Origin of the sequence: Micromonospora sp. NBC_00821 (assembly GCF_036347035.1) — a bacterium.
GTDB lineage: Bacteria > Actinomycetota > Actinomycetes > Mycobacteriales > Micromonosporaceae > Micromonospora > Micromonospora hortensis.
In genome coordinates this window covers 4,913,028-5,143,713 of sequence record NZ_CP108880.1, presented here as the reverse complement: position 1 = coordinate 5,143,713, position 230,686 = coordinate 4,913,028, and the positions used below count along the sequence as shown (strand labels likewise).

Annotated in this window: 190 protein-coding genes, 1 tRNA gene and 6 pseudogenes (2 of these 197 only partly in view); 98 read left to right on the top strand and 99 right to left on the bottom strand. The window is 69.0% G+C overall.

All coding sequences use genetic code 11. The features are described from left to right. Positions 1-134: the final stretch of a phosphatase PAP2 family protein gene (locus OHB44_RS23360; RefSeq protein WP_238686707.1), read on the top strand. 754 nt of this gene lie to the left of the window's left edge; 134 of the gene's 888 nt are visible here — the last part of the coding sequence; its start codon lies beyond the left edge, outside the window; it ends in the stop codon at positions 132-134. Between the two features lie 43 nt (positions 135-177). Here OHB44_RS23360 and OHB44_RS23355 read toward each other — a convergent pair whose 3' ends face one another. Both OHB44_RS23355 and OHB44_RS23350 read right to left on the bottom strand, forming a co-directional pair. After that, entirely contained in the window at positions 178-1,041 is an 864-nt protein-coding gene (locus OHB44_RS23355; protein ID WP_266305034.1) for a DUF1028 domain-containing protein, read from the bottom strand. A 47-nt stretch (positions 1,042-1,088) separates the two neighbouring features. Beyond that, on the bottom strand, positions 1,089-2,309 hold the full coding sequence (locus OHB44_RS23350) for a low temperature requirement protein A (protein WP_330438294.1): 1,221 nt from the start codon (positions 2,307-2,309) through the stop codon (positions 1,089-1,091). 154 nt (positions 2,310-2,463) lie between these two features. On the opposite strand from OHB44_RS23350, the gene OHB44_RS23345 reads away from it, so the two are divergent. Both OHB44_RS23345 and OHB44_RS23340 read left to right on the top strand, forming a co-directional pair. Continuing rightward, a complete protein-coding gene (locus tag OHB44_RS23345; RefSeq protein ID WP_330441270.1) occupies positions 2,464-3,447 on the top strand; it encodes an LLM class F420-dependent oxidoreductase in 984 nt (327 codons plus the stop codon). Continuing rightward, positions 3,444-4,235, top strand: coding sequence for an SDR family oxidoreductase (locus OHB44_RS23340; protein ID WP_266305036.1), 792 nt, complete (start codon positions 3,444-3,446; stop codon positions 4,233-4,235). The genes OHB44_RS23345 and OHB44_RS23340 overlap by 4 nt, the downstream gene beginning before the upstream one ends. A gap of 4 nt (positions 4,236-4,239) precedes the next feature. Here OHB44_RS23340 and OHB44_RS23335 read toward each other — a convergent pair whose 3' ends face one another. The 6 genes from OHB44_RS23335 to OHB44_RS23310 form a co-directional block, all read right to left on the bottom strand. Then, positions 4,240-5,043 carry a class I SAM-dependent methyltransferase gene (locus OHB44_RS23335; protein WP_238686711.1) on the bottom strand — a complete coding sequence of 268 codons (804 nt, stop codon included), beginning with the start codon at positions 5,041-5,043 and terminating at the stop codon, positions 4,240-4,242. 129 nt (positions 5,044-5,172) lie between these two features. Further along, positions 5,173-7,509: a DUF3488 and transglutaminase-like domain-containing protein gene (locus tag OHB44_RS23330; RefSeq protein ID WP_330441269.1), complete on the bottom strand. Its 2,337-nt coding sequence runs from the start codon at positions 7,507-7,509 to the stop codon at positions 5,173-5,175. Between the two features lie 14 nt (positions 7,510-7,523). After that, positions 7,524-8,723, bottom strand: a complete 1,200-nt coding sequence (locus OHB44_RS23325; RefSeq protein WP_330438293.1) for a DUF58 domain-containing protein — start codon at positions 8,721-8,723, stop codon at positions 7,524-7,526. 14 nt (positions 8,724-8,737) lie between these two features. After that, positions 8,738-9,733, bottom strand: coding sequence for an AAA family ATPase (locus tag OHB44_RS23320; protein ID WP_112583044.1), 996 nt, complete (start codon positions 9,731-9,733; stop codon positions 8,738-8,740). Between the two features lie 28 nt (positions 9,734-9,761). Then, positions 9,762-12,389, bottom strand: coding sequence for a fibronectin type III domain-containing protein (locus OHB44_RS23315; protein ID WP_330438291.1), 2,628 nt, complete (start codon positions 12,387-12,389; stop codon positions 9,762-9,764). 193 nt (positions 12,390-12,582) lie between these two features. Continuing rightward, positions 12,583-15,306 (bottom strand): fibronectin type III domain-containing protein, encoded by a 2,724-nt coding sequence (locus OHB44_RS23310; RefSeq protein ID WP_330438290.1) that lies wholly within the window; start codon positions 15,304-15,306, stop codon positions 12,583-12,585. A 232-nt stretch (positions 15,307-15,538) separates the two neighbouring features. Between OHB44_RS23310 and OHB44_RS23305 the strand changes: the two genes are divergently transcribed. The 3 genes from OHB44_RS23305 to OHB44_RS23295 all read left to right on the top strand — a co-directional run bounded on the left by OHB44_RS23305 (position 15,539) and on the right by OHB44_RS23295 (position 17,304). Then, positions 15,539-15,625 (top strand) — tRNA-Leu (locus tag OHB44_RS23305). A gap of 138 nt (positions 15,626-15,763) precedes the next feature. After that, positions 15,764-16,240, top strand: coding sequence for a hypothetical protein (locus OHB44_RS23300; protein ID WP_330438289.1), 477 nt, complete (start codon positions 15,764-15,766; stop codon positions 16,238-16,240). Beyond that, positions 16,237-17,304: a tyrosine-type recombinase/integrase gene (locus tag OHB44_RS23295; protein WP_330438288.1), complete on the top strand. Its 1,068-nt coding sequence runs from the start codon at positions 16,237-16,239 to the stop codon at positions 17,302-17,304. The genes OHB44_RS23300 and OHB44_RS23295 overlap by 4 nt, the downstream gene beginning before the upstream one ends. Before the next feature lie 451 nt (positions 17,305-17,755). On the opposite strand, the pseudogene OHB44_RS23290 reads toward OHB44_RS23295, so the two are convergent. Together OHB44_RS23290 and OHB44_RS23285 are read right to left on the bottom strand one after the other, a co-directional pair. Continuing rightward, a pseudogene (locus OHB44_RS23290) lies at positions 17,756-18,747 on the bottom strand (LLM class flavin-dependent oxidoreductase). A gap of 585 nt (positions 18,748-19,332) precedes the next feature. Next, positions 19,333-19,896 (bottom strand): TetR/AcrR family transcriptional regulator, encoded by a 564-nt coding sequence (locus tag OHB44_RS23285; protein ID WP_330438287.1) that lies wholly within the window; start codon positions 19,894-19,896, stop codon positions 19,333-19,335. Between the two features lie 82 nt (positions 19,897-19,978). On the opposite strand from OHB44_RS23285, the gene OHB44_RS23280 reads away from it, so the two are divergent. Next, the gene (locus tag OHB44_RS23280; RefSeq protein ID WP_330438286.1) at positions 19,979-20,692 is read left to right on the top strand and encodes an SDR family oxidoreductase; all 714 of its coding nucleotides are present in this window, start codon (positions 19,979-19,981) and stop codon (positions 20,690-20,692) included. A 627-nt stretch (positions 20,693-21,319) separates the two neighbouring features. Here OHB44_RS23280 and OHB44_RS23275 read toward each other — a convergent pair. The 4 genes from OHB44_RS23275 to OHB44_RS23260 form a co-directional block, all read right to left on the bottom strand. After that, positions 21,320-22,024, bottom strand: coding sequence for a hypothetical protein (locus tag OHB44_RS23275; protein WP_330438285.1), 705 nt, complete (start codon positions 22,022-22,024; stop codon positions 21,320-21,322). A gap of 31 nt (positions 22,025-22,055) precedes the next feature. Then, positions 22,056-22,733, bottom strand: a complete 678-nt coding sequence (locus OHB44_RS23270) for a response regulator transcription factor (protein WP_330438284.1) — start codon at positions 22,731-22,733, stop codon at positions 22,056-22,058. Further along, positions 22,730-23,806, bottom strand: a complete 1,077-nt coding sequence (locus OHB44_RS23265; RefSeq protein WP_330438282.1) for a sensor histidine kinase — start codon at positions 23,804-23,806, stop codon at positions 22,730-22,732. Before OHB44_RS23265 ends, OHB44_RS23270 begins: the two co-directional genes overlap by 4 nt. A 93-nt stretch (positions 23,807-23,899) precedes the next feature. Then, a complete protein-coding gene (locus OHB44_RS23260; RefSeq protein WP_330438280.1) occupies positions 23,900-24,715 on the bottom strand; it encodes a helix-turn-helix domain-containing protein in 816 nt (271 codons plus the stop codon). A 103-nt stretch (positions 24,716-24,818) separates the two neighbouring features. On the opposite strand from OHB44_RS23260, the gene OHB44_RS23255 reads away from it, so the two are divergent. Further along, positions 24,819-25,562: an SDR family oxidoreductase gene (locus OHB44_RS23255; protein ID WP_330438278.1), complete on the top strand. Its 744-nt coding sequence runs from the start codon at positions 24,819-24,821 to the stop codon at positions 25,560-25,562. A 1,045-nt stretch (positions 25,563-26,607) separates the two neighbouring features. Here the strand turns inward: OHB44_RS23255 and OHB44_RS23250 are convergent. Further along, complete coding sequence (locus OHB44_RS23250; RefSeq protein WP_330438277.1) at positions 26,608-27,180, bottom strand: TetR/AcrR family transcriptional regulator; 573 nt, start codon at positions 27,178-27,180, stop codon at positions 26,608-26,610. A 131-nt stretch (positions 27,181-27,311) separates the two neighbouring features. Here OHB44_RS23250 and OHB44_RS23240 point away from each other — a divergent pair. The 3 genes and pseudogenes from OHB44_RS23240 to OHB44_RS23230 all read left to right on the top strand — a co-directional run. Then, positions 27,312-27,528 (top strand): annotated as a pseudogene (locus OHB44_RS23240) (transposase); the annotation flags it as partial. A gap of 522 nt (positions 27,529-28,050) precedes the next feature. After that, on the top strand, positions 28,051-28,950 hold the full coding sequence (locus tag OHB44_RS23235; RefSeq protein WP_330438275.1) for an NAD-dependent epimerase/dehydratase family protein: 900 nt from the start codon (positions 28,051-28,053) through the stop codon (positions 28,948-28,950). Further along, positions 28,947-29,837 (top strand): alpha/beta hydrolase, encoded by an 891-nt coding sequence (locus OHB44_RS23230; protein ID WP_330438274.1) that lies wholly within the window; start codon positions 28,947-28,949, stop codon positions 29,835-29,837. Before OHB44_RS23235 ends, OHB44_RS23230 begins: the two co-directional genes overlap by 4 nt. A 222-nt stretch (positions 29,838-30,059) precedes the next feature. On the opposite strand, the gene OHB44_RS23225 is transcribed toward OHB44_RS23230, so the two are convergent. Both OHB44_RS23225 and OHB44_RS23220 read right to left on the bottom strand, forming a co-directional pair. Next, on the bottom strand, positions 30,060-30,425 hold the full coding sequence (locus OHB44_RS23225; RefSeq protein ID WP_330438273.1) for a VOC family protein: 366 nt from the start codon (positions 30,423-30,425) through the stop codon (positions 30,060-30,062). Positions 30,426-30,595: 170 nt separating this feature from the next. Next, a complete protein-coding gene (locus tag OHB44_RS23220) occupies positions 30,596-31,084 on the bottom strand; it encodes a TetR/AcrR family transcriptional regulator (protein ID WP_330438272.1) in 489 nt (162 codons plus the stop codon). A 120-nt stretch (positions 31,085-31,204) separates the two neighbouring features. Between OHB44_RS23220 and OHB44_RS23215 the strand changes: the two genes are divergently transcribed. Next, complete coding sequence (locus OHB44_RS23215; protein ID WP_330438271.1) at positions 31,205-32,251, top strand: aldo/keto reductase; 1,047 nt, start codon at positions 31,205-31,207, stop codon at positions 32,249-32,251. A gap of 203 nt (positions 32,252-32,454) precedes the next feature. Here the strand turns inward: OHB44_RS23215 and OHB44_RS23210 are convergent, their stop codons facing one another. The 5 genes from OHB44_RS23210 to OHB44_RS23190 are packed head-to-tail and all read right to left on the bottom strand — an operon-like array spanning position 32,455 to position 38,086. Continuing rightward, entirely contained in the window at positions 32,455-32,805 is a 351-nt protein-coding gene (locus tag OHB44_RS23210) for a DUF4387 domain-containing protein (protein WP_330438270.1), read from the bottom strand. Continuing rightward, positions 32,798-34,177: an acyclic terpene utilization AtuA family protein gene (locus OHB44_RS23205; protein WP_330438269.1), complete on the bottom strand. Its 1,380-nt coding sequence runs from the start codon at positions 34,175-34,177 to the stop codon at positions 32,798-32,800. The genes OHB44_RS23210 and OHB44_RS23205 overlap by 8 nt, the downstream gene beginning before the upstream one ends. 17 nt (positions 34,178-34,194) lie before the next feature. After that, on the bottom strand, positions 34,195-35,859 hold the full coding sequence (locus OHB44_RS23200; protein WP_330438268.1) for an FAD-binding dehydrogenase: 1,665 nt from the start codon (positions 35,857-35,859) through the stop codon (positions 34,195-34,197). Then, the gene (locus tag OHB44_RS23195; RefSeq protein ID WP_330438267.1) at positions 35,856-36,800 is read right to left on the bottom strand and encodes a phosphoglycerate dehydrogenase; all 945 of its coding nucleotides are present in this window, start codon (positions 36,798-36,800) and stop codon (positions 35,856-35,858) included. The genes OHB44_RS23200 and OHB44_RS23195 overlap by 4 nt, the downstream gene beginning before the upstream one ends. A gap of 14 nt (positions 36,801-36,814) precedes the next feature. Further along, on the bottom strand, positions 36,815-38,086 hold the full coding sequence (locus tag OHB44_RS23190; RefSeq protein ID WP_330438266.1) for an MFS transporter: 1,272 nt from the start codon (positions 38,084-38,086) through the stop codon (positions 36,815-36,817). A 95-nt stretch (positions 38,087-38,181) separates the two neighbouring features. On the opposite strand from OHB44_RS23190, the gene OHB44_RS23185 reads away from it, so the two are divergent. The 4 genes from OHB44_RS23185 to OHB44_RS23170 all read left to right on the top strand — a co-directional run bounded on the left by OHB44_RS23185 (position 38,182) and on the right by OHB44_RS23170 (position 41,979). Continuing rightward, entirely contained in the window at positions 38,182-38,871 is a 690-nt protein-coding gene (locus OHB44_RS23185; protein WP_330438265.1) for a GntR family transcriptional regulator, read from the top strand. Further along, complete coding sequence (locus OHB44_RS23180) at positions 38,868-39,950, top strand: tartrate dehydrogenase (RefSeq protein WP_330438264.1); 1,083 nt, start codon at positions 38,868-38,870, stop codon at positions 39,948-39,950. The genes OHB44_RS23185 and OHB44_RS23180 overlap by 4 nt, the downstream gene beginning before the upstream one ends. 199 nt (positions 39,951-40,149) lie before the next feature. Further along, positions 40,150-40,719 carry a TetR/AcrR family transcriptional regulator gene (locus tag OHB44_RS23175; RefSeq protein ID WP_330438263.1) on the top strand — a complete coding sequence of 190 codons (570 nt, stop codon included), beginning with the start codon at positions 40,150-40,152 and terminating at the stop codon, positions 40,717-40,719. A gap of 84 nt (positions 40,720-40,803) precedes the next feature. Next, entirely contained in the window at positions 40,804-41,979 is a 1,176-nt protein-coding gene (locus tag OHB44_RS23170; RefSeq protein ID WP_330438262.1) for a GDSL-type esterase/lipase family protein, read from the top strand. A gap of 111 nt (positions 41,980-42,090) precedes the next feature. On the opposite strand, the gene OHB44_RS23165 is transcribed toward OHB44_RS23170, so the two are convergent. Continuing rightward, complete coding sequence (locus OHB44_RS23165) at positions 42,091-42,840, bottom strand: alpha/beta fold hydrolase (protein ID WP_330438261.1); 750 nt, start codon at positions 42,838-42,840, stop codon at positions 42,091-42,093. A gap of 508 nt (positions 42,841-43,348) precedes the next feature. After that, positions 43,349-45,136 (bottom strand): glycoside hydrolase family 15 protein, encoded by a 1,788-nt coding sequence (locus OHB44_RS23160; RefSeq protein ID WP_330438260.1) that lies wholly within the window; start codon positions 45,134-45,136, stop codon positions 43,349-43,351. A 243-nt stretch (positions 45,137-45,379) separates the two neighbouring features. Here OHB44_RS23160 and OHB44_RS23155 point away from each other — a divergent pair, with 243 nt between their 5' ends. Continuing rightward, a complete protein-coding gene (locus tag OHB44_RS23155; RefSeq protein ID WP_330438259.1) occupies positions 45,380-46,615 on the top strand; it encodes a low temperature requirement protein A in 1,236 nt (411 codons plus the stop codon). Between the two features lie 19 nt (positions 46,616-46,634). Here OHB44_RS23155 and OHB44_RS23150 read toward each other — a convergent pair whose 3' ends face one another. Further along, complete coding sequence (locus OHB44_RS23150) at positions 46,635-47,243, bottom strand: TetR/AcrR family transcriptional regulator (protein ID WP_330438258.1); 609 nt, start codon at positions 47,241-47,243, stop codon at positions 46,635-46,637. 326 nt (positions 47,244-47,569) lie between these two features. Here OHB44_RS23150 and OHB44_RS23145 point away from each other — a divergent pair, with 326 nt between their 5' ends. The 4 genes from OHB44_RS23145 to OHB44_RS23130 all read left to right on the top strand — a co-directional run bounded on the left by OHB44_RS23145 (position 47,570) and on the right by OHB44_RS23130 (position 51,035). Further along, positions 47,570-48,130, top strand: a complete 561-nt coding sequence (locus OHB44_RS23145) for a hypothetical protein (protein ID WP_330438257.1) — start codon at positions 47,570-47,572, stop codon at positions 48,128-48,130. Position 48,131: 1 nt separating this feature from the next. Then, positions 48,132-49,553 carry a dihydrolipoyl dehydrogenase family protein gene (locus OHB44_RS23140; protein WP_330438256.1) on the top strand — a complete coding sequence of 474 codons (1,422 nt, stop codon included), beginning with the start codon at positions 48,132-48,134 and terminating at the stop codon, positions 49,551-49,553. Between the two features lie 108 nt (positions 49,554-49,661). Continuing rightward, positions 49,662-49,967, top strand: a complete 306-nt coding sequence (locus tag OHB44_RS23135) for a hypothetical protein (RefSeq protein ID WP_330438255.1) — start codon at positions 49,662-49,664, stop codon at positions 49,965-49,967. Between the two features lie 504 nt (positions 49,968-50,471). Further along, positions 50,472-51,035, top strand: coding sequence for a hypothetical protein (locus tag OHB44_RS23130; RefSeq protein ID WP_330438254.1), 564 nt, complete (start codon positions 50,472-50,474; stop codon positions 51,033-51,035). Between the two features lie 123 nt (positions 51,036-51,158). On the opposite strand, the gene OHB44_RS23125 is transcribed toward OHB44_RS23130, so the two are convergent. Further along, on the bottom strand, positions 51,159-51,704 hold the full coding sequence (locus OHB44_RS23125) for a TetR/AcrR family transcriptional regulator (protein WP_330438253.1): 546 nt from the start codon (positions 51,702-51,704) through the stop codon (positions 51,159-51,161). Between the two features lie 39 nt (positions 51,705-51,743). Here OHB44_RS23125 and OHB44_RS23120 point away from each other — a divergent pair, with 39 nt between their 5' ends. From OHB44_RS23120 to OHB44_RS23095, 6 genes are all read left to right on the top strand, one after another. Beyond that, a complete protein-coding gene (locus OHB44_RS23120) occupies positions 51,744-52,643 on the top strand; it encodes an SDR family NAD(P)-dependent oxidoreductase (protein WP_330438251.1) in 900 nt (299 codons plus the stop codon). A gap of 275 nt (positions 52,644-52,918) precedes the next feature. Next, on the top strand, positions 52,919-53,158 hold the full coding sequence (locus OHB44_RS23115; RefSeq protein ID WP_330438250.1) for a hypothetical protein: 240 nt from the start codon (positions 52,919-52,921) through the stop codon (positions 53,156-53,158). 153 nt (positions 53,159-53,311) lie between these two features. Further along, on the top strand, positions 53,312-53,638 hold the full coding sequence (locus OHB44_RS23110; protein WP_330438249.1) for an SDR family NAD(P)-dependent oxidoreductase: 327 nt from the start codon (positions 53,312-53,314) through the stop codon (positions 53,636-53,638). A 163-nt stretch (positions 53,639-53,801) separates the two neighbouring features. Next, the gene (locus OHB44_RS23105; protein ID WP_330438248.1) at positions 53,802-54,161 is read left to right on the top strand and encodes a hypothetical protein; all 360 of its coding nucleotides are present in this window, start codon (positions 53,802-53,804) and stop codon (positions 54,159-54,161) included. Further along, positions 54,124-54,960: an alpha/beta fold hydrolase gene (locus tag OHB44_RS23100; protein ID WP_330438247.1), complete on the top strand. Its 837-nt coding sequence runs from the start codon at positions 54,124-54,126 to the stop codon at positions 54,958-54,960. Before OHB44_RS23105 ends, OHB44_RS23100 begins: the two co-directional genes overlap by 38 nt. Before the next feature lie 75 nt (positions 54,961-55,035). Beyond that, positions 55,036-55,596: a VOC family protein gene (locus tag OHB44_RS23095; RefSeq protein WP_330438246.1), complete on the top strand. Its 561-nt coding sequence runs from the start codon at positions 55,036-55,038 to the stop codon at positions 55,594-55,596. Between the two features lie 450 nt (positions 55,597-56,046). On the opposite strand, the pseudogene OHB44_RS23090 reads toward OHB44_RS23095, so the two are convergent. The 3 genes and pseudogenes from OHB44_RS23090 to OHB44_RS23080 form a co-directional block, all read right to left on the bottom strand. After that, positions 56,047-56,169 (bottom strand): annotated as a pseudogene (locus tag OHB44_RS23090) (IS5/IS1182 family transposase); the annotation flags it as partial. Between the two features lie 67 nt (positions 56,170-56,236). Further along, a complete protein-coding gene (locus tag OHB44_RS23085) occupies positions 56,237-56,362 on the bottom strand; it encodes a hypothetical protein (RefSeq protein ID WP_330438245.1) in 126 nt (41 codons plus the stop codon). Positions 56,363-56,494: 132 nt separating this feature from the next. Then, a complete protein-coding gene (locus OHB44_RS23080) occupies positions 56,495-57,058 on the bottom strand; it encodes a TetR/AcrR family transcriptional regulator (protein WP_330438244.1) in 564 nt (187 codons plus the stop codon). Between the two features lie 114 nt (positions 57,059-57,172). Between OHB44_RS23080 and OHB44_RS23075 the strand changes: the two genes are divergently transcribed. The 5 genes from OHB44_RS23075 to OHB44_RS23055 all read left to right on the top strand — a co-directional run bounded on the left by OHB44_RS23075 (position 57,173) and on the right by OHB44_RS23055 (position 61,957). After that, positions 57,173-57,898: an SDR family oxidoreductase gene (locus OHB44_RS23075; protein WP_330438243.1), complete on the top strand. Its 726-nt coding sequence runs from the start codon at positions 57,173-57,175 to the stop codon at positions 57,896-57,898. Positions 57,899-57,956: 58 nt separating this feature from the next. Then, positions 57,957-59,021, top strand: a complete 1,065-nt coding sequence (locus OHB44_RS23070) for an aldo/keto reductase (protein ID WP_330438242.1) — start codon at positions 57,957-57,959, stop codon at positions 59,019-59,021. Further along, positions 59,018-60,010, top strand: coding sequence for an acyltransferase domain-containing protein (locus tag OHB44_RS23065; protein WP_330441268.1), 993 nt, complete (start codon positions 59,018-59,020; stop codon positions 60,008-60,010). The genes OHB44_RS23070 and OHB44_RS23065 overlap by 4 nt, the downstream gene beginning before the upstream one ends. A 581-nt stretch (positions 60,011-60,591) precedes the next feature. Next, complete coding sequence (locus OHB44_RS23060; RefSeq protein WP_330438241.1) at positions 60,592-60,894, top strand: hypothetical protein; 303 nt, start codon at positions 60,592-60,594, stop codon at positions 60,892-60,894. Between the two features lie 205 nt (positions 60,895-61,099). Then, positions 61,100-61,957: a tyrosine-type recombinase/integrase gene (locus OHB44_RS23055; protein WP_330438240.1), complete on the top strand. Its 858-nt coding sequence runs from the start codon at positions 61,100-61,102 to the stop codon at positions 61,955-61,957. Positions 61,958-62,246: 289 nt separating this feature from the next. On the opposite strand, the gene OHB44_RS23050 is transcribed toward OHB44_RS23055, so the two are convergent. Beyond that, positions 62,247-63,080, bottom strand: coding sequence for a hypothetical protein (locus OHB44_RS23050; RefSeq protein ID WP_330438239.1), 834 nt, complete (start codon positions 63,078-63,080; stop codon positions 62,247-62,249). Then, positions 63,077-67,555: an AAA domain-containing protein gene (locus OHB44_RS23045; RefSeq protein ID WP_330438237.1), complete on the bottom strand. Its 4,479-nt coding sequence runs from the start codon at positions 67,553-67,555 to the stop codon at positions 63,077-63,079. The genes OHB44_RS23050 and OHB44_RS23045 overlap by 4 nt, the downstream gene beginning before the upstream one ends. A 225-nt stretch (positions 67,556-67,780) precedes the next feature. Here OHB44_RS23045 and OHB44_RS23040 point away from each other — a divergent pair, with 225 nt between their 5' ends. Further along, entirely contained in the window at positions 67,781-68,167 is a 387-nt protein-coding gene (locus OHB44_RS23040; protein WP_330438235.1) for a hypothetical protein, read from the top strand. 120 nt (positions 68,168-68,287) lie between these two features. Continuing rightward, positions 68,288-68,692 carry a hypothetical protein gene (locus OHB44_RS23035; protein ID WP_330438234.1) on the top strand — a complete coding sequence of 135 codons (405 nt, stop codon included), beginning with the start codon at positions 68,288-68,290 and terminating at the stop codon, positions 68,690-68,692. A 1,880-nt stretch (positions 68,693-70,572) separates the two neighbouring features. Here OHB44_RS23035 and OHB44_RS23025 read toward each other — a convergent pair. Beyond that, a complete protein-coding gene (locus OHB44_RS23025) occupies positions 70,573-71,568 on the bottom strand; it encodes a DUF418 domain-containing protein (protein ID WP_330438233.1) in 996 nt (331 codons plus the stop codon). A 146-nt stretch (positions 71,569-71,714) separates the two neighbouring features. Between OHB44_RS23025 and OHB44_RS23020 the strand changes: the two genes are divergently transcribed. The 3 genes from OHB44_RS23020 to OHB44_RS23010 all read left to right on the top strand — a co-directional run bounded on the left by OHB44_RS23020 (position 71,715) and on the right by OHB44_RS23010 (position 75,240). Then, a complete protein-coding gene (locus tag OHB44_RS23020) occupies positions 71,715-72,872 on the top strand; it encodes a sensor histidine kinase (protein ID WP_330438231.1) in 1,158 nt (385 codons plus the stop codon). Beyond that, on the top strand, positions 72,869-73,507 hold the full coding sequence (locus tag OHB44_RS23015) for a response regulator (protein ID WP_238684367.1): 639 nt from the start codon (positions 72,869-72,871) through the stop codon (positions 73,505-73,507). The genes OHB44_RS23020 and OHB44_RS23015 overlap by 4 nt, the downstream gene beginning before the upstream one ends. 647 nt (positions 73,508-74,154) lie before the next feature. Next, complete coding sequence (locus OHB44_RS23010; protein ID WP_330438230.1) at positions 74,155-75,240, top strand: cellulose-binding domain-containing protein; 1,086 nt, start codon at positions 74,155-74,157, stop codon at positions 75,238-75,240. Between the two features lie 27 nt (positions 75,241-75,267). Here OHB44_RS23010 and OHB44_RS23005 read toward each other — a convergent pair whose 3' ends face one another. Beyond that, the gene (locus OHB44_RS23005; protein ID WP_330438229.1) at positions 75,268-75,768 is read right to left on the bottom strand and encodes an SMI1/KNR4 family protein; all 501 of its coding nucleotides are present in this window, start codon (positions 75,766-75,768) and stop codon (positions 75,268-75,270) included. Between the two features lie 229 nt (positions 75,769-75,997). On the opposite strand from OHB44_RS23005, the gene OHB44_RS23000 reads away from it, so the two are divergent. Further along, on the top strand, positions 75,998-77,035 hold the full coding sequence (locus OHB44_RS23000; RefSeq protein WP_330438227.1) for a DUF808 domain-containing protein: 1,038 nt from the start codon (positions 75,998-76,000) through the stop codon (positions 77,033-77,035). Between the two features lie 563 nt (positions 77,036-77,598). Here the strand turns inward: OHB44_RS23000 and OHB44_RS22995 are convergent. The 4 genes from OHB44_RS22995 to OHB44_RS22980 form a co-directional block, all read right to left on the bottom strand. After that, positions 77,599-78,054 carry a hypothetical protein gene (locus tag OHB44_RS22995; RefSeq protein WP_330438226.1) on the bottom strand — a complete coding sequence of 152 codons (456 nt, stop codon included), beginning with the start codon at positions 78,052-78,054 and terminating at the stop codon, positions 77,599-77,601. 87 nt (positions 78,055-78,141) lie between these two features. Next, positions 78,142-78,588 carry a PH domain-containing protein gene (locus OHB44_RS22990; RefSeq protein ID WP_330438224.1) on the bottom strand — a complete coding sequence of 149 codons (447 nt, stop codon included), beginning with the start codon at positions 78,586-78,588 and terminating at the stop codon, positions 78,142-78,144. A gap of 429 nt (positions 78,589-79,017) precedes the next feature. Further along, positions 79,018-79,521, bottom strand: a complete 504-nt coding sequence (locus OHB44_RS22985; RefSeq protein WP_330438223.1) for a hypothetical protein — start codon at positions 79,519-79,521, stop codon at positions 79,018-79,020. Positions 79,522-79,546: 25 nt separating this feature from the next. Continuing rightward, positions 79,547-79,708, bottom strand: coding sequence for a hypothetical protein (locus OHB44_RS22980; RefSeq protein ID WP_330438221.1), 162 nt, complete (start codon positions 79,706-79,708; stop codon positions 79,547-79,549). Between the two features lie 158 nt (positions 79,709-79,866). Here OHB44_RS22980 and OHB44_RS22975 point away from each other — a divergent pair, with 158 nt between their 5' ends. Then, complete coding sequence (locus OHB44_RS22975; RefSeq protein ID WP_330438220.1) at positions 79,867-80,631, top strand: ATP-grasp domain-containing protein; 765 nt, start codon at positions 79,867-79,869, stop codon at positions 80,629-80,631. A 618-nt stretch (positions 80,632-81,249) separates the two neighbouring features. Here the strand turns inward: OHB44_RS22975 and OHB44_RS22970 are convergent. Next, positions 81,250-81,608 (bottom strand): annotated as a pseudogene (locus OHB44_RS22970) (cyclic-phosphate processing receiver domain-containing protein). Positions 81,609-81,862: 254 nt separating this feature from the next. After that, entirely contained in the window at positions 81,863-82,603 is a 741-nt protein-coding gene (locus OHB44_RS22965; RefSeq protein WP_330438219.1) for a hypothetical protein, read from the bottom strand. A 1,274-nt stretch (positions 82,604-83,877) separates the two neighbouring features. On the opposite strand from OHB44_RS22965, the gene OHB44_RS22960 reads away from it, so the two are divergent. Continuing rightward, positions 83,878-84,690 carry a tyrosine-type recombinase/integrase gene (locus OHB44_RS22960; protein ID WP_330438217.1) on the top strand — a complete coding sequence of 271 codons (813 nt, stop codon included), beginning with the start codon at positions 83,878-83,880 and terminating at the stop codon, positions 84,688-84,690. A 57-nt stretch (positions 84,691-84,747) separates the two neighbouring features. Here the strand turns inward: OHB44_RS22960 and OHB44_RS22955 are convergent, their stop codons facing one another. Further along, the gene (locus OHB44_RS22955) at positions 84,748-85,206 is read right to left on the bottom strand and encodes a hypothetical protein (protein ID WP_330438216.1); all 459 of its coding nucleotides are present in this window, start codon (positions 85,204-85,206) and stop codon (positions 84,748-84,750) included. Between the two features lie 604 nt (positions 85,207-85,810). On the opposite strand from OHB44_RS22955, the gene OHB44_RS22950 reads away from it, so the two are divergent. The 3 genes from OHB44_RS22950 to OHB44_RS22940 all read left to right on the top strand — a co-directional run bounded on the left by OHB44_RS22950 (position 85,811) and on the right by OHB44_RS22940 (position 88,085). Continuing rightward, the gene (locus OHB44_RS22950) at positions 85,811-86,383 is read left to right on the top strand and encodes an RNA polymerase sigma factor (protein ID WP_145780037.1); all 573 of its coding nucleotides are present in this window, start codon (positions 85,811-85,813) and stop codon (positions 86,381-86,383) included. Next, positions 86,380-87,525, top strand: a complete 1,146-nt coding sequence (locus OHB44_RS22945; RefSeq protein ID WP_330438213.1) for a hypothetical protein — start codon at positions 86,380-86,382, stop codon at positions 87,523-87,525. Before OHB44_RS22950 ends, OHB44_RS22945 begins: the two co-directional genes overlap by 4 nt. A gap of 143 nt (positions 87,526-87,668) precedes the next feature. Then, on the top strand, positions 87,669-88,085 hold the full coding sequence (locus OHB44_RS22940) for a DUF7919 family protein (protein WP_330438212.1): 417 nt from the start codon (positions 87,669-87,671) through the stop codon (positions 88,083-88,085). Between the two features lie 456 nt (positions 88,086-88,541). On the opposite strand, the gene OHB44_RS22935 is transcribed toward OHB44_RS22940, so the two are convergent. Further along, positions 88,542-88,808, bottom strand: coding sequence for a hypothetical protein (locus OHB44_RS22935; protein ID WP_330438211.1), 267 nt, complete (start codon positions 88,806-88,808; stop codon positions 88,542-88,544). On the opposite strand from OHB44_RS22935, the gene OHB44_RS22930 reads away from it, so the two are divergent. Then, a complete protein-coding gene (locus OHB44_RS22930) occupies positions 88,785-89,210 on the top strand; it encodes a pyridoxamine 5'-phosphate oxidase family protein (protein ID WP_330438210.1) in 426 nt (141 codons plus the stop codon). The genes OHB44_RS22935 and OHB44_RS22930 overlap by 24 nt on opposite strands. A gap of 216 nt (positions 89,211-89,426) precedes the next feature. Then, on the top strand, positions 89,427-91,979 hold the full coding sequence (locus OHB44_RS22925) for an excinuclease ABC subunit UvrA (RefSeq protein ID WP_330438209.1): 2,553 nt from the start codon (positions 89,427-89,429) through the stop codon (positions 91,977-91,979). 180 nt (positions 91,980-92,159) lie between these two features. On the opposite strand, the gene OHB44_RS22920 is transcribed toward OHB44_RS22925, so the two are convergent. Both OHB44_RS22920 and sigJ read right to left on the bottom strand, forming a co-directional pair. Then, positions 92,160-94,217 (bottom strand): MMPL family transporter, encoded by a 2,058-nt coding sequence (locus OHB44_RS22920; protein ID WP_330438208.1) that lies wholly within the window; start codon positions 94,215-94,217, stop codon positions 92,160-92,162. Positions 94,218-94,321: 104 nt separating this feature from the next. Then, positions 94,322-95,263, bottom strand: a complete 942-nt coding sequence (sigJ, locus tag OHB44_RS22915) for an RNA polymerase sigma factor SigJ (protein WP_330438207.1) — start codon at positions 95,261-95,263, stop codon at positions 94,322-94,324. Positions 95,264-95,593: 330 nt separating this feature from the next. Between sigJ and OHB44_RS22910 the strand changes: the two genes are divergently transcribed. Then, positions 95,594-96,256: a DoxX family protein gene (locus OHB44_RS22910; RefSeq protein WP_330438206.1), complete on the top strand. Its 663-nt coding sequence runs from the start codon at positions 95,594-95,596 to the stop codon at positions 96,254-96,256. A 125-nt stretch (positions 96,257-96,381) separates the two neighbouring features. After that, positions 96,382-97,503: an NAD(P)/FAD-dependent oxidoreductase gene (locus tag OHB44_RS22905; protein ID WP_330438205.1), complete on the top strand. Its 1,122-nt coding sequence runs from the start codon at positions 96,382-96,384 to the stop codon at positions 97,501-97,503. 179 nt (positions 97,504-97,682) lie between these two features. On the opposite strand, the gene OHB44_RS22900 is transcribed toward OHB44_RS22905, so the two are convergent. Further along, positions 97,683-99,227 (bottom strand): OmpA family protein, encoded by a 1,545-nt coding sequence (locus OHB44_RS22900; RefSeq protein WP_330438204.1) that lies wholly within the window; start codon positions 99,225-99,227, stop codon positions 97,683-97,685. Positions 99,228-99,595: 368 nt separating this feature from the next. Between OHB44_RS22900 and OHB44_RS22895 the strand changes: the two genes are divergently transcribed. Together OHB44_RS22895 and OHB44_RS22890 are read left to right on the top strand one after the other, a co-directional pair. Further along, entirely contained in the window at positions 99,596-100,201 is a 606-nt protein-coding gene (locus tag OHB44_RS22895; protein ID WP_330438203.1) for a TetR/AcrR family transcriptional regulator, read from the top strand. Between the two features lie 50 nt (positions 100,202-100,251). After that, positions 100,252-101,313 (top strand): amidohydrolase family protein, encoded by a 1,062-nt coding sequence (locus OHB44_RS22890; RefSeq protein WP_330438202.1) that lies wholly within the window; start codon positions 100,252-100,254, stop codon positions 101,311-101,313. 159 nt (positions 101,314-101,472) lie between these two features. On the opposite strand, the gene OHB44_RS22885 is transcribed toward OHB44_RS22890, so the two are convergent. Further along, a complete protein-coding gene (locus OHB44_RS22885; protein WP_238684345.1) occupies positions 101,473-101,841 on the bottom strand; it encodes a DoxX family protein in 369 nt (122 codons plus the stop codon). A 120-nt stretch (positions 101,842-101,961) separates the two neighbouring features. Here OHB44_RS22885 and OHB44_RS22880 point away from each other — a divergent pair, with 120 nt between their 5' ends. The 7 genes from OHB44_RS22880 (at position 101,962) to OHB44_RS22850 (ending at position 112,018) form a co-directional block, all read left to right on the top strand. Further along, positions 101,962-102,816, top strand: a complete 855-nt coding sequence (locus OHB44_RS22880) for a sigma-70 family RNA polymerase sigma factor (RefSeq protein ID WP_330438201.1) — start codon at positions 101,962-101,964, stop codon at positions 102,814-102,816. Positions 102,817-102,857: 41 nt separating this feature from the next. Further along, a complete protein-coding gene (locus tag OHB44_RS22875; RefSeq protein WP_330438200.1) occupies positions 102,858-103,397 on the top strand; it encodes a TetR/AcrR family transcriptional regulator in 540 nt (179 codons plus the stop codon). Between the two features lie 113 nt (positions 103,398-103,510). Then, on the top strand, positions 103,511-105,145 hold the full coding sequence (locus OHB44_RS22870) for an FAD-dependent oxidoreductase (protein WP_330438199.1): 1,635 nt from the start codon (positions 103,511-103,513) through the stop codon (positions 105,143-105,145). A 181-nt stretch (positions 105,146-105,326) separates the two neighbouring features. Continuing rightward, positions 105,327-105,680, top strand: coding sequence for a DoxX family protein (locus OHB44_RS22865; protein WP_196924178.1), 354 nt, complete (start codon positions 105,327-105,329; stop codon positions 105,678-105,680). Positions 105,681-105,847: 167 nt separating this feature from the next. After that, a complete protein-coding gene (locus OHB44_RS22860; protein WP_330438198.1) occupies positions 105,848-108,889 on the top strand; it encodes an AfsR/SARP family transcriptional regulator in 3,042 nt (1,013 codons plus the stop codon). 653 nt (positions 108,890-109,542) lie between these two features. Further along, positions 109,543-110,574: a hypothetical protein gene (locus OHB44_RS22855; RefSeq protein WP_266305393.1), complete on the top strand. Its 1,032-nt coding sequence runs from the start codon at positions 109,543-109,545 to the stop codon at positions 110,572-110,574. Between the two features lie 289 nt (positions 110,575-110,863). After that, entirely contained in the window at positions 110,864-112,018 is a 1,155-nt protein-coding gene (locus OHB44_RS22850) for a S1 family peptidase (protein ID WP_238684338.1), read from the top strand. Positions 112,019-112,271: 253 nt separating this feature from the next. Here the strand turns inward: OHB44_RS22850 and OHB44_RS22845 are convergent, their stop codons facing one another. Continuing rightward, a complete protein-coding gene (locus tag OHB44_RS22845) occupies positions 112,272-112,787 on the bottom strand; it encodes an RICIN domain-containing protein (protein ID WP_266305392.1) in 516 nt (171 codons plus the stop codon). Positions 112,788-113,333: 546 nt separating this feature from the next. Here OHB44_RS22845 and OHB44_RS33530 point away from each other — a divergent pair. Beyond that, positions 113,334-113,564, top strand: a complete 231-nt coding sequence (locus OHB44_RS33530; protein ID WP_442932620.1) for an nSTAND1 domain-containing NTPase — start codon at positions 113,334-113,336, stop codon at positions 113,562-113,564. Here the strand turns inward: OHB44_RS33530 and OHB44_RS22840 are convergent. Beyond that, entirely contained in the window at positions 113,478-114,203 is a 726-nt protein-coding gene (locus OHB44_RS22840; RefSeq protein ID WP_330438197.1) for a hypothetical protein, read from the bottom strand. The two genes, OHB44_RS33530 and OHB44_RS22840, sit on opposite strands and share 87 nt — an antisense overlap. Positions 114,204-114,583: 380 nt before the next feature. Here OHB44_RS22840 and OHB44_RS22835 point away from each other — a divergent pair, with 380 nt between their 5' ends. Continuing rightward, positions 114,584-116,260, top strand: coding sequence for a family 43 glycosylhydrolase (locus tag OHB44_RS22835; RefSeq protein ID WP_330438196.1), 1,677 nt, complete (start codon positions 114,584-114,586; stop codon positions 116,258-116,260). An 81-nt stretch (positions 116,261-116,341) separates the two neighbouring features. Here OHB44_RS22835 and OHB44_RS22830 read toward each other — a convergent pair whose 3' ends face one another. The 4 genes from OHB44_RS22830 to OHB44_RS22815 all read right to left on the bottom strand — a co-directional run bounded on the left by OHB44_RS22830 (position 116,342) and on the right by OHB44_RS22815 (position 121,421). Then, positions 116,342-119,320, bottom strand: coding sequence for an immunoglobulin-like domain-containing protein (locus OHB44_RS22830; protein ID WP_330438195.1), 2,979 nt, complete (start codon positions 119,318-119,320; stop codon positions 116,342-116,344). A gap of 218 nt (positions 119,321-119,538) precedes the next feature. After that, positions 119,539-119,703: a hypothetical protein gene (locus OHB44_RS22825; protein ID WP_266305390.1), complete on the bottom strand. Its 165-nt coding sequence runs from the start codon at positions 119,701-119,703 to the stop codon at positions 119,539-119,541. Positions 119,704-119,876: 173 nt separating this feature from the next. Then, the gene (locus tag OHB44_RS22820; protein ID WP_266305389.1) at positions 119,877-120,314 is read right to left on the bottom strand and encodes a DUF6188 family protein; all 438 of its coding nucleotides are present in this window, start codon (positions 120,312-120,314) and stop codon (positions 119,877-119,879) included. A gap of 399 nt (positions 120,315-120,713) precedes the next feature. After that, on the bottom strand, positions 120,714-121,421 hold the full coding sequence (locus OHB44_RS22815) for an SDR family oxidoreductase (protein ID WP_238684331.1): 708 nt from the start codon (positions 121,419-121,421) through the stop codon (positions 120,714-120,716). 538 nt (positions 121,422-121,959) lie between these two features. On the opposite strand from OHB44_RS22815, the gene OHB44_RS22810 reads away from it, so the two are divergent. Next, entirely contained in the window at positions 121,960-122,490 is a 531-nt protein-coding gene (locus OHB44_RS22810) for a hypothetical protein (RefSeq protein WP_238684330.1), read from the top strand. 234 nt (positions 122,491-122,724) lie between these two features. Here OHB44_RS22810 and OHB44_RS22805 read toward each other — a convergent pair whose 3' ends face one another. Next, positions 122,725-124,038, bottom strand: a complete 1,314-nt coding sequence (locus tag OHB44_RS22805) for an aspartate aminotransferase family protein (protein ID WP_238684329.1) — start codon at positions 124,036-124,038, stop codon at positions 122,725-122,727. Between the two features lie 84 nt (positions 124,039-124,122). Here OHB44_RS22805 and OHB44_RS22800 point away from each other — a divergent pair, with 84 nt between their 5' ends. Then, positions 124,123-125,010, top strand: a complete 888-nt coding sequence (locus tag OHB44_RS22800; RefSeq protein WP_330438194.1) for a LysR family transcriptional regulator — start codon at positions 124,123-124,125, stop codon at positions 125,008-125,010. Between the two features lie 174 nt (positions 125,011-125,184). On the opposite strand, the gene OHB44_RS22795 is transcribed toward OHB44_RS22800, so the two are convergent. The 7 genes from OHB44_RS22795 to OHB44_RS22765 form a co-directional block, all read right to left on the bottom strand. Beyond that, positions 125,185-125,931, bottom strand: coding sequence for a MerR family transcriptional regulator (locus tag OHB44_RS22795; protein WP_330438193.1), 747 nt, complete (start codon positions 125,929-125,931; stop codon positions 125,185-125,187). A 158-nt stretch (positions 125,932-126,089) separates the two neighbouring features. Then, the gene (locus OHB44_RS22790) at positions 126,090-126,743 is read right to left on the bottom strand and encodes a response regulator (RefSeq protein ID WP_266305384.1); all 654 of its coding nucleotides are present in this window, start codon (positions 126,741-126,743) and stop codon (positions 126,090-126,092) included. After that, complete coding sequence (locus tag OHB44_RS22785; protein WP_330438192.1) at positions 126,740-127,894, bottom strand: sensor histidine kinase; 1,155 nt, start codon at positions 127,892-127,894, stop codon at positions 126,740-126,742. Before OHB44_RS22785 ends, OHB44_RS22790 begins: the two co-directional genes overlap by 4 nt. 14 nt (positions 127,895-127,908) lie before the next feature. Continuing rightward, on the bottom strand, positions 127,909-128,658 hold the full coding sequence (locus OHB44_RS22780; protein WP_330438191.1) for an ABC transporter permease: 750 nt from the start codon (positions 128,656-128,658) through the stop codon (positions 127,909-127,911). After that, the gene (locus tag OHB44_RS22775) at positions 128,655-129,551 is read right to left on the bottom strand and encodes an ABC transporter ATP-binding protein (RefSeq protein ID WP_330438190.1); all 897 of its coding nucleotides are present in this window, start codon (positions 129,549-129,551) and stop codon (positions 128,655-128,657) included. The genes OHB44_RS22780 and OHB44_RS22775 overlap by 4 nt, the downstream gene beginning before the upstream one ends. A 424-nt stretch (positions 129,552-129,975) precedes the next feature. Next, positions 129,976-130,854: an LLM class flavin-dependent oxidoreductase gene (locus OHB44_RS22770; RefSeq protein ID WP_330438189.1), complete on the bottom strand. Its 879-nt coding sequence runs from the start codon at positions 130,852-130,854 to the stop codon at positions 129,976-129,978. Positions 130,855-130,972: 118 nt separating this feature from the next. Then, positions 130,973-131,992 (bottom strand): aldo/keto reductase, encoded by a 1,020-nt coding sequence (locus tag OHB44_RS22765; protein ID WP_330438188.1) that lies wholly within the window; start codon positions 131,990-131,992, stop codon positions 130,973-130,975. Between the two features lie 153 nt (positions 131,993-132,145). On the opposite strand from OHB44_RS22765, the gene OHB44_RS22760 reads away from it, so the two are divergent. Next, positions 132,146-132,724: a TetR/AcrR family transcriptional regulator gene (locus OHB44_RS22760; protein WP_330441267.1), complete on the top strand. Its 579-nt coding sequence runs from the start codon at positions 132,146-132,148 to the stop codon at positions 132,722-132,724. Positions 132,725-132,733: 9 nt separating this feature from the next. On the opposite strand, the gene OHB44_RS22755 is transcribed toward OHB44_RS22760, so the two are convergent. Further along, on the bottom strand, positions 132,734-133,501 hold the full coding sequence (locus tag OHB44_RS22755) for an SDR family NAD(P)-dependent oxidoreductase (RefSeq protein WP_238684320.1): 768 nt from the start codon (positions 133,499-133,501) through the stop codon (positions 132,734-132,736). Between the two features lie 108 nt (positions 133,502-133,609). Between OHB44_RS22755 and OHB44_RS22750 the strand changes: the two genes are divergently transcribed. Beyond that, entirely contained in the window at positions 133,610-134,209 is a 600-nt protein-coding gene (locus OHB44_RS22750) for a TetR/AcrR family transcriptional regulator (RefSeq protein WP_238684319.1), read from the top strand. Positions 134,210-134,413: 204 nt separating this feature from the next. Here OHB44_RS22750 and OHB44_RS22745 read toward each other — a convergent pair. From OHB44_RS22745 to OHB44_RS22720, 6 genes and pseudogenes are all read right to left on the bottom strand, one after another. Further along, a pseudogene (locus OHB44_RS22745) lies at positions 134,414-134,551 on the bottom strand (DUF4260 family protein); the annotation flags it as partial. Positions 134,552-134,578: 27 nt separating this feature from the next. Continuing rightward, positions 134,579-135,469, bottom strand: coding sequence for an NmrA family NAD(P)-binding protein (locus tag OHB44_RS22740; protein WP_330438187.1), 891 nt, complete (start codon positions 135,467-135,469; stop codon positions 134,579-134,581). Between the two features lie 84 nt (positions 135,470-135,553). Then, complete coding sequence (locus OHB44_RS22735) at positions 135,554-136,618, bottom strand: extracellular catalytic domain type 1 short-chain-length polyhydroxyalkanoate depolymerase (protein WP_330438186.1); 1,065 nt, start codon at positions 136,616-136,618, stop codon at positions 135,554-135,556. A gap of 261 nt (positions 136,619-136,879) precedes the next feature. Beyond that, positions 136,880-137,020, bottom strand: a complete 141-nt coding sequence (locus OHB44_RS22730; RefSeq protein ID WP_238684316.1) for a hypothetical protein — start codon at positions 137,018-137,020, stop codon at positions 136,880-136,882. Next, positions 137,017-137,736: an ABC transporter permease gene (locus OHB44_RS22725; RefSeq protein ID WP_238684315.1), complete on the bottom strand. Its 720-nt coding sequence runs from the start codon at positions 137,734-137,736 to the stop codon at positions 137,017-137,019. The genes OHB44_RS22730 and OHB44_RS22725 overlap by 4 nt, the downstream gene beginning before the upstream one ends. Before the next feature lie 26 nt (positions 137,737-137,762). Continuing rightward, positions 137,763-138,644, bottom strand: coding sequence for an ABC transporter ATP-binding protein (locus tag OHB44_RS22720; RefSeq protein WP_330438185.1), 882 nt, complete (start codon positions 138,642-138,644; stop codon positions 137,763-137,765). An 85-nt stretch (positions 138,645-138,729) separates the two neighbouring features. On the opposite strand from OHB44_RS22720, the gene OHB44_RS22715 reads away from it, so the two are divergent. Next, positions 138,730-138,852 (top strand): hypothetical protein, encoded by a 123-nt coding sequence (locus tag OHB44_RS22715; protein ID WP_330441310.1) that lies wholly within the window; start codon positions 138,730-138,732, stop codon positions 138,850-138,852. Between the two features lie 108 nt (positions 138,853-138,960). Here the strand turns inward: OHB44_RS22715 and OHB44_RS22710 are convergent, their stop codons facing one another. Beyond that, complete coding sequence (locus OHB44_RS22710) at positions 138,961-141,144, bottom strand: hypothetical protein (protein ID WP_330438184.1); 2,184 nt, start codon at positions 141,142-141,144, stop codon at positions 138,961-138,963. Between the two features lie 583 nt (positions 141,145-141,727). On the opposite strand from OHB44_RS22710, the gene OHB44_RS22705 reads away from it, so the two are divergent. Then, the gene (locus OHB44_RS22705; protein WP_330438183.1) at positions 141,728-143,869 is read left to right on the top strand and encodes an MMPL family transporter; all 2,142 of its coding nucleotides are present in this window, start codon (positions 141,728-141,730) and stop codon (positions 143,867-143,869) included. 163 nt (positions 143,870-144,032) lie between these two features. Here the strand turns inward: OHB44_RS22705 and OHB44_RS22700 are convergent, their stop codons facing one another. Then, positions 144,033-145,484, bottom strand: coding sequence for a HAMP domain-containing sensor histidine kinase (locus tag OHB44_RS22700; protein ID WP_330438182.1), 1,452 nt, complete (start codon positions 145,482-145,484; stop codon positions 144,033-144,035). Further along, positions 145,481-146,155 (bottom strand): response regulator transcription factor, encoded by a 675-nt coding sequence (locus OHB44_RS22695; protein WP_266305528.1) that lies wholly within the window; start codon positions 146,153-146,155, stop codon positions 145,481-145,483. Before OHB44_RS22695 ends, OHB44_RS22700 begins: the two co-directional genes overlap by 4 nt. Before the next feature lie 444 nt (positions 146,156-146,599). Here OHB44_RS22695 and OHB44_RS22690 point away from each other — a divergent pair, with 444 nt between their 5' ends. Further along, on the top strand, positions 146,600-150,091 hold the full coding sequence (locus tag OHB44_RS22690) for a phosphatidylinositol-specific phospholipase C domain-containing protein (protein WP_330438180.1): 3,492 nt from the start codon (positions 146,600-146,602) through the stop codon (positions 150,089-150,091). A 56-nt stretch (positions 150,092-150,147) separates the two neighbouring features. Here the strand turns inward: OHB44_RS22690 and OHB44_RS22685 are convergent, their stop codons facing one another. The 3 genes from OHB44_RS22685 to OHB44_RS22675 all read right to left on the bottom strand — a co-directional run bounded on the left by OHB44_RS22685 (position 150,148) and on the right by OHB44_RS22675 (position 158,470). Then, complete coding sequence (locus OHB44_RS22685; protein WP_330438179.1) at positions 150,148-152,985, bottom strand: ATP-binding protein; 2,838 nt, start codon at positions 152,983-152,985, stop codon at positions 150,148-150,150. Positions 152,986-153,067: 82 nt separating this feature from the next. Further along, positions 153,068-157,438: a glycoside hydrolase family 9 protein gene (locus OHB44_RS22680; RefSeq protein ID WP_330438178.1), complete on the bottom strand. Its 4,371-nt coding sequence runs from the start codon at positions 157,436-157,438 to the stop codon at positions 153,068-153,070. Between the two features lie 231 nt (positions 157,439-157,669). Continuing rightward, entirely contained in the window at positions 157,670-158,470 is an 801-nt protein-coding gene (locus OHB44_RS22675; RefSeq protein WP_330438177.1) for a helix-turn-helix transcriptional regulator, read from the bottom strand. 92 nt (positions 158,471-158,562) lie between these two features. On the opposite strand from OHB44_RS22675, the gene OHB44_RS22670 reads away from it, so the two are divergent. After that, a complete protein-coding gene (locus OHB44_RS22670; RefSeq protein ID WP_330438176.1) occupies positions 158,563-159,030 on the top strand; it encodes a VOC family protein in 468 nt (155 codons plus the stop codon). 111 nt (positions 159,031-159,141) lie between these two features. After that, positions 159,142-161,838, top strand: a complete 2,697-nt coding sequence (locus tag OHB44_RS22665) for an AAA family ATPase (RefSeq protein ID WP_330438175.1) — start codon at positions 159,142-159,144, stop codon at positions 161,836-161,838. Positions 161,839-161,901: 63 nt separating this feature from the next. Here the strand turns inward: OHB44_RS22665 and OHB44_RS22660 are convergent, their stop codons facing one another. The 4 genes from OHB44_RS22660 to OHB44_RS22645 form a co-directional block, all read right to left on the bottom strand. Next, positions 161,902-162,549 (bottom strand): SRPBCC family protein, encoded by a 648-nt coding sequence (locus OHB44_RS22660; RefSeq protein WP_238684303.1) that lies wholly within the window; start codon positions 162,547-162,549, stop codon positions 161,902-161,904. After that, on the bottom strand, positions 162,546-163,031 hold the full coding sequence (locus OHB44_RS22655; protein ID WP_238684302.1) for an SRPBCC family protein: 486 nt from the start codon (positions 163,029-163,031) through the stop codon (positions 162,546-162,548). Before OHB44_RS22655 ends, OHB44_RS22660 begins: the two co-directional genes overlap by 4 nt. Before the next feature lie 336 nt (positions 163,032-163,367). After that, a complete protein-coding gene (locus OHB44_RS22650; RefSeq protein WP_330438174.1) occupies positions 163,368-164,324 on the bottom strand; it encodes a hypothetical protein in 957 nt (318 codons plus the stop codon). Then, positions 164,321-164,677, bottom strand: a complete 357-nt coding sequence (locus OHB44_RS22645) for a PadR family transcriptional regulator (RefSeq protein WP_238684300.1) — start codon at positions 164,675-164,677, stop codon at positions 164,321-164,323. Before OHB44_RS22645 ends, OHB44_RS22650 begins: the two co-directional genes overlap by 4 nt. Before the next feature lie 902 nt (positions 164,678-165,579). Here OHB44_RS22645 and OHB44_RS22640 point away from each other — a divergent pair. The 4 genes from OHB44_RS22640 to OHB44_RS22625 all read left to right on the top strand — a co-directional run bounded on the left by OHB44_RS22640 (position 165,580) and on the right by OHB44_RS22625 (position 169,372). Then, positions 165,580-166,155 carry a carboxymuconolactone decarboxylase family protein gene (locus tag OHB44_RS22640; protein WP_238684397.1) on the top strand — a complete coding sequence of 192 codons (576 nt, stop codon included), beginning with the start codon at positions 165,580-165,582 and terminating at the stop codon, positions 166,153-166,155. 92 nt (positions 166,156-166,247) lie between these two features. Beyond that, positions 166,248-167,411: a M20/M25/M40 family metallo-hydrolase gene (locus OHB44_RS22635; protein ID WP_330438173.1), complete on the top strand. Its 1,164-nt coding sequence runs from the start codon at positions 166,248-166,250 to the stop codon at positions 167,409-167,411. A gap of 48 nt (positions 167,412-167,459) precedes the next feature. After that, entirely contained in the window at positions 167,460-168,611 is a 1,152-nt protein-coding gene (locus OHB44_RS22630; RefSeq protein WP_238684298.1) for a carboxylate-amine ligase, read from the top strand. A gap of 146 nt (positions 168,612-168,757) precedes the next feature. Then, positions 168,758-169,372: a nitroreductase family protein gene (locus OHB44_RS22625; RefSeq protein ID WP_238684297.1), complete on the top strand. Its 615-nt coding sequence runs from the start codon at positions 168,758-168,760 to the stop codon at positions 169,370-169,372. Here the strand turns inward: OHB44_RS22625 and OHB44_RS22620 are convergent. Then, positions 169,356-170,900, bottom strand: coding sequence for an NAD(P)-binding domain-containing protein (locus OHB44_RS22620; protein WP_266305365.1), 1,545 nt, complete (start codon positions 170,898-170,900; stop codon positions 169,356-169,358). The genes OHB44_RS22625 and OHB44_RS22620 overlap by 17 nt on opposite strands. 124 nt (positions 170,901-171,024) lie before the next feature. Between OHB44_RS22620 and OHB44_RS33525 the strand changes: the two are divergent. The 4 genes and pseudogenes from OHB44_RS33525 to OHB44_RS22605 all read left to right on the top strand — a co-directional run. Next, positions 171,025-171,139: pseudogene (locus OHB44_RS33525) on the top strand (sensor histidine kinase); the annotation flags it as partial. 78 nt (positions 171,140-171,217) lie between these two features. Further along, entirely contained in the window at positions 171,218-171,988 is a 771-nt protein-coding gene (locus OHB44_RS22615) for an FkbM family methyltransferase (protein ID WP_238684295.1), read from the top strand. 22 nt (positions 171,989-172,010) lie between these two features. Next, positions 172,011-173,258 (top strand): cytochrome P450 family protein, encoded by a 1,248-nt coding sequence (locus OHB44_RS22610; protein WP_238684294.1) that lies wholly within the window; start codon positions 172,011-172,013, stop codon positions 173,256-173,258. Further along, positions 173,246-173,878: a dihydrofolate reductase family protein gene (locus OHB44_RS22605; protein ID WP_330438172.1), complete on the top strand. Its 633-nt coding sequence runs from the start codon at positions 173,246-173,248 to the stop codon at positions 173,876-173,878. Before OHB44_RS22610 ends, OHB44_RS22605 begins: the two co-directional genes overlap by 13 nt. Here the strand turns inward: OHB44_RS22605 and OHB44_RS22600 are convergent. After that, positions 173,862-175,118 (bottom strand): RNA polymerase sigma factor, encoded by a 1,257-nt coding sequence (locus tag OHB44_RS22600; RefSeq protein WP_330438171.1) that lies wholly within the window; start codon positions 175,116-175,118, stop codon positions 173,862-173,864. The two genes, OHB44_RS22605 and OHB44_RS22600, sit on opposite strands and share 17 nt — an antisense overlap. 175 nt (positions 175,119-175,293) lie before the next feature. On the opposite strand from OHB44_RS22600, the gene OHB44_RS22595 reads away from it, so the two are divergent. Together OHB44_RS22595 and OHB44_RS22590 are read left to right on the top strand one after the other, a co-directional pair. Next, positions 175,294-176,676, top strand: coding sequence for an FAD-binding oxidoreductase (locus OHB44_RS22595; RefSeq protein ID WP_238684291.1), 1,383 nt, complete (start codon positions 175,294-175,296; stop codon positions 176,674-176,676). A 192-nt stretch (positions 176,677-176,868) separates the two neighbouring features. Next, positions 176,869-177,639, top strand: a complete 771-nt coding sequence (locus tag OHB44_RS22590; RefSeq protein WP_210780613.1) for a DUF2306 domain-containing protein — start codon at positions 176,869-176,871, stop codon at positions 177,637-177,639. Positions 177,640-177,799: 160 nt separating this feature from the next. Here the strand turns inward: OHB44_RS22590 and OHB44_RS22585 are convergent, their stop codons facing one another. The 3 genes from OHB44_RS22585 to OHB44_RS22575 are packed head-to-tail and all read right to left on the bottom strand — an operon-like array spanning position 177,800 to position 181,468. Next, positions 177,800-179,044 carry an acyl-CoA dehydrogenase family protein gene (locus OHB44_RS22585; RefSeq protein WP_442932619.1) on the bottom strand — a complete coding sequence of 415 codons (1,245 nt, stop codon included), beginning with the start codon at positions 179,042-179,044 and terminating at the stop codon, positions 177,800-177,802. Then, complete coding sequence (locus OHB44_RS22580; RefSeq protein WP_266305363.1) at positions 179,041-179,871, bottom strand: SAM-dependent methyltransferase; 831 nt, start codon at positions 179,869-179,871, stop codon at positions 179,041-179,043. The genes OHB44_RS22585 and OHB44_RS22580 overlap by 4 nt, the downstream gene beginning before the upstream one ends. A gap of 34 nt (positions 179,872-179,905) precedes the next feature. Beyond that, complete coding sequence (locus OHB44_RS22575) at positions 179,906-181,468, bottom strand: class I SAM-dependent methyltransferase (protein WP_238684288.1); 1,563 nt, start codon at positions 181,466-181,468, stop codon at positions 179,906-179,908. A 396-nt stretch (positions 181,469-181,864) separates the two neighbouring features. Here OHB44_RS22575 and OHB44_RS22570 point away from each other — a divergent pair, with 396 nt between their 5' ends. The 7 genes from OHB44_RS22570 to OHB44_RS22540 all read left to right on the top strand — a co-directional run bounded on the left by OHB44_RS22570 (position 181,865) and on the right by OHB44_RS22540 (position 193,632). Then, positions 181,865-183,238 carry an acyltransferase family protein gene (locus OHB44_RS22570; RefSeq protein WP_238684287.1) on the top strand — a complete coding sequence of 458 codons (1,374 nt, stop codon included), beginning with the start codon at positions 181,865-181,867 and terminating at the stop codon, positions 183,236-183,238. Then, on the top strand, positions 183,235-185,109 hold the full coding sequence (locus tag OHB44_RS22565; protein ID WP_238684286.1) for a hypothetical protein: 1,875 nt from the start codon (positions 183,235-183,237) through the stop codon (positions 185,107-185,109). The genes OHB44_RS22570 and OHB44_RS22565 overlap by 4 nt, the downstream gene beginning before the upstream one ends. Positions 185,110-185,269: 160 nt before the next feature. After that, entirely contained in the window at positions 185,270-189,088 is a 3,819-nt protein-coding gene (locus OHB44_RS22560; RefSeq protein ID WP_274530958.1) for a type I polyketide synthase, read from the top strand. Between the two features lie 51 nt (positions 189,089-189,139). Next, positions 189,140-190,123: a methyltransferase gene (locus OHB44_RS22555; protein ID WP_442932708.1), complete on the top strand. Its 984-nt coding sequence runs from the start codon at positions 189,140-189,142 to the stop codon at positions 190,121-190,123. Between the two features lie 15 nt (positions 190,124-190,138). Then, positions 190,139-191,845 carry an AMP-binding protein gene (locus OHB44_RS22550; RefSeq protein ID WP_330438169.1) on the top strand — a complete coding sequence of 569 codons (1,707 nt, stop codon included), beginning with the start codon at positions 190,139-190,141 and terminating at the stop codon, positions 191,843-191,845. A 175-nt stretch (positions 191,846-192,020) separates the two neighbouring features. Next, entirely contained in the window at positions 192,021-193,136 is a 1,116-nt protein-coding gene (locus tag OHB44_RS22545) for a serine hydrolase domain-containing protein (RefSeq protein ID WP_266305359.1), read from the top strand. A gap of 139 nt (positions 193,137-193,275) precedes the next feature. Beyond that, the gene (locus OHB44_RS22540) at positions 193,276-193,632 is read left to right on the top strand and encodes a YciI family protein (protein WP_238684396.1); all 357 of its coding nucleotides are present in this window, start codon (positions 193,276-193,278) and stop codon (positions 193,630-193,632) included. 63 nt (positions 193,633-193,695) lie between these two features. On the opposite strand, the gene OHB44_RS22535 is transcribed toward OHB44_RS22540, so the two are convergent. The 4 genes from OHB44_RS22535 to OHB44_RS22520 are packed head-to-tail and all read right to left on the bottom strand — an operon-like array spanning position 193,696 to position 199,030. Beyond that, on the bottom strand, positions 193,696-194,856 hold the full coding sequence (locus OHB44_RS22535) for an epoxide hydrolase family protein (RefSeq protein ID WP_266305358.1): 1,161 nt from the start codon (positions 194,854-194,856) through the stop codon (positions 193,696-193,698). A gap of 4 nt (positions 194,857-194,860) precedes the next feature. Then, positions 194,861-196,246 (bottom strand): FAD-dependent oxidoreductase, encoded by a 1,386-nt coding sequence (locus tag OHB44_RS22530; protein WP_330438168.1) that lies wholly within the window; start codon positions 196,244-196,246, stop codon positions 194,861-194,863. Positions 196,247-196,260: 14 nt separating this feature from the next. Continuing rightward, positions 196,261-197,637: a condensation domain-containing protein gene (locus OHB44_RS22525; protein WP_238684280.1), complete on the bottom strand. Its 1,377-nt coding sequence runs from the start codon at positions 197,635-197,637 to the stop codon at positions 196,261-196,263. Between the two features lie 31 nt (positions 197,638-197,668). Further along, on the bottom strand, positions 197,669-199,030 hold the full coding sequence (locus OHB44_RS22520; protein ID WP_330438167.1) for an extracellular solute-binding protein: 1,362 nt from the start codon (positions 199,028-199,030) through the stop codon (positions 197,669-197,671). A 265-nt stretch (positions 199,031-199,295) separates the two neighbouring features. Between OHB44_RS22520 and OHB44_RS22515 the strand changes: the two genes are divergently transcribed. Beyond that, entirely contained in the window at positions 199,296-200,927 is a 1,632-nt protein-coding gene (locus tag OHB44_RS22515) for an MFS transporter (RefSeq protein WP_238684278.1), read from the top strand. Between the two features lie 233 nt (positions 200,928-201,160). Here OHB44_RS22515 and OHB44_RS22510 read toward each other — a convergent pair whose 3' ends face one another. The 5 genes from OHB44_RS22510 to OHB44_RS22490 form a co-directional block, all read right to left on the bottom strand. Then, positions 201,161-202,507 (bottom strand): FAD-binding oxidoreductase, encoded by a 1,347-nt coding sequence (locus tag OHB44_RS22510; protein ID WP_330438165.1) that lies wholly within the window; start codon positions 202,505-202,507, stop codon positions 201,161-201,163. Between the two features lie 27 nt (positions 202,508-202,534). Next, positions 202,535-204,025 (bottom strand): FAD-dependent oxidoreductase, encoded by a 1,491-nt coding sequence (locus tag OHB44_RS22505; protein WP_330438164.1) that lies wholly within the window; start codon positions 204,023-204,025, stop codon positions 202,535-202,537. A gap of 143 nt (positions 204,026-204,168) precedes the next feature. Then, positions 204,169-205,041, bottom strand: a complete 873-nt coding sequence (locus OHB44_RS22500; protein ID WP_238684275.1) for a phytanoyl-CoA dioxygenase family protein — start codon at positions 205,039-205,041, stop codon at positions 204,169-204,171. 7 nt (positions 205,042-205,048) lie between these two features. Continuing rightward, the gene (locus OHB44_RS22495) at positions 205,049-205,318 is read right to left on the bottom strand and encodes a phosphopantetheine-binding protein (protein WP_238684274.1); all 270 of its coding nucleotides are present in this window, start codon (positions 205,316-205,318) and stop codon (positions 205,049-205,051) included. A 209-nt stretch (positions 205,319-205,527) separates the two neighbouring features. Further along, positions 205,528-206,709, bottom strand: coding sequence for an acyl-CoA dehydrogenase family protein (locus OHB44_RS22490; RefSeq protein ID WP_330438161.1), 1,182 nt, complete (start codon positions 206,707-206,709; stop codon positions 205,528-205,530). Between the two features lie 236 nt (positions 206,710-206,945). Here OHB44_RS22490 and OHB44_RS22485 point away from each other — a divergent pair, with 236 nt between their 5' ends. The 7 genes from OHB44_RS22485 (at position 206,946) to OHB44_RS22455 (ending at position 217,460) form a co-directional block, all read left to right on the top strand. Continuing rightward, the gene (locus OHB44_RS22485) at positions 206,946-208,100 is read left to right on the top strand and encodes an epoxide hydrolase family protein (protein ID WP_238684272.1); all 1,155 of its coding nucleotides are present in this window, start codon (positions 206,946-206,948) and stop codon (positions 208,098-208,100) included. Beyond that, positions 208,097-209,035, top strand: a complete 939-nt coding sequence (locus tag OHB44_RS22480) for a cyclase family protein (RefSeq protein WP_330438160.1) — start codon at positions 208,097-208,099, stop codon at positions 209,033-209,035. Before OHB44_RS22485 ends, OHB44_RS22480 begins: the two co-directional genes overlap by 4 nt. A gap of 26 nt (positions 209,036-209,061) precedes the next feature. Then, positions 209,062-210,219, top strand: a complete 1,158-nt coding sequence (gene metK, locus OHB44_RS22475) for a methionine adenosyltransferase (RefSeq protein ID WP_238684270.1) — start codon at positions 209,062-209,064, stop codon at positions 210,217-210,219. 104 nt (positions 210,220-210,323) lie between these two features. Next, entirely contained in the window at positions 210,324-213,530 is a 3,207-nt protein-coding gene (locus tag OHB44_RS22470; protein ID WP_330438158.1) for a non-ribosomal peptide synthetase, read from the top strand. Between the two features lie 13 nt (positions 213,531-213,543). Next, positions 213,544-215,148 (top strand): tyrosine 2,3-aminomutase, encoded by a 1,605-nt coding sequence (gene cmdF, locus OHB44_RS22465; RefSeq protein WP_238684268.1) that lies wholly within the window; start codon positions 213,544-213,546, stop codon positions 215,146-215,148. Further along, a complete protein-coding gene (locus tag OHB44_RS22460) occupies positions 215,145-216,677 on the top strand; it encodes a 4-hydroxyphenylacetate 3-hydroxylase family protein (RefSeq protein WP_238684267.1) in 1,533 nt (510 codons plus the stop codon). Before cmdF ends, OHB44_RS22460 begins: the two co-directional genes overlap by 4 nt. A gap of 6 nt (positions 216,678-216,683) precedes the next feature. After that, on the top strand, positions 216,684-217,460 hold the full coding sequence (locus tag OHB44_RS22455) for an SDR family oxidoreductase (protein ID WP_330441266.1): 777 nt from the start codon (positions 216,684-216,686) through the stop codon (positions 217,458-217,460). Here OHB44_RS22455 and aroH read toward each other — a convergent pair. After that, on the bottom strand, positions 217,395-217,823 hold the full coding sequence (gene aroH, locus OHB44_RS22450) for a chorismate mutase (protein WP_238661001.1): 429 nt from the start codon (positions 217,821-217,823) through the stop codon (positions 217,395-217,397). The two genes, OHB44_RS22455 and aroH, sit on opposite strands and share 66 nt — an antisense overlap. A 16-nt stretch (positions 217,824-217,839) precedes the next feature. Continuing rightward, on the bottom strand, positions 217,840-218,643 hold the full coding sequence (locus tag OHB44_RS22445; protein WP_238684266.1) for a TIGR03084 family metal-binding protein: 804 nt from the start codon (positions 218,641-218,643) through the stop codon (positions 217,840-217,842). Between the two features lie 229 nt (positions 218,644-218,872). Between OHB44_RS22445 and OHB44_RS22440 the strand changes: the two genes are divergently transcribed. Next, positions 218,873-219,310, top strand: coding sequence for an SCP2 sterol-binding domain-containing protein (locus OHB44_RS22440; protein WP_210780586.1), 438 nt, complete (start codon positions 218,873-218,875; stop codon positions 219,308-219,310). Between the two features lie 70 nt (positions 219,311-219,380). On the opposite strand, the gene OHB44_RS22435 is transcribed toward OHB44_RS22440, so the two are convergent. From OHB44_RS22435 to OHB44_RS22415, 5 genes are all read right to left on the bottom strand, one after another. Then, positions 219,381-219,815 (bottom strand): SgcJ/EcaC family oxidoreductase, encoded by a 435-nt coding sequence (locus tag OHB44_RS22435; RefSeq protein ID WP_238684265.1) that lies wholly within the window; start codon positions 219,813-219,815, stop codon positions 219,381-219,383. 377 nt (positions 219,816-220,192) lie between these two features. Continuing rightward, a complete protein-coding gene (locus OHB44_RS22430; RefSeq protein ID WP_238684264.1) occupies positions 220,193-220,846 on the bottom strand; it encodes a MerR family transcriptional regulator in 654 nt (217 codons plus the stop codon). 121 nt (positions 220,847-220,967) lie between these two features. After that, positions 220,968-221,759 (bottom strand): helix-turn-helix domain-containing protein, encoded by a 792-nt coding sequence (locus OHB44_RS22425; RefSeq protein WP_274530878.1) that lies wholly within the window; start codon positions 221,757-221,759, stop codon positions 220,968-220,970. A gap of 351 nt (positions 221,760-222,110) precedes the next feature. Beyond that, positions 222,111-223,745 carry a GMC family oxidoreductase N-terminal domain-containing protein gene (locus tag OHB44_RS22420; RefSeq protein WP_238684262.1) on the bottom strand — a complete coding sequence of 545 codons (1,635 nt, stop codon included), beginning with the start codon at positions 223,743-223,745 and terminating at the stop codon, positions 222,111-222,113. Next, the gene (locus OHB44_RS22415; RefSeq protein ID WP_238684261.1) at positions 223,742-224,293 is read right to left on the bottom strand and encodes a DUF5987 family protein; all 552 of its coding nucleotides are present in this window, start codon (positions 224,291-224,293) and stop codon (positions 223,742-223,744) included. Before OHB44_RS22415 ends, OHB44_RS22420 begins: the two co-directional genes overlap by 4 nt. Before the next feature lie 161 nt (positions 224,294-224,454). On the opposite strand from OHB44_RS22415, the gene OHB44_RS22410 reads away from it, so the two are divergent. Both OHB44_RS22410 and OHB44_RS22405 read left to right on the top strand, forming a co-directional pair. Continuing rightward, the gene (locus tag OHB44_RS22410; protein ID WP_238684260.1) at positions 224,455-225,453 is read left to right on the top strand and encodes a DUF1702 family protein; all 999 of its coding nucleotides are present in this window, start codon (positions 224,455-224,457) and stop codon (positions 225,451-225,453) included. Further along, entirely contained in the window at positions 225,450-226,412 is a 963-nt protein-coding gene (locus OHB44_RS22405) for a DUF1702 family protein (RefSeq protein ID WP_238684259.1), read from the top strand. The genes OHB44_RS22410 and OHB44_RS22405 overlap by 4 nt, the downstream gene beginning before the upstream one ends. Positions 226,413-226,539: 127 nt before the next feature. On the opposite strand, the gene OHB44_RS22400 is transcribed toward OHB44_RS22405, so the two are convergent. Together OHB44_RS22400 and OHB44_RS22395 are read right to left on the bottom strand one after the other, a co-directional pair. Continuing rightward, the gene (locus OHB44_RS22400; protein WP_238684258.1) at positions 226,540-227,097 is read right to left on the bottom strand and encodes a copper resistance protein CopC; all 558 of its coding nucleotides are present in this window, start codon (positions 227,095-227,097) and stop codon (positions 226,540-226,542) included. 1 nt (position 227,098) lies between these two features. Beyond that, on the bottom strand, positions 227,099-227,668 hold the full coding sequence (locus tag OHB44_RS22395; protein WP_238684257.1) for a hypothetical protein: 570 nt from the start codon (positions 227,666-227,668) through the stop codon (positions 227,099-227,101). Between the two features lie 236 nt (positions 227,669-227,904). Here OHB44_RS22395 and OHB44_RS22390 point away from each other — a divergent pair, with 236 nt between their 5' ends. From OHB44_RS22390 to OHB44_RS22380, 3 genes are all read left to right on the top strand, one after another. Beyond that, complete coding sequence (locus OHB44_RS22390) at positions 227,905-228,951, top strand: carboxymuconolactone decarboxylase family protein (RefSeq protein ID WP_330438155.1); 1,047 nt, start codon at positions 227,905-227,907, stop codon at positions 228,949-228,951. Positions 228,952-228,997: 46 nt separating this feature from the next. Then, complete coding sequence (locus tag OHB44_RS22385) at positions 228,998-230,053, top strand: carboxymuconolactone decarboxylase family protein (protein WP_238684255.1); 1,056 nt, start codon at positions 228,998-229,000, stop codon at positions 230,051-230,053. A 361-nt stretch (positions 230,054-230,414) separates the two neighbouring features. Further along, positions 230,415-230,686: the start of a CRTAC1 family protein gene (locus tag OHB44_RS22380; protein ID WP_238684254.1), read on the top strand. 1,693 nt of this gene lie beyond the right edge of the window; the window shows 272 of its 1,965 coding nt (coding positions 1-272); it begins with the start codon at positions 230,415-230,417; the stop codon falls past the right edge of the window.

The following is a 230,686-nucleotide window of genomic DNA, read 5'->3' as shown; positions in this document are numbered from 1 at the left end:
CGGAGGAGCTGGCGCGCCGCCCCCTGTTCGTCGGCTACGCGGGCAGCGCCGCTGGGATCGCCGGCACGATGGCGGTGGTGATGGCGTTGGCGCTCACCGTCGTGCACCGGCTGGTGCCCCGGGTCAAGGGCTGAACCGCCCGGCGTGGCCGCCTCGCGCGGGGGCGGCCGGCCGGGGTCAGCTCGCGGCGCGGGGTGCGGGGACGTGCGGGGCGACACCCCGCAGGTGCGTCAGCACCACCGGGTCGATCCGCCCCGGCACCAGCCGCTCCTCAAGGTTCTCCAACCCGGCCCAGGAGATCAACGCCGCTTCCGTGCCGCCCTCGTGCACCGGATGGCCCAGCGCGCCGAGCAACGCCGCCACCTCGGCGGCGACCGCGCCGCTCAGGTCGAGCAATGTGGCCGGGTCGGGCCGGCCGAACAGCATGGTGTGCACAGTGAGCAGGCGACCCAGCTCGGCGACCGGGTCCGGGTGGTCGTCCACGCGCAGGTCCACGACCACGTCGCTGGTGCCGCCGTACCCGCCGCCGCGCTCGACCACGAGCAGGCCGGCGCTCTGCCGGCCACGCCGGTCGCCGCCCGCCTCGTCGCCGGCGCGCAGCGCGGCGACCAGCCGCTCGGCGAACGGCAGCGCCGCTCCCGCCAGCCAGGCCTCGCCGAGGGCGTCGACGACCTCCGGGCCGGTGAGCACGTTGCCCTGCGCGGCCCAGCCATCGCCGCTCCGCCCGCCGGCCCACTGATGGCAGGCCGGCCCGGTCCAGGTGGCGCCCGCGCCGGTGGCCCCCACGACGCCGAGTTGGCGGTGCTCCCGCTCGGGGTCGGCGGCGATCAGCCCGGCCACCACGTCGGCGGCGGCCACCCCGGTGCGCAGCAGGGTGAGGCCCTGCGGGCGGTAGGCGAGGTTGACGTGCGCCTGGGTGGCCAGCGCGCCCACCTCGGCGGCGGCGGCCGGCACCAACGCCCCGGCGGCGAGGAACTTGCTGGCGACGGCCACACCGTGCAGGCGGCCGTCGGCGGAGCGGGCGACGAGCGAGAAGGTCACCGGCCGAGGGTAACCGTCCACGCCGACGTGACATCGACGCGCGAGGCTCAGAACGGTGGTGCGGCGGCCTCCGGTGGGGCGCCGTGGGCCCGCCGGGCGTCGGCAACCGCGACCGCGGCCAGCACCACCACCCCGACCGCGGTCGCGATCACACCGGGCAGGTACAGCAACGGCACCGACGACGCCACCAGCACCGTGACGGCGATCCACCGGGACGGGGAGACCCGCCCGAACACCTCGTACTCCAGGCGGGCCCGCCCGGCCAGGAACAGGGCCGGTCCGCCGAGCACCATGGCCAGCCACGCCCCCGGGATCCGCTCCAGCGGATGATTGATGATCAGCTCGTAGCCGATCGCGGTGGCGGCGAGACCGATCACCATCAGCAGGTGGGTGTCGGCCGCCGACCGGCCGATGGTGGCGGGGTGACGGGCCTTCATCACCGCCTCGCCCAGGATCCGCCCGGCCCGCTGCACGTAGATGCGCCACAGCATGATCGAGGTGGCCAGCGCCAGGCCGAACGCCCACACGTGCCCCGACTCGAACGGGCCCGCGCTGTACGCGAAACCCGCCACCAGGATCGTCTCGCCCAGCGCGACGAGGAAGAACTGCTGGTACCGCTCGGCCAGGTGTTCCCCGGCGATCTCCCACTTGGAGATCGTCGAACGGCCCAGGCCGGGCACCGGCCAACCACAGCGGGCGGCCAGGTACTCGAAGGCCAGCGCCGCCGACCAGAGCAGCACCTGCGCGTTGGTGCTCATCATCGCGCCGCTGATCCAGAGCACCCCGCTGACGGCGAAGATCACCGCCATGCGCACCTTCAACCGGCGGTACGGGTGCGCTCCGAGCGCGAGTGACAGGATCAGTGGCCGGGTCACCTGCGCGATGACGTACGCCACCGCGAACATCAGCGCGGTCTCGCTGAACGCCCGGGGGACCGCCACCCCCATCACCATGCTGCACACCAACGCGGTGATCACCACGGTCTGCAACGGCACCCGGTACGGGTCGTACCGGCTGGTCGTCCACGCGGTGCCCTGCCAGACCGCCCAGAGCGCCAGCAGCAACAGCAGTGTCTTGCCGCCGCCGGTGACCGTCCCCCAACCGTGCTCCCGGCCCGGAACCTGAGTCAGATCCTCGAACGCGCGCGCCGAGATCCGGGTGAGCGCGAAGACGTACACCAGGTCGAAGAAGAGTTCCAAGAACGTCGCCCGACCGGGCGTGGCCGCCGCCGGGACCGGCTCCAGGTGTCCCGCTGCCCTGGAAGCCATGGTCAGCGGCCTGCGCCGTCGGTCCGGTCCACCTCGAAGTGGTAGCACTTTCCACCGGCGCGCACGGCCGGAAACCGGCGATTCTGCCCAACCCGGGGATCTTGCTCGGGCCCGCGTCAACGGGCACGATCGACCGGTGACGAATCGATGGGGCATGACGGTGCCGCTGGGCGGAATCGCGCTGGCGCAGCACGACGCGGCCTACGCGGCCCTCGACCGGGCCGGGTTCACCGACGTCTGGTCGTCCGAGGTCGCCGGCACCGACGCGTTCACCCCGCTGGCGCTCGCCGCGGCCTGGCAACCGGGGCTGCGGCTCGGTACCGCGATCACACCGGTCTTCACCCGGGGCCCCGGGTTGCTGGCGATGAGCGCGGCGGCGCTGGCCGAGGCCGCGCCGGGCCGGTTCTCGCTCGGCATCGGCGCGTCCTCACCCGTGCTCGTGCGGGACTGGAACGCGGTGCCGTTCGACGAGCCGTTCCGCCGCACCCGCGACGTGCTGCGCTTCCTGCGCGCCGCGCTGGCCGGCGAGACCGTCGACGAGGCCTACGACACGTTCGCCGTCCGACGGTTCACGCTGGAACGACCGCCGGCGGTGCCGCCGCCGATCCTGCTCGCCGCGCTGCGCCCCGGGATGCTCCGGCTGGCCGGCGCGGAAGCCGACGGGGTCATCCTCAACTGGCTCAGCGCCGACGACGTGCCGCGCGCCCTGGCCGAGCTGGGCGAGCGCCGCACCGGCTTCGAGGTCGCCGCCCGGATCTTCGTCTGCCCCACCGAGGACGCCGCGTACGCCCGGGCGCTGGGCCGCCGGCTCATCACCAGCTACCTCACCGTCCCGGCGTACGCCGACTTCCACCGTTGGCTCGGCCGCGACGAGACGCTCGCGCCCATGTGGGCGGCCTGGGCCGCCGGTGACCGGCGCGGTGCCAGCGCGGCGGTGCCCGACGAGGTGGTCGACGCCCTGGTGCTGCACGGCTCAGCGGAGCGGTGCAGCGCCGAGGTGCGCCGCTACGCCGACAACGGGGTGGACGTGCCGATCGTCGCGCTGCTGCCCACCCCCGAGGTCACCGCCGGCGGCGCGAGCGCGCTGCTCAGCCTCATCGCCCGGTTGGGCGCCAACTCCGTGGAGGCGTCCGCGTGAACCTCACCGACCGGATCGTTGTGGTCACCGGCGGGGCCGGAGGTATCGGGGCGGCGCTGTCGCGCCGGTTCGCCGCCGAGGGTGCCGCCGCAGTGGTGGTCGCCGACCTGGACGCCGACGCGGCCCGCGCGGTGGCCGAGGGCATCGGCCCGGTCGCGCACGCCCGCGCCCTCGACGTCACCGACGAGGAGCAGGTCCGCGCGCTGGTCGCCGACACCGAGCAGCGGTACGGCCGGATCGACCTGTTCTGCGCCAACGCCGGGGTGACCACCGGCGGGGGAGTGGAGGTCGACGACGCCGGCTGGGACCGCTCCTGGCGGGTCAACGTGCTGGCCCACGTCTACTCGGCCCGCGCGGTGCTGCCCGGAATGCTGGCCCGGGGCGGCGGGCATCTGCTGCACACCTGTTCCGCGGCCGGTGTGCTGACCGCTGTGGGCGACGCCGCGTACACAGCCACGAAGCACGCCTCGGTGGGGTTCGCCGAGTGGTTGGCCATCACCTACCGGGACCGGGGCATCCGGGTCAGCGCGCTCTGCCCGCAGGGGGTGGACACCCCGATGCTCGCCGACGGGCTCGCCGACGGTCACCTCGGCGCCCGGGTGGTCGCCGCGTCCGGTGCGGTGCTCACCCCGGACCAGGTCGCCGACGCGGCCATCGCCGGGCTGGCCGAGGAACGCTTCCTGATCCTGCCGCACCCCGAGGTCGCCGACTACGCGCGCCGCCGCGCCGAGGACCCGGACGGCTGGCAGGCCGGCATGCGCAAACTCATCCGCCGGCTGACCACCTGACCCGCTACCGCACCGGAACGCGCCCGATGGCCAGGAGATGGGCGCTGGCACTGATCAGCGCCGGCTCGCTGCTGTAGAGCCGGGCGAGGTCCAACGCCGCGGCGAAGACCGCGTCCTGCGCGGGCCCGTTCGCCGCCGCCTCCGCCGCCGTCCAGGCCGGACCCTCCACCCCGTGGACGACGACATCGGTCAGCCCCGCGGCCGCGCACTCGTCGGTGATCTCCTCGACTCGGTGGAAGTAGGCGTGGGTGAACCCGATCCGCGCATCGTTGACGCCGTCGCTCAGCAGCGCCCTGGCCTCGTCGAGCAGCCTCTCGTCGAGCCGTCCGGTGGCCGCGAAGTCCAACGGGCCGGCGAAGCGGGAGATGACGGCGGCCACGACGAGACCGCCGGGGCGGGTGACCCGGACCGCCTCGCGGAGGGCCTGGAGCCGGTCGGCGCGGCGTACCAGGTGGTAGAGCGGGCCCAGCAGCAGCGCGGCGTCATACTCACCGTCGGGGTCGGGGAGCGCACGCGCGTCGCCCACCTGCGCGTCGACCGGAGGGTGCCCGTCGCGGGCCTGCGCGACGTGGCTCGGCACCAGGTCGACGAGGCGAACGTGGTAGCCGGCGACGGCGAGGGCCCGCGCGTACTCGCCGGTGCCTCCACCGATGTCCAGCACCCGGGCGCTCGGCCCGGGCAGGAGATCCCGCAGGAGCTGCGTCGTGCGGATCCACTCCAGTCGCGCCTGCGGGCGGGCGCTGAGCCGCTGGTCCTCGCGATAGCGCTGCGTGTAGTAGTCGACGATGTCGCTCGAATGCTGATCCACGCTCCGATGGTCACCGGTATGCGGCGCGTGGGCCAACGGATTTCCCCCCCACCCCCCGGGCGGCCCTCGCCGTCGGTGATCAAGAGGTTTGCGTCAGAAGTGGGCCCGCAGTCGACGCAAAGCTCTTGATCAGCGCGGGGAGCGGCGGGCGCGGCGCAGGGGAGACGGGTGCACCGACCAGAGCAGGCGACGCCACCAGGGGCGGGCCGAGCGCAGGGTGGCCACGTAGGCGGTGGCGACCTCGGCGGCGCGAGCCGCCTGCTCGGGTGTGGCGGCGCCGGGGGCGAAGCCCACCTGATTGAGCAGGGCCGCCAACTCGTCGACGGCCGGGCTGGACGCGTCTGCCGCCGCCGTGCCGCCGGTGGGCGCGACGGGCTCCGGGTCGGCGGTCGGGTCGTTGCCGGACCTGCCCGCGCGGGCGTCGGCGAGGGTCCGGCGGGCGTGCCCGGCGATCTCGGTGGCGGCCAGGTCGTCCCCGACCGGTCTCCCGGCCAGCCGGAGCGCGTCGGTGACCTCCCGCCAGGCGCCGGCGATGCGCTGGCCGGGGTCGCCCCGCACGAGTCGGCTGCGGGTCAGCGAGCGGCGCATCGCCAGCAGGGTGAGCAGGAGTGCGCCCACCACCAGCAGCAGGCCGCCGCTGCCGCCAGCGACCAGCAGCGGTGTGGAGACCCCGTCCGGGCCGGGTGGGGCGTCGGCGGCGGTCGCCGGTTCCGGTGAGGCGCTGGGCTCGGCTGTCGGTGCCGGCGCCTCCGACGGCGGTGGGTCCTCCGGCGTCGGGCGGAAATCCTCCTCCACCGGTCTCGGCTCGTCGTTGGGGCGGGGCAGCGGGTCGAACGCCACCCAGCCCAGCCCGTCGAAGAGCACCTCCGGCCAGGCGTGCGCGTCACCGGCCAGCACCGGCCCCTGCCCGCTGGTTCGGAAGCCCACCACCACCCGCGTGGGCAGCCCGGAGAGCCGGCCGAGGACCGCGAAGGCCGCCGCGAACTGCTCCGAGGTGCCTTCCTGCCCGCCGCCGTCGCGGGGTCCGAACAGGAAGAAACCCAGGTTCGGGTACGCGTGCCCGCTCGGGGCGTCCGCAGCCACCCGGTAGTGCTCGGCCAGGAACTGCTCGATCGCCGACGCCCGCGCGTACGGAGCGCCGTTCTCCTCGGCGAGTTGGGTGGCCAGCCGGCGCATCGGATCGGGCACCCCGTCCGCGACCCGCAGCACCCGGGCCACCTCGTCGCCGGCGGGCACGTTCGCGCTGGCCAACAGGTTCTGATCGGGGCGTTCCTCGGCGGAGGTCACCGTGTACCGCAGCCCCGGCGTCAGCCCTTCCGGCCGGATCAGCGTCCCGCTCGCCGGGTCGTACGCCACCCGCGCCCCACTGACCTCCCGGGGCGTCGCCACTGCGGGCAGCAGCCGGCCGCTCAACTCGGCCACGCTGATCTGCTGGCGGACCGTCTGCACTGTGCTGTCCCGGGCTGCGGTCGCGGCCGGCAGGATCCGCCCGGCGTTGCGGTACGTCGCGCCGACGCGCCAGGTCACCCCGTCGTAGTCGCTGAGCACCGCCAACCGGATCCGTACACCGCGCGTGGTGTCCGCCGCCGGGTCGGCCTCGGGCGGGGCGTCGGCGGGCGGTGCGTCGGGGCGTTGCGTGCTCACGTCGAGGAGCTTCTGCTCCGGGTGTAGCGCCCAGCCGGAGATCCGGATCAACGGGTTCTCGTCGAGCGTCTGCACCTGTGGCGGTTCCACGTACCGGCGTGGGTCCACCGGTCGGCCGTCGACCTGCTGCGCGACGACCGGGCCGAGCAACGCGACGAGGCCGACCACCACCGCCACCCCGAGCGCCGCGCTGGTGGCCAGGCGCAGTCGCACCGCCGCGCGTACCCGGGGGGTCAGCTCGGCGGTCGGATCGCCGCCGCCGGGCGCGGTGCGGGTGGGGGTGGCCAGGCCGAGGGCCGCGACCGCGACGAACACCAGCGTCGACCCCAGCGCCGGTTCGGCGTTCGGGCCGACCACGTAGAGGGCGGCGGCGTAGAGCCCCGCCGCCGGCAGGTAACCCAACAGCACCCGACCGGTGCGCAGCGCGACCTCCGCGCCGGTCAGCCCGGCCAGCCACGCCGCGACGACCGGCACCAGCACCGTGTCCGGGGTGGGCTCCACCGGGATCATCGCGGTGAGCAGCCGGGGAATGCCGTTGCGGGCGGCGTCCGCGGTGACCTCCAGCAGGCCGCCCGGCAACTCGGCGCGGGTGGCGGCCAGCCGCAGCGACCACAGTGTCCAGCCGGCCATCGCGGCCACCGACACCGGCGCCACCAGCCAGGACGGCAGCCGCCGGGCGGCCACGCTGACCAGCACCGAACCCGCCGCCGCGCCGACGACCAGCAAGGTCAGCAGGCCGCCGGCGTACACCCGGCCGAGCACCACCCCGGCGAGCGCCGTCAGCCCGATCAGCGCCAGCGGCACTACCGCCGCCCGCAGCATCCGCACGGCGACCGTCACCACCGGCGTACCCCGTCCCACTCGGCGGCGAACTGCGCGCCGTCGGCCGCGTCGACGACCACCAGGCCGGCGGTGCCCGGCGGCGTCGGCTCGGCCGCGCCGAACACAGCGACCAGCACCGACGGGTACGCCCCGCGCAGCGCCCCGACGTGCCCCAGCTCGTCGCGGCCACCCGGGCCGGTCAGGAAGATCAACGTGTCGCCGAGTCGGTCCTGCCGCAGCCGGGTGGTGGCCGCCCGCACCGCGTCACCGTCGTCGGACAGGTCGGCGGCGGCGAGCCGGTCCAGCGGCCCGAGAGGACCGTCGGCCTCGCCGTCGGGGCCCGTGACCTCGGCCGGCTGCGCCGGCTTAGTCGGCTCCGCCGGTTCCGTGGCGGCCACCAGCAACAGCACCGGCAGGTCGGCGCGGTGCGCGGCGGTGACGACCGACGCCGCCGCCTCGCAGGCCGACTCGAACGACTCCGCCACCCCGCCGACCCGCTGCGGGTGCGCGGCGGCACGGTTGTCCAGCAGGACGACCAGGCGCGGCAGGCTGGTGTCCACGTTCTCCCGCACCATCAGCTCACCCACCCGGGCGCTGGTGCGCCAGTGCACCCGGCGCAGCTCGTCGCCGACCACGTACTCCCGCAGCGAGTCGAACGTGATCGACCCGTGCGGGACCCCGTCCACCCGGCCGTCGAGGCTGCGCCCCGCGCCTCGGGGCACCGCCGTCAGCGGATGGATCCGGGGGTGCACCCAGACCGGCACCGCCGCGCCGTACGGGCGGGCCAGCGCCACCAACCCCAGCGGGTCACGTCGGGTCACCCGCAGCGGACCTACAGGCACCACCCCACGACGGTCGGTCGGCACGTCGTAGCGGACCTCGGTGTCCCGGCCGGGTCGCAGGCGCAACACCGGCACCGGCACGGTCCGCTGCCCGCACCGGTCCTCGGCCAGCAGGTTCGCCGAGCGCAGCCGCCCGGTGTTGCGCACCGTCACTGTCATGCTCGCCGGCTCACCGCGCGCCACCCGGTCCGGGTCCGCGCGGCGGGTCACCGTCAGCCGGGGCCGCCAAGCCGCGACCAGCGCGGCGTAGCCGACGGCCGCGCCGGCCGCCGCGCCGAGCAACGTCAACTCGGGGTACGCGAACCGGAAACCCACCCCCAGCAGCACCACGGCGGCGACGAGCAGCCCGACCCCACGGGCGGTGATCCCCATCGCGCTGCTGCCGGTCAGCCCTGCACCGGAGCGGGTTGCCCCGACGGCAGCGGCACCGGCACCGAGGCGACGGCCTGACGCAGCACCTCCGCAGGGGTCATCCCGCGCACCTGGGCGTCCGGGGTGAGCAGCAGCCGGTGCGCGAACACCGCCTCGACGAGCGCCTTCAGATCCTCCGGCATGATCCAGCCCCGCCCGTCGATCAGCGCGTACGCGCACGCCGCGCGGGTCAACGCGATCACGCCCCGGGGGCTGACCCCGACACGCACCTGCGGGTGGGTGCGGGTGGCCGCTGCCAACCGGACCGCGTACGCGTAGAGCGGCTCGGCGATGTGAACCCGGCGGGCCATCCGGACCATCTCGCCGACGGTGGCGGTGTCGGTGACCGGGGCGAGCGCCTCGGGGGACCGCACTGTCGCGCCGCGCAGCACCTCGACCTCGACTGCCTCGTCCGGGTACCCGACGGAGAGCTTCACCAGGAACCGGTCCAACTGCGCCTCGGGCAGCCGGTAGGTGCCATCCATCTCCACCGGGTTCTGGGTGGCGACCACCAGGAACGGCGACGGCACCGGGTGCCGGACCCCGTCCACTGTGACAGTCCGTTCCTCCATCACCTCCAGCAGCGCCGACTGGGTCTTCGGCGACGCCCGGTTGATCTCGTCGGCGATGACGATGTTGGCGAAGACCGGCCCCGGATGGAACTCGAAGTCCCGCGTCGCCTGGTTGAAGATCGTCACGCCGGACACGTCCGAGGGGAGCAGGTCGGGCGTGAACTGGATGCGCCGCCACTCACCCTTGACAGTGGCGGCGATGGCCCGCGCCAGGGTCGTCTTACCGACCCCGGGCACGTCCTCCAACAGCACGTGACCCTGGGCGAACAGCGCGGTCAGCGCCAGCCGCACCACCTGCGGCTTGCCGAGCACCACCGCGTTGACGTTCTCGGCCAGCCGGGCGGCCAGGGCGGCGAAGCCCTGCACCTCCGGCTGGGTGAGCGGCTCGTGGGTGTTCACGGTCGGTGGTGCTCCTCGCCTGGTGTCCTCAGCAGGTGGGCAGGACGTTGATGGTGTCGCCGCCCTCCAGGTTGAGCCAGGCCCAGGGGATGTAGTTCTTCTTCCCCCCGTAGTTGACCTGCACCCACCAGGTGCTGCGCTTCTCGTTGTTGTAGATGTAGGCGTACACCTCTTCGCCCGACTTCTTGCAGTACGCCTGTAGCCGGCTGCCGGGCTTCGCCCAACCCACCTGCTTGTCGTTGTCCTGTCGGGCTACCGAGAAGATCTCGTTGCCGTTGCGGCCATCCCGGTCCCGGTCACAGTAGGTCGACTCGGGCCCGGACGCGCCGTTGCGGCAGGTCGCGATCCCGTACTGCGCCTGGGTTGCCTGCGCCCTCTTGGCGGTGCCCTTGCCGGCGGCGTTGCTCGCCGTCACCGTGAACGTGTAGTTGGTGCCCGGCGTCAGGCCCGTCATCGTGATGCTGGAGCACGCCCCGGCCTTCGTCGGCTCGCCCGTCGTGGTCAGCGTGCAGGTGGCCTGACCGCCACCGGCGTCCACCGTGAACGTGACAGTCGCCCCGGTGGCCGTCGACGACGAGCCGGTCACCGTGACCCGTGGCTCGGCCACAGTGCGGGCGGTGGCGGTGGCCTCCGGGCCCGGCCCCGCCTCGTTGACCGCCTTCACCTTCACCGTGACGTTCTGGCCGTTGCCCAGCCCGGTGACTGTCGTGCGGGTGTCGGTCACCTCGCTGACCCGTCCACCGACGTCCACCAGGTACTTCGTCACCGGCCGACCGTTGGCCTCGGCCGGTGCCCACTGCACCGTCACCGCGCCCGGCTGGTTGGCGACGGTCCCGGCGCGCAGGTTGAGCGGTCGACCGGGCGCGGCGAAGGGCACCACGGTGTTGCTGACCGGGGACGCCGCCGAACCGGCGCCCTTGCTGTTGACCGCCACCACCGTGAACGCGTACTGGGTGCCGAACTCCAACTCACCGGCGGGCACCACCAGCTCCGTCTTCGTCGACTCGCCGGCCGGAGCGTTCGTCCCTGCCGAACTGGCCGTCACCGCGTACCTCGCGATGGTGTTGCCCTGCCCGTTCGCCGCCGGCCACTTGACCAGCACCGTGCCGTCCGGCCGCTCTTGGGCGATGACGCTCGCGGGTGGGTCGGGCACCGCCGCGGTCGGGGTCACCGGGTTGCTGTTGCGCGGCGGGCCGTCGCCCTTGGCGTTGACGGCGTGCACCGCGAACCGGTACGTCTCGCCGTTGGTCAAACCCTTGACCTCCACCGCACGCTGGTTCGCGCCCACCTGCACACGTTGGCCGGCGCCCTCCACCACGTACTTGATGATCTCGGCCCCGTTGGCGGCGGCCGGGCGCCAACTCACCCGCGCCTGGGCGTTGCCGGCGGCGGCGGTGACGCTGCGCGGCGCGCTCGGCTTACCCACCCGCGGCTTCTTCGGCGGGGGCGGCGGCGGGGGAACCGGCGGCGGGTCGCCACCGAGCACGTCGTTGGCGTACTTGTTGACCTCGCGCACCTGATGCTTGTCGTCCACGACCCGGGCGGTCGCCGAGTCGGGGGAGTTGATGAACAGGTGGTTCTCCCGGACCTCCAGCTCCAGTGGCCCGTTGGCCCGCCCGCGAATGGTCTCGACCAGCTGACCCGCCGCGTCGAAGGAGTAGATGGTGCCGGTGGCCTCGTCGGCGCAGTAGAACCGGTTCGCCCAGGCCACCGCCGGGCTGAGGCGATCCCCCTCACCCGGCACGGTGAACCCGCTCTCCTGCCCACCGTCACCCACCAACAGCACCCGCCGGTCGGCGGTCACCGTGACCGGCACCCGTGGGCCGCTGGTGCGCGCGGGCAGCGCCGCCGGACCGGACAGCGTCAGCGGCGTCGGGTGCACCTCACCGCGCTGCACCCGCACCAGCTTCCCGGCCGTCCGGTCGAGCACCGCCACCCCGTCGTCCAGGGTGGAGACCACCAGCTCGTGGCTGGCGTCGGCGACGTCGTACGACTCGACCCGCTGCGGGCTGAGCCCGGCACCCGCGGGCGCTGCCGACGCCGGCGCGGACGGCAGCTTGGCGGCGGTGATCGCCGAGACCGTGCCCTGGCTGGGCACCGCGATCCAGAGTCGACCCTTACCGTCGAAGGTGCCGCCGGTGATGCCCGGCGGATAGCGCACCGGCTCACCCACCGGCGTCAACGATCGCGGGTCGAGCTGCCGGACGATGCCCTGCACGGCGTCGACGACGAACGCCGCGTCCTCGTGCAGGGCCACACTGACGCCCAGGCCGGGGGTGGTCCGGGTGGTCGCGCTGAGCTGGAGGGTGGCCAGGTCCAGGGAGCTGACCTGCCCGGTCTGCAAATCCCGCAGGATCAGCAGCCGGTCGGTCTGGGTGATCTGCATCGGGTGCTGCCGGGCCCCGGGGATCTCGGTGCGGGTGTCCACCCGGGCGGTGACCCCGTTGACCCGGGCCAGCTCGCTGCGCGCCGCGCTCCACAGCCAGGAACTCGCGTCGTAGTTGGCCACCGCGTTGTCCGCAGCGCCCAACCCGAGGACGGTCAGCCCCATGGCGGCCAACAGCGCGGCCACCGTGCCGACGGTCACCAGCCCGCCGCGCAGCCGGGACCGGGAGCGGGGGGCCTCGGTCTGTACGGCGTCGTCGATGCTGGCCACAGCCGGCTGCCTCCCCTGAGTCGTGGCAGGTGGCGCGCCTTCCGGCGACCCCTCCCCTGAGCCGGGTGCCATCATATGGCGCTGGTGGTGGCGGGGGAACCCGCACCGTCACCCCTGTGGATACCGAGAGTGTGCGTTGTGGACGTCCAGCTCAGCCCGGTTCGCGCTCGACACGGCGCGGTTTCGGCTCGACTCAGCGCGGCGACGCCCGGCCGGAAGGCTCCCCGCTCGACGTGGCTTCACGCTCCCGCGCGGTGCAAACCTGCCCGGAAGTCGCAAAGCTGTCAGTGGAGTAGACAGCCAACACGGTGAAACAGTGATCCACTCGGGAGTTCAACCCGTTGACGGTGTAGCTGGTCCGGCCCGGGTCCACGGTGGCCATCACACCCAGGGCCTGCCCGGCCCTACCCGCGGCGACCATGAACGGCACCGCGCCGCCGGTCGGGTCCGTCCAGGTCAACGTAATAGTGGCCGAATCGTCGCGCAGCTTCAGGTCGCCCGGCGGCAGCCCGACCGCCGTCGGTGCCGCCCCCGTCGGCGCTGCGGTCCCGGACGGCGGCGGATCGTCGCGGGACAGCATCACCGCACCCAGGCCCGCCACCGCTACGACGGCCACCCCGGCCGCCACGACCGCGCCGATCAGCGCCGCCCGGTTGCGGCCCGTCGACCCACCGTCATCGGCGTACGCCGGCCGGTACGCGTCCGGCACCGGGTGGTACTGCTGACCCGGGTACGGCGCCCGTTGTTGGTCCTGGGTCGGGTACGGCGCCTGGGGCGCCGGGGTTGGGTACGGCGTCTGGGCCGGCTGGTGGTGGTACTGCTGGACCGGTGGCGGCGCGCCTGGCGGCGCCAGCACCGGGTCGGCGCCGACGCGCGGGGGCCAGGCTGGCTGCGCAGCGGGGCTCGGCTGCGCGTCAATGGGGCCTGCCTCGGCGATGCTCGCGTTCGCCTGGGCGGCCGTGAGGTGCGTTTGTGTGGCGGTGGGGTTGGTCTGTGAGGCGGCGGGCCAGCCCAGGCTGGTCTGGACCTCGGCCGGGCCGCCCTGCGCCGGTACGGACGGCAACACCACTGTCTGGTCGGACAGCGCGCCAGGAGCCCGCTGAGTCGGCACTACCGGGGCGTCGAGGATGCCCAAGCCAGAGTCACCCATCGTGCCGGTACCGCCCACGTCCATCGTGGTGTGCCCAGCCGCCGGGGCCTGCTCGGTGGTGGCGGCCTGGGCAGCCGTAGTGGTCGGCGTCGTGATCTGGGTGGGGGAGTCGGCACCTGGAGTTGGCAGGTGCTGCGGTGGGGCGCTGCTGCTCCAGGGCGGTGCGGTCAACCCCCAGGGCGGCACGGGTGGTGCGCTCACCGGAGGCGCGGAGACGGGTGCTCCGTAGGGCGGCCCGGAGACGGACGGCCCGAAAGCAGGCGGCGCCGACACCGGGTAGGTGTGCCCGGGTGGCCCGGAGACGGGTTGGGCGTAGCCGGGCGGTGCGGACACGGGGTAGGTGTGCCCGGGTGGTGCGGAGACGGGTGGGCCGTAGCCGGGCGGTCCGGAGACCGGGTACGGCTGGGCCGGTGGTCCGGAGACCGGGTACGGCTGGCTGGGGGGCGCGGAGATCGGAGGCGGGGTCACCGGCGGGGCGCTGATGGGCTGGGCCGGTGGCCCGCTCACCGGGTACGCCGGCCCGGGGTGGCCAACGGCCGAGGAGGGTCGGCCCGATGACGTCGCCTCGGTGCCGGACACGTTGTGCGATTCGCTCGGCGCCGTTGGCCGTTCGGCGGCTCGGGCGGCCTCCTCGGCGAGCAGCGGCTCGATCTGCCGTACCCGGATGGTGGGGTCGTCCCAGCGAGGTGCCACCACCGCCGGTGTCGCCGGCGGGGCGGTCGACGCCGGGGCGGTCGGTGTCGACGGTGGAGGCGGCACGTCGACCACCGGCGGGGTGGCGTGACCACCAACCCGCTGACGTGGTGCCACGGTCGGCCCGGACGGCGGTCGGTCTGGTGACCGCTGCCCGGCCGTCGTCGGCGGGTCTTCAGCCCTCGGCCGGGGCATCGGCCGAGGCGGTCCAGACGCTTGCTCGTCGAGGCGTTGACGGGGTGGCATCGCAATCGCCGGCCGTGGCGCGTCGGCGCGCGGGCGGGGCGCCGTCGCAGGTCGGGGTGCTGCCGTCAGTGGGTCGGGCGGCGCTGGCGCGATCGAGGAAGCTGCCGGCTGAACGGGCGTCGCCCGAGGGGCTGGGACCGGTGCCGGCGTGACGTCGCGGGGTGGCGTGGGTGTGGCTGGCGCGCGTACCGCTGGAGGAGTTTGTGGGGACGCGGCCGGCGGTTGCGGCGCCCAGGGCGAGACGGCGGGCGGCGGGCCACCGGCGGAGGGCCGCATCGCCGCGAGGGTCGCCAGCGACAGGGTCGGGCCGGCAAGCGCCGACCGGGTGCCCGGCTCGGTCACCGGGTCGACCGGGGCCGGACCGGGCGTCGGCGTGGGGTGCTGCTCGCCCGGCGTCGACGGAGGTGGGCCGAGGTAGTCGCGGGCTGCGCGTACCGCCGGGTGGTTCTCCCCCAGTGCGGCGGGCCCGGCGGTGGCGACGCGGGTGTAGTTGCGGCGGGCCTCGTGCCGGTTGCCGAGTTCCTCCGCCACCTCGGCGAGTTCGAAGGCGAGCGCGAGCATCAGCGGGTCGGAGTGCTCCCAGCGCCGCTCGCCCGCCGCGAAGGCCTCCTCCAACACCCGGCGGGCGGCGAGCGGGTCGTCCCCCTCCCGGTGCAGCCGTGCCAGCAGGTGCGCGGTGTGTAGCACCTCGGGATGGTCGTCACCGTACGGCGGGGGAGCGGATTCGACGGCCTCCGCGAGCAGTTGCCGGGCGGCGCTGAGGTCGCCCGCGGCGCGCAGGGCGAGGGCTCGGTGCTGGGTGGCTGCCAGGGGGGAGGGATGGGACACGTGGCAATGCTGCCGTCAGAGGGCCGCCGGACGCTACCCGGACACGCTCCGACAGCGTGTCGGTGCGGGTGTTTTGAGGCGGCTTGAGCAGTGGCGGAAGCGCCGGGGGAGAGGTGCCGGAAGGCGATGTGCATGATCCACGAGCGGCGTGTACAGTAACTCCCCGTGCGGCCCGCTGTGCTGACTACCGGATGGAAGATCATCTGGTCGGCGAGGTAGGCTGAACGAGTAGGTCCGGGTGGCGGAATGGCAGACGCGCTAGCTTGAGGTGCTAGTACCCGTATAGGGTGTGGGGGTTCAAGTCCCCCCTCGGACACCAGTACGTGTGGAGATCCACGCGAGATCAACTCCCTCGTTTGGATCTTCGTGTCCGCCTGTGGCATGTGTGCACACCGAACCCTCGGGAGTCGGTGCCACCTGCGCTGACGCCACTGCACCCTCGCTGGCGGGGGCGTAGGTGAGCCCCGGCAGGCCGCGCTCTCGGCGGCCCGACGAGCAGCTCGTCGAGGCGCTCGTACCCACCCCGCTGCCGGTCGTATCGCCGGAGCCGGCGCCGCTGCCGACCTTGCCCGCGCCCGCCGCCCGCACGAGTGATGGCGTGCTGTTCGATGTGGGCCGCCCCGACGCCGCCGGCCGCGTCACCGCTCGTGCACTGCTGCGGGCGTTGGGTTGGACACCGGGCCTCACCCTGCACGTCGACGTCGTGACCGACGCAATCCTGATCACCCCGGCCGCCGAAGGCGCGCACGCCGTGGGCACCCGCGAGGAACTGCCCCTACCGGCCGCCGCCCGACACCTGTGCGGCATCGCCCCCGGCGAACCCGTGCTCCTGGCCGCCCTGCCCCGCCAGAACCGCATCGTCGTGCACCCCTCAAACACCATCACGGCGGTCCTGGCCGACCTGCACGCCCGCATCCTCGCAGAGCCCTCATGACCATGGATCCCGATCGTGTCGCCACCGCCCGAGCGCTGCTCGAGCACCTCGGCCTCACCGCAGCCGACCTCACCGACAGTAACCGGCCCGCCGTGCCGACAGTCGCCGAGTACCTTCCTGTTGTTATCGCTGCGGCGGGCCCGGCCACCCGACGCACCTACGGCAGCTTCTGGCGACGAATGGCCGCAGCCCTCGGCGATTTGCGCATTGACGCGGTGCGGGCCAGCGACCTCGAAGCCCTCATGCGGCAGGCCGTCGCAGGCGCCCGCCCTCGCCGCAACTCCCGAAACGGCCGGTACGCCGGCGAGCACCTCATCGCCGCAGCCCGCGCCTTCTACAACCGCGCCATCGCCGACGGCTACCTCACCGTCGTGGACAGCCCGGCCCACCGGGTGCGCAAACCCCGCCGGCTGCCCAACACCCGCCGCGCCCTCACCCCTGACGAACTGTCCGACATCAACGCCGCCGCCCGCAGCGGCGGTAACGACATCGTGCTCGACGCCCTGATCCTGCGCCTGCACACCGAAACGGCCTGCCGACGCAGCGGGGCTCTCGCGCTGCGCCTGATCGACCTGGACAGCGACCACGCGCTGATCCGCCTGTCCGAGAAGGGCGGCACGCAACGCTGGCAGCCCATCACCCCGATGCTCGCCAGCCGACTAAACGATCACGCTCGAGCCCGCGGCGCCGTCGCACCGACCGATGCGCTGCTGCGCTACCGCAATGGCCAACCCGCCACCAATCGGCGCTACGACCTGCTGTGGAAACGCATCGGCCGACAGTTACCGTGGGTCGCCGCCCAAGGCATCACCACACACTGGCTGCGCCACACCACCCTGACCTGGGTCGAACGCCACTCCGGCTACGGTGTGGCCCGCGCCTACGCCGGCCACACCGACAGCCGAGGACCCGCCACCACCACCTACATCAAAGCCGACCTGCACGCCGTCGCCGCCGCGCTGGCTGCCCTCACCGGTCAGCCACACCCGCTGGCTGTAGCTGAGCGCGAGCAACGGTTCCCCGCCCAGGACGCGGAGGACGGGAGCGGCCGCACACCGCGGTGAAACCCGCCGCTAGACGGGTCGTGAAGCGCCGCCGTCGGCGTCGTTGCTGGCGGGCAGCGGCGCCATCGGCGGCAGCAGGTGGCCGATCTCGCAGCGACGCCCCGCTGCGGCGCCGGCGGCTGTTCCAGAAGCCGTGGTGCGGGCAGCCGGCGATCGGTGAGCTGTCTCGCGGGAAACCGTCGAGGGCTGGCGCTACATTCCCGCACCCAGGGCTACGGGCCCTGCTCATCAACGCCGTGATCTTCGGCGGCGGCATCATGGCCGCCATGCCCATTGTCACGGTGTTCATGCTCCGCGACCTGCACCTCGCACCCTTCTTCGGCAGAGAGCGTCTCCGGGTGATGTCGTGTCCTGTTTGGCCCTGATGGGCCGATCCCGGCCACGCGGTGTTGAGAAACCAATGGCCTCCATCACCGGGGAAATCAGTCGGATTCACGCCACTGAATTCGAATTATTGGCTGACCTGGTCGGCTGGGCAGTCACGGGACTCCCGAGCATGGCTGGGGTGGTCGTTATGGATGCCAGTGCTGGGGTCGTCGGTTCGAATGCGGACGCACCGGCAGTCGGAGGGTCTCCACGGGTCAACCGCTTCAGGCTCTTTGGCCGGTAGGAACTGATTGCGGAGATCACCGGCGGGGCGGCGTGCTCGGGTGCGCAACAGCGGCAGCAGTTGCTCGCCCTCACGCCTGATCTCGCCGAGGTAGGGCGTGTCGGAGAGCGCGAAGTGAGTGACGCCGAGCCGCTGGTACTTGCGCAGCGAACTCGCCACGTCCTCGGGGGAGCCGACCAGCCAGGTGGTGCCCGCTCGGCCGCCACCGAACGTGCCGGGCGTGGTGTAGAGGTTGCCGTCGAGGACCTCCCCGCGTGCGGCGAGGTCGAGCAGTCGACGCTGACCGACGGCGGCCCGCCAGTTCTGGTCACGTGCGGCACTGGCGCCCTTGGCCATCTGGGCGACCTTGACCTCGGCATCGGCCCACGCCTGTTCGGTGGTCTCCCGCACCAGCGTGGTGACCCGAGGCCCGAACTCCAGCGGCGCCTGCTCGCGTCCCAGTTTCTCGCTGAGGTGCGTGAGTCGCTCGATGCGCTCGGCCACGCCGTCGAGTGGCTCGCCCCAGAAGAGCTGGACGTTGGCCTCGGCGGCGGCCACCTCCTCGGCGGCGGGGGAGGCGCCACCGAAGTAGAGCCGGGGGTGTCTGCGTTCGCCTCGCACGACCGGTCGGAGCGCCAGGGTGGAGCCGGTGACGGCGAAGTGCTCACCCTGGTAGGTGACGCTCTCCTGGGCCCACACCTGCGCACGATCTGCAGGAACTCCCGGGTACGGGCGTACCGGTGGGCCGGGTCGCTCTCGCCGTCGCCGTACGCGGCCAGGTCGTCCTTGCCGGAGACGATATTGATGAGCGTTCGGCCCTGGCTGAGCCTTCGAGCCGACGATGCCGGCAGCACGTGCAGGTGATGACATCCGCTCGAACGGTGGCGGGGGACCCGGCGCGGGTTTGGTCCGCGGCGATCGTGGTTGCTCGGTGGCTGCTCAGCCGACGGGGGACTGAAGTGGATTTAGCGCTACGCAACCGGACCCACCAGGAAGCGCGACGCCCGTTCACATATCAACAACAGCGGATTGTCAGCCCGTGCAAGGCGCGGACCTGGAAGGACGCACTTGTACTCGAATGAACTGGAAGGCTTGCGGCGGACGAGTTTTAGGTAGAGTGCTCGCCGTAGGAGTGTGTGTTCGGAGCTTTGGACTACGGATCAGAAGGTTAGGGGTTCGAGTCCCTTCGGGCGCACAAAAGATCAAGGCCGTGACCAGCAAGAACTAAGGTCACGGCCTTTTTCGTTCCCATTTTCGAGCCCGAACTCCCGTCTAGTGGGAGCGTGGTACTCGCTGGGTGCTCGGCTGTTTCGGAACTGTTTGTGCTGGTTGGCGCATGCTGCGCCATGGTCCCCGGTCGTGATCTTGGATCGCCCGCCCGCCCGCCCGCCCGCCGCGTCGTCGCTCGAGGTCGTGGCGTGCAGTTCGCCACGACGCTCTCACGCCGTGAAGATCCCGGCGGTGGCCATGGTCACCCGGCGGTGGGCGGTGGACTCGTCGTCGCGGAACCTGTCGACGGCCCAGGACAGGGCGAGGACCAGCTCGTACACCTCGTCGGTGGTGGTCGTCGCGGCGGCGTCGCCGGACGCCTTGGCCGCGTCGAGCAGGGTGCCGGTCCGGGCCAGCAGCGGGTCGTAGGCCGGCTTCATCGGCGAGTCGGCGTTCTGGTGAGCGGTCGCCAGGCAGTACGGCAGGTCGTGCCAGATGCGCAGGTGCCAGGTGAGCCGTTTGAGCCACTCGGTGAGCGCCGCCCGCGGGGACAGCGTCGCGGCCAGCGTGTCGGCCTCGGCCAACGCGTCCGTGATGCTTTTGGCCATGACCGCCGCGAGTAGGTCGTCGCGGGTGGGGAAGTTGCGGTAGAGCGTGGCGTTGCCGACCCCGGCGCGCAGGGCGATCCCGTCGAGCGAGGTGAGCACCCCCTCGGCCGCGAAGGTCTCGCGAGCCGCAGTGAGGATCGCCTCCCGGTTGCGCTGGGCGTCGGCACGCAGCGGCCGTGTAGCCATGGACACTCCTCCTTGGCTATCCGGGGACAGTCCCCATATAGTGGTTTCCGGGGGAAGTCCCCACTTACTGAGGAGAGTCTAGATGAACGGTCGTACCGTGCTCGTGACCGGCGCCAACGGCGGTCTCGGCGAGCAGTTCGTGCAGCAGGCCCTGGACCGTGGCGCGGCCCGGGTCTACGCCGCCGCCCGCACGCCCCGCTCGTGGGCCGACCCCCGGGTGCGGCCGTTGACCCTCGACCTGACCAGCGTCGACGACGCCGCCCGGGCCGCGCAGGCCGCGCCCGACGTCGACCTGCTGATCAACAACGCGGCGATTGCGCCGGCCGGCGACTCCATCTCCGGGCCCGAGGAGGAGCTGCGCCGCATCTTCGAGACGAACTTCTTCGGCACGCTGCGCGTCGCCCGGGCGTTCACCCCGGTGCTCGTGAGCAACGGCGGTGGCGCCATGATCAACATCCTGTCCTCGGCGGCCTGGGTCAACGTGCCGACGGGGTACGCGGCGTCCAAGGCGGCGATGTGGTCAGCGACCAACGCGCTGCGCTTCGAGTTGCGCGCGCAGGGCACCCAGGTCGTCGCCCTGCTGGTCGGGATGATCGACACCCCGATGTCGGCGCGCTGGGACGTGCCCAAGGTCAGCCCAGCCGACGTGGTCGCCCAGGCCTACGACGCGATCGCGAACGGCTCGATCGAGGTGCTCGCCGACGATCAGACCCGGTACATGAAGTCGCGGCTGAACACCCCGGCCGAGGAGCTCTACCCCTGGCTCGACGAACAGCTCGGCACGTTCGTGCCGTGAGCCCGTCCACCCGGCCACCCGGCCACCGCGGACGTCATCGTCTCCTCCGCGTCCGAGCGCGTGCGCCACACGCGGTCGACAAGGCTCACGTCGCGACCTGGCGAACGACCTGGGCCTGCCGGAGGGCGGCACGGGCGCGATCGGTGAGCGGGTGTCTGCTGGGGGCGCAACCTCAAGGACGCCAGCCAGAAGGTGCGCAGCCAGGCCGGAAGGGAGCTGCGGGCGCTGCAGAGCCACCCGAAGCCGCTGATGCTGGCGCGCTCGGCCTGGCCGTCCGGTGGTGGCTGCTCACCGGCCGGCACGATGGTGCCGAGGGCAAGGTGCGGCCGGGCCGGCATCTACTGCTGCCCATGGCCGGCCTCGTCGGTGTCCAGTTCGTCCTCGTCGGACTCGGTTGGGTGCCGCGGTCTCGGGTGCGGGACGGTTGCTGGCGGTCGCCTGGGTCGCGGCGGGGGTGGTCCTCTTCGCCTCCTTCTGGCGGGGCATCGTGGGCCACTACGAGGGCGGAGCCTGACGCCGGAACGGGCGGGCGGTGCCGGATCACGACGTCGACGTCAGCGCACCGACCGCCGCCGACCCCTCCGCGTATAGAAGGAAGTCGAGCCGGTCGACCGAGCCCTGCGATTGTCAAACGTTGCCACCTGGCCCGAGCAGCAAGCTGACCTGAGCCAACGTGTCTGGCGCCATAGCCCCGGGGCGGCGGAACGCATGCCTGGTTTCGCTGATTCGTCCGGCCGGGGTCAGAGTCCAGTTCTGCGGGCCCCAGCAGCCCTGCTCCTCAAGGAGTACGCGGGCCAGCACCCCGGTCTCCCCAGCGGCGCCGCAGGCGGTCAACATCGCAGCGAGGACGACGTCCGCGTCCAAGGGGAGCTCCGCGTCGCTCATGATCGGCAGCAACAGAAGGAAGGTGTGGGGGTCGAGGCGCGGGGCCGATCCGGCGTCGGCCGCCGTATGCGCGACAGATAGCAACTCCGGCCAGCACAGCCCAGGTCCCCGGAAGCAACCTTCGACAGTCGCCAGGGGCACCGCCGCCTTCCATCCGGGATGGTGCAGCAGGTAGTCGAACCCATGTTCTCCGGGAAGGTTGCGGTAGACGACATGGAGCAGGTGCCCTGCCGAAAGTGGGACTGACAGCACTGGCCACCGGCGCTCATCGCTGACCCGTTCGAAGAACTGCAACAGGTCTGCCTCGCTGACCCCGAATCCCGCACACAGCGGCGCTTCGAGGCCATTGGTGCACTGCAACAGGTGGCTCGCCCAGAACAGCGGCTCGTCTACCAGGTACGCCCCATCGACCAAGGGATCGTCTTCATAGCCTGGGATCTGGGGCATCGGCCGATCTTGGCACAGATCTCGCCAAGCACTACCTGGTCGGGCCGCCGGGCGTGACCAGGCCGGTCTCGTAGCCGAAGACCACGGCCTGGACGCGGTCGCGCAGGCCGAGTTTCTGCAGGATCCGGCTGACGTGCGTCTTGGTGGTCTGCTCGGCGATGAACAACGTGGCGGCGATCTCGGTGTTCGACATGCCGAGCGCCATCAGGCGCAGCACCTCGCGCTCGCGGTCGGTCAGGGCGTTGAGTGCCGTGGCGCGGGCGGGTCGGTGTGGCCGTGCCTCGACGAAGTTCTCGATGAGCCGGCGGGTGATGCTCGGTGCCAGGAGGGCCTCGCCGCCGGCCACGATCCGGACGGCCCGAACCAGATCGTCGGGCTCGCTGTCCTTGAGCAGGAAGCCGCTGGCACCCGCCTGCAGCGCGGCGTAGATGTAGTCGTCGAGGTCGAAGGTCGTCAGCATCAGCACCCGGAGGGTGTGCCCCTGGGCGCGTTCCGGATCGAGCAGGGCCCTCGTCGCGGCCAGCCCGTCCAGCACCGGCATCCGGACGTCCATCAGGACGACGTCGGGGCGCAGGCTGCGGCCGCGTTCCACGCCGAGCTGCCCGTTCTCCGCCTCGCCGACGACCTCGATGTCGGGTTGTGCCTGAAGAATCGCGCGGATGCCCACGCGAATCATCGACTGGTCGTCCACGATCAGCGCCCGGATCACTGCGGGTCCCCGATCGGCATGCGTGCCGTCACCCCGAAGCCGCCATCGTCGCGGACGCCCGCCTCCAGCGACCCGCCGACCAGCCGGACCCGCTCGCGCATCCCGGGCAGCCCGTGGCCGGTCAGTCCGGGTAGCTCCAGGGGCTCAGCCGAGCGCGTTGCCGCGTCGTTCACGACGGACAACACGAGATCGCCGCCTTCGATATCAAGACAGATCACCGTACGGGCGCCGGGCGCGTGCCGGATGACGTTGCTGAGCGCCTCCTGGATGATCCGGTAGGTGGCCAGGGCGACATTTTCCCGCAGCACGGCCGTCCGCACGGTGTCGGCCACGCGCACCTCCACCGGCACACCCGCTCGTTTCGCCGACTCGACCAGGTCTGGCAGTTGGCTGAGGTCGGGTACCGGGGCCAGGTCGACGCCCGCGTCCTCGGCCCGCAGCACGGACAGCAGCTGCCGCATCTCGCGCATCGCCGACCGGGCGTCGGCGGCGATCCGCACGAACTCCGCCTCAGCCTCCGGGTCCAGGTTCTTGATCCGGTACGACGCCGAGGTCGCCTGCATGTGGATCACCGACATGCCGTGCGCGACGACGTCGTGCAGCTCTCTGGCGATCCGGGTGCGTTCCTCGGCGACCGCCCGCTGGCTCTGCTGAACCTCGACATCGCGGCGCGCGTCGGCGAGCTCCCGGCGAATGTCCCGCCAGTGGCGGGTCATCAGCACGGCACCGAGCACGACCGCCGACACCGCCGGGTAGAGGATCATGATCAGTAGCCCGTCCTCGACGGAGCGGCCCCGTGGATCGAGCAGCACCAGGGCGGGGATCAGCAGGACGCTCGACCACCAGGTCACCAACGCGGCCCGCTGGCTGTAGCGGGCCGCCGCCAGGCCGACGTGTGCGATCAGCGTGAGGAGTCCTGGCACGGTGAGCGGCCATGTCGACCACGCGCCGGGCGGGACGGCCACCGCGAACACCGCGACGGCCAGGAACTGCAGTGCGGTCGCCTGACGCAGCCGGACGAGGAGCAGGAGCAGCGCGGCGCTCTGCGCGATGGCCGCGAGAACGGCGGCCACCGGTTGCACGCCTAGCGGATGTCTGATCACGGCAAAGCATTAATGCTCGGCGAGCATCGGACTTGGCGCGCAGACGCCGCGGCGGGGTCACCTTCAGGACGCGGCGAGCGAGGCTAGCAGGCGCAGCTTCTCGGCGTTGTCGCCGGTCTCGTCCGGGTAGTAGAGCACCAATAACAGACCGTCGACCGGCAGTTTTTCGCGGTGCAGCGTGAGCTCGCCGACCACCGGGTGCCGGACTGTGGTCGTACCACCCTGCAGTTGGCGCACGTCGTGGCGCGCCCACAAAGAGCGGAACCGTGCGCTGGACAGCGACAGCTCGCCGACCAGCTCGACGACCCGGGCGTCGTCGGGCGCGTCGCCGTTGGTCTGGCGGAACGCCGCGACGAAGCTCGCCGCGGAGCGTTCCCAGTCGGCGTGGAACTCGCGTTCCTCCGGGTCGAGCAGCATCGAGCGCAGCCGGTTCTCGCCCGGGCGCAATCGGGGTGACAGCGCCGTGGCCAGGGCGTTGGCCGCCAGCACGTCGAAGGAGCGGCCCTCGACGAAGGCCGGCACCCCGACCGCGGCCAGCAGGTGGTGCAGCCGCGCGGGCACGCGCTCCGGCCGGCGGCGCGCGCGGGCCCGGGGCCGGGGCGCGGTGAGGTCGAGCAGGTACTGGCGCTCAACGTCGTCCAGGTGCAGGACCCGGGCGAGTGCCTCGAGCACCTGCGGCGACGGGTTCTTGTCGCGGCCGCGTTCCAGCCGCAGGTAGTAGTCAGCACTGATCCCGGCGAGCAGCGCCACCTCTTCGCGGCGCAGGCCCCGGACCTTGCGGCGGGCGCCAGGCTGGATGCCGGCCTGCTCGGGCGTGACCAGCTCACGCCGCGCCCGCAGGTAGTCACCCAGCCGGTTGGTGCCGTCGTCGTCGCGCATGAGGCCGAGGCTAATACCGGCGCGGGCGCGGACAGGGGGTCCTGTCACTCCCCGGATTCGCAAAGCACTTCCTAGGCCCCGGCGATGCTGCGACCTTGGGTTCATGGACATCACGAACCGCACGGTCTTCATCGCCGGGGGCACCTCCGGCATCGGCCTGGGCCTGGCCCGCCGTTTCGCCGCCGCAGGCGGCACCGTCATCGTCGGCGGGCGCCGGGCCGCTTCCCTCGATGGGCTGACCACCGTCGAGATCGACGTCACCAATGCCGACTCGGTGCGCCGCGCCCGCGACAGCGTGCTGGAAAGCCACCCTGGCCTGGACGTCGTGGTCACCATGTCCGGGGTCCAGCTTCCGGAGGACCTGCGCGACCCCGAGCACTTCGCCACCGCCGAGACGACCGTCGAGACCAACCTGCTGGGCACCATCCGGGTGCTCGACGCGTTCACGCCGCACCTGCTCGGGCGCGGCGCGGGCACCTTCCTCACAGTCAGCTCGGGCATCGGTTTCCTGCCGTTTCCGCTCCTGCCCACGTACGCCGCCACGAAGGCGGGCGTGCACGCGTACACGGAGGCGCTGCGCGCGCAACTCGCCGGTACCGGCGTGGAGGTCACCGAGCTGGTGCCGCCGGCGGTGGCGACCACGCCGGAGCACAAGCGGCTGAACCCGCGCGCGCTGGACCTCGAGGACTACCTCGACGAGGTGCTGGGGCTGCTCGGGCAGGACCCGACGCCGGACGAGATCCTCGTGCAGGCCGTGCTGCAGCACCGCTGGGCCGAGCGCGACGGCACCTACGCCGATCTGGTGGCGCAACGGTCCCAGGCGCTCAAGACGCTGCCGGGGCGCTGAGAGCGCCGCTTCCCACCGGTGACGGCGGCAGCAACCGCTCACGCGGCCCCGGACACGACGGTGGGCTCGGGTGCCCTCGGCGGCAACAGATGGCACCGCTCGCACGCTGTCATCGGCTATGTGTGGGCTGCCTTCGCTAACGGAGACCTCTCTGCTGCCGGCGGGTTGACAAGAGAGGTGCCGTTAGATCCACAGTCCCTTGGTGATCGCCGGGGGGGCACCCGCGATAGCCTGCAACCACAGATGCCCGTTGGGTCGAAGGTGAGGCTTGCCCGGCGGGTACAAAATACGAACCAATGAGTCTGTCCGGTTGGCCTCGCATCTCGCATCCGCGGACACGACCAAATCCGCTGGAAGCTGGTGTGGGAGTTCTTGGAGGAGTACCGCTGGGAGGCGGCCGAGACCAGGGCCGGTCTATTGAGGGATGAGCCTGGGCAGTTGGGGACGCGCGTTGGGACGTGCTGCTTGCGGCGCTCGCGGAGCACCTGCTCGCCCAGGCGGATCTTGCCCTGCCTACATGGGTCGACGGGCGTGTCCTGCGCCGGGCGTGGTTCCCAGCCGAACTGGCGATCCACCGGGCCGACGCGCTGGCATGGGCGCCGGCCGCGTTTCGGAAACATGGTGTGTACCTGTCCGTTCACGACTTATCCGCGGCGTGAGCGGATCAGGTGGCGTCCCGATGGGGGAAGGCGGAATGCGCACTCGCGTTTACCCACCGAGGCGAGGACTTGTCCGTCGCGGAGCCGTCGCTGGCATCCCGTCGTCGTGGTGAAATGGCCTCGGACATATCGTTCCCCACAAAGCGTGATTTTTTTTCGCGCGTTTCGAACGATCCCCGTCCCGTTGGGCGGGGATTTTACTGCGCGGGCCAGGACGGTCGTCGGGGCGGTGAGCGGGAAGACGGCAGTGTCAGTTTCGATGGTCCAGGCGTCGTGGTCGCACACGATGATCATGGCGTCGAGCCGCAGGTAGCCAGCGACGCTGTCTGGATCCTGGTCGCGCATCGCCGGGTAGTGCCGACGGAGGCAGCTGTCGTGTCGAATGCTCAGCGGGCCCGCATCCCGTTCAGTAAGACATCGAGGTAGCGGCGGCCGGCTGCAGCTTGCTCCTGAGGATCGGTGGCTGAGTGCATCCTGGCCGAGAAGGCGATTCCGCACATCAATGGCGTCATGTCGGCGAGCGTTATGCCGGGCGCCAGCCGCCCCGCGGTCCTGACCCGTACGAATAGTTCATTGAACAGTGAGGCCAACTGATCGAGCAGATGCGCTGTGCCCGGTAGGGCGGCTGTGGGCGCCGACAGCACCGGGGATAGGGCGGCGTCAGTGAGTTGCGCTTCCACGAACCTGACCAGGAAATCACAAAATGCCGTCCATGCGTCGTCCTGTTCCGCAGCCCGTTTGGCGGCATGGATCAGCGTCTCCAGTCCGTCCACCGACACCGCCTCGATCAACGCCTGTGGCGTTGGGAAGTGCCGGTACACCGTGGCGACGCCAACGCCGGCCGCGCTGGCCACCTCGTTCAGCTGGATCGGGGTGCCGTCCGCGACCAGCTCCCGGCCAATCTCGACGATTCGCTGGCGGTTGCGTACTGCGTCCTTACGGAGCGGGGAAGCGGTCACTACTTCAGCATAAATGGATAACTGGGGCTGTCGTTGGACGGGCGGCGTAAGTCGATGCAGCCGATGGCGGATCGGCTCGGGGGGATCATCAGGGGTCGCAGCATTTCGTAAAGACCTCGACGTGGGACACCAAGGCGGTGCGGATGCGGTTGACCCGTCGCGCGGCGGATCTCGGGCCGGTGGTGCGGGTGGTCGATGACACCGATTCCCCGAAGGGCGGCTGTGGCCAGGAGGTATACGGGGAGGTCGGGCACGGTGGCGAACTGTCAGATCGGGGTGGGTGTCCGCGCGGTCACCGACACCGCGTCGTGCCCGCTGGACTGGCGGAAGTTCGTGCCGAAGTCATAGGGCGACCAGGCTGTTGGCCAGGCTGACCGCCCCGATGTGCTCGCTCGCCGGGCCTGGTGCGGGACACCTGCCGATGAGCATCACCGGCCGAGTGGTCGATGGTGGTGGAGATGCTCGACGAGCTGGCTGAGCACTGACTTCGTCCGCTGTCGCTGGCCGCGGACGCCTGCTACGGCCGACAACGGCCAGTTCCGTGGCGCCTTGGACGAGTGGTCCATTGGCTACGTCGTCCCCGAACTGCGCCGGACCCAAAAGCGGCTGCGCCGGCCTGACTTCTCTAGACGGTCATCCGCGAGTTGCAATGTCCTCGCGACCTGAACCGACGCCTGCCTCACCTGCCACCAACCTTGAACACGTGACGCGGCAACAAACGCCACAGAAACAGACAAATCACTACTAGCGTCAGGGGCTTCCGCACGTCGGCTCGGGACGGTAGATCGGATAACTCATCCGTTTCGTGCTACGGTCATGGAAGCGGATAACTCATCCGTTTCCATCGTCCGCTCGGCCCCCGGAGAGAACATGCAGATACTCATCACCGGCGGCACCGGCTACCTGGGCTCGGTGCTTGTCGAACACTCCGTTGCCGCAGGTCACGAAGTAGTAGCGCTGACCCGGTCCCCGCAGGCAGCAGCAACAGCGACGCAGGCGGGCGCGCGTCCTCTGCTCGGCAGCCTGACCGACACCGCGCTCCTGGAAACGGCTGCGGCGCAAGCCGACGCAGTGGTGCACGCCGCAGCAGTCGACTATGCCGGTGGCGAGGACGCAGTCAGGGCAGAGGCCGCTGCCGTGGAGGCGCTGATCCGTGGGGCGGGTAAGGCTGGGACGGGCAAGCCGTTCATTTACACCAGCACGAACCTGGTCTACGGGCTCGATCCCGCCCAATCTCAGGACGAAGACGCAGAACTGCCGGAGCCGGGCCTGGTGCCGGCCAAGCTCGTCGGCGAACGCCTGGTGCGCGAGGCGGCGGGTCTGAACGCCATGATCATCCGTGTCAGTCTGGTCTACGGTCGAGGCGGCACCATGCTGCTGACCAGTTTGATCGGGGCCGCGACCGGCTCGGGCGCAGCCATCTACATCGGTGCCGGCGACAACGAGTGGACCCCGGTGCACGTGGACGATCTCGCCCGCCTGTACCTGACGGCTCTGGAGCGCCCGACGGCGGGCACCTACAACGCGGCCGGGCCGCGGCAGTTCACCTTCCGCGAACTTGCCGAGGCGATCGCGGATCTGACCGGAACCACCGCGACCTCGATCACCGCCGAACAGGCCGAGAGCGCCATGGGGCCGATGGCCGCGCTGATTCAGTCTTCGGCGCGCATCACCTCCCAGAAGGCGCACGACACGTTCGGGTGGAGCACCAGCGGTCCCGCTCTGCCGGACGATGTGCGCTCCGGCTCCTACCAGGTGGTGAACCCGTGAGCCCCAGCCTGGCCAGCCACGCCGTTGTCGGTCTGCTGCGCGTGACCGGGGTGAAGAAGCGCCAGTTCAAGCCCAGCCGGTTCCTCGCCGAAGTGGCCAACCCGGCTCCACCGCGTCTGCCGGGTGTCACGCTCCGGCGGGAAGAGTTCGAAGGCTGGACGGTCTATCGGCTGACGCCCGTCGATCCGGTACGGCACTATGCCGTCTACCTGCACGGCGGCGCCTGGGCCGCCCCCATCACCACGCAGCACTGGAGGCTGGCCGCCCGGATCGCCGTCGAAGCCGGCCGCGAAGTTGTCCTGCCCCTGTACCCGCGCCTTCCCGCCGCTACCCACGCCGACGTCCTTCCGGTCATGCTGCGCCTGTTCCAGCACGTCCAGAAACAGGGGCCGACCGCGCTGACCGGTGATTCAGCGGGCGCGACCATCGCACTGTCCGTGCTCCAGGCTCTGACCTCGCGAAGCGAGCGGCCGGATGTCACCGTCCTGATCTCACCCGCCCTGGACCTGACCTTCACCAACCCGAAGATCACCGACATCGCACCGCACGATCCGTTGCTGAATCTCGAGCACATCCGAGTTCTCGCGACCCGCTGGGCCGCCCCGGCCGATCCGTCAAACCCTCAGACCAGCCCTCTCAACGGCCGCCTGGACCACCTCGGACTCGTCCACGTGTACGGCGGGACACGCGATGTCCTCTTCCCCGACGCCGTCGTGCTCAGGGACCGGGCCGGTAACGCGACCGGAACCGATCTTCACCTGCACATCGGTGAGGGAATGATCCATGACTGGCCAATCATGCCGACCCCGGAGGGCCGCCGGGCGGCCGGGGACGTCATCGCCCTTTTGCGAGACGCAGGTGATCACTCGGTCGGAGAGGGTTTGTGATCTTCGGAAACGCCTCGAGACCTGCTCGGCCAGTACCCGCTGATGCTGCGTTTCCCGTACTTCGACATCTACCGCAAGTGGCTCGTCGAGCAGGTCGATCTCGTGCTCGCGATGCAGCTGTGACCGGAGGCCTTCACACCTGGGGAGGAAGCCGACAACTTCGCCTAGTACGAGCAGCTCACCGTCCGTGACTCGTCGCTGGCGGCGGCCGGGTCGTGCGGCTCAGCCGCGCAGGCAGAACGGGTGGCCGGCCGGGTCGCGCAGGACACGAAAGCGTTCCGGCGCCGGTTGTTGTCTTTCTCTGACGGCTCCGAGTTCGATCGCCCGCGCCTCGGCGTCATCGAGGTCATCGGGGCCGTCGACGGCCAGGTCGAAGTGGATCTGCTGCGATCGTTCGCCGGTGGGCCAGGTCGGTGGCCGGTAGTCGTCGACGCGAACCGCGCCGAGGTAGAGCGGACCCGCCTTGACCGCACAGAAGTCCGGGGTCTGGACCGTGACCTCACCGTCCAGCATCGCGGCCCAGAAGCGGGTCAGGTCGGCTGGGTCCGGGCACTCCAGGTTGATCGCAGCGATGTGAGCTACCGGCATGGGTCCTCCAAGGAGCGGGTTCGTCAGGGGCCGACAGTGACCTACCCTAGCACCCAAAACGACGCGTCACTCTCTTTTGGTTCAAGCCGTCCGAGAGGGAGGCCGGCCGGCATCACGGACGCCGGTCGAGCGTCCACGGACCGGCGGAAGGCGGTCGGGTCACGCTCGTACTAGCCCTTGATGATCGCCATCAACGCGGTGGTGAAGGGTGCGGGATCCAGGTCGCCACGAATCGCCAGTTGCAGGCTGTAGCTGATGCTGAGGGCCACGAACGCTTCGGCGATCTGCCCGGCCTGCGGGCGCCGGGAGTCGGGCACCAGCTCGGCAATCGCGGCCCGCATCGCGGCGAGTTGTCTCTGCACAACGGCTGCCAGCAGTGGTGATACTGCGGCCTCGGCATAGATCTGGGCGACCAGCCGGGCATGATGGGTGTCACGGGCCCGGGCCCGGACATGGTCGAGGAAACCACCCACGGCCTCGGCGGTGAGCGCCCTCGGCAGCGCTTCGGTTCCCTGCTCGCAGACCGCGATGACGATCTCATCCTTACTCGTGAAGTACCGGTAGATCGCCCCGTTGGAGAGCCCGGACTCGGTCACGATGTCGGCCATCGACGTGTGGGCAAAGCCGTGACTGGCGAACCGAGCCCGGGCGGCATCCACGATCTGCTGGCGGCGTGCGTCGAGATGAGCTTGACTGACCTTAGGCATAAAAGAGTGAACCCTCGCTTTATTTGCTACTGTCGGAAGCCTACCTCACCGCACTGACCCTCAGGAGCCACCGTGCGCTACCAGACCTTCGGCCGTCTGAGCGGACTGCGTGTGTCGCAGTACGCGCTCGGGACGGCGAACTTCAGCACCTCGAACACCGGCGCCGGCCCCGAGGCCTCCCGCCAGATCTTCGAGGCCTTCGTCACCGCCGGCGGCACCACGTTCGACACCTCCAACCTGTATCAGGATGGACAGGCCGAAACTGTGCTCGGCGGGCTGCTCGGGCCTCAGCGGGACGACTTTGTGATCATCACCAAGTACAGCGGGACCAGGCAGGCCCAGCCCCGCCCGGGCACGACCGGCAACAGTCGCAAGATCATGGTCCGGTCTCTCGAAGCGAGTCTGCGCCGCCTGAACACCGACTACGTCGACGTCTTCATGCCGCATTTTCCCGACGGCCTCACCCCGATCGAGGAGATCCTGGCCGGGTTCGACGACCTGATCCGCTCCGGCAAAATCCTGCACGGCGCCCTGTCGAATTTCCCGGCCTGGCGGGTTGCCGGCGCCGCCGTCCGCGCCGACCTGCGCGGCCTGGCCCCTCTGGTCGGCATCCAGACGGAATACAGCCTGGCCGAACGATCTGCCGAGCGGGAGCTACTGCCGATGGCGCAGGCTCACGGTCTGGGCGTGGTCCTCTACTCCCCGCTGGCCGGCGGACTGCTCACTGGTAAGTATCGGCAGGGTGAACAAGGCCGGCTGACCGCCCGGGGCGACGCGATCGAGGGCAGTGCCCAGCGCACCGCCATCGTCGACGCCGTACTGACGATTGCCGAGGAACTCGGCGTCAGCGCGGTCCAGGTCTCCCTGGCCTGGCTGCGTAGCCGGGCCGCACTGGCCCCCACGGCCCTGATCCCGATCGTCGGCCCGCGCACCCTGACTCAACTGGAGGAGTACCTGAAGTCGCTGCAACTCGACCTCAGCGATCAGCACTATCGACACTTGGACGAGGTCAGCGCCATCCGGCCAGGAACCCCACACGAGGACGTCACCGCCGCGCTGGATCATGGTTTCGACGGTGACCGCACTCTGGTCGACCCTTCCCCCGTTCCCGTCATCTAGTGCCCTGACCACAAACGTTCGCCGGGTTGGTTAGGCGGCCTTGGCTGCGGGGTGGCCCGGGGTCGCGGTCAGGTCCGGCTGCGGCAGGAGGCGGCGGCAGCAGACGGACACGTCGCCTCGGAGGCGCGAAGCCAGTCAGAGCAAGGGTCACGTCCACTGCCGCCAACCATCAGCCCATCACGTACGGGCCAACCCGGCCAGCCTCACCGTCGGTCCAGGACGGCGTTTCCCGCACCCTCGGTGGCTGTCACCCGCAGCAAGGCCAGCGGGACGTGGTGTTGGCCGGCATGGATGTCGCGGTCGTGCAGGCTGCCCTGTGCCACGGGGCGCGGGAACGAGATCTTGACAACGTTGAGCTCGGGGATCCGGTAGATCTGGACGGTGTCCGCCGCGACGCCGTAGAGACGCGCGATCACCGGCGCGTTCAGGAATTCGGGATCGCCGACGATGGCGTAGCCGGCCGCGTCGCGCAGGAACACCTCCATAGTGACCCAGAAGGGGCCGGCGTTCTTCGACCGGACCTCGAGTGCGAGGTCCGCAACGGTCTCAGTCATCGGTGTCCTCCGGAACGTTGATGCGAAACAGGCTGGTGGGGGAGTCGACGTCGACGACATGGTTGAGGACGAACTCGTACGCCGCTCCGCGTTCGGTCTCGGCGGGCGAGGTCGCGAAGGCGAGGCTGGGGAGGTAGTCCATGTCGGGGGTGGGTAGGTGCAGCATGAGCGGGTTGGCTATCTTCGCGATGGCGGTGGCGGTCTGCTGGTCGGCGGCGTTGACCAGGAGCATCACGCCGACTTCGCGGGGCGGTCCGGTGGCCGGGTCGATGGCATCCAGGACGGCGTTGTAGCCGTAGAGGCGGATGTCGAAGGCGTACTCGTCGGGGTTCAGTCCTAGCGCGTTGGTGACCCACTCACCGATCATCCGGCGCAACAGCGCGGCCCAGGTGGTGATCTGGCCGAGGATGTGGGGGTCGCGGATGGCGGTGAACGACATAGTCTCGTAGCCGGTGATGCGCGAGCCCTCGAGTTTGATGGTGTGCTGCGCGGCGGGTTCGAAGCGGGAGCCCTCCACGCGTACCCGTCGGTCGTCCAAGGCCCGGTAGGTGGCGTCGGCGACCACGATGGTGCCCGCCGGTTCGCGCATCGAGAAGGGGTCGACCGTCTCGTAGAGCATGTGCGCGGCGACCGAGGTGGTGGTGCAGGCGACGGCGGGGTCGAGCGGCTCGATGGTGAAGCCGGTGGCGTCGATGGTGGCGAGAACGCCACCGGCGCGCGGGTTCGTGGTGCACTGCCCGCCACATTCGACGATCTTGGCGGCGTGCCAGGTCGGGCCGGCCGGCATGCCGGCCATCAGCGGATAGGCGGCGGCGATGGCGGTGTCGGTGGCGCGTCCGGCCAGAACCACATCGGCGCCGGCGGCCAGCGCTTCGGCGATCGGCTCGTGGCCCATCATCGCGACGATGTGCTCGCAGCTCTCCAATGTTGCCAGGTCGAGGTCGCCGGCCGGCGGCAGCGGGTGCACCCGGCCCTGGTCGAGGTGCCCCTTGAGGTCGCCGGCCTGCTGCTCGCTGTAGATCGTCGCTACCCGCAGGTCAAGGTTCTCCTCGGCCAGGATCTGGCGGGTGATGCCGGCGACCCAGTCGACGCCGGAGTCGGTGCCGCTGGTGCCGCAGGAGCCGATGATCAGCGGGATGCGGGCGGTGGCTGCCGCACGCAGCAGCAGCCGCAGGTCTCTGGCCACGGCTGCGGCGGCGGTCTTGGCGATACCGGAACCGAGGTAATAGGGGCCGGAGTCGGTGGAGCCGCCGTCCACGGCGATGACGTCGGCGCCGAGGTCCAGGCCGCGAGTGACGGTCTCGGGCGGAAATCCGGCGCCGAGCATGCCGGTCGGCGCGAGGACGCGAACGGAGTCGCGGCGTGCGGTCATGGTGGTTCCTTCCATGGTCAGGTGAGGGTGGCGGCGAGCGCGCGGCCGGCCTGGCGTCCGGAGAACAGGCAACCGCCGAGGAAGGTGCCTTCCAGGGCGCGGTACCCGTGCATTCCACCGCCGCCGAACCCGCTGACCTCGCCCGCGGCGTAGAGGCCGTGCACCGGCTGCCCGGTGCCGTCGAGCACCCGGCCGTCGAGGTCGGTGTGCAGGCCGCCGAGGGTCTTGCGGGTGAGCACATGCAGGCGTACGGCGATCAGCGGTCCGGCGGCGGGATCGAGCAGCCGGTGCGGCGGCGCGGTGCGCATCAGCCGGTCGCCGCGGTATCGGCGGAAGTTGCGGATCGCGGCAATCTGCATGTCCTTGGTGAAGTCGTTGGTGAGTTGTCGGTCGCGCGCCTCGATCGTGCGGCGCACGTCGAGCGGGTCCAGCAGCGGCTCGCCGGTGAGGGCGTTCATGCCCTTGACGAGTTCGTCGAGGTCGTCGGTCACGACGAAGTCGGCGCCGCGGCGCTTGAACGCCTCCACGGGTGCCGGCGCCCCGGCACGGAGGCGGCCCAGGACCTGACGAACGCTCCGGCCGGTGAGGTCCGGGTTCTGCTCCGATCCGGAGAGCGCGAACTCCTTCTCGATGATCTTCTGGGTGAGCACGAACCAGCTGTGGTCGTATCCGGTCGAACGCAGGTGGGCGAGCGTGCCCAGGGTGTCGAATCCGGGGTAGAGCGGCACCGGGAGCCGGCGGCCACGCGCGTCGAGCCACATCGAGGACGGGCCGGGCAGGATTCGTATGCCGTGGGAGGCCCAGATCGGATCCCAGTTCTGTATGCCCTCGACGTAGTGCCACATCCGGTCCGGGTTGATCACGGCGCCGCCCGCGCCCGTGGTGATGTCGAGCATTCGACCGTCCACGTGCGCCGGGACACCGGTGATCAGGTGAGCGGGCGGCGTCCCGAGCCGTTCCGGCCAGTTGCGGCGTACGAGGTCGTGGTTGCCTCCGATGCCGCCGGAGGTGACCAGGACGGCCTGCGCCGTGTAGGCGAAGTCCTCGGCCGGGACGCGGGAACTGGCGGTTCCACGGGGAGCGTCGCTGGGCTCCAGAATCGTCCCGGCCGCGCCGGTGACAACGCCGGCGCGAGTGGTCAGCGTGTCGACCCGGTGGCGGAACGCCAGCCGGACCTGACCGCGCTCGGCGGCCTGCCGCACGATCGCGATGAACGGCTCGAGCACGCCGGGACCGGTACCCCAGGTGATGTGGAAACGCGGCACCGAGTTGCCGTGCCCGGTGGCGTCGTAGCCACCGCGCTCGGCCCAGCCGACGATCGGGAACAGCTTGATGCCCAGGCTTCGCAGCCACGAGCGTTTCTCGCCCGCGGCGAACGAGACGTACGCCTCGGCCCAGCGCCGCGGCCAGTCGTCCTCGGGCCGGTCGAACCCCGCGCTGCCCTGCCAGTCTTGCCACGCGAGGTCCAGGGAGTCGCGGATGCCCATCCGGCGCTGCTCGGGCGAGTCAACCAGGAACAGCCCGCCGAACGACCAGAACGCCTGGCCGCCGAGGCTCTGCTCGGGCTCCTGATCGAGCAGTAGGACGGATCGACCGGCGGCGACCAGCTCCGCAGTGGCGACCAACCCGGCGAGGCCCGCCCCGACCACTATCACGTCCGCTTCTGCTGTCCTGTTGGTCATGCCAGCTCCCGTACTGCGGTTACCGAGTGGGCGGGGCGGCCATCGAGGGCGGCGACCAGTTCCTTGGCACCCTCCATCCCTGCGGCCAGCCGCGCCTCGGCGGTCTGCCCGGCCATGTGCGAATAGACGGTGATGCCCTCGACGCCGCGCAGGACGCTGTCGGCGGGCAGCGGCTCGACGTCCACCACGTCGAGAGCCGCGCCGGCGAGGCGGCCGGCGCGGACGGCCTCGGCGAGGGCTGCCTCGTCGATGATCGGCCCTCGTGCGGTGTTGATCAGATGTGCGCTGGGCTTCATGCGTGCCAGCGCTGCGGCGTCGACGAGGTGGCGGGTGCGCGACGTCAGCGCGGTGTGCACGGATACGAAGTCGGAGTCGCGAAGCAGCTGGTCGAGCGTGACCTGGATCGTCGGCGCGGCCAGGCTGCCGGTGCACAACACCGTCATGCCGAAGGCCGAGGCGAGCGGTGCCACCCGCCGTGCCACGGCACCCCGCCCGATCAGTCCGATGGTCTTGCCGCGTACCTCGTGGCCGTCGCGGCGGGGCCAGCCACCGGCCGCGACGTCGGCGGCCATCGGCACCAGATGCCGTGCCTGGGCGAGCAGCAACGCGATGGTGTATTCGGCCACCGCGTTGCTGTTGATCCCCGGCAGATTACTCACGCTGATGCCGAACCGGGCAGCGGCGGCCACGTCGACGGTGTCGTAGCCGGCGCCGGTGCGCACGATGGCGCGCAGGCTCGACGCCTGCCGCAGCACCTCCTCCGTCATCGGCTCGTTGGCGATCAACGCGCCGTCGACCCCGGCCAGGGCGGCGATCAGCTGCTCGGGCCGGCGAGGTCCCCGCATCGGGTCGTGCCGGGTCGTGAAACCCCGCCCGGTGAGGTATGTGTCCACCTCGTCGCCGGGGGCGAGGTAGTCCGTGGTGATGAGAACGGTCGGCATCGAATTCCTTCGTGTCATGACAGGAGAGCGGTCGTGCGGCGTCGTTGCAGGCGGCCGAGGTACACGACGACGAGGACGGCAAGCGCGGCCAGTGCCGCGATGTCGAGCAGCATCCCGGTCCAGCCGGTGAGGTCGACCACGGCGCCGATGATCGCCGGTCCTCCGAAGCCGCCCAGGTACCAGGTGACCGCGTACAGGCCGGTGTAGGTGCCGAGCACCCGACTGGACGGCGCCATGTTCCACAACGCCACCGCCGCGTTGATCGTGAACGCGGCGGCGCCGACGGCGGCGAGGCAGAACACGACGACGGTCCCGGTCGGGGTCCGCACGATCGATCCGGCAGCCATCGCGACGGCGAACAGGGCCATGCCCGCGCCGATGGTACGCAGTCGCCCAAAGCGCTCGGCGCACAGCGCCGCCGGGAAGGCGGCGAGCAGGTAGGCGACGCCGCTGGGCAGGCTGAGCCCGCCCGCCTCTCCACGCGTGAGGCCCAGAACCTCCATGCCGTACGGGGTGATCAGCGAGCGCGAGGCGAACCATGCGCCACCGAAGAGCAGAACGGTCAGCAGGAGCAGAAGTCGTCGGCGGTCGCGATCGGTGACCAGGTCCGCGACGATCCGCCGGAACGGCACGTCCGTTCCGCCGTTGCTCGCGGTGGCGTCCTCGGCCAGGGCGGCTTGATATGCCGCTGATCGGTTGTCACGCACCTTGAGGATCAGCACCCCCGTGACGAGCAACAGGATCACCGCCGGGATGACGAACGCGCCGCGCGGATGCTCGTCCACCACGAACAGGCTGATCAGCGACGCCACGATGATGGTCAGCGAGGTCGCGATCTTCACGACGGCGTTCGCCCGGCTTCGCCGCTGTGGCGCGATGAAGTCCGGCACCATCGACTCGGCCAGCGGACGGATCGTGTTGGCGACCAGCGCGTAGAGGACCATCACCACGACGAGCGTGGCGAGCGACGTGGTCCAGGGGAGGAGCAGGAAGAGCAGGGCGGCCACCGGCATGCCCACCGCGAGGTACGGCACGCGGCGTCCCCACCGGGTACGGGTGTTGTCCGACCGGTTGCCGATCCAGGGTTGGACGAAGATCCCCAGCAGGTTGTCCATTCCCATCAGGAGACCGACGACCGCCGCGCTCGCGACGTGGTCGCGTAGCAGCGCGGGGACCTGGTTGTCGTAGAAGTTCCAGGTCGACTCCTGCGCGAACAGCACCAGAGCGATGAGCAGCGTGATCTTCCGGTGGGACACCGCGCTGTCGCGGACCTGCGTTTCGGTCATGTCACCTCCATGTGTCCGGCGTCACGCTAATTTGCTGTAGCAAACTCGTCAATAGTTGCAACAGGCTTTGCTGTGTCATGGGTTAGAGTCCGAACATGACCGTTACCGAGACGCTCGCCGACCAGGCGTACCGTCACGTCCGCACCGCCATCGCCACCGGCGACCTCGCCGCGGGGGAGAAGGTGACCGAGCGGGGCATGGCCGAGCGGCTCGCGATCAGCCCGACGCCCGTCCGTGAGGCGCTGCGCCGCCTGGAACTCGACGGCCTCATCGAACGGATCGGGCCGCGTACCGTTCTGGTGGCCGCGATCCGCGACGCGGCCATCGACGACCTCGCCGAGGTGGAGGTCGGCCTGCGCGGCCTCGTCGCCCGGTTCGCCGCCCGGCACGCCACCGCCGGTCAGCTCGACGCCCTGGACGCGATCCTCGACCGGGCCGACGACCTGCTGATCCTGCTCAAGGAACGACACCGTCACGGGCAGGCGGTCGACCGGCACCTCGCCGAGCTGCTCGACACGATGCAGGAGTTCAACGACACCGTGAACGCGTGCGCCCACAACCCCGTCCTCGTCCGGATGCTCGAGCAGAGCCGCGTGTTCTCCCGCCCCCAGCGCCGGGAGCTGCTGCTGCGGAAAGTGGCCTCGGACGACACGTTCGGCCTGGAGCGGTACACCAGTCACCGCGCCCTCGTCCGGGCCCTGCGCGCCGGCGACTCCGCCACCGCCGAACGCCTCGCCACCGAGGACGCGCAGGGTGGTCTCGCCGCGCTGAGGGAGACGGCGTGACGTCACAGCGCATCGCCGTCATCCCCGGGGACGGCATCGGCAAGGAGGTCGTACCCGCGGGGATCGAGGCGTTGCGCGCGACCGCCGACCGGTTCGGGTTGAGCCTCACCTTCGACAGCTTCGACTTCGCCAGCGCCGACTACTGGCAGCAGCACGGCACGATGCTCCCGCCCGACTGGGAGGAGACACTGCGTGGCTACGACGCCATCTACTTCGGGGCGGTCGGCTGGCCGTCAGTGGTGCCCGACCACATCTCCCTGTGGGGTAGCCTCCTGCAGTTCCGGCGGGTCTTCGACCAGTACGTGAACCTGCGCCCCTGCCGGCTCATGCCAGGCGTCCGCAGTCCGCTGGCCGGCCGCGAACCCGGCGACATCGACTTCGTCGTCGTCCGGGAGAACACCGAGGGCGAGTACTCGAGCGTGGGCGGTCGCATCTTCGAGGGCACGGAGCGGGAAACCGTCCTCCAGGAGACCATCATGACGCGCGTCGGCGTCGACCGCGTGCTGCGCTTCGCCTTCGAACAGGCGCTCCGCCGCCCGAAACGGCACCTCACCTCGGCCACCAAGAGCAACGGCATCTCCATCTCCATGCCCTACTGGGACGAGCGGGTGGCCGCGATGGGCGAGCAGTTCCCCGACGTACGTCTCGACAAGTTCCACATCGACGCGCTGGCCGCACAGTTCGTGCTGCACCCCGAATGGTTCGACGTGGTCGTCGCCAGCAACCTGTTCGGCGACATCCTGTCCGACCTGGGCCCGGCCTGCACCGGCACGCTCGGCATCGCCCCGAGCGCGAACATCAACCCCGAGCGCGATCATCCGAGCCTGTTCGAGCCGGTGCACGGCTCCGCGCCGGACATCGCCGGTAAGGGCATCGCCAACCCGGTCGGCCAGATCTGGTGCGGTTCGATGATGCTGGAGCACCTCGGTCACCCCGAGGCGGCAGCGCACCTGCTCGGTGCCGTCGAGGACGTCCTGGCGTACGGTCCGCGGGAAGCCCCGCTCACCCCCGACCTGGACGGCACCGGCACGACGGCGGAACTGGCCAACGCAATTGCCGAGCGCGTGCGCGAGTCCTGATCGTCTACTCCGGTTGCTACTTCTCAGGATGCGCCGCTGCCTGATGAGGTGGCGCAGGGCGTTCGGTTCGCAAGAGACACGGCGCCAGGCGCACGCCTTCCAGATCTCTCGTTCGGTCCGTTACTCCCGAGCTGCGGGCGAGTTTGCCTATAACTATTAGGCAGGAGCATAATAGGTGTAGGCAGTTAGGGGGAGGGTGATGGAGAGACCAGGGCTCACGCCGGAGCGTCTGACCCGAGCGGGGGCGGAGCTGGCCGATGAGGTCGGCTTCGACGAGGTCACCATCTCGGCGCTCGCCCGGCGGTTCGACGTCAAGGTCCCGAGCTTGTACTCGCACCTGAAGAACTCGCAGGACCTCAGGATCCGCATCGCGCTGTTCGCGCTGGAGGAACTCGCCGATCGCGTCGCCGACGCCGTCGCTGGTCGGGCCGGCAGGGACGCCCTGGCCGCGTTCGCTGACGCCTACCGCGAGTACGCCAGGGAGCACCCGGGCCGGTATGCGGCCGCCAGGCTCCGGCTCGGCCCGGAAACAGCGGCCGCCAGCGCTGGCGTCCGGCACGCCCAGATGGCCCGGGCGATCCTGCGGGGCTACGACTTGGACGAGCCGGCCGCGACGCATGCGGTCCGGATGCTGGGCAGCGTCTTCCACGGCTACGTCAGTTTGGAGCTGGCCGGTGGTTTCGAACACAGCGCCCCCGCTGCGCAGGAATCCTGGGACTGGATCGTGGATTCGCTCGACTCGCTGTTACGCAACCGCAGCACTACCTGACCCGGACAACGGCCGCACCGCCGCAAGCGGTTCGCTGCGCGGCGCGCCGGTGAACACCGAGATTCGGTCGAAAGGCTTGAGGCAATGACCACCGAACAACAATGGATCACCCCGGTCACCGCGGACCTCCTGCGCGGCTTTGTCGACGTGGAGGCGACCGCGCGCGGTCTGCTGCCGCATCGGCTGACCACCCGGGCGCGCCGGCAGATCCCCGACGACCAACTGGCCATGGCCGAGGCCCAGCCCTCCGGGGTGCGGCTGGCGTTCCGTACCCGGGCCACCACGATCGAACTGGACACGCTGCCCACCAAACGGGTCTACCAGGGCTTCCCACCACCGGCGGACGGCGTCTACGACCTGCTGATCAACGGCCGCCTGGCCGCGCAGGCCTCGGTGCCCGGGGGCAACGTCCGGACCGTTACCGACATGTTCACCCAAACCTCGGTGCTGACCGAGGGGCCGGCCGGCACCGCCCGCTTCGCGGATCTGCCGGCGGGTGAGAAGGACATCGAGATCTGGCTCCCGCATACGGAGATCACCGAACTGATCGCGCTGCGCACCGACGCGCCCGTTGAGCAGGCCCCGCCCAGCGGGCGCAGGACGTGGCTGCACCACGGCAGTTCCATCAGTCACGGCTCGAACGCCGCTCATCCCAGCGCCATCTGGCCGGCCCTGGCCGCGGCTGAGGGCGGTGTGGAGTTGGTCAACATGGGGTTCGGCGGGAGCGCGTTGCTCGACCCGTTCACCGCCCGCGCGATGCGCGACATCCCGGCGGACCTGATCAGTGTCAAGATCGGCATCAACATCGTCAACAGCGATGTGATGCGTCTGCGCGCCTTCGCTCCCGCGGTCCACGGTTTCCTCGACACTGTCCGCGAAGGGCACCCGACCACACCACTGCTGGTCGTGTCCGCCATCCTGTGCCCGGTCCAGGAGGACACGCCCGGCCCCCTCGCCCCGGACTTCGAGGGCGGGACCCTGCGGTTCAAGGCCACGGGCGATCCGGCCGAGCGCAGCGCCGGGCGGCTGACTCTCAACGTCATCCGTGGCGAACTCGCCCGGATCGTCGAACAGCGCACGGCCGACGACCCGAACCTGCACTACCTCGACGGACGTAACCTCTACGGCGAGGCGGACTACGCCGAACTCCCGCTACCCGACGAGGTCCACCCCGACCCTGCTGGACATCGGCGCATCGCCGAGAACTTCGCGCGGCTCGCGTTCGGCGACGGTGGCCCCTTCGCCACCAAGACCGGCTGACCGTGTGGGGTTCGGTAGGAGACGTCGGGCACCTGTCCCGCTCGGGCTGCCGAGCATGTGAACGTCCGCCACACGCAGATCTACGAACACGAGTCGCCTACCGCCATAGTGCTACTGGGCGGTGGCGCGGGCGGCTGTGTCGATGAGGTCGGCGACCGGGCCGGGTTGAGAGACTGCCACGGCGTGGGACGCGTCGATCTCGACCGTCGTCGACCCGGCCCGCTTGGCCAGGAAGCGCTGCAGGTCCGGCGGAATGCCCTTGTCCTGGGTGGTGATCAGGGTCCAGGACGGGATGGTCTTCCAGGCAGCCTTGGTCACGCTCTCGGTCTGGGCGGCTTCAGTGGGTGGCCGCTGCGTTACCGCCATCAGCTCAGCGGCGTCGGGGTCGACGTCGGCGGCGAACACCGCCGGGAACTGGTTCTGGTGGATGTACTGCGCCATGGTCGTGCCGCCGTCGTCGAGAGGGGTCGGCACCATCTTGACGGACGTGAGGAGCGCACTTCCCGGGAACTTGGTGATCAAGTCGGCCACGCTCTCGCCGACGTCCGGGCTCACGCTGGCGACGTACACCAGAGCCTTGACGTTGGGGGCGCCATCCGCAGCCTCGGTCATCACACATCCGCCGTACGAATGAGCCGCTATCACGACCGGGCCGGACACCGAGTCCACAACAGCTCGAGCGTAAGCGGCGTCCTTTTGCACGCCGCGGAGCGGGTTTGCGACGGCAATGACCGGGTAGCCTCGACGTTTGAGATTGGCGATCACCCCATTCCAACTCGATGAGTCGGCGAAAGCGCCGTGGACGAGTACGACGGTGGGCATTCCTGCGTCCTGGGCAGGCTTGTCAGAAGCGGCATTCATCCGGCGGTTCCTTTCAAAGGGCCCCACTGTCCACTGAGGGTGGTAGCGCAGGCCGGCGACGAGGATGTTCGGCGGCGTTTCCGCTGGCAGCCGTGTAACGGTCCGCAATTGCCGACGCGGGAGCGGTGCTCCAGTATCCAGTATTTAAGGCCGGCTAGGCTGCTGTCAGCAGAATCTGGAAAGCCGGGCCGTGTAGGTTATTTGACGACTTGTCGAGGCGCGCCTGGTCTCGTGAGGCGGTGAAGCCCTGTCGACTACTGCAGCAGTTAAGCACCCGAGTGCGCATTGGAGTAGTCATTGCCGATTTTGGAATCCCTGCGTTTAGCCAAGCGTCTAGACCACCATGCCGGCGATTTGCGGGCGTACCCACTTGCTCCGGCTTCAACCAAGCGCGATCAGCTGGGTCAATCCGGACGTTCGGGTGGTGGCGTGACTGCGGTCCTGCATCACGCCGCTTGCAAGCCTGGCCAGTGGCATCCTCGTTGCGGAGGTGGCGGCACGTCCGCCCTCAGGATTTGGCGCCGGACTCCACCTGATCGATGGCCCAGGCGGCGTTGATGAGACCGATGTGGGACAGCGCCTGGGGGAAATTCCCGATCAGGCTTTCGTCGCGGAGATCGATCTCCTCCGACAGCAGGCCAAGATCGTTTGCCCGGTCGGTGACGTTTTCGAAGATCTGCTTGGCCTCGTCGATCTCTCCGGCCAGGGCCAGAGCCTGGACCAGCAAGTACGAGCAGACGATGAAGGCGCCCTCCGATCCCGCCCCTGTCCAGCGCTGCATGAGGCCGTCTCGCCCCAGTTCACGCCTGATGGTGTCCAAGGTGGCGAGGACTCGACTGTCGTCGCCGGGGAGGAACCCGATGATCGACATGATGAGCACCCCGGCGTCGAGGTGGTCGGACCCGAACGCACCGGTGAACGTCCCGGCCGAGGTGCTCCAGCCGTCGGTGAGAATCGCCGCGTGGATCTCCTTCATGGCCTGCGACCAGTGCGGGACCTGCGCCTGCGCGCCCAGGGTTCCTGCCAGCTTGACGGCCCGGTCCAGGGCTACCCAGCACATCAGCTTCGCCGTCAGGTAGTGCCGGTGCCCCTCGCGTCCTTCCCAGACGCCGGCGTCGGGCTCCCGCCACGTGGCGGCTGCCCGGTCGGCCAGCGACCGCAGCAGGTCCGCGGCGGCGGGCGACAGGTCCGTGAGTTCGTCCCGCAGGACCCAGGCGCACTCCAGGATCTCGCCGAGGACGTCGAGCTGCTTCTGCTGCCAGGCGTCGTTGCCGATCCGCACCGGTCGGCTGCCCTGGTAGCCATCGAGGTGCTCCAGGGTGTGTTCGGTCAGGTCCCGCTCGCCACCCGCCCCCAACATGATCGGCACGTGATCCTCCGCGTCCACTGATCCCAAGGAGGCGGCCATCCAGTCGAAGAAGCGGTGCGCCTCGTCGGGGCAGGCGGCAACCCACAGCGCCTTGAGGGTGAAGCTGCCGTCGCGGAGCCAGCCGAACCGGTAGTCCCAGTTCGCCTCTCCGCCGACGTCTTCCGGCAGCGAGGTGGTGGCTGCCGCGATCACCGCACCGGTCGGCTGGTACGTCAACGACTGAAGGACCAGGGCGCTGCGCCGGACCGCCTCCCGGTAGGCGCCCTGGTAGTCCTGGTGGATGCCGTCCCAGGACTGCCAGCCGGCGATGGTGTCCCGCAGTGCCGCGCGCCCGTCCAGCGGCACGGTCAGCGGGTCAGCCGCCCGACGGTGATGCAGCGAGAACACGGCGCTATCGCCTGCGGCGAGAGTGAATTGCCCGGTCACCAGTGAACCGTCGACGGCAAGATCACGATCAGCGGTCAGGACCAAGCGGTCGGCGCCCCCGGATATCTCTATCCCCATCGGCGTTTCGGCAACCATGGGGCTCACCAATCCGTACTCCGGCCGGGCCGCGATTTCGACCGCCACCTCCACCACGCCAGCGACCACCTCGACCTGCCGCAACAGGACGTGCGGGGACGTGTAGCCGATCCGGTGACCACGTTCCCCGGCACCGAGGCTGAGGGCGTCCGTCAACCTCAGCACGCCGCTTTGGGTTTGGAACTCCGTGCGGAGCACCATCGTGCCGTCAAGGTAGTGACGGGAGGTCGTGTACCGCCCGAGCGGTCGGATCGACCAGAAGCCGCCGGTAGCGCCGAGCAACTGCGCAAAGACGCTCGGCGCGTCGAACCGGGGCGGGCACCACCAGTCCACGGACCCGTCCGAGGAGACCAACGCCGCGCTGTGACAGTCGCCGAGAAGTGCGTAATCACTGATCTTCGCCACGCCCGGCGCGTACCCGCGGTGGTACTCCGTATGCCCGGCGTCGCGCGACGCGGGGTGGTGTCGGCTGAGGCGGCGTACTGACAAATGCGGTCGAGTAGGTGGTTATCTCGGACGTGGAGGGTCTTCGGTCGCTTCAATGAGGTGGCTTCGGGTGCCCACCAGGTGTCCCTGCGGTGATGGGGGCCGACGCAACCCTCTGGCGGGCGGCTCGTTGGTGCGGCAAGGGGCGGACGGAGGCGGATTATGGCGGCGGGGCGGGGTGCCGAGCTGCTGCGTCCTGCCACGAGTTCGGGTCGGGCGACGTTCCTGGAGCTCTTCTTTGATCTGGCGTTCGTTGTTGCTCTTACTCGGGTGTCGCAGCGGTTCGCCGACGTGGGTGATGACACGGGCTGGGTGTTGGTCGGGGGGGTTGGTCGTACCCTGTTGCTGTTCTTGGCACTGTGGTTGATTTGGTCGCATACCACCTGGATCACCAGTCGGTATGAACCAGAGCAGCCGATCATCCAGGCCGTCGTGGTCGGCACCATGTTCGCCGGCCTGATCATGGCGGTGACGTTGCCGCGCGCCATGGAGGAGCGTGCGTTGCCGTTCGCGGTGGCGTACCTGGTGGTGATGGTGGTGCGGCCGCTGGTGATCGCCGCCGCGCTGCGTGGCCACCCGCGGCGGTTGGTGCCGTTCCGGCTTGCCGGGTGGGCTTTGGTGAGCGCGCCTCTGTGGCTGGCCGGCGCGTTGGGTCCGGACCGTCTTCGTCTGCCGTTGTGGGCTGCCGCCCTCGCCGTCGACTATCTCGCCTGGGGCCTGGGCTGGCCGCTGCCGTGGCTCGGGGTCTCGAAGGTGTCCCACTGGCGGATCGCGGGGACTCACCTCGCCGACCGTTACCAGCAGATGTTTCTCATCGCCCTCGGTGAGTCGATTCTGGTCATCGGCGCGGTTTTCAGCGGCGCGGACTATTCCGCCGAGCGCGCATGCGCCTTCGCGGTCGCGTTCGCCACCAGCGCGCTGCTCTGGCGAATCTACTTCTACCGCGCGGGTCTGCTGCTGAGTGATGCGTTGGCCCGGGCGGTGATGCCTGGGCGCTTGGGTACGGCGTCGGAACGGACGCATCTGCTGATCGTGCTCAGCGTGCTCGTCACGGCGGTCGGCTACGAGTTGGTGATCGATGATCCGTATGGGCCGTCGCAGCCGAGTTGGCTTCTGTTCGTGGTGGGCGGTCCGGTGTTGTTTCTCGTCGCTCGCATACGGCTGGACTATGAGATCTTCGGTCGGCTTTCCTGGTCCCGGGTGATTGGCTTGGTCGTCCTGTTGCTGTTCACGCCGCTGTTGGCGCGGTGGGCGCCGATGGTCGGGCTGAGTGTGGTGGCCGCCGTGCTGGCCCTGGTCGCGCTCCTCGACGCGTTGCGAAGCCGGGGACGGCCGCTGGAGGTCGCGTCCTCGCCGGTCGGGCGGGCGACGGCCGGCGATCCCGACGCGGAAGCCTGACCGCGCGCGGCCACGTGGACTAGCCTGCGGATTCGGTCGGCTGGCGCTCGGCAGTGATTCGGAGAAGTCCTTCGACGCCGTGGAGGAAGGTCTCGGACACCTTCGCGGGGTCGAAGAGGCACCCGGCTGCCATGGCACCGTCGCGGAGCATGACGAAGTGACGCGCGGCGGACTCTGCCGTCTCCTCCTGGACCTGCGCCATCAGCGTGGTGAGCGTGTCCAGGAACCATTGCCGGTGGGCGATGATCTCCTGACGCACGGGATGTTCCGTGTCGGGATACTCCGCCGCAGCGTTCAGAAACGCGCATCCACGGAACCCCGGGGACTGGATGCTCTCCGCGATGGAGTCGGCAATGGCCAGGAGTGGGGCGACCGGCCGTGAATTGGTGGTGATGACCGTGTCGACCGCGCCGCGATCCATCTCATGGACTTCACGCAGGTAGGCGAGGATGAGATCGTCCTTGCTGGGGAAATGCCGGTAGAAGGTGGCCCGGGTCACCTTCGCCTCGGCGATGATCCGATCTACGCCGACGGAATGGATGCCCTCCGAGTAGAAGATCCTGGTTGCCGTGGTGAGGAGCCGTTGGCGCGCCTCGGAGGGGCGGGCACCGGGTGCGGTGGGCGTCATATCGTCATCGTAGCGGATAGAACGTTCGGTCTAAGGGGCGCGAGCGGCCGCAGGCTCGACAGCACCAGTCGATGGCGACGGGTGGGAAGCGACGCCGGGGCAGGTTGATCGTGCCGGCCCTCGCCGCCAGCGCCGGCGGCGAGGGCGCGTGTGATGCGGCGATCAACTCGGTCGGCTGGCCGCCAGCGGGGGCGTTGCGTGCAGCAGCCGAGCAGGGCCACCGGAGTGGACAGAACGTTCGGTCTTGACGATACGGGTTGCGCCTGTCATGCTAGACAAGACAGAACGATCGGTCTCTTCAACCCCCTCCGTTGAAAGGGTCACCCGTGACCACCATTGCTGCTTCGCCCGGTATTTCCCAGACGGCTTCCGCGCTCCGGCGGCTGTACTTCGTCCGCTTCGCGTTCGCCATCGTCTGGGCTGGCGTGACGATCGCTACCGCTAAGGAGATCGGTCCGCTCGCGGTGGCGCTGTTCGTGCTCTACCCGTTGTTCGACGTGGGTGCCGCCATCTACGACCTCCGTGCGTCGCGGGGCACGGGCTCGCCGACCCTGCTGTACGTGAACATCGCGGTAAGCCTGGTCACGGCGGTCGGCGTGGGTGTCGCCGGGGCGTCCGGTATTCCCGCTGTCCTGCGGGTGTGGGGCGCTTGGGCGGTCGTCGCTGGTCTGGTTCAGTTGATCGTGGGGGTCACTCGTCGAAAGATGGGCGGACAGTGGCCGATGATCATCAGTGGCGGCATCTCCATTCTGGCCGGTGGGTCCTTCATCGCCGGTGCCTCCGCGGACAACCCGTCGCTGACCAACGCTGCCGGCTACGCCATTCCCGGTGCCATCTTCTTCCTCATCGCCGCCATCCGCCTCGGCCGCGCCGCGAAGGGCAACTGACATGACCACAACCGAGTACGACGTCATCGTGATTGGTGCCGGTCCGGTCGGTGAGAACGTGGCCGATCGGGTCGTGCAGGGCGGGCTGACCGCCGCGATCGTTGAGCGGGAGTTGGTCGGTGGTGAGTGCTCGTACTGGGCGTGCATGCCGACCAAGGCGTTGCTGCGCAGCGCGTCGGCGTTGCGGGCGGCTCGTCATCTGCCCGGTGCGCGGGAGGCGGTGACGGGCGACCTGGACGTCGCGGCGGTGCTTGGCCGGCGGGACTCCTTCGCGTCGCACTGGCAGGACGACGGGCAGGTGTCCTGGCTCGAGTCGGCTGGCATCGCGCTGCACCGCGGTCAGGGGCGGATCAGTTCCGCCCGGGTCGTCGAGGTGACCGGCGTCGACGGTGTCACCACGACGCTGACCGCCCGGCACGCCGTGGTCGTCGCGACCGGAAGCAGCGCTCTGTTGCCGGATATCCCGGGGCTGCGGGAAGCCCTGCCCTGGTCCAGCCGCGAGGCGGCTTCGGCCCGGCCGGTTCCCCGTCGGCTCGCAATCATCGGTGGTGGTGTGGTGGCGGCCGAGATGGCGACCGCGTTCGCCGCTCTGGGATCGTCGGTGACGGTGCTGGCCCGTGACGGTGTGCTGCCGTCGGCGGAGCCGTTCGCCGGTGAACTGGTCACTGAGTCGTTGCGCGAGGCCGGTGTGTCGGTACGCCTCGGCGCGGAGGCCGTCGCCGTCAACCGCGACGACAGCGGAACCGTCCACATCAGGACCGCCTCCGGCGAGCGGGTCGAGGCCGACGAGGTGTTGGTGGCGATCGGTCGTACACCGAACACCCAGGACATCGGCCTCGACCGGGTCGGGCTGGCGCCGGGTGCCTGGCTGGCGGTCGATGACACTCTGCGCGTCGTCGGCGGCGGCGAGTGGCTCTATGCGGCGGGCGATGTAAACCGGCGGGTGCTGCTGACCCATCAGGGCAAATACCAGGCGCGGGCGGTGGGCGACGTGATCGTGGCCCGGGCGAAGGGCGAGAAGGTCGAGGACGGCCGGTGGGGCCGGCACGCGGCGACGGCCGATGAGCGAGCGGTGCCGCAGGTGATCTTCACCGACCCAGAGATCGCGTCGGTCGGGCTGACCGCGGCTGCGGCCGAGGCAGCTGGGCTACGGATCCGGGTCGTGGACTACGACCTCGGGGCCGTCGCCGGAGCTTCCCTGCACGCCGATGGCTACAAGGGACACGCCCGCATGGTCGTCGACGAGGACCGGAAGGTGATCATCGGCCTCACCCTCGCCGGCCCGGACGTCGCGGAACTCATCCACGCCGCGACCATCGCCATCGTCGGCGAGGTCCCGCTGGACCGGCTGTGGCACGCGGTTCCGGCCTACCCGACCGTCAGCGAGGTGTGGCTGCGGCTGTTGGAGACCTACGGCCGCTGAACTCCGGAGGCGAGCCACTGAGCTGGCTCCTGAATAGCTGCCGTTACCGGCAAAAAAGAACGTTCGGTATTCCCAATCCAGGTTTCTTTCCACTTCGAGGAGAGTCCCTTGCCCACCAAGATCACTATCGTCATCGATAACCCTGCAAGCCCCGACGACTTCGAGCGGGCCTACGCGGACGTGAAGGCTGCCGCAGCGAAGTTCCCGAAGCTGCGGCGACTCGAGTCTGCGAAAGTGTGGCCGAAGGAGGATGGCACCGCTACCCCCGCGTACCGGACGCTCGACCTCTACTTCGACAGCTACGAGGACGCCTCCGCAGCGGTCGCGACGACCTTTGCCGCTGATGTCTTCGGCACCCTCGTGGGGACGCAGGTCACGTTCAAGGGGCTGTTCTCGGACATCGAGCAGGCTTAAGGATTACAAGCTCCCCGGGCGTAGGCAGAAACGACGCCTACGCCCGGGGTTCCTCAGCCGACGTCGGCCTCACCGCCGGCACCCGCCGGCAGACCCCGGGACTCGCCGGCAGCGGCACTGCCGCGCGCATTCCGAACATCAGCTGAGGTTGCGGCAACCACGATCAGTTTCCCCCGGCGGCGGCGGTCGGGGAGGGGAGGGGAGTGGCTAGCGATCCCTATCCCCCGGAGTCTCTCCCGCGAGGAGCGGGACGGTCGCATGATGAGTAGATGACGTTCCTTGTCACCGGCGCGACCGGTACCGTCGGCGGTCATCTGGTTGACGAAGGCAGGTTGCCGTCCGCCTCCCTTCGGGCGTGACAGGCCGCAGGACCTACCCCGAGCGACGACCTGGAGGTGCTGACACGCCCACCCGCACGTCCACTCGGGGCGTGGCTCGCTGACACCGCCAAGTGTGTGCCTGAAAGCAGTCCTGATCGTCCGAGAAGTTCCTGAAAGGGCCATCGTGAGTTCCGTTGCTGCTTCGCCTGGCCATTCGGGGACCGCTTCCGCCCTGCGGCGGCTGTATTTCGTCCGCTTCGTGTTCGCCGTCGTCTGGGCGCTCATCCTGTTCACGACCGCCAAGGACATCGGCCCGCTCGCCGCCATCCTGCTCGTGCTGTACCCGTTGTTCGACGTGGGTGCCGCCATCTACGACCTCCGCTCGTCGCGGAAGGCCGATTCACCGGCCCTGCTGTACGTGAACATCGCGGTCAGCCTCATCGCCGCCGTCGGCGTGGGTGTCGCCGCCGCGTCCGGCATTCCGGCGGTCCTGCGGGTGTGGGGCGCGTGGGCGATCGTGGCCGGCCTGGTTCAGCTCATGGTGAGTGTCACCCGCCGCAAGGTGGGCGGCCATCTGCCAGTGATCATCAGCGGCGGCCTCTCGGTGCTGGTGGGTGCGGCATTCATCTCGCTTGCCGGCGCCGACAACCCGACGCTGGCCTACGTGGCGGGCTATGCCATCGCGGGTGGCGTCTTCTTCCTCGTCTCGGCGTTGTGGCTCAACCGCACGGTGGCGAAAGGGAACTGACGCGGACGCGAAATGCGTTCCTGCATCCCCGACTGAGGCGTCGCCGCATTGCCGCACATTGCGGCAGCTCCGCGGCCGGCGCGCACCACCACCCCGGGCTGACCGACCTCGTGGCTCGGATCTTCAGGGTTGGAGCGTGCGCAGCATCAGTGCGAGATAGCGCTGGGAAGCCGTCGCAGCGTCGGGCCCAGCGGCCAGGACGACGCCGTGGTGGGCGGCGATCAGCAGCCGGAAGTCGGCGACGGTCAGGTCGGCGCGGACGGTGCCCATCGCCTGTGCCTGCTGCAGCAGCCGGGCGATGACCCGTTCGGTCTCCTGTCGTTCGTGGTCGAGCCCGCGTCCGGTGACCACCGCCTCGACGTAGGCCCTGGTGAAACCTCTGTCCTGCAACTGGTATGCGCAGAGTGTGCGAATCAGTTCCCGCAGCGCACGCGCCGGATCCGGGTCGCGCAGGGCTTCGGCGTGCATGGCCGCGCAATCGTTCCATTGGTCGGCGTAAGCGTCGGTGATAAGGCGGTCCCGGGTGGGAAAACGCCGGTAGACGGTGGCGACGGACACATCGGCGCTGCGGGCGATCCGAGCCACCGTGACGTCCTCGCCCTTCTCGGCGAAGGCGCGCCGTGCCGCGGCCAGGATTCGGTGTCGCTTCTCCTCGGCGTCCCAGCGCATCAAATGAGCGTACGCGCGGACGTTTCTCCGCTTGAGGAAGTGCAACAACCGTACGCCGCAATTCCTCAGTCCTTTGCCGGGCGCACGACGAGGGTCGGACCGTGGTTCCTGCACCGACACGCAAACGAAGGGGAGATCATGGAAACACTGGACGGCACCACAAGCCTCGTCACCGGCGCGAGCCGGGGCATCGGTCGGGCGATTGCCCAGCGGCTCGCCGCGGCTGGGTCGCTGGTGGTAGTGCACTACGGCACGAGCGAGTCAGCCGCGCAAGAGACCGTCGCGCAGATCACCGAGGCGGGCGGCGCGGCGTTCGCGGTCGGCGCGCAGCTCGGCGTGGCGGGTGACGCCGATCGGCTCTGGGCTGGCGTGGAGGCCGGGTTGGCCGAACGCGGCGCGCGTCGCGGCATCGACGTGCTGGTGAACAACGCGGCGATCGGCGGGGCCACGCCGACGCTGGCCACCGCACGGCCGGATGACTTCGACGAGTTGTTCGCGATTAACGTGAAAGCGCCGTTCTTTGTGGTCCAGCGTGGCCTGAACCTACTCCGCGACGGTGGCCGGATCGTCAATGTCTCGTCCGTCGCCACCCGAGTCGCGATACCCGGCACTCTTGCGTATGCCATGACGAAGGGCGCGATCAACACGTTCAGCGTCACGCTGGCACAGGAACTGGGCGGTCGGGGTATCACGGTGAACGCGGTGATGCCCGGGACCACCGCCACCGAGAACAACGTGGCCTGGTTCGACGCCCAACCGGCGATGCGCGAGGTCGTCACCGGGCTCTCGGCCCTACGTCGTGTCGGAGAGCCGGCGGATGTCGCGGACGTTGTCGCCTTCCTTGCCTCTCCAGCCGGGCGATGGGTGACCGGCCAGGTGATCGACGCCTCCGGTGGGACGCATCTCGGCCTCTCCGTCGACCAGGGCCCGCCGGAGTAGATGCGACCGGTTTCGCCTGCCGCTGGTCGATCAGACGGAGACCGCGGTGACCAGCTTACCGGCGGTGTGCCGGTCTCTACGGCCGCGATCTTCATGTCAAGTCTCTTTTGTGTTTTTTATAGCTCACAGGGGAGGGCGTTCTGCTTTGTCTTGGGCTTGTCGGTAGTCCGGGGAAACCTGCGACCGTGGTGATGACAGTGCTGGCCCAGTCGTACAGTCGCCGCGCTGATGGGTGAACTGTGCCGTCGATCCGTGGACCACGCGCATGTTCGGCTTTGACCCAGAGCGCGGGAGCGCTTCTTGAGAAACGTCACGACGACCTGTCGGGTGGGGTCGAGTTCTGGTTCGTGCGGCCGGACCACATCGACGACGTACTCCGGGTGAACATCAAGCCCAACGGCGGACTCATCGGCGACGCCCAAGCCTCGCTGATAGTCGCCACCGACGCCGACTTCAGCAGTGGCACGCTGCGAAGCCTCGTAGAAAGCGCCGCCCTTGACCTTGGCATGCCTTGATGCGATAGGTCACATGGAACGTCGAGGACCCCCGCTCCGCGCCACGAGGATGGCATCACGGGACCTGACCAGTTACGTGCCCGGAGCTTACCTGGTCGCGGTAGCTTGGTCTCAGACGCGTAAGGACTTGTCGATCATGGCCGATGACGGTTCGTGGCGGCGACCGCTTTGCATCGTCTGAAAAAACTCGGAGAGGAGGTATTGAAGACTTGGCTCATCACAGGCTGCTCGAGCGGCTTCGGCCGGCGGCTCGCGCTCGCTGGAGCACAGCGCGGAGATCAGGTCATCGCGACGGCCCACGATGACAAGACGATCGAGGAAATCGCCGAGCCTCTCGGTGGCCGGATGATCACTTTGCCACTGGACGTGACCGGTGCGGCGGCTGCCAAGGTGGCGGTCGCAACGGCGGTCGAGACCTTCGGCGGGTTTGACGTGCTCGTGAACAAGGCCGGCGACGGCCTGTTCGGCGCGATCGAGTAAGGCACGCCCGAGGAATATCGGCCGATGTTCGAGGCGGACGTCTTCGGTCTTCTGGCGCCGGCATCGTTCGGCGGCGGAGGACGTTATTACAGCGCCGCCAAATTCGCCGCGGAAGGGGATACCCGAAGCGCTCGCCGACGGGCTGAAACTGTTCGGCATACGCGTGCTGATCGTCGAGCCCGGGCCGTTCCGCACCGATTTCCTTGGCCGTTCGATCACGATGGCGGACAACGTTATGCCGGAATGCGCCGCGGGCTCGCGCAAGCACTATCGGGCGGTCGACGCCGATGAAGCCCCGCTTTATCTGCGGCTCGGCCCGATCGCGCACTCGGTCGCTGAGCGAAGCTGGCTGGCTTTCCGCAGCGATATCGACGCCTGGTGCGACATCATGATTGCCACCGATTTCGACCAGCCCCTGAGCGCTGGCGGCGAGCTCTGTGTGAACGTCAACATTTCTCGACTGGAAAGCGATCATGATCGCAACTTTGAAGGGGTTCACCCAGCAACTGGTGCCGGTGAATGACATCAAGATCAACGCCGTCACGGGAGGTTCGGGCCCGCCGATCCTTCTGTCTCACGGCTGGCCGGAAACGTGGTGGGGATGGCACAAAGTGATGCCGCTGCTGGCCGAGCATTTCAGCGTGGTGGCCATCGATCTGCGCGGCGCGGGCTTCTCCGACTGCCCGCTCGACGGCTATGACAAGGCGACGATGGCGCGCGACGCGCACCAAGTCATGGTTGCCCTTGGGCATGAGCGCTACGCCGTGTGCGGACATGACTTCGGCGGAATGGTCGCCCTGTCGCAGGCCGTCATCTATCGAGAGGCTGTTACCCACCTGGCCGTCCTCGACGCTCCGCTCCCCGGCTGGACCGGATGGGAGGCGGCGATCGCAAGACTCTGGCACTTCAGCTTCCACATGAACCGGGATCTACCCGAGCGCCTGATCCATGGCCGTGAATATGACTATATTTCGACCTTCATGTCTGAGCGGTTCTACGATCACAGCACCTTCGATCCGGCGGACATCGACGTCTACGCGAAAGCGATGGCGCTTCCTGGCCGCACCCGCGGCGGCATGGAATGGTATCGGACCCTCACCGTCGACCATGCGGCCGCGCTCGAGTACAAGAAGCAACCGCTCGAGATGCCGGTGCTAGGTCTGGGCGGGGATCAGCGCTTCGGTGCACAGATGGTGCCGATGCTCAGAGAGTTCGCCAGCACTGTGACGGGCGGCTCGATTGCGCGGTGCAGCCACTTTGTCGCGGACGAGAGGCCGGATGAAGTCGCGGCCGCTCTGATCGAGTTCCTCAAGGCCAAGTGAAACTCTGCGACCGGCGCCGTCGTGGGGCCGGGCGGGCAGCGACACCGGGGGCAAGTTGGGACAACACCTGTACTGATGGCGCTCGATAAGGAAGGAAAAACCGTCATGACCGCACCTGTCATTCGCGGCGTTAATCATATCGGCATCACGGTGCCCGACATCGAAGCCGCAAAATCGTTCTTCATCGAAGCTTTCGGCGCCCAGGTGATCTATCAGTCCTTCGGACCGGATGATCCGCCTCGGCAGGGACCCGAATTCGAGCGGGCCGTTGGCGCTTTCCCGGGAACGGTCGTGCGCGCGCAGGCGATGGTCAAGATCGGAAACGGACCCGATTTCGAACTCTTCGAAATGCACGGTCCCGAACAAGCCCAGCCGATCCGGGCGAGCGACTTCGGCATCACGCACTTCGGTCTCTACACCGACGACATCGACGCATCGGTTGAGCGCTTCGAAAGGGCCGGAGGCACGCCACTCACCGCGCCTCGCGCTATTCCCTATACAACCGAAGAAGGTCCTGGAAACAAGGTCTGCTACTGCCGCATGCCCTGGGGCACGACGATGGAATTCATCACCACTCCGGACCGTATGCCCTATCATGACCAGACGGATGTGCGTAGATGGCAGGACGAGGACTGAGCAGGGCGCGAAAAGGGATCCGCATCAGTCAAGTCACGGCGATGCTGACACTGTCGTAAGATTTGACGAGTGCGCAGCCGCGACGGCTGCCATGACGGATAGACCGCGCCGGCCGTCAGCCCATCCGGGCAAGCTTGGCCTTCGTCAGCGCGTGCCGCTATGCGCTGCGAGCCGCGAAGTTCGTACGACTACGGGTGCGCGTGAACCGTCGAGAGTATCGGGGCGGACAGCGAGAACGCTGACGCCAGCCGCATCATGTCGGCAATTGGCTGATCCGCCTCTATCGGTGAAGAGTTCCCGATGTCGCGCAGCGTCGAGGCCGTGTGGTTGATCCCGCCTGGGTGACATAGGCCTTAATAGTGCTTTGTTACAGAGCGTTTCACATTGCTGGCAGTCGGGTGTGCTGAAGGTGCGGCGTTGTTGGCGGGTGGCGGGTTCGCCTCGGGCTGTTAGACGGCGGAGCATGCCGCCGAGGGCGGCCCACCGGATCATGGCCTCGGAGGTGCTGGGGTAGGTCTCGTAATCGCGGGCCAGGCGGCGGTGGTCGGTGATCCAGGCCAGGGCTCGCTCCACTCGGGACGTCGGTCGGCCCGAACGTGGTCTCCCCAAGGGTGTGGTCGAAGGGGAGGGCGGTTGATCGTCAGAGGCCGTCCGCGAGGTGTGCCGGCTGCTGATGGACGCTGCAGAGCCGGCCCTCGGCGTTGACTGCCGGGGCCTCGCGCAGCCAGCCGAGTTCGTCGGAGTAGAGGGCCACGGGTGGTTCCATCGGCGGATGGCCACGTCGCCGAGGTCGGCGTCGTACTCGCCGGGCGGGTGTGACGGCGATCCAAATCTGGTCGCCGAGCAGCGTCGGCGAGGTTGGCGTAGGCGTCGAATGGGTTCTCACCAACACCCCTTCTCAGCAGGACCTGAGTCCGTCGACGACGATGGTTAGCATGCGGTCGAGCTGGGCGCGCTGGTCGGCCCCACCCGCAACGGACAGCACACCGGCGAGGATGCCGCCGACGTCGACCGGATCGATGTCGCTGCGCAGTTCCCCCGCTTCGGCGCCGGCCGCGAGCACCATTCCCAGAACCTGCTGGACCTCGTCGCACACCGGTCCGGTGCCGAAACGGTTGGAAGCGCTCATGGCGACCAGGGCCTCGCAGATGCCGCGCCGTTCGCCCGCCCACTCGGCGAAGCGGCGCATCCAGGCGTGCAGAGCCTGGGCGGGCTGCTCGGTGGCCAGCAATGCTCGCGCATCCTCGCGTAGCGGGCGGATCTGGTCCCGGTAGACCTCTTCCACCAGATCTTCCCGGGTGGGGAAGTGGCGGTAGAGGGTGGCATTGCCCACACCCGCGCGTTTGGCGATCGCGTCCAGCGAGATCGCCCGCCCGGAGGCGAAGGCTTCGGCGGCGGTAGCGATCAGGTGTGCGCGGTTGCGCTGGGCATCTGCGCGCAGGGCGGTCGGTCGAGGAGTCATGGGCCCTCACAGTTGCTGGTTCGAATCGGGGACTTCCCCGGTTAGTGTACGGTGGTCTAAGCGGGGACCTCCCCGCTAACTGGCGACAACCGTCCTCTCGACGAAAGGCAAGCCATGCCCGCAGCGCTCATCACCGGAGGCACGACCGGAATCGGCAGGGCGACTGCCGAACTGCTGCACGCCCGTGGCTACCAGGTCGCGGTCACCGGACAGAACCCCGAATCCCTCGCGCGAGCGAGGCGGGAGCTACCCGACGACGTCCTCGTCGTCCGTGCCGACGCCCGCGTCCTAGCCGACACCGACGCTCTCATGACAACGGTGTCCGACCGTCTCGGGCATCTCGACCTGCTGTTCCTCAACGCCGGGATCTTCCGCCCCGCACCGGTGGCCGGCGTGACGGAGGAATCGTTCGACGAACAGGCCGACGTCAACTTCAAGGGCCAGTACTTCACCCTCCAGAAGGCTCTGCCGCTCATGAACGACGGCGGATCGATCGTCCTCACCGTGGGCATCGCAGCCCATCGCGGTAGCCCCGGCGCGACGGTGGGAGCAGCGACCCGCGGAGCTCTCCTGGCGATGCTCCCCTCGCTCGCGCTCGAACTGGCTCCGCGCAGGATCCGAGTCAACGCCGTGAGTCCCGGGGCGACCGACACGCCGCTGCTCGACAAGCTGGGAGTCCCCCAGAGCGGCCGGGATGCCATGCGCGCGAACATTCCGTTCGAGCGGTTCGGGTCCAGCCAGGAGGTTGCGGAGGTCGTCGCCTTCCTGGCCTCGGCGGCGGCCGGCTACGTCACCGGTCAGGACATCGTCGTGGCCGGTGGCCACGGACTCGGTTCCTGACACCCGGCGCACTGCACATCTCCCTGAACGTCCGGAACCACAACCACAGGAGAAGACCATGGCACTCACCCTTGACACCTACCGGCAACTGGGGCGCTCCGGCCTGCGGGTCTCGCCGCTCGCGCTGGGCGCGGCCACCTTTGGCAACGAATGGGGCTGGGGGGCGGAGCGGGACGAAGCGCGGAAGTTGTTCGACCTCTACGTCGAGCGCGGCGGGAACTTCATCGACACGGCGGTCACCTATACCAACGGCACGTCGGAGCGCATGCTCGGTGAGTTCGCCCAGGACCAGCGCGACAGCCTCGTGCTGGCCACGAAGTACACGACCCTGCGTCGGCCGGACGACCCCAACTCCGGGGGCGCGAGCCGCAAGAGCCTGTTCGGGGCGGTCGAAACCAGCCTGCGACAGTTGAACACCGACTACATCGACCTGCTTTACCTCCATGTGTGGGACCCCACCACGCCGGTGGAGGAGATCCTTCGCGGACTGGACGACCTGGTCCGGCAGGGCAAGATCCTGTACGTGGCCATCTCCAACACCCCTGCCTGGCAGATCTCGCGCATGCAGACGATCGCCGATCTGCGGGGCTGGTCGCCGCTGGTGGCGCTGCAGTTGGAGTACAACCTGGTGGAGCGGACCGGTGAGCGTGACCTCATCCCGATGGCGCAGGAGTTGGGGCTGGGCACCGTCCTGTGGTCGCCGCTGGCGGGAGGTGTGCTCACCGGCAAGTACAGCCGTGAGGACCTGGCCACCCCGCCGAACACCGACAGCGGAAGCGTCCGGAAGAGCTTCAACGTGGCCCTCGGGGGAGTGACCGAGCGCAGCCTGGCCATCGTGGACGTGGTCAAGGAGGTCGCCGATGAGCTGGGCCGCACGCCGGCTCAGGTCGGGCTCGCCTGGACCCTGCAGAACCCCGGGGTGACAGCGCCGGTCATCGGGGCCCGGACCACCGAGCAACTGCGGGAGAACCTGGGAGCCCTGGAGGTCGACCTCAGCCCGTCGCACCTGGCCCGTCTGAACGAGGTCAGCGCCATCGACCTCGGCTTCCCCCACGCGATGCTCGCCAGTGACCACATCCGCGCGCAGACCCGCGGCGATCTGAAGATCCAGGCCCGCCGCTGACCGGGCGCCGAGCGTCCGGGGCGGCGGTCCTCCTGTCCCCGGACGCTCGGCTGGGCCGGCCGGCTGCTCAGCCGAGCATCTGCCGCGAACCCGGATCTCGCGCGGCGCGTTCCCACCCAGGGCCTCCATGGAGTGGCGCCGGGATCCGCACCTCGTGGTTGCGGGTCAGCCACGCCTTCCACTCGGCGCTGGTCGAGCCTGCCCTGGACGAACTACGCGCCGTCGCCGACGGGCTGCGGTTCGCCCCGCCCACCCGCACCGTCGTCTCCGACGTCACCGGCGCCGTCGCCACAGCGGCTGAGCTGACGTCGCTGGACTACTGGGTGCGCCACGCGCGGGAGGCCGTCCGGTTCCGCGACGGCGTCCGCACCGCGCTGGACCGCGGCGTCGACACGTTCGCCGAGCTGGGCGGCACCGGTGCGCTCATTGCGATGGTGCACCAGTGCACGGACGAGACTCCCATGGCGACCGTGTCACTGCTCGGTCGCCCAGCGGACGACGGCGGACCGGGGGAGCCGACCAGGTACGCGACGGCACTGGCCCGGCTGCACGTCACCGGCCACGTCCCGCCGCCCGCCGTACCGAACGCGGAGCCCGCGGACCTGCCCACGTTTCCGTTCCGCCGGGCCCGATCCTGGCGGGCCGCACCGGTCGCGGCACCGGGAGCGCACCCGGTACTGGCGGTCGAGCTCCCGGTGGCGAGCACCGGTGACCTGCTGCTCCACGGGACTCTGTCGGTGGCCGCACAGCCGTGGCTGGCCGACCACGTCGTCGCGGGCCGGGTGGTGGTGCCCGGCGCGGCGATGCTGGAGACCGTCGCTTACGCCGCTGGCCGCCCAACCCCGCGGGCTGGCCCCGGTGTGGCGCCAGGTATCAGCCACGATGTCCACGTCCGGGGTGCTACTACGCCACACGCCCGTGGCGGAGGCGTCGCCGACTTCTTCGAGATGCTGGACGAAGCTGGCGTTCCCGAAATTATCCAGCGATAAATTTCTCCACTTGGGAGCGCCTGAGTGGACCGAAGGACGCCGCTACATGGGCGTGGAACTACTGGTCAAAGCTCGCCCCAGCCCAGCCCAGCCCAGCCCAGCCCAGCCCAGCCCAGCCCAGCCCAGCCCAGCCCAGTCCAGCCCGACCGACACAACACCGCCCAGGCCGACCCACCCGAATCGACGCATAGCATCAGACCGGATTCCGATGGTCGTCTCCTACACCACCAACGCGGACGTGACCGAGTCTTGGGCAGGAACCTGGTCCGCTCATTCATACCTTCCCGGCCCTCTGTTGTTGCGCGTGATCTTGATGTCAGCAGCGGCCGGTGAAGGGCCAGTAGGAGGCGGCCGAACGGATCGTGCCTCGTCACGTATTGCCTGAATGTGATTGTTCGGTCATGACACAACTTATCCGACCGAAGGAACATCTCGTCGGTCCACTCGTACCTGCTGCCCTGCCCGCGCGTCCGGGTCCAAGCCCGATGCCGATGCCCGCTCTACCTGCCCGAGTCTGTCCGTCGGCGATCACGGACGCGCCCCTGTTGCTGTGGATGGCTCTTCCGGCACGCTGTGGCCGGGTGAGCGCGCAGCACCTCCTGCGAGCGCTGGGTTGGCCCCCGCACCACCGCCTCGACGTTCAGACGCGCCACGGCATGCTCGTCATCTGCTCGGCCAGCGACGGCCTCCACCGGGTGGGCAGCCGAGGTGACCTACCCTTGCCGGCGAATGCCCGGCACATGTGCCGCATAGAGCCCGGCCAACCCGTGCTGCTCGCCGCCATCGTCACGCACGACCTACTCGTTGTGCATTCCGTCAGCACCGTCGTACGCCTGCTCGCCGACCTGCACACTCACCTGGCGGGAGTCGGCAATGACCGCTGACCCCGCCGCCGTCGCTGCCGCACGACAGGTTCTGGCTCACCTGGGCGTCACGCTGACCGACCTGCAATCGCATCCCGCGACGCCGTCCGTTGTGCCGACGGTCGCCGAGTACCTGCCCCGTGTTGTCGCCGCTGCCGGGCCTGGAGCACGCCGCACCTACGGCACCTACTGGGAGCGGATGGCCGCCGCGTGGCCCGAGTGGCCCGTGGACTCCGTCACCGCCAGTGATGTCGAGGCTCTGAAACAGGCGATGATCGCCAGCGCCGCGTCGCGGCGCAACAGCCGCAACGGCCGGCACGCTGGTGAGCACCTCATCGCCGCCGCCCGCGCGTTCTACCGACGTGCCATCGCCGACGGGCTGATCGACGCCGCCGCCAGCCCCGCGCACCGCGTCGCGAAACCCCGACGCTTACCCGGCACCCGCCGCGCCTTGACCGCATACGAGTTGGAGGAGATCAACGCGATGGCGCGCACCAGCGGAAACGACGTCATCCTCGACGCGCTGCTCCTGCGCCTGCACACCGAGACCGCGTGCCGCCGCGGCGGCGCCCTGGCCCTACGGCTGGTCGACCTCGATACCACCAACGGGCTCGTCCGCCTCATCGAGAAAGGACCCACTGTCCGCTGGCAGCCCGTCACCCTCGATCTCGCCGGACACCTGCGAGAGCACGCCGACGCCCGCGGCGCGGTCCTGCCGACCGATCCGCTCCTGCGCGCACGCAACGGCCAACCGATCACCAGCCGCCGCTACGACCACCTGTGGAAGCGCTTAGGTGAGCGCCTGCCCTGGGTAGCCGTGCATGGCATCTCGACCCACTGGCTGCGGCACACCACGCTGACCTGGGTCGAACGGCACTTCGGCTACGGCATTGCCCGCGCCTACGCCGGACACACCGACAGCCCTGGTTCCTCCACCACCACCTACATCAAGGCTGATCTGCACGACGTGGCCAACGCCTTGTCGGCCATGACCGGCCAGCCCCATCCACTGGCCCGGGCGGCAGATCACGCCCGCGGCACGTGGTCGCAGGTGAACCACGTCGTATCGCCCACGTCCGAGTAGGGAAAGTCGCCGCGTGCGGTGTCGGGGGAACCACCTCCAAATGCATCGCACGCGGCGAGGCGAGCGGACCGGCCTTGCAGCCCTCGGTCCCAGCGGAAAGTTCTTCGGCAGCACGTCACGGCTGCCCCGTCGTTGAGTTTGTTTCGTGCGGCGTCTCAAGCGGTCGCGTTGGGATGCTGAGGCGCTCGGGCCAAGCGCGTTGATGGGGTGCCGGCATGGCGATCGCGCGGCCCCGGATGGCCCGATCGTCCCGTGCGCCATGTTGATCCGATCCCGGTTGGAACAGCGTCTATGCCTTGAGCTGTTCGAGGTCGTTGAGTGCGGCTACGACGACGTTCCAGGCGATCCGGACAGTGTCGTCATCGGGCGAGTAGTGCTGCTTGATCTGCTTCTTTGGGTGTACCAGGTTGCGGTGGTTGCGCAATACGTGGGCATAGTCGGTCACGTCTCGAGCAACCCACTTTTTCTCGGCAGCCAAATCGATCAGCGACTCCAGGTTATCGGTGGGGCGCGGGCCTCCGGTGTGTTGAGCGAGCGCCACGTCGTAGAGGACGCCTTCGAGCAGGCTTCCGAGCATGATGACGGCGGCGGTGCAGGCACCGGATTGCCAGCAGATGTGGGCCTCGTTGAGTCGGGCGGTGAGGTGGCGACCGAAGTCTGGGTCTTTCAGGATGTTGGCGAGGCTCGCGGTGAGTTCCAGCGGCACTTGCATGGTAGGTCGCGTCATCGTCGGGGTCTGCGTGACGAGTTCGGGCCGGCCCGATGCGTAGCGGATTTGGTAGCCCTCCACGGCGAGTAGCCCGTTGAGGTCGTCGACGAGGTGACACCGCGCCTCGTCGTCGTCGAGATATTCGCGGGGGTCGGCGAGGCGGAGTAGCAGCCGGCGGAGCCCATCAGGGTCGCGGCGGCGACGCAACGTATGGAGGACCCATTCACGGCGACCGCCGTTGACGTCGCCTACGCGGCGCCAGCCTGCGGCCTCGAACAGGGCGGTGATCTGTCGGCCGGTCCGATAGTAGGGGGTGCTGTCGTCGCCGCAGATGAGGTCTGCGAGTCGGTCGAGGACGTTGCCGTCGAGGTCGACAGTGGCCTCGCTCCTGTTGTTCATGGGATCAGTTGTCATAGGTTCTGCTCCTCATGTTCGGAAAGCAACTCGATCGGCTTCCAGGCATTGGCAGGTGTGTCCGATGCGTTTCGCGGGGCGATCCCACGTTCCGTGAGCCGGGTGAACAGGGTCGCTAGCTCCTTGTTGGCGTCGAGCTCGAACTCGCTTTCGCGTATGCGGATGACTTCCCAACCCATGCGGAACAGTTCTCGGTCGCGACGCCCATCGGAGATGACGTCCGTCGGTCGGGTGTGCCAGCGGTGGCCGTCGCATTCCACTGCGAGCCTGCCGCCGTCTCCTACGACCACGAGGTCAAGCGTGCGCGATCCGACCTTGAACTGGGGCACGACGTGGTAGCCGCGACGTTTGAGGATCCGAAACACGCGCTGTTCGAGCAAGGATTCGAACGGAGCACACTGGCGGTCGGCGCTGACACTCTTGAGGTCTGGCGAGGGTCCGTACACGGACGGCGGGTTCAGCATGTAGTTGATCAGTGATGCGCGAAGGTCATCGTGTTTGTAGTCCTTGGGCGCAACGGAGGTGAAGAGCCAGAGTTGATCACGAGCGCGACTGGCGGCGACGTTGTAGTTCTGGTACAGGTTCTCGCCGACCCGTCGAGGCGCCGCAGTGACGACAGTGGACAGGAAAATGACGTGACGCTCTGCTCCTTGGAAGGTGGGCGCCGAGCCAACGTTGATCTGACGGGCGGCGCGGACTTCCGGTGCGATAGCCGCGTTGATCTCGTGCTCAAGGAGTTTGATTTGTCCGTGGCCTTGCAGCACGATAACGCCAAACGTCTTGCCCGCATACGTGGGATCGTTCAGGCATTCGAGCAGTTGTGACACGATGCGTTTCGCCTCTACCGGGTTGCGGACTGCCTGTGCAGATCCCTCCTGGTAGGCACCCTCGACATGAACGACGCGCAGCGGCTCCAGATCGGCAGCTTTCCTCTCGCGCAATGGGATGATCTCACTGGCGCCGCGGTAGAACTGCTCCTTCGACCAGTTGATGATTTCAGGCATGCATCGGAAGTGTTCCCGTAAACGGACGACGGCGTCTCTTCCGGATCGCGCCGAGAGGAGACCGTACAGGTGAGCTTTAGGGGTGAAGTGGTATCGAATTTCGGGATCAAGGTCGCCGAGATGGTCCCCAATAGCCCGAAAGTGTTCGTCGAAGGTCCTGCCCATCCGATTGGGTGCCGGGGTGCATTGCTGGTCGTCGCCGACAACGATGATCCTTGGTGCCAGCCACAAAAGAAAGAGATGTTCCAGGCCAACCTGACTCGCCTCATCAACGATGATCACATCGAAGGCATTGCGTTCGACGGTCAGATTCTCGAGCAGGCTCGGCAGGGGAATCACCCAGGCAGGCACGATGCTCTGGGCCTTACTCATCGCCGCCTGCGCTGCCTGACGCAGCTCGCGAACCTTGCGGCCGCCGCCAGCCCCGATCTGCTTGCGGAACCCGCGGAAGCTGCGAAGGGCGCGCATATCGGCGTCAGTCAGGCGATTGACGAACGCCCGAGTTGCTTCGGCCGCTGCGAGCTGCTCGGTGACCTGGGCTAGGTGTACCTCGACGTCGTCGTAGTCCCGTCTGACCACTTGTTCCGTGCCAGCTGTGCGCTGGGCGCGCACGAAACGGTCCGCGTGGTACCAGGCCCATGCCGCAGGCAGATATCGCATGCGGTCGTCCCAGTGAGAATCCAGGCAGCTGTCTTGCAGCAGGCGAAGTAGTTGCGGATGGGCACTGTCCACTTGATGGCTGAGGCTGAGGAGGCGTCGCTCGGCGTGCTGCTCGCGACGCGCGGTGTCCAGTGCATCGACTGCGTGGTGGTATTCCTCAAGGGATCGCTGGTCGATGGCGGCGATGAGGAGTTCAACCTCAGGGCAAGGGTTCTCGCGCGTCATGTGCCTTCGGACTGCGTCACGGTGTCCGGCTATGGCGGCCTGCGCTGCTCGCAGGCGGATGTGGTGGCGGGCGGCTGCGGTGGACGAGGTCACCGCGATGACGTCGTCAGTGGTGGGCATCCTTCTCGGCAGACCAGTAGCTTCCAGGCGGTCGCCGATGGTGGTGTGGACCCCGGCGAGTTGTTGGACGTGCTGAAGGTGGCGGTACGAATCTTGCAGCTCGGACAGGGTCGCGGTGACGCGGCCGGGCGTGATAACTACCCCGACGTCGGCCCACAGCCGCAGGAGTTGAGTGGTTTCGATATGAACTTCGAGATGATCAAGTGCGGCGTCTAGCAGAGGCACCGTAGTCGGTGGCCTTCCATCGACACGCATGCCGCTGATCAGTGCGGCGGCCTTGATGCGGGCCGGCTGCACGGCGAGAAGCGTGCGACAGGTCAGACTTGCAAGGTAAGTGCGGAGTTCGCGGCCCACGGCGAGCATGTGACGGGCTTGCCCCAGGTCGAGCTCACCAGCGTTCGTGAAACGCACTTCCGCACCCAACGTGTGCACCCGAAGTTTGGCCTGCAGGCGCTCGGCGCGTCCGGCGACCTCGGCCACGTGCCGCCACAGGGATTGCCGCCGTCCCGAGAAGTGATCTGCGATGGCACGTGCCACCCAGTTCCGCGACGAGTCAGAGTCCGGGTCCAACCCGAGACGCTCCACGATGGCGGTGAAGCGCTGCCCGAGCAGGTCCAGGTCCTTCAGCATGTCCTCACCGGCAGCCGCCAAACGGGGCGCCCACACAGTGGTGTGTTCCTGAACGGCGGCCGTGGCGTCGAGTTCGGCGTCGAACGCCTCGGCGAGCGCGGCCGGCGTAGGTAGGTCTGACAGGTCAGGGATCACTTGGGCGAGGCGGGCACGTCGAGCTGGGTTCGTCGTTCGTAGCAGATGCACCAGTTCGGTAGCCTCCGCGGTCGTCAAGGGTGGCCTGTCGGGTAGGTCGGGTACGGCCGTCGGCATCCAGTCGAACTGCTTCGCGTTGCCCTTGACCTGACGTGCGATCTGACCAAGTGATCCCCGGTAGAGCTCGGTGCTGAACCAGGGCACGACCGGGTCGTGAGCGATGAACTCCGCCTCACGCAGCTGTTGTAAGCGCTGGTTGAGGTAGGCGGATCGAGACCGCAGCTCGTGCCGTTCGCCGCGAAGCGCCTCAACCTTTCTGGTCAGTTCCTCCGTATGGGCGTACGCGGTCAGGTGGGACAGAGCGTCAAGACCGAAGCCGACCTCGGTAGCGGCGTTTCTGCCATCGGTCATCAGTACACAGAGATCACGCAACGACGCCGGAACCCTCTCGCGAAGCTCGCGTAGCGCCTGATCCTTCTGGCTCGTGACGAGCACCCGCTGACCGCGCGCTAGGAGCGCCGACACCAGATTGGCGATCGTGTGCGTCTTGCCGGTGCCCGGCGGCCCCTGAACCACGACCCCTGTCTCGGAGCGAAGCAGCTCGATGACGCGCATCTGCTCATCGTTCGTCGCCTTGGGAAAGAGAGGGTCGCCACCGAGCACGTCGCCGTTGACAGCGCCCTGACTCCTCAACCATCCGTTACGTTGCTCGGGCTCCGTGTCCACCACAAGCTGAGCAAGCGCAACGGGAACCTGTGCGTCAGGTTGTCGCAGCGCCTCCCGGATGTGCTGATAAGCCTCGGCGAGGAGCACCCGACTGCGCCGACGTACCAACAGCGCCGGCGACAAGCTGACCACCGGGATGCGCGGCAACTCCTCACCCGCCACCGCGGGGTGGGCTTCCTGGTGCACCGCAGTATCCAGACATTCCTCGAGAAGGCCCACGATCGGAGGCAGCAAAGCCAGCCATGGCAGATCCCCGTCGACGATCTCCTGACGGCGATACCTCCCACGCTCACCCCGGAACAGCTCCTGATCGCCTAGGACTTCCCGGTCTTCGACCCTTCTGCGTCCCGTCCCCAACGACACCGACACCTCGGCCGTCGCTCTGTCCAGGCGAGCGACTACACCTTCGGCCATAAGGTGACGACGAAAACGGGTGCCGTCCGGCGCCGTCCACCGAAGCAGACCGATCCCGAGAACGAACTCGTACTCGTCGTCCTGCTGCTCCATCGTCTTGGCAGCGCGCTCAAGTTGCTCATACAACTGCCCAACGGCGTGCAGGCGTCGAGCCTCGTCGGACCATGCCTGCCATTGCTCAACCCAAGCGTCGAAAGCACGCACAATCCGCCCCGGCGGTGCCTCGTGACTGTCATCACCGCTCAGTCGAGCGTCCAACAGGCGCGGCGCAGAACCAGCGGACCTGCCCACGGGGTCCATGTCGATCCACTCGTGCAGCAACTCCGGCGGCGTCGGCTCCGTCGGTGGCCGAGACGGACGCAGCCGCATGATCACATCATCGGCAGGGCTAGCCATCCACTGAACGCCCCGCGGTAGGGCATCGAGCCAGATGACGGGATCAGGCGCGTCCGGGTCTTCCAGAATGTCGCACACTGGGTCCCGCTCGACTGCGGCCGTCACCTCAGCGAGAAACTCGACCAACTTTGTCGCCTTCTCGATCGCATCCTGACTGAGAGTCACGCTCGCATGCACCCCCTGTTAGTTGACAGGCAACGTCACAGACTGCGCTGCCTACAACCAAGATCACAAGGGTGATGCCGTGCGCGCACCATGAGTGAACGCTCCGAGCAGGGTCGCGGCCCAAAATCGGGCACCCGTCGCCACCTCACCTCTGCGGTGTTCGCGGGCGGCGCCGCGATAGTCTGCAACGGATGAAGCCGTCGGCTCGAAGGTGAGGCTTGCCCGATGGGTACCAGCTACGAACCGATGAGTCTGGCCAGGTTGGCCACCCATCTGGCATCCGCGGACACCGACCAGACTCGCTGGAAACTCGTATGGGAGTTTCTGGAGGAGTACCGCTGGGAACCCGCCGAAACCAGGGTCGACCTGTTACGAGATGAGCCCGGGCTAACCGGAGACCCACGGTGGGACGCGCTGCTTGCCGCGCTCGCGGAGCACCTGCTAGCTCAGGCAGATCTTGCCCCGCCCGCATGGGTCGACGTACGTGTTCTGCGCCGGGCATGGTTCCCGGCCGAACTGGCCATCCACCGGGCCGACGCCCTGGCATGGGCCCCGGCTGCGTTCCGGAAGCACGGTGTGTACCTCTCCGTGCACGACCTGGCCGCGGCGTGAGCGGATCAGACGGCGTCCTCATGGGGCGCGCGGAACTCGAACGCGCCTTCACCCACCTGGGCGAACCGGCTTGTCCGCCGCGGAGTCGTCGCTGACATCTTCATCGTGGGTGGTGCCGCGATGGCGCTCGCCTACGACGCGGAACGGGTGACCAGGGGCGTCGACGCGATGTTCGTCCCGCACGGAGTCGTCCTCGATGAGGCGCGTGCAGTGGCCGACGAACTGGGCCTACCGCCGTGGTGGCTCAACGAGCAGGCCAGCGTGTATGTCTCCGGCAAGGACGACCCGGGCAAGCGACGAGTCTTCGACCACCCTGGCCTGCGCGTGATGGCCGCCTCGCCGGAGCACATCTTCGCGATGAAAGCGCTCGCGGCGCGAACCCGCGACGTGGACGACCTTCGCGCCCTGGCGGCGCTGGCCAAGGTAACGACGGTGGACGACGCTATACGTCTGTGCAGCGACTTCTGCCCCGACGAAGCGATCTCGCCACGAGCAATGGGAGTTATCCGCGAACTTTTCGGATGATTCGGACCCCTGGCAGCGCGGCGGTCAATGTGATCACTTCCGATGGCTCAGGCCTCTAAGCAGGATCCTCACGTGTCCGCCAAAAGCGCGTGAAACGTGACCGTCAAGCGCGGCGCTTGCTCAGAATCCTATCTGCGGTTGTTCGCCTCGGACATGGAACAGTTGGTGCCGTCGGGGGAGAGGTGCTTCGGGAATCTGCCGTTCCTGTTCAGCGTCAGGGACGTGCGACGGCAGGATGGACAGATCTGCCGGCTGCGTGGACGCCTGCACTGTCTTGGGATATCACGATCCGCAGTGTGACGAGTCGTTCCCGAGCCATTGCATTCCTTCTGGGCGCCGTAGCTGAACAAGCCGTACGTCTCTTCACCGTAATGCTTCGGCAAAGTCTTGATCTTCGTGAGCTTCAGACGCAGACAACTGGCGTCACAGTGAGCCAAGGGTGGCGACCTCCCGTGTCGGACGCTCCCGGCACCGATCGGCGTCCAGACGGGATTTGCCACTGCATTCGCTGTAACGCTTCAGGGCTGATGCGCGGGGGAGCCATGAGCGGATGCTGCCCGAAGCCCGATCGAGGTCCCTCTACTCAGGGACAACGCATGTTGAGTCATGCACGGAAAGTATCGATCAGAGTGCGTAGGGTCAAGTGGAGTGATGCTCTGGCGCGAAGCAGGTGCGGGGTGGCCTCGAGGCCTGCCCCGGCCTGGTATGCCAGCCTGCTCGTCAGGGCTTATGCCGTCGCCATGACTGTCTACCCCAGCTCCGACACCGCGGCGGTCCGGCGACTCATCCGGATCCAGACCCTCGCCCTGGCGGTGCGAGCGCAGATCTGCGCGTTGCGGGAACACCTCGTTGCATGGCGTTGGTCGACGCCGGATGCGCTGTGCGCTGTGCGCGGTTGTGGTGAATTTCAGAGTTCGACGAAGGCGGTGAACCTGGTGCGCTCGCTACCGAAGAACGCGAGCGGCACGGGTTGCCGTCAACGCCGGTCGACTGAAACTCACCAGGACCCCTGCGGTGGGGCTCAAGCTTGATGCCTGCACGTTCATTTCGGTCAGTCGATAACCGAGCCAGCTGGCTGGCAAGATTGGACCACACGCGGCCCGACTTCGATTCATGCTCACGCCCGGTAATGGGCGCGCGAGGTTGAGCCAACCCCGAACGTGCCGTAATCTATGAGCATGTGCACCCGAAATGGAGCACCGATGATACGTACAAGAGTTCGAATCCCCCCTCGGACACAAAATCTCAGCATCCATGCTGTGTATCGCGTACTGGTGGTCGAGCGCGCTTGACCACGCAAATGATCTCAGCGACGCCCTCGACCGAGCCTGTCTCGATCGGGGGCGGTTGTCGTGGCTGAGCATTCTGTGGCTCCCGTTATTCCGCCCGTGCTGCTGTCGGACCGACAGCAGCACGGGCAGCGTCAGTCGCGTGGCGGCACGATGCTGTACGGCTGTGTCACTGGGAGGCAGCGGGCCGAGCGTTCCATGGCCGCGAGATGCGTTGGCGATGACGGCTGCGCGTTTCGCATCAACGAGCGGTTCGCCGACCGAACGTTCGACGGTTACCGGACGATGTTGGCCGCAGGCGCTGGTGGGAACGGTTGACGCAGCGTCGGGCCGATGACCGTGACCAGCGCTCGGCAATGGGATGTGGTGCTCGGTGAGGGCCGTGCAATAACGTTCGTCCCGCGGACCGCGTCGAGCTGACGCATTCGACGGCAAACGTCGCGCCCTGCCGGATGGCGCGGCACGCCGGCTTCACCGCCGCGGGTACGAACCGCAGCGAGGCCCGCCATGCGGACGGCTCGCACGACATGTACCTACTTGCCCGCATCGCCAGCGTCGGCTAATGGCTGACAGCTCATCAAGCGCGGCGAGTCAGGCGCGGCGGATCGGCTCCCGCTGCCACCAGGTGAGACACCGCCAGAGCCATTCGAGCGGGCCGTACCGGAAGGACCGCAGCCAGAGCACGCTGAAAATCGCCTGCACGACCCCGATCGCCAAGCCCAGTCCGACCACGGCGCCGTAGGAGGATCGGGAGCCGATGCCGAGCAGCGCATCGCCGGTCACGATCAGGAACGACGCGGCGACGTAGTTGGTGAGCGCCACCCGACCGAGCGGCGATAGCAGCGCGCCGAGCGGGCGTCGCAGGGCGGTTCGCATCAGCAGCAGGAACCCGACGGTGAAGAGGAAGGCGAAGGCGAGCCCGGCCGGCAGGATCCGGTAGTTGGCGGTCGGGCCGACTCCAGCCCGGAACTGCAACCACCCAGTCACCGCGGCGACCGGCACCGCGACGGCGAGTGCGACCGCGAGTTGCCGGCCCCGCGACGGCAGCGTGTCCGGGATGTCGTACTCCGCGATTGCCAGGCCGAGCAGGAAGAGGCCCGGGATGATGAAGAGACCGTTGAATGTCAGCGCGGCGGCGAGGGTCAACACGATGCCCAGCCCGAGCGCCCAGCGGCGGGATAGGTACGACGCCGGCAGGAGCACGACCAGCCCGAACACGGCGTAGAACTTCAGCACTTCGCCGGGCTGGATCAGGGTGTGCAGCGCGCCGAAGAGGCCCAGCCAGAGCAGCCGGCGCAGCAGCACCAGCCGGGGGCGATCGGTGCGTCGAGCCGCCGTACGCAGGAAGAGCGAGAAGCTGATCCCGAAGAGCAGCGAGAAGATCGGGAAAGGCCGTTGTACGAAGAGCAGCTCCCAGACGTACGCGCCGAGGTGCTCACCGGCCGGTCCGGAAACCCGGGTCAGGTGGGTCATCTGGACGATGTTGAACATGACGATGCCGAGGAGCGCGAGCCCACGCAGCGCGTCAAGTTCGTCGATGCGGTGGGGCCCAGCCGGTTGCGCCACGGGATCGGTCGAGTGTGCCATCCGGCAATGCCACCGCAGTCGTACCCGGTCGGGACAGGCCCGGAGGTCGCCTCCGCAACCTTCCTTCGTCGCGTTCTCCGGTCCCTTCGTTGGTACTCATGCCGCTCGCCGCGCCGATCCGGGCCAGCCCGGCTAACCTGCAACGCATGAGCGCGGTGGACCGCCGAAAGGTGCCGCCACTCGCCGTCGACGTGCTGCTGGTCGTCCTCGCGGCGGCGGCCGGCGTGGCCCGTGAGGTCGCTTTCCCGAGCGCCGGTACGAGGCATCTCCCGGCCCCGGTCTGGGTCTGCGCGGCGGCGCAGGTCGGCGCGGCGGCCACCCTGCTGCTGCGCCGACGCCGGCCGTACTCGATGGCCCTGGTTATTGCCGGCGTCAGCCTGCTGGTGCCAGCGTCGGCGGTCTTCCTCGCGCCGTACGCGCTGATCGTCTACGGACGCGACCGTCGGCGGTCCTGGGCGGTGATCGCGGTGCTCGGGGTGTGCTGGCTGCTCGGCGCGCGGCTCTGGACGGTTGACGACCCGTTCAGCGGGCCCGGACTGCTGGCCATCTCGGCCCTGCTCGGCCTCTACGTGAGTGCCCGCCGCCGGCTCGTCGCGGAGCTGCTCGACCGCGCCGAACGCGCCGAGCGGGAGCGGCTGCTCCTTGCCGAGCAGGCCCGTAGCGACGAGCGGCTCCGGATCGCCGGCGAGATGCACGACGTGGTGACCCACCGGATCAACCTGATGGTGCTGCACGCGGGGGCGCTGGGCACCAGCGCGACGGATCCCGCTGTTCGCAGCGCCGCCGAAGAGCTGCGGACGACGGGCTGCCAGGCGCTGGCCGAGCTGCGCGACCTGGTCGGTGTGCTGAGGCATGGCGACTCACCGACAACCCGCGTCGCAGCGGAGGACCGGGCTGCGGAGGGCGACCTGAACGATCTCGTGACCGACTCGCGCGCGGTCGGTCTGCCGGTCCGTCTCGACGAGGAGGGTGACCCGTCAGCACTGGCACCGGCCGTGCGGCGCACCCTCTTTCGAGTGGTACAGGAATCCCTGACGAACGTCCACAAGCACGCGCCGGGCTCGCAGGTGACCGTGTTGATCCGCTACCAGCCGGATCTGGTCCGCGCGACCGTGACCAACGACCGGCCCGACCGTGCCCCCGACCCGGACCTCGCCGCCGCCGGCGGAGGCTCCGGCCTGGCTGGCCTTCGGAGTCGGGTCGACGTGCTGGGCGGCACCCTGGCCGCGGCGGTGACCCCGGAGGGCGGCTTCGCGGTGCGGGCCACCCTGCCCGGGCACGTGCCGACCACCGCCACGCGATGATCCGGATCCTGCTCGTCGACGACGAACGGATGGTCTGCGCCTACCTGCGGACGATTCTCGAAGCAGCCCCGGACGTCGAGGTCGTCGGCGAGGCGTACGACGGCGCAGAGGCCGTGGAGGCGGTTACCCGGTACCGGCCGAACCTGGTCCTGATGGACCTGCGGATGCCGGACGTCGACGGGCTCACCGCCATCGAGCACCTCACCCGGGCCTCGGCGCCGCCGAGGATCGTCGCGCTGACCACGTTCGACCTCGACGAGTACGTGCTTCGGGCGATGCGGGCGGGTGCCGTCGGTTTCCTGCTCAAGTCGACGGCGCCGGAGGATCTCGTCAACTTGGTACGGGTCGCCGCCGCCGGGCACACGGTGCTGTCCCCGACCGCGACCCAGCGGCTGGTGGCGAGCCGGCACGACGGAGAACGGGTCCGCGAACTGGTCGCCACGCTCACAACCCGGGAGGTCGAGGTCCTCGGCTGTCTCGGCGCCGGCCGCTCCAACCAGCAGATCGCCCGACGACTGCACCTCTCCGAGGCGACGGTCAAGGGGTACGTCTCCCGACTGTTGGAGAAGCTCGGCTGCGACAACCGCACCCAGGCGGGCCTGCTGGCGCACCGGGCCGGCATCCCGGCGAACTGAGAGCACCCGGCTCAGTTGGGCAGCGTGAACCGCGTCCAGTACCCGCCCACATCTGGCGCACCCAAGACGGGCGGCCGTTCGGCGTACTTGACGAACCTCACGGAAGAGCGGCGAGGACCTCGACCTGTGGTGATGCGGTCAAGCGGTGCGGCGTGACCTATCAGTAGTGGTCGAGGTGGTCCGGTGTTGCTGCACCCGGGATGGCTGGTGTCGGCCGGCGTCTCGGTTCGCCTACGGCTACGTCTGCGCGTTTGCCGCAGATCGATGTGAAGCGTTGCGGGGTGAGCTCGCCAGCGTTCGCCGCAGTTCCCTCGTCTGAGGCATCGATCCCACGGGCAGCGCCCTGACCAGGCCCTTCAGCCTGAAGACCTCTTCGGCGAATCTGGCAAGAGCCAGAGGGCCTGATCTGCTGAACGCGGGTTAGGCGCGCCGGCCCAACGTGAATGCTGTCTGGCTGCCGTTGAGCAGGAAGCTGCGCTATCCACTCTTCTGCCTGCTCGGCGCTGTGGCCGCTACCGATCAGCTATGGGCGGGCTGTCCGTTGTCCTGCGGGCGGCAGGACTGCCGTGCGTGCCTTGACAGGAAGGCGGAGCAGCAGGACAGTCGACATATTCATTGACGTTCATCTTTCTGCGGCGAGGTGTGCGATGCGGAAGTCGCTGACTGCTGTGGCCGCCATCGCTGTTGCCATGGTCGCGATGATGGCCGCGATCTCACACGCCAGTGCGGCGAACGCGGCGGCCGGGTGTCGGGTGAACTACGTCGTCACCAGCCAGTGGACCGGTGGTTTCCACGCCGACATCGCGGTCACCAACGTGGGTGACCTAGTCAACGGGTGGACGCTGCGGTTCGCGTTCCCTGCAATCGACCAGCGGCTCACGCAAACCTGGAGCGCCACCTGGGCGCAGGCGGGCCAGCAGGTCAGCGCGACCAATCTGGGCTGGAACGCGACCCTGGGCACCAATGGCTCCGCGAACATCGGTTTCGTTGGCGTCTGGTCGGGCAGCAACCCCATACCGGCGTCGTTCACGCTCAACGGCGTCACGTGCACCGGCGGCGTCCTGCCCAGCGTGACGCCGACCCGCACGACCACACCGCCGGTCGCTGACTACCCGGCGATCGTCACCTGGCTCAGCCCGACCGCCGGCGCGGTGTACACCACGCCGGGAACCGTCCCGCTGGCGGCGACCGCGACCGTGGGAGGCGGACACAGCATCACCTCGGTGTCGTTCCGGGTGGACGGCGTCACGGTGGCCCGGGGGGTGAGGACGGCCGGTGACCGGTTCGAGGCGCTGTGGACACCACCGATCGGGGAGCCCGGCACCAGCACCACCTTCGTGCTGTACGTCTCGGCCGGCACCGACCAGTCGCTACCTGGCGCTGCGCCACCGTTGCTGGTCACGGTGGTGACGCCGGCGTCCACCGGCACCAACCACCCGCCGGCGGTGGCGTTGAGCACCCCCGGCGGGCAGACCTACTTCCTCGAGCCGACGACCGTCACGCTGGTCGCCGACGTCGCCGACGTCGCCGACACCGATCCCGGTGACCTCGTCAGCCGGGTGGAGTTTTACCTCGGCGCAACCCGGCTGGCCGTGACGCCGACCGACAGCGGACAGCGCTACCAGTTCCAGACGGCCCTGTCGGCCGGCACGTCGTCCACCTTCACCGTGCGGGTCCACGATTCCCACGGCGGCCTCGGCATCTCGAACCCGCTGACCTTCACCATCCGTTAGCGCCTCGGCCCGGTGCCGAGCGGGCGATCAATCGTCTCCATCAAACCCGCTTTCGTCGACGAGGCCGCCTAGGAACGTCTCGAAGTCGGGGGCGATGACCGTGATCTGGTAGTTCCACTCCTGGTCGACGTGTACGACTGTCGGCTCGCCGGGGAATCGGTAGTCGAGGGCGATCATGTCGTGGCCCGCTGAGGGGCAGTCTGCGATGTAGAGGCCGATGTCGGGGTAGCCCCACTCCGCTATCCAGAACGCGTTCCCGAGTTCGCCGCACAGGCTGAATGAAGCAGTCCGACCGGTGGCCGCCAGTCTGTACACAGCCACATAGTCTGCGGACCACGAGGTTCGGCTGGGCGAGGGGTGGGCGTCACGGGCCAACACCCCGCCGTTGTGTCGCTGGGCCAGGTCGATGTACGCAGCGGGTAGCTTGCGTCCAAGCTGCGCCTCCACCTCCCGCAGAACCTCGTCTGTGAGCGGGCGACGTCGAAGCGGATCGGCGTCGCCTCGACATGCACCGGGCTCGCGCCGCATGCGCCGGCGCCGAGCATCGCCCAGTCGTCGTGACCGGGATAGGCCGGGTCGCGCCACGTTGCTGGAGCAGCGCCGCAACAGGCGCGCCGCTGCTTGTTGACGACACGGAGACGGCTCACCACGTAGACCACGCATCGGTTGACATGACGGGGCGGTGACATGCCGCGCGCGGGGACCTGAGCGAGAATGGGCCAGTTCGAATTCTGCGCAACCCTGGAAGGACCCTCCCTTGGCTGGTGGACTCGTAGCCCTGCTGGATGACGTGGCGGTGCTGGCCCGGGCCGCTGCCGCGTCGATTGATGACATCGGGGCGGCCGCCGCGAAGGCCGGCGCCAAGGCTGCGGGTGTCGTCGTCGACGATGCTGCCGTCACGCCGCAGTACGTGCGGAGCCTGGCGGCCGAGCGCGAGTTGCCGATTATCAAGCGCATTGCCGTGGGGTCGCTGCGCAACAAGTTCTTCATCATCCTGCCGGCGGTGCTGCTGCTCAGTCAGTTCGTGCCTTGGATGCTCACTCCGATCCTCATGCTCGGCGGCGCCTACCTCTGTTATGAAGGCGCGGAGAAGGTGTGGGCCAAGGTCGCCCATCACGGTGCCTCCGGCGCGGGCGAGGAGAAGGTGCAGGACGAGACGACACTGGTGTCTGGGGCGGTACGAACCGACCTGATCCTCTCGGCGGAGATCATGGTCATCAGCCTTAACGAGGTGATCGATGAGGCGTTCTGGTCCCGCCTGGCGATCCTGGCTGTCGTCGCCGTCGTCATAACCGTCCTGGTGTACGGCGTGGTGGCCCTGATCGTGAAGATGGACGACGCCGGGCTGCGCCTGTCGCAACGTTCCGGCGCCGTCGCCACGTTCGGCCGCGGTCTGGTGAGGGCGATGCCGGTGGTCCTCACCGTGCTGACGGTAGTCGGCACCGCGGCGATGCTGTGGGTGGGCGGGCACATCCTGCTGCTCGGCACGAACGAGCTGAACCTGCACTTCCTGTACGAGGCCGTGCACCACGTGGAGGTCGCCGCCCACGACGCCACGGGTGTTCTCGGCGGGCTCGTCGGCTGGCTCGTCAACACGGTGGCCAGCGCGATCCTCGGGCTGATCGTCGGAGCGCTGGTCGTGCTCGTCATGACTCTCACGCTCCACCGCCGCACATCCAAGGCTGCGGCTGCGACTGCGGCGGCCACGACTCGTGCTGACGGCACCATCCCCGCACCCCCGAGCCGTGCAGCTCGGCGTCTCGACGCTCCTACGGACCGAGCGCCGCGCGGTTGACCACAACACCATCGCAACTCCACCACGCGGTCAGGCGTCCTGGTGCCGAGCCGCGCTCAACCCGGCTGAGCTGCGCGGGTCGTCCCGGGGCCGACCTGCGGCCCTTCGTGCTCTTCCTGGCCGCGGCGTGCTCACCGATGCCGGAGAGGCGAGGGGCCTTGACCTGGGGTGATGGAGGTCGCGCGGTGCGGCGTGACCTCCCAGTAGAGGTCGAAGTGGTCAGGCGTTGCTGCGCCCAGGATGGCTGGCGCCGGCCGGCGTCTCGGTTCGCCTAAGGCCACGTCTGCAGGCATGCTGCAGATCGATGTGGAGCGTTGCGGGTGAGCTTGTTGGACTCCGCCGCAGTTCCGTCATTCGAGGCGCAGATCCCACCCGCAACGTCCTGAGCAGGCCCTTCAGCCTGGAGACCTCTTCGGCGGACCCGAAGAGGTCGGCCCGTTTGCTCCCGGTCGTCAGTCGAGCGGCGTCCGCTCATGCCGAATTGAGTGGGTGTCACCAAACGATCACTCTGGGCCGGTCTCGTGGCCGAGGTTAAGCCAGAAGCGCAGGCCCGGCTCATGCCATCAATCGAGGCAGTGGACGTGGACGACGATGTGCTGTGGCTGATCGCCCGTGTCCTGGTGTAGGACCTCAAGCTCGATTCGGTGCCGGTCCTCTGAGACGGGGTCGTCCTTCTCGCCGGCCAGGCAGGTTGGATAGGTACCGTCGTTGTGCAGTGTCCCGCTAACGTCCTGCCAGCTTTCGGCGATTACTGAGTAGATCGTGTCGCCATCGAGAGGGCCCCGTAGGGCCCCGTCTTCCTCAAAGGCGATGGACCTGGTCTGGTCGTTCGACCAGGTGACCGTCCCAACGAGCAGCTCCGGCTTGGCGGTGTTCGGATCGTCGGCAAGCTTGGCCGCCCCGAAGCCGCCGACCAGCCCTACGGCGACCAGCGCTAGGGAGAACGCAATCGTTGCGAGGCGACGATTTGGCGGGGTAGCGACCGCAGCTTGCAGCGCGTCGGCGGATGCCACTGGCATGCCTGCAAGGTACGCGATCGGCGCCCACAGGGCTGACCCAAAGCGCACTCTCATGCCGCTGGTCGGGCGCCCGCCTCTGCGTCTCGGTCAGGAACGCGCGGCGCTGGCTTTGAGGCTCCGCAGCTGTGCGGCCTTGCGCTCGGCGTCCTGCCGTGAGTATGAGCCGAGCGCTGAGAGAGGCATGGCGTCGTCGCCGAGGTGGAGGACGGGAGCGTAGAGCGGCAAGCCTGCCCGTATGTCGATCTGTTCGCAGTCGACCGACTGGATCGCGCTCCAGGGTGTGACCTGGTCACGGCTGTCGAAGCCGCGGACACGGACACCCTCTCCGCCGATTACCACGCCGAGTCGAAGAGCTCGCCAGATTCCGGCCAGGCCGCTCGTGACGAGGAGGCATCCCAGCACGATGCCGAACGAGTCGCGCTCGGCCAGTACGTCCCCGGAGGTGAAGTACGTGACGCCCAGCAGGGTCCATACAGCGAAGATCACGACTAGGACCGGGATCTGGATGCGTGGCCTGATGACGATGCGGTGCATGGCGGAACATGCTACGCAGGCTTGTCCGGCCAATTGGCGTAGTCCAATCCGGCTGCGGCGTTGGGGACCAACGGATCGTCGTCACGATCGGTGCACGGATCTTCCGCTGACATGGCGCGGCGATCGTGAGCATGCTGCCCGATCGACCGATGTGGCTGCGGGAGCAGTGCTGGCGCCAACCAAACACTGGCCGGCAGCCCGCAGTTCCGCCCCCGGCGGACTCGATCGGCCGCGACCCGCGGGACCGGTGGTACGGGGGTCTGCTCATCGCGATCGCGACATCGATCGCGGCGAGAATCCTCCTGTGCGGACTACGACAGGCACTCGGCGGCTGGTACCTGCCCCACGAACCCACCAACTGAGTGCCTCAGCCCAGCCCATGATCACCATCCGTTGGGCTACGAGTGCTGAACTTTTGGATCGTAGGGATCAGCCGCGGCCGGCGACCTCTACGAGAGTCTCCGGAGCGAGGGGTTTTCCGTTGACGTCGAGTGGCGTCACCGGAACTGCCCGATCGGTCGATCGGATCACCGACGTAGAGACGAGGAACACTCCGGAGTGAACCCGGGCGCGCACAGGTGTAGGCGACCCGACCGCGACGGCCGTCGCGCCAGCAAGGGACAACTGGCCCACTAGCCCATTGAGGACCTCGCTCACGCTGGACTGGTCGCCGCCACTGCCTGCTCCGACGGCTGCCTGGTGCCGACCGGACAGCATGCTCTCGACATACCAGCCGGACGGCCCGGTCCAGAGCCGTAACGTGTGCTCGTCGTCGAGCGAGACCGTGTCGGCCAGGACATAGCCAGCTGGTGGTCGCCAGTCGCGTTCAGGTACAGGGTTCGGGGCGACGCTGATGACCGCCGCGACGGCTAGGCAGACGGCCGCCAGCCCGATCAGGCTACGCATGTTCGAGCGGAATCCGGCGATGCCCATGATGCGATGCTCTCAGCAATCGGGGTCAGCCGGAGTGTCGGATCTTTCGCATGAGCATCGCCCACACTCCGTATCCGGAACCGACGTTGCCGGTGATCGTGCCAGCGGCCGAGCCCATAAACAGGGCGTTCGCGCAGTCCGGGCAAACTTGCCGGCCGGTGATGGTCTTCTCGAACGGCTTGCTCACGCGCCGACCACAGTCAGGGCAATCCCTGCCAGACAATCCCATTGACGCCTCCTCCAACAGGTGCTCGAGAGGATATCTCTGCGTCTTCATCGTCGAGGTCGCCGACGAGCAGCAAACCGCTGTAACTGCGACGGTGTATTCAGGCAGGATCATCGGCCGTGACACTCGTCCTGCCGCCGCGCCTGACAGCCTCGGCTCAGAGCTTGCGCGACGCCGCTCATCGACGCGGACTACGCACCGTCCAGCTGCACACCTTCGAAGTACCCGCCGGGTTGCGTGCTGATCACCTTCACGCGGGACCGAGCTTCGCCGACGTCGTCGCACCGGTGCTCGGGATCGCGCCCCTGGAGGCGGAACCTGGCTGGCTGACTAGCCTTCCTCGTGAACTCACCGGCCGCGAGATCACCATGGTCGCCATCGGCGAGGCCTACGAACTCCGTCGACCGGCGTTCATCAAGTCGCCCAACGACAAGAACATCTCGGCGATGATCTACACCGATGGTTCCCGCCTGCCCGGCCCGGACGCTGTCGACCGGCAGACTCCAGTGCTCGTCAGCGACATCGTCGACTTCACCGCCGAGTACCGGCTGCACCTGCTCGACGGTGTGGTTCACACCGGCAGCCAGTACGCCGCGCACAGCCGGTTGCACCTCGGCCCTCCGTCGCCAGACGCGCTAGCCTTCGGCGCCGATCTCATCGCCGGATATGGGCACACGTTGCCCTCCGCCATCGTCGTAGACGTAGGACTGGTCGATGGCCACTGGGCCGTGATCGAGGCGAATGCCGCATGGGCCAGCGGCGCCTACGTAGCGGATCCAGACCTGGTCCTCGATGTCGTCCTCCGAGCGGCCAGCCCAACGGCTTCGGTGACCGCCCGCGACAGACAGTTCATCCGTCGGCCTCAGCCGACCGCTGCGCTTTAAGCCAGCAGGTCCATACCGGTGTACTGATCTGGCTCCCCTCTGTGTCAGGACACCGCCGGGAGGAGAGTTCTATCCCGGGTCTCGGCGGGTCCGGGAAGTGACTTCTCCGAAGAGCCGGCTTGGGGATGCGAGTCGGTCACGCTGGAGCCAGTTGTCGTTCCCGTTGTCCTCCCGCCCGCATCGCTTCCATCGACGTCTTGCCGGTGGTCTTCTTCCGGTCGAAGTAGGCGCGTAGCGCTTGTGCGGGTCCATACCGATGACCACACGATCTGACGTGACACTCAACGCGTCCTCCGATGCTCGATCCACCTGGGTTGTCGAGCCGGGAGGGCAACGCTACTTCGAGCCGGACAAACCCCTCTTGAGCCTCTCCCCGCCCTGGGGGCGACGCCCGGGCCGCGCAGGCCAAATGAGAGCCACACGACCAGCGTGGGCAGCCGAAATGAGAGCGACAGCCCGGGCGCCTCGACCGAAGCCTGGCCGGGCCACGATCGCACGTCAATGAAACATGTAGCCGATGGGCTGATGTTCGCGGTGGTCGCGTGCCTTGTCCATGTCTAGACTCCACCGATGCATGACGGCGGCACCCTGTTGCGGATGATCGGGGCCTCGCAGGAATCAACCAGGAGCTGAGCGGTTCACTGCTTGGCCGTCGAGATAGCCGACCTCGGTTGAGCCCGACGCGACACGGACGTAATACCCCAGCGTCTTAGGACCAGGGCGACCTTCGCGGCGCCGGCCGGGTTGGCGGAGTGGACGTTGATGACACCGACGTCAAGGGGGCGTTTGTCGAAGGCCGCCCGTTCCAGGACCTCCACGACCGGCCAGATCGTGTCGTCCCCGCCGAGGTCATGGTCCAGCCACAGTTCATCCAAGCGCCGGTCCCGGTACCGACCGAGGAGTTCAACCCCGGCGTCGCTGGTGCGGGCCACCTCGGCGATACGGCCATCCGCAAACGAACGCAGGTCATCAACCATGACGATCGTTCGGCGGGCGTTCACACGATGATGATGCCTGCCGGGAGACCCTTTCGGTGGATCCGAAGATGTTAGTCATGGTGCTCCCAGTCATCAGCCGGGCGACGTCCGCTCATATCGATGTCAGTGCACTCGATCACGCTGAGATGAATACACAGGATAAGGCATTTCACTCAAAATAGAAGCTGCATAGATAGGCGCGCGGATGATCCGGAACTACCGATTGGTGACACCCGATCGAGCTGCCACAAATGCTAACAACCGGCAGCCAGTGGAAACGTTGCGTGGTCAAGCGACGTAGATCCCGGCGGCAAATTCTCGGAGGACCATCGAGTTGACTGAGCTGACGGCGCCAACTCTGGGAGGTAGTTGACCCAGTCGGCCGCCACGGCAAGGAGCCACACTTCCGCCGCATTGCTGCCAGTGGGAACCCTGCTGGCCCACTTTCCATTTGAAGCTCTCTCGACGGTAACGAAATATATGCGACTGGTCTCGTGGTCCCGGTGCCCCACGACGTATACCCATCCGGTCTTCGGGACACCGCCCTCGATATATATCTTTGCCAGAGCGCAGGCTGGCAAGGGTTCATGCGGTTCTAGAAAGTGCCCTTCGGCAATGGGGCTTCTCACCTGTTCAGGTTCGACTTGTGCGGTACTCGCCGGCAGAGACTCGGGGTCGCTTCCGAACCTTTGTTTTGTCCCGACCCCTATAGCTGCGCCCGAGATCAACAATATCGTCACCACAACAGTCACTCGCCGCCTGGAATCATTGAACCCCTTTCGCAGAAGGCCCACGACGCACAAGGCCGCCGAAACGGCGCCGACGCAAACGAGCGCGATGTCGAGGGTGAGGGAGGCGAACTGACCCGCGTCCGCCACAAGACCGAGTGCCCCAGCGATGGCGCTCGTGGTGCTTATGCCAATAGCTAGCTTGAACGAGTGCGGATTAACTTTTTCATCGATCGACGTTAGCTCGACGTCTTCTTTGTCGTCCATTTATGCCTTCGGGCTGACGTTGATGGCGGGCCGGGTGGGCGCGAGTTGGTACCGAGATACCGGAAAGGAGCGCACATTACAAACCGACATACGGATCCCTTTCCGACATTAGTGTGGACCGCAGCTTACTAAGGGCGGGCAAGACCGCAATCGTGCGTTATTGCTGACGACAGCCACGGCGAAATCTCCGCTGGTCGTAGCCGTGCTCGAATGGCGTCGACGCCGACATCAGATCAAACCTGCCCCTACCGGCAGCACAAGGCTGCTACCCCTGACATCGCTGTTGGCATTGTGAGGTACCTTGTCTCAACTCCAGCCGTACTGTCAGCTTGTTGCCAGCATCGCTTGATCAGGTGCCCGCTCATGCCGCGATCCGCATGCTTTACCGGGGTCATCGTGCGTCGAGCATGCCCGGGCGTACGGATCCGGACAGGAGGACGAAGTTCAGCCGATGATGGCGGCGAGAGTTGGGTTCGCAGCTCGCGTCGTAGTCGACGGCTGCGGCGAGCAGTCTGGCGGTTGCTGAAAAAGCTGGGACTGCAGTTTCACCTGCCAGTTCGTCGGGAGCCGGGTCGCCGACCGCTACCCGCAGACCCAGAACTGCGGGGTCGGGTCGGCTGATCAGCCGGTCCGTCGACGGCACCAGGGCTGGAGAACGACACCGAAGGCGCTGCAGGACGGGAAGACTTCGGTGGCGGCCATTGCGACGCCGCGATCTGGGCCCCGGTGACCGGCAGGGTGGGCGAGATCTGGTCGAGGAAGCGCTGCGCCAGGGTGGCGTCGATCTCGACGTCTGCGCTGATGCGAACATCGGCCGCGGTCGCCAGGTCCACGACGTCGTCGCTGGTGAACGCATCAGCTCCGAGAGTACTCAGCCGTCGCGCGAACTCCTGGACATTGATCATTCGCAGCCTCATCGTCGGATTGTTAATTATCCACCGTAACCCCCGCTTCGGCCGGCGGATCCTGCGCCCGCCGTGCGGGCCACTGGGGCCGACAGTCGGCGCCGACAACTGCGACCGCTGCGCGGAAGTCCGCAACTCTTCGGTGAGCTATTCGCGCGCCTGCGGGGCCGTCACGCTCTGTGTTACCCATGCTGTCCCGCGACGCCCGGAAATGCCGCTCCGGGAGGGCTGGCGTTCATCGTTGGTGGTGACGCACGGTGATGTATGGCTACCTCTCCTGCTTCGGCTTCCAGTGTCGTACCTGCCAACCAACTTGTCGTGCGCGCCGCGGTGTCCGCCTTCTTGGGCCGCTACCGTGGGCAGACCCGCGTGCATACCGAGTCCGACCTACGGGTCTTCCTCCGGTGGTGCAGCGACCACGAACTTGACCCGCTCTCCGCAGCTCGGGTGGATATCGAGCGGTACGTGCGCTGGCTGCAAGACGTTCGCCGGTACCAGCCCTCGACGGTGTCCCGTCGGCTGTCGGTCGTGGTCGGGTTCTATCGGGTCTGTGTTATCGACGCGATCCTGGAGCACTCGCCAGCCGATTACGTCCGCCGGCCCACAGTGCCGGCCGAGTCACCGACACTCGGACTGGGCCACCTGCAGTTCGAGGCCCTTATCACCGCCGCCCGGCTGTCGGCCAACCCGAACGACTTCGCCCTGGTCGCCCTCTTGGGCCTGCTCGGCTTACGAATCTTCGAAGCCTGCGGGTCGAACATCGCCGGCCTGGGAGAGGAACACGGCCACCGGGTCCTACGGGTGCGTGGCAAGGGCGGCAAGGTCGTGCTCGTCCCGCTGCCACCCGCAGTCGCCCGAGCCATCGACCGGGCCGTCGATGAGCGCACCAGCGGGCCGCTCCTGCGCAACACCCAAGGTCGGCGAATGGACCGACACGCCGCCACTCGTCGGCTCAAGCACCTGGCCCACATCGCGGGGATCCGGATGCCGAGGATGCACCCCCACATGCTGCGCCACACGTTCGTGACCACCATGCTCGACGCCGGCGTCAGCCTGCGCGACGTGCAGATCGCCGCTCGTCACGCCGACCCGCGTACCACCATGCGCTACGACCGAGCCCGCAAGAACCTCGACCGGCATCCCAACTACATCCTCGCCGCCTACATGGCCTCCGGGACGTAGCCAGGCTGGCGCCTTTGCCGAATCGAGGGCGTGTCTGCGGGACACCCATCGACCACGTCATGCGCTGCTGCCCGGTGTCATTCCACGGGGGCTCGCGGCGTTGAGAACACGCTCCCACTCGCCTATCAGTGTGACCTCAAGCCCAGAGTCCATCTGACCAGACTCGACCATGCCTACAAGTTCGCCGGCGTACTCAGCCTGGAATGAGGCACCATACTCATCCGAGATACGACAGACTTCGCCGAGCAGCTCCTTGATCTCCTCAAGATGCGCCCTGTCCACCTGAGGATCGATCTGCTCTCCCCAAGGGGGCAGAGCTGTATAAAGCATCAGCCCGAACCCCACCCAGTGAGAGCCGTGCTCAACTGACTGGTCAAGGAAGACCGGCGGACCGAGGACCCAGGTCCGCCGGCCAGCAAGCCTTTCGATCGACGCTTGCATCGTGCTGACGAGTGATGCGGATACCTCGTCTTCGAGCGCGACCACGAGTCGATCGATGGGATGGTTTTCTCGCATGAAGCACCTCCAGCTATGCCAGCTGATGTAGTCGATCCGAAGCGGCAGTGCCGGAGGTCGTTGAGGGCGGGGGCGATGGCCTTGGACGCAGTGCCGTCGTCGGATCCAGTTGCACCGAGATCATGACAGAGGTGGGCTGCCTCCGATTCGAAGCGTCACGCGCTGACCGCGTGCACGGATCTGCCGCTGGTAGGGCGCAGCGTCCGTGACGGTGCTTCCAAGCGACCAATGTGGGCGCGGAAGCCAACGCTGGTAACAGCATGGTCTAGGGGTGCCAGCTCACGATCAGTCGGTGGTCACCGGTCTGACTCGAGCCGGTTTGGGGAAGCGACTGAGACAACGGAGTGCTTCGGAGCCACGGGCAGCAGTTGACAGTGCCCTATGCATCCTGGCAGGGGAGTGCGCGCAGGTCACGGCGGTAGGGCGCGGCCCTCGGCCCTGGCCTGGGCGCCACGCTTGGCCCCGACGCTGACCGCGCCGCAGCCGCTCATGCCGCCGAGAGGTCGCTATTGGGCGGCCGCTTGCCGGCGGACCTCGGGGCCTGAACACTTCGCCGCCTGATCGGCAATGTCAGGGTGAAGCGCGGACTTTGCCGAGGAGGGCCATGGCTTCGGATGCGGATTTGATAGGCCGGTCGCTGGATGGCGATGTCGACGCCTTCGTAGAGGTGGTCGAGCGTCATGAGGCCGCCGTCGGTTCGTACCTCGTTCGCCGGGCGGGGCGGGATGCGGCTGAGGACCTCCTGGGCGAGGTTTGGGTTGCGGCGTTCGAGTCGCGGCGATCGTACGACCGGTCGTACAACGATGCGCGGCCGTGGCTGTACGGGGTGGCATTGAATCGCTTGCGGCGCTACTGGCGGTCCCGGCCCGCCGAGGACCTGGTCGCGGACGTGCCGGACGTGGCTACTGGATGGGATCCGTGGTCGGCGGTGGACCTCGGCGTGGACGCCCGGGCGGTGCTCCGGTCGGCCCTGACGCGGCTCAAACCCGAAGAGCGGGAGGTCCTGAGGCTCGTCGCCTGGGAGGACCTGACCGCAGCCGACGCCGCGCGGGCACTCGGCATACCGGCCGGCACCGCGCGGCGGCTGCTGAGCCAAGCCAGGACGGCATTGCGCGACGCCCCGGGGGTGTCCGCGCTTCTGAAGGACCGCAACAGCGCGAAGGAGAGACACCGATGACCGACGAGCTCGATCTGGTCGGTGCGTTGGGCAGCGCAGAACCACTACGCCCGGAGGCGTATCAGCGGGCGCGGGCGGTGCTGCGGGCGGCTATGGCCGACCCCGGAACCGTGCGGCTGCTGGGCGCGATATCAGCGGCGGACACGACTATGGAGGCGACTTCAACCATGAAAACGACGACAACCACGCGGGACCACGAATCCAGCCCGGCGCTTCAACGCCGCCGCCGGATTGGTATCGCGGGCCGATTGGGCATCGGCGCCGGGGTGGGGGTTGCCGCCGCGGCGGCAGTCGTCGCTGTGGTGCTCAACTCGCCGGCGACCGGGGGCATGGAGGCCGGCAAGGATCCGTCGGCCGCCACCTCGGGCTCGACCACTGTCGACGGGTCCGCCGAGCGCGCGCCGCTGATGACCCTGGCCGGGTCCATCAAGACGGTCACCCCGTCGGCGGGCGACGCGTGGCTGGTGAAGGCGACGCAGGTCCACGGCACCAAGACCATGCAGGTCGTCTACACGCTCTACACCGACGGTCAGGCGATCTATACCGGCAACAGCGTGAAGGACATCAAGCGTGCGATCGCCCGTCACCAGGACCAGATGACGGACGGCGGCTACGCTCCGCTCCTCAAGGCAGCCGTCGCCGCGGCGGACAGCAGCCCAGCCGACGGCCGGACCCAGATGCTCAAGGCAGCCAAGGATCCGCTGGTGGGCCTCGACCCCGCGGCGCAAAAGGCGGTGTGGGACAAGCAGCAGGCGGCCGCTCAGGTGATCATTAAGCAGAAGGGCGGCAACGCCAAGCCGAAGCCGTACAGCCCCCAGACCGTTCAACGGCACTTCGACAACGCCCTGTGGACGTACAGCACCCAAGCGCTGTCCGCTGGCGACGGCAACACGCAGGTCCGGGCCGGTGTGCTGCGTCTGCTGTCCACCATATCCGCGGTCAGCGTCAAGAACTCGACCACCCACGGCAAGGCCACGCTGACGATCACCGCCGGCCCCGAGGTGTTCGGCGGCGAGGGCAGCGAGGTGCTGACCATTGACGCCAAGACCGGCATGCTGGTCAAGGACGTCTCCACCGTGCCGGGCCTCCCGCAGGCCTCCACGACGTACGAATCTTCCCGCGTGACGAAGGCCGACCTGTAGGCCGGGAACTCCCATCCGCCAGCATTCCGGCAGACGGGCGTAACTCGGCCCGGCGTTCGGTAACGGTGCGGGCCGCCTCCAGGCGGCCCGCACCGTCGTTTTGTTTGTTCGCGCGGCCCGTGCCTGATTGCGATGATCGACGCGTGACGTACATCCCGGACCTGGCGCCCTATGACTACTACCCGGGCGCCCCGGACGCCATTGCCATTGGTTGGCTGGATTCGAGCAGGTCCTTTACTGCAGGAGCCTGCCCCCGAGACGTTCGAGATCGCTTGGTGAGGCTCGGTGCCAGACCAGTGCGGCTCATGCGTGGGTACCACTACTGCCAGTTCTGCGAGGCAGCGGTCGAGCCTCTGCGCGTGATTCGGGCCGACATTTTGCTCTACGAAGCTCCCGATATTGCGCGCGGGAACGGCGAGATCTGGCTCACCGGAGTGGACGGGACGAACTTCGCTGCACCGGTGCTGATCGGCCACTACGTTGAAGAGCATCCCTACCTGCCACCTGATGGCTTCATCGAGGCGGTTCGGACCGGTGTCCCCACCCCCGGCGTCGCATAGTGAGGATCCGGCTTCTGCCGCGCTCGGCTGGCAAGTGAAGGTCAGCCGCACCGGCACCGCAAGATGTCCGTTGACCTCTCCACCTAACCTCGCTGGTGACAACCACTGGGCCGACGGGTTGCGGGTGCGCTGTCGGACGTGTTGTCCGCCGGTTCCCCGTCCGCGTCGTTGCAGTATCGCTTGGGCCTGCTCGAAGGTCGCGTCGTCGATGAGTGACTCATGGGTGATGTCCTTTGGAGACCACCCATTTGTCGCGGACGTTCCAGCGCATCACGCCGGTGTGACCCATTGCCACGTCGTCGACGTCGAGGTGGCCCGCGACACCTACGTCGACCCCCGCGCGGCGGACGCATCCCACTCGCGCCCGGCGAGCCGTCGTCGGGGCCTCGGGTCTGCCGACGTGGGTAGGTCGACCGGCAGGACTTCCTGCGAGCGTCGTCAGTCCGGCTGTGCCGTTCACGTGGTGTGCGCGAAACCGATGAAGAAATCAAGACACAAGGTGTCAGGTTTTGGGTCGAGCATGGGTTGCTGGTCGACGCCGATGGTGCGGCGTAAACCGGAAACTCGGATAGATACGAACAGATAAGGACTTTCGTGCGTGAAACTTCGGAGGAACTCACCGGGCTTCAGGCTCTCCTTGATGCCTCCCTGTCCCGTTCCACCTCGCACCTCCGCTCGATCATCAGCACCGAGCGCACCTTGACCGCGCAGCAGCTCACCCACGTCCTCAGTGGCATGTGCACCCTCGCCCTGTCCACAGTGACGGCGAAGGGCGAGCCGCGGATCAGTGGTGTCGATGGGCACTTTCTGCACGGCAAGTGGCTCTTCGGTACGGCGCGCGACTCGGCCAAGGCGCGCCACCTCTCGGCGCGGCCCGCCGTGAGCGCCGCGCACATGCGCGGTGAGGACCTGGGCGTGTTCACGCACGGAAGGGCCGAGATCCTCAACCCCCAAGACGGCGAGCCGGCGGAGGACTGGCCGGACCTGCTCGCGTACCTCAAGGACTTCTATGGCGAGGAGCTCTTCGACTGGGACAACGACGTTGTCTACTACCGGCTGCAACCGCACTGGATGGCCGCCTACGCGCCCGACGTCGCGAAGCTCACTGCGCTGTCCCAGCCCTGATCCCCCAGCAGTGGCCGGATCGGGACCAGCCACGTCATGAGAGATCGGTGAGGCATCCACGCAGGTCCCCTGGACGGCGACCTGCGGTGAAGCGCGTGTTCGGTTGCTCGGCAGGGGCAGGGGCAGGGGCAGGGGCAGGGGCTGCGCGCCCATGCCCTGCCTCGTGGGCGAGAGGGTGGACGAAGGTTGACTGAAATCGGATCGGGCGTCGCAAGGATGGGACGCGACACCATCGACGTGGTGGGGGCTCGTACCAACAATCTGCGGGACGTGTCCGTCAGCATTCCCAAAGGACAGCTCGTCGCCTTCACCGGAGTGAGCGGCAGCGGCAAGACCTCGCTGGCCATCGACACCCTGCACAACGAAGCCCAGCTACGGTATCTGGAAGGGCTTTCGCCGTTCGTACGGCAGTACATAACGCAGCGCAACCGGCCGAAGGTCGACCGCATCCTGGGCCTCGGCGCGACGCTCGCGGTCGACCAACGCCGCCTGAACCGTAACCCCCGTTCCACCGTCGCGACGATCACCGGCATCGACGGGCACCTGGGGCTGCTGTACTCGCGCCTTCCAGGGATCGGCGCAGACCCGGCGGTGGGGAGTGGAAACGAGCATCTGACGACCGCTCACTTCGACCGCAACACGCCGGAAGGGAGCTGTGCGGACTGCCACGGGGTGGGCGGGCGCTGGCAGGCGCAGGAGGACCTGGTCATCACCCACCCGGAGCTTCCGCTCTTCGAGGGGGCCTCGCCCTGGTACGCGAAATGGCGGTCGGGGGAACACGCGTTCGTGCCGGCGCTTGCCGAGAAGCGGGGCGTCGACCTCGGCCGGTCGTGGCAGTCGCTGCCCGAGGAGTTCCGCCGTTGCGTGCTCCACGGCACGGGTGACGAGAAGATCGAGGCGACCGTCGACATGACGAACAGGAATGAGCGGGCCCTGGTGACCTACACCTCGAGCCAGCCGCTGCGGGGCGCGCTCGCCGAGGTGGAGCGGGTGTTCGTGAACGCCCAGACGTCCAGCGCCAAGCAGCGCTACCTGCCGTACATGCGCAAGCAGCCCTGCGGCACCTGCGGCGGCAGCGGATACGACGAGGTGGCCCGGTCCGTGCGGCTCGGCGGACTGACCTACCCCGACCTGCTCGAGGTGGAGGTGCGGGAGGTACGCGACTGGGCTAAACGCGTCGCGGATGAGCTGGACGCCCGGCAGCGTGAGGTGGGCGAACCGCTGCTGCAGGACCTCGGCCGCAGGCTCGGAATCCTTGACCGGCTCGGCCTGGCCCATCTCCAACTGTCCCGGAGCGCAGCGACACTGTCCGGGGGTGAGTTGCAGCGCACCCGACTCGCCGCGCAGCTCAGCACCGAACTGAGCGGCATCATCTTCGTCCTGGACGAGCCCGGCACCGGGCTGCATCCGGCGGACAAGGCACACCTGCTCGACATCGCCCTGGAGCTGCGCGAGGCCGGCAACACCGTACTCCTCGTCGAGCACGACCCGGAGCTGATCGCCCGAGCCGATTGGGTGATCGACATGGGGCCCGGCGCCGGCCGATTTGGCGGTGAGATCCTCGTGTCCGGGCCTCCCGCCGACGTGGCCGCTCATCCCACGTCGCTGACCGGGCGCTATCTGGCCGGCGAAGGGCCGCGGCTGCACCGGACCCGCCGCCCGGCCGGGGACGACACCGACTGGGTGGAGCTGCACGGCCTGCGTGCGCACAACGTGACCGCGAGCCTGGTGAGGTTCCCCGCCGGTCGGCTCACCTGCCTGACCGGCGTGAGCGGCAGCGGCAAGAGCAGCCTCCTCGCCGCGCTCGGGGCGAGCGTGGGGGCCGCCCTGGACGGAACGGCGACCGACGCGGTGCGGGAGGTGACCGGCGTCGAGGGATTCAGCTGGGTCGCCGTCGTCGATCAGGAACCGCTCGGGCGGACGCCGAGATCCAACCCGGCGACGTACAGCAAGGCGTTCGACATCGTCCGCAAGCTGTTCGCCGAGACCGACATCGCGCGCGGGCGCGGGGTCGACGCCTCCTGGTTCAGCTTCAACACCGCAGGCGGTGGCCGCTGCGAAACCTGCACCGGTTATGGCCGAAAACTGGTCGACATGCACTTCCTGCCGGACGTGTGGGTGGTGTGCGACGCGTGCGAGGGCCGCCGCTACAAGCCTGATGCGTTGGAGGTTACGTACCGGGGATTGGCCATCGATCAGGTGCTGGAGCTCACCGTCGCCGAGGCCGTGGAGCAGTTCTCCGAGCCCCGACAACTCGCAGAAACCCTGGGAGCTCTGAACCAGGTCGGGCTCGGCTATCTCCAACTCGGGCAGAGCGCCACAGAGTTGTCCGGCGGCGAGGCGCAGCGGTTGAAGCTGGCGTCCGCCATCCAACGCGGTGCTGCGAGCCGCAAGGCTGGTCTCGTCGTTCTCGACGAGCCCGTCTCGGGCCTGCACCCGTCTGACATCCAGCGTGTGGTGGACGCGCTCGACGTGTTGCTGGACTCGGGCAACACCGTCGTCGTGGCCGAACACGACATCCCCGTCGCCGCGTCCGCGGACTGGGTGATCGACCTGGGGCCGGGAGCCGGTCCGGATGGGGGCGCGGTGGTCGCGGCGGGCGCCCCGGAGGCCGTCGCGACAGCCGACACCCCGACCGCCAGCTTCTTTCGGCGGTACGCGGCGGGCCTACCGCTCCTGGAGATACGTGAAGACCTGCGCTGCCCAGGGGCCGCGGCGGGTGCTGCCCCCCTGTCCGGGCACCAGTCGAGGAGGAGCGCCCATGCCTGATATCGGTGCGGAAGTGTGCGCCCTTCGGCCGCCGCCGCTTGTCCGCTGGGCGCGTTCCCCTCGGTTTGCGTCCGGCCCGGTCAACGTGTCACCCACCGAATTCAGCCGGAACCACGCGGTCAGGTTTCAGCCATACTGGGCCGTTCCAGCCCTCGCCGGACGGCCCAGTTCCGACGGTTGTCAGCTGCGTGCGCTCAGGACAGCGGGTTCCGGCGTGCCCGCCGGCGGCCGGGGGTCGTCGTGATGCGTGAACAGTCTGCTGGGCCACCACATCCATCGATCAACGTCCACTGTTAGTGCGGTGACCAGCACCGAGCGGACGATCATGGTGTCCAGTAGTACGCCAAACGCCACAGTGAACCCCAGTTGCGCCGCGAACACCAAGGGCAGTGATCCCAGCGCCGCGAAGGTACCGGCCAGGACCAGACCCGCTGAGGTGATCACACCGCCGGTGGCGGACAGTCTAGCCCGGGCACCCTGTCGGGTGCCGTGTAGCTGTGCCTCCTCCCGTACCCGGCTGACCAGGAAGATGTTGTAGTCGATGCCGAGGGCGACCAGGAACACGAACACTAGGAGTGGGAAGTTCGCGTCTGCCCCGGCGAAGTCGAACACGTGATTGAACACCAGCGCGCTCACGCCGAGGGACGCTCCGAGCGACAGCACCACCGTCGCCATGAGCAGCAGCGGTGCGACGATCGCCCGTAGCAGCAGTGCGAGGATGAGGAAGACCACGATCAGTACGACGGGGATGATCACTTTGGCGTCGCGGGCTGCCGACTGTTGTGTATCGAGTGCGATCGCCGTGCTGCCTCCGACCCGCGCATCAGCACCCTCGATCTTGTGGACCGCGGCTCTGGCCTGCTCGACTGTGCGCATCGCGGCCTTGCTGCCGGGCGCGTCCTCGGGCGTCCCGAGAACGAAGACGTCACCATCCTTGACCATCGGTGCCGCGACGTCGGTGATCCCTGGGACGCCTGACAGCGCGGTGACGACCTGCTCGGCCGAGGCGGCCTTGGCCACGACGTAGATGGGGTCACCGGACCCGGCCGGAAAGTGCCTGGACTGGATCTCCTCGCCGACGACCGCCTGCGGCTCGTTGGTGAACTGACCCTTGCTCGGGATCCCATCGGCCTTGAGCCCCGTCATCCCGATCGCCATGACGCCGAGGACGAGCGAGGTGGCGACCCACACGATCCGCGGGCGGCGGGAGATCGCGGTGCCGATCCGCGTCCAGATGCTGTCCCTGGCCGTTCCGACCGACCCGTACGACGGTTTCACCGGCCAGAAGATCCAACGGCCGCAGATGACCAGGAGGGCCGGCATCAGGGTGAGCATGGCAAGTAGCCCGACGACGATACCGATGGCACAGGCCGGGCCGAGGCCTTTTGTGGAGTTGAGAGTGGCCAGCAGCAGCACCAGCAGGCTGACGGCGACGGTCGCGGCGCTGGCGATGATCGCGGGACCGGAGCGGTACAGGGCTTCCGCCATCGCGTCGTGCCGGTCCTCGTGTCGCCGCAACTCCTCCCGGTACCGGGAGATGAGCAGTAGCGCGTAGTCGGTGGCGGCGCCGAACACCAGTACGGTCAGGATGAGGCTGGTCTGCGTGTTGACGACGAGTCCGGCGTTCTTTGCCAGCAGGTAGATCACCGCTTCTGCCGTGACCAGGGCGCCGCCCGCGGTCAGGAGCGGCAGCAGTGGCAGCAGTGGACTGCGGTAGGTGAACAGCAGGATGACCACCACTACCAACGCCGTGATCATCCCCAGGGCGCCTCCTCCGCTGAAGGCCGTTATCGAGTCGGATGCGTAGCCGGCCGGCCCGGTGACGTGGAACCCGAGACCGTTGGCGCTCTGTTGACCTATCGTGGTCATTTCGCCGACCACCGCGTGGGCACCGTCCCAGCCCTCACTGCCGTCGTCGACCTGCACCACTGTCAGGATGGCCTTGCCATCCTGGGACTTCGACGGCCCCTGTGGCTGCCCCACGACCTTTTCGATGCCCTGGAAGGCTTCGGCGTCAGCTTGGGCCTTGGCCATGTCCGCAGAGGTGACGCCCTCGGGCCGGTCATAGATCACGATCGCGGGCAGGGTCTCGGCGGGCTGGAACTTCTTTGCCTGGTCGAGGACCCTTGTCGCCTCCGCGTTGCTGGGCAGCCAGGCCGAACTGTCGTTCTTCTCGACATCGCCCAGGTTGGCGGCCAGCAGGAAGGCCGGCACCATCAGGGCGACCCAGACGGCCACGATTGCCCATTTCGCAATCCTGCCACTGGGCAAGGTCATCACTTTCCGCAACATGGGGATTCCTCAGTGCTCAGTCGACAAAGCCGTGCCGAAGCGGGGAGCGCTTACAGGCGTCCCACCGTCCATGGCCGGAGTTTGTCGGGGTGGCGTACCGCCCAGATGCGCTTGATCCGGTCGCCGACGACGTCGAAGGCGTACACCGATACGGTGACGCCGTCCTGCTGGGCGATCAGGCCGGGTTGGCCGTTGACCGTACGCTCCAGAATCGTCAGGTTTCGAAGTCTTCCCTCGAGGTGGATCAGGGAGCGGACGATCTGCTCGGCGCCTTCGATCGGGTGGAGCACGGCGCCGACAATGCCGCCGCCGTCGGCGATTGCCGTGGCGTTGGGGTCGAGAAGGCCGATGAGGGCGCTGATGTCCTTGGCTTCCCAGGCCTGTTTGAAATCCCTGACGATGTCGGCGCGTGGGGCTGTCGAGGTCGCGGGGGTCTGTGTTGCGCGTACGCGCCGACGGGCCGAGGAGGCCAACTGGCGGCACGCCGCAGGGGTACGACCGACGATGTCGCCGACTTCCGCGAAGGAGTAGCGGAAGACGTCGTGCAGGATGAACGCGACGCGCTCGGCCGGGGTCATCGATTCGAGTACGACGAGGAAGGCCATGGTGATCGACTCGTCGAGGGTGATGCGGTCGGCCGGGTCGATGGTGGTGGCGTCGGCCCGTCCGCTGATCCACTCTGTGGGTTCGGGTAGCGGCTCGGGGATCCATTCGCCCACGTAGGTCTCCCGCCTAACCCGCGCCGAGGAGAGCAGGTTGAGGCAGATCCGGCTGGCGACCGTGGTCAACCAGGCGCCGGGGGATTGGATCGCCTCCTGCTGTTGGTGGGACATGGCGTACCAGCGGGCATAGGTCTCCTGGACGGCGTCTTCGGCGTCGGCCAGGGAGCCGAGGAGCCGGTAGGCGAGATTGATCAGCTGACGCCGTTCGTTCATGACCGCGGTCAGGCTCGGATCGGGTCGGCCATGTCCTGGCTCGGTTGGTCTGGTCATGGTGTCGCCGACTCCCCTTGGTCGCGTCTGCCCTCACGTGGTTCGACAAGACAGCACACCGAACTGTGAGGTTCGCGCGTCGCCTCACATTCCGAGGCGCCCTGTTGTCGTACCACTGAGACGATCAGCCACCCAGCCGGCCCAAAGCGCAGTGAGACGGTGGCCTTTCCCTCCGTCCTGACGATCGCAACTGACCGGAACCCTGGCCCGTCCCGACGGCACCGATCACACCGCCGGCGTGGACAGCTTCTTCCGGCCCCGGCGGTCTACCTCCATTGCGCGATCCTGGCAATCACCGACACATCAGACCGATTTGACGAGGCGACTGAGATGCGAACTCAAGCGACCAGAAAGTTCCAGGAAGCGACCGACGAGAAGCCGGCTACCGTCACACGAAGCGGCTGGAACTGGAGCCGGATCCGCCCCATCGCCTTCTGGACCACGACGTTGGTAATCGCCCTCGAGTTGGCTGCTGGATCGGTGTGGAACCTGCTGACGATCGAATGGGTGGAAGTGCAGTTGCACCACCTGGGGTACCCGCACTTCTTCGCCTACATTCTCGGCGCGTGGCAGGCCGGCGCGGCCGTCGCGATCGTCGCGCCCGGGCTCCGGCTGCTTAAGGAATGGGCGTACGTGGGCGCCTTCTTCCTGTGGTCCGGTGCCGTGGCGTCGCACCTGTCAGTCGGTGACGGCCTTCAATCGTGGGGGGTGCCGCTGATGTTCGGTGCATGCGCGATCGCCTCGTGGGTGCTGAGGCCAGCCGACCGCCGGCTTCCGGAGACGCGGCTCCGTCGGGCCCGCCCTGCCGACGCTGGACCGGGTGGCTTCGGGCCGTTGGAGATCCGTCCTCGCTCCTGGGCAAGCCGTCCTCGCGCTTGGATCGTCCCGATCGGACTCATCGCTGTCCTGTATGCCGTCTCGTTCCTGACGCTACCCGTGATGGAAGACGTCATGCGTGAGCAGGCAGTTGAGCTCGGCTGGATCGACAGGTAACGAGTAGGGCCCCGACGTTGCGCTGTCCTGGGCGCACGACATCCGTGTCGGAACCGTTCAGGGCGCTAGACGGTCACGAATCTGCCCCGTCACCCGTCAACCAGCGCATATCAAAGGAGACGACCATGACTCACCGCCTGGTGGTACTCGGCGCCGGGTACGCGGGCCTCGGCGCCGCCAGGCGCGCCGCCCGCCGGCTGCGCCGCACCGACGTCGAGGTGACGCTGATCAACGCCACCGACCGATTCGTGGAACGAATCCGGTTGCACCAGCTCGCCGCAGGGCAGACCCTGCGAGACCGGCCGCTGCGAGCCATGCTGGACGGCACCGACGTGAAACTCGTCGTGGCCCGGGTCACCGCCATCGACGTCGACGCCAGGATCGTCCGACTGGACGCCGAGCCGTACACGGTCGGTTACGACACCTTGGTGTACGCGCTGGGCAGTGGCGCGGACGTTGGCAGCGTGCCGGGGGTACGGCAGCACGCGTTCACGATCGCGGAGGCGGCTCAGGCGCAGCGGTTACGGTCGCATCTGCTCGGTGCCTCGGCCGGCGATGTCGTTGCCGTCGTCGGCGGTGGCCTGACCGGCATCGAGGCCGCCACCGAGCTTGCCGAGGCATATCCGGGGCTACGGATCGAACTGGTGACGAGTGACGACCTCGGTGGTTGGCTGTCTCCGCCCGCGCGGCGCCACCTCGGCCGGGCGTTCGACAGGATGGGCATCGGCGTCCACCAGGGTGTGCGGGTCGAGACGGTCTCGGCGGCAGGCCTGCGCCTCGACGACGGGCGAGATCTCGACGCGGAGGTCGTCGTCTGGACGGCCGGTTTCCGGGTGTCCGTGCTGGCCGATCGGGCCGGCCTGGCCGTCGACGGCCGTGGCCGGATGATCGTTGACGAGACCTGTCGATCGGTGTCGCACCCGCAGGTGTACGGGATCGGTGACGCCGCAGCGGCACCCGCACTCGGCGGCGAGACCCGGATGTCCTGCCAGACCGGCCTTCCGATGGGTCTGCACGCGGCGGACGCGATCGCGGCCGTTCTGAACGGACGGACGCCGAGGCCGCTTCGGATCCGTTACGTCTGGCAGAACATCAGCCTCGGTCGACGGGACGGGATCACCCAGTTCACCCGAGCCGATGACTCCCCGATCGGTGCGGTACTCACCGGCCGGTCCGCCATAGGCTTCAAGGAGGCGATCAGTCGCAGCACGGTGTACCGCCTGCGCCACTCCGGCCCGGTGCGCTGAGGGGAAGGCCCGGCAGTGGTGTCGTCATCGTGGAGGTGACGTCGTGGCGCACGCTGACGGCGGCGAGCACCGCAGCGACCAGTCCGGACAGGACGCGTCGAGATTCACGAGGTTCTTCCTGATGGTCAACAGGGTGAGTGCCCGGATGGATCGAAGTGGGCAGGCAGCGCGGGATGCCGTTACTGAGTGGGGACGTCGAGGTCGCGGAACGGGCCGATCTTGACTCTGAGGGTGTCGGCGGTGTCGGGTAGGGCGAAGAGGGTCCAGAACTCACGGGTCTGGCCTGGTGCGAACTTTTCGGTGTTGATGCGGACGCCGGAGACGGCTGTGCATGCGCAGTAGCTGTCCACGCCGCCGTCGGTGGGAACCTCGAGGCGGCCTGGCCGGTACTGGCGGCGGGCCGCGAGGTCGGTCAGGCGGACGTTGCTGGCGGCCTGGTATTTGTACGCCTCCCAGTCCTGAGCATGGTGCAGGTCTCTGAACCAGGCCTCGGACGAGCCCCTATTGGTGATCTTGTAGGTGAGCAGGCCGAGGCCTCCGGGTAGCCGGCGCAGGCCGGTGACCTCCATCGCGATGGGCTGACCGTCGGCCTGGGCGCTGCCGGTCAGGTCGGTCGAGCCGGTGGTGGTCGTGGTCACCGGTTCCTGGACAGCGGGTTGAGGTTTGGGGAAGGTCACCGTGACGCGGCGATTGCGGCGTTTTCCCTCGTCGCTGTCGTTGCTGTAGAGCGGGCGGCGTGAGCCGTACCCCTCGGTCTGGAAGCGGACCCCGTTCCTGGTCAGCAGGGCCGACAGGGCGTGTTGTACGGCCTGGGCGCGGCGCAGCGACAGTGGGTTGTTGATGGCGTCGGTGCCGGAGGAGTCGGCGTGGCCCGCCACCGTCACCACCGTGGCGGGCGAGGCGTCGATGAGCGTCGCCGTGCGGGCCATGACCGACCTGGCTTTGGGGGTGAGGGTGGCCTTGTCCACCGCGAACAGTACGTCGGCGGAGAGGTTGACCTGTAGGTCCTTGCCGTCGTCGGCGGTTTCCTCGGACTTGTCCAGGGATTCGGAGGGGAGGACGAGGCGGCGGGTGACGGGGGTGACGGGTTCGGCATCGGGGTCGGGGAAGTCGCCGGCCGGAGCGTCGTCGCTGATGGGCACGTTGAGCATCGGTGGGCCCACGGGGGTGACGACGGTTGTTGTCGCGGGGTTGCCCGACGGCGCGGGCAGCACCGCGTAGACGCTGATCGACTGACCAGGGCGGATGAAGCGGCTGGGGACGTCGCGGTCCACCGCGCTGCACAGGCAGGGGGAGCTGGCGGGTTTGTAGGGCAGGAGCCAGGTCCGGGCCTGGGCGTCGAGGACGCCAATGCCGGAGGCCCATCTGATCTCGCCGAGCGGGCGGGTGTGGTCGCCCATCTCGCCGGGCCAGGACAGGTGCTTCTCGGTGCCGGTGTTGGACAGGCGGATCTGGGCGATGAGGTGTTTGCCCTTGACGCGGTTGAGGCCGACGACCTCGACCTTGAGATTCTCGGTCATGGTGCTGCGGGTTCCGGCCAACGCCGCGCCGGTGCTGGCGCCGCCGGTGGCTGCCGGAGTGTTGGAAGCGGGCGGGGACGGGGAGTCCTTATTCGACGGTTCCTCGCACCCGACCATTGCCAGGGTGAGTACGGCGCTCAGGGCCAGCCTTCGGCTGGAGCTGGGGGAGGCGTCCTGCCATCGGAATTGACGGAGCTTGGTCATGATCCTCGTTCTCGGTCGATGCGGTTGGTTGCGAGTGGACCCCGGGGTGGCGCAACAGGTGGTAGTGCACGCCGTTGTTCGGACCGGGCCGCGTCGGTTGTGCCGGCCTATGCCCGGCTCCTGCCTTTCCATCGTGGTCTCACCACACGCACTGGACGAAGCTTCATCCCGTCTTGTGACAGCCACGACCACCTCCCCCGCCGAGGACTGTCCAGGGTGGGAGTTGCCGGCGGATCCTGTAGTGCTCACTACAATTAGAGTGATCGTTACGGTAGATTCGTGGCCCCGGCATCGTCAAGGTCGCGGTGAGGCGAGAGGTGTGCGGAATGACAGGGACACGGGCAACGCGCAGGAAGCGCGCCAACGGCGTGGAGTCGCGGCAACGCATCCTCGACGCCGCCGTGCAGATCGCGAGTGAACGCGGGTATGAGGGGACCTCGATCGCGGCGGTGAGTGCCCGCTGCGGGTTGCCCGCGAGCTCGATCTACTGGCATTTCAAGGACAAGGACGACCTGCTCGCCGCAGTGATCGAGCGCAGCTTCGAGACCTGGCTGGCGGCCGTCGACCTGCCCGGCGAGGAAACCGGTACGCCGCTGCAGCGTTTCGTCGCCGTCGGTGCGGCGGTGGCCGCGTCGCTTGTCAACGCCCCCGACTTCCTGCGCCTGGGTCTCATGCTCGCCTTGGAGCGGCGGCCCGAGGAGCCCCGAGGGCGGGCCGTGTTTCTCCAGGTCCGCGAGGTCGCCCGACAGAGGTTCATCGAGATGATCGAGACGCTGCTGCCGGACCTCGATCCGGGGGACGTGCGGACCGTCGTGACGTACGCCCTGGCCGGGGCCGACGGACTGTTCCTGCAGCGCGAGATCCACGGCGATGCCGTCGATCTCGCGGCGATGTTCGAGCTGCACGCGCGGCTGGTCTACGAGGCGGCCCTCCGGATGGCCCCAGGGGCTTCCCATGACCATGCCAAGCCCTAGCTGAGGTCAGCGGTGGTGGTGGTGTCTAGCGCGTCGAGAGGAACCACAGCATGACCGGCCAGTTAGCCAGGATCGACGTCCATCAGCACATCCTGCCGCCCTTCTACCGCGCCCTACTCGCTGAGGCCGGCATCGCAGCGGCGGGCGGTCGGGCGCTGCCCACCTGGACACCCGAGTCCGCACTGGACCAGATGGACCTGCTCGGCACCGCCGTGGCCCTGCTGTCCGTCTCGACCCCCGGCACCAGCTTCCTCACCAGCCCGACCGAAGCCGGCGACCTTGCGCGGCAGCTCAACGACTACGCAGCGGGGCTGGCCGCCGAGCATCCAACCCGATTCGGGTACTTCGCCACCCTGCCGATGCCCCACATCGCGGCCGCCACCACCGAGGCCCGTCGCGTCCTCGACGAACTACGCGCCGACGGCGTCACTCTGCTCGCCAACAGCAACGGCGACTACCTCGGTGGCCCCGACCAGGATGCACTGTGGCAGACCCTGGACGAGCGCGCCGCCGTCGTCTTCGTCCACCCCGCTGACCTGCCCGGACCAGCCATCGACGGCATCCCACCGTTCGCCGCCGACTTCCTGCTCGACACCACCCGAGCGGCCTACCTCCTCGTCCGAACCGGCGTCCTCCGGCGATACCCCAGAATCCGGTTCGTCCTCAGCCACGCCGGAGGCTTTCTGCCCTATGCCTCACACCGCATGGCCCTGGCCATCGCCGCCGACACCGCACGCAGCCCGCTGGACATCCTGGACGACTTCCGCACCTTCTACTTTGACACCGCCCTGTCCTCGAGCCCGGCCGCCCTGCCCACCCTGCTTGCCTTCGCCCGACCCGGGCGTGTGCTTTTCGGCAGCGACTGGCCCTTCGCGCCCATCCCGGCCGGGCAGTACTTCGCCAACGGAATCGACACCTGCCTCGAACTCGGGCAACTGCGAGCGGTCAACCGCACCAACGCCGAAGCCCTCTTCCCGCGCCTGGCCACCGGCAGCACGCCAGACCCCGACCATCGGGTGGCCGCGCGCCTGCAACGGGCAGCGCAGCGGAGCGCCGCCCGGCTCTTCTTCCGACTCGTCCAATCCGGCAACGGCGAGAGGAAGAGCCCGTGAACGCCACTGTGGACCGTCTGTTCGGCGGCGTCATGAGCCGGGGTGACGCGCGTCATGGGCAGGGGTGTGCAGCCGCCTCATCTCCTTCGGCGGCACGGCTCGGTAGCCCCGGCACACGGACCCTCAGCCCCTGCACCGCAAACGCCGATAGGCGATTGATCAGGCGCTCGTCGACGCGAAGTGCCCCACGGCGGCGACGGCGAAGACGAGGAAGACCGCGGGAAACGCGATGTTGTGGAACACCCGCGCGCGGGCGTGAGCCAGGAGCGCGCCGACGAAGAACAGGACGAGGCCGAGGGCTGCGGCCAATCCGAAGGGACGTACGCCGAGAAGGCCGAGCACCAGACCCACGACGCCGGCCCCCTCGACCAGCGCGAGGTAGGGGATCCACCGCGCGGACAGCCCGACCTCGGCGCAGTTGCGCACCACGAAGTCGGCCTTGATCACCTTGGCGGTCACCTCGATGGCGTTGGCGAGGGCGCAAAGGATGGTCGCGACGACCAGGACTCCCTCCAGTACGGCGATCATGACGCGCGCCGGCGCGATCGAGCAATCGGTAAGCTCACAGGTGCCTCCACGTGCGCGGGTTCATCAGGTTGTGGTCTCTCGCCCCTACTGACGCCCGGCACGCAGGAAAGGTGACCAGACGTGGAACTCGTCGAACACTTCGAGGCATCGAGGGCCCGACTGATGTCGTTGGCCTATCGCATCGTCGGCTCGCACAACGATGCCGAAGACGCGGTGCAGGCCGCCTGGCTGCGCGCGCGGTCGGCCGACCCGGCGCAACTGACCAACCCCGAGGGCTGGCTCACCACGGTGACGGCACGCCTGTGCCTCGACCAGCTTCGCGCCCGCCATCGCCGGCGTGAGGTCCCGCTCACGGCCGACGACATCCCCGGCGAGCAGCTCGCGGCCGACGAGGCGTTCATCCGCCGTGAGGACGTCTCCCGGGCACTGCTGGTCGTGCTCGACGAGCTGTCTCCTCCGCAGCGGGTGGCCTACGTGCTGCATGACCTCTTCGCGGTCCCGTTCGACGAGATCGGACCCGTGCTCGACACGACGGTGGCCGCGGCGAAGAAGCTCGCGAGTCGAGCGCGGATCCGGCTCAGGGACGCTCGTGCGATCGACCTGCCGGGATCCGCCCACCAGATGGAGATCATCGACGCGTTCCTCTCCGCGGCGCGTGGCGGCGACATCGCGCGGCTCGTCACGCTCCTGGCGCCTGACGTCGTCCGTACGGCCGACCTCGGATTCCTCGCGGCCGGCACCGCGCCTGTCGTCCGGGGCGCCTGGGCGGTCGCGGAGGAGACCAGGGCGTTCGTGGACCGCATCGCGGCCGCCGCCCCGGTCCTCGTTGAGGGTCACCCAGGAGCGGTGATCGCCCCTGGTGGGCACCCATTCGCATTGATCCGGATCGGCGTCCACGACGGCCTCGTCACGAGCATCGACATCACGCCCTACGAGCGCGGGTCCGTGTCCCTCCCCGCTGCCTTGGGTACGTGATCCTCAAGACTGCATACCATACCGTATGGTATGCTCGATTGATGGGAACACGTGATCTCTGGCTCGGCGAGGGTGTCTCGGTATTGACCGACGAGGGGCCGGTGGGTCTGCGGATCGACCGTCTGGCCGCCCGCCTCGGTCTGACGAAGGGGTCGTTCCATCACCACTTCACGGGGGTCGCCGACTACCACGCGGCGTTGCTGACTCATATCGAGCGGGGACAGGTCGCCCTGTTGGATGGGCTGTCAGGCGAGCTCGCGACCGTGGATCCGGTCGACGCCCTGCGGGCCCTTCCCTCGCGGCTCGACGAGCTGTTCGACGCCGAGCTGGATCGGGCGCTGCGGGCGTGGGCGATCGGCAACGACGGTGCGCGTGGCGTGGTCGAACGCGTCGACAGCGCACGGCTCACGTTCCTCGAGACCCTCTGGAACCGCGTTGTGTCTGACCCGACCCGGGCGCGTGCCGCCGCCTTGCTGCCGCATCTTCTCCTGATCGGAGCGAACGCCATCCGCCCACCGCTCGACGCTGCCAGTCGACGTGCGGTGTTCGACCTACTGCCAGACCTGATTCCCCATGTCTGAGGTCCCACTCGGGCGCCCCGCCTGCGGGCGGGCCCCGTGATTGCCGTCGCTGTTGCGCTCGTGCTGGGCATCGTGACTGCTACCGGGGTTCATCGCCTAGAAGGAGGAGACAGATGCCCGCCGTCGATGTGTTGATCGTCGGGGCCGGCCCGACCGGGCTCACCCTCGCTGTCGATTTGGCCCGCCGTGGAGTTCGCGCGGTGCTGATCGAGGCCGCGCCCGCACTGCCTCGTCAGTCCCGAGGCAAGGGCCTGCAACCTCGAAGCCTGGAGGTGCTTGACGATCTCGGTGTTGTCGACGCGGTTCTGGGACACGGCCAATCGCGCCAGGACATCACCCTGTACCGCGATGGCCGGCGCCTTGCGCGGATACCCGCCGGCCTCACCGAGCCGCGCGCGGACTTGCCGTACCCGAACATCGTGATGATTCCCCAGTGGCGCACCACCACGCTGCTCGCACGGCGGCTGCACGAACTCGGTTCCGCGATTCGGTTCGACACCCGCCTTGAGTCGTTCACCGCTGGTAGCGACGCGGTGCGCGCCGTGGTGACCACACCGGACGGCGGCCGGGAGGATCTGACCGTCCGCTACCTCGTCGGCTGTGACGGCGCGCACAGCATCGTGCGCCGCACACTCGACCTGGAGTTCGCCGGCTCGTCCGACGAGACGCAGCGCTACCTGCTCGGTGACATCACCGTTCCCGGTTGGCACCCCGAAGTCGACGGAGCCGTTCGCTCACACGCATGGCTCGGCACGGACGGGTCATTCCTCGGTCTGGCTGGCCTGCCTGGAACCGGGCAGTGGCAGATCGGCGCGAGCATCACCGCCGACGACGACCTCGAGCCCACCCTGGAGGCCCTCCAGCGGCTATGGAACGAACGCACCGGCCATCCGCAGGTCCGCCTGTCCGACGCGACCTGGTTGTCGAACTTCCGGGTCAACGTCCGCATGGTCGAGGACTACCGCCGCGGCCGAGTCCTGCTCGCCGGCGACGCCGCGCACGTGCACCCGCCCACCGGAGGGCAGGGAATGAACACCGGCATCCAGGACGCCTACAACCTGGGATGGAAGCTGGCCGCGTGCCTCAACGGCAACGACGACACCCTGCTCGACACCTACCCGGCCGAACGCCTTCCCGTCGCCCGTCGTGCGTTGGCGCAAAGCACCAACATCCTCGACGTGATCACCAACCGCAATCCACTCGTCCGGTTCGCCGTGCAACGTCTGCTCCTGCCGCTACTCAGCCGACCCTCGATCAACCGCAGGCTCACCGCTCGTGTGTCCCAGATCGACATTGGCTACCACGACGGGCCCCTGGCAGACGACGAGCTGTCCGGCGGCCGCGTCCGACCCGGCGATCGGGCCCCCGACGCCCGCCTCGTCGATACCGCAACCGGGCAGCCGCTGCGGCTGTTCGACCTACTGCGCGGGCCACAATGGACGCTGCTCCTCGTCGGCGACGCCGCCGCCGGCCGCCTCGACTGTGATGCTCTTCCCGACGAGGTGCGCACCTGCTTGATCATGCCCGCGCGGTCGACGTCGTTCTCCGGCCGGGTGGTCATCGACCGCGACGGGACGTTTCGCCGGGCCTACCGAGCAAAGCCCGGCACAGCGTTGCTCATTCGCCCGGACGGCTACCTCCACTGGCGCGCACACACCCCCTGCGCCGACGCGGTGGCCAAGCACGTCCTCGGCGCGGGCGCGCACCCCCCACCCGCTGCCGCCACCCGACGACAGCCGGGCACGTGAGAAGGCCAAGACACGGAGGAGGGCTGAGCCTCTCCCCTGAGGCAGGGTGGCTGACTGGCACGGCAGCAGAAGTCGAGAACGGGCCGTAGACGATGGTGGGTCACCGGTGCCCGGCATGGTGTGGCTCCACTCACGTCCAGTGTGGTTGATCGTGACCCCTTCACCTGAGGAGTCCTTCGAGATGGTGCAACCCTGGTGGCCGCTGGCCTTGTTGGCAGTGATCCAGCTCTGCGACGCGCTGCTATGCGTAAAGCCGGTCGCCTTCATTCGGCAATGTTTGACCGACGTCCGGTTCCCCGAACGCTTCTGGAAGTTTCTCCCCCCGCTCAAGGCTGCCGCAGCGGCTGGGCTCATCGTCGGGATCTGGGTTCCGCCGTTGGCGGTGCTCGTGTCTGCGGCGCTGGTCTGCTACTTCGCGGTGGCGGTCTCGGCGCACGTCCGCGCCCGCGATTTCGGTCGCAACCTGTTCCTGAACGCGACGGCCATGTTGGTCATCTGCTCGGCGACGCTGGCCTTCACCGTCCAAACCGCATGATCGAACACGCGACGACGGCGCCTGGGTTGGGTCATCGCGCGTAACGCCTCGTATTCGGCTGGTGGGACGTTGAAGCGCCCGCGCCGGATCGCAACCTGCAGCGCGTCCAATGCCAGGTCGATCCAATCGATCGCGGCACAACGGCGAACAATCGGGGGGTTAGGATCGTGGAGTTTCGGATCCTGGGCACAGTCGAGGCATGGGCGGGCGGGAAACAGGTCGATCTCGGTTCGCGCAAGCAGCGCCTGGTGCTCGCGGTCCTGCTGCTGGAACCCAACCGAATGGTGCCGCTGAACCGGCTGGTCGACCTCGTCTGGGGCGAGGATGTGCCGGCGTCCGCACGAGCCTCGATCCAGACGCTCGTATCCCGGCTACGTGCGGCGCTTCGGCAGGTCGGCGACGGGCCCGCCATCGTCGGCCGGGGAGCAGGCTACGTCATACACGTGGATCCGCTCGTGATCGACGCGCATCGGTTCACGGACCTGATTCTCGCGGCCCGCTCGTCGGACGACGAGCGCGCGGTCGAGCTGTTCGACCAGGCGCTCGCCCTCTGGCATGGCGAGGCACTCGCAGGCGTGGCGTCCACCGAAGTCGCCGAACGCCTGTGCGGTCACCTCGATGAAGCCCGATGGACCGCCCTGGAGGACCGCCTGGACGCCCAACTGCGGCTGGGCGACGGCCGGCGACTGCTCGCCGAGCTCACCCGGCTCGTGACCGACCACCCGCTGCGGCAGCGGCTCGTGGGCCAACTCATGCTGGCCCTGCACCGCGACGGCCGCACCGCCGCCGCGCTCGACGTCTATCGCACGCTGCGGAAGCGACTGGCCGGCGACCTCGGCCTCGATCCGGCACCAAAACTGGTGCGGTTGGAATCCGCGATCCTGCGCGCGGACCCGGCTCTGGATCCGGCCGCGAGACCCATCGACACATCACCACCCGATTCGGTACGACCGGCGCAGTTACCGCCCGCCGCCCACGGGTTCGCCGGACGCGCAGAAGAACTCGCCCGGCTCGACACCGGATTGGAATCCGCGTCGGGCATGAAGATCTGGGTGATCAGTGGCACCGCCGGCGTCGGCAAGACGGCGCTCGCCCTCCACTGGGCCCACCGCCACCGGGAGAGGTTCCCGGGTGGGCAGCTCTACCTCGACCTCCGTGGCTTCGACGCCGAGCACGACCCGCTCAGCGAGTCCGCCGCACTCCTCCAGTTGCTCAGCAGCCTCGGTGTCGATCACCGGCTGATCCCGGCGGATGCGGCGGGCCGGGCCGCCCTGTTCCGCTCACTGCTGGCCGGCCAACGCGTCCTGCTGGTACTGGACAACGTGCGCGACGCCGCTCAGGTGTACGCGCTGATCCCGTCGGCGGGCACGGTCATCCTCACCAGTAGGCAGCGGCTCGGAGAGCTGATCGCCCGCACCGGCGCGCAGACACTGTCGCTGTCCGTGCTCACCGCCGCCGACTCTCGCCGGCTGCTGGAGGCCGCGCTCGGCGTCGACCAGGTCGCCACCGAAGCAGCCGCAGCCGGAAGGCTGGCGGATCTCTGCGGTCACCTGCCGCTCGCACTGCGGATCGCGGTGGCCAACATCGTCGCTGTCCCGAAGGCGGAGATCACCGGGTTGGTGCAGGAACTCTCCGACGGCGACCGGTTGGCCGGGTTCACCGTGGACGGCGCCGAGGAAAGTGCTGTCACGAGAGCGTTCGCCTCGTCCTACTGGGCGCTTCCGGCGGACCATCGCCTGCTCTTCCGTCGCCTCGGGCTGCTGCCGGGACCGACCTTCACTGCGCTGCCGGCGAGCGTGGCCGCCGGGCTGCCCCCGGCTCGGACTGACCGACTGATAAAGGCACTGGCCGCGGCACACCTGATCGAGCAATACACACGCGGGCGCTTCCGGCTCCACGACCTGCTCCGAAGGTATGCGGTCGGCCGGGCGCTGGTAGAAGACACCGCTGGCGAGCTCGAACACGCTCGCGGACTCGTCCTGGACCATTACCTGCACACGGCTGACGCGGCGGGCAGGCAGCTCATTCCTCACTTTCTGCGGCTGCCGAGGAAGGTGGAGAGCGGGATCAGCTTCCCGGACAACGACAGTGCGCTCGCCTGGCTCGACGCCGAGTGGCCGACTCTCGCCGCCGCGGTCGGTCAGGCAGCGGCGCGAGGTCCACGACCGCTGGCATGGCACATCGCCGACGCCCTCCGCGCCTATTTCCACCAGCGCGGTCACCGGACGGAATGGGTGGAGATGGCCTCGTTGGGGCTGGAAGCCGCGCACGGCGAGGGCGACGAACGGGCGCAAGCTGCGATGCACCAGAGCATCGCGCTCGCCTACGTCAACATGGGCCACTACGTCGAGGCACAAGACCATCTCGACAGTGCACTACGGCGGAACGCAGCCGACGGCTGGCACGAAGGCCGCGCCGCCGTGCTGAACAATCTCAGTGCGGTGCACCAGCGCCTCGGTAACCCCCACGCGTCGATCGACTGCGGGCTGGAATCACTGGACCTTCAACACAAGTTGGGCAATGGCGCCGGGAGCGCCATGACGCTGGCGAATCTCGGCTTCGCCTATTGGCAGTTGGGCCTGCTGGACCAAGCGCTGGATCACTTCGGCCGGGCGCTGGAACTGGGGGAACAGCAGGGCGCCCGCTTCAGCGTCGCCGTCCTGCTCGTGGATCTAGGGAACGTGCACCGTGACCTCGGCAACCCGGACACGGCCGAGGAGTTCTACGCCCGGGCGCTGGTCGCCAACCGTGAACTCGGGTATCACTACGGCGAAGCGACCGCGCTGTCCGGCCGTGCGCTGCTGCACTGCCAGACCGGCCCATCGGAGCAAACCCTCGACGACGCCCGGTCGGCAGTCGAACTGACCAGGAAGATCAGTGACCGCGGTACCGAAGCGTGGGCGCTCAACGCCCTCGGTGATGTCTGTCTGCGGTTGGGCCTGCCCGCCGAAGCCGCAGACCATCACCACCGAGCCCTGCAGGTGGCGCGCTCGACCAGCTTCCGCTGGTGTGAGGCTGACGCGTTGCGCGGCTCGGCCATGGCGCTGCTGAACCTCGACGTCCTCGACGAAGCCCAGGCCCGAGCCACGCTCGCCATCGACCTCGCTCACCGGGCCGGGTACCGGCTCGTCGAGGCCCGCGCATCGCACGCCCTCGCCGAGATCCGGGCGAGGCTAGATGGGGCAACTCGTAAGTCGGTGAAGGAGTAGCCGGGCAGGGCTGCTGGTGTCACCCGACGTTCAGGTAGAACGATGGTAGTGGTCGAGTCGGCGCCAGCAGGTGATGGCGCAGGTGATGGCGCAGGCGAGGGTGAAAAGCGAAGTCTCCGGGTACGGTCGCCCTGTGGACCTTCGATCTCGGCGAGCTGCCAGCAAGCGTGTACTTGGAACCATGGCAATAGCTGGAGGTTTCCTCGCCTGCGTGCTCACGATGGCGAGCGACTCCGGGCATGCCGAAACGTATGTCATTGCGGGCCTCCTTGTCCTGGCAGGGATCGGCCTGCGTATTGAGGCCGCAATCATCGATACAGCAGTGCAGCAGCCGTTGCTGCCACCATCAGCGCAAACGTTGGCCGATGCGAGGCGCAACGACGCCGACAGCGCGAATAGCCCGTCGTCACAGGCAAGAAACCGCAGTCCGCAGTCGCCGTAGGATCAGACGACGCCGAACACGCAGCAGAATCCGGCCAGGCCGCGGTCGTCAACGGCCATCGCCCGCCGCAACAGTCAGACCCGAACACCGCGCGTTGGCGGAAGGCCTAGTCGAGGTCGATTTGCGAGCCGAGGCGGACGAGTGCAGGGGTTTTGCAAGCGCGTCACGTGACAGTGGTCGGACTCGCCCATCAACTGGCAGGAGCCGATACGTGCGGAAGATCCTCAGCCTGGTCTTGACTGTTCTGTCAGTCGTCATGTCCGCGGCGACAGTCGCGCATGCCGACGACGGGCCCGTGACCCGGGTGACGCTGACCAGCGCGAACAGTTTCCACTCACGGGTCGAGGAGCGTCTGCTGAGCAGGACGGTCACCCTCGCGGCCGGTGAATCCCGGCACGTGCGCGGACGCCTCCAGGCGACCAGCAGCGTGCAGCAGATCGTGTCGATGAACAACACCCTGAAGTGTGTGAACCCAGCCGGCGCAGTCGTCGGCACCACGTCGACGTCCTCGCGAAACCACGAGGGCTCCGACACCACCTATTACGCCAAGCCTGGGCACCTGCCGATCTACGCCGACCTGCTCTTCACCGCGCCATCGGCGGGCACCTACACCTGCGGCATGTACGGGTACACGGCCTCCACCTCCCTCGACGGCTACTACCTGACCGCCGTCGCGACAGACACCTGGCTGGAGGTGAGCGACACCAACCAGGTGGGTGCGCGGTGGTGGCAGAACCCGGCGTGCAGCAGCACCGGCACGTCGAGCACCTGCACTTACGTCGGCGCCGGTACGTCTACGGCCTGGGTGTTCTACGACGACGGCACCCCCGTGCACAAATGGAACGCCGCAGCCAATGCGACCTCGGCTCAGGCGCTGGCGACGCTGGAACTGACCACCTGCTACACGGGCACCGCGTCATGCAAGAGCGCCATCGACGCGTACGAGCAGCCGCGCGGGACGAATGCGGTGGTCGACGTGCGTTTCGAGTTCATCCAACTCGACCCGACCGCCCACACCTGCCGCACGACGAGCACCGCAACCTCGCGCAAGACGATTCGCGACGACGCCCACCACTACGTCGCGAACTTCGCCCTCACCGGCGTGCCGATCGACCCGGCCTGCGGAACCCGGACCTTCATCATGCGGATCTTCGTGAGACACGTCTCCGGCAATCCGATCAAGATCGACGGGGTCCAGAGCACGACCTCATTGACGAACGGCATCGCCATGAACATCTTCTGACCGTCGCAGGCCCTGGCCGCCCGACCGGCCGTCAAAGAGGACATGGAAAGGATGCGGGCCCTCCACGGGAGGGGCCCGCATTCGTGCGTTCCGCAGGCCGAGGTGGGGCCACCGCGATCCGGCGGTAGGCGGACTGCAGGCGACTGCAAGCGGACTGCGGGCATCCCGCGCGAAGGTAGCGGCATCGAGCCCATCGCCCCAAAAAGGAGGTTCCGTGCGTAGATGCATGGTGTTTGTGAGTTGTGTACTCGTAGCGGTCGCGGGTACGACGTCCGCAGCCCAGGCAGCGGTGTCCCCGGACCGAGCGGCCGCACAACCGTCGCTCGCCGGTTTCGCCCCGGCCGTCGACGTCGACGCGATGAACCGGCAGTTCCACCACCTGGAAGCCATTGCCGCCGGAAGTCCGGAGGGCTCGGGCGGCACGTACTTCGACGAGAAGACCGGGCAACTGGTCGTCCGGCAGGTGGCGAACACCGACGGCGCGCGACTGCGGGCCGAGGTGGCGGCACGCTCGCGACAGGCGGGCGAGGTGCCGGTCCGGTTCGAGACCACGACGGTGTCAATGCACCGGCTGGAGACCGCCACGAAGGCGTTGAAGAGTTCCCGGGCCTGGGCCGGCGGCAGCGCCGGGAGTGTGCACCAGGTATGGCTGGACCGCCTGACACCGCAGATCGTCATCGACGCCTCCGGCGACGCCGAGGCCCTCGTCGCGGCGGCGGTCAAGGCCACCTCCCTGACTCCGAGGGTGTCTCTATCGAAGACCGGAACCGTCGAGGCGAGCCGCCGGGTCGACAGCGTCCCCTACTACGGTGGGCTGGCACTGTTCAACAGCGTTCCCGGAAACGCCCGTACCGCGGACGCATTCTGCACGACCGGATTCCGGATGACCCGCGGCGGGACCAACAGCAACTGGGTGACCACCGCCGGACACTGCGGCCCGAACCAGCGCAACTTCTGGCATGGCGGCTGGAACCTGCGGGTCAGCTCGAACTACTACAGCCTGGGCACGGACGTCGCCATGCTGGCGGGGGAGAACGGCGCTTACTTCAGCCGGCACTCCTGGTTCGGTGGGCGGGACACCAGCACGTCACACCCGGTGACGGCGAAGTTGACCGGATGGCCCGCCATCGGGTCGGCGGTCTACCTGTCCGGTGCCAACGGTGGTCTGGTGTACGGCCTGGTCCGGGACACCAACAACACCGATTGCAACGGCACGCCGACGGTTGTCGTCGACACGGTCACCGGGCACCCGAGCGACGGTCCGGTGCTCGGCGGCGACTCGGGCGGGCCGGTCACGCGATGGAACACCGCCACCTCGGCGACGAACGACCTCACCGCCGAGGGCATCATCACCTGTAGCAACAGCTCGAGCCGGGCCGACTTCACGCCCATCCACCGCGTCGAGGCGGCCACGGACGCCGTCGTGGTGATCGGCGGCAACTGACCGGTCCGGTACGCGGGCGGCGAGCGTGCCGCCCGCGTACCGGTGCCCTGGGGCCGAGGTCAGTTCGTGTACGACGACGCTGTCGGCTCGGGAGGCAATGTCCACTCGGGCACGGGGTTTCCCGCGCCCGAGTTGCGGTTCTTTGACGCGAAGTCGTTCGCCGCCGCCCAGGTCATGAGTCGGCGCCGGCCGGGTGTCCCTGGCCGGCGCCGACGACTAGTTCGGCCTTCCTGCTAGCCGATGGCGGGCGATGTCAGTACCAACGGCGCGACAGGTGGGTGTCACAGGTGTACTGGACGGCGGCGGCGTTGTTGGCTGTGCTACCGCCGGCGATGGTCAGGCACTTGCCGCTGTTCACGTTCCGAACCTGAAGCGTGCTGCCGTTGTTGTTGATGACCCGCCAGTAGCGCGCGGCGTGGGTGTCGCAGGTGTACTGGACGACTGGAGCGTTGTTCGCGGTGCTTCCGCCGTCGACGGTCAGGCACCGGCCGCTGTTCAGGTTGACGAGGCGGAAGTTGCCGCCGAGCGAGCCGCTGACGACCCAGGTACGCGATGCGTGGCCGTCGCAGTTGTACTGAACCGCGCGAGCGAGGTTCGCGGTGCTGCCGCCGGCGACGGTGAGGCACTTGCGGCTGTTCGCGTTCGTCAGGGTGATGGCCTCGCCGTCGGCGGCGATCCTGGCACTCACCTCGGCCTTCGCCGGTGCGCCGGTCAGCAGAAAAGCTGTCGCGAAGACCAGAGCAAATGCCGATTTCACAGAGCGGTTCATGCGTCTCCCCTTGGTGGTATCGAATGAATTCCTTACTGTCGGATCGCTGAGCTGTGCGCAGGAAATCTGCTGCTCACCAACGTTGATCCGACTCGTGTGGACTGGGCCCGGCCACGTTGTCTTGTATAGTCTGCTGTGGATTGTCCAGCAGCCTTTTCGCGGGCAGGACAAACAAACAAACAAACAAACCTGGGGGGCGGCAGGTGGGACGGCCTGAACGGCGTCTTGACCCCGCCGGGGGGCACCGCAGCGCATCGCTCTGGGTCTGCGGGCGATGCGGATGGCGGCGGGGCAGCCGAGCTATCGGGAGATGTCCAGACGCGTGCACCTCTCCGTGACCGCACTGTCCGAGGCGGCGGGCGGCCAGGCGCTTCCCAGTTTGCCGGTGACTCTTTCCTGCGTGGCGGTCTGTGGCGGAGATGTTCGGGAGTGGGAAAAACGAAGGCGATCGCTGCACGGCTAGGGCAGTTCGGGGTCGTGCGGGAACGACGCTCCACACGTGCCGTGCCTTGGCCTGTCAACCTTCCACTCGGATGATGCGCGAAGTTGGTCGAAGAACTGCGTGCCAGAATTGCTGGCAACTACTTCTTCACGGTCTTCGCCGCATCTGGTGCGGGGAAGTCTTCGCTGCTCCGGGCGGGACTACTGCCCTTGCTGATAAATCATGCCCCACCAGATCCGCCGACTTGGCTAATGCTCCAGCAGGAGATCCGCCCTCGATGCTCCACCGCTTGCGGCGACGCCGACCAGGTGATGCAGCGGGACGAGGTGGGGTGACCAGCAGCGGTAGGACGCCAACTCCCCGGTGGTGCGGATGCGGCGGACCGTTCGACGGGTCGACTGGGAGGTGAGCCTGCTCCACTGACCTGCGAGCGTGAGCACGGTTTCCTCATCCGGCCACGGCGAAGTCTCGTCATCGTCGTCCCACGGTTCGTCCTCGTCGTAGGCGGCCCCAGCCCCGAGCGCGTGCTCTTCGAACGTGCGCTCGCCTACGTCGAACAGCACCTCGCCGCGTTCGCCGAGGTAGGCGAATGCTCGTTCCACGACGCCGCCCCTGGCGTGCCCCCACCCGCGATGGTCCACGACGCGATGAGTCCCGAAGTACTGCACCTCACCCAGTACACGGCTCAGCGCCGCCAGCCAAGCGGCGAATCGGTCGTCTTCGGGTGCGGGAACGTCTGTCGAAGCGGCTAGCGTCCACCGGTCGAGCGGCGGTGTAAGCAGCCAGTTGCCGTGGTCGTCATAGGCAGCGGCGACCGCATCGCTCCAGGTGGCTGGAGTGGGACGGCTGAGGCTCAGCGCGGCGGCGACGGCGGACCCGACACTCACGAGGAAGATCAGAATCGTTACGGCCTCCCGTACCAGCGTGCGTAACGATGGCAAGGTCTTCACCGGGAAGGCGGGTCCGGCTGACATGATCATCCTGGTCGCATCGCATTGATGCTCTTGACACGCTCCAAATAGCACCGTTAACATCACCGAAACGTTGTTAGCGCTAACAGCCGCCGGTCGCTGATCCGCGCCGGACGAGGCCGAGTCGATTGCGTGTGCGCTGGAAGCCCAACCGGTCGAGCGGAAAGTTTTCTCCCACCCTTCGTGATCACCGTCGAGCGATGCCTCACATCCAGCAATTAACCACATCAGGCCGGCTATTCGTGAAATCGGACGCTTCTGCCCGTTGTTGGCGCTAAATACGCCCAGACGAAAGGTGGGACCTAATGGTTATCGAGAAGACTGCCGGCAATCGACGTCGAGGTTTAGCGGCTATTGTCCTTGCTCTCGCGGTAGGAGTGGGCGTGGGTCAACTGACGCCGATCGTGCCGGCCTCGGCGGAGAAACCCGTGCCGCCGGCGGCACCCGGCGCCGGACCTCAAACCCCGTCCGCCAAGGTGCCACTGGCCGGCGTCGACATGGCGCAGACGTACGTCAACCCGATCAATTTGCCCGGAATGGCCGTGCGCAACATCGTGGGGACGATGCCGCCTACGGACGAGAAAGTCGCAGACACGTCGCAAATACCGGCCAGCTTGAACGTGGAGACGTGGACGGCAGCGTCCGGGCGGACTCTCGCGAGCCGATCCAACGCCGGGTTCACCAGGATTTCCGAGAACTCTGCACGGACCGGGGCGGACTGGTCCGCCCTGAACGTCGACGGGACCATCTATCTTTACGCATCAGGTGCCATGCAGAACGCACCGAACAACAACCGCACTGTCTGGTCCACCACCGACTACCTCACGTGGACGCCCCATCAGATGAACCTGGGACTGGTCGCACCAACCGTCGTACAGGTCGGCGACAGGTTCTACATGGCCGGCAACAACACGCCGGTCTATCAAGCGGACTCGCCCATCGGGCCGTGGACCAGCATGGGAAGTTTCCTGCGCCCGAGCGGCCAGACCCTTAGCGTTGGCGACGTGCAGTTCTTCCCGGACACGGACGGCCGGCTGTACTTGACGTACAACATCGGCTCGCCGATCATGGGCGCCGAGCTCGACCCGAACAATCCTCGACAGCTCATCAGCGACCCGGTCGTGCTCTGGACCTTTGACCCGCGCCAGGAGTGGCAGCACATCGGTGACAACAAGGCGACCTACACGCATGGGTACGTGGAGGGTTCGCAGCTGTTCAAGGTGAGGGACACGTACTACCTCTCGGTCGCATCCGGTGGCACGGAGTTCACCACGTACGCGACCGGTGTGATGACGTCGAACAAACCGCTATCCGGGTTCAAAGTCACCCAGCAAAACCCGATCGGCTACGGAAACAACCACCCGAGTGCGGTATATCCGAACGCTGGGCACGGCAGTTTCGTACTCGACAAGTCCGGCAACCTGGTGTTCTTCTACACCTATGTCATCGCGTACGAGGAGTTCTTCGAGCGGCGACTGGGGATGGACATCTGCAACGTGATTCCCGCCGGTCCGAAACGGGGCGCAATCGATTGCGAGTTGTCCAACACGCCGCAACTGGCCCCGGGGAAGAAGATCTCGGGCAGGGACGACACCGGACTCTACAACGTGGCCACCAACAGCCAGGCCTACTGGGCAAGCAGCTATGCGCCCGGGCGCAACCCGTACTACGGAAGCGACCGCTCCCTATCCACCTGGTGGGAGCCGGCTGACAGCGATACCGCGCCCGCGTACATCAGGGGCTTCGGGACCGTTTTCCACATCTCCGCCGCGCAGATTCAGTGGAAGGAGCTCGGACGCACGTTTACCAAGGACAACGCGGTGCGGTACACGCTGGAGTACAAGGACATCCCCACCAACACGTGGCGGCCCTTGGTCGACAGGAGTACGAACTCCACCGCGTACACGGCTGACTACGTCACCTTCGACCGGGTGCTGACGAACGCAGTCAGGCTGAAGGTCCTGGGTACGACCGAGACCGTCAAGGTCGGAGTCCACGAACTGAACGTTTTCGGGGAGAACTACAACCTGGCCGTCGAGAAGGGCATGCTCACTCGATAGTCAGGTTGCTAAGTCGTGCAGGAGGAGCGGGCGAGATCAACAGATCTCGCCCGCTCCTACCTGTGCCCCATCTCAGCACGCCTAGCGGTGCCTATGCGGCTTCCGCACCGTCAACTTCTGGTAATCGGCGGCGTGGGACTGGTAGGTCGGGTTGCCGGAGTAGGCAACGTGGACCCGGTAGGCGCCGGGCTGCAGATCGGCGGTCGGCAGTTCGACGACGGCCTTACCGTCCGCCAGTGGCACGACGTGCACGGTGCCGCCGAAGGTGACGGTGACCTCGCCGGTCGGGGTCGGAGGGCGGTGCTGGTGCCTGCCCGCCGGCCCAACAGTCACGTTCAATCTGAACGTGCCCCCGCGGACGACCGATGTGGGCGCGGCCTTCGCCTGGACCTTGACGGCGGCCGGGCCGGAGGGCACCCCGAACGATGCCGTACCCGCCGACGCCTTCAGGTAGTCGAAGCCGAGGTACTCGGCCTTGACCGTCCGGGCACCCGCCGGCAGACCTGTCGGCAGGGTGACCGTCGCCGCGCCGTCGCTCAGGTGGGCGAGCTTCGACCACGAGCCGATGCTGAGCCGCACCTGACCGCCGGTCTCGAACCCGTCAGATGCCGTGACTGTCACGGTGGCCGTGGTCGTCTGGGCGCCGCTCGCGTATGGCTCGACCGCCACCTCGGTGGTGGTCGTGACGTCGCTGTTCGGGATCCCGCGGATATCGTTCCACTCGCGAACGGTCAGCGGGATCACGGTGCCGTGACGTGGACGGACGACACCCGCGTTGGTCATCGTGATCGCCTTGGCGTTCCAGGTCGGGGCCTCGACGTTCTCGTGACACGCGGCCTGGTATCCGCCTCCGTTCGTGTACCGGTCACCCCACAGGTAGAACTGGCCGGGGCAGGAGGTGTCACCGGGGTTCGCCTTGAAGATGACCGGTCCCTCGTACCCCTGGTTGGCGACCCACGTCGTGCGGCCAAGTGCCGGCGCGACCAACGTCCAGTTGTCGATGTTGCTGTCCAGGAAATCGGTGTGCTTCTCCGAGAAGATGTCCGAGCCCTGGTTGCCAGCCTCGTTCTTGGTCACCCGGTAGTAGTGGTCACCGACCCGGATCGCGGTCGTGTCGATTCGCGACAGCGGAGCCGGATCCTGCCAGACCTGGGGAGCGGAGAACGTCTGGAAGTCTCGCGTCGTGGCAGACCACATCTGCGCGTTGCCCTGACCGGTGCGGTTCACGGGGTCGCTCCACAGCGACTGAGCCCAGAACACGACGTAGGCGCCGATTTCCTCGACCCACAGCGACTCTGGTGCGAAGGCGTTCCCCGCGTTGCCGGGCGCGACCTTCACGTGCCGCTGAGGGGTCCAGTTCACAAGGTCGTGTGATTCGAACACCTCGATGTGCTGGGTGTCGTTGATGGCGTATCCACCCTGGTCGTACCAGTTCAGGTCGGTGGCGATCATGTAGAACGTGTCGCCGTCAGGTGAGCGGACGATGTGCGGGTCACGAAGCCCCTGGTCGCCCAGTTGGGAGATGAGTGACGGCCGACCTCCGGTCAGACCGGTCCAGTCCAGGGCGGTGTTTCCGTTGGATGTGGCGAACATGATCTGCTCGCCGTCGGCAATTCCCTCACCCTTGAAGTACCCCATGAAGTACCGCTCGTACTCCTCAGAACGTGGCATGGCGGTGATGGTCACCGGGAACGACTTCTTCCGCGAGGCCGTACCCTTGGTGATGGTCGCCGTCAGGGTGGCGGCAACGTCCTCATGGCCGAAGGCCGGGCGGGTTACCTCACCCGTCGGGGTGACGAGGCTTGTGGTCGACCTCCAGGTGATCGTGGATCCGAACTCGCCCCTGGCAGCGAGGTCGAGGTTTCCGCGTACGTCGTCGGTAGCGTCCACTGTCAGGTCGGAGGCGTCACGGTCGACCGCCTGCCCATTGTCGAACTCGGCCTTCACCACCACCGGGATTTCCCGTGTGGTGACCTCCTCGGCACCCTTGCGGACAGTCGCCGTGAGCATGACTGTCGCGTCGGGCTGCCCCTGGCCCGGCCGGGTGATCTTGCCGGTCACCGCAACCTTGCGCGCGCTGGCGAGGGCCGGCGGGGTGTAGACCTCGACGACCGACGGGTCCGAACTACTCCAGGTGATGGCCGAGCCCGCCACCGAACCCACCTTGGGCAGAACGACATCTCGTACGACCGCACTGGTCAGGCCGAGGTCGATGGCCGCGGCGTCGGCGCGAACGCCATCGGAGACGGTCTTCTCCGCCAGGACGATTGTCTCGTCGAGACTCACTGCCCGGTCGTACACGCGGAAGTCCCGGATGGTTCCGCGGAACGAGTAGTGGCCCGACGTCTGCGAGCGACCGAGGAAGTTGCAGTTGGTCCCCGCAGCGTTCACCGACGGCGCCGTGGTCAGGTCAGTCGACGTCGCGTGCAGCACGCCGTCGAGGTAGAGCCTGCCGGTCCAGCTCGTGCCGTTCGAGTTCAGTGACTGGGTGTAGGTGACGTGGGTCCACGCTCCCTCGAGCATGCGGACCCGGTTCTGTTGGAGGTTCGCCGGACCCACGGCGACGCGGAACCGCTGCGTGTTCGACGCGAAGATGGAGCCCTCTGCGCCGGTGTCGACGTCGCACGACCCGGACTTACGGCCAAAACCCCACATCTGGTGCTCGCCGACGTTTGCCGGATCGACCCACACGTCATAGTCGACGGTGAGGTTGGACATGCCGGCGGTGATGTCGTTCGGCAGTGCCACGTATGCGCCGTCGAGGGCGCTCTCGTAGGAGTCGGGGTTGAACCTGAGTCCTTCGCCGGTCAGGGACGCCTCCTCGGGATTCACGAGTGTGGCGTTCGCCGCCGCGCCCGCGCTACCCGAGTTGACCAACGTCGTCCCACTGGTCTCGTCGAGGGCGAAGTGGTGCACCAGACCCTCGTTGAGCTGCTCCTCGGCAGCGTGCGAGGGCGTCGCCGCGAACGAGACCGAAAGAAGCGCACCCAGTGCCAGGACCGCGACACCTCTACCCTTGCGACTCAGCCCGAGACGTGGCCTTCGCTGTCGCAGTCTCAACTGATCCTCCTTGATCGGGGTGAGGTTCTCTCTAAGGTGGACGGAGCTGTTAACGCTAACTACGGTGCGCTGCCGGGTCAACGCAGTCCGTTGCGGCCTGAGGGTCACGGAGCCCCGAGGTTGATGTGCCCACCGGTCGGCCTGTCGGGGTTCAGGTACGCCAGTGGTCCCGGATCCCTTGCCGGGCCGGGCCGTACGCGGGCCAGGAGGCGGGGCCATCAGTGGTGGACGCCGGAACGGCCGGGCGCCCCGAACGCCGCTACCTCGCCGAACCGATCCTCCAGTGGCTGGCCGATAACCCGACAGACCCAGTCGCCGATCTGGAGGCGGAAGTCACCGCGCTGCCTCCTGGTCCGGGCCGGGAAGGCCTGCTCGGCGGCCAACTGTGAACGGTGGAGCTTCCGAGCACCGGCACGGGGGGTCGGCGGCCTGGTGCGAGCCCGGTTTGGGGGAGCAGGTTGGAGGCAGCGGGGCGGCGTCCCGTTTCCCGTGGAGTCCTCCGCGGTTCTGCCTGCTGGAGTCCGTCACGTTGCCGCTGGTCGTGAAGGCGTGTGCATCACTGTCTGTGTTCGGCCACCCAGTGGGCGAGGCCGCCGCCGGGGACAGCGACGAAGCGGAATCCCGGGAGCCCCGGCGGCGGCATACTCGTGACTGTGAACGCCTCGTACTGATCGTCCGGCTCCACGACGAGGACTGCGGTGTCGGCGAAGGTCAGAGTCAACCGACCGTCCTTGCGAATCTCGGCGGCCGTGATCTGCGCTTGGTGCCTGTCGAGCAACGGTGCCAGACCTGTCGACGTCGAGGGGTCGAACCGGCCTTCGGCACCGGGTGCGCCGTAGGAGAACTCAGTTTCGATACGGATCTCGATCCAGGCCTCGACTATGAGCGTGAATGCAAAGTCGATCCGCAGTTGTGTCACGACGCCGTCGCCGACCGGTAGCAGCCACTTACCGGTCTGCTCGATCAGCCCGGTCGGTTCCACGCGCTCGGTCATGGACCCATGCTTCCCTGGATCCTCCAGGTCGTCGCCGAGTATCCGGATCTGCCGCGGCGGCCCAGACCACCACGAAAGCCGGGTTCCCGGCGGCAAATCGGCCGTAGACGGCGTCCGTGGGGCTATGCGGAACAACCAGCTCCGGTGCGAAAACTCGCCGAATGACGAGCAGGATCTCGTCCACGAATTCGCCCATCAACTGCACCGCGAACGGCACCACCCACGGTTGGATCAAGCCGACCACCCGCTCCAGCCGCCGTTGCCGTACCCGGCCATCGTGATGTCGGGTGTACAGGAAATACAGCACCGAACGCCGCGTGGCGGACAGCGCCGCCTCCGCGGCAACGGACGGCTCGTCGGAGTAGATCCGGTACTCCGGCAGGCGGATTACCGGTGTGGTCAGGCGAAGAGGTTGCCGGTGATGTCGGCGTAGAAGTCGGCGGGATCGCGGGAGAGGGAGGCCTTGACGTTGGCGGTGGGCTTGTCAGCGATGACCTCGATCTTGCCTGCTTCCAGTCCGTCGAGGGCCTGGGCGACCACCTCGTGGGGCGCGAGCTTGGGGATGTCGACGCCAGCCATCATGTCCGTGTCGGCGATCGCCAGCGCCAGGGCGGTGACCAGAGTCTTCTGGTCGGCCAACTCGAGTCGGATGCCATTCGTCAGGGACCACTCCGCGGCCTTGGAGGCGGCGTAGCCGTTGCTGCCGGGGCTGAAGGTGTACCAGCTCAGCGCCGAGATGACGTTGAGGATGGCGCCACCGGCAAGCCTGGGCGCGAAGGCGCGGGTGACGTTGAGGGTGCCCCAGAAGTTGGTGTCGAGGTCGCGGCGAATGTTCTCCGTGGAGGGGCCGAGCAGCGGGGCTTCAGTGGAGGTGCCGGCGTTGTTGATGAGGATGTCGAGGTCCCCCACCTTGCCTGCGGCGGCCTCGATTGACGCGGGATCCGTGATGTCCAGTTGGAGCGCGATGGCGCCGGGGATGTCGATGCTTTCCAGGCGACGGGCGGTCGCATAGACGGTGGCGCCCCGGGTGAGGAGGGCTTCGGCGAAGGCCTTGCCGAGGCCGCGGTTGGCTCCGGTCACGAGAGCTGTTGAGCCGTTGATTTGCATATCGCCACGCTAAAACCTCACGTTGACGTCAGGGGCAAACTTGTGCGAGGTGAATCACGCTCGCCCGTGTCGGCGGCGCTCGGGTCGAATCCGGGGTAGAGCGGCACCGGGAGCCGGCGCCCATGCGCGTCGAGCCACATCGAGGACGGGCCGGGCAGGATTCGTACGCCGTGGGAGGCCCAGATCGGACCCCAGTTCGCTCGCACACTGTCATACGAGACCTACCCCGGCACACCAGAGGCCATGAATCGGTGGTCCGCCCTCGGCGACACGCTCCGCCCTCACCCGAGGCAAACCCGCCACCCGCCAACAACGCCGCACCTTGAACACCCGAATGACACGAATGCGAAACGCGCTCTCAGCGTGCTGATGGTGCTCACTGTGCCTTCCGTGCCTCGGACAACTCACGCCTGAACGCATGGACTTGACGCTCGAAATGCCGAGACTGCGAATGCGCACACGCCCTCGGCGGTCGGCCGTATGGTGACCGAGAGACTGCCGTCGGGACATCTTCCATGCTGAAGGGGAGTCGGTCGCGATGCGAGAAATCAGCGACGAGTTTTTCTTTACTATGGCAGAAGTTTCTGGTGCTCTTGTCGGCACACTTCTCGTCGGAGTCTTCTTTTACCTCGACTCCGACCTGCACAAGACCCGCAAGGGCTCAGCTGCGGCCGACCGCTACATGCGCTCGGGAGTGCGGTGGATCTTCTTGGTCTCGGCCGTGCCGCTCATCGTGTCGCTCACACTCGCCGGCCTGAAGCCGATCTGGGGTGCTCTTACTTTCATCGCGCTCTCGGTGGTGCTGGTTGCCTCAACTGTCGACACGACCTACCGCACAGTCTCTCGCGGCGGCTCGGCCATATCGACTGCGTTCGTTGTCAACGAAGTCGCCACCACGGCAGCGGTTGTCGTCCTTGTGACGCTTCCCTGGGTGCTTGGTGGCTGGGTGCCACCGCCATCCGCCTTCGTGCCCTCGCTTCTGCTGGCCTTGGGATCTGGCTTTTTCAGCATTGTGGCGCTCGTCATGACTCTCTTCGGGCCGGCCCGGCGTGACGACGCCCCTGCATAGCACCCGCCGTGCGCTCGTGCAGGCTTCGCACTGCCCGAGGGGTGCTGCACCGTGCTATGGCCGATTACGGAAGCTGGGCTCCTCGCTGGAGAGTTGCTGATTCAAGCCACGGCTGGCGTGATGATCGCGCGGACGGCTCCGAAGATTTCCCGCGCGATGGAGCGCTTGACACTGTTCGACGGTGCCGCGACATGGTCATTCATCCAACCGGGATCACGGTCCTCGGCCCGTCTATCAGGGTATGAACTGCGGCACCACGTCGGCGAGTGCATGGTCGAGGATTTCCAGGCCCAGGTCCAGCTCTGCGTGGCTGGAGGTGAGCGCTGGCGCGATGCGGAAGACGCCGCCCATGCCCGGCAGCTGCACCACATTCATGTGCAGGCCCAGCTCCAGGCAACGCCCTGTCACCGCGGCGCCCAGAGCGTCGGCCGGTCGCTTCGACTCCCGGTCCCTGACCAGCTCGAGCCCGACCAGCAGCCCGCGGCCACGCACGTCGCCGACCACGGGGTGCCGTTGGCTGATCTCCTGAAGGCCCTTCCGCAGGTACGAGCCCAGTTGCGCCGCCTGTTCGTCGAGCCGGTCGTCCTCCAGCACGTCCAGGACCGTGTTGCCGACCGCGGCCACCAGCGGGTCCGAGACGTGCGTGGTGAAGAAGAGGAAGCCGCGCTCGTGCGCCGTCTGCTCGATCTCCGCGCTGGTCACCACAGCGGCCAGCGGCAGGCCGGCGCCGAGCGTCTTCGACAGGGTCAGGATGTCCGGCACGACGCCGTCACGCTGGAACGCGTACCACTCTCCGGTGCGGCACAGACCGGTCTGCGCCTCGTCGACGATCAACAGCCCGCCCCGCTCGTGCACCTTGTCGCGCAGCGCCACGAGGTATCCCGGCGGTAGGTCGATCACCCCGCCGGAGCTGAGGATCGGCTCGACGAGGCACGCCGCCAGGCTGCCCACCGACTGGGCGTCGAACAGCTCGAACGCGAACTCCAGCTGATGCCGCCAGTCCAGCTCGCCGCTGGGAAAGGTGAAGTCGGGCCGGTAGGCGTTCGGTGTGGGGATCGCGAAGTTGCCGGGCGCCGCGGGCCCGTACCCCTTGCGCCCCGAGCTGTAGGTGGCGCTCGCCGCAGCCTGCGTCATCCCGTGCCAGGACCGGGCGAACGAGATGATTTCGTGCCGGCCGGTGACCAGCTTCGCCATCCGGATCGCCGCCTCGTTGGACTCCGCGCCGGTGGTGAGCAGCAGGACCTTGTCCAGCGGCGCGGGCAGCGAGCCGGCGAGGCGGCGTGCCAGCTCGACCACGGGCCGGCTCAGCATGCCACTGAACAGGTGGTCGAGAGTGGCTGCCTGCCGCTGGATCGTGGCTACGACGGCCGGGTGGGAGTGACCGAGGATCGCGCTCATCTGCCCCGACGTGAAGTCGAGCAGGCGGCGGCCGTCGGCGGTGAAGACGAAACTGCCCTCGGCGCGGTCGATGATCTCGCGTACGAAGCTGCCCGCGCCGATGTAGCGGACCAGGTGACGATCGGCGTCGGACCAGAACGAATCAGCCATGGATCGACGCTAGGCAGCCCGGACAGGCACGTCCATCGCACATTTCCGCTGTCGCTGTTAAGCAAAGCCGTACAGTCGGCGGTCATGACGCTGAATCCGTGGCGACTGCGCCTGCTCGCCGACCTGGCGACCTACGGCACCGTCCGGGCCGTTGCGCAGCGCGGCAACCTGAGCCCGTCGGCGGTTTCGCAGCAACTGACCACTCTGGAACGGGAGACCCGGACCGCGCTGCTCGAACGCACCGGGCGGCGGGTGCGGCTCACTGCGGCCGGAATGTTGCTCGCCGGCAGGGCTCGGGAGATCCTCGCTGCCATGGACGCGGCCGAGGCGGAGCTGCGCCGCCTCGCCGACGAGCCCGCCGGCACGGTTACCGTGGCCGCGTTCCAGAGTGCGGTGCAAGCCCTCGCCGAACCGGCGCTTGTCCGTCTCGCGGCCCGACACCCGGATCTGAGCGTGGTGTTGCTGGAACTGGAGCCGCACGAGAGCATGCCGGCGCTGCGTCGCGGCGACGTCGACCTGATCATCACGACGGCCGACTTCGCCGGCGCCGAGCTCTCCCCGGAGATCCACCTGGTGCCGCTCGCCACCGACCCGATCGTGCTCGTACTGCCCCCGGAGCATCCGCTGACCAGCGCCGAGTCGGTCGCCCTGGAGGCGTGCGCGCAGCAGCCCTGGACGTTCGACGTCGACGGCTCGTACATGTCCGAGCTGTCCACCCGGCTGTGCCGGGAGGCCGGCTTCGAGCCCGTGGTGATCTGTCGGTTCAACAACTACATGCTGGCGCTCCAGCACGTGGAGAACGGCCGCTCGATCACCATGCTGCCGAAGCTGGCGGTGGACCCGCGATACCGGGTGGTGACCCGACCGCTGAGCCCGCCGCTGACCCGGCGCATCACCGCCGGGGCCCGGCGACCGGCCGCGTCACGCCCCGAGGTGACGGCCGTGCTCAATGCCCTGAGAGCAGGTGACTGACCTTGGCCGGACCGTCGGTCGGGCCAGCGCCCGCTCCTCGGCCTCGCGATCGGAGCCATTGTGCCTTCCTTTCGATTCGGGATGCTACGCACGAGTTCAGGCCGGAGGGTCGAGCCCTTGTTCGCGACGCAGTTGCTCCTGAGCGAGGATGCTGGCCCGGCCCAGCACATCGACCTAGGCGGGGTTGTAGAGACCGACGCCGGCGTCGATCAACGTCTGGCGCGTGACGTGCTCGCTCTTCGACAGATGTCGGGCGGGGTCACGCAGCCAGGGATAGTCGACCAGATGCTGCGCCAGGCGCGCGGCGAGCTTCTCGGCGAGGTTCTGGCGGGTCGCCTCGTCGGCGTCGGGCGGCAGGGTGTCGATGTCGTGGCTGACGGGATCCGTGTCGGCGTCCGCCATGCGCCGCAGGTCCTTCATCACGTTCTCGTCGTAGAGCTGGGTGAAGACGTCAATGAGCGAGGTGTCGGACACGGTCAGCCGCGGCGCGCCCGACTCGAAGCCCGCGGGCGCGTCGGCTGGCGCCCCGTCGCGCAGGATGATCGCGATGTCGGAGCGAGCTCGGCGTAGACGCTCGACCTCGGCCGCCAGGTCGGCGTCGACCTGACGCAGCACTTCCGGGGCGGGGGCGCCGCCCGAGGTGATCGCGCCGATCCGGGACAGGGGCACACCCAGCTCTACGAGCCGCCGGATGCGCAGGAGGACGACGAGATGCTGTACCCCATACTGCTTGTATCCGTTCGGTCGGCGCTCGGGCTCGTCGAGCAGTCCGAGCCGGTGGTAGTGCCGAATCGTGTTCACCGTGGTGCCGGCGAGTTCCGCGAGCTCACGGGTGCTCCAGGCCACGTCGGTTGCGCCGATGAATCGGATCTCGCCTCGGTGCCGGAGGCCCAGCTGGTCGGCGTCACCGGACGGATCCACCACTTCGAGGGACCGAGCGGGCAGTCCACCCGCGACGGCCCGCTCATCACCGAGAGGAAGACCGCCCAGAGCGATCTCCGGCGGCGTGGCGCCGCCGCATCGTGCGAGGACGGTGCCAGCAACGCGGTCGTACGGGGCGATCCATGCCCTTTCGCCCGTCAGCGAGGCTGGACCAGGCCGTTGTCGTACGCGAAGATCACCGCCTGGATCCGGTCACGGGCTCCGATCTTGAACAAGACCCGTCCGACGTGCTTCTTCACGGTCGACTCGGTCAGCGTGAAGCGTTCGGCGATCTCGGTGTTGGTGGCGCCCTGGCCGATCGCCTCGAGCACCTCCCGCTCCCGCTCGCTCAGCGTGCTCAGGCGGGGATTCTCGGAGGTGGCCGGCGCCGGTTCCTGCAGGTAGGCGTCCATCAGCTTGCGGGTCAGGCTGGGGGCTACCACTGAGTCTCCGCTCGCGACAGCGCGGATGCCGGCGATCAGTTCCTCCGGGCGCGCGTCTTTGAGTAAGAAGCCGCTCGCTCCGGCTCGAAGTCCGGCGTAGACGTATTCGTCCAGATCGAATGTGGTCAGGATCAGCACGTGGGTGCGTGAGCCGGCCGCGGTTATGCGGCGGGTGGCCTCGATGCCGTCCATGCCGGGCATGCGCACGTCCATCAGCACCACATCGGGCCGGGTCTGATCGACTTTCCGCACTGCCTCGGCGCCGGTGGCGGCCTCACCCACCACGGTGATGCCGGGGGTGCCGTCGAGCAGCATCTTGAAGCCCATTCGCTGCAACTGCTGGTCGTCGACGATCAGGACGGTGGTCATGAGGGCTCCTTGAGGACTACGTCAACGAGCCAGCCGTTCTCCACCGGGCCGGCGGTCACTATCCCGCTGTACATGGCGGCGCGTTCGCGTATGCCGAGCAGGCCGTGGCTTGGAGGGGCCGGTATGGCACGGCCGTTGTCGAGAACGCGTACCCGTACCTCTCCGCGGCAGGCAGCGAGAGTGACCGTCGCGGACGCGCCGCGCCCCGCGTGTTTGAGGGTGTTGGTGAGCGCTTCCTGGACGATGCGGTAGACCGCGAGCTGCAGCCCCTTGCCGAGGGTGTGCAGCTCGCCCGAGGTGGAGTAGGTGACTGGCAGCCCGGCTGCCCGCACGCTCGGCAGCAGCCGGTCGAGATCGTCGATGCCGGGCTGCGGTCTCAGCTGCGGACCAGGGTCACCCTCGCGCAGCACGCCCAGCACCCGGCGCAGCTCCGCGAGCGCCTGGCGGCCGGTCTCGCCGATCAGCCGGAGCGGTTCGGCGGTCTGCTCCTGCCGCGATCTGGCGAGGGCGGCGCTGCCGTCGGCGAGGCCGACGATCACCGACACGTGATGGCCGACGATGTCGTGCATCTCGCGGGCCACCCGGGCCCGCTCCTCAGCGACGGCCAGGCGGGCCTGCTGATCCCGTTCGATCTCGAGGCGGGCGGCCCGGTCCTCCAGGGCGATGAGGTACGCCCGGCGGGTGCGCACCGCGACGCCGGACGCGACCGCGGCCGCCTCTGTGCCGATCGCCAGGAGCAGGGTGGTGACGCGGTTCTCCGTCACCGGGTTGATCAGGTAGATCTCGGCGACCAGCAGCGCGAGGGCGATCCCGGAGGCCCAGGCCAGCGCCCGCCACGAACCGCGGGAGGCCACCCCGAACAGCATCACGAGCAGGATCACTCCGGCGCCGACGCCGACGTCCAGCAGTCCCTCGATCAACTCGATGGTCGCGGTGGCCAGGAACGCCGGGAACGGGTACCGCCGCCGCCAGTAGAGCGGTGGCAGCAGCACCAGGGTCGCGATGGTCGCCGACAGGGGTTTCTCGATGATGTTCGGGATGCTGAACAGCACGATCGGGACGGCTACCAGGGTGTCCATGACCCACGGGTGGCGCCGGTCGAACGCCCGCAGCCGTGCCTGCCGGTCCACGAGCCATCCCTGCGTGCTCATCGCCCGAGTCTCCCTTACGCGTCGGTCTTTTTGAGCCGATAGGCGGTGGCGGTGAGCGTCACGGCCACGTACCCGGCGAAGACTGCGATTCCGGCCCACGGACCCAGCGTGCCGTCCGTGGGGGCCAGTGCCATCACGGCGCTGCCCGCGTTGCTGGGCAGGTAGGGGGTGACGGCATCGGCGATCGAGTCCGGCAGCAGCGGGGCCAGAACGGGCACGACCAGCAGCGCGCCGGACAGGATCGCGATGGCGCCGGCGCTGGAGCGGACGAGCATGCCGAGCGCGACGCCGAGCGCCGCGACCAGCCCCAGATAGAGGCCGGCGCCGAACAGGGCCCGCACGACGCCCTCGTCACCGAGGCCCAGACCGTCGACCTTCTCGTTGAGCACGGCCGACCCCAGGGCGAAAGCCGCGAAGGCGCCGATGGTCATCGTCACGAAGGCGGCTGCCCCGGCCACGAGGCCCTTTGACCACAGCACCGGCAACCGGCGCGGCACCGCGGCCAAAGTCGCCCGGATCATGCCGGTGGTGTATTCGCTCGCCCCCAGCAACGCGCCGAGCACACCGACGGACAGGGCGGCCAGGATGCTGCCCGACAGGGCCAGATCGACCGAAGTCGGGCCCTCACCCGAGAAGGACGCCGAGGCGACCATGCCGAAGGCGATCAGGAGGAAGACGGAGATGCCGGTCGTGATCCAGGTGGAGCGCAGGGAAGAGAACTTGGTCCATTCGGCGGCGACGACGCCACCAGGGGTGATCTTCATCGGGAGGCCTCGTATTCGACAGCGTCGCGGGTCAGGTCCATGAACGCCTCTTCGAGGGAGGAGTTCTGCGGGGTGAGTTCGAACAGTGGGATGCCGCGGCTCGCCGCGGCCAGCCCGATCTTGCGGGCGGAGGTGCCGGCGACGAGCAGTTCCTCAGCGCCGGTCGAGGTGACCGTGATGCCAGGGCCGGCAATCGTCGTGCGCAGCGCGTCGGGGGCGGGAGTGACGACGCGGACGCCCTCGGCGGTCACGAAGTCGGCCACTGTGGTGTCGGCCAGCAGTCTGCCCCGGCCGATGATGACCAGGTGGTCCGCGATCAGCGACACCTCGCTCATCAGGTGTGAGGACAGCATCACGGTGCGGCCCTCGGCGGCCAGGCCGGTGAGCAGGTTGCGCACCCAGAGGACACCCTCGGGGTCGAGGCCGTTGACCGGCTCGTCGAGCATCACCACGGCCGGGTCGCCGAGCAGCGCGGCGGCGATGCCGAGTCGCTGGCCCATGCCAAGGGAGAACGCACCGACCCGCTTGTGGGCGACGGCCGAGAGACCGGCCAGGTCGAGCACCTCGTCCACGCGCGAGCGCGGGATGCCGTTCGTGCGAGCCAATGCCAGAAGGTGGCCGACCGCCGTCCGGCCCGGGTGTGCGGCCTTGGCGTCGAGCAGAACGCCGATGTCGCGCAGCGGTGCCTGCGACGACGCGTACGGCTTGCCGTTGACCAGCACGTCGCCGGAGGTCGGCGCATCGAGACCGACGATCATCCGCATGGTCGTCGACTTGCCGGCGCCGTTGGGGCCGAGGAAGCCGGTGACCTGTCCGGGCTTCGCGGTGAACGACAGGCGGTCGACGACCGTCTTCGCACCGTATCGTTTGGTTATCTCGCGTACCTGAATCATGCTCACCACGCTAGGTCCGGGCACAGCCCTCATCGTGGTACCGCGGTCGGCATTACCGGCCCGCCATTGGTACCCAGGTTCTACTGGCCATCGCTACGTAAGGGTGTTTCACCGACGCGAACGCCGCCTCGCCGATGCAAGCGTGGAGCCAGCCGTACCACGGGGGAGGAGCTGACGTGGCCTGGAGCACCCGGGAGCTCTACATCTGCCAGTAGCCGCCCGGGAATGGTGCGGCCTCAAGCCGGGCGACGACGATCTCGCGAATGACCTCGTCGCTGATGTAGGCGGGAAAGAGCCGGGCGTACAACCGCCGAAATGGTGAACCGTGTCAGCCGACGACTCATCGGGGACTTGGTGGTGGCGTGGCTGACGCAACCCCGGCCGCCCGGGTCGGATGTCAATTCAGACCGACCCGCCAGGGCCGCTATGCGGTGGACGGGGTGATGAGCTCATCGGCGACCCAACGCGCGACGGCAGCGGGGTAGGGCGCCGGCAGCGTGAGCACGATGTGCCCGAAGCCGGCACCGATCGCCCTGCCGATGGCGTCGCGGGTGAGCCTGGGCTGGTCATAGGAGACGGGCAGGTTGATCGAGCGGGTGATCGATGCGGGGTCGCGGCCGATCTCGGCGCAGTAGCGTTCCAGCAGGGTGCTGCGGCTGACGGCGTCGTCGACGTCCCCGCTGGCGATGTTCCAGATGTCCGCGTGCTCGGCGACCACCCGCAATGTGGCGGCGGAGCGGCCACCGATAACGATCGGCGGGTGCGGGCGCTGCACGGGCTTGGGGCTGGCGAACGCTCCGGTGAGGTCGATGTACGTTCCGTGGAAGTCGAACGGCTCGTTGTCGGTCCAGAGTCGACGGATGACCGTGAGCGCCTCGGCGAGGCTGGCCACGGCGTCGTTGGTGTCGGCGAAGGGAAGGCCGTGCGCGGCGTACTCCTGCCGGGCCAGGGGGTGACCAGGCCGTGACCCGACGCCGATGCCGAAGTCGAGGCGTCCGCCGGAGACGATGTCGACGACCGTGGCGATCTTGGCGAGCATCGCGGGAGGCCGGAAGCGGTTGCTGGTCACCATCACGCCCAGTCGCAGCCGCTCGGTCTGCGCGGCGAGGGCGGAGAGCAGGGTCCAGCCTTCGTACGCCGGTCCGCCCGGGTCGCCACCGATGGGCATGAGGTGGTCGAACAGCCACGCGTGCTCGATCTCGGCGATGGCGTCCGCTTCCTGCCATACCCGCAGGATGTCCTGGTAGTCGACGTGCATCGGGGCGGTCATGAGCCCGAAGCTGGGCGAGGGCTTGCTTGGCATGGGTCCGTTCGTCCTTTCGGCGCCGAGCTGGAAGGTCTGGCTGTGCGGCGGGTCAGCGGCAGGCGGACGCGCGGGCGCACTTCCGGCTGCCGCCTGGTCACTGACACGTGCCGGGTGATCAGCGGCGGCGCAGCGTCGGGTCGAGTAGAGCGGGCGGGGTGTCGTTCTTCTCGTGGGCGGCGAGGTCGACGCCGGGAGCCACGATCGCGTCGATCGCGTCCAGTACGTCGGTGGGGAGCACCGTGTCCGCGGCGGCAAGCTGCGAGTGGAGGTGGTCCGTCGTGCGGGGGCCGATGATCGCGCTGGTCACGCCCGGGTGTGCGGTGACGAAGCCGAGCGCGAGTTGGATGATGCTCAGGCCAGCCTCGTCGGCGACTGTGGCGAGTCGCTCGACGGCGTCGAGCTTGGCGCGGTTGGCGGGGATGCTGATGTCGTAGCGCTGCCGCATGAAGCCCGAGCGGTTCGTGCTGATGTCCTGGCCGGCGCGGATCGCGCCGGAGAGCCAGCCCGATGCCAGCGGGCTCCAGGCGAGCACGCCCATGCCGTACTCCTGGGTCGCGGGGAGCACGTGGGTCTCGATGCCGCGTTGCAGGATCGAGTAGTTCGGCTGCTCGGTGACGTATCGGCTCAGATGTCCCTCGCGGGCGGCCCACTGCGCCTGCACGATGCGGTAGGCGGGGAAGGTCGAGGAGCCGAAGTAGCGGATCTTGCCCGCGCGTTGCAGGTCCGTCAGCGCCGCCAGCGTCTCGTCGTCGCTTGTCGTCGGGTCCCACCGGTGCATCTGATAGAGGTCGACGTGGTCGACGCCGAGGCGGCGCAGGCTGTTGTCCAGCGCGGTGACCAGCCAGCGGCGCGAGCCGCCCCGCTGATTGCGGTCGTCGCCCATCGGCAGGGTCGCCTTGGTGGCCAGAACGACGTCGTCGCGGCGGCCGGCGATGGCCTTGCCGACCATCTCCTCGGACTGGCCGCCGCTGTAGGCGTCGGCGGTGTCGATGAGGTTGATCCCCGCATCGAGTGCCGCGTGGACGATGGCGGTGGCGTCCTCCTGGGTGGTGTTGCCGATCTTGCCGAAGTTCATCGCGCCGAGTACGAGGGTGCTGACCTGCACGCCAGTGCGACCCAGGGTGCGGTATTGCATGACTGTTTCTCCTTCGCGTCCGGCGGTCCACGGTTTGGTGGCAGCCCGCCCGGTCAGTATGGTGGGTAAGCGGAACGAGGTTCCGATAGTCAACATACGGAACGGCGTTCCGGATGCCAAGCGGAGTGACGGAGGTAACGCGACGTGGCCGACATCGACAGCGGCTCGGAGCGACCGGTCCCGCGCAAGCGGGCCGACGCCCGGCGCAACGAGAGGGCCCTGCTCGACGCTGCCGCCGCGGCGTTCGTCACCTCCGGCGTCGACGTCCCCGTGCGCGACATCGCCGTACGGGCGGGCGTTGGCGTGGGCACGATCTACCGGCACTTCCCCAGCCGGGCCGACCTCATCGTCGCCGTCTACCGGCACCAGATCGAGGCGTGCGCCGAGGCGGGACCGGCCCTGCTGGCCGACAGCGACACACCGCACGCCGCCCTGGCGCAGTGGATCGACCTGTTCGTCGACTTCCTGGTCACCAAGCACGGTCTCGCCGCAGCGCTACAGTCCGACGACGCCGCCTTCCAGAGCCTGCACGCCTACTTCCTCGACCGGCTCGTCCCGGTCTGCGACCAACTCCTCGACGCCGCCGTCGCCGCTCAAGAGATCCGCCCCGACATGGACGCCTACGGGCTGCTGCGCGGCGTCGGCAACCTCTGCATCGGCGCGGGCAACGATCCTCGTTACGACGCACGCCGCCTGGTCGACCTCCTCGTGGCCGGGCTTCGCGTCCGCTAGGACCTGTCCTCAGAGCGCGGTGCCGCCCGAAGCGTCGATGACCTGACCGGTCACCCAGCGCCCCTCGTCCGAGGCGAGGAAGGCGATGATGCTGGCCACGTCGTCCGTCTCGCCGAGCCGGCCGAGGGCGACGCGCGCCGTCTGCTGCGCCGCGAGTTCCGGATTGTCGACCAGATATTGGCTGTTCCGGGTCATGACGATGCCGGGTGACACCGCGTTGACGGTGATCCCGCGGAGGCCCAAATCCAGCGCCATGTCGTAGCTGAACCAGTTCAGCGCCGCCTTGCTGACGCCGTAGGCCAGCAGATCCGGGCTTCCGACTCTGGCCGCGGTGCTGGAGACGTTGATGATCCGGCCGCCGTCGCGCAGTCGCGGCAGCGCGTGCTTCGTGATGAAGAACGGCGCCTTCACGTTCACGGCCATCACCTGGTCGAACTCGTCCTCGGGGAGGTCGGCCAGTCGGGCGAAGCTTCCCTTGCCGGCGTTGTGGACGAGGATGTCGATCTTCCCGTCGGGCACGAGCTCCCGGCCCGCCGTGTCGAAGGTCTCCCAGAAGCGAGCCGCGTCGCCGGGTGTGCCCAGCTCGGTGTGCACGGCGAATGCACGTCCGCCTTCCTTGCGGATGCGCTCCACCGTGTCGCGGGCCGCCGCCTCGTCGTGGCCGTAGCCGACGGCGACCGTCGCCCCGTCACGGGCGAACCGCTCGACGGTCGCCCGGCCGATTCCGTGACTGCCGCCGGTGACGACGGCCACTTTGTTCTGCAGTGCTCCTGACATGACCGCTCCTTTGTTGAATGATCGCTCAAGAGGAACCGTAGCTCCTTCTTGAGCGATCCACCAACAAATCTCCAGCCCGCTTTTGAGCGATCGCTCTAGAATGGGGTCATGGACACACCAGAGGTACGGCGAGGCCGGCCGCCGACCTTCGACCGGGCGGCGGCACTGGCGGCCGCCACCCGCCTGTTCTGGGAGAACGGGTACGAGGGGACCTCGATCAACGACCTGACCCGGGCGATGGGCATCCGGCCCGGCAGTCTCTATGCGGCGTTCGGCGACAAGAGGTCCCTGTTCAACGAGGTCATCGAGGCGTACGGTCGCTCCCCGGCCGGCGAGTTCGTCTGGGCAGCCATGGCCAGGGAGCCGACGGCCTTCGATGCCTTCCACCGCATCCTGCTCGACGCGGCGGCGATGTACACCGACGCCGAGACGCCGGCCGGAAACCTGCTCTGCAGCGCGGCCGCGGCCGACACCGATGTCGCCACCTACATGCGCGACCTGCGCAACGCCAGCGTCGGCACCTTCGAGAAGCGCCTGACAACCGCCCGGCAAGAGGGCGAACTACCGGCGGCAGCCGACCCCCGCAAGCTTGCCGCGTATTTCACGGCCGTCATGCACGGCATGTCCCAGCGCGCCCGGGATGGCGCCACGGCGGCGGAGCTCACCGATACCGCGGAACTGGCCATGGCCGCCTGGCCGACGCGCTGACCGCTGCGGATCTCCCTGGCTCCCGGCGAACCAGGGACTCGTACGGGCCGATGGCTGGCGCCGACCGGCGTCTCGGGTCGCCTGACGCCGCGCCTGCAGGTGTGGTGTGAATCGATGTGCAGCGTTGCGGGGGAGCGGCTGAAGCCCGCCGCGCGTCCGTCATCGGAGACACCGATCCCACGGGCATCATCCTGAGCGGGCCCTTCAGGCTGGAGACCTCTTCGGCGCGCCCGAAGAGGTAAGACCGGGCCCGCCTGGTTGAGCCCGGCGGGCCTTCCCGATCCGACCGAGATGTGTGTGATCGAACCCCTCGGTCGTCTTCAGGCCGTAACCAAGGGCGCGGTCGACCGCGGTCGGCCGTCCCGGGTGTCAGCGATCCCTGCGCCGCAACGCCGGCTCGGTGTCGGCGAGAAAGCTCCACAGCGTACGCGCCGGCCGTCCGATGACCTGCTCGACGGTGTCGGTCACCTCCGCGAAGCCGCCGGCGCGCACCCGCTCGAACGTCAGCGCGGAGAGGTCTCGTTCGAAGCCCTCAAGACCGGCAACAGCCTCGTCGACGGTCACGTCCCGGTGGGTCACGGGATGCCCGGCCGCGGCGGAGAGCAGCTCCGCGGTGCGCGGCAACGACAGTGCCTCCGGACCGGAGATCCGGTACGTCCGGCCGGAATGCCCGTCCTCGAGCAGCGCCCGCGCGGCGACTGCCGCGATGTCCCGGGCGTCGATCCAGGCCACCGTTGCGCCGCTGCTGGGAAACGGCAGCTCACCGGCACCGACAATCTGGTCGCGGTAGAAGCGCGGATCGGTGAGCACCTGCATGAACCAGCCCGGCCGCAGGACCGTCCAGGGGCGCCCGCTGTCGCGTACCACACGCTCGACGCGCGGCGCCCAACCGACGGGCCCCGGATGGTCCGGGCCCGGGTGGCCACCGTCCTGGTCGGACAGCAGGACCACCCGGACCCTGGGCGACGTTCCGGCCAGCAACGCAGCGACGAGTTCCGACGCGTCCGCGCGGTCCGGCCGGACCACGTACACGGCGTCGACGTCCTCGGTCGCCGCCGCCCACCCCGACGGCTCGTCCCAGGAGAAGGCGGTAGGGCGAACGCCGTCGATGCCGATGGTGGACGGATCGCTGCTGCCGCCGAGCACCTCGACGTCTCGTCGTGCCACGAGCAGCTCCGCCAGTGGTAGGCCTGTCTTGCCGCGGACGCCGGTCACCAGCACCCGGGTCACGCCGGTCTCAGCCGATTGCGAACTCCGCACCGTGAACCACTCCTTTGGTTGGTAACTCGTGTGGGTCAACCCCCGGCCGCATCCCCGGTAGGCGCGACCGGGCCGGCGGAGTCCTCACGGCATCGGGTGGCGCTCGGCGAACTCCCATACGATCTGGCTGGCGTCGGGGCCCGCGTGATCGGTGTAGCGGCCGTCGCCGTCGGGGCCGGGCCAGGCGTGCCCCATGTCCTGGACACGGTACGACTCGACGATCGGCGAGCCGTCCGGCGCGGTGATCGTCGAACGCGTGTACGCGTGCCGGCCCGCAGCGGCTGGCACGGACACGGTCTCCTCGGTCGGGTTGAGGCTGTTGTTGGGTAGTCCGTCGTCGACGAGATCGCTCACGGCGGTCCACTGTGCGACGAGTCGCGTGGCGACCAGGGGTGGCACGACCTCGTCCTGCTCGCCCTGGATGACCAGCAGCGGCACCCGCCGGGCCCGCTCACCCATCTGGGCCCAGGCTTGACGGGCCGTGTCCAGCGGCGACGTCGAGTCCGGGTCGTCCGGGTCGACCTGGTTGAGCCCGTACTCGCCGCCGGCGACCGAGGTCGCCGTGGCGAAGACGTCGGGGTGAGTCGCGGCGAGGATGACCGCGGTTCCCGCGCCCGACGAGGCGCCGGCCACGTGCACCCGCGCGGGATCCGCGTCGTACTTCTCGACGACCTGGCGGGCGACGCCCGCGAGCAGCGCGGGTTCGCCGGCATGCCGGTGTTGATGCCGTGGGTCAGCGGAGTTCCAGCAGGCGATCAGGTTGCGGGAGATCAGTTGTGTGGGGTAGGCGACGATGAAGCCCTTCCGGTCGGCCAAGCGGTTGAACTGCGTCGTGGATTTCATGGAGTTCCATCCGTAGCCGGTCATGCCGCAGCCGTGGATTGCCATGACGACCGGCAGCCGGGCCGTCCCCTTGTGCTGGGGCGGAAGGTGGACCTGGTAGCGCTGCGAACCGGCATCGCCCTGGTAGACGTGGTTGCGGTCGCCGTCGCCCACCTGCCAGGGCAGGCCGAGCTGAAGGGCGGCGACGCCGAGGCTGACGGCGGCCACCACGGTGGCGAGGATGCCGGATACGATCCGGAGCCACCGCCGTCGCCGAGGACGGGTGGGTTCGGCGTCGGCATCCGGCGCGGAAGGCGTGGAGGTCACGCGCGTCTCCTTTCTTGTACGGGACGTCTAGTGGATGTCGACACGGCGCGGCGTGGGGTTGGGTATGCCGGATAGCTGAGGTAGCCCGACGCCGCCACCGGCGTCGTAGTCGTCCCGCGCCAGGCACGGCGCAGCCCGAGCAGGCTGAGCTCGGCGAGCAAAGCGCCGTACACCTCGGGTGGGTGTCGATGTCGTCACAGGTGTGGTGGCACCGGCGGACGATGTGGTGGGGCTGCCCCTGCGTAGTTCCACTCGGTCGCACTAGCTGCGAGGAAGCACTGTGATGGCCGCGATGGCGCTGTTGACGACCGCGGCCGTCACGGTGCGGGTAGCGGCCTCCGCCGCGGCGTCGGCGCCCCATTCGCCCAAGGTCGGGTTGCCCGACCGGGGTTCGGTGGTCATCGGCGGGGTTCCCAGCGGAAGAGTCGGATGGCGAGGTTGACGGCGACGGCGACCCAGGCGAGCGTGGGTGCGAGCAGGAGCAGGGAGTCGGTCACGGCGACGCCGCCGTTCCAGGCGTTCACGGTCAGTTGGGTGGCTGCGCCGCCGGGCAGCAGCCGCTTGAGCCAGGCGAGGTCCTCGGTGCCGGTGATGCCCACCCAGGTGGCCACGGCGATCACGCCGAGCGTCACTGGCAGGGTGGTGACCTGGGCGTGCTCGGGTGAGTTGGTCAGCCCGGCGGTGGCCAGGGCCAGGCCGATCATCATGGCCAGTGTCGCGAGGGTCGCCACCACGAGCAGGGCGACGTTCGCCGGCTTGCCGGCGACGACGGCCAGGGCGATCAGGATCGCGGTCACCTGGATCAGGGCGATGACGACGACGGGCAGCAGCAGGCCGGCGATGATGCCGGTGTCGCTTGCGGCGGTGGAGCGCAGCCGCTTGAGGAAGAGGTTCTGTCGCCGGGACGCCAGGGTGGTGACGGCGGTGGCGTAGAGCCCGAACGCGGCGATTGTGAACATCACGATCGCGGCGATGTAGCCGAGGCTGCCGATGTCGGCGAAGGTCTCGTGCTGGCGGACGAAGTACGCGCTGACGACTACCGGGATGATGAGGCTGGTGATCAGCACCAGTCGGTTGCGGAAGATCTGGATCAGCTCGCTTGCGGCGATGGACAACACGGTGGCGCTCCTGTCGAGATAACGGGTCAGTTGCTGATGGCGCGGAAGACGTCGTCGAGGCGGGTCGGCCCAGCCTCCAAGCCCTGCAGCTCGACGGCGTGGTCCTGGGCCCACGCGAGCAGGACGTGCAGGTCCTTCTGCAAACCGTAGGTCTCGACCACCACCTTGCCCTCGACGGTGACCGCGGCCTGCAGCGGCAACGCCGGCGCCCCGGCCGGGAGGGAGAAGCGGATGACGGCCGGCAGGGTGCGGGTCAGTTCGGCCACGGTGCCCTCGCGGTGGAGGGTGCCCTGGTGCATCAGTCCGATGCGGTCGGCGCGTTGTTGTGCCTCCTCCAGGTAGTGGGTGGTGAGCACGATGGTCGCGCCGTTCTCGCGGAGGCGGTCGACGGTCGCCCAGACGGCGTCGCGGGACTGGATGTCCAGGCCGGTGGTCGGCTCGTCGAGGAAGATCAGCTCCGGGGTGCCGTAGACGGCGGTGGCGAAGTCCAGCCGCCGCTTCTCTCCGCCGGACAGTTGCGACACCTTGCGGCCGGCTCGGCCGGTGAGGTCGACGAGGTCGAGCACCCGGTCGACGTCGTCGCTACGCCCGCTGAGCCGGCCGATCAGACCGACGGACTCACGGACGGTGAGGTCTGGGGAGAATCCGCTCTCCTGGAGCATGACGCCCATTCGGGGACGTACCGCGCGCCGGTCGTCGGGGCTGTGCCCGAAAACACGGACCGTGCCGGAGGCCGGCCTGCGGTGTCCCTCGATGACCTCCAGGGTCGAGGTCTTTCCGGCGCCGTTGGTGCCCAGCAGGGCGTACAGCTCTCCGGGCCGCACCTGGAAGGAGAGGTCCTTGACGGCGTGGAAGTCGCCGTAGGTGAGGTTCAGCCGGTCGACGTCGATGACGGGGGTCGTGGTCATGTCCCCATGACAGCAGCGATGGCGGCCGACCGTCAGTGCAACTACGTCACGGCTACAAGTGACGCGGTGTCACTGTTCGAGACTGGTGGCCTGGACCCTCACCACCGACCCCGGCCTGCGCCGATGGCTGCACGATCTGCCGTCGGACCACGGCCCCCACAACATCTCCACCAACCCCGACCGCTATATCGACCCTGACGATCACTGATCCCGTGCCAGCACGGTGATGAACGGGCGGGGTGTTTCCGCGCTGCCCCGCCGATGATCGCCGACGGCGATGGTCTCGCGGGCCCTGCTCGCAGGTGAGCTGGCGTCTTCAACCGTTTCGAAGGCGTTCGGAAAGGTCGCAGACTGCCCTGTCGTATCGATCGTCCGTCACACCGGGCCGGTGGGCCCGTATCGGCGCCCATACGGTGTCTTCGCCCTGCGCGTCAAGGCACTGCGGATCCCTGAGCCGGCGGTCCACGGTCATGTCGGGGGCCTGTCGCGCGCCGCGCTCACCGGCATCTGCACTATTGAAGATCCAGCCGCCGATCGGATCGGTATCCCGCCACAGGTTCACCCACCGCCAGCCGACATGACGGCCCACCTCGCGCAATACCTCCGCGCCGACGTATGCCGGGAACAGCGCGCTGTACAGGCGTCTTAACGGGGAACTGTGGGTTAGCAGTGCGACCCTGTCGAGCACCTGCGGCTCAAGTTGCAGAATGCTGGCCACAGCCAACACGGACCCGTGACTGTGGGCCGCGACCAGCACACCGTGCCCTCTACCCGCAAGCACGGTGATCCGGCGAGCGAGTTCGGGTACGGCGCGTTCGGCGTAACACGGTGGGGCGAAGGGCTGGGCGACGCGAGGCCAGAACATACCGAGGTCCCAGAGCACCCCGATGTACCGGCGGAAGACCGACGTTCGATACGCGAACAATCCTCCAATCAACAAGCCGAGGAAGACCAGCGCCATCAGGTAGCTGCCGAAGTGCGTACCGGCGCTCACGAAGTCGGGCGGCAGGCTCGCCAGGTGCTCAGCGGCGAAACTGGGTTGCAGCTCGACCAGACCCAGCGCGGAAAAACCCAAGCTCAGCGCGACGATGCAGCAGTACATTGCCGCGAGCGGAGCGAGCCACTCGGTGAATTGAGCCCGAGCGATCGCGTCACGCACCTCTGCCCGTCGTCCGTTCGCCCGCGCATCCGCACAGGGGAAGTCTCGGGCGACGATCTCTTCCGCCGCCCGCCTCCGGTGACGTCGCGACAGCACGACCATGACCGCACCGGTTGCTGCGGCTGCGAAGACCGACACAAAGAAGCCGAACATGGTCCACTTGTACGGCAGCACCGGGCTGGTGGGCTGCACGTCAGGTGTAGGCAAATCACGATCGAGGTAGTCCGAGACCCGGTAGTTGAACTCGGTCGCGTAGATGACCGCCAGCCCCACGGCAAGGCACGCGAACAGCGGTGCACCCAAACCGTGTAGGAGCACGCGACCACCGCCTGCGCGATAACGGCCCACCAGTGCCGCTGTCCCCAGCAGCGCCAGGAGCACGCCTTGGGTCACGAACACCATGACCACCGCCCGGGCGTGGCCGGGCAGACCCTCCACGGGGGGCCACGCGGTCCGATCGAGCGCCGCACGACAGATGACGACGACCGTCGTCACCACGGCAATGAGGCGTAGCACACGAACGACGACGTCGACCGCCAGACCCGATCGGGCGACGACCCTCTCGGACACGCATAACAGAACACAGCCCACTGTGACAGCTGACGCCGTCACTCCGAGAAGAAGGTCAAGCACGTCAGGACCGCGGGCCGACCACAGCGCCGCGACGAGGCTGAGGTCGATCACAGCGAGGCCCGTCGCCAGATGGATGAACCGCAGTCGTTCCGCTCCGGGAAACGCGTCGGGCGTTCCGATCGCGCCGAGAGGCGTGTCCGCCTTCGTTCGCGTCGCCGTCGGCGGGATGAAGTTGTTGTACCAGTGTCCGCAGCGGGGTCCGGCGAGCTGCAATACCCAGAGAGCGCCCACAGGCACCAGCGACAGCACCGCCAAACGCAAACCGGCCGGTTGACCACCGAGCCACGACAACCAGGTTCGGCCGCCCAAGCACTCAGCCCGGGACATGCACTTGACAGCAAGCAGGTCCAACCCCACACCCACGAAGGACAGGACGTACAGGGCCGTAAGGCTCAGACCAACCAGCCGGCAACCGACCCGGACCACACTCCCACTGACGTTCGCTCGCGGCCGCATCCACGCCGCCGCGTTGCACAACATAAACGGCAACAGGAACACCAGCGACAGCGTCCTCACCGCAGTTCCGCTTGGCAACTCACTCCACCGGTATGTCTCCAGCACCGAGCCGCAGGCGCCTCCCGTGGCACCGTTCCCCTCCCGCGGACGATAAAAGCCGCCCTTGTGGTCGCCGGCCACACGGCGCAGCTGCGGCCGATCGAGGACGGCGTCCGCGTCGGCACTCGACACGCCGTACACCCGCAGTTCCACGACGTCGCGGGGCGGGGGACGCGGTGACTCGCGCCCGGTGCCGGGTGGCGGCAACTTCGGCATCCTGACCTCACGACGAATCAGCGCGGACGAAACCGGTGTCGACCGCGCTTACCCACTCGCGACAGGCGCAGACCTCGCCTGCCCCCGCATCCGGCGCCTCGGTGAGCGTGCGGTTCCGGCGGCCCGAGCGCGCACGACCAGACTGGCCTGAGACAGGGTCGGCTCGAGGGGTATGGCGCGGGATGACCGGTGAGGCGCGACGCGCGCCGCGCCTGAGCCGGGTCCGTCGACGATCAGACCGCGCGAAGGTCCGCGACGCCGCGGCCGCGTGGACTGGACGGGTCGACACCGTCACCGCCCGCACGGACCGGATGGACGTCGACGCGTAGCTGATCCGGACCGACGCTGCGTCGCCTGGGCCGTGCCCACCGCGCAGGATCTGGACACCGCCGCGCTGGTGCGTGCGCTCGGCACCTGGTTCGGCCACCCGGCCTGAGCGGCGCATTAACGGTCGTCTCAGATTCGCTCGGTACGAAGTCGGCATCAGATGAGCGAACTGACCCGTATGGAGGAAGCAGTGATGGCAGTCAAGGCAGCGCCGCCCGGGGGAGCGCCGGCCGGTCGCTTGGCAGGCCGCTGGGTGCCATGGTTGGTGATCGGGTTGTGGCTGGCGCTGGCGGCGGTCATGGTGCCGCTGAGCGGGAAGTTGAGCTCGGTCACCACCGACAGAGCCGTCGACACCCTGCCGGCCAGCGCCGAGTCCACCAGGGTGGCGGTGCTGGAGGACAGCCTCCCCGGCGGTGAGGACAACACGTTCGTCTTCGTGTACCAGCGCGCCAGCGGCATGACCGACGCCGACCGCGCGTCGGTCGAGCGCCACCACAACACCCTTGCCAAGCGGTACCCGCCGAAGGTGACGGCGGCGGGCGGCGAGGACGAGGAGGGCCCGCTGACGAGACCCTCCACCGACGGCAAGGCGATGATGTTCACCCTGGATGTGAGCACGACATACGGCGCACCGGAGACCATCGTCGGCCCATTGCGTGAGGCTGCGAAGGACCGCCCCGCCGGCCTGGAACTCGACGTGACCGGACCCGCCGCGGTCGACGGCGACATGGACGCCGTCTTCGACGGCGTCGACCTGCAGGTCTTCCTCACCACCGTCGTCGTCGTCACGCTCCTGCTGATCCTCACCTACCGCAGTCCGGTGTTGTGGTTCATCCCGCTCATGGCTGTGGGCGCGGCCGCACTGACCGCGATGGCGACCGTCTACCTGCTCGTCAAGGGCTTCGGCATCGTGATCAACGACCAGAACTCGGCGCTGCTGACGATCCTGGTATTCGGTGTCGGCACGGACTACGCGCTGTTGCTGATCGCCCGGTACCGGGAGACACTGCACCACCACGAGAACGTCCGGGTCGCGATGGTCCACGCGCTCCGCGGCGCGGCGCCGGCCATCGTCGCGTCCGCGGCCACCGTGATCGCTGGCCTGCTCTGCCTGCTCGTCGCCGACCTGAACAGCACCAGCGGGTTGGGCCCGATCGGCGCGGCCGGCATCATGTGCGCGCTGGTGGCCATGCTGACGCTGTTCCCGGCGGTGCTCGTGGTGCTTGGCAGGCGGATCTTCTGGCCGGCCATCCCGCGGTTCAACACGGCCGTGCAGGAGAAGCCGGGGCTGTGGGGACGGCTCGGCACCGCCATCAGTCGCCGCCGGTGGGTGGCGACGCTCGGCTCGCTCGGAGTCCTCGGCGTGCTCGCCATCGGGCTGGTGGGCAACACCGGCGCCCTGCGGGAGCAGGACCAGTTCCTGTCCGCGCCGGAGTCGGTCACCGGCTTCACCGTTCTCCGCCAGCACTTCCCGGAGCTCGGCGGTCAGCCGATGACGATCTTCACGCGGCCGGCGCACCAGGAGCGGGTGCTCGACGTTGTCCAGGGCATTCGCGGTGTGGCCCTGGTCGTCCCGGGGCAGACCAGCGGAGGCTGGGCCGACATCTCCGTGTTCCCGACCGACGCGCCGGACAGCGCCGCGGAGTACGACACGATCAAGCGGGTGCGTGCCGCCGTGCACGCGGTGAACGGGGCGGAGGCGATCGTCGGCGGGCCGAGCGCGGAGAACCTCGACACCGAGGTCACCACCACCCGCGACGAGAAGCTGGTGATCCCGTTGGTGCTCACCGTCGTCCTGATCGTCCTCGGGCTACTGCTCCGAGCGATCGTGGCCCCGCTGGTCCTGATGGCGACCGTGATCGTCTCATTCGCCGCGGCCTTCGGCGGCAGCGTGTTCGTCTTCGACACGGTCCTCGGGTTCAAGGGCGTCGACTATTCGGTGCCGCTGCTGGCATTCCTGTTCCTGGTGGCGCTCGGCATCGACTACAACATCTTCCTGGCCAGCCGGGCCCGGGAGGAGAGCGTGCGCCTCGGCACCAGAGAGGGCATGCTCAAAGCCCTCTCCGCCACCGGTGGCGTCATCACCTCGGCAGGCCTGGTTCTAGCGGCCACGTTCGCGGTTCTCGCCTCACTTCCGCTGGTGATGCTGATCGAGGTCGGGTTCCTGGTCGCCTTCGGCGTGCTGCTCGACGCCTTGCTGGTGCGGTCGGTCCTGGTGCCCGCCCTCACCCTGCTGATCGGCCGGCGGATGTGGTGGCCGAGCCGGTTGTCCCGACCGGTGGAGTTGCCGGACGATCAACGGCCGCTCGTGGAGGGGCCCGCGCCGCAACGGTGAGCGCGGCGGCACAGTCGAGATCCGGGACGGGCCCTTGCCCGTCCCGGATCCTTGTCCTGGCCCGGCGGCCGTCACCGTGTCCGCCGCCCTTGTCCTGCGCCGCCCGCTGCGGCGGGTCCTGGCACCGCGCGCGGTGGCGGTCCCGGCGCCGTGCTGCGGAGGGTCAGAGCGCCACCGTGTCCACCCCCGCGCTGAGCCGGGTGACCCGAGCGGGCGGGGCGGCGGCCGGAAGGATGATGCGCAGCAGCGCGCCGCCGCGTGCGGACCGGGCGACGGTGACCCGGCCAGCGTGGGCGTCGACGACCCGCTGCACGATCGACAGGCCCAGACCTGATCCCGGCAGCGCCCGGGCGCTGTCGGCACGGTAGAACCGGTCGAACACCCGCGGTACGTCGGCGGCGTCGATGCCCGGCCCGGCGTCGTCGACCTCGAGGACCGCCGACGTGCCCTCGGCACGGAGCCGGACCTGGACCGGCTGGTCAGCGGGGGACCACTTGCCGGCGTTGTCGATGAGGTTGAGCACCGCCCGCTGGAGCGCAGCGGGACGCCCGCTCACCCAGACGGAGGTCACGTCGAGCGCGACCTCGATGTCGGGCACGCGGGAACGCGCCCGGGTCGCGGCGGCCACCACCACGTCGGCGAAATCGAGCAGCTCGGTGCTCTCGTCGCTGACGTCGCCGCGCGCCAGGTCGGTCAGCTCGGCGGCAAGGGTACTCAACTCGGCCACCTGGGCGCCGAGATCGTTGAGCAGCCGGGTCCGACTCTCCGCCGGCAGTGCGCTGTCCAGGGTGCCGCGCCGATCGAGCCGGATCAGCAGCTCAACGTTGAGGCGTAGGCTGGTGAGCGGGGTCTTGAGTTCGTGGGCGGCGTCCTCGGCGAGCAGCCGCTGGGCTCGCCGGGAGTCCCGAAGCGCGGCGAGCATGTCGTTGATTGACTGGATCAGCCTCCGGATCTCCCCGCCGCCCTCGTCCGGGATGTCGGCGTCGAGGTCCCGGGTCTGCGCGACACGAACCGCGGCGGCGGTCAGCCGGTCGATCGGTGCCAGTCCGGTCCGCGCCACGGTCCGCCCGACAAGGGCGCCCCCGGCCACGCAGAGCAGTCCGATCAGCAGCATGCCGAACCCGAATCGGTTGATCGGGGTGTCGTCGCTGTTGCGGGCCACCTGGACCGCGCCGTCGCCCACCCGCAGCGTGTAGATGAGGTAGCCGTCGTCGTCGCTGTCGTTCGACTCCATCAGGTCGGCCGACGCCCCCTGCGCCACGCGCCCGGCGTGCCCGCTGACGGGGGGCAGCGCGGGTTGGCCGGCCGGCGTCCGGGTCGAGCCGTCGGGCAGGATGACCCGCACCAGCCGACCGGACCCGGGATACGGCGGTAGGTGGACCTGCGCCAGACCGGTGGGCTCCACGGTCGTCGCCAGGACGCGGGAGTCCGCGCGTAACTGATTTTCGGCGTTGTCCTGCAGCTCCGAGTCCAGTAGCTCGCTGGCCACCTGGAAGGCCACGAAGACGCTGACCGCGATGGCCGTCGCCGCGATCACCGTCAGCCTGGTCCGCAGGGACCGCCGGCGCCACCATCGGGTCGGCCGTCGCGGTTCCCGGCCGGCGGGTCTGCTCACGGAGGAGTCTCCCGCAGCGTGTACCCCAAGCCGCGCAGCGTGTAAATCAGTCGCGGCTCACCCTCGGCCTCCATCTTGCGGCGCAGATAGCTCACGTACACCTGGAGGTTGTTGGCTGTGGTGCTCATGTCGAAGCCCCAGATCGCCTCGAACAGCACGTCGCGGGTCAACACCCGGGTCGCATTGCGCACGAGAACCTGTAGCAAGGAGAACTCGGTCCGGGTCAGATACAGCGGCCGCCCACCCCGCCAGGCCTCGAACCTGTCGGGATCGAGCCGGACGTCGGCGAACGACAGGATCTGCGACTCGTCGTCGCCCGGCGCGCGGCGGCGCAGCAGAGCCCGGACCCGGGCCAGCAACTCCTCGGTGGCGAACGGCTTGGGCAGGTAGTCGTCGGCGCCCGCGTCCAGCCCCGCGACCCGGTCGGAGACCTGATCCCGGGCGGTCAGCATCAGCACCGGCAGATCCCGACCCGCCGCCCGCAACCGCCGGCAGGTCTCCAACCCGCCGAGGCGGGGCATCATCACGTCGAGGATCAGCAGATCCGGCGCCGCGCCACCGATCCCGTCGAGCACGGCGAGACCGTTGGCGGCGGTGCTAGTGCCGTAACCCTCGACCTGAAGCACCCGCTCCAGCGACTCACGGATGGCCGCCTCGTCGTCGACGATCATGATCCGCACGCCGGTCCGCTCCCTCCAGTTGATGGTTTTGCGCTCATCCTCCCCGATCAACCTGAGGGCAGGATTAATGCTGCAACGGCAGTGGGCGAATCGAGTCCAGCTCGTGGTCGTCGGCCTGCCTGTGACGGACGTTGATGTTGATCGGTGGCATGGGGGACGCTGCTCCAGGCCGGAGGTCTGCCGGGCTTCGTCCGCCAAAACGGCAACATCGCACCAGTCAACAACGTCGTCATCTGACAGATGTCTCGACGCGGCGCGGCACCAAGACTGCAGGTAGTTCCATCGATGCGTGCTCGCACGCGCGATCACGCCTGCCGGAGGTCTGCCATGCCGACGACACACTCAGCATCCGCCCCACCGGGTCCGGCGAAGAAGCCGATTCTCCGGTGGCCACGGCGCTCCCGACAGCCGAGGCCAGCGATCGCCCTGCTCGTCATGACCCTGGTTGCGACGACCGCGACAGCTGTCGCCGGTCCGGCCACGCCGGCCTTCGCCAACGACCACTACAGCACCATCGAATCCGCCGCCGAGGCCAACCGGGACTGGATGGCACGGGTGTCGGACGACGCCAGCCTGGCCGACCTGTCCATTCCCGGCACCCACGACACCCTCGCGCTCTGCGGCCAGTCGGCGGGCAACGGCGACTGCGAATTCATCTCGACGAGCCTCACCCAGACGCAGGAACGCCACGGGTACAGCGCCGAGACCCTGGCCACCCAACTGGACGCCGGCATCCGGTCGATCGACATCAGGGTCCGGGTGGACAGAGGCGACGCCGGACTGACGTTCACCGTCCACCACGGTGTCTACTACCAGTGGGCCAACTTCACCGACGTGCTCACGAAGATCGAGACGTTCCTGCGGGCGAACCCGACCGAGACGGTGCTGCTGAACCTCAAGGCCGAGTGCCTGGGCAGCGATGGAAGTTGCGTCGACGCGGAGGGCTACGACAGCACCGAGTGGCGCCGGAAGGTCTTCGACTCGTACCTCACCGGCCGCTACCACACCGGCAACGGTGACGAGACGAGGCAGGGCAGAGCCTGGGGAAGCCTGTTCTGGGGCAACTCCGTCAACGGTGTCGAGCAGACGACCACGCCGACCCTCGGCGCCGTACGCGGGAAGATCGTCCTGCTCGGGTTCCGCGGACCGGCCGGCGGCATCTACGGCGGCTACGGCATCGGGCAGCTCTACCCCGCCGGCGGCTCCTACGAGGGCTACGTGCAGGACAACTTCACCGTCACCCAGGTCAGCGACATCGACGACAAGTGGGAGAGTGTTCGCACGCACCTGCGCAAGACCAACGGGGTGTGGGACGCCAACCGTGGCGAGCAGACCCGACACGACCACGAGCCGGGCTCGCTCTACATGAACTTCACCAGCGGCACGGGCGGCCTGGCCCATCCGTACACGGTCGCCGGTGGCACCCCGACGGCGACCGGGGTCAACGAGTTCCTCATCCAGTGCCTGCGGGCCAGCAACGACAGGTGCCCGGAGTTCTACCCGAACCGGGCGGGCAACTTCGGTGGACGCCAGACCATGGACCGGCTCGGCATCGTGATGATGGACTTCCCGGGCGGAAAGCTGATCGACGAGATCGTCGCCCGCAATCCCGCCGGTCGGGCCGGCGGCAGTCGCAACGGCGGGGCCGGCGACCCGATGGAGCAGCATGCCGGCGGTGACAACGGAGGCACCCGACCGGTGGTGCCGACCGACCACGCGCAGTGCCGCCCGGACGGCATGATCCCGACCGCCGGCACCAGCACCCCCTACTGCCGGGTCTACCAGGGCGACGGCCGGGAGTGGCTCGGCCAGGGCCGGAGCCGTCGGGTGATCGGCTACTTCAACGGCAGCCGCACCGGGGCCGACGGCAAGCCCTCCTACCTGGTCAAGAACATGCCGTGGTCAAAGCTGACCCACATCAACTACGCCTTCGCCCGAGTCGAGAACAACCGGATCTCGGTCGGCGCGGATGGCCCGAACAACCCGGCAACCGGCATGACCTGGAACGTTCCCGGCACCGAGATGGACCAGAGCCTGCCGTACCGGGGGCACTTCAACCTGCTGACCACCTACAAGCGTCTGCACCCCCGGGTGAAGACGCTGATCTCGGTGGGCGGCTGGGCGGAGAGCCGCGGCTTCTACGGCATGACCACCAACGCCGACGGTACGACCAACCAGGCCGGGATCAACACCTTCTCCGACTCGGTCGTCGACTTCCTCGGCCGGTACGGCTTCGACGGCGTCGACATCGACTTCGAGTACCCGACGGTGCTGGACGACACCGGCAACCCGAACGACTGGGGCGATGCGCGGTCGCGCCGCAAGGGACTGCCGACCTCGTACACGGCCCTGATGAAGACGCTGCGGGAGAAGTTGGACCGGACGTCCGCCACCAACGGTCGCTACTACCTGCTCACCTCCGCCACGTCGGCCTCCGGCTATCTCGTGCGGGGCATGGAGAACCAGAAGGCGCTGCGCTACCAGGACTACACGAACCTGATGGCGTACGACTACCACGGCTCCTGGAACGAGGTGGTCGGCCCGAACGCCGCCCTGCACGACGACGGCAAGGACCCGGAGCTGAGCGACCTCTACTCCACGCCGGAGTACCAGAAGACCGGCTACTTCAACACCGACTGGGCCTTCCACCACCTGCGCGGCGCGATGCAGGCCGGACGCATCAACATCGGCATCCCGTACTACAGCCGGGGCTGGCGCAACGTCACCGGCGGCAGCAACGGCATGTGGGGCAGAGCCGTGGGCAGCACCTGCCAGCCGGGCACCGGCCTGGTCCGCCCCTGCGGCGACGGCGCGGTCGGCATCGACAACATCTGGCACGACCGCGACGCGAACGGTCGAGAGGTCGGTGCGGGGGTCAACCCGATGTGGCACGCCAAGAACCTGGAACGCGACCTCACCCCCCGCTACGCCAACGCGGTCGGCCTCACCCCGGACAGCGACCCGAACGACCGGCGCACCGGCACGTACGACCGGCACTGGGACGCGACCACCCGCACCGCCTGGTTGTGGAACCCGGAGAAGAAGACCTACCTCTCCATCCAGGACACCGAGGGCCTCGACCACGTCGTGGACTACGTCAACCGCAAGGGCGCGGGTGGCGTGATGATGTGGGAACTCTCCGGTGACTACGAGTGCCCGGCCGAGGCGGCCCCGGACAACCCCTGCGTGATGGGCTACACCCTCACCAACCGGCTGCACGAGCGGCTCCAGGGCGCCGCCGCGTACGGCGACAGCCGCGCCGCCGGCAGTTCGGTGCAGCGTCCGGCACTGGCCGTCGACGTGACAGTCGACCTGATCCGCTACCCGACCGACACGGCGAGTCTGTGGCCGCTGACCCCGACCGTCCGGATCAGCAACAACACCGGGGTGACCATCGGTGGCGGCAGGGACAACGTCATCTCCTTCGACCTGCCGACCTCGACGCCCCCGCTGATCAAGGACGGCAACTGGCAGACCGGCGCCCAGGGCGGCCGGTGGAAGGTGCAGGCCGGGCACACCGGCCCGAATGTCGGCACCGGGCTCTCCGGCGCCTTCCACCGGGTCAGCCTCACCCTGGACTACTGCCAGATCATCCCGGCCGGGCAGAGCCTGGACGTGCCGATCATCTACTACATCCCGGCGACCGGGCCGGTGAACACCACACTCAAGCTGGGCGGCACCACCTTCGCCTCGGTGCCGGAGCAGAACCGGGGTGCCGCGAAGGTCATCCCGGCGACCGGCGGATGCTCGGCGCCGGCCTGGGACGCCAGCAAGGTCTACAACCCGGCGACCCAGTCGGTGGAGAGCATCACCGTGAAGTACGCCGGCAAGGTCTGGCAGGCCAAGTGGTGGACCCAGGGCAACGTGCCCGGCACCGGGGCCAACTCGGACCTGGAACCCTGGCGGCTCATCGGCCCGGCCAGCTGACGCGAGGACGGTGGCATCCGGGTCCGACCCGGATGCCACCGCCCGGGCAGCGCCGGTCACCGCTCGACGACGTCCTCCGGAGAGCGACGCAGCACCGCGCCCGCGATCTCCACCCGGCTGCGCATGCCGAGTTTCGCCAGGATCCGCGAGATGTGCGTCTGGGCCGTCCGGCGGGTGAGGAACAGGCTCTGCGCGATGTCCGGCGTCGACCGACCCGCCGCGACAAGCATGGCGACCCTGCGCTCGGTGGGGGTCAGCGCGTCCCAGCCGTGTCCGGCCCGTCTGCTCCGGGCACCGCGCACCCCACGCCGAACCCCACGACTGCGCAGCCTGGCCTCGGCCCGACGGATGTCCCAGGTCGCGCCGAACCCGCCGTACAGGTCGACCGCCTCGTTCAGGGCGGTCCGCGCCTGCGCCGTGTCGCCCCGCTCGGCCAGGACGACGGCGAGATCCTCCAGCGTCCCGGCGAGTTCCACCGGCACCCCGCTGGCCCGGTAGTGAGCCACGGCCGAACGAAGCGCCCCAGGGTCGCCGCCGTGCAGGCCGCGACACCTGTCGGCGGACGCGGCAGCTCGGGCCGGCACCTGCTCTGCCGCCGCCTCCGCCAGGCAGGCGCGTACCCCGGCCTCCGCCGCCGACCGGTCGTCGACCGCCAGAGCGAGTCGGACGAACCGGGGCAGCCACTGGTGGGTCAGGGTCATCTCCCCTGGCCGCCGGTCGAGAAGAGCGCCCAAATGATCCAACGCCATCCGCAGATCGCCGTCCTGCTCGGCGGCGAGGGACCGCGCCACGAGCAGGAAGTCGAGGTTTTCCCGATCGGCGACGGTCACGACCGGGCGGTCGAATCCCGCGCGAAGATGGGCGGCGGCCCTGACCCGCTCGCCCCGATGGCCGGCGATGAGCGCTGACACACCGTGCCAGAGCCGCCCCGGGCCGCCTTCGCGCAGCCCACGGTATGTCGACGCCGAGGTGTCCTGCGCGACCGCGTCGAGTTCGGCCAGGGCGTCGTCCCACCGCCCCAGCCAGAACAGCAACACGGCGGCGGTCACCCCGGCGGTCGTGTCGTCCATGCGGTTGGCCGCGCCCAGAAAGTCCCGGGCTTCACGCAGCGCCGCCTCCGCGTCCGTCCACCGGCTCAGGTTCTGGAGCGAGAAGATCCGTCCGTGCAGGGCGAACGCCCTCAGGTCGACGTGGTCGGCGACGAAGCCCAGCGCCTCGATCGCCCCCTCCGCGCTGTGCAGGGCGAGCCGGTGCTGCCGGCGCACGGAGTGGCTGGCCCAGAGACCCGTCAGCGCGTACGCCGTCGCGAAAGCGTCTCCGGCCACGGCTGCCATGCGCAGCGCGTCCCGAGCGGTGGCATCCGCCGCCGCCAGGTCCCCGGAGCCCGCCCGCTGGAACATCGCCAGCGAGGCGAGCAGCCGGGCCCGCCAGGCGTCAGGTAGGTCAGCTCGGGCGAGGGCCCGGTGCAGGTGGGCCACCGCCGCGGTGTTGTGCCCGCCACTGAACAGCGCGCGGGCGAGCATCCAGTGGAGCTGCCCACGGTCGTCCGGGTCGACGACCAACCCCAGGGTCTGCCGCACCCGATGGGCGGCTTCCTCGTGCTCGCCGCCAGCGATGAGGACCCGCGCGAGGTTCATGCAGAGCCCTACCCGTACGTCCTCGTCACCCGGGTCGTGGTCCACTTCGCGACGGAGCAGCTCGGCCGCGAGGTGCGGCGCCCATCCGGCCAGCACCGGTCCGGCCTCGGCCAGCCACCGCCGCACCCAGCGGTCCCCGACAACGCCGGAGGCGAGGAGATGCTGAGCCACACGCTGCGGTTCGACGCTGGTGGACTCCAAGGCCCGTGCCACCTCCAGGTGCAGTGCGGCGCGCAACGCGGCCGGCACCCCGTCGTACAGGGCCTGCCGGAGCAACGGATGCCGGAACCGCATCCGAGGGCCGGCCTCGACCAGGATGCCTGCCGTCACCGCCTCCTGGAGGTCGGCGGAGAAGTCGATCGCCGGACGGCCGAGCAGCGCGGCGAGTTCGGTGACCGCGAATTCGCCGCCGAGCAGCGCGGCCGTCCGCATCAGCTCGACGGTGCCGGCCGGGACGGCACTCAGCCTGCCTTCGAGGGCCGCGGCCAGCGACCTCGGGACCACGCCGACAGCTGAGTCACGCACCTCGGCCTGCGCGCCGATGTCCAGCAGGTCTTCGCGAACCAGTGACTCGACCAGTTCCCGCAGGAAGAGTGGATTGCCGACCGCCTGAGCGGCGAGCCGGGCGAGTCCGCCCCCCGGTGGCACGCCCACGAGTGTGGTGAGCAGATCGCGGACCGACTCCGGGGCGAGGGGGCCGAGCGGGACGCGGACCACGTCCCGCCGGACAGCGACGTCGCGCAACCGCCGCACGGTCGACCGGTGAACGCCGGGACGGTAGGAGAGGACCAGCAGCAACGGCAGGTACGCGGCGACCGAGGCCAGCCGGCGGCACACATCGATGGACGCGTCATCGGCCCACTGCACGTCGTCGACGAGGAGCATCATCGGGCCGGCGGTGCACAGTTCGTCGACCAGAGCGACGACCATCTCCACGGCCGCCGCGGCGTGACCGGCGTCGGCCAGATCGAGGACGGATCGCCTGTCGCTCAGGAACGCCGCGATCCGCGCCCGGTGGGGATCCGTCGAGCGCGGCCTGATCTCCAGGCAGTCGAGTAGAACGCCCAGGAGTGGCGGATGAGCCAGTTGGTCGGCGACACCCTCTGACACCTGGCAGCCCAGCTCTCTGCCAACGTGGGCAGCGGCCGCCACGAGGGACGACTTGCCGATCCCCGGCTCGCCCTCGATCCAGACCACGCCGCCGGCGCCGAGACGCAGCCGTTGCACGGCGTCCCACAGCTCCGCGAGTTCGGCCACACGCCCGATCAGAAATCCTGGAGATTGACGGAGGTCAGCATCGTGCCTCAGATCCATCGGCTGCCCCGCGCCGTCAGCCCGGTCATCGACGGCCAGCGACGTCGGCGGCGAACGCGGCAACCCAGGTCAGTGCGGAGTTCCAGTTGATGGTGATCTCGTTGACCGACCAGGCTTCGAGATTGTCGACGTAGCAGAGCTGTGGGGCGCACCCATGTAACCAACTCGCCGAGAGCGGGTCCTGGAGGCTGGAGTTGGGCCCACCGGCGACCGATCCCGCCGGCGGGTTCGGCAACCGGGCGTCGAACGATTTCGCGTACCACCGGCTGTGCTGGTTCTTCGCGTCGTTGCTGCCGTAGCCGGTGATGTAGGACTGCCCGAGGGCGTTTCGGCCCAACAGGTAGTCGAGCCCCTCGAAGACGGCGTCGGCGTACCTGTCGTTGCCGGTGAGGTCGTAGGCGGTGGCCAGGACGACCTGGTTGTTCAGCATCGACGCGTTCGAGCCCCAGTCGTAGCGTCCCGTGGTGGGGGAGTACGTCTGCCCGAAGCGCTCGGCCTTCTGGAACGAGATCAGCCGGTCCGCAGCGGCGACCACCCATCCCTCGATCTGTTCACGGTCGCTCAGCTCGGTGCCGAGCCGCGCCAGATCGAGTTGGGCCAGCGCGGCCACCGAACCCCAGTAGAAACCGTTCTGGCTGAAGGCCGCACCGGCGGTGTGGAACCGGCTGACCCGGACGGCGGTGAGGTAGGTGGCGTCCTTGGTGGTCAGGTACAGCTCGGCCGCGGCCCAGTAGAACTCGTCGGAGACGTCCCCGTCGTTGTAGGGGCCCCCACCGCTGCGGTCCTCGTACGGTGCGAAGAGCGCCGGGTTGGCCCGGGCCGCGGCGTACGCGCGTTCGGCCGCCGCGCGCAGCCGGGCGGCGAAGCCGGCGTCGTGCGCCTGGTAGATCCTTGCCGCCTGGGCCGCGACGGCGGCCAGGTTCAGGGTGGCCGCGGTCGACGGCCGGTGCAGTTCCCGGGGTTTCTTGTCCTGGTGCGGGAGCATCGGCGGCCCGGTCCAGGTCTCGTCGTGCACCTTGTGGTGGACCATGCCGGCCAGCGGCAGACCGTCGGGCACCTGCATCTTCAGCATGAAGTCGAGGTTCCAGCGGGCCTCGTCGAGGATGTCCGGAACGCCGTTGCCGCGTTCCGGCACGGCCAGGGTGCCGTCGCCGAGCGCCGCCGGCCGGTTGCGTTCCCACGTCGACAGGAGCTGGTACGTGGCGATGCCGCCGTTGACGACGTACTTGCCGTGGTCGCCGGCGTCGTACCAGCCGCCGGTGACGTCCAGACGGTAGGAGCAGGTCCAGTTGTTCAGGAACGACTTCGGCCGCTGGCAGGGCACCTGGGTGTCGCCACCGTTCGGTGACTCCGCGACGTGCCCGGCCGGGCGGGCGTACACCGCCCCGGCGATGCCCCCGTCGATCGCGATGCCACTGCGGTTGGTGTAGAAGAAGCGGGTCGCGTCGGCGCGCAGCCGGTCGTACAGGTCCGCGCGGACGTCGAACGGGTGGCTGGGGCGGTCGACCCAGCCGTCGTACACCAACTCGAACCGGCCGGTGGTCGTGACGTGGCTGAAGTCGATCACATGGGTGTTGGCGCTTGCCGACGCGTCGAAGCCGGTCGGGGTGGTCCGACCCGTCGCCACCGTCGCGCCGCCGCCGGCCCGGCGCAGCGTCCACGGCACCGCGTGGGACGCGCCGTACAGCAACGTCGCCCGTTTGGGCCCGTTGGGCAGGTAGCCGTGCTGGTTCACCTTGAGGTCCGGCCCGGCGTCGGCCCGGTACGCGTACTCGGCGCCGGTGAGCGTCACGTCGTCCATGCAGAACTCGTACGGCGCCGTGGACTTACCGAGCCGGAACTGGAGCTGGGCCAACCGGTACGGCTCCGGGTAGGTCGTGGTGATGCTGTACTCGTACTCCTTCCAGGCGGTGCCGGTGGTGAAGCCCTTGTTCAGGTACGTGACATTGGTGGGGTTGTCGAAGGGCGCGAGGTAGACCAGCGGGTTCGCCGCCGTGTTCGTCCGGGCTCGGAACCGCAGCGTGTACGTGGCGCCGCCGGGCAGGTAGATGCTGTTGTGCCCGACCAGGACGTCCCACGGGTTGGTGGACGCGGGCGCGGTCACGCAGAAGGTCCCGCCGTCCAGTTTCGGCGTCATTCCGGCGTTCACCCACCACGGTTTGTCCGTGCCGGTGAACGTGCTGTTCTGCAACAGCCGGCCGTCGAGCTGCGGCCGGGGTGGCCCACCCCCGTACGCCGGCAGTGTTCCCGCCGGCAGGTCCTGCCCGCCGCCCTGGCCGGGCTGTCCCGGGCCGGGATCCGCGCTGCCGTACCGGGGCAGCAGCCAACCGTCGAGACCACCCGAGACGGCGCTGACCAGGACGAAGTCGCCGATCAGGTCGGCGTCGAGGTCGGCGAACAGGCCGGTGGTGCCGGCGAACGGGCCATCGTCACGGATCGGGCCCAGTGACCGCCAGCCGGTCGTCGCGCTCCACGGAGCCCCGGTGTTCTCCCAGGCCAGCACTTTGCCGCTGGGGTAGTCGACGCGCAGCACGTCGGCCCGACGGTCACCTGTGACATCCGAGAACGACGTCTGGTAATAGCCGTCGGCGGGGGTCGCGAAGCCGCTGACCGAGTGCCAGTCGCCCGGCACCGGCATCCGGCCCGGGGACCGGTTCTCCCAGAGGCTGGCGTGGCTCAGCCGATCCGAGTTGATCAGGTCGTCGTCTCCGTCGCCGTCGATGTCGACGAAGCGCGGGTTCTCGTAGAGCAGGTTGTTGGCCACGGTGGTGGGTGATCCCCATCGTTTCTGCGCGCCGTCGGACTCGTTGCGGGACATCCAGATGACCCGGGTCCCGGTGGGCGACTCGTCAGCGGTCAGCAACCGGAGGTAGTCGTCCCGGTCGTCGCCGTCGAGGTCGCCGAAGTGCACCGTCCCGGGCAGACCCCGGTCCGGCGGGCTGATGTCACCGAGGGCGGTCCAGGTGGATCGGACGCCGTCGTTGCGCCACGCCGGTAGCCGACCGTCGGGCTGGACGATGACGTGATCGGCGTCGCCGTCGCCGTCGAGGTCGGGGAAGTGGGTCTCCGAGCCGGCCGGGGTGGCGTCCCGGAACTCACCGATCGGGTCCCAGCGCGGGCCGATACCGTTGCGGGGCTCCGGCCGCCACTGGTAGAAGTCCTGCCCGACCACCAGCCGCGCCCTGAGAGCGTTGGCGGAGGGTTGCAGGGAGCCGCCGAGCCCGGGCGTGAAGATCTGCCCGTCCTTGAACTGCCACCGGGACACCTCGGCCTGCTCCGAGCAGAGGGTACTGCCGGTGCTCCGGGAGTTCGCGTCCCAGGACAGGCACCGCTCGGTCGCCGGGTCGGCCTGCGGCCAGGCGAGCTGGTACTGGCCTCCCGCCGTGCTGAAGCGCACCTGGAGGGCCTCGTCGAGGCTGCCACGCGGCGTCCTGACGTGTGGTCCGATGTCATCGCCGTCGTTCGTCTTCAACGCGATCACCGCGTGCTCCAGGTGGCGGGCGAAGAAGCGGTACGTGTCGCCGGGGACCGGGGCGTAGCAGTCCCGCTCGGCGGTCGTCCGGGGCGCGAGACCACCGCCGGAACCACAGCCGGCGTTCACGACGTAACGGACATACCTGTGGTCGGAGTTCCCGCCGCGCACCTCAGCGTTGATGGTGTTGTTGTTTCCGATGCTGGCGTAGGCGAAGTCCAGCTCCTCGCCGCCCTCGTGGGTGGGCTGGCCCGCCGCGACGATGCGGCTCTGCAACGCGGCCGGCATCCGTGCGGGATCCTGGTTGAAGTCGGCCAGCACCATCCATTCGCCAGTGGGGCGACCGGCCATGAACTGCCGAGCCGTCTCGATGATGTCGGGGGCGTCGTTGGCACTGTTCCGACCGTTGGACAGCGCGTGGGCGGTGAAGTACCAGTCAGAGCCGATCTGGACGCCCATCATCGGCCGCGAGTTGAACCGCCCGCCCACCGGCAGGATCACGGCGTCGGTCACCGTCTCCCGGGTGACGATGGCCAGGCCGTTGCGTTGCTGACCGGTGTCGGCCCAGTAGATCTGCAACAGGTCCGGGCGGTCGCCCGTGCCGATGTTGTACAGATGCTCGGTGACGCCGGCCTCGGTGAACTGACGATCGGTCCACACCGCCCGGGGGGGAGGTTGGCTGCCCGCCTCCTGGAGCGCGGCGACCTGCACCCCTTCCTGGTGGAACATCTGCTGCACAGCGGCCACCCACCGCGACTCCGGAGGCTCTTCGCCCCCCTGGTGCTGGCCCTGCAGGTTCCAGGACGCGGTGACCCGGTCCTGCGGCACCGCTACCGCCGGTGTCGGGGGTTCCAGGGCGTACAGAAACGTCGACACCGTCGTCAATGCGATGATCGCGGCCAGCCGCCTGCGCACCACGCCCACGTCAGATCCTCCAGACCGACCTCGTCGCCCGCCACCGGGATCACGGAGACGATGCGGCAGCGGAGCCCCGCACCGCATCGGTGGAAATTGCCTATTCGGGCCGGGGTGGGCTGGCCGGCGTCCGATCCGCCGTTACCTATCGGGATTCACCTGCGGTGACGGACGAGTTCGGACGCCGCCTGTTGCCTGGGCGGCCTCGACGTCCCCTGGCCCAGACCGGGTCCGGCGTCGTCAACCCAGTCGATCCAGCTTTTCGCGAGCGGCAGTGTCGGGCCGAGGCGTGAGGACCACGAGGCGCAGGTCGGTGTTCTGGGTGGTCAAAACGTTGGCGTCCAGCGGGATGGCCCCCACGTCCGGATGTACGGCGGTCTTGTGCGCGCTCTCGTGATTGGCCACCGCGCGGAGGGCCCAGAGGCGGCAGAACCTGTCGTTCCCGGCCATCCGCGAGATCAGTGCCGCCACGTCGGGATCATTCGGATAGCGGGCGCTGGTGGCGCGCAGGTCGGCCACCAACGACTGCTCGAAGTAGGCGCGCTCGGTGTCGGTCTGGCGGACTCGGGGATTTCGGGATTCGAACTGGACGATCAAGGCGTTACGGTCGTCGGCGATGGCGCCCGCCGGGTCGCCGAAGACGGCCGCGAACAGTCGGTTCCAGTGCAGCAGCCGCCACACGGCGTCGTAGACGGCCGCCGGGGTGTCGCCGAGGTGGTCGATGACGCGGTGCAGGCTGCTGGGGATCAGGTGGGGTATCCGGTCCGGGGCCGCGGCGAAGCCGGCAAGGCGCATCAGGTGCGCCTCCTCGTCGTCGGACAGTCGTAACGCGCGGGCCAGGGAGCTGCACACCTGCGCCGACGGTGTGGCCGCCCGGCCCTGTTCGAGGCGTGCCACGTATTCGGGGGAGATGCCGGCCAGTGCTGCCAGCTCGCCGCGCCGTAGCCCGGCGACGCGGCGAGGTGATGCGTCCGTTAAACCGGCCGCGGCCGGATCCATGCGATCCCGCCAGGCCCGCAGCGCGGCGCCGAGGTCATTCATGAACCCATGATCCGCCATCGCTGGGTAGTACCAGCGGTACGCGGAAGATCTGTGTCTTCCACAGTGGTGGGTCGCCCCTCAGGATGGGGATCATGAGCAAAGTGACCAGGATGCACCACATCGGAGTGCCGGTCAGCGATTTGGCACGGTCGGTGAGGTGGTACGAGGACGTCCTCGGCATCACGCCGAACGGAGTGACGATCTCGGCGACGAACCCGGCGATCGGTGCGGTTGTCGAGGTGGAGAACGCGTCGATGCGGGCATCGTTCGCGCTGGCCGGCGACAACGTCCTTCTGGAACTCATCCAGTACGACAGCCCGCAGCCGAGGCCCTTCGCCGGGCGCAACTCTGACGTTGGGGTGATGCACCTCTGTTTCGAGGTCGACGACCTCGACACGGCGCACCGCGACCTGGTGCGGCGGGGCGTGCACGTCAACGCCGATCCGGTCGTGCTCCAGGACGGCGATGGCGTCGAAGCGGGGGCGCTGGCCGGCACGAAGATCCTCTACCTGCGTGACCCCGACGGCATTCAGCTGGAACTGTTCGAGTTGCCCTCGTAGGGGCGTCGACTCCGGACCCGGCGGCCGTCCCGGTCGGTGCGCTGCTGTGGTTACCATCGGTGGGGCCGATCAACCGGAGGGCACCATTCGTCCGGCGACACGCAGAAGCTGATGACAGATACCAGGTCGGGATTGTTCGTCGCTCGCGAGACGGAGTTGGGCGAGTTTGCCTCGGTGACGGCAGCCGCGGCGCGGGGCCGTGGCGGGGCGATGCTCGTCCTCGGTGACGCGGGGATCGGCAAGTCGACGCTCATCAATGCGACCGCTTCGCGGCTCGACGGATGGCAGGTGCTGCGGGCCGGTGGTGTCGAGTTCGAGAGCGAGCTGCCCTACTCGGCCCTGCACCAGTTGTGCGCGCCCGTGCTCGACCACCGCGCTGGGCTCCCCGTACCGCAGCGGAGCGCGCTCGACGCGGTGTTCGGGCTGCAGGCCGGGGTCACGCCGACCCCCATGCTCGTCGGGCTGGCCGTCCTGGGCCTGCTGAGTGCCGCAGGTCGGCGCAGGCCGGTGTTCTGCGCGGTCGACGACGTGCAGTGGATCGACGCCGGCTCGCGGCAGGTACTGGCCTTCGTCGCGGCACGGGTGGCGGTGGAGCGGGTCGCCATGGTGTTCGCTGCCCGCGACGCCGCCTCGGTGTCGGAGCTCGGTCGCCTACCCGCCCTCACACTCACCGGGCTCTCCGATTCGGAGGCCCTCACCCTGCTGCGGTATCGGGCACCCTTCGGCCACGAGGCACCGATCGTGCAACGGATCCTCGCCGAAGCGGCCGGCAACCCTCTCGCCCTGGTGGAGTTCGCCCGCGACGCCGGACCGTTCGGGCTACCCGGGGACGCCGGGCACCGCGCCGTGGAGCACCGGTTCGTGAGTCGGTTCCTGCGGCTGCCGGCACCCACGCGCTCGGTTCTGGCGCTCGCCGCGGCGGAGCCGACGGGTGACCTCGTTCTGCTGCGGCGTGCGATGGCGATCCAGGGGCTGGACGCCGTGGACCTGACCGCGGCCGAGGACAGCGGCCTGTTGGTGACCGGGGCCCGGGTGCACTTCCGGCATCCGTTGGCGCGTTCCGCGGTGTACCTGTCGACCGGCGTCGGGGCGCGACGGCAGGCACACGCGGCGCTCGCCGCCGGTACCGACGTCGACGTCGATCCCGACCGTCGCGCCTGGCACCAGGCGAACGCGATCACCGGACCGGATGAGGAGACCGCGGCCGAGCTGGAGCGTTCGGCCGGGCGGGCACAACGCCGCGGCGGGTTCGCGGCAGTGGCCGCGTTCCTCGAGCGCGCGGCCCGACTGACACCCGACCGGTCGCGGCAGGCCCGCCGGTTGTTGGCCGCGGCCCGGGCGCGGTTGGGTTCGGGCGCACCTTCTGCCGCCCGGGAGTTGGTGGACGAGGCCGAGCGTCTCCACCCGGACCCCGTCGACCGCCGCGCCGCACGACTGCTACGCGCGACGATCGACTATCACGTGGCACGCACCATCCCGGCGACGATCGCGCTCATCGAGGCGGCCGACGGCGTGGGGCCCGACGAGGTCCGCGAGACCTACCTGGAGGCGTTCGCATCGCTCATGTTCAGCGTCGACGAGCCGGGGAGGTTGCGGCGGCTCGCCCTGCACATCGGGGAACGGGTGCCCCAGCGTCAGCCACCACGCCCGGTCGACCTGCTGCTGCAGGCGTTGGTCGAGCAGAACCTCCGCCCGGTGGACGAGGCGATGCCCCTGATGCGCCGCACGGTCGACGCCTTCCGGGACCACGCCCGCACGCCCGACGCGGATCCGTGGTGGATGGAACGCGCCTGCGTGCTGAGCGTCGACCTCGGTGACAGCGACGCCATGGAGGAGATCGCCGACCGTCAGGTCGAACTCGCCCGGGTGCAGGGCGCCTACGCGATCCTTCCCCATGCGTTGCGCTTCCAGGCGACAGCCCGGACGATCGTGGGCCGCTTCGCCGACGCGCAGGTCTGCATCATCGAGGCGCGTGCGGTCGACGAGGCCGCCGGGACGTCCAACCTCGTCGGGTCCGACCTGATGCTTGCCGCCTGGAGCGGGGACGTCGACCGGTTCCGCGAGATCCGGGAGAAGCTGCGCGGCTGGGTGGGGGTGAATTTCACCGCGCTGCACTACGCCGAAGGCGTGCTGTGCAACGGCAGCGGCGACCATGGGGCCGCGCTCGACGCGTTGCTGCTCGTGCGGGACCAGCACCGGCGCGGCGCGTACGCCGCCTCCGTCTTCCACCACGAGATGGTCGAAGCCGCCGCGTACGTCGGACGTCCCGAAGAAGCCAAGGAATCGGCTAAATGGATCGGGGATGTCGCACGGGTCAACCCGAACGCGTGGACGACCGGTGCGCATCTGCTGGCGAGTGCGCTGCTCGACCCGGGGCTCGGCGCGCAGGACCACTACCGTGCCGCCATCAGCCGGTTCGCCGGGAGCAGGATGCGAGTCCACTACGCGCGTGCCCGACTGCTCTACGGGCAGTGGCTGCGACGGGTCGGCCGTCGCGCCGAGGCGCGGGTGGAGCTGCGCGCCGCGCACGAACTGCTCTCCACCATCGGCGCGCGCGGGTTCGCCGGCCGCGCCGCCCGCGAACTGGATGCCATCGGCGAGCCGACCCTGGCCGACGACGTCGATCCGCTCGCGGGGCTGACCGCACGGGAACTACTCGTCGCCCGCAAGGTCGCCTCCGGCGCAGGCACCAAGGAGGTCGCCGCGTTGCTGTTCGTCAGCCCGCGAACGATCGACGCCCACCTGCGCAACCTCTACCGCAAGCTGGGCATCACCTCACGCCGGCAGCTACGAGAACTCCTCCGCTGACGGGCCGGGCCGGGCCGGCCGATGAAGGGGCCCCGCCGGTACGAGACCGACGGGGCCGCTGGGTCACGTCAGCGCTGGGCGCTGGGCCCGGTCACACTCCCGTTCGGCACGCGTCTTCAGCTCCGTCAGCCATGTTTCCAGGCCCGCCCCGAGAGCCACGGTGGAGAAATCGACGTCCTGCTCGACCTGGTCACCGCGCCACGTCTCCTCGGTACGCACGAGAACCCGGCCGTCAACCTCGGTGAACGTCCAGACGTGAACCCCCTCGTCGATGCGCAGCCCTGCACCGACCGCCGGGCCGTCCCACCGAAGGCACCTCTGGTGCTGTAGCTGCCGGACGGTGGAGGTGACGACGAGGGTCGTGGCGGGATTCAGCGCGGTCTCGATGACCGGTGTCGTCCATCGGAATGACGAACCCGGACGCAGTGGGCCACGATCGAGCCGCTTGCTGGACAAAACGGGCTTTTGCCACGACGGCCAGCGTTCCACGTCGGTCTGCAACTTCCAGACGGTCCGTAGCGGAGCGTCGATCGTCGTCTCCGTCCGATAGCGAATCTTCGCCGTGGTGTCGACAGTCCGTCCCGCGCATCGCACCGTCGCCTGGTCGGCACCGACATCGCGCCTGACCTCCGCCCGAGCCGGCGCACCTGCGGTGCCCACGAGGCCGGCCACGACCACTGCCGTCGCGACGGCAAATGCTCGATTCTTCACGAGGGGGTCACCGCCTCGGCGGTGGCCTTGAGTCGTTCCAGCCACCTGGCGAGGGTGGTGTCGAGGCCCTCCTGGAACGGCGCGGGGTCGGCATCGACAGGCGGGCCGGCGAAGGACTCCTCGGTCGACACCTCCACACCGTCGCCGGCCGGAGTGAGAGCCCAGACGTGGACGCCGAGGACGCCGTCCGGTCCGTCACCGTATCCCCGCCACACGAGGCGTTCCTGCGGCCGTACCTGAACGATCGTCGACTCAATCTCCATGCCGGCGGCCGACCAGCGGAACACGGAGCCCGGGGCGAGCGGACCGGGTGTTTCCACGCGTGCGTACGGGATCTCTGGCAGCCAGGTCCTCCATGCGTCGATGTCGGTGAGGATCCGCCACACGGCGTCCGCCGACGCGGTCACCGTGACGCTGTGGCGGCTGACCACCGGTGCCGACACGTCAATGCCGGCCTCGTCGGTGTCAGTAGTGTTCTCCATCGTGAAGCCTCTCTGCGGTCACTGACCATCGGATCGCCGGGCATGAGAGCGAGCCGCTAGATCCACACCCGGCAGAAGCGATCGTGCCAAGACGCAAACTGCTGCACATCGGCAAGAACTACCTAGTTCGCGGTACGTGTGCCGGCCACGGTGAAGATCCTTACCTCCGTGCCTGCTACCGGCCTCAGCCCGGGAGCAGGGCCGGTCCGGGCCGGTGCGGGTCACCGGTTGCCGTCCGGTCCCAGCGCGCCGCGCCGCACCCGCGGCACAGCACGTAGGCCGGCGGCGGCATAGTCGTGACTGGGAACGCCTCGTACTGATCGCGCGACCACACCGTCATAGGGTGACTTGCCGGCGGGCGGCCATTCTGCTGACCGTGACGTTGATTGCGAAAATTCCGACCACGGCTTCGAGGAGCAAATTTCGCGGGTTCCAGTCCCAACCGTAGAGCGTCCAATTTGTCGGCTGATAGGCCAGCATAGGCAGCATCAGCGCCAGAAGGACCACGCTGGCCGCTATCGATACCCGCACATCAAGCGCCGCACCCACGAGGGCCGCCACCAGCCCGGCGGCCATGATGACCGGTAGGGTCAAACCGTCTGCCCAGCCATTGAGCGGATTGGGCGTGACGAACGCTATTGTCATCGTGGCGGCAAGAAGCCAGGCCCATGGTCGCGTGGCCCGTGGTGGGCGCGCTCGAAGCAGTGGCGCCATTGTTACCACGACTAACAAGCATAGCCACGTAGAAACTTGCATGATCAGGTAGAGGCCTGTCCGGAGCCCCAAAGCAGTGTCGAACCTTGCCAATGGCTCCACCGCGTACCTCAGGTCATTCGCCGCGGAATGCCAGATCTCCCAGCCGAAGGCGACAACGGTTATGGGGAGTGCGAGGCGGTAGCGAGCCCACACCGCGGCGACCAGCGCGAGAAGCAGCAATGCGGGCGTGACCGAGCTTCGCTCATAGAGAAAGCTGGCAGAATTACCCGGCAACAGCAGCCATAAGCGCCACGTGAGCGGCAGGGCTGTCAGGGCAACGCCGCACACGAGCAGGGACAGTGCGGTCGATCGCAGGGCGGAGTATCGCAAGGTGTCCCGGGAGCGGAGCTGGTCTACGCCGGAGCGGACCCGCAGACCTCCCACCAGGAGTGCGAGGGACTCCCGAAGCCTCGGGTGCCTTCGGTCCGTCTCGCCCGCGACCAGCAGCGTTTCCAGCATCTCGTCGGCGCGGTACTGCCGGTAGGCCCGAGGGTACGCGCGCAGCAGCCACCGGTAGCGGCGCTCCAGGCCGGTCATGCCGGCGCCGTCCGAACCGTCGCGGCCGTCGACCGTACGGAGCGGTCTCGAACGACCCGGGCCGCAGCGATCAGCCGCGCCGCCTCCTCGTGCAGTGCGGACAACCCACGCTCGGTCAGCTCGTACGTGCGACGGGCGCGACCGTTGACCACCGTCTCCTCGGCCACCCGCACTATCTCCTCAGCGTTGAGCCGGTCCAGCGCGGCGTACAGCGTGCCGGTCGTCAACCGCACTCGCCCGTCGGACAACTCCTGCGCGCGCTTGACGATGGCGTAGCCGTGCAACGGCTCGTCCTGCAACGCGGCGAGGATGAAATACGTGGGTTCGCGCATCGGCGCGGGGGGTTTAGTCACATCATCAACATAAGCAGATGGTCGACCTATCCGTCAAGCGCGAGGCTTCCGCTTCGCGGGCGCCCGACCAGCGGGCTACTTGTCTCATTGACCTGCGACCGTGGCCTGGCCAGGCTTCGGTCGAGGCGTCCGGGCTGTCGCTCTCTTTGCGGCCGCCCACGCTGGCGCAGACGGCACGGCCTCGCTGTCACGCACGGCCTGTGGCTTCCGCTCGCTGTCCCCCGCCCGGGCAGTCCTCAGGCGGAGCGTAGGCACGGATGGTGCCGTTGTGCCGCGGGACCTTCCCGTCGGTGGTGAGGGCCACGAGACGTTTACAGACAGGGCATTGGCCTCGCTGTGGCCCCGAGCGTTGAGTCACCGTGCCTCCTCCGGATTGGCCGTGGCAGGTCTTCGGCTCAACCGCCGAGCCATGACCGCCATCGTGCCGTATCGAGGCCAGGCAACCTCGAAGGCTTCGCTACGGAGGGTGACTCCGGTGACGCTGCTCGCGCGCCCGCTCGGCGGCAGATCCGGAGACGAACGTGACCGGTAGACGGTTTGTTGCTACCGACGCGTCCACTCGGCCTGTCGAATTGCGAAGCCACGTCGGCTCACGCCTTGACCGCCGCGGTGTACGCACGGCTCGTTGCTGCCGTAATCGGCCCGATACGTCTGCTCCTGGCGGACATCCGACGGGCGTGGGGGTGTCCCCGCACCGCGCCACTGCCAGTGTCGACAGTGGAGGGTAGGGGATCGCGCGATCGTCATTGGAACAGAGCACGATTGAAGAAGCACGCCCGGCGGACGGAATGAGATCGTGGCGGCGCGACGCGGCGGCGGCGCCATCCGAGGTGCCGGCAGTCGTCTTCGGCACGAGCGCTGCCCGACCGCTCCACGACTCACGGCTGAGAGGCATGACGACCATGGCGCACATTGATCTGGGGATCGACGAGAAGCAGTTTCCCGGCATATCCGGTCCGATGCGGTACCGCCCGGAGACAGCGAAGCCGCTCAACGAGCTGGCCGAGGTGCTGCTACGTGCCCCTCACTCGCTCCCGGCCGGCGAGCGCGAGCTGATCGCGGCGTACGTCTCCGGGCGCAACGAGTGCACCTTCTGCTGCGCGTCGCACTCGGCGTTCGCCGCGGCACAGCTCGATGAGGGCATGACGCTCGTCGACCAGGTGCGCGCCGACCTCGACAGCGCCCCGATCTCGGCCAAACTGCGGGCGCTGCTGCGCATCGCCGGCGCGGTACAGATCAGCGGCCGCCACGTCACCACGGAGCTGGTCGCCACCGCCCGCGCGGAGGGCGCCAGCGACCTGGAGATCCACGACACCGTCCTGATCGCCGCCGCGTTCTGCATGTTCAACCGATACGTCGACGGGCTCGGCACCTTCGCGCCCGAGGGGCAGGACGCCTACGCCGAGTCCACACGTCGCATCGTCGAGTTCGGCTACGGGTCGGCCATCCCGCAGTCGGCAGGTGAACCGGCTGCCTGAGCACAAACAAGGGTGACCACACCCCGACCCCCCTGCGATGGTCGACGGACACGCCTGGCCAGGCCCGTCACCCGTGAGGTTGGAGGGGATCGATGGACCATCCACGCCGTCTGCTCGACGCCGCGACGCAGCTCAAAGCAGACATGGTCGACCGGCTGGGCACGCTCGTCGCGTCCGAGTCGGCACCGGGCTCGCTGCTCCATCTCGAGTCCTGTGCCGACCTGCTCACCCGATGGGGTGAGGAAGCTCTCGGCCGGCCCGCCCGGCGGGTCGTGATCGACGGCCTGCCGCACCTGCTGTGGCCGGCCGCCAGCCAGCGGGTGCTGCTCCTCGGCCACTTCGACACGGTCTTCCCGGTTGGCACGATCCGGTCCCGGCCCTTCACCGTCCGCAACGACGTCGCGACCGGGCCCGGCGTGTGCGACATGAAGGGCGGCATCGTGCAGATGTTCACGGCACTGCGCCTGGTCGCGGACACCTCGACGGTCGGCGTGCTGCTCACCTGCGACGAGGAGTCCGGGTCCGTCACGTCACGGCCACTGATCGAGCGTGAGGCACGGCGCTCGGGTGCGGTTCTCGTCTGCGAGGCGGCCACTCCGGACGGGCACGTGAAGGTGGCCAGGAAGGGCGGCTCGGTGTACCGCCTCACTGTCCGGGGTCGCGCCGCCCACGCAGGCGTCGAACCACGACGCGGGGTCAACGCCACGGTCGAGGTCGCCCACCAGGTCCTCACGCTGGGTACGCTCGGCGCGGCGGACAGCGGTGGCACCTCGGTCACGCCGACCCTGCTCTCCGCGGGCACCACGACGAACACGGTGCCCGAACGCGCCAGCCTGGCCGTCGACGTCCGGGCCTGGACCAGGGACGAACTCGAACGCGTGGACCACGCCATCCGCGGGCTGGTGCCGTTCCTGCCCGAAGCCACGCTGGCCGTGCAGGGTGGGATCAACCGCTACCCGATGTCGCCCGAGCTGGCGCGGCCGCTCCTGGAGCTGGCCCAGTCGACCGCCCGCCAGCTTGGCATTCCGGACCTCGTTGGTGCGCACGCCGCCGGCGCGTCCGACGGCAACTTCACCGCCGCGCTGGGCGTGCCGACCCTCGACGGCCTGGGCGCGGTCGGAGGCGGAGCACACGCCGCCGACGAGTACGTCTGTGTCGACCGGATGCCGGAGCGCACTGCGCTTTTGGCCGGACTCGTCGACGCATTGTCCATAATGGAGCGCTTCGGACCTCAACCCATCGACCACATCCCATAGTCTGGCTCAGCGCCGGCGAACGACCGGCAGCGAGGGGTCGGCGTCGGCATGACTACGGGACAGCGCTCGGGATCGTCCATTCCCCTGCTCGGGGTCGAGGAGGAGTTCCTCGTCGTCGACGTCGACCGGGGTGAGGTCGTGCCGGCGGCGGCCACGGTCGTCGACCGCGCGCGTCCGGCCCTCGGCGCCCGGGTGGGTGGCGAGATCACCAAGCTTCAGGTCGAGACCCGTACCGACCCGTGCCGGAGCGTGGACGCACTGAGCGCGCAGCTCGTCGAAGGTCGAGCCGCCGTCCAGGCCGCAGCCTTGTCGGCGGGTCTGCGGGTGATCGCGAGCGGCTCGCCGGTGCTCGGCCGTGCCGTGCCGCCGCCCATCACCGAAGGGCCCCGCCAGGATCGCGGCACCGCCACCTTCCGTGGGCTGCACGACGAGCTGGCGATCTGCGCCGTCCACGTCCACGTGGAGGAGCCCGACCGGGACCGCGCCGTGCTGATCGGCAACCACCTGCGCCAGCACCTGCCGGTGTTTCTCGCCCTCACCGCCAACTCGCCCTACTGGTCCGAGCGCGACACCGGATACGCGAGTTGGCGCAGCGTCACATGGGGGCGGTGGCCGGTCGCCGGCGCGCCTCCGTTGCTGAGGTCCGCGCAGCAGTACGACGACCACGTGGACATGCTGCTCGAGGTGGGCGCACTGGTCGACCGGGGCACCATCTTCTGGGATCTCCGCCTGTCGACGAACCACCCGACCCTCGAGGTGCGGGTGGCCGACGTGCCCGTCACCGCCGCCGAGTCCGCGGCACTGGCCGCCCTGGTACGGGCGCTGGCGGTCGTCGCCGGTGACGCCGTCGACCGGGGCGACGAGGGACCGGAACTTGTCCCCGAGCTGATGCGGCTCGCGTACTGGCGCGCCGCCCGCGACGGGATGGGCGGGCACGGCGTCGACGTCGTCACCGGCCGGCTGCTGCCCGCCGCGGCGCTCGCCGGACGGCTGGTCGAGCTCGCCCGGCCGGCGCTGCACGAGGCGGGCGACTGCGAGCGGGTCGAGGACTGGCTGGCACACCTCGCCACGAACGGCGACGGAGCGACCCGCCAGCGGGCCGCCGCGGCACTGCGCGGCAGCCTGACCGACGTGGTCGACGAGATCGCCAACCGGACCGCCCCGAACGTGCCTTTTCGTCAAGACAGCACGAAGGCGTAACACCTGACCGCCGGCCTCGGAAATGCTGGGGGAACCGGACGCCGCGGCCGGCTGGCCCTGCCACGGCAACCGGCACACCTGATCAGTGGAGGCCACAGGTGACCGAGGCAGACCTGCAATCGAGGGTTCCGATCCAGCACGACCGTATGAGGCCGGCGGACATGGTGCGCGAGGCGGAGGCGTTCGCGGAACGGATGGCGCGGCGCCGTTCCGTGCGAGAGTTCGCCACCGACCCCGTCCCCGACGGGGTGATCGAGGCCGCGATCCGGGCCGCTTCGACCGCACCCAGTGGTGCCAATGTCCAGCCGTGGCGGTTCGTCGTCCTGACCGACCCGGCCCGCAAGCGCCGGTTGCGCGAGGCGGCGGAGGCCGAGGAGCGTGCGTTCTACGATCGCCGCGCCTCACCGGAGTGGTTGGATGCGATTGCCGGGCTCGGCACAGACTGGCGCAAGCCGTTCCTGGAGACCGCACCGGCCGTCATCGTCGTGTTCGAGATACACCAGGGGCCACACAGCCCGAAGCCGTACTACGTCAAGGAATCCGTGGGCATCGCCGTCGGTCTGCTGATCACCGCTCTGCACCACTGCGGCCTGGTCACACTGACCCACACGCCCAGCCCGATGCGATTCCTCAACGAGGTGTGTGAGCGGCCGCCGGAGGAGCGCCCGTACGTCGTCATGCCGGTCGGGTATCCCACGCCGGACGCTCACGTCCCGGACCTGACCCGCAAGCCCCTCGACGAGGTCATGATCCGCTGGTGAGGTCTGTGGTCAGGAACTCGACCAACGGCTCGACGTGTCGGTCCGGGCGTCGCCACTCGGCCAGGAGATCCTCCAGCAGGTGCTGCTCGGCGAGCAGTTCCGCTCCTCGGTACCGCCGGATCACCGGGTGGATGAAGGCGCTCTCCCGCGCCCGGTCGGGGGTCGGGTGCCGGTCGATGGCGAAGACGTCACCGTAGTCGTCGCGGCCCCACCGTAGCGCGAGCGTGTACCACTGCGTGGCGGACGCGAAACGCTCCACGGCGTAGTCCTCGGGCAGGTCCTCGTAGTGGTGGAAGTCGCCGGTGGCGTCGTCGCGCACGAGGACGTCGCAGAGGTATTCGAACTGGGTCCACAGCGCCGAGGACCAGTTCACCCGGTCGAGCATCAGCTTGGCCAGCGACGCCGCCTCCGCGGGCGTCGTCGTGTACGACAACGGCACGTCGTCGTACCGCTCCCGCAGGATCCGTGTCAGGGTGCGGAGGTTGTACCGGAATCCGTCGATGAACGGCGACGACGCGTGCTTGACGTCCCGGGCCTGGGCGATCGTGCCGGCGAAGTAGAGGTCGTCGATGTTGCTCGACTGCCAGTCGGGGCGTAGGCCGGGCATGCGGCCGTCCCGCACCATGTCGGGACGGGACGTCTCGTCGAACACTGTGGTGTCCATCCGGAAGCCTGTGCACCGCACCACCGTGTGGTAGTCGAGCACGGCGGTCTCACCCTCGGCGTGGGTGTACGTGATCGACACCTGGAAGCGCCCGTCGACGGGCCGAATCTCGTCGATCGTGCAGTCGAGCACCGAGTGCAGTGTCTTGAACTGGTAGCTGTCGAGGATCGCGCCGTACTGGCCCCGGACGTCGCCGGGGTGTTTGGTGTTCCACGCGAGCCGCAGGGGTTGCCGGCTGGCGAGGTGCACCATCGAGGCCCGGCCGAGGATGGCCGACGCGGTCTCGAAGGCCGAGTTGCCCTTCCCGATGATCAGAACCCGCTGGTCCTCGTACGCCGTGGGGTCCACGACCATGTCCTCGTACCCGATTGCGTGTTCGATGCCCTTGATGGCTGGCACGAACGGCTGGCCCCAGCCCGTCGCGACGACCAGGCAGCGCGCGCGGACCTCATCCTGGCCGGTGCGCACTGTGAAGCCGTCGCTCGTCCGCGTGATCTGCTCGACCGTCGTGCCGTACCGGACGTTGAGCTGGTGGACCCGCTGGAACTCCGCGAGGTAGCGCACCAGGTCGTCGGCTGCGGGCAGGTACTCCTCGCTGAAGTTCGGAAACAGCAGATCCGGGGAGTCGTTGAGCAGGGAGTTCCAGTCCCAGCGCAGGCGGATCTCGGGGTCGGTGCTGTCGGTGTGCACCTTGTTCAGCGAGATGAGCCGGCGATGCCGGGGGAACCGCTGGAAGAACCCGCCCGGTTCGGCACCACTCTCGAGCGTCAGGTAATCGGCGCCGTGCTGCTGGAGGTAGTAGCTCAGTTGAAGCCCGGCGGGCCCCGCCCCGACGATGACGTAGCTGTGCTTGTTGCCGACCATCCTGTGACCCTTCGACGCAGTGAGGAGTCCATCGACCATGGAATGGATAGCGGGACGTGTCAATGCTTGATGGCGTTCCAACCCGTTGACGGCTCACTTGGGAAGCGTCGCCCCGGACTGCTCGCTCGGCGTGGCCATCGTTCACGGCCCTGGTGGAGGCGCATGGCGCGCGGGTGGAGGTGCGCAACACGCCCGATGGCTGCCAGTTCGTGGTCCGCCTGGCGCTTCGCGGCGCAGCCTGCGCAACCGGGAAGGTGACCGCGGCGGTGGCCAGCACCCATTCTCAGGTGGTGTCCCGACCAGCGCGAGGAGTTGATATGGGCCTGATCCGGCGTCGGCTGCCCAACGGGCAGGATGTCACCCAGGTCGATGCCGCCGAGGCGGCGTTGCTCTACCGCGAGATCTTCGTCGAGGAGTCCTACCGTCGTCCCGGTGGCACTCGGCCGACACCCGGTGTCATCTTCGACATCGGCGCCAACATCGGCTTGGCCTCGATGTTCTTCAAGTCCCGTTACCCGGCCGCGTTCATCGTGGCGGCCGAGCCCGGCCCGGACACCTACCGGGCGCTGGAGGAGAACTTCGCGCGGCACGTGCCGGACGGGTTGGCCCGCAACGTCGCGATCACCGCGGCGGACGGGCACGCCCGGTTCGGTTACTACCCGAAGGCCCCAGCGGAGTCCGGGCTGTACACCGAGCAGGACCTCGAGACCGCCCTCGCCAGGAAACTGCTCATCGAGGGCGGTGTCCCGGTACGCGATGCGGAGCACCTGGCCACGTCCCGGCACCAGTTGTCCTATGTGGAATGCGAGACGATGACGTTCTCCCGGCTGCTGCGCGACTCCGGCGCCGAACGGGCGGACCTCGTGAAGATCGACGTCGAGAAGGCCGAGGCCGACGTGATCGCCGGCATCGCCGACGACGACTGGGCGAAGATCGGCGAGCTGGTTGTCGAGGTGCACGACATCGACGGCCGCCTCGGGAACATCGAGGCATTGCTGCGCCAGCGGGGTTTCGACGTCACCGACACCCAGGAACGCCGCCTCGCCGACACCGACCTGCACCTGACCTTCGCCGTCCGCGCGGTCTGAGAAACCCGTCGAGGAGTCAGCCATGGACAACGGATCACCCGTCAGGCTCGACCTGAGTGGCGCCGACATCCACGCCGAGTCGGCCCGCATCCGCGCACACGGGCCGGTGGCCCGGATCATGTTGCCGGGTGGGGTGCCCGCCTGGTCGGTCACCGGCTACGAGGCGGCGAAGGAGATCCTCGCCGACGACCGGTTCTCCAAGGACCCGCGCCAGCACTGGATCGCGTACGCCAACGGCGAGATCGGGCCCGACTTCCCGCTGATCGCCTGGGCCCGAATGGAGAACCTCACCAGCTCGGACGGGCCCGAACACGCCCGCCAGCGGCGGCTGATCCGTACGGCGTTCACGCCGCGTCGGGTGCAGACCATGCGGCCGGCGATCGAACGGCTGGCCGTTGACCTGCTCGACGACCTCGCCAGGCATCCGCCCACGGAGATCGTCGACCTGAAGGCGGGGTTCGGGCACCCGCTGGCGGCTCACGTGATCGGCGAATTGATCGGTCTGCCGGTCGCCGAGCGGGTGGGCATCGTCGGCGGTGGCGGCGGCTACGCCACCGCCAGCGCGAAGATCACCCCACAGGAGGCCGCCGCCGCCTTCGCCCGCTTGCGGGCACAGATGCACGACCTGATCGACCGCAAGCGCCGGGAACCCGCCGACGACCTGACCAGCGACCTGATCGCCGCCCGCGACGAGGGCGAACGGCTCGACGACGACGAGATTGTCAGCACCCTGCTTCTGCTGCTCAACACCGGCACCGAGCCCGCGATGAATCTGCTGGTCAACGCCGTCCGGGCGATGCTGAACGCCCCGGAGCAACTGCGCCGGGTCCGCTCGGGCGACGCCGGCTGGGCCGACGTCATCGAGGAGACGCTGCGGGTGGACGCGCCGGTCGCGCACCTGCCGTTCCGGTTCGCTGTCGAGGACGTCGAGATCGCCGGCGTACGCATCGGCAAGGGTGAACCGATCCTGATGCACTTTGCCGGGGCGGGCCGCGACCCGGCGGTGCACGGACCCGAGGCGGCCCGGTTCGACGCGGGCCGGGCCGACAAGCGGCACCTCTCGTTTGGCCACGGCATCCATCGGTGCCTCGGAGCCGCGCTGGCCCGGCTGGAGGTGGAGATCGGTCTGGACACCCTGTTCCGGCGCTTTCCGGGTCTGCGCCTCGCGGTGCCCGACGCCGAGTTGACCTCCCAGGGGACGTTCGCCATGAACGCGCCCGCCTGGCTGCCCGTGCTCCTGGGAATGGAGAGTCCCCGATGGCGCGAGTGACTGCCGACATCTCGGTGTCGATGGACGGTTTCGTGACCGGCCCTGATGACAGTCGCCTCCTGCCGATGGGCGTGGACGGCCACCGTCTGCACCAGTGGATCTACGACCTGGCCACCTGGCGGGCCCGCGTCGGCCTCGACGGGGGCCGGGCCAACCGGGACGCGGAGATCCTCGACGAGGGGTTCGCGTCCGTCGGTGCCCATGTGATCGGCCGGCGGATGTACGACCACGGGGAGAAGCCGTGGGGCGACGAGCCGCCGTTCGGGCTCCCGGTCTTCGTGGTCACCCACGAGCCCCGACCGGTTCTGGAGCTGGCCGGCGGCACCCGCTTCGAGTTCGTACCCGATGGTGTCGAGAGTGCCGTCAGCCGCGCGCTGGCCGCCGCGGGCGGCCGGGACGTGTCGGTGCTCGGGGGTGCCAGCGTGATCCGTCAGTGCCTGCGCGCCGGCCTGCTCGACGAGGTGGTGCTGCACGTGGTCCCGGTGCTGATGGGCGACGGGGTGCGGCTGTTCGACCGCACCCGCGACGGCCAGGTGGAGCTGCCGATCAGCCGGGTCGAGCAGCCCGACCAGGTCGTGCACCTGTGGCTGGCCCCGCAGGCGGTCAGCGCGGGCCGCTGAGCCGGGCCGCGCGCGACTCCAGGTAGCGGCGTTCGGGCAGGCTCGTGGTGCGCTGCGCCGCCCGCAGGTAGCACACCCGGGCCCCGCTCCGGTCCCCGGCCATTTCCAGCAGGTGGGCGCGTACCGCGTCGAGCCGGTGGTTGGCGATGCGGTCGTCGAGGCCGTCGAGCAGGCGCAGCCCGACCTCCGGACCCTTGGCCATGGCTGTCGCGACCGCCCGGTTGAGCGTCACCATCGGGTTCGGGTCGAGCTGTTCCAGCAGTTCGTAGAGGGCGGCGATCTGCGGCCAGTCGGTGTCGTCGACGGTCGCCGCCTCGGCGTGCAGCGCGGCGATCGCCGCCTGGATCTGGTAGGACTCCACCGGCCCGTCGCTCAGGCTGCGGGTGACCAGCGCGATGCCCTCGCGGATCGACTCCCGGTGCCAGAGCCGCCGGTCCTGCTCGGCGATCGGTACCAGCGTGCCGTCCGGGCGGGAACGGGCGTCGCGCCGGGCGTCGGTCAGCAGCATGAGCGCGAGCAGCCCGGCCACCTCACCGTCGTCGGGCAGCAGCCGGTGCACCTCGCGGGTCAGCCGGATCGCCTCCCGGGTCAGCTCGCCGCGCTGCAGATCCGGGCCGGAGGTGGCGGTGTAACCCTCGTTGAAGATCAGGTAGAGCACGTGCAGCACTACCCGCAGGCGCTCGCGTCGCTCGGCCGGCGGTGGCATCCGGAACCGGGTGCCGGTCGACCGGATCCGCTGCTTGGCCCGGCTGATCCGCTGCACCATCGTCGACTCGGGCACCATGAACGCCGCGGCGATCTGGCTGGTGGTCAGGCCGCCGACGGCACGGAGCGTCAGAGCGATCTGTGACGGCGCGGACAGCGCGGGATGGCAGCACATGAACAGCAGCATCAGCGTGTCGTCGTGCTGGTAGGGCAGGTCGTCGACGGAGGCGGAGACCGCCTCGTCGGCGCGGCCCATCACCGCGACGATCACCTCGCGATTGCGCCGGGCCTGGTCACTGCGCCACTGATCAGCCAACCGGCGGGTGGCGACGGTGCGCAGCCAACCGCGGGGATTGTCCGGCAACTTCTGGTCCGTCCAGCGTAGCGCCGCCTCCAGCAGGGCTTCCTGCACCGCGTCCTCACACGCCTCGAACTTGCCGTAGCGGCGGTAGAGCGCGCCCAGGACCTGCGGCGCGAGCTGGCGCAGCAGACTTTCGACCTCCGAGCGGGAGGCCACGTTACCCTCATCAGCCACGGTGCCGGGGTTCCTCCAGTGCCCTGGGCGGCGAACCCGCGGGCGAAGCGTGTGGACGAGAAACGTTGCTGATTACCGGCGGCAATGTCGAAAAACGAGGTACGGCTCCGACTTCACTGCGAAAGGGTACGCGGCCCTGGTGGGACCGCACCGCCATAACCAGGAGGTATCTTCCATGCAGGACGAGATCGTGGCGCCTACCGACACGGCTACCGCCGTGGCCGCGCAGCTGCGTGCGGGCGTCGTCGGCGAGGTGATCGAGCCGAGCGACCCCGGTTACGACCAGGCCCGCACGATTTTCCAGGGCGGCGTCGATCGGCGACCCGCCGTGATCGTCAAGGCGGTCAACGCCGCCGACGTGGCGCATGTCGTCTCGGTGGCCAGCGGGTCGGAGCTGCCGCTCGCGGTTCGCAGTGGCGGCCACAGCCTCTACGGCGTCTGGGACGACGCGATCGTCCTGGACCTCTCGAAGATGAACGCGTTGGAGATCGACGCCGACAGTCGTACCGCCTGGGCGGAGCCCGGTGTGCTCGCCGGCGCCTACACCGAGGCGGCCGCCGAGCACGGCCTGGTCACCGGTTTCGGCGACACCGCCTCGGTCGGCCTGGGCGGCCTGACGGTCGGCGGTGGCATCGGCTACCTGGTCCGCGCGCACGGGTTGACCATCGACAACCTGATCGGCGCCGACGTGGTGACCGCGGACGGCCGGCACCTCACTGTCGACGCCGACAACCACCCCGACCTGTTCTGGGCGATTCGTGGCGGCGGCGGCAACTTCGGTGTCGTCACGAAGTTCCGCTACCGGCTGCACTCCGTGCCGACGGTGCTCGGCGGCCTGCTGGTGCTGCCGGCGACGCCGGAGGTCGTGGCGGAATACCTGCGCATCTCGCTGGAGGCGCCCGACGAGCTGTCGAGCATCATCAACATCATGCCGGCGCCCCCGATGCCCGGTGTGCCCGACGAGGCGGTCGGTCAGCTGGTGATCCTCGCGATCATCGTCTACGCCGGTGACCCGGAGGAGGGCGAGAAGGTGCTGGCGCCGATCCGTGAGTTGGGCGTGCTGGCCGACATGGTCCAGCCGATGCCCTTCAGTGGCATCTACCAGCCGGAGGACCCGAACTACCACCCGCTGACGTTCAGCCGGACCAACTTCGTCGACGAGGTCGACGCGGCCACGGCCGGTCGGATCCTGGAGACGCTGCAGACCTCGTCGGCGACCATGCCCGTCGCCCAGCTGCGTCCGCTCGGTGGGGCGATGGCCCGGGTGCCGTCCGACGCGACCGCGTTCGCGCACCGCGACCGCAAGATCATGTTCACGGCGGCTGTCGTGTTCGAGAAGCCAGAGGAGGCCGCCGAGCACCGCGCCTGGGTCGACGAGTTCGCCAAGGTCGTGCAGCGGCCGGGTGGCGGCAGCTACGTCAACTTCCTCTACGACGATGCCGCCGAGCGCATCCACGAGGCCTACCCCGACGCCACGTACGCGCGGCTGGTGGAGCTGAAGCGCACGTACGACCCGAACAACCTGTTCAAGCTCAACGGCAACATCTCGCCCTCCTGAGCAACCTGCACCAGCGGTCGTGCATACCGCATCCTCGGAGATGACGACCGATTTCGACGGGTGCCAGAGTCGTAGGCGATTAACGGGTGGAAGATTCGCCGGCGTTCCCCGCCCCCTCGGGGAGCGCCGGCGATCCCGTGAATCAGGCAATCCGCCAACCCCTTGACGACCTACGACCCGAGGGACCCCTCCATGACGCAGAACGCGGAGAAAGCCACCATTCGGGTGGGCCGGTCGCCGACGCACGAGGCGACCGAACCATCACCATCGGTCCCACCGTCGGCCCCGTCGTCGTCGATCTGGCGTCAGCCCTACCTGTGGCTCGTCGTCCTCGCCGGCGCCGTCGTCTTCAACCTGCTGTACGCGTTCCCGCGCTACTTCAGCACGGACTCGGCGAACAGCCGCAGCATCCTCGACCCCGGCGTCCCGGTGCACTACAGCCTGGTCGTCGCGCACGTGATCACCGGGAACATCGCGATGATCACGGTGTTCCTCCAGTTCTGGGGCTGGCTGCGCCGCAACCACCCGAAGGTCCACCGGATCAGCGGCCGCGTCTACATCTTCGGCGGGGCCCTCCCGTCGGCCGCCCTGGGCGTGTTCACCCTGATCCCGCTGCGCGCCGACCACCAGGGCAGCATCGGCATCGTCACGATGGGGGTGGCCTGGCTCGCCACGACGATCACCGGTCTGGTGATGGTCCGCAAGGGACGCTACGCCGAGCACCGCCGCTGGATGGCGTACAGCTTCGCGCTGGCGTTGGGCACCACCTGGGGCCGCATCCTGGTCGGCATGTTCACCATCTGGCCCACGATGCCGTTGGCCATCAGCGTCATCGTCGAACTCGCCAACTGGCTCGGCTGGGTCCTCAACCTGGTGGTCGCACACTGGATCATCGAGCGGATGGCCAAGCGCCGGCACACGCCGGACGGCACCGAGGTCGTCACGTACCCCGCTCCCGCCTGAGGGTCCCCGCACCCACCCACGACGAAAGCCGCCCCCCGACCCCCGGGGCGGCTTTCGTCGTGTCCGGCGGGCCTGTTCGCCCGAGGGCTGGTGGTCGACGACGCCAGCAACGACGAATGGCCGGACGCGTCCGGCCATTCGTCGTTCCGTCGATGGGCGGTCAGGCGGTGAGCCGACCGAAGTGCGCCTGGGTGTAGACGCGGGGGAGAGCCGTCGTCAGGAGCACCGCGAAGCCCGCGTGGCTGTGACAGGTGGACAGGTCACGCCAGACTCGCTCCAGGCGGCCGTCGCCGGTGACCGAGCTGGTCCCGGCCGTGGGCTGGATGACCGCCTCGACGCCGCGCCAGGCCAGTTCCGCCGCCTCGCGGCAGATCATCGCGATCCGCAGGTCCTCCTCGAGGGTGAAGGCGGCCGGTTCGCGGGTGGTCAGGTCGTGCCACTGGCGGATCGCGCTCAACGTGATCGCCTCGGCGGCCGAGATCATGGCAGTGGCCTGACCGAACCACCGTTGGTAGTCCGGATCGTCGACGCGCAGGGTGATCGGTGGCGTCGAGGTCCTGCGGGTGGACAGGACCTCGCCGTACGCCTCCAGCGCGCCCTGCGCGATCCCGACCCCGAGTGTTGCGCCTTCCAGACACATCGAGCTCATCGGCGCCCCGCCGTACTGCGGGTGGGCGTGCAGCGCGCTCCCACTGGTCCCGGACGTCACCGAGACCTCGCCCAGGTGGGTGTGCTCGAGGCCGAAGTGGTCCGGGATCTCGGCCCGGTCGAAGCGGACGCTGTGCGAGCCGCTGCCCTTGAGCCCCAGTTGCCCGCCCCAGTCGTCGAGACGGGTCCAGGTGCCCCGTGGTGCGATGAACAGCAGCGGATGGGGTGGTTCGCCGTCGTCGCCGGCGACCATGGCGTGGCCGATGAAGTGGGTGGCGTAGGGGATGCCGGAGCAGTAGTTCCACGTGCCGTCGATGATCCAGCCACCGTCGGGGGAGCGGGTGGCGGTCCCGCCGGGGGCGATCACCGCCGGTGCGATGAAGTCACCACCCCGGAACAACTCGTCCTGCGCCTTCTCCTCGAACAGCATCGCGGTCACCAGCGAGTGGGCCGCGCCGAGGCAGAACATCCAGGCGGTCGACGGGCAGCCCCGGGCCAGGATCATCACCACCCGCAGGAACGTCTCGAACTCGAACTCGTACCCGCCGTAGCGCCGGGGCACGGTGATCCGGTAGAAGCCCGCGTCCCGGAACATCTCGTGGACGTCCTCACCGTAGAACGTCCGACGCTCCACCTCGGACTGCCGGGCCAGTAGTTGGGGAACCATCGCCTCGGCACGGGCGATCAGGTCGGCCGGCGTGAGATCCGGCTCGGGCACCGGGGGGAATCCTGGATCGGTCAACGCAGGCCTCCTCATCCGAGTGGCCGTCCGGCGGTGATGACGGCGTAGCCGACCTTGCCCGCCCCGGCCTCGAAGTAGTAACCGAGCGCCTTGCCCAGCTCGTCGACCGCCTCGGCGCCGAACTTCTCGGTGAGGTGGGCGCGCTGGCTCTCCGCCTCGGCGACGTACTTCGGTCCCTTGCCGAAGACCCGCGGCCCGCACTGCAGGTACTCGTGGAACTCGAACCCGGCGGCGGTCAACGCCTCGACCCACTCCGCTGTCGACTTGAGGAACTGCGCGTTGAACGTCGCCGCGAACTCGGCCGCCTCCTCGATCCCCATGCTGCTCTCGCGGGTCGTCTCGGTCAGCGTCAGCCGGCCCCCGGGCCGCAGGACGCGGAACAGGCCGCGTAGCACCCGGTCCAGGTCGGTGGCGTACAGCAGGGTCTCCATCGCGACGATCGCGTCGAACGACCCGTCGGGGAAGTCGAGGGTGTTCCAGTCGCCGTGTTGGAAGGTGACCGAGTCACCGAGGTTCGCCGCGACGGCGCGCTTGGTCGCCTCCTCGACCTGCACCGTGCTGATGTTGATGCCGACCACTGTGACGCCGTAGTCGCTCGCCAATTCGAGCGCGGGCGTGCCCAGGCCACAGCCGATGTCGAGGACCCGTTGGCCGGGACGCAGGCCGAGGGATTCGCCGACCCGGCGGGTGATCCGCTGTGACGCCTCCCGCATGGACGCCTCGTCCACCGCGTCGTACCAGTACGCGAGATGAACCTGCCCGTCGTTGAACGCGTTGGACATCGGCGTCGACTCGTCGTACATGGTCGCGATGTCGATCGGCGCGGTTGTGGTGTTCTCCATCCCTCTCCCACTTTCCATGTCGGGCCGCCGACCGTCAGGACGGGCGGCGTTCGGCGGTGACGAAGACGAACGTGCCCGGGTACGACTCGGCGATGATGGTCAGGCCGGCGTCGTCGAGCCACTGCTTGATCTCGGCGATCTCGAAGAGCACGAACCCGTCCGGGCGGGCGGGGAAGTGGTGCGACCGCTGGTAGTAGCGGTAAACCGGTGAATCGTCCCAGCGGAACGTCATGAGCGTGAGGGTGCCGCCGGGGCGCAGGCAGCGGCCGATCTCGGCGATAGCCCGACCGGCGTCGGGCACCGCCTGCAACGCGTTCCAGAAGTTGACAGCGTCGAGACTGGCGTCGGGGAACGGCAGGTCGAGCGCGTCGCCGCGGACGGCCGGCACCTCGGTCAACCTGCTGCGCAGGTCGTAGAGCATCGCCTCGTTCAGGTCCAGTGCGAGGACCCGCTCGGTGCCGACCGCCTCGCACACGACGGCGGTCCAGCGACCCGCGGCGGCGGCCAGGTCGAGCACGGTGCCGCCCCGATGCCAGAGGTGGGCGGCGATGTACTCGTCCTCGTCGGTCGGCGTGACCTCCCCGGACCAGTTGCGGCCCATGATGCGCAGGAAGTTCGGACGCATGCCCTGCTCGTAGTGGAAGCCGATGCCGGCGAGCACCGCCGCGTTCTGCAGCACGTCGGCCTCGGCGTCGTCACTGGAGTCGCTCTTGCCGGCGCCGGGGCGCAGCCGCTGGGACAGGTCGAGCACGCCGTGGGTGATCCCGTAGGCGGCGTCGCACTGCCCGCACCGGGCGACAGTGGTGTCGAAGGTCAGCGACCCCCGGCAGGCCGGGCATTTCAGCGCCTCGCGGTGCCGTTCGAAGGCGGCCGGGTCGAGGTCGCGGGGGTTGGTGTCCACGACCAGGTTGTGGGGGCTCGGGTCGACGGCCGCCGCGGGCATTCCGTTGCCCTGCGCCCACAGCGCCTTGGCCCCCATCGTGGCCAGCACCGAGCGGGTGTCGCCGTCCCAGGTCGTCCGGATCTGGCTGGGGGTCAGGGCGCGGATCCACCGCCTGTCGAACTCGCGCTCCGCCTCGCTGATGTTCCACTCGGCCGGGGACGGCCAGGCCCGCCCGATGTTCGGGTCGGCCTCGTCGAGCGTGTCGAGGGCGCGCTCGAGCCGGGTGCGGTCGGGGGCGTCGAGTCCGAGGTGCCGGGTCGCGGCGAGGATCCGCGCCCGGTCGGTGGGAAAGTGCGCCAGGAGGTAGAGCAGCGCGAGGGTGAGCGGCGCGTCGGGCTCGGTGGTGCCGCGGGCCGCGTCGAGGTAGCCGTCGAGGCCCTCGCGCACCGCCGTCGTCACCGGTCCGTCGGTCGCCGGGTGCTCAGCCTCGGCGAGCAGCCCGAGCAGCACCAGCAGGTAGCCCCGTCGGTCGGCGTCGACGCTGTCCAGTGCGTCGATCAGTTCCGGTACGGCCGACACCGCCGTGGGTCGGGCCGCGCCGTCGGTCCAGACTGCGCCGACCAGGTCGTGGAAGGCGTCGTCGATCCGGTGGGGGGCTGCGTCTCGGTACGAGCCGAGCAGCTCGTTGAAGGTGATTTCCGCGGTTTCGGTCATGTGCCCGTCCCGTCTCGGCCGTGTCCAGGTCAGCGGCAAGGCGCGTACGCGCCGGCTGCCCGACAGGTTGCCACCCGGCGCGGGGCCGAAGCACCTCTGACGTTGCGCTGCAGACGGCCGGCGGCGATCCGACGTCCACTTCGGACAGGTTGCTGGGAATCCAGCAATCTGGAAGATGCAGCCGCGGATGATCGCCTGAAAAATAACTGCCTGAACTTTCCGCTCTCGAACGACTCACGACCTCATGCCCGGCGGCGTCCGGACATGGAGGCGTTCGATCATCTCCACCCACCGTCCAGTCAGGGGGGGCGGGCCGGTGGGCGATCTTCGGCTGCGCCGCGGATGGCCCACGCAACACGTAGGGCGTTTGTCAGGCAATCGTGAGGGGAGCGTGTAATGACAGCGACCGAGGCGACGCACTCCGACGCCGAAATCGGCACACAGCACAAGCGGCGGTACGCGCGATACGACGGCCTCCGCGGCATCTGCGCGATCTTCGTGGTGATCTACCACATCGGCTACCAGTCCGGCATCAGCGAGTTGCCCGGCCACGAGGGGGTTCCCATCCTGGGAAGCCTCGTGCCGGCGTTCCGGATCTTCCTTCCGCCGTTCTTCGTCCTGTCCGGCCTGCTGCTCTACCGGCCGTTCGCGCGCGCCATCATCGCGGGCACCCCCCGCCCCGCGCCCGGCCCGTTCATCGTGGGCCGGGCGCTGCGCCTGCTGCCCGCCTTCTACCTGCTCACGCTCGTGGTCATGTTCACCCTCAACCTCTCCGCCGTCGACGGCGCGTGGGAGGTCATCAAGCCGTTCATCCTGCTGCACTACTGGCTCACGCCGGAGATGGCACAGTGGTGGCCGGGCATGGAGCACACCTGGACCGTCCCGGTCGAGATGTCGTACTACCTGGCCCTGCCGATCCTGGCCTGGCTGATCAACCGAAGCGCCCGCCGGGGCGCCGACCCGGCCGCGCGGGCCCGCCGCATCATCATGCCGTTCGTGCTCATGACCGTGATCGGCACCGCCTGGACGGTCTTTTGCTACCTGCCGTCGCAGGCCGAGCACACCTACTACTTCGTCTTCTGGCCGCTGGGCTACGCCGGGTTCTTCGCCGCCGGCATGGCACTCGCTACGCTCTCCGCGTACCGGGACGTGACAGGTGTGGTGCCGACCCTGCACCGCGCGGTCGCCAAGCACCCGATGCTGTGGTGGCTGGGCGCTCTCGCGGCACTGCTGCTGTACATCCCCAAGCCGTTCGCCCCGCAGGTCGTGGTCGGCACCTGGCCCGCGATGGCCCAGCACCTGGTGGAATACGTCCTGTTCTTCGCCTTCGGCCTGCTCGCGGTCGTCCCACTGACAGTGCCCGAGGTGCGCTCACGGTTCATGGACGCCGTGCTCACCAACCCGCCGATCCGCTACATCGGCCGCCTCTCGTACGGCGTCTACCTGTGGAACGTCCCGGTCATGTACTACTACTTCCAGTACGGGACGATCTTCGGCAACCAACCGCTCGGGCTCAACGACGCCCGACCCACGCTGCCCTTCGGCGAGCTGGTCGGCTTCGTCCTCTACGTGATCGTCGGCACGGCGCTCTTCACGCTGGTCAGCTACTACGTGATCGAGCGTCCGGCTCTGCGCCTGCGGCACGTCTTCAACGCTCCGATCTCCGCACTGGAACTGGGCTACGCCACGACGCCCGCCGACGACGCCCGCTCCGCCGACCGGGCCGAGCCGCAGGACGTCAGCGCGACGCGAAGGAGCACCGAACGATGAACCGACTGATCTCACGGCTCGGCGCGGGCAGTGTCGCCCTGTGCACCGTCCTGGCCCTCGGCGTACCGGGACCTGGGCGGGCCGCGCCTGCGCTGTCGACCCCGGCGCCCTCGCCCGTACGCACCGGCACGGTCACCTTGGTGACCGGCGACAAGGTGGCGCTCGACCGGGAGCGCGTTGTCGCCATCACCCCGGCGCCCGGCCGCGTGGGCACCCCGTTCCGGCAGTACCGGCAGGACGGGGAGTTGTACGTCGTACCCGCCGACCAGCTCGCGCGGGTCGCGTCGGGGCGGCTCGATGAGCGGCTCTTCGCCGTGTCGGCGCTGGCCCGGGCGGGTGTGTCCGACGCCCGCGCCGCCGACCTGCCGCCCCGGGCCGTGAAGCGCCAGGCGGTCGCCACGGATGGTGTCACGCTCACGTTCACCTTCCTGGACCGGCGGGGCATCCCGACGGCCGACTACTTCGTCAGCCTCTTCGACACCGTTTCGCGGCAGGAATACAGCGGCTACCACGAATCCGGTACCACCACCGTGACCGTTCCCGCCGGCCACTACTACCTGGAGGCGGGCGTCAGCGGCGCCAGCACCACCGACGTGGTGCCGTTCGACTTCTTCGTGGAGCCGGACATCGCGGCGACCGGAGACCTGGCGCTGACCTTCGACGCCCGCGACGCGAAACCGCTCACGTTCGGCCTGGACCGGCGCGGCGCCACCGGCATCCTCGACGTGATGCCCAGCCGCCAGACCGGCGTCGCGGCGGTCGGCTCCACCGTGCACGGCCCGCAGGATGAGATCCGCGTCCGCCCGTCTCGGACGGCCGCCGCCGGCCAGTTCACCTTCACCGTCGCCGCTCACCTGGGCAAACCGGACGGCAACGGTGGTTTCCTCGGCTCGCCGTACCAGTACCACCTGCAGTGGAGCGAGGACGGCACGGTACCGGCGAACCTGCACCGCGTGTTCCGCGACGCCGATCTGGCCAAGGTACGAAACGTCATCGCCGCGCAGGTGCCCGGCGCTGTCAACCGCAAGCTCTACTCGGCGTACGTGCAGCCACCGGCGACCATCACCGAATTCACCTCACCCGGCGCGGCGTTCTTCGAGGACGTGTACGAACTGGATGCGGACAACAACCTCAACTGGCAGATCGCCGACCTGCCCCGACAAGCCGGCATCGCCGGCAGCACCCGTACCGAGAAGTGGAATGTCGGGCCATTCGGGCCGGCCTTCGCCACCAGCCCCGTGTTGCCCGTGGTGTGGTGTGGCCGTTTCGGCGACCAGATGAACTTCGAGATTCCGCACTTTTCCGACCAGAATCCCGACCACTTCGGATTTTCTGGCACCCTGGCCGAGGAAATGCGGATGTTCCGCAACGGGCAGCCGCTGATTTCCCAGGACTCCGAGTTTGGAATCTTCACGGTGCCACCGGGGACCGCCACCTATCGCCTGGAGACCCGGTCCACCCGGGACACCTCGCCGTTCTCGACCGAGGTGCGGGGCGCCTGGACGTTCCGGTCCGGGCACGTCGCGGGCGGCCCGGCCAACGAGGCGGCGCTACCGATGGCGGCCCTGCGTTTCGCGCCCGCGCTCGATCAGCAGAACCGGGCGGCAGCCGGTCAGCGGTTCAAGATTCCGCTGTACCTGCAGGGGCAGCAGGGCGCTGTCCTCGGTGAGTGGGGCAACGTGACACTCGACGCGTCGTACGACGACGGCGCGACCTGGCAGTCGGCGCCCGTGGTGAAGACCACCGCCGGCTTCACCGCGACGGTCACCCATCCGGCGACGACCGGACTCGTGTCGCTGCGGGCCAGCGCCACCGACAGCCTGGGCAACAAGACGGAGCTCACGATTATCCACGCGTACCTCCTGAAGTAAAGGGCCGAGAAACCGCACCTTCGGAGTGCAGCCCGCACTCTCGAAGATGGCGCGTCTCCCATCGGCTGTGACGATGAAGTGCGGTCCCGGGAATCTCCTCATCCGGTCGATTCCCGGGACCACCCGATTCGGTCGGACCCGAAAGGGGTGAGTGGTGGGTATGAGTTCCGTCGACATCGACCGCGATGAACCTATTGCGATCGTCGGGATGGGTCTGCGATTTCCCGGCGGCATCAACTCTCCGCAGACGTACTGGGATTTCCTCGTCGCCGAGCGCAATGCGCTGCGCGAGGCGCCGCACGAGCGGTGGGACGGTTACGCGGCGATCAGCCCGGCGCACGCCGCGGCGACCCGGCGGGCCCTGAAGTACGGCAGCTACCTCGACGACGTGGCGGGCTTCGACGCCGAGTTCTTCGGGGTTTCCCCGCGCGAGTCCGAGCTGATCGACCCGCAGCAGCGCATCACCCTGGAGGTGGCCTGGGAGGCGCTGGAGCACGCCGGCATCCTGCCGCACTCGCTCGCCGGCAGCGACACCGCCGTGTTCATGGGTGTCTGCACCGATGACTACGGCCGCCGCATGCTGGAGGACCTACCCCGGCTGGAGGCGTGGATGGGCATCGGCTCGTCCATGTGCGGTGTGGCGAACCGGCTGTCGTACGTGCTGGACCTGCGCGGTCCGAGCGTCGCTGTCGACACGGCCTGCTCCGCCTCGCTGGTCGCCATTCACCAGGCCTGCCAGGCGCTCCGGCTCGGCGAGACGGACCTGGCGTTGGCCGGCGGCGTGATGTTGGTGGCCAGCCCGGCGTACCTGCTGGTGCTCGAGGCTGCCGGCGCGCTCGCGCCGGACGGCCGGTCGAAGGCGTTCGACGCGTCCGCCGACGGCTACGGCCGGGGCGAGGGCTGCGGTGTCCTCGCCTTGAAGCGGCTGTCGCAGGCGCGGCGCGACGGGGACCGGATCCACGCCCTGATCCGGGGCAGCGCGGTCTGCCAGGACGGGCGCACGAACGGCATCATGGCGCCGAGTCAGGAAGCGCAGGAGGAGTTGGTGCGCCGGGCCTGCCGGGCTGCCGGTGTGTCGCCCGCCTCGCTCGACTACGTGGAGGCGCACGGCACGGGCACCGGGCTGGGTGATCTCGTGGAGATCGGCGCCCTGTCCACGGTTGCCGGGGCCGACCGTGCGCCGGAGGCTCCGCTGCTGGTCGGCTCGGTCAAGACCAACATCGGGCACCTGGAGGCCGCCTCCGGTGTCGCCGGCCTGATCAAGATGGTGCTGTCTATGCAGCACGGCGCGATCCCGGCCACCCTGTCCGCCACAGTGCCGAACACCGAGATCCCCTGGGAGACCTCCGGCCTGTCAGTGGTCGACACGCTCACGCCGTGGCCGGACAACGCCGGCCCCCGGCGGTCCGGCACCGGCAACTACGGCTACGGCGGCACGATCGCCCACGTCATCATCGAGGAGGCTCCGCAGGAGGCGAGCGCCGTTGCGCAGCCGAGCGTCCCGACGAGTGTCGACGCGAGCGAGCGGGTCTATCCGCTCTCCAACGCGACCCTCGCCGGCGTCGCCGCGAACGCGGGTGCGCTGGCCGACTGGGTGGAGCGTTCCGACGCGGACCTCGCCGACATCGGTCACACGCTGGCCCACCGCCGGCAGCCGCTCAACGCCCGCGCCGCGGTCGTCGCCGCGGACCGCGCCGAACTCGTCAACCGACTCCGCAAGCTCGCCACGGGCACGGCTGCCGCGGGCGTGGCCACCGGCACGGTCGCGCGTGGCGCCGCCGCCGACGCGGTCTGGGTGTTCTCCGGGCACGGGGCGCAGTGGGTCGGGATGGGCCGAGAGCTGCTCGACAGTGAGCCGGCGATGGCCGAGACGATGGCTGAGCTGGGGCCGGTGTTCCGCGCCGAGCTGGGCTTCGATCCGCGCGAAGCCCTGCTGGAGGACGACTTCACCGAGGTCGGCCGGGTGCAGGCGATGACCTTCGCGATCCAGGTGGGGCTCACGCGGATCTGGCAGAGCTACGGCCTGCGTCCGGCGGCGATCGTCGGGCACTCGATCGGCGAGATCGCGGCGGCGGTCGCGGCCGGCATGCTCGACCTTCCGCAGGCGGCACTCCTGGTCTGTCGCCGGTCCCGGTTGCTGCGCCGGGTCGCCGGCCAGGGCGGCATGGCGATGGTCAACCTGCCGTTCGACAAGGTCACGGCCCGGCTGGCGGACGTCCCCGGGGTCGCGGCGGCGGTCGCCGCGTCCCCCACGTCGACGGTGATCAGTGGTCCGTCCGCGCTTGTCGACGAGATTGCCGACCGCTGGCGGACCGAGAACCTTGTCGTCCGCCGGGTCAACTCCGATGTCGCCTTCCACAGCCCGCAGATGGACGGGTTGGTCGACGACCTGCGCGCCGACCTCGCCGACCTGGTCAGCCGGCCGGCCACCGTGCCGGTGTACAGCACCGCCCTGACCGATGCGCGCTCCACTGTCGAGCGGTCGGCCGACTACTGGGTGACCAACCTGCGTAATCCGGTGCGCTTCGAGCAGGCGATCCGCGCGGCGGTCGACGACGGGCACCGTGTCTTCCTGGAGATCTCCGCACACCCGATCGTGCAGCACTCCGTCATCGACATCCTCGCCGTGGTCGGCGTCGAGGACGGGGTCATCGCGCACAGCCTGCGCCGGGAACGCCCGCAGCGACCGACCCTGCTGGAGAACCTCGGCACCCTGCACTGTGCGGGTGTGCCGGTTGACTGGGCGAGCCTGCAACCCGGCGGTGACCTCGTCGACGCCCCGACCAACGCGTGGCAGCACCGTCGATACTGGATCGACAACGTCCGGCCCGCGGCGGCCAACCTCGAACACGACGTCGAGACCCACACCCTGCTCGGGGCCCGTACCGCCGTGCAGGGCACCACACCGGTGCTGATGTGGCGGACGTTCCTCGACGACACGAACCGGCCCTACCCCGGCGGGCACGCGGTGCTGGGCACCGAGGTGATCCCGGCGGCGGCGACCCTCAACACACTGTTCCAGGCGGCCGAGAACGCGCCGCTGCGCGACGTCGCGCTGCGGGTGCCGATCGGCGTGGCGGTGCCCCACGAGATCCAGGTCGTCCGGCAGGACGGGACCGTGCGGCTCAGCTCCCGGCTCACCACTCAGCAGGACGACAAGTCCTGGCTCACCCACGCCAGCGCCGAGATCGCCGACGCGGCGCCGACGGCCGAGCGGGTCGACCCGGAGACGTTGCGCGCCGCGCACCCGCAGACGCTGGACCCCTCCTGTGTCTGGGACCGGCTCGCCGCGATCGGGGTGGTCGGTATCGGCTGGCCGTGGGAGGTGGAAGCCGTACGCCGACACCCGTCCGGGATGCTGGCGACGGTCGTCGCGGACCCCGCCGGCGGTCAGTCAGAGCGGACCTGGGCCTCGCTCACCGATGCCGCGCTCTCGGTGGCGCCGGTCATCTTCCCCGGCGACCCGCTGTTGCGGATGCCGGGCTGGCTGACCGAGGCCACGCTGGTGTTGCCGCCGCCACCGAAGGCGTTGATCGCGGTACGGCTGATCGCCGGGTCCGACGACGAGGTGGAGGTCGACGTCGAGGTGCGGACCCTCGACGGGGACCTGGCCGCCCGGTTCACCGGCGTCCGGTTCGGGGCGGTGCGCAAGGAGGTGCTCATCGACCTCGGTCCCGAGGAGGAACAGACCGCCGAGGAGCAGGTCTGGCAGACGCTGTCCGGTCCGGAGTTGCGCGACTTCGTGCTCGCCGCGGTCCGCGAGGTTGCCGCCGGTGAGGTACGCCTCCCGTTGGAGGACCTCGACGTGCACCGGCCGCTGGCGGAGCTGGGCGCGGACTCGCTGATGACGGTGGCTATCCAGCTGCGGTTGGAGCGGCGGTTCCGCACGCCGGTCCCGTCGACGCTGCTGTGGAACCGCCCGACAGTGGCGGCGGTCGCCGAGTACCTGACCGACGAACTGACCGCCGACGTCAAGTAGCAGCCACAGAGGGGAACGACCACCGTGCCCGAGCCTGATCCGCACACCAGGATGATGGCGATCCTGCATGCGCCGCTGATCACGCAGATGGTGGTCGCCGTCGCCGAGCTGGGCATCGCCGACCAGCTCGCCGACGGGCCCCAGCCGGTCGAGGCATTGGCCGCGAAGGCCAACGCCCGTCCGGAGGCCCTGCACCGGATTCTGCGGGCGCTGGCCGGCGTCGGTGTGGTTGCGCAACCGGCGCCGGGCGTCTACGGTCCGACGCCGTTGCTCGACACCCTCCGCACTGACGCACCGGGCTCGCTCGACGCGTGGGCCCGGTTGTGGGGGCTGCCCGAGCGTCAGGCAGCCCTCACGGCCCTCACGCTCGGCCTGCGCGACGAACGCCCACCGTTCGAACAGATCTACGACCTGTCCTGGTGGGCCCACCTCGAACGGCGACCCGAGCAGGCGGCGGTCTTCCGCGACGCGATGGGTGACCTTTCCCGCCAACTCCACGCCCAGGCGGTCGCCGCGTACGACTTCTCCGGTGTGCGCCGCATCTGTGACGTCGGCGGTGGCACCGGCAGTCTGGTGGCCACTCTGCTGAGGTCGTACCCGACGCTGACCGCGGTGCTCCTGGACCGGCCGGCGGTCGTCGCGCACGCCGACGCGGTGCTCGACGCGGCCGGTGTCACCGACCGGGTGACCGTCGAGAGCGGGGACTTTTTCACCGCGGTGCCCGCCGGCGCCGACGCGTACCTCCTGTCGATGATCCTGCACGACTGGACCGACGAGCAGGTCGTCACCGTGTTGACCAACGTGCGCCGGGTGATCGACCCGAACGGCCGCCTGTTCGTCGTCGACGCCGTCATCCCGGAGGACGACCAGCCGCACGACGGCAAGCTGCGCGACATCATCATGCTCGCGCTGCATCCGGGGCGCGAGCGCACCGAGCGCGAGTTCGAGGCGGTGTTCGACCGCTCCGGATTCCGGCTCGCCGAAACACGCGAGGTCTCGGCCTCGACCGGTTTGCTCGTCGCCGTCCCCGTGTAGCGCTCAGGAGAGCCGATGACCACAGAACAGGACAACAGACTGCCGCCGCCCGACGTGCGTCAGCAGTGGGACACCGTGCCGTACCCGGCTGCCGCCGCGGACAGGTATCGCGCCGAGGGTCTGTGGCAGCCACGCACGATCCCGGGGGCGCTGCGGGAGACCGTACGCGCCCACCCGGACCGCGTCGCCGTCGTCACGCCGGGCGTTCGGTGGACGTACGCCGACCTGGACCGGCACTCCGACGTGATCGCTGCGGGTCTGCTGGATGCCGGGTTGCATCCGGGCGAGTCGGTGATCCTGCAGATCACCAACAGCGCTCTCGCGGTGGCCACCTGGTACGGCCTGCTCAAGGCCGGCCTGATCCCGGTGTGCACGCTGGCGATCCACCGGCGCCACGAGATCGAGGAGATCGCGCGGCAGACCCGCGCCTCGGCGCACCTGGTGCAGGCCGATCTGCGCGGCTTCGACCTGGTGGCGTTCGCCGACGAGATCCGCCGGTTGGTGCCGAGCATCCGTCTGCTGGCCACCATCGGGGGCCGGCCCGGCGCGTCCGGTCAGGAACGGATCGAGGATCTCGTCGACCGCCCACTCTCCGATGCGCAGGCGGCCCGGCTTGCGCGGATCGACGCGAACACCGACCTCGCCGCGCCCGCCGTCTTCCAGCTCTCCGGTGGCACCACCGGCGTACCCAAGGTGATCCCCCGGCTGCACCCGGAATACTGGTACAACGCTGTCGCCACCGCCCGCTGGTGGGGTTTCACCCCGCAGGACCGGCTCGGTTTCGGCCTGCCCCTGGTGCACAACGCCGGCGCCACCAACGCGTTGCACGCCGCGCACTCGGTGGGCGCCGCGCTGCTGCTCGCGACACCCGTCGCCGATGATCTGTTGGCCCTGATGGACGACGAGCGGGCCACCTGGTTCATGAGCCCGCCGGGCCTGATGAACGAGTACCTGCGGCATCCACGGTTCGACGGCGCCTTCGCCAGTGTCAACAGTTGCGTGCTGACCGCGGCGAAGGTGCCCCGGGAGCTGTTCGACGCGATCGAGGCGCGCGGGGTGCACGTCACCCAGGCGTTCGGGATGACCGAGGGGTTGTTCCTGTTCACGCCACGCGACGCGTCGCCGCACCTGCGCGCCTCAACTGTGGGCGTGCCGATCAGTCCGCTGGACGAGGTGGTGATGCTGGAGCCCGGCACGCTGCGGCCGACGCCACCGGGGGAGATCGGTGAGCTGTGCGCGCGTGGTCCGTACACAGTGCCCGGCTATCTCGGCGTGCCGGTAGGCACCGACTCGGCGTTCACGCCCGACGGGTTCTACCGCAGCGGCGATCTGGTCCGCGCGCACCACCTGGACGGTCTGGTCGCCTACTCGATCGAGGGCCGGGTCAAGGACCTGATCAACCGGGGCGGCGAGAAGGTCAACGCCGAGGAGGTGGAGCGGATCCTGCTCGGTCACGAGTTGGTGGTCGACGCGGCGTTGGTGGCGATGCCGGACGAGCGGCTGGGGGAGCGCGCCTGCGCCTACCTGGTGTGTCGCCCGGACGGACCGCTGCCGACGCTCGACGACGTCCGGGACTATCTGGAGAAGTTCGGCCTGGCCCGGTTCAAGTGGCCGGAGCGGATCGAGTTCGTGGACGCGTTGCCGCGTACCCCGATCGGCAAGATCTCCAAGCAGTGGCTCCGCGAGGACATCGTGCGTCGCCTGGGTGGCCCGCGCACCTGAGACCCGCAGCACGACGAAGGCCGGCCGTACGTCAGTACGGCCGGCCTTCGTCGTCGTTCCCGGAGAGTCGGATCTGAGTGGAAAGTGGCTTTGATGGCAAAATGCCGGTAGTGGCTCCGACCTACAGGTGAGGGGCACGCTTCGAGTGCCATGACGACCGGGTAGGAGACAGACGATGAGCGATCTTCAGAAGCAGGTGCAGGTGCTGGTCGACGGGCTGGTGGACGACGGCGTCGAGGACGGCGTGCAGGTCGCCGTCTATCGCAACGGTGACCTGGTGGTCAACGTGGTGGCAGGGGTCGCGGACACGGCTGCCGGCCAACCTGTTCGGCCGGACACCCTCTTCTACTCGGCGTCGACGGGTAAGGCGGCGGCCTCCACCGTGGCCCACGCGCTGGTGGACGACGGTGTGTTCGACTACGACACCCGGGTCGCCGACCTGTGGCCGGAGTTCGCCGCGCACGGCAAGGGCGAGGTGCGGATCCGGCACGTACTGACACACTCGGCCGGTGTGCCGGCGGTCCCCGCTGACACCACGATCGAGCAGCTCACCGACTGGAACGGCATGTGTCAGCTCATCGCCGGCATGGAGCCCTGGTGGGCGCCCGGCGAGCGGGTCGGCTACCACGCCGCCACCTTTGGCTACCTGATCGGCGAGGTCGTCCGTCGGGCCACCGGCAAACCGATCTCGACAGTTCTCGCCGAACGCGTCGCCGGGCCCATCGGGATGGCCGACGAGTTGTTCTTCGGGGTGCCGCAGGAGCAACTCGGCCGGGTGGCCCGACTGACCGACGACCCGGGCGGCAAAGCCGCGTTCGCCTCGATGCCACCGGATTTTCCGCTGTTCAAGGCCGTTCCGCCGGCGATCGTGCCGAACGCGGACTTTGGCAACAGGGCGGACGTGCTGACCTCGGACATGCCGTTCGCCGGCACGATGAGCGCCCGGGCGATCGCGAAGATGTACGCGGCGCTCACCGGTGAGGTGGACGGCGTACGGCTGATCTCCCCGGAACGCCTGCGCGAGGCCACCACGCTGGCCACCGCCGGCCTCGACGACGAGATGACCGGCGGCACCTCGACCTGGGCGCTCGGCTACTGCCTGGGCTGGCCGGGCACCTCCGACCCGTCGGACCGACCGACGGTCTTCGGCATGGTGGGCATCGGCGGCAGCGCCGCGTTCGCCGACCGGGCGACCGGGGTCACCGTCGCGGTGACCAAGAACCGGTTCAACCCGATCGAGATGAACATCGTGCAGCGGGTCACCGAACTCGCCGACGAGGCGTTCGTCTGAGCCCTCCGGACACCGGCCGCTCGCGGGAAAAGTGTGAAAGGCCGTGGATCGATGACACATTTGGCGGTGTGGCTCCGACTGCACTATGAAGGGTGCCGATCCGGCACAGCCTCTGCGAAGGAGTTCTTCCGTGAAGTACATGCTGTTGATCCACGCGAACCCCGCAACTGTCACGGGACGGTCCGAAGCCGAGACCATGAAGGTCTACGCCGAGATCGACGCCATCACCAAGGAGCTGTCCGAGTCCGGTGAGCTGATCGGCGGTGAGGTCCTGGCCGACGTGTCGCAGTCGAAGGTCGTCCGCGTCGCCGCCGGCGTCCCGGTGACCACCGACGGCCCGTTCGTCGAGGCCAAGGAGCACCTGGCCGGCTACCTGATCGTCGAGACCGACAGCGAGCAGCGCGCGATCGACATCGCGGCCCGGTGGCCGGACGCCAGTGAGGGCGGCGCCATGGAGGTCCGGCCCATCATGGACATCGGCGGAACCGAGATGTGAGGTGGGGCTGCGGGCCGGGCCACCGCGCTGTGGCCCGGCCCGCGCCCTCGCCGACGCCGCTAGTCAGTTCGGCAGCCCACGGACGAACGTCCGCAGGTCGGTGACCAGGAGAGTCGGCTGCTCAAGGGCGGGGAAGTGACCGCCCCGGTCGTACTCCGACCAGTGCGCGAGCGTCGGCAGGATGCCCTCCGCGAAGCGCCGCACCGGTCGTACCGCGTCCTCCGGGAACGCCGCCACGCCGACCGGCATGGCCAGCGGCCAGGGGCCACCCCAGGTCCGCGCGAAGTCGGCGTCGCGGTGCGTGGACTCGAAGTAGAGCTGCGCGCTCGACCCCGCGGTCGCCGTCAACCAGAAGATCGTGACCGTGGTGAGGATGTGCTCGCGGCTGATCGCGTCCTCCGGTGCCTTGTCGGCGGCGGACCACTCCTTGAACTTCTCCACGATCCAGGCGAGCTGCCCGACCGGGGAGTCGGTGAGCCCGTAGGACAGCGTCTGCGGTCGCGTCGACTGGATCTTCTGCCAGCCCATGCCGTCCTGCTGGAAATCCAGCGCGAAGCCCAGTTTCGCCTGGTCGGCGGGGCTGAGTTCGGCGAACTCGGTGAAGTCCGGCGGTGGGAACGTCACGCACATGTTGAGGTGCACCCCGCGTACGTGCTCCGGGTCGGCCAGACCCACGCGCAGCGAGATCGGTGAGCCCCAGTCACCGCCCTGGGCCACGTACCTGTCGTAGCCGAGGTCCGCCATCAGCCTGGTCCAGGCCCGGGCGACGCGCTCGGTGTCCCAGCCGGCCTGCCGGGTCGGCCCGGAGAAACCGTACCCCGGGATGGTGGGGACGACGACGTGGAACGCGTCGGCCGCGTCGCCACCGTGAGCGGCCGGGTCGACCAGCGCGTCGATGATGTCGACGAACTCGAAGCCGGTGCTCGGCCAGCCGTGCGTGAGCAGCAGCGGCGTGGCGCCCGGCACCTGGGAGCGGACATGCAGGAAGTGCACCTGGGCGCCGTCGATCTCCGTGACGAACTGCGGTATCTCGTTGAGCCGACGCTGGGTGGCCGCCCAGTCGTAACCGGAGTGCCAGTACTCGGCCAGCTCCCGCAGGTAGCCGACCGGTACGCCACGGCTCCACCCCACGTCGGGGATCTCGTCCGGCCACCGGGTCGCGGCGATCCGTCGGCGCAGATCGTCGATGTCGGACGGTGGAACGTCGATCTGGTACGGGCGCATCGTCCTACCTCTCGGGTTGTGGCCGGCTGACCGGGGCAGCCGCCAGGGTCGGCGCCGGCGGCGGTACGGGCCGACCGGCCTTGCGCAGCACACGGATGATCCGGTCGGGGCGGAGCAGGCTGGTTGGCGGGTCGATCAGCCCGGCCACCCGGATGAAGCCGTTGGTCAGTTCCGCGTCGTGTACGGCGGCCCGCTGATACCGGGCGACATACGCGTTGATCGTGCGGACCTTCGCGGTGCGACGGCCCTGAACGCCCGCGTAACCGAGGTCGGCGCTGGCCGAGAAGTCCCACGGTGAGTCGATCTCGGCGGCGATTTGACGGAAGAACTCCCGCCAGGGCGGGATCGCGCCCTGGCGCAGAAGGCCCCCGAGCACCACCGACTCCACGGCGGCCACTGTCATGCCCTGGGCGTAGATCGGGTTGAAGCTGCACACCGCGTCGCCGAGCACCAGGAACCGCTCCGGGAATCGGGTCAGGTGCTCGTAGCGGCGTCGGACGCTCGCCGGGTAGCGGAACTGCACGGGGTCGTCGAGCGGCTCACAGTCGGCGAGCACCTTGGCGATCTCGGGCACCGGCACCGAGCGGACGAACTCTCCGAAACCCTCCGGGTCGGTGGGCGGGTGGTCGCCGAGAATGCCGGTCAGCGACAGCTCCAGTCGGTTGTCGTCGCCGGGCAGGCGGTAGAAGAAGGCGCCGCGTGGCTGTGCCGGCGTGGCCGCCGGGATGATCGCCAGGTCGCTGCCGAACGGGTCGTACGGCGCCTGGTAGTGCCGCGTCGTGTAGGCGAGGTCGATCTTCACCTTGTCCTCGGTGGGCCGCGCGTACCCCAGCTCCGCCAACCAGGCCGGCGTGCGCGAGCCCCGGCCGGTGGCGTCGATGACCAGGTCGGCGTCGAGCACCTCGGGAGCGCTGCCGGGTGTCTGCGCCTGGATCCGCGCGCCGGTCACTGTCGCGCCGTCCGCGGTGACCGCCAGCCCGAGGACGTCGCGCTTCTGCAGGAACCGGACGTTGGGAATCGCCTGCACCCGTTTGCGCAGGTGGTATTCGAGCACGGGTCGGGTGGCGGGCACCGAGAGCAGCCCGGAGGTCGACGGCTTGAGCCGCTGCCCACCGAAGATCCACTGGATGTCGCCGTTGAAGTCGCCGGGCTTGACGCCGGCGTTGACCAGGTCGGCCATCAGGCCGGGGAACTGCCGTTCGAAGATCTGCTGGCCCTTCGCGACAAGCCCGTGCGCGTGCCGACCGTGCGGAACCCCCCGCCGGTACGTCGGGTTGTCCACGACCTCGTCGCGGTCGACGAGCACCACGTCGTCGAACGACTCGGCGAGTTCCTTCGCCGCGAGGAGCGCCCCGAGGCTGGCGCCGAGCACGACCACACGGTCGCCCACCTTCCGGCCCGTTGTCACCGCCCTCCCCCAATCGTGGTCAGTGCCGCGTCCGGCCGGGTCAGCAGCTCACGCAGCAGGTGCAGGTAACGGTCGACGAGGTCGTCGATCGTCTTCTGATCGAACAGGTGGGCGCTGAACCCGATCGCGCCGACGATGTCGTCGGACGGGCCGAGATGCAGCGACCAGAGGATGCCGTCGGGCATGTCGGAACCGACCGGCTGGGAGATGACCCGCCGCCACACCGCCGAGTACTCCAGGTCGCCCACCCGCTCGCGCTCCATCACGAACGGCGGCTGGATGACCTGGAAGAGGCAGGGCACGACGCCGGGCCCGACCGACGCCATCAGCTCGGGCGCCTCCTGCAGGACGTGCAGCAGCGGCACCTCGTGGGAGTACGCGCCGAGGCAGGTGGCGCGGGTCCGGGTGACCACGTCGCGGAAGGTGGTGGCGTCGGACAGGTCGGTCCGCAGCGGAACGAAGTTGAAGAACGAGCCGACCGTCTCCTGGAACCGACCGTGCCCGCGTCCGGGAGTGAACGTCGGCACGGTCAGGTCGGTGCTGCCGGTCCAGCGGCTCGCCAGCACGTAGAAGGCGGCCAACAGCACCATGAACGGTGAGGTGTGCGTGTCGGCCGCGAGGGCCGTGGTCGTCGACCGGAGCTCGGCGTCGGTGACGAAGCGGTGCCAGGTGGTCGTCGGCACGGTGTCGGCCGCCAACTCCCGGTCCGCCGCGGTCACCATGATCCGCCCACCGGCCAGCTTGTCCCGCCAGTAGTCACGGGCCGCCGCCAGCGGTGGAGCGTCCGCCTCGTCCTGCTGGGCGGCGATGTACTCGCGGTACTGCGGGGCCGTGCCCGCGATGGGCGTCTCCCCGGCGGCCCGCTGGGCGTACGAGCGAGCCAGGTCACGCAGGATGATCTGCATCGACCAGGCGTCGGCGGCCGAGTGGTGCGTGGTGAGGACCAGCACCGAGTCCGTCTCGTCGAAGCGCCCCAGCGTGGCCCGCAGCAGGGGCAGGTCGTGCACGTCGAGGGTGCCGGCCTCGATCTCGTTGATCAGCTCCTCGGCGCGGCGCTCGCGGTCGGCGGGATCGATTCCCGGCAGGTCGCGGACGTCCACCTTCGGCGAGGTCACCGGCAACACCCGCTGCCCGTGCTCACCGTCGCGCAGCACCGACGTCCGGAGGGCCTCGTGCTGCCCGATCACGTCCGCCAGCGCCAGATCGAGAATGTCCACATCTATCCGGCCGTGCACTCGCCAACCGTCGGCGATCAGGTAGTGCGGCCCGAACGGGCCGGTGGTCTCGCCCGTGTCGAACAGCAGCAGGAACTCCTGCTGCAGGGAGAGCGGAAGATCAGCGGTCGCCGGGGGTGGTTGCTGCGAGATGGTCATGAGCGCGCTCCTCACGAGATGATGGGCGGAGTCAGTCCACGACGAACTGACGCGGCCCGGGCGGACCCGCCCGCAGGCCGAGGCAGTCGGCGTTGTAGTCGTCGAGCAGATGCTGGGCCTGCTCGGACGCGCGGGCGAAGCGGCCCGACGGGTCCGCGTCGTGCAGCAGGATGTCTTCCATCGCGTGCGTCATCAGGCCCTGGATGCGGGGAAACTCGCCGAGTACGGCCCCACGCGCGGCAGGTGAGCCGTCGGTCGCCAGCAGCTGCTCGATGGCGACCCTCTGATGTGGCCGTTCGTCGAACCAGCCGTCGCCGGCCAACATGTCGATGGCGGTCGTGGTGACCGGGATGAACCAGGTCGCCTTGTGCCGCTCGGCGACGGCCCGCGGGTTGAGCAGGTGTTGCAGGAACGCGAGCGCGCCGTCCCGGACCGCCGGCTGCACGCTGTCGGTGAGCCAGATGGCGTCACCGCCGACGATGTTGCCCGCATAGCGGACCTCGCCGTTGTGCGGCATCCGGCCGACCTCGACGGTGAAGCCGTGGTCGCGGCCGGCCTGGATCAGCCACTCCGCCTCGACCGAGGAGCTGAGGACGAACGCCACCCGCTGCTCGGCGAAGGCGGCGAAGTTCTCCTGCCAGGCCCGGCCGGTGTTCTCGCCGTACGCCTGCCCGCCGGTGTAGTGGTAGTGACCGTCGCGGTACAGACCGCGCCACCACTGCGCGAAGGCCACCATCTCCGGCACGGCGAGGTCGACCTTCTCGGCGCGACCGTCGCGGCCGTTGGCGTGATCGGCGAGCAGGCCACCCTGCTGGGCGACAGCCTGCTGGAAGATCCACCCGTGGTTGGGCCAGGTGATCGCCGGCCCGCCGGTGTGCGCGCTGACCGCCTTGCAGGCGGCCGTCACCTCGGCCCAGGTGGTCGGCAGCGCTGTCACTCCCGCCGCCGCGAGCAACGTGGTGTTGGCGTACAGCAGGGTGGTAGAGACCAGCGGGGGAGCCGCGAGCAGCAGGCCGTCCGCCGAGTAGTACCCCCGTGCCGGGGCCACGATGTCGTCGGTGACCACCGGCTCGCCGAGCACTGTGGTGCGGTCGGCGAGCGTCGTCGCGACCGGCCGGAACAGCGGTGCGCCGTTGACGTCGCGCATGTCCCGGGCCAGTTGCGTGGAGGTGTGGAAGTACTGCACGAGGGCCGGGGCGGCGCCGCGTCTGGCCGCGGCGTCCACATCGGCGGGCAACGTCTTGTAGCTCGACTCACGAACCCGGATCCGGTAGTCGGGGTGGGCGTCGTGGAAGCTCGCCGCCAGGGCCCGGATTCCGCCCACGTAGTCGGGCACGGCCGGGTAGCTGGGCAGCCAGATGTCGATGCTGATGGGCTCGGCGTCCGTCCTCACGCAACAGTCCTCCGGCATCTCGTTGGGGTCGCCCAAAGGTTGCCCGCCGATGCGGGGAGCGGTCATCTCCGCGAGTGCTACGCCGCGCCGTCGGCAGCGACTGCGCACGACGGAAGTCGTCCCGAGCATCTGTTCGCGGCAGAACGTCGGTACGCCGGAAAGACATGTCGAAAACCGCGCGTCGGCTTCGACATGGCGGTAGAGGGGCCTCGGGGCGTCGAAGACCGCCGTCGCAGGCTCATGAGGCCGAGAAGGGATCGACACGATGGATAACTCCACGTCGGCGCCAGCGAACGACCTGGCGGGACGTAAGGAATGGATCGGGCTGGCGGTGCTGGCACTGCCGGCGATGCTGGTGGCGATGGATATCGGAGCGCTGTTCCTGGCGCTGCCGCATCTCAGCGCGGACCTCGGCGTCACCAGCGTGGAGCAGCTGTGGATCATCGACATCTACGGCTTCCTGCTGGCCGGCTTCCTGCTCACCATGGGCACCCTCGGTGACCGGGTCGGGCGCCGTCGACTGCTCATGATCGGCGCGGTCGCCTTCACGGTGGCCTCGGTGCTCGCCGCGTACGCCAACAGCGGCACCACCCTGATCATCGCGCGGGCCCTGCTGGGCATCGCCGGCGCGACCCTGTCGCCGTCGACGCTGGCGCTGATCACCAACATGTTCCGCAACGAGAAGCAGCGGGGCGTGGCGATCTCGATCTGGGCGTCCGCGCTCTTCGGCGGCACCGCGATCGGGCCGATCGTCGGCGGCGTGATGGTCGAGCACTTCTGGTGGGGCTCGGTGTTCCTGCTCGGCGTGCCGTTCATGATCGTGCTGCTGGCCACCGGGTTCGTGCTGCTGCCCGAGTACCGCGACCCCAACGCGGGCAAGTTCGACCTGTTCAGCGTGGTGCTGTCGCTCGGTGCGATCCTGCCGGTGGTCTATGGCGTCAAGGAGTTCGCCGCGAGTGACTCGGACAACCCGGCCGTCGCGGGCGGCGCGATCCTGTTCGGCCTGGTGGTCGGCTGGATCTTCATCCGCCGCCAATCCCGGCTGGAGCACCCGTTGATCGACCTCACGATGTTCCGGAACGCGGCCTTCAGCGGCACCCTCGTCACGATGATGTTCGCCTCGGCCGCGCTCGCCGGCGTCAGCCTGATGAGCACGCAGTACATCCAGAGCGTCGAGGGCCTTTCGCCCGGCGCGTCCGGCCTCTGGCAGGCGCCCACCGGTCTGGGCATCGCGATCGGCAGCATGGCCACGCCGATGCTGATGAAGACGCTCAAGCCGGCCACCGCGATCATGATCGGGCTCGGCATCTCCCTGGTGGCGATGCTGGTGCTGACCCAGGCCGGCAGTTCCGGTTGGCTGATCGCGATCGTCGTCGCGGTCGCGCTCGTCGCGCTCGGCACCGGTCCGCTGTTCACCCAGGGCACCGGCATGGTGGTCAGCTCCGTAGCCCCGGAGAAGGCCGGCTCCGCCGCGTCGCTCTCCGAGACCAGCAACGTGTTCGGGTCGACGCTGGGCCTCGCGCTGTTGGGCAGCATCGGTGCCGCCGTCTACCGCGACCGGATGGCCGACGCGCCGTTGACCGACGTACCCCCGGAGGTTGCCGACGTGTCCCGGGAGAACGTCGCCGCGGCGACCGCCGCATCCGACTCGCTGCCGGGCAACCTGGCCACCGCCCTCAGTGACGTCGCTGGTGAGGCGTTCACCACCGCGATGAACGTGGTGGCTGGCGTCGAGGCGCTGCTGGTCATCGCCCTGATCGTGCTGGTGGCGGTGACGTTGCGGAACAAGCCCGCCGCGCAGGCGTCCGGGTCCGACCCGACGGCCCCGTCAGCGCCTGCCTCGTCGCCTGCGTCCGCCTCGTCGTCGGAGACCGTGCCGACCACCGGTGCCGTCTAGGCCGGACACCCCGATACGCCAACGGCGGCCGCCCATCCCCCCGGGCGACCGCCGTTGGTCCGTCGGCCCCAGGGCCTGTTTCATGAGAACTGGCCGGCCTGCGGCGGGCCCGAACGACGACCGGCGGCGTTGCGGTTTCGTCCGGATACCACACCGGTATCCGGACGAAACTGCGCCTTGCCGGATCGCCGCCCGGACTCCGCCTCGGCTCGACCGCCCTTATGAAGCAGGCCCTAGCGCAGCATCGTCGTACCGGGGCTGGCGTCGAGGCGGAACAGGCCGGTGGGATCGACGCGGGTGCGGACGCGGTCCGCCCGGTCGATCTGCTCCGGGTCGAGGTGCCGCTGCGGCTGCTGCCAGCTCTCCACGAACGTCGGCGCGGTGCGGCCGGTGTCCCAGGGCGCCAGCGCCGCCCGGACGACAGCGCAGTGTTTCTCGATCGCCGCGGTGGCCTCGGGGCCGTCCGGGATCGCGTTGCCCAGATACGAGTAGCGGGCGTCGTAGTGGTCGAGCGCCCCACCCCGAGGGTCCGGCACTGCCAACGCCCCACCGAGCTGCCGCAGCTCCGCCGTGATCAGCGGCGATCCCGAGCCGGTCGCCGCCAGGAACGCGGCCGACGCCCGCTCGTCGAGGTCCGCGAGCAGCAGATGGTCGCCGACGATCGGCACCGGCTCGTCCGGCCCGAGCTGAGCGCGGACCACCTCGGCCGGCGTACACGGCAGCCACGACTCGACCACCGGGGCGGCCACCGCGCGCAATTCGTCCAACAGCTCGGTCAGCCCGCTCGGCGCGTCGTCGGCTCGCACCTCGGTCGCCGCCACCCCGATCATCGTTCCGCTTCTCAGCTCGACCGGCACCATGGGTACGTCGGGCAGGTTGAGCACCTGGAACGCGCTGGTGACCTCCCACGGCGCGGTAGCGGCCCACCCGGTCCACCGCCTCAGCAGCTCCGCCGCGTGCACCACCGGCCAGTACGCCGAGCCGGTGACCACCGGCCGGGCCGGGAACAGCCGCATCTCGACCGCGACCACCACCCCGAACCCACCGCCGCCGCCCCGCAGGGCCCAGAACAGCTCCGGATCGTGGTCGGCGTCGACGCGGTGCAGCTCACCGTCCGCGGTGACCAGGTCGACCGCCGTCACACTGTTGGCCGCGAGCCCGACCAGCCGCCCGTAGACACTGACGCCGCCGCGCAGCAGGTAGCCGACCGCGCCGACGTCGGCCGACGAGCCGTGCGGCGCGGCCAGGTCGTACGGTGCCGCCGCGTCGACGACGGCGCCCCAGCGGGTGCCGGCGGGAATCAGCGCGGTACGGCGCACCGGGTCGATCTGCACCGCACCGTCCATCTCGGTACGCACCAGCACCGACCCGCTCATCTCCCGCGCCGCCGCGGCGCCGTGGCCGGTGCTGTGCACCCGCACCGGCATGCATGTCGTCCGGGCGTACGCGAGCACGTCCCGCAGCTCAGCGAGGGTGCGCACGGTGCGCGCGGCGGCCGGGCGGGGTGCTCCGTGCAGGTTGAACACCGTCGTGGCGTGCTCGTAGGCCGGATCGTGGGGGAAGTACACCTCGCCTGCCATCGTGGCTCCCTGGGTGGTGTGGACCGCTCAATCGGGCAGCCGCACCGACAGACCGTGCCGGAAGACGTCCCGGGGGTCGTAGCGGCGCTTGACCCGCTGGAGGCGGGGATAGTTGTCCTTGAAGTAGAGGGTGTGCCAGGGCACGCCGGAGGTGTTCCACTCCGGATCGGCCAGGTCGACGTCGGGGTAGCTGATGTAGGAGCCGTCACTGACGTCGCCGGACACCGGGACGCCGCCGCTCTCGGCGTAGACGTCCCGGTAGAACGCGCGGACCCAGGCGGTGTTGACGGCGTCGTCGTCGGGTGACTGCCAGGCGCCCGCGCTGTACGACGCCTTCACCACGCTGTCCCGCTGTGCCGCGGCGGTGGCGTCCGACGGCACCGCGTTCACCTGTCCGCCGAACGCGGTGAGCACGATGCCGGCCGCCGGGTTGGCGTACTCCGGGTCGGCCAGGTAGCGGAAGATCGTGGCCAGTTGCTTGTCGGTGTAGCCCCGGCGCAGATAGCCGGCCTTGTTCTTGTAGCGCCCCTTCGGGTCGCTGGGCCAGCTGTACGAGGGCATCCAGCTCGCCATCCAGTCGACCACGTCCCGGTCGACGGAGCGGGGGGTCAGCCCGGTGCCGTCCCCGATCGCCGCGAGCTGGTCGTCGAGCATCCGGGCGGCGCCCTCGACCGCGTCGTCGACCACAGCGGTGAGCGCCACGATGCCGGCCGAGCGGTGCATGACGATGAGGTTGCTCCACAGCTGGGTCTCCGGTGCGTCGACGGCGCTGTGCCGCTCCAGCCAGCCGCAGTAGTTCGCGATCAGGCGGGTCAGCGCGTCCTCGGTCATCCCGTCCCACGACCACAGCACGTCACAACGGCGGATCCGGCGGGGCGCCGTGGGCAGCAGACGCGACGGGTCGTCGGAGTCGACTCCCGGGCTGCGCAGCCAGAACCGGGTGACCACACCGAAGCTGCCGCCACCGCCGCCCGCGGTCGCCCACCACAGGTCGTGGTGCGGGTCGTCGGGCTCCCGGGTGGCGACCACCACGTCGACGGTGCCCGACTCGTCGACGACGACCACCTCCACCGCGTACAGGTGGTCGACGACCAGTCCGTCGCGGCGGGACAGGTGACCGTAGCCGCCGCCGGTGATGTGGCCGCCGACGCCGACCTCGAAGCAGGTGCCGCCGGGGATCGTGACGCCCCAGGTGTCGTACAGGATCGGGTAGAGCGCCCCGAGGGTGATGCCGGCCTCGACCATGATTGCCCGCCGCTGCGCGTCGTAGGACGCCGCGCTCATCGGCGCGAGGTCGATCAGCACCTGGATCTCGGGATTGGCGAAGAAGTCCTCGAAGCAGTGGCCGCCGCTGCGCACCGCCACCCGCCGCCCCGAGCCGACGGCCTCCCGCACGGCGGCGGCGACCTCGGCGGTGGTGCGGACCTGACGGACGTGGTCGGGGCGGCCGGTGAAGCGGTGGTTGTAACCCTCGACGAGTGCGGCGTAGCGCGGGTCGTCGGGCAGGATGTCGGTCATGTGGGTGGGTCCCTCCGCTGGGGCGACGACCATCAGACCCTCACATCCGTCTGCCGGTGGACGCATCTCTGATCGTGCGAATAGGACGGCCGCCCCACCGGCAGCGGGCGGGGCGGCCGCTTCGTCCACCACGTCGGACACGTTCAGGCCCGTGCGGGGCTTTCGAGCACCGCCGGGTCGGCGTCCGGGTCGGTGAGCAGGATGTGGGGGTCCTCCATCTCGTACCAGCCCACGCCCGGCGGGCAACGGTCGTAGCCGAGCAGGCGCTGGACCTCCTCGGGGAGCGTGAGGACGACGTCGCGCGGCACCGCCAGGAACTGGTTCTCCTCCTGCCGCAGGTTGCCGAGGTCGTAGGAGACGGTGAGGCTGGTCCGCGGCCCGGTGGAGACGTTGCCGCCGCCGCCGTGGTAGACGCCGCCCAGCCAGAGCAGCGCCGACCCGGCGGGCATCGCTGCCGGGATCGCCTCGCTGTAGCGTGGGGCACGCTCGTCGTCCCAGTGATGGCTGCCTGGGATCACGAGGGTGGCGCCGTTCTCCTGGGTGAACTCGCTCAGCGCGAGCATCAACTGCACCCGCGTCGTCGGGCCCGGGTGTCGCCGCAGGTGCAGCGAGTCGTCGCGGTGCAGCGGCTGACGCCCCTGCCCCGGGTCGATCTGGATGGCCTGGGTCGCGCTGATCTGGATGTTGGGCGTCATCTCGATGCGGGCCTGACCGACCCACATGTGCACCGGCTTCTCCATGATCTGCCGCGCCGCGCCCAGATACAGCGGGTGCAGGAAGATCGGGGTCAGGTGGCTGGTACGCCGGAACAGCGACGAGACCCGTCGGGTCAGGTGACCGTCGTACCCGCTCTTGCTGTAGCGCGTGCCGTCGAGCAGCGGGCCCAGGTCTTCCCAGAGGCCGTCGAGCGTGCTCTGGTCGACGAAGTTCTCGATGATGATGCAGCCGTCGCGCTCCAGCACGGTGACCACGTCGTCGAGGGGGGTATCGGACGTCACCCGGACGAACTCCACCATGGTCGGACTACCTTCCTCGGGCTTCGGCCTTCGCGACGATGTCGCGCGTGAAAGTGGCCAGGTCGGGGTCTTCGAAGAGGTCACCGAGGTCCATCTGGACGCCGATCTCCTCCTGTACGCGGGCGACGATCCGCACGGCGGAGATGGACTGCCCGTTCAGCTCGAAGAACGTTCCGTCGGTCTGGCCGGCGGGTACGTTGAGAACGTCCCGCCAGATGGATTCGACCTGCTTTTCGATATCGGTGACGGTCAGCGTGCCGGGTGGGTCGATCGGCATGGGAATCCTCCCGAGATAAGAGCTGATGGTTGCCGCACGGGTCGGCCGGCGAATTCGGCGACCCCCACCGCATATGATGTCGGTGATATCGCCGAATGTGTTCTTCGCTATTGCGCTCTCGTCGGGCGCATTCGAATAGCCCGGACAAACGGACGGCCGGGCCCGGAGCGATTGACGCATCCGGGCCCGGCCGGGCTGGTGTGCCCCTGTTACAGGTACTGCGTGTTCGGCCCCATTCCGCACAGAATCCGGCCGTACAGTTCGAGGTTGGTGTTGGGGTGCATGATCGCGTGCAGGTTCAGCGTCTGCACGTCGCGCTGGATCCGCTGGATCGGCACATGCTGGTAGACCGAGGATCCTCCGCTCGCCGTGCGGAGCACGTCGACGGCGTCCTTGGCCGCCTGGCAGGTGGCGCCGAGGTCGAGGCGCGCCTTGGCGCGTTCCTCAAGCGTCCACTGTTCGCCCGACGTGCCCTTGCGGTCCACCCGGTCAGCGGCCCGGTACTCGTGGAACTCTGCCTGGTCGATCTTGATTTCGGCCTCGGCCACCTGGAGGTGGGTCAGCGGCGCCTGGCTCTGGTCGGGGTAGTCGGTATAGGTGATCTTTCGGCCGGGGAGCCGCTCGAAGAACGCCTCCTTGGCGGCGCGGGCCAGGCCCAGCGCCGTCGCGCCGACGGTCGCGCAGGCCACCGGCATGAACGGGCCACCCCACATAGTGGTGTTCGGGTCCTGCTGCAGCGGGTGCTGACCCATGATGATCGGGACCATCGACATGACGCGCTCCTCGGGCAGGAACACGCCGTCGGCGACCGTCGAGACGCTGCCGGAGCCGCGCAGGCCCGACGTGTGCCAGTCGTCGATGATCTGCAGGTCGGCCATCGGGATCAGGGTCATGATCGGTTCGTAACCCCCGTCGGGGGTGGGCCGCACGGCGGCGTTGGCGTTCCACTGGCTCTGCGTCGCGCCGGTGTTGAACGACCACTTGCCGTTGAGCAGGTAGCCGCCCTCGGTCGGGACGGCCATCGCGGTCGGGCTGAGGATGCCACTGATGCGGACCGACGGGTCGGCGAAGACCTCCTCCCGCACCGAGTCCGGGAAGAGGCCGGCGACGAAGCTGCTGATGTGCCAGACCGCCACGGTCCAGGCGGCTGAGCCGTCACCGCGGGCCAGTTCGGCGATGACCTCGGTGACGGCGCGAGTGTCGGACTCGTAGCCGCCGAACCTCTCGGGCACCCGCATCCGCAGGATGCCCGCGTCACTCAACGCCTCCACTACCTCGTCGTGCAGTCGGCGATTGTCCTCGCTCCACTGGGCGTGCCGGGCCAGCAACGGCACCAGCTCCGCGGCCGCGCGGACGAGGTCGGCGCGGGGCGGAGCGTCGGTGATCGACATCGATCCTCCTCGAAGGGTTGGGGAGTCCGTGAAATGCGCGTCGGAACTGACGGCGGACGCCCATATGACCCTTGCACCACCGCTGCCGTCACGCATCTTCCGGAGTGCGCTGCTCCCGGCCGGGGCAAGAGTCGAACCGGAGCAATATGGAAGGTGCGCCGTTCCGGTTCGGGCAGGTGATATTGACTTCCGTCGTAGCGGACATTGCTGCGCCCGTCGTCGAAGGGATTTCCGATATGGAACGGTTCCGCGTGGACATTCTTCAGGAGGACGTGGACGATCTCCGCCGCCGACTGCGGGAAACCCGCTGGCCCGTGCTCTTCGACGCCGGCTGGGACCGCGGCGTGCCCGCCGACTACCTACGCGAACTCGCGGACTACTGGTGCGACGGGTTCGACTGGCGCGCGATGGAGCGGCGCATCAACGAGGTGCCACAGTTCGTCACCACCATCAACGGCTCGCCCGTGCACTTTCTGCACGTACGCTCACCGGAGCCGAACGCCACTCCGATGATCATCACGCACGGCTGGCCCGGCTCGGTGACCGAGTTCCTCGACGTGATCGGCCCGCTGACCGACCCCGTCGCGCACGGCGGGGACGCGGCCGACGCCTTCCATCTGGTGATCCCGTCGATGCCGGGATTCGGGTTCTCCGGGCCGATGCCGGCGCCCGGCTGGAACAACCTCACTGTCGCCAAGGCCTGGGCGGAGCTGATGAGCCGGCTCGGCTACGACCGCTATCTCGCGCAGGGCGGCGACTTCGGCGCCGGCATCTCGTACGCGTTGGCCCAGATCGACGCGGAGCACGTCGTGGGTCTTCACCTGAACACGCTGGTGACCACGCCGGCGGGCGACGGCTCGGACGTGCTCGACGACGAGGATCGACGGCGCCTGGCCCGCTCGCAGCGTTTCCTCGACGTGCTGGCCGGTTCGATGAAGCTGCAGGCGACCCGGCCGCACACCATCGCGTACGCCCTGAGTGACTCGCCGGTCGGGCAGCTCGCCTGGATCGTGGAGAAGTTCAAGGACTGGGCCGACTCCGGCAAGGTGCCCGAGGACGCTGTCGAACGGGACCGGATCCTGGCCATCGTCTCGATCTTCTGGTTCACCGGCACGGCCGGCTCGTCGGCGCAGTTCTACTACGAGACCGTCGACTACCTGCCGATCTCGAACCCTACTGTGCGCTACGCCCCGATCCGGCAGCCGCTCGGCGTCGCGGTGTTCCCGCAGGGTGTGTTCCTACCGATCCGCCGGTTCGTCGAGCGCGACTTCCCGACCCTGGCGCACTGGTCGGAGTTCGACCGTGGTGGCCACTTCGCGGCCCTGGAGGAGCCCGACCTGTTCGTCGGCGACGTGCGGGCGTTCGCCCGCGTCGTACGGGCCGGCTCGTGACCCACACCGAACCCCGGGTCGACGACTTCCGGGCGGTGGGGGAGCGGCTGCGGAACTGGGGTCGCTGGGGCCCGGACGACGAGCGCGGCACCATCAACCTCATCACACCGGAGCGGCTGGTCGCGGCCGGCCGACTGATCCGCGCGGGACGGACCTTCGACCTGGGGATCAACCTGGACGACAAGGGGCCGCAGAACGGCCGCTTCCGCAGCAACCCCGTACACCTGATGTCGGAGACCGGCGCGGAGCAGGTGTTTCCCGGTGGTTTCCGGTACGCCGACGATTTCCTGTTCATGCCGATCCAGGCCTCGTCGCAGTGGGACGCGCTGGCCCACGTCTTCTACGACGGCCAGTTCTACAACGGCTTTCCCGCCGACGAGCTGACCGTCAAGGGCGCCGGCCGCTGCGGAATCGACCGGCAGGGCAAGGGGATCGCCGGTCGGGGTGTGCTGCTCGATATCCCCGCGGTGCGTGGCGTTCCGTGGTTGGAGGCCGGAGACGTCATCACCCCGGCCGATCTGGACGCGGCCATCACCCGGCAGGGCGGCGTGGACGTCGGTCCGGGAGACATCCTGCTGGTCCGTACCGGTTGGCGGCGCAAGTTCGTCGAGCAGGGGCAGGACGCCGGATTCATGGCCGGGGAGCCCGGCCTGGGGCTGGCCAGCTGCCAGTGGCTGCGGGACCGCGACGTCGCGGCGGTCTGCGCCGACAACTGGGCCGTCGAGGTGTTGCCGGGCGAGGACCCGGGCGCCTTCCTGGCGGTGCACATGGTGCTGATCCGGGACATGGGCCTGACGCTCGGCGAGATCCTCGACTTCGAGGAGCTGACCGAGGACTGCCGAGCCGACGGGGTGTGGGAGTTCTTCTTCGCGGCGCCGCCGCTCAAGATCACCCGCGCTGTCGGTTCGCCGATCAACCCGCTCGCCATCAAGTGATCCGACCATCCCGAAACGGGGAAGCCATGGGACGCCACCTCTTCACGTCCGAATCGGTGACCGAGGGTCACCCCGACAAGATCGCCGACCAGATCAGCGACGGCATTCTCGACGCGCTGCTGGCCACGGACCCGCACAGCCGGGTCGCCGTCGAAACGCTCATCACCACAGGTCAGGTGCACGTCGCGGGCGAGGTGACCACCAGCGCCTACACCGACATCCCGACGATCGTGCGGGAGACGATCCTGGGCATCGGGTACGACTCGTCGTACAAGGGCTTCGACGGAGCGTCCTGCGGTGTCAGCGTGTCGATCGGCGCGCAGTCGCGAGACATCGCCCTCGGGGTCGACCAGGCGGGCGAGGCGCAAGGCGCGGGCGACCAGGGAATGATGTTCGGCTTCGCGTGCGATCAGACGCCGGAGCTGATGCCGCTGCCGATCGCGCTGGCCCACCGTTTGTCCCGTCGGCTTACCGCCGTGCGCAAGGACGGCCTGCTGCCGTACCTGTGGCCGGACGGCAAGACCCAGGTCACCATCGAGTACGACGCCGGGCGTCCGGTGCGGGTCGACACGGTGGTGGTGTCCGCTCAACACGCTTCCGGCATCTCGCTGGAGACGATGCTGAGCCCGGACGTCCGGGACAGCGTCGTGCTGCCGGAACTGGAACCGCTCGACCTCGACGTGGACAACCTCCGCCTGCTGGTCAACCCCACCGGGCGATTCGAGATCGGTGGCCCGATGGGTGACGCGGGACTGACCGGCCGGAAGATCATCGTCGACACCTACGGCGGGTACGCCCGCCATGGTGGCGGCGCGTTCTCCGGCAAGGATCCGTCCAAGGTGGACCGCTCGGCGGCGTACGCGATGCGGTGGGTGGCGAAGACCATCGTCGCGGCCGGTCTGGCCCGGAAGTGCGAGACCCAGGTGGCGTACGCGATCGGCGTGGCCGAGCCGGTGAGCCTGTCGATCGAGACGTTCGGCACCGAGACCGTCGCGCCGGAGCGGATCGAGAAGGCAGTGGCGGAGGTGTTCGACCTGCGCCCGGCGGCCATCATCCGGGACCTCGACCTGCTCCGCCCGATCTACGGAGCGACGTCGGCGTATGGGCACTTTGGTCGGCAGTTGCCCACGTTCACCTGGGAGGACACCAGCCGGGCCGAGAGCCTGGCGTCGCTCGCCGTGTAGCGCCTGCGCGCCGAGAACGTAACCCCTTCAACACCGCAATTCGGGAGTTGAGGGCCGGAACCCCGCATTGACATACTTTTCCGAGCAGAAGGGGGCGGTCGCAGATGTCCATTCACGACACGACGAGCGTGCTTCCCACCTCCGCGGCACAGGACGGCCTCTGGTTCCTCGATCGTCTGACGCCCCGGTCCCCGGCGCTGCACCGCTACCGGGCGTACCGGATCGCCGGTCCGCTCGAGGTCGCCGCGCTGCGGACGGCCTGGACGACGCTTGTCGACCGGCACGAGGTCCTGCGCGTCCGCTTCACCGAATCCGGCCGCGCCGTGTTCGACGAGAGCCTGCCCGCCGTGCTGTCCGTGGTGGACTGCTCGACCGGCGGACGCCACGGCCAACCGACGGTCGAGGCGTTCCTCGCCGCCGAGGTGGCGGCCCCGTTCCTCCTCGACCGGGGCCCACTGGCCCGGCTCGGCGTGGCCCGACTGGCCCCACTGCGGCACTGCCTGGTGCTCGTCGCGCACCAGATCGTCGCGGACGAGACCTCGATGTCGACCCTGATCGACGAGCTGGGTCGGCACTATGCCGCGGCCCTGGGTGACAGACCGGCGCGCCCGGTCGGCGCGGATGCCGCACCGCGGTTCTCCGAGCACGTGCGCACCGCACGTGCGGTCGAGGCCGCCGTCCGACGGGCCGAGAAATGGTGGCGGGAGTCCACCCCGCTCGCGCCGGTCGAGCTGCCCACCGACCGGCACCGGGGCACCGACGTCGACTGGCGCGCCGGCGTGTACCACTTCGACTGGGGTGTCGAACTGGCCGCCGACGTACACCGGCTCGCGCTCGACGCCGGCACGGCTCCGCTGGCGGTCGTGCTCGCCGCCCTGGAGGTGGTCCTGGCGCGCTACAGCGGCGAGCGCCGGATCGCGGTCGGCACCCGGGTCGGCACCCGGCTCGCGACCACGCCGACCGGGCTGGTCGGGCCGTTCGAGAACCTCGCCCTGATCGACGTCGACCTGACCGGCGCGCCGACCTTCCGGGAGCTTGTCGACCAGGTCGCCGGCCGTCTCGACGCGCTGTCCGACCAGCGGCACCTGCCGTTCGGCCGTCTCGTCGAACTGCTCGGCGCACCCCGGGACCCGCGCACGATCCCGCTGGTCAACGTGCTTGTCGACGAGACAGCCGAGGAGCACTCCACCCTGCGCCTGGCGCACACCACGGCGACCCGGCAGGACATCGACCCTCCGGCGACGATCGCCGACCTGGAACTGCGGGTGGCGACCCGGCCGGCGACGATCGGCACCTTCGCCTACCGCGCGGAGCTGTTCGACGACGAATCCATCGAACGGATCGCCAACCAGGTGCTGACCGTCCTCGCCGCCGGGGTCGCCACGCCGGACACGCCGGCGACCGCCCTGCCGATGGACCAGCCGATCCCCGCCGCCCACGAGCTGGGCGGTGACGACCGGATCGCCGACGGACCACCTGTCGACGCGCCGGTGCACGAACTGGTGCGACGGATCGTCGACACCCACCCGGAGCGCCTGGCGGTGCTCACCGACAGCGGCGGTCTCACGTACGCCGGGCTGTGGTCGCGGGCCCGGGAAATCGCCGCCGCGCTGCTCGCGCGGGGTGCGGGCGGACGGCCGGTGGTGGTGCGACTCCCCTCCGGACCGGAGCAGATCGCCGCGTTGCTCGGGGTGCTCGTCGCCGGCGGACACCTGTGCTGGTTCGGCACCGGGGACGTGGGTGATCGCGGTCGCGCCGTGCTCGCCGACCTGCGTCCCGCCTGTCTGCTGGTCGCCGGTGACCCGGACGGCGACGAGCTGGCCCGCTGGGCTCGCATCGAACTCGACACCGCCGTGCACGACGTGGCGACCCTGACCGGGGCCGGGGCGCTGCCGACGATCGACGCTGACGCGGTCGCCTACGTCGCCTACACCTCCGGATCGACCGGACGGCCCAAGGGCATCGCCCAGCCGCACTCGGCGTTCGGCCAGTTCGTCACCTGGCTCGGCGCGGAGTTCGAGATGGGCGGCGGCGCCCGGGTGGCGCAGTGGGTGGCACCCGACCACGACCCCGCCCTGTGCGAGGTGTTCGCCACGCTGACCAGCGGCGGCACGCTGTGCCTGCCCGCGCCGGACATCCGGATCCACGGCGAGAGGCTCGTCGACTGGATGGCCAACCGGGAGATCACCCACCTGCAGACCGTGCCGAGCTTCGCCCGCGAACTGCTACGGGTGGTCACCAGCCGCGCGGACCGGCCCATGCGCGCCCTGCGGCACCTGCTGCTGATGGGTGAGGCGCTGCCGGGCGAGCTGGTCAACCGGTTGCACGGCAGCCTGCCCGACGTGCACCTGGCGAATCTCTACGGGCCGACCGAGACGATCGCGGCCACCTGGCAGCCGATCGACCGACCGGTGGATGGTTCGACGCCGATCGGACGGGCGATTCCCGGCCGGCAGGTGCTCGTCCTCGACGACGACGAGCGGCCCTGTCCGCAGGGCGTCACCGGCGCCATCGTCATCCGCAGTCCCTTCGTGGCCGCCGGCTATCTCGGCGCTGTCGAACCGTCCACGGCGTTCGCCCCGGTCGGTGGACAGTCCGACATCCGCACCTACCGCACGGGTGATCTGGGCCGTTGGCGCTTCGACGGCGCCCTGGAATACCGGGGCCGCGAGGATTTCCAGATCAAGGTGTACGGCGTGCGTCTCGAACTGGGCGACGTCGAGGCCGCGCTGCAGACGCACTCCTCGGTCCGCGAGTGCGGCGTGGTCGCGGTCCGTGGACCGGACGGGATGGTCAACCGCCTCGACGCGTACGTCGTGCCGATCCGAGCCGGGGAGGGCTCGCCCGAGGTGTGGCGGGCCCACCTGCGCCAGCGGCTCGGCAAGGTGATCCCCGTCGTGTTCCGTACCGTGCACGGCCGGCTTCCCCGCAACATCGGGGGCAAGGTCGACCGGCGGCGGCTGCCGGAGCTGTCGCGCCCGGCGCGGGCCGCGGCGACGGCGTCACTGACCGACACCGAGCAGATCCTCGCGGCCCTGTGGGCCGAGGTGGTCGACGCGGGCGTACCGGGCCTCGACGACAGCTTCTTCACGGCCGGCGGACGCTCCGCGCTGATCCCGGCTCTGCTCCACCGCGTCTCCGAACGGTTCGGCGTGCATGTGCCGATCCGTGACTTCTACGCCAACCCGTCGCTCCGCACCCTCGCCAACGCTGTCAGCGTCGCCGGCGACGAGGACGGACCACGACGGCAGGCACCGGGCGTCGCCCATCCCGGCGAGCCCACCAGACCCGACCCGGCACCACGGCTGTGATGAGGTGAGGACAGTGACAACGAACGAGAACATTGTCGTGCTGGACGGCGACACTCTCGACATTCCGGGCATTCGGCGGATCGCCGAGGACGACACCACCTGCGAGGTGTCGCCGTCGGCGCTCGCTCGAGCGGGCAAGAGCCGCGCGATGTTCGAGGACATCGTGCGTCAGGACATCCCGGTGTACGGGGTGACCACCGGATACGGCGAGATGATCTACATGCTGGTCGACCCCTCCAAGGAGGTCGAACTCCAGACCAACCTGGTGCGGAGCCACAGCGCCGGCGTCGGCCCGCTGTTCGCCCGCGACGAGTCGCGGGCGATCGTGACCGCTCGGCTCAACGCGCTGGCCAAGGGCCACTCCGCGGTACGCCCCGAGTTGCTGGAGCGGCTCGCGCTCTACCTCAACCTGGGCATCACTCCGGCCATTCCGGAGATCGGTTCGCTCGGCGCGAGCGGCGACCTCGCGCCGCTGTCGCACATCGCGTCCACGGTGATCGGCGAGGGCTACGTGCTCGACGGCACCGGCAAGGTGCCCACCGGTCAGGTGTTGCGCAAGCACGGCATCGAGCCGTTGGAACTGCGTTTCAAGGAGGGGCTCGCGCTGATCAACGGCACGTCGGCGATGACCGGTGTCGGCGCGCTCGTGGCTGACCGGGCCATGACGCAGGTACGCCAGGCGGAGATCGTCACCGCCCTGGTGATCGAGGCGCTGCGGGGCTCGATGAGCCCGTTCCAGCCCGAGGGGCACGACATCGCGCGACCGCATCAGGGGCAGATCGACACGGCGGCCAACCTGCGGACGCTGATGCGTGGCAGTTTGTCCACTGTGGAGCATAGCCAGCTGCGCAAGGAGGTGGCCGCCGGCAAGGAGTCCGGCAAGGACGTCACGCGCACGAAGGTCTACCTGCAGAAGGCGTACTCACTGCGGGCCATCCCGCAGATCCTGGGTTCCGTGCGGGACACGCTCTACCACGCGATCAACAAGATCGGCATCGAGTTGAACTCGGCGAACGACAACCCGCTCTTCTTCGAGGGCGAGGAGATCTTCCACGGCGCCAACTTCCACGGACAGCCGGTCGCGTTCGTCATGGACTTCCTCACGATCGCGCTGACCCAGCTCGGCGTGCTCTCCGAGCGGCAGTCCAACCGCCTGCTCAACCGGCACCTGAGCTACGGTCTGCCGGAGTTCCTGGTCACCGGTGATCCGGGCCTGAACAGCGGTTTCGCCGGCGCCCAGTACCCGGCGACCGCCCTGATCGCGGAGAACCGCACCATCGGGCCGGCGAGCACGCAGAGCGTCCCGTCCAACGGCGACAACCAGGACGTGGTCAGCATGGGGCTGATCTCCACCCGCAACGCCCGTCGGGTGCTGCGCAACAACGACACCATCCTGGCCCTGGAGTACCTGGCCGCGGCGCAGGCCGTCGACATCTCCAAGCGGTACGGCGACCTGAGCCCGGTCGCCAAGGCCACCTACGACCACGTCCGCTCGATGGTGCCGACCCTGGACCGCGACCGCTACATGGCCGACGACCTGGAAACCGTCACCGCCGCCCTGTCCCGCGGCGAGTTCGCCGCCGCTGCCGCGAGCGCTCAGCAGAGCGAACTACGGTGACCAGGCCCTACACCGGCGCGGAGTACATCGAGAGCCTGCGTGACGATCGCGAGATCTACCTCTACGGCGACCGGGTCAAGGACGTCACGACGCACCCGGCGTTCGCCAACGCGGTACGCATGACCGCGCGGCTCTACGACTCGCTCCACGACCCGGCCACCGCACCGGTGCTCACCGCACCGGTGGACAGCGGCGGCACGGGCTTCACCCACCGGTTCTTCACCACGCCGCACAGCGCCGAGGACCTGGTCGCCGACCAGAAGGCCATCGCGGCGTGGGCCCGGATGAGCTACGGCTGGATGGGGCGCAGCCCGGACTACAAGGCCTCCTTCCTCGGCACCCTCGGCGCGAACGCCGACTTCTACGGCGAGTACGCGGACAACGCTCGGGCCTGGTACCGCCGCTCCCAGGAGCAGGTGCAGTTCTGGAACCACGCGGTCGTGCACCCCCCGGTAGACCGCAACCGGCCGCCCGACGAGGTACGCGACGTGTTCGTCCACGTCGAGCGGGAAACCGACTCCGGCCTGATCGTCAGCGGCGCGAAGGTCGTCGCGACCGGGTCCGCCCTGACCCACTTCAACTTCATCTCGCACCACGGGATGCCCGTCAAACGACGGGAGTTCGCGCTGATCGCCACCGTGCCGATGGGCGCCCGCGGGATGAAGCTGATCTGCCGGCCGTCATACGCCGCGACGGCAGCGGTGATGGGCAGCCCGTTCGACTACCCACTGTCGTCACGGCTGGACGAGAACGACACGGTGCTCATCCTGGACAAGGTCGAGATCCCGTGGGAGAACGTGTTCGTCTACGGCGACCTTGGCAAGGTGCAGATGTTCGGCGGGCGCTCGGGGTTCACCGAGCGGTTCACGTTCCACGGCATGACCCGGCTGGCGGTGAAACTCGAATTCATCGCCGGCCTGCTGGCCAAGGCGCTGGACCTGACCGGCACGAAGGACTTCCGGGGGGTGCAGAGCCGCCTGGGTGAGGTGCTGGCCTGGCGCAATCTCTTCTGGGCGCTGTCCGACGCCGCCGCGCGTAACCCCGTGCCGTGGAAGAACGGGGCGGTGCTGCCGAACCCGGAGTACGGGCAGGCGTACCGGTGGTTCATGCAGGTGGGTTATCCCCGGGTCCGCGAGATCATCATGCAGGACGTGGCCAGCGGGCTCATCTACCTCAACTCCAGCGCCGACGACTTCAAGAACCCGGCGATCCGCGGATACCTGGACCAGTACATGCGGGGCTCCGACGGCAGCACCGCGATGGAGCGGGTGAAGCTGATGAAGCTGCTGTGGGACGCGGTCGGCACCGAGTTCGGCGGCCGGCACGAGCTCTACGAGCGCAACTACTCCGGCAACCACGAGAACACCCGGGTCGAGATGTACTTCGCGCAACTCGCCTCGGGGCAGATAGACGGCTACAAGCGGTTCGTCGACGAGTGCATGAGCGAGTACGACATCGACGGCTGGACAGTGCCGGACCTCGCGTCCTTCGATCACCTGCGGTGGGCGCGCAACGATCTCTCGACGTGAGGAGCGCTGATGTTGCAGGACAAAGTCGCAGTGGTCGCCGGTGTGGGGCCTGGGCTCGGGCGGGCGATCGCGCTCGCCTGTGCCCGGGCCGGCGCCGACGTCGTACTGGCCGCACGTAACGAGTCGGTCCTCGCCGAGGTGGCCAAGGAGGTCGAACAGCTCGGCCGGCGGGCGCTCGCGGCGCCGACCGACCTGACCGACGACGCCGCGGTCGCCGCCCTTGCCGACTCGGCGCTGCGGGCGTTCGGGCGGGTGGACGTGTTGGTGTACAACGCGTTCGCGGTGCCGGCCTTCACCGACCTCACAGCGATCGACGTCGACGCCGTGCGGGCGAGCCTGGAGACCGACGTGTTCGGGGCGCTGCGGGTCACCCAACGGCTGGCCCCGACGCTGACCGAACACAACGGCGCCATCGTCATGATCAACGCGATGGTGGTACGGCAGTCGAAGCCGTCGTTCGGCGCGTACCGGATGTCGAAGTCCGGTCTGCTCGCGTTGGCGCAGAGCCTCTCGACCGAGCTGGGCCCATCAGGCGTACGGGTGAACACCGTGATGCCCAACTACGTCTGGTCCGACGGGCTCCGCGGCTACTTCGCCTACCTGGCCCAGGAGCGCGGCATCACCGAGAAGCAGGTCTACGACGAGACGGCGGCGAGCCTCGACCTGCGTCGCCTGCCCGAGGCGGACGAGGTGGCAAACGCCGTCGTCTTCCTCGCGTCAGACCTGGCCAGCGCCATCACCGGGCAGTGTCTCGACGTGAACGCCGGCGAGCTGCATCGCTGACAGATCGGGGCGCAGCACCTCGGCGCCTCCGAGATAGACGTGCCGCACGGCCGCTCGCGGCCGTGCGGTCAGCACGTGGGCCAGCATCCGCACGACCCGGGGCAGCGCGCCGGGCACGTCGATCTCGGCGGCGCACAACAGGGGTACGTCGTGCAGACCGAGCTGGCGTGCGGCTACCGCCGGGAAACAGCTCACCAGGTCGGGTGTGGCGGTGAACAGGATGCTGACGAGGTCGTCCGGCGCCAGTTCGTTGCGCCGGACGACCTCGTCGAGCAGGAGCCGCGTACCGGCCCCGACCACGTCCGGACTGTCCCGGTCGACCTGGATCGCGCCCCGGATCGCCCGCAGGGTCGGTGCCGTCATCGTCGTCCCCCAGTCGTCAGCGCGTCGCGGCGGCGAACTGGCCGGGCTGGCGGCCCGATCCTGCCGGACCCCGGTACGCCTGCGCGATGTCCAGCCAGTGCTCGGCGTCCGGGCCGACCGCGCTCAGGCGCAGGTCGTCGCGGTGCCGTCGGCGGGTCACCAGCAGACAGAAGTCGACAGCTGGGCCGCTGATCCGCTGGTCCGCGTCCGGCGGGCCGAACGTCCACGTGGCGCCGGACGGGGCGGTGAGGGTGTAGCCGAACTCCACATCCGGAACGTCCTCCTCACGGGCCAGGTAACCGAAGTCCCAGGTGCGTGCGGCGAACCCGCACAGGTGCCGGATCCGGTCGGTGTGGCGGCGCTCGACGCCGAGCGCGTCGGCGACGTCCTGCCCGTGGCCGAACAACTCCATCATGCCGGCGCCCGCCAGGATGGCGGCCGGCATCGGACGGACCAGCCACGGCACGATGTCGGTCGGCGCGTGCGCCGCCAACGCCTTCTCCGCCGCCGACCGCTCCTCCTGCCACTTGGCGAACAGCGCCGGCGGTGGGGCGGCGAGGTACGGGGCCATCGCGGCGGCGACGTTGGACTCGAAGCTGCCGCTCATGGAGGAGAGGAACCGGCTGAACGTGTCCGGGTCGGACGCCGAGAGCCCCGCCAGGCGAAACACCGCACAGAGGTGGGCCACCTGGTGGGCCACCGTCCAGCCGACGGCGGGCGTCTCGGCGCGCCAACCGGCGTCGTCCAGGTCGGCGATCAGCGTGTCGAACGCGTCGCCCTCGCTGACCAGATCGGCGAACACATCGGGCTGTGCTGTCATGTGGTTCTTCCTTCCGCTACAGGGCTCATGTCGTGCCGCGCAAGGGGACACCGGTGTTCCCGCGGCCGGACGGTTGGTGCGCGGTGCGCGCCTGTGGAGCAGGTCGGATCAATCATTGGACGGTCACCCCCGCGCCGTCGTCTCGCTACGTGCGCGACCTGCGCGGATCCGCCACTGAACGCACTCTCGGAGATGTCCGTCAGGTGGCTGATCGGCCAACCTAATCCCTATGAGCGACCCCACCACGATGAGCCCGCGCGAGCTCGCGGTGTTCGTCAAGCAGACCCCCAACGGCGAGCTGCGCCGGCTGATGCACGGCCCGCGGCGGACGGACGTCATCGACGAGATCTTCACCAACATGCCCCAGGTGTTCCGCGCCGATCGTGCCGGCGCGCTCACCGCTGTGATCCACTGGCGGATCGGCGACCGGCCCGACGGCGGCGTCGACGTCTACGAGATGGTCATCGCCGACGGTGCCTGCGTCAGCACACCGGGCAACGGTCGACACCCCGATCTCACGCTCTCGCTGGGTGGGGTCGACTTCCTCAACCTCGTCACGGGCAACGCGCACGCGGTGGCGCTGGTGATGCGCGGTCGCCTCAAGACCAAGGGCGACCTGGCCCTGACCGCGAAGTTCCCCACCCTGTTCGATCCGCCCAGAGGCTGACCGGGGCCGAGAACGACGCCGATGACTCTTGGCAGTCATCGGCGTCGTTCGGTTCGGGGTGCCGGTCGGGTCAGGCGACGCGGTCGCGGGGGCAGTTCTGGTAGACGGCGAGCAGCCACTCACCGTCGTGGTTGACGAGAATCCAGGACGCGCGGATGGCCGCCCGGTCGGGCAGCGTCGTCTCGCCGGCCGGGATGACACCACCCTCCGTGATCAGCGCGACCGCACCCGGGGCCAGCGCCTTGATCTCCACCGGCGTGCCGGTGACCCGGGTGCCCTTGAACGGGCCACCGAACGCGGTCGACATGAAATCGCGAATGTTGTCCTTGCCCTGGCGGTAGACACCCGGTAGCAACATCGACCCGTCGTCGACGAAGATGTCCGCGAACGCCTGCGCGTCCTGAGCCGCCCACGCTTTGACCAGGCGGCCGGGTACCGCCGCTATGGCCACTTGGTCGGCGCCGGAGATGCCAGTCACCAACGGTGCGGAGGAACTGGTGGTCATCGCTGGTCCTCGATTCTTGGATGGTGGCGAGGAGGTCGGTCGGTGTTGCATCCCGACGTTGCCGAGGCTAGTGCTGGCAGAGGCCGTTCCGTTCTCCTGGAGTGCGCGTTGGTCGCGTCCAACTCGGCATTCTCAAAGAAGACTGCGCACCGCTGTTAGCGGCATGCTCGGATGGCCACGACAACCACAGTTGATTCCGATCGGGGACTTCGACAGGAGGACAGCCCGTGTCCGGGCACCGTCGCGTGATCTCTGGCCTTGTCGTGGGCGACGACAACCACACCGCTCCACCCGGTCAGCCCTTGCCCGGGCTGCTCACCGCACGCCGCAGCCGCTCACGCCCGGTCTGCGGTGGCCCACGCCCTGATCGCGGCGGCTCACGCCCGGTCCGCGGCGGCCTCCGCGCGAGCGGGGTGCTCGGATGAGCCCTTGCCGAGCCACTGGTGGACGTAGTGCTCGCGCGCCATCCGGTGCACAGCGGTCAGGGCGACCTCCAGCAGCACCGCTCGAACCACCGCTGCCGCCCGATCGACGTCGGCGTGGTCGGCGGGCAGCAGGGCCATCTCCTGTGCCACGAGCTGCTCGGTCATCGCCGCGTACGGCGCGAAGAACTGGATGCTGCAGTCGCAGCCGAGCCGGCGCAGGGCGGCGACGACCTGCGCGAGCTGGGCGCGGCCGGCCGCGTCGGGGTGCACCGCCCAGCCCAGCTCGTCGATGAACTGGTCGACGTCGGCGGTGGCGTCGGACAGATTGGCGGCTCCGCCGCTGAGTGAGTGCGTCACCTCGTAGAGCCCGGCCAGGGGAAGCTGGCGGTCCTCGATGCTCGCGAGTAGTTGCCGGACGGTCGACAGGTCGAGCTTCCCGACGTGGGTGAGCGCACGGATGAGTTGCAGGCGGCGCAGGTGACGGTCGTCGTAGTCGGCCTGGTTGCGACCGGTGGGTCTACCAGGGGGAAGGAGCCGTTCCCGGAGGTAGTACTTGATTGTGGCGACGGGTAGGCCCGTCTCTTTGCTCAGATAGGAAATGCGCATCGGTTCCCCCAGGTAGACCCGTCATGTCGACCACTCTTCGATGAGCCGGTGTCGTTGAATCACGACCGCGTGCCCGTGCACACCGGAAGCGGGGGGCACGGGCACGGGTGGGTGATTCCGGTCAGGCGGCCGGACGGTCGACCGACCGGGCCGGAAAGCGTGCGGAGAGGACGGTGGCGGCCCGAGCCTTCTCCTGGGCGGCTACGACGCTGAGCGCCACCTTGCGGGCGTCGAGGAGAGCGAGCAGGACCGGAGGGTCCAGGGCCGTCACGGGCTGAAGGTTGACATCCACCGTGAGCACGGTGTCGTGGGCGATGGCAAGTGGCCCGTGGGTGGCGACGAAGATGGGACGGCTGTGCGGGTCGGTGGCGATCTCCGTGGGATCGCCGGTGACCGACTGGGACAGGAGGTACCAGGTGCCCGGCGGCACGCCGGTGAAGTGGAACAACCCGGGACCGGACAGGATGGTGCATCGGATCGGCCGGCCCTCGGGTATGCGGTCCGGGAAGAGACCGACGAACACGAGACCCGGGCTGGCCTGGCTGGACGCGTGGACCTGACCGTGGATGCTGGCCGTCGATGGTGTGCCCGCGGCCGGCGTGGGCGCCACCGGAATGTGCGGGGCGTATCCGGCCAGCTTGCGGTACGCCGTCGGTGACATTCCAACGCTCTTGCTGAAACGCGAGCTGAACGTTCCGACACTGTTGTAGCCGACTCGCACACTGATGTGCGCGACGTTGAGCGACGTCGAGACCAGTAGATCCTTCGCGCGTTGCAACCGGAGTGCCGACAGGAAACGACCTGGCGACACTCCGGTTGCGCGTTGGAATATCCTGGTGAAGTGGAATTTGCTGAACATCGCCGCTCGGGCCATGTCGCTTACGGTGATTTGCTCGCTGAGGTTCTCGCGCATTGTCTCAATTGCGCGCTTCGCTGCTTCCTCAACCGCGTCCCCCACGATTCCTCCCCAGCAATTCGTGAGAACAGCTTGCCGGTCTCACCAAAGGCGTAAATCAATTTCTGAGATACGCCTCTCGGTCACCGCCGGTGTCCGGTTGGTGATCCACCGAGATCCATGTCGACGTTAGTCGATCCCGCCCTCGGCCGCAACACTGCAGATTTGCTTGGATACGGAGCGCAATCGTGGAGTAGGGGCGGCTCCGTGGTGGATAGTGATAGTCTCCAATACACGCCCAGGAGTCGAGACAGCTCAAAGGGTGCGTAAAGTTCAATCTTCCGCATTGTCAATGTTCGCCCTGATGCATCAACCCGCGGGAGCGGCGACGGCGGGCGCCGTGGCTGGGGCGGGCAACGTGCCGTTGTAGCTGACCGGAACCCCTCGCGCCCGAGCCGCGGCGACGATTCCCGGCATCGCCCGCTCGGCCAGCGCCGCGATCGTCAGGGCCGGGTTGACGGTGAGGGCGCCGGGCACCGCCGAGCCGTCGGTGACGAAGATGCCCGGGTGGTCACGCAATTCGTGTCGGTCGTCGAGGGCCGAGGTCGCGGGGTCGTCGCCGATTCGGCAGGAGGCGAGCGGATGCACGGTGTACGCGCCGACCAGGTCGTTGGTCCAGGGAGCGACCCGGGCCAGCCCGTCCCGCTCGAGAATGTCCTTTACCTCGGCGTCGGACAGCGACCATCCGCGCCACGTGTTCTTCGTCGGCTCGTAGCGCAGCGAGCCCACCCCGAGCATCTGCTGCGACAGCCGATGCGCGTTGCCGGTCTCCGGTGGCGGCCCGAAGACCCCCTCGTTGTCGTCCTCCGACATCGTGAAGATCGTCAACCACGACTGCCACTGGCGCAGCATCTCCTTCTTCTCCAGGCCGAACCAGCTCGGCCCGGTCGCGCCCGGAACCTGCGCCAGAATCGTGCCGAGCCCGGGCGGGAAGTAGAGCTGCTCCAGCGAGAAACGTTCGTATTCGGGTAGTGAGCCGTCGAGCTTGTCCCAGGAAGCGACAGTGGGGCCGCGTCCGATCTGATAAGCGGAGTACGCGCGTCCGTCGGATCGGCTCAGGCCGAGCACGTCGCGTACCTTTTCTTCGTCGAAAATTGCGGTATTCAGCCTTTCGCCGTTACCCGAGAAATACCGACCAACTGCGTGTGGCATTTTCCCGAGGTGTGGCTCCGAACGTTGAAGAATCACTGGAGTGGCGCCGGATCCGGCGGCGACGACGACAATCTTCGCGTCGATCTCGCCGGATTCGTGCAGAATCCTGTAGTCCTCTCCGTCAACAATCCGGTAATGCACGCGGTAGCCGCCGTCGGAATTCCGGGACAGATGCTGCACCTCGTGCAGCGGGCGGATTTCGGCACCGTGGTCGAGAGCCGCCGGCAGATAATTGAGCAACAGCGAGCGTTTGGCGTCGAACCGGCAGCCGGCCATCATCCAGTTGCAGTTCGTGCAGAGGTCCACGTCGATCGCCGCCGGCGCCGGGTTGGCGGTCCGTCCGGCGTGCCGGCACGCCGCCCCCCAGAGCCCGCCGGCGTAGGGGATGCGGTCCCAGGTCTGCTGGGTGATCGGCAACGCCTCCGCCACCCGGTCGTACCACGGGTCGAGCGTGTCGCGGTTGATCGCCGCCGGCCACATCCGGCGGCCGATGCTGCCCTGCCGGTCGAAGACGAACCGAGGCGCGCGTGGCATCGTCGCGAAGTAGACGACACTGCCGCCACCCACGCAGTTGCCGCCCAGGATGCTCATCCCGTCGCCCACGACGAAGTCGAAGATCCGGGTGTACGACTTACCGAGTTCGAAGTCGTGGTCGAACTCGTCCGCGCGCAGCCAGGGCCCGCGCTCCAACACCACCACCCGGGCGCCACCGGCGGCGAGGTGATAGGCGGCGATCGCGCCGCCGAACCCGCTGCCGATGACGAGGATGTCGGTCGATTCCGTAGCGGTCATGCGGGGCTCCCCGTCGCAGTCGTTTGTGGATGGTGGTCGGCGAGCTGCCGTCCGTAGCTGAACTCTGGAAACCGGTAGACCCCGTCGGCGTTCGGTTGGGAATAGCCGATGGTGAGAAGCCCCGGATGGCCGCTCGCGAAGGCCGTCGGCGTGCTCATGTGGGCCGCGCTGTCAAAGGCCATGTTGCAGAAGAGGGCAAGGCTCACCCACATCTGCTTCTCGGGATGGCCGGGGTCGGTAAGGATGCGCACCAGAGCGGTGCGGTGGTCGAAGGGCAGCGCCACGAACGACGGCACCGACGCATCGAGGCTGAGCCCGGTTTCGTGCGCGTAATCGTCGGCGTGCTCGTTCAGGGTCACCGCGAGGGAATCGAGCGCTTCGGCCAGACCTCCGGCGGGCAGCTCCAGTAGTGCGAGCGCGCCGGCCGCGACCGCGCCGGCGCCGGTTGCGGCGCCCGCGATCGCGCGATCGTCCGGCCAGCGTTTCTCTCCTGGAATGATCGTGTCGGCAAAAGCCTCGATCGTGATGGTCTTGTCTGGAACTTCCACGAAATGCCTCCAGGCCGCAGATTCATCGCTGCGGACATTGTGTTCCCGTCGCGATCCGTGCCGTTCTTCCGTCGTGCCGTCGGTCGACCGCGCACGCCTGAAGACGAACCGCCGGGGCACCCGCGCGCACGATGGAACAAAACTTGGGAGGTACGAGCGACATGCCGATGCTGGGTGCGATCCGCCGGATGGCGCTGACACCGTCGCTGACCGACGTCACGTTCGAAGGCCGGGGCTTCCCGGTCAGGCCGAGCCCGACAACCGAGCGTCTGGAAGCGATCCCACAGGCGGTGATCTGTGGCTTCGAGTGGGGTATCGAGGCGCGTGACCAGTGGGAACTGGAACGACGCCTGGAACTGGTCGACCAGGAGCAGCGCGGCTTCGCCTACGAGGGCGCCACCATGGCACTGACGGTCCGCGACGCCATGCCGGGCGGGCGCCGCCACCAGGCCCGGGACCTGCTGAGCGGCCCCGGCCTGCCGCACACCTTCCTGACCTACATCGGGATCGGCTTCGCGATGGCCCGGCTGCCCCGTCCACTGTGGAAGAACGTGCTACCGGACCTGACCGGCACCCCCTACTACCCGACCATGAGCTGGTTGGCTGTCGACGGCTACGGCTTCGACCGCGCCTACTTCGAGACCGACCGGTGGGTGGGGCAGCAGCGCAGGCTGGCGCCGTACCCGTGGCTCGGCCGCGCCGACTACTTTCCGCGGGCCGTCGACCAGGGAATCGGTCGTGCTCTGTGGTTCATCCACGGCGGCGAACCCGCCGACGTCACGGCGGCCGTCGAACGGTTCGCCCCGGAGCGGCGGGCCGACCTGTGGAGCGGGGTCGGTCTGGCCGCGACGTTCGCCGGCGGCACCACACCCGAAGGGCTGCGGCACCTCCGCACCGCCGCCGGTGCGCACCGCGACCACCTCGGGCAGGGCTCGGTCTTCGCCGCGAAGGCGCGTACCTTCGCCGGCTACCTACCCGAACACAGTGAGGCGGGTGTCACCATCCTCGCCGGCCTGCCCGCCGAGAAGGCCGCGGCGCTGGCCGACGACGTCGCGGCCGTGGGTTTCGCCGACACCGAGGAACCCGACTACGAGGTGTGGCGCCACCGGATCCGGGCCCGCCTCGCCAACATTCACGATGAGGACAGGAGGGTTCGATGAGCGTTTGGCGCAGCCTGCGACGCAGGGTGCTGACCCCCGACGTCGCGGCCACCAGGATGGACGTCCGCGGCTTCCACGTGAAGTCCGCCGCCGGGCGGGAGCGGTTGGAGACCGTCGGCAGCACATTCCTCGCCGGGTACGCGGTCGCGGCCGAGGCGAAGCGGCCCACGGATGCCGAACCGTCGCTGGAACAAGTGCCGACCGGCTATCGCGGCTTCGCCTACGAGGGCGCCGCCATGGCCCTGGCGATGCGCGACGGGTTGCCCGGCGGAGGGACCCGGCACGTCGCCGACTTCCTCGACGGGCGGGCCCGACACCACGTCTACATGGTCTACGTCGGGGTGGGCTGGGCCATGGCCAGGCTTCCCCGTTTCCGCTGGTCCACCCTGTACGCCCCGGACCCGCTGCTGCGCTGGCTGGTCCTCGACGGCTACGGATTCCACCAGGCCTACTTCGTCACCAAACGCTACGTGCACCAGCAGTTCCGCGACGAACGCTTCCCGTGGCCGGGCCACGCGTACGCCAACAACGCCATCGACCAGGGCATCGGCCGGGCGTCGTGGTTCGTCGGCGGCACCGACCCCGAGACGGTGGCCGGCCTGCTCAACCGCTTCCCCGTGGCACGGCGACCCGACCTGTGGGCGGGCACCGGCCTCGCCGCGGGGTACGCGGGCGGCGCGTCGGACACCGAACTGCGCCGTTTGCGGGACCTGGCCGGCCCGTACCGCCCTCAGCTCATGCAGGGCGTCGCCTTCGCGGCGGCGTCCCGGGTCAAGGCCGACCTCGTCCAGCCTCACACCGAGCTGGCGACCGAGCTGCTCTGCGGCATGTCGCCGGCCAGCGCCTCGAAGGTCACCGACGAGGCGCTTGTCGACCTGCCCGCCGACGGGGAGACCCCGGCGTTCGCGGTCTGGCGCGAGCGCATCGCGGCGGCCATGGCTGCCAACTTCGGCAGCTGACCTGCAACAAGGGGCCCCGCCGTCCGGCGGGGCCCCTTGTTGCTTGTGATGTCAGCCGCCGATCACCCTTGCGGGGCGGCGATCAGCCGGTGGCCTCGTGGGCTGGTCGTCGGCGCCGCCGGAAGGATCACGGACGCGGGTCGGGCGCGTCGGACGCGGCCTGGTACGGCCGGCGGAGGTACAGCAGTGCCAGCACGACCACCACGGCCAGCCCGTCGACGAAGAGCAGGAAGGCGCTCATCGGGTCGATCGAGTGTTGGTGCGCGGCGAGCGCGTCGGCGGTGGCCTGCCGGACGACCTCGGACGGCGCCGGAGGCGCCACCCCGGTGCCCACGCTGAACCGCAGGCTTCCGGTGGCCTCGCCCCCGTTGGCGAGTGCCATGTGGAAGGCGACCGTCAGGTTGCCGGGACGAACGACGGTGATCGGCACGGTCACCGTGCGCTCCGGGCCCTGTCGCGCGTCGCCCGACTGGATCGGGTTGCCCGCGTCGTCGAGCACGGCGACGTGGGAGAGCGTCAGGTCCGGCGCGTCGGAGAACGTGAGCGCGACGGCCGCGGGCGCCGCCGAGACGGCGGCACCCGCGGCAGGGTCGCTGGTGATCAGACCGCCGTCGGCGGAGGCCGACGACGCGACGCTCGACAGCAGGAGGACGATGAGCAGCAGCGCCCCACCTCGGCGGACCACGTCAGGCCAGCGACGCTACGGGACGCGGCGCGCAGCTGCACCGCATCGCCTCGACCTCGACCCGGCTCGGCCGCAGGTGGTAGTAGACCGCGACCAGCATCGGGATGAAGACGACCGAGTTGTAGAACAGGTGCAACTCGACGCGGGGCATGACGAGCTGCAGGACGCTGGTCGGCACCGCGGCGCCGAAGAGGTTGAAGCCGGCCTGCACCTGGATGAGGAGCAGCAGGTGCTCGATGTGGTGCCAGAACTGGATGGCGAGAGCGATCGTCCACCAGGTGCGTGCCCGACCGACGAAGCCCGGCCGGAGCAGGAAGAGGCCGACGAGCATCACGATGGCGTAGCCGTAGTGCAGGTACTCCGAGGTGACCAGCCACGGCCAGAACTGTCCGAGCACGCCACGCGACGCGGGTCGGGGCATGTCGAGCACGAAGATCTGGTACGCCTGCACGAGGTGTTCGGCCCAGTGCGCGATCACGATCACCATGAAGGTGTTCAGGGCGGCTCGGTGGTGCCGGCCGTTGAGGGACGCGAGGAAGCCCGACCTCGGTGGGGCCGCAACAGCGGACATGGACACTCCATTCGTTGGTGAGCGTGGCCCGGCGCTTACGGTAGTCAATGGGTGACGGAAGGATTTCTTTCGACGTGCTCTTGTGCCGCGACCCGGGCCCGGGCGAGCCGGCCGATTTTCTGCGGCCACCACCTGGTGCCCGGGCGGATCCACCCGATACCGCAAGTTCGGAGACGGCCCCGGCCCGTCGGCATCGACATCCTTGGGCTTGCGGTCGAAGGGAGAGCGTCGTGGGCATGATCATGATTCGAGGCACCCGCCGGGCCGCGGGGACGGTACGGCACGTCACGCCGGTGCCGATCGCCGTGGCCAAAGGGCTGGTGGCCACTGTGTACGAGCAGGTCGAACGCGACTTCGGAATGCTCGCCCCGCCGGTTGCCCTGCACTCACCGGCCCCCGAGCCACTCGCCGCGTGCTGGATGATCCTGCGGGAGACGCTCGTCGCGAGGGGTGCCGTCGACCGAGGAACGAAGGAAGCGGTGGCGACCGCCGTGTCCATCGGCAACGCCTGTCCCTACTGCGTCGACGTGCACAGCTCGACGATGCACGGCCTGGCTCGCGGGCGGGAGTCGGCGCAGATCGCCTCGGGCAACCTGCACCAACTCGTCGATCCGGGCCTGCGGGCGGTCGCGGGCTGGGCACGCGACAGCGGGCACGTCGCCGCGGCGGTCCCGGTGCGGGCCCCGGCGGTCCCCGAGGTGCTGGGCGTGGCGGTGGTGTTCCACTACATCAACCGCATGGTCAACCTGTTCCTCCCCGAGTCGCCGTTCCCGCCGCGGCTGCCCGGCGCCGCACGGACGACGGTCCGGAAGGTGTTCGGGAGGTTGATGGATCTGCGCGGCAGCGGGCCCGAGCCGGGGGCGGCGCTGGCGCTGCTACCCGCCGCGCCGGCGACAGCGGTGCCGGAGTGGGCCGTCGGCAGCCCGAGCATCGGCGACGCGTTCGCGCGGGCCGGCGCCGCCGCCGACCGCGCGGGCCTGCGTTCGGTGCCCGGCCCGGTGCGGTCGCTGGTCACCGATCGGCTGGACGCGTGGGACGGGCGGCCTCCCGGGGCCAACCGTGGCTGGTTGAGCGAGGGGATCTCTGCGCTCGCGCCGGCCGACCAAGCCGCCGGCCGGTTGGCCCTGCTGGCGGCGTTCGGCTCCTACCAGTCGACCGACGCCGACTTCGACGCGCTGCGGGCGACGGGAGCTGGCGACCGGGAGCTGATCGAGGTCACCTCCTGGGCGGCGATGAAGGCGGCGCTGCGGGTCGGCACGCTCGGAGTGGGGCCGGCGGCGTAACCGGCGTGATGCTAGTGCGACGTCCACACCCTCAACGGAGGTAACCATGGTCGCCGCCCGCGTCGTCTCGTCGGTCGTTCAGCGCCAGGTCAAGTACGTGACGCCTGTCGCACCCACCGCGGCCGACGGTCTGGTGGCCGAGGTCTACCGGCAGGCCACCGACGAGATGCGCCTGGTCGTACCGCCACTGCTGCTGCACTCGCCGGCCCCGCGGACACTCGCCGCCTACTGGATGCTGATGCGCGAGCCGTTGATGACCGGTGGGGCCGTCGACCGGCTGGCCAAGGAGGCGGTGGCGTCGGCGGTGTCGGTGGCCAACATCTGCCCCTACTGCGTCGACATGCACAGCACCGGGATGTACGACCTGTCGACCGAGCACGACGCCGAGGCGATCGTCGCCGACCGGGTCGAGGACATAGTGGATCCGCGGGTGCGTACGCTTGCCGGCTGGGCGCGGGTCGCCCACCAACCGGCGGCTTTCCCGGCGTTCGACCTGACGCTCACTCCGGCGGAGCGCGCCGAGTTGGTGGGCGTCGTGGTGGCGTTCCACTACCTGGGCCGCATGGTCAACGTCTTCCTGTCGAGTTTCCTGCTGCCGCCGCAGCTCGGCTCCCGGGCCAAACGGAGGATGAAGCGCGGCGTCAGCCGGTTGCTGCACCCCATTCTGCGCGAGGAGCACCCGGCCGGTCGTTCACTGCCCCTGCTACCCGCGGCCGACCTGCCGCCGGAGGCGGGCTGGGCGGTGGGTAGCGAGGCGGTGGCGGGTGCGGTGGCTCGCGCCAACGCGGCCTTCACCGCTGCCGGGGAGCGGTCGGTCCCGCCGAGGGTGCGCGCGCTCGTCGCCGCGCACCTCGACACCTGGCAGGGCGTCGACACCGGACTGAGTCGCGAGTGGTGCGAGCGGGCGATCGTCGACCTGCCGGAGCCCGACCGGTCCGCGGGTCGGCTCGCCCTGCTGGCGGCCTTCGCGTCGTACCAGGTCGACGAGGAGACCATCGCGGAGTTCCGGGCCTGGCACGAGGGCGACGCCGTGTTGGTCGAGACGGTCGCCTGGGCCAGCTTCGCCACCGCGCTGGCGGTCGGCCGACGACACCTTCGGTAGTCGGCCAAGAGATCACAATTATCGCCCGGGCCGGTGCCCAAGAAATACTGGCGTATGCCCGGGTATTGGGCGCACCGCACGAAGGAAGAAGCGCCCAGCACAGACGAAGAAGACATCGTTAAAGGCCCCTGCGACGCTCTATCCAGCGCGTTCACCGAAATCGGTGAGTCGGGATGTGTGGTGATAGGCCGTCGCCAAACTCCCTGTTCGAGGGGTCGGAACTGGAAACTCGCGCTCGCGGCTATCGGTGCTGATGCCCGTTCCGTGGAGCCGTCCAGGCATCGGTGAAATGCCATTACCAAACCGATGGTAATGGGATTCCCGGCCCCGCACCCGTCCGTCACAATCGGAGGTCAAGTAGATGTCGCAGAAGGGTTCATGGCTGCATCGGCGGCTACCCGCAATCGTGGCGCTGGCCCTGGTCGCCCTGCTCTTCCAACTGGGGCGGTTGCCCTCCGCCTCGGCATCCGAGCTGGCGCGGACCGCGAGCGGGTTCGCGTTCCAGCCGGCCTCGATCGCGATGCCGGGGGGCTACCCGCAGCAGACCGTCCGCAAGGTCAACCAGAAGTACCAGGACATCAATGCGTGGATCTCGTCGGTCGGCTCGGGCGTCGCGATGAACGATCTCGACGG

What these genes read in the sequence shown, in the direction of transcription:
- OHB44_RS23350 (WP_330438294.1), bottom strand. Translation starts at nt 2,309, where the DNA reads ATGGCTTCCAGGGCAGCGGGACACCTGGAGCCGGTCCCGGCGGCGGCC.
- OHB44_RS23345 (WP_330441270.1), top strand. Translation starts at nt 2,464, where the DNA reads ATGACGGTGCCGCTGGGCGGAATCGCGCTGGCGCAGCACGACGCGGCC.
- OHB44_RS23330 (WP_330441269.1), bottom strand. Translation starts at nt 7,509, where the DNA reads ATGCTGCGGGCGGCGGTAGTGCCGCTGGCGCTGATCGGGCTGACGGCG.
- OHB44_RS23325 (WP_330438293.1), bottom strand. Translation starts at nt 8,723, where the DNA reads ATGGGGATCACCGCCCGTGGGGTCGGGCTGCTCGTCGCCGCCGTGGTG.
- OHB44_RS23295 (WP_330438288.1), top strand. Translation starts at nt 16,237, where the DNA reads ATGACCATGGATCCCGATCGTGTCGCCACCGCCCGAGCGCTGCTCGAG.
- OHB44_RS23285 (WP_330438287.1), bottom strand. Translation starts at nt 19,896, where the DNA reads ATGGCTACACGGCCGCTGCGTGCCGACGCCCAGCGCAACCGGGAGGCG.
- OHB44_RS23280 (WP_330438286.1), top strand. Translation starts at nt 19,979, where the DNA reads ATGAACGGTCGTACCGTGCTCGTGACCGGCGCCAACGGCGGTCTCGGC.
- OHB44_RS23275 (WP_330438285.1), bottom strand. Translation starts at nt 22,024, where the DNA reads ATGCCCCAGATCCCAGGCTATGAAGACGATCCCTTGGTCGATGGGGCG.
- OHB44_RS23260 (WP_330438280.1), bottom strand. Translation starts at nt 24,715, where the DNA reads ATGCGCGACGACGACGGCACCAACCGGCTGGGTGACTACCTGCGGGCG.
- OHB44_RS23255 (WP_330438278.1), top strand. Translation starts at nt 24,819, where the DNA reads ATGGACATCACGAACCGCACGGTCTTCATCGCCGGGGGCACCTCCGGC.
- OHB44_RS23235 (WP_330438275.1), top strand. Translation starts at nt 28,051, where the DNA reads ATGCAGATACTCATCACCGGCGGCACCGGCTACCTGGGCTCGGTGCTT.
- OHB44_RS23225 (WP_330438273.1), bottom strand. Translation starts at nt 30,425, where the DNA reads ATGCCGGTAGCTCACATCGCTGCGATCAACCTGGAGTGCCCGGACCCA.
- OHB44_RS23210 (WP_330438270.1), bottom strand. Translation starts at nt 32,805, where the DNA reads ATGACTGAGACCGTTGCGGACCTCGCACTCGAGGTCCGGTCGAAGAAC.
- OHB44_RS23205 (WP_330438269.1), bottom strand. Translation starts at nt 34,177, where the DNA reads ATGACCGCACGCCGCGACTCCGTTCGCGTCCTCGCGCCGACCGGCATG.
- OHB44_RS23200 (WP_330438268.1), bottom strand. Translation starts at nt 35,859, where the DNA reads ATGACCAACAGGACAGCAGAAGCGGACGTGATAGTGGTCGGGGCGGGC.
- OHB44_RS23195 (WP_330438267.1), bottom strand. Translation starts at nt 36,800, where the DNA reads ATGCCGACCGTTCTCATCACCACGGACTACCTCGCCCCCGGCGACGAG.
- OHB44_RS23190 (WP_330438266.1), bottom strand. Translation starts at nt 38,086, where the DNA reads ATGACCGAAACGCAGGTCCGCGACAGCGCGGTGTCCCACCGGAAGATC.
- OHB44_RS23185 (WP_330438265.1), top strand. Translation starts at nt 38,182, where the DNA reads ATGACCGTTACCGAGACGCTCGCCGACCAGGCGTACCGTCACGTCCGC.
- OHB44_RS23175 (WP_330438263.1), top strand. Translation starts at nt 40,150, where the DNA reads ATGGAGAGACCAGGGCTCACGCCGGAGCGTCTGACCCGAGCGGGGGCG.
- OHB44_RS23170 (WP_330438262.1), top strand. Translation starts at nt 40,804, where the DNA reads ATGACCACCGAACAACAATGGATCACCCCGGTCACCGCGGACCTCCTG.
- OHB44_RS23165 (WP_330438261.1), bottom strand. Translation starts at nt 42,840, where the DNA reads ATGAATGCCGCTTCTGACAAGCCTGCCCAGGACGCAGGAATGCCCACC.
- OHB44_RS23155 (WP_330438259.1), top strand. Translation starts at nt 45,380, where the DNA reads ATGGCGGCGGGGCGGGGTGCCGAGCTGCTGCGTCCTGCCACGAGTTCG.
- OHB44_RS23150 (WP_330438258.1), bottom strand. Translation starts at nt 47,243, where the DNA reads ATGACGCCCACCGCACCCGGTGCCCGCCCCTCCGAGGCGCGCCAACGG.
- OHB44_RS23140 (WP_330438256.1), top strand. Translation starts at nt 48,132, where the DNA reads ATGACCACAACCGAGTACGACGTCATCGTGATTGGTGCCGGTCCGGTC.
- OHB44_RS23125 (WP_330438253.1), bottom strand. Translation starts at nt 51,704, where the DNA reads ATGCGCTGGGACGCCGAGGAGAAGCGACACCGAATCCTGGCCGCGGCA.
- OHB44_RS23095 (WP_330438246.1), top strand. Translation starts at nt 55,036, where the DNA reads ATGGCGCTCGATAAGGAAGGAAAAACCGTCATGACCGCACCTGTCATT.
- OHB44_RS23085 (WP_330438245.1), bottom strand. Translation starts at nt 56,362, where the DNA reads ATGGAACCACCCGTGGCCCTCTACTCCGACGAACTCGGCTGGCTGCGC.
- OHB44_RS23080 (WP_330438244.1), bottom strand. Translation starts at nt 57,058, where the DNA reads ATGACTCCTCGACCGACCGCCCTGCGCGCAGATGCCCAGCGCAACCGC.
- OHB44_RS23075 (WP_330438243.1), top strand. Translation starts at nt 57,173, where the DNA reads ATGCCCGCAGCGCTCATCACCGGAGGCACGACCGGAATCGGCAGGGCG.
- OHB44_RS23070 (WP_330438242.1), top strand. Translation starts at nt 57,957, where the DNA reads ATGGCACTCACCCTTGACACCTACCGGCAACTGGGGCGCTCCGGCCTG.
- OHB44_RS23050 (WP_330438239.1), bottom strand. Translation starts at nt 63,080, where the DNA reads ATGACAACTGATCCCATGAACAACAGGAGCGAGGCCACTGTCGACCTC.
- OHB44_RS23040 (WP_330438235.1), top strand. Translation starts at nt 67,781, where the DNA reads ATGGGTACCAGCTACGAACCGATGAGTCTGGCCAGGTTGGCCACCCAT.
- OHB44_RS23035 (WP_330438234.1), top strand. Translation starts at nt 68,288, where the DNA reads ATGGCGCTCGCCTACGACGCGGAACGGGTGACCAGGGGCGTCGACGCG.
- OHB44_RS23025 (WP_330438233.1), bottom strand. Translation starts at nt 71,568, where the DNA reads ATGGCACACTCGACCGATCCCGTGGCGCAACCGGCTGGGCCCCACCGC.
- OHB44_RS23020 (WP_330438231.1), top strand. Translation starts at nt 71,715, where the DNA reads ATGAGCGCGGTGGACCGCCGAAAGGTGCCGCCACTCGCCGTCGACGTG.
- OHB44_RS23015 (WP_238684367.1), top strand. Translation starts at nt 72,869, where the DNA reads ATGATCCGGATCCTGCTCGTCGACGACGAACGGATGGTCTGCGCCTAC.
- OHB44_RS23010 (WP_330438230.1), top strand. Translation starts at nt 74,155, where the DNA reads ATGCGGAAGTCGCTGACTGCTGTGGCCGCCATCGCTGTTGCCATGGTC.
- OHB44_RS23005 (WP_330438229.1), bottom strand. Translation starts at nt 75,768, where the DNA reads ATGCGGCGCGAGCCCGGTGCATGTCGAGGCGACGCCGATCCGCTTCGA.
- OHB44_RS22995 (WP_330438226.1), bottom strand. Translation starts at nt 78,054, where the DNA reads ATGCCAGTGGCATCCGCCGACGCGCTGCAAGCTGCGGTCGCTACCCCG.
- OHB44_RS22990 (WP_330438224.1), bottom strand. Translation starts at nt 78,588, where the DNA reads ATGCACCGCATCGTCATCAGGCCACGCATCCAGATCCCGGTCCTAGTC.
- OHB44_RS22985 (WP_330438223.1), bottom strand. Translation starts at nt 79,521, where the DNA reads ATGGGCATCGCCGGATTCCGCTCGAACATGCGTAGCCTGATCGGGCTG.
- OHB44_RS22965 (WP_330438219.1), bottom strand. Translation starts at nt 82,603, where the DNA reads ATGGACGACAAAGAAGACGTCGAGCTAACGTCGATCGATGAAAAAGTT.
- OHB44_RS22955 (WP_330438216.1), bottom strand. Translation starts at nt 85,206, where the DNA reads ATGCGAGAAAACCATCCCATCGATCGACTCGTGGTCGCGCTCGAAGAC.
- OHB44_RS22950 (WP_145780037.1), top strand. Translation starts at nt 85,811, where the DNA reads ATGGCTTCGGATGCGGATTTGATAGGCCGGTCGCTGGATGGCGATGTC.
- OHB44_RS22945 (WP_330438213.1), top strand. Translation starts at nt 86,380, where the DNA reads ATGACCGACGAGCTCGATCTGGTCGGTGCGTTGGGCAGCGCAGAACCA.
- OHB44_RS22925 (WP_330438209.1), top strand. Translation starts at nt 89,427, where the DNA reads ATGGGACGCGACACCATCGACGTGGTGGGGGCTCGTACCAACAATCTG.
- sigJ (WP_330438207.1), bottom strand. Translation starts at nt 95,263, where the DNA reads ATGACCAGACCAACCGAGCCAGGACATGGCCGACCCGATCCGAGCCTG.
- OHB44_RS22910 (WP_330438206.1), top strand. Translation starts at nt 95,594, where the DNA reads ATGCGAACTCAAGCGACCAGAAAGTTCCAGGAAGCGACCGACGAGAAG.
- OHB44_RS22905 (WP_330438205.1), top strand. Translation starts at nt 96,382, where the DNA reads ATGACTCACCGCCTGGTGGTACTCGGCGCCGGGTACGCGGGCCTCGGC.
- OHB44_RS22900 (WP_330438204.1), bottom strand. Translation starts at nt 99,227, where the DNA reads ATGACCAAGCTCCGTCAATTCCGATGGCAGGACGCCTCCCCCAGCTCC.
- OHB44_RS22890 (WP_330438202.1), top strand. Translation starts at nt 100,252, where the DNA reads ATGACCGGCCAGTTAGCCAGGATCGACGTCCATCAGCACATCCTGCCG.
- OHB44_RS22885 (WP_238684345.1), bottom strand. Translation starts at nt 101,841, where the DNA reads ATGATCGCCGTACTGGAGGGAGTCCTGGTCGTCGCGACCATCCTTTGC.
- OHB44_RS22875 (WP_330438200.1), top strand. Translation starts at nt 102,858, where the DNA reads ATGGGAACACGTGATCTCTGGCTCGGCGAGGGTGTCTCGGTATTGACC.
- OHB44_RS22870 (WP_330438199.1), top strand. Translation starts at nt 103,511, where the DNA reads ATGCCCGCCGTCGATGTGTTGATCGTCGGGGCCGGCCCGACCGGGCTC.
- OHB44_RS22865 (WP_196924178.1), top strand. Translation starts at nt 105,327, where the DNA reads ATGGTGCAACCCTGGTGGCCGCTGGCCTTGTTGGCAGTGATCCAGCTC.
- OHB44_RS22845 (WP_266305392.1), bottom strand. Translation starts at nt 112,787, where the DNA reads ATGAACCGCTCTGTGAAATCGGCATTTGCTCTGGTCTTCGCGACAGCT.
- OHB44_RS22840 (WP_330438197.1), bottom strand. Translation starts at nt 114,203, where the DNA reads ATGTCAGCCGGACCCGCCTTCCCGGTGAAGACCTTGCCATCGTTACGC.
- OHB44_RS22820 (WP_266305389.1), bottom strand. Translation starts at nt 120,314, where the DNA reads ATGACCGAGCGCGTGGAACCGACCGGGCTGATCGAGCAGACCGGTAAG.
- OHB44_RS22815 (WP_238684331.1), bottom strand. Translation starts at nt 121,421, where the DNA reads ATGCAAATCAACGGCTCAACAGCTCTCGTGACCGGAGCCAACCGCGGC.
- OHB44_RS22810 (WP_238684330.1), top strand. Translation starts at nt 121,960, where the DNA reads ATGCGAGAAATCAGCGACGAGTTTTTCTTTACTATGGCAGAAGTTTCT.
- OHB44_RS22805 (WP_238684329.1), bottom strand. Translation starts at nt 124,038, where the DNA reads ATGGCTGATTCGTTCTGGTCCGACGCCGATCGTCACCTGGTCCGCTAC.
- OHB44_RS22800 (WP_330438194.1), top strand. Translation starts at nt 124,123, where the DNA reads ATGACGCTGAATCCGTGGCGACTGCGCCTGCTCGCCGACCTGGCGACC.
- OHB44_RS22790 (WP_266305384.1), bottom strand. Translation starts at nt 126,743, where the DNA reads ATGACCACCGTCCTGATCGTCGACGACCAGCAGTTGCAGCGAATGGGC.
- OHB44_RS22785 (WP_330438192.1), bottom strand. Translation starts at nt 127,894, where the DNA reads ATGAGCACGCAGGGATGGCTCGTGGACCGGCAGGCACGGCTGCGGGCG.
- OHB44_RS22780 (WP_330438191.1), bottom strand. Translation starts at nt 128,658, where the DNA reads ATGAAGATCACCCCTGGTGGCGTCGTCGCCGCCGAATGGACCAAGTTC.
- OHB44_RS22775 (WP_330438190.1), bottom strand. Translation starts at nt 129,551, where the DNA reads ATGATTCAGGTACGCGAGATAACCAAACGATACGGTGCGAAGACGGTC.
- OHB44_RS22770 (WP_330438189.1), bottom strand. Translation starts at nt 130,854, where the DNA reads ATGCCAAGCAAGCCCTCGCCCAGCTTCGGGCTCATGACCGCCCCGATG.
- OHB44_RS22765 (WP_330438188.1), bottom strand. Translation starts at nt 131,992, where the DNA reads ATGCAATACCGCACCCTGGGTCGCACTGGCGTGCAGGTCAGCACCCTC.
- OHB44_RS22755 (WP_238684320.1), bottom strand. Translation starts at nt 133,501, where the DNA reads ATGTCAGGAGCACTGCAGAACAAAGTGGCCGTCGTCACCGGCGGCAGT.
- OHB44_RS22750 (WP_238684319.1), top strand. Translation starts at nt 133,610, where the DNA reads ATGGACACACCAGAGGTACGGCGAGGCCGGCCGCCGACCTTCGACCGG.
- OHB44_RS22730 (WP_238684316.1), bottom strand. Translation starts at nt 137,020, where the DNA reads ATGACCACCGAACCCCGGTCGGGCAACCCGACCTTGGGCGAATGGGGC.
- OHB44_RS22720 (WP_330438185.1), bottom strand. Translation starts at nt 138,644, where the DNA reads ATGACCACGACCCCCGTCATCGACGTCGACCGGCTGAACCTCACCTAC.
- OHB44_RS22705 (WP_330438183.1), top strand. Translation starts at nt 141,728, where the DNA reads ATGGCAGTCAAGGCAGCGCCGCCCGGGGGAGCGCCGGCCGGTCGCTTG.
- OHB44_RS22695 (WP_266305528.1), bottom strand. Translation starts at nt 146,155, where the DNA reads ATGATCGTCGACGACGAGGCGGCCATCCGTGAGTCGCTGGAGCGGGTG.
- OHB44_RS22690 (WP_330438180.1), top strand. Translation starts at nt 146,600, where the DNA reads ATGACCCTGGTTGCGACGACCGCGACAGCTGTCGCCGGTCCGGCCACG.
- OHB44_RS22675 (WP_330438177.1), bottom strand. Translation starts at nt 158,470, where the DNA reads ATGAATGACCTCGGCGCCGCGCTGCGGGCCTGGCGGGATCGCATGGAT.
- OHB44_RS22670 (WP_330438176.1), top strand. Translation starts at nt 158,563, where the DNA reads ATGAGCAAAGTGACCAGGATGCACCACATCGGAGTGCCGGTCAGCGAT.
- OHB44_RS22665 (WP_330438175.1), top strand. Translation starts at nt 159,142, where the DNA reads ATGACAGATACCAGGTCGGGATTGTTCGTCGCTCGCGAGACGGAGTTG.
- OHB44_RS22655 (WP_238684302.1), bottom strand. Translation starts at nt 163,031, where the DNA reads ATGGAGAACACTACTGACACCGACGAGGCCGGCATTGACGTGTCGGCA.
- OHB44_RS22650 (WP_330438174.1), bottom strand. Translation starts at nt 164,324, where the DNA reads ATGACCGGCCTGGAGCGCCGCTACCGGTGGCTGCTGCGCGCGTACCCT.
- OHB44_RS22640 (WP_238684397.1), top strand. Translation starts at nt 165,580, where the DNA reads ATGGCGCACATTGATCTGGGGATCGACGAGAAGCAGTTTCCCGGCATA.
- OHB44_RS22635 (WP_330438173.1), top strand. Translation starts at nt 166,248, where the DNA reads ATGGACCATCCACGCCGTCTGCTCGACGCCGCGACGCAGCTCAAAGCA.
- OHB44_RS22630 (WP_238684298.1), top strand. Translation starts at nt 167,460, where the DNA reads ATGACTACGGGACAGCGCTCGGGATCGTCCATTCCCCTGCTCGGGGTC.
- OHB44_RS22625 (WP_238684297.1), top strand. Translation starts at nt 168,758, where the DNA reads ATGAGGCCGGCGGACATGGTGCGCGAGGCGGAGGCGTTCGCGGAACGG.
- OHB44_RS22620 (WP_266305365.1), bottom strand. Translation starts at nt 170,900, where the DNA reads ATGGTCGGCAACAAGCACAGCTACGTCATCGTCGGGGCGGGGCCCGCC.
- OHB44_RS22615 (WP_238684295.1), top strand. Translation starts at nt 171,218, where the DNA reads ATGGGCCTGATCCGGCGTCGGCTGCCCAACGGGCAGGATGTCACCCAG.
- OHB44_RS22610 (WP_238684294.1), top strand. Translation starts at nt 172,011, where the DNA reads ATGGACAACGGATCACCCGTCAGGCTCGACCTGAGTGGCGCCGACATC.
- OHB44_RS22605 (WP_330438172.1), top strand. Translation starts at nt 173,246, where the DNA reads ATGGCGCGAGTGACTGCCGACATCTCGGTGTCGATGGACGGTTTCGTG.
- OHB44_RS22595 (WP_238684291.1), top strand. Translation starts at nt 175,294, where the DNA reads ATGCAGGACGAGATCGTGGCGCCTACCGACACGGCTACCGCCGTGGCC.
- OHB44_RS22590 (WP_210780613.1), top strand. Translation starts at nt 176,869, where the DNA reads ATGACGCAGAACGCGGAGAAAGCCACCATTCGGGTGGGCCGGTCGCCG.
- OHB44_RS22585 (WP_442932619.1), bottom strand. Translation starts at nt 179,044, where the DNA reads ATGAGGAGGCCTGCGTTGACCGATCCAGGATTCCCCCCGGTGCCCGAG.
- OHB44_RS22580 (WP_266305363.1), bottom strand. Translation starts at nt 179,871, where the DNA reads ATGGAGAACACCACAACCGCGCCGATCGACATCGCGACCATGTACGAC.
- OHB44_RS22575 (WP_238684288.1), bottom strand. Translation starts at nt 181,468, where the DNA reads ATGACCGAAACCGCGGAAATCACCTTCAACGAGCTGCTCGGCTCGTAC.
- OHB44_RS22570 (WP_238684287.1), top strand. Translation starts at nt 181,865, where the DNA reads ATGACAGCGACCGAGGCGACGCACTCCGACGCCGAAATCGGCACACAG.
- OHB44_RS22565 (WP_238684286.1), top strand. Translation starts at nt 183,235, where the DNA reads ATGAACCGACTGATCTCACGGCTCGGCGCGGGCAGTGTCGCCCTGTGC.
- OHB44_RS22560 (WP_274530958.1), top strand. Translation starts at nt 185,270, where the DNA reads ATGAGTTCCGTCGACATCGACCGCGATGAACCTATTGCGATCGTCGGG.
- OHB44_RS22555 (WP_442932708.1), top strand. Translation starts at nt 189,140, where the DNA reads ATGATGGCGATCCTGCATGCGCCGCTGATCACGCAGATGGTGGTCGCC.
- OHB44_RS22550 (WP_330438169.1), top strand. Translation starts at nt 190,139, where the DNA reads ATGACCACAGAACAGGACAACAGACTGCCGCCGCCCGACGTGCGTCAG.
- OHB44_RS22545 (WP_266305359.1), top strand. Translation starts at nt 192,021, where the DNA reads ATGAGCGATCTTCAGAAGCAGGTGCAGGTGCTGGTCGACGGGCTGGTG.
- OHB44_RS22540 (WP_238684396.1), top strand. Translation starts at nt 193,276, where the DNA reads ATGCTGTTGATCCACGCGAACCCCGCAACTGTCACGGGACGGTCCGAA.
- OHB44_RS22535 (WP_266305358.1), bottom strand. Translation starts at nt 194,856, where the DNA reads ATGCGCCCGTACCAGATCGACGTTCCACCGTCCGACATCGACGATCTG.
- OHB44_RS22525 (WP_238684280.1), bottom strand. Translation starts at nt 197,637, where the DNA reads ATGACCATCTCGCAGCAACCACCCCCGGCGACCGCTGATCTTCCGCTC.
- OHB44_RS22515 (WP_238684278.1), top strand. Translation starts at nt 199,296, where the DNA reads ATGGATAACTCCACGTCGGCGCCAGCGAACGACCTGGCGGGACGTAAG.
- OHB44_RS22510 (WP_330438165.1), bottom strand. Translation starts at nt 202,507, where the DNA reads ATGGCAGGCGAGGTGTACTTCCCCCACGATCCGGCCTACGAGCACGCC.
- OHB44_RS22505 (WP_330438164.1), bottom strand. Translation starts at nt 204,025, where the DNA reads ATGACCGACATCCTGCCCGACGACCCGCGCTACGCCGCACTCGTCGAG.
- OHB44_RS22500 (WP_238684275.1), bottom strand. Translation starts at nt 205,041, where the DNA reads ATGGTGGAGTTCGTCCGGGTGACGTCCGATACCCCCCTCGACGACGTG.
- OHB44_RS22495 (WP_238684274.1), bottom strand. Translation starts at nt 205,318, where the DNA reads ATGCCGATCGACCCACCCGGCACGCTGACCGTCACCGATATCGAAAAG.
- OHB44_RS22490 (WP_330438161.1), bottom strand. Translation starts at nt 206,709, where the DNA reads ATGTCGATCACCGACGCTCCGCCCCGCGCCGACCTCGTCCGCGCGGCC.
- OHB44_RS22485 (WP_238684272.1), top strand. Translation starts at nt 206,946, where the DNA reads ATGGAACGGTTCCGCGTGGACATTCTTCAGGAGGACGTGGACGATCTC.
- metK (WP_238684270.1), top strand. Translation starts at nt 209,062, where the DNA reads ATGGGACGCCACCTCTTCACGTCCGAATCGGTGACCGAGGGTCACCCC.
- OHB44_RS22470 (WP_330438158.1), top strand. Translation starts at nt 210,324, where the DNA reads ATGTCCATTCACGACACGACGAGCGTGCTTCCCACCTCCGCGGCACAG.
- aroH (WP_238661001.1), bottom strand. Translation starts at nt 217,823, where the DNA reads ATGACGGCACCGACCCTGCGGGCGATCCGGGGCGCGATCCAGGTCGAC.
- OHB44_RS22445 (WP_238684266.1), bottom strand. Translation starts at nt 218,643, where the DNA reads ATGACAGCACAGCCCGATGTGTTCGCCGATCTGGTCAGCGAGGGCGAC.
- OHB44_RS22440 (WP_210780586.1), top strand. Translation starts at nt 218,873, where the DNA reads ATGAGCGACCCCACCACGATGAGCCCGCGCGAGCTCGCGGTGTTCGTC.
- OHB44_RS22435 (WP_238684265.1), bottom strand. Translation starts at nt 219,815, where the DNA reads ATGACCACCAGTTCCTCCGCACCGTTGGTGACTGGCATCTCCGGCGCC.
- OHB44_RS22430 (WP_238684264.1), bottom strand. Translation starts at nt 220,846, where the DNA reads ATGCGCATTTCCTATCTGAGCAAAGAGACGGGCCTACCCGTCGCCACA.
- OHB44_RS22425 (WP_274530878.1), bottom strand. Translation starts at nt 221,759, where the DNA reads ATGCGCGAGAACCTCAGCGAGCAAATCACCGTAAGCGACATGGCCCGA.
- OHB44_RS22420 (WP_238684262.1), bottom strand. Translation starts at nt 223,745, where the DNA reads ATGACCGCTACGGAATCGACCGACATCCTCGTCATCGGCAGCGGGTTC.
- OHB44_RS22410 (WP_238684260.1), top strand. Translation starts at nt 224,455, where the DNA reads ATGCCGATGCTGGGTGCGATCCGCCGGATGGCGCTGACACCGTCGCTG.
- OHB44_RS22405 (WP_238684259.1), top strand. Translation starts at nt 225,450, where the DNA reads ATGAGCGTTTGGCGCAGCCTGCGACGCAGGGTGCTGACCCCCGACGTC.
- OHB44_RS22395 (WP_238684257.1), bottom strand. Translation starts at nt 227,668, where the DNA reads ATGTCCGCTGTTGCGGCCCCACCGAGGTCGGGCTTCCTCGCGTCCCTC.
- OHB44_RS22390 (WP_330438155.1), top strand. Translation starts at nt 227,905, where the DNA reads ATGATCATGATTCGAGGCACCCGCCGGGCCGCGGGGACGGTACGGCAC.
- OHB44_RS22385 (WP_238684255.1), top strand. Translation starts at nt 228,998, where the DNA reads ATGGTCGCCGCCCGCGTCGTCTCGTCGGTCGTTCAGCGCCAGGTCAAG.